The organism is Kaistella rhinocerotis (genome assembly GCF_030243905.1).
Classification (GTDB): Bacteria; Bacteroidota; Bacteroidia; order Flavobacteriales; family Weeksellaceae; genus Kaistella; species Kaistella rhinocerotis.
The window spans coordinates 1-230,686 of record NZ_JASSYY010000003.1 but is presented as its reverse complement, the minus strand read 5'-3'; the positions used below and the strand labels follow the sequence as shown (position 1 = coordinate 230,686).

At 43.2% G+C, this 230,686-nt stretch carries 206 protein-coding genes and 2 pseudogenes (1 of these 208 cut by a window edge); 148 read left to right on the top strand and 60 right to left on the bottom strand.

The window, feature by feature from the left end; translation table 11 throughout:
• The 6 genes in view from QEP06_RS10735 to QEP06_RS10710 are tightly spaced (at most 17 nt apart) and all read left to right on the top strand, a layout consistent with a single transcriptional unit that may run on beyond the window.
• Nucleotides 1-608, top strand: the 3' portion of a protein-coding gene (locus QEP06_RS10735; protein WP_285270251.1) for a sugar kinase. The gene continues 433 nt to the left of window position 1, outside the view; only the last 608 of its 1,041 coding nucleotides appear in the window; its start codon lies beyond the left edge, outside the window; the stop codon is at nucleotides 606-608.
• A 7-nt stretch (nucleotides 609-615) separates the two neighbouring features.
• The gene (locus QEP06_RS10730; protein ID WP_285270250.1) at nucleotides 616-1,065 is read left to right on the top strand and encodes a NanQ anomerase/TabA/YiaL family protein; all 450 of its coding nucleotides are present in this window, start codon (nucleotides 616-618) and stop codon (nucleotides 1,063-1,065) included.
• Between the two features lie 10 nt (nucleotides 1,066-1,075).
• A complete protein-coding gene (locus tag QEP06_RS10725; RefSeq protein WP_285270249.1) occupies nucleotides 1,076-1,741 on the top strand; it encodes a bifunctional 4-hydroxy-2-oxoglutarate aldolase/2-dehydro-3-deoxy-phosphogluconate aldolase in 666 nt (221 codons plus the stop codon).
• 17 nt (nucleotides 1,742-1,758) lie between these two features.
• Nucleotides 1,759-3,297 carry an MFS transporter gene (locus QEP06_RS10720; protein ID WP_285270248.1) on the top strand — a complete coding sequence of 513 codons (1,539 nt, stop codon included), beginning with the start codon at nucleotides 1,759-1,761 and terminating at the stop codon, nucleotides 3,295-3,297.
• Nucleotides 3,298-3,300: 3 nt separating this feature from the next.
• A complete protein-coding gene (locus QEP06_RS10715) occupies nucleotides 3,301-4,770 on the top strand; it encodes a tagaturonate reductase (protein WP_285270247.1) in 1,470 nt (489 codons plus the stop codon).
• A gap of 11 nt (nucleotides 4,771-4,781) precedes the next feature.
• Nucleotides 4,782-6,395 carry a UxaA family hydrolase gene (locus tag QEP06_RS10710; protein ID WP_285270246.1) on the top strand — a complete coding sequence of 538 codons (1,614 nt, stop codon included), beginning with the start codon at nucleotides 4,782-4,784 and terminating at the stop codon, nucleotides 6,393-6,395.
• A gap of 46 nt (nucleotides 6,396-6,441) precedes the next feature.
• On the opposite strand, the gene QEP06_RS10705 is transcribed toward QEP06_RS10710, so the two are convergent.
• Complete coding sequence (locus tag QEP06_RS10705) at nucleotides 6,442-7,464, bottom strand: LacI family DNA-binding transcriptional regulator (RefSeq protein WP_285270245.1); 1,023 nt, start codon at nucleotides 7,462-7,464, stop codon at nucleotides 6,442-6,444.
• Nucleotides 7,465-7,635: 171 nt separating this feature from the next.
• Between QEP06_RS10705 and QEP06_RS10700 the strand changes: the two genes are divergently transcribed.
• From QEP06_RS10700 to QEP06_RS10670, 7 genes are all read left to right on the top strand, one after another.
• Nucleotides 7,636-9,111 (top strand): glycoside hydrolase family 28 protein, encoded by a 1,476-nt coding sequence (locus tag QEP06_RS10700; protein ID WP_285270244.1) that lies wholly within the window; start codon nucleotides 7,636-7,638, stop codon nucleotides 9,109-9,111.
• 10 nt (nucleotides 9,112-9,121) lie between these two features.
• On the top strand, nucleotides 9,122-12,109 hold the full coding sequence (locus QEP06_RS10695) for a SusC/RagA family TonB-linked outer membrane protein (protein WP_285270243.1): 2,988 nt from the start codon (nucleotides 9,122-9,124) through the stop codon (nucleotides 12,107-12,109).
• A 36-nt stretch (nucleotides 12,110-12,145) separates the two neighbouring features.
• Entirely contained in the window at nucleotides 12,146-13,933 is a 1,788-nt protein-coding gene (locus QEP06_RS10690) for a RagB/SusD family nutrient uptake outer membrane protein (protein ID WP_285270242.1), read from the top strand.
• A 106-nt stretch (nucleotides 13,934-14,039) separates the two neighbouring features.
• On the top strand, nucleotides 14,040-17,258 hold the full coding sequence (locus QEP06_RS10685) for a pectinesterase family protein (RefSeq protein WP_285270241.1): 3,219 nt from the start codon (nucleotides 14,040-14,042) through the stop codon (nucleotides 17,256-17,258).
• Between the two features lie 68 nt (nucleotides 17,259-17,326).
• Nucleotides 17,327-18,661 carry a pectate lyase family protein gene (locus QEP06_RS10680; RefSeq protein WP_285270240.1) on the top strand — a complete coding sequence of 445 codons (1,335 nt, stop codon included), beginning with the start codon at nucleotides 17,327-17,329 and terminating at the stop codon, nucleotides 18,659-18,661.
• A 420-nt stretch (nucleotides 18,662-19,081) separates the two neighbouring features.
• Complete coding sequence (locus QEP06_RS10675) at nucleotides 19,082-19,897, top strand: T9SS type A sorting domain-containing protein (RefSeq protein ID WP_285270239.1); 816 nt, start codon at nucleotides 19,082-19,084, stop codon at nucleotides 19,895-19,897.
• A gap of 135 nt (nucleotides 19,898-20,032) precedes the next feature.
• The gene (locus QEP06_RS10670; RefSeq protein ID WP_285270238.1) at nucleotides 20,033-20,326 is read left to right on the top strand and encodes a hypothetical protein; all 294 of its coding nucleotides are present in this window, start codon (nucleotides 20,033-20,035) and stop codon (nucleotides 20,324-20,326) included.
• A gap of 23 nt (nucleotides 20,327-20,349) precedes the next feature.
• Here QEP06_RS10670 and QEP06_RS10665 read toward each other — a convergent pair whose 3' ends face one another.
• Nucleotides 20,350-22,842 (bottom strand): pectate lyase family protein, encoded by a 2,493-nt coding sequence (locus tag QEP06_RS10665; RefSeq protein WP_285270237.1) that lies wholly within the window; start codon nucleotides 22,840-22,842, stop codon nucleotides 20,350-20,352.
• Nucleotides 22,843-23,185: 343 nt separating this feature from the next.
• Between QEP06_RS10665 and QEP06_RS10660 the strand changes: the two genes are divergently transcribed.
• The 5 genes from QEP06_RS10660 to QEP06_RS10640 are packed head-to-tail and all read left to right on the top strand — an operon-like array spanning nucleotide 23,186 to nucleotide 28,971.
• Nucleotides 23,186-24,070, top strand: coding sequence for an alpha/beta hydrolase (locus QEP06_RS10660; RefSeq protein ID WP_285270236.1), 885 nt, complete (start codon nucleotides 23,186-23,188; stop codon nucleotides 24,068-24,070).
• Nucleotides 24,071-24,078: 8 nt separating this feature from the next.
• Nucleotides 24,079-25,053, top strand: coding sequence for a DUF4861 family protein (locus QEP06_RS10655; RefSeq protein ID WP_285270235.1), 975 nt, complete (start codon nucleotides 24,079-24,081; stop codon nucleotides 25,051-25,053).
• Nucleotides 25,054-25,057: 4 nt separating this feature from the next.
• Nucleotides 25,058-26,260, top strand: coding sequence for a glycoside hydrolase family 88/105 protein (locus QEP06_RS10650; protein ID WP_285270234.1), 1,203 nt, complete (start codon nucleotides 25,058-25,060; stop codon nucleotides 26,258-26,260).
• Nucleotides 26,261-26,264: 4 nt separating this feature from the next.
• On the top strand, nucleotides 26,265-28,232 hold the full coding sequence (gene pelA, locus QEP06_RS10645; RefSeq protein WP_285270233.1) for a pectate lyase: 1,968 nt from the start codon (nucleotides 26,265-26,267) through the stop codon (nucleotides 28,230-28,232).
• Complete coding sequence (locus QEP06_RS10640; protein ID WP_285270232.1) at nucleotides 28,219-28,971, top strand: rhamnogalacturonan acetylesterase; 753 nt, start codon at nucleotides 28,219-28,221, stop codon at nucleotides 28,969-28,971. Before pelA ends, QEP06_RS10640 begins: the two co-directional genes overlap by 14 nt.
• 9 nt (nucleotides 28,972-28,980) lie before the next feature.
• On the opposite strand, the gene QEP06_RS10635 is transcribed toward QEP06_RS10640, so the two are convergent.
• Nucleotides 28,981-31,131 carry an endonuclease MutS2 gene (locus tag QEP06_RS10635; protein WP_285270231.1) on the bottom strand — a complete coding sequence of 717 codons (2,151 nt, stop codon included), beginning with the start codon at nucleotides 31,129-31,131 and terminating at the stop codon, nucleotides 28,981-28,983.
• Nucleotides 31,132-31,339: 208 nt separating this feature from the next.
• On the opposite strand from QEP06_RS10635, the gene QEP06_RS10630 reads away from it, so the two are divergent.
• Nucleotides 31,340-31,981, top strand: coding sequence for a uracil-DNA glycosylase (locus QEP06_RS10630; protein WP_285270230.1), 642 nt, complete (start codon nucleotides 31,340-31,342; stop codon nucleotides 31,979-31,981).
• On the opposite strand, the gene QEP06_RS10625 is transcribed toward QEP06_RS10630, so the two are convergent.
• Both QEP06_RS10625 and QEP06_RS10620 read right to left on the bottom strand, forming a co-directional pair.
• Nucleotides 31,968-32,573, bottom strand: coding sequence for a hypothetical protein (locus QEP06_RS10625; RefSeq protein WP_285270229.1), 606 nt, complete (start codon nucleotides 32,571-32,573; stop codon nucleotides 31,968-31,970). The genes QEP06_RS10630 and QEP06_RS10625 overlap by 14 nt on opposite strands.
• 11 nt (nucleotides 32,574-32,584) lie before the next feature.
• Nucleotides 32,585-33,070: a DUF456 domain-containing protein gene (locus QEP06_RS10620; protein WP_285270228.1), complete on the bottom strand. Its 486-nt coding sequence runs from the start codon at nucleotides 33,068-33,070 to the stop codon at nucleotides 32,585-32,587.
• Between the two features lie 65 nt (nucleotides 33,071-33,135).
• On the opposite strand from QEP06_RS10620, the gene QEP06_RS10615 reads away from it, so the two are divergent.
• The 6 genes from QEP06_RS10615 (at nucleotide 33,136) to QEP06_RS10590 (ending at nucleotide 39,876) form a co-directional block, all read left to right on the top strand.
• Nucleotides 33,136-34,401 (top strand): mechanosensitive ion channel family protein, encoded by a 1,266-nt coding sequence (locus QEP06_RS10615; RefSeq protein ID WP_285270227.1) that lies wholly within the window; start codon nucleotides 33,136-33,138, stop codon nucleotides 34,399-34,401.
• A gap of 3 nt (nucleotides 34,402-34,404) precedes the next feature.
• Nucleotides 34,405-35,124, top strand: coding sequence for a pyridoxine 5'-phosphate synthase (locus QEP06_RS10610; RefSeq protein WP_285270226.1), 720 nt, complete (start codon nucleotides 34,405-34,407; stop codon nucleotides 35,122-35,124).
• Between the two features lie 36 nt (nucleotides 35,125-35,160).
• Nucleotides 35,161-35,946, top strand: coding sequence for an alpha/beta fold hydrolase (locus QEP06_RS10605; RefSeq protein WP_285270225.1), 786 nt, complete (start codon nucleotides 35,161-35,163; stop codon nucleotides 35,944-35,946).
• A gap of 35 nt (nucleotides 35,947-35,981) precedes the next feature.
• Nucleotides 35,982-36,986 (top strand): NAD-dependent epimerase/dehydratase family protein, encoded by a 1,005-nt coding sequence (locus QEP06_RS10600; protein ID WP_285270224.1) that lies wholly within the window; start codon nucleotides 35,982-35,984, stop codon nucleotides 36,984-36,986.
• A 9-nt stretch (nucleotides 36,987-36,995) separates the two neighbouring features.
• Complete coding sequence (locus QEP06_RS10595) at nucleotides 36,996-38,759, top strand: AMP-dependent synthetase/ligase (RefSeq protein WP_285270223.1); 1,764 nt, start codon at nucleotides 36,996-36,998, stop codon at nucleotides 38,757-38,759.
• A gap of 64 nt (nucleotides 38,760-38,823) precedes the next feature.
• On the top strand, nucleotides 38,824-39,876 hold the full coding sequence (locus tag QEP06_RS10590; RefSeq protein WP_285270222.1) for a diphosphomevalonate decarboxylase: 1,053 nt from the start codon (nucleotides 38,824-38,826) through the stop codon (nucleotides 39,874-39,876).
• 99 nt (nucleotides 39,877-39,975) lie between these two features.
• Here the strand turns inward: QEP06_RS10590 and QEP06_RS10585 are convergent, their stop codons facing one another.
• The 9 genes from QEP06_RS10585 to QEP06_RS10545 all read right to left on the bottom strand — a co-directional run bounded on the left by QEP06_RS10585 (nucleotide 39,976) and on the right by QEP06_RS10545 (nucleotide 48,231).
• Nucleotides 39,976-40,170 carry a hypothetical protein gene (locus QEP06_RS10585; protein ID WP_285270221.1) on the bottom strand — a complete coding sequence of 65 codons (195 nt, stop codon included), beginning with the start codon at nucleotides 40,168-40,170 and terminating at the stop codon, nucleotides 39,976-39,978.
• Nucleotides 40,171-40,180: 10 nt separating this feature from the next.
• Complete coding sequence (locus QEP06_RS10580) at nucleotides 40,181-40,777, bottom strand: MarC family protein (protein ID WP_251833901.1); 597 nt, start codon at nucleotides 40,775-40,777, stop codon at nucleotides 40,181-40,183.
• Between the two features lie 40 nt (nucleotides 40,778-40,817).
• Nucleotides 40,818-42,551 carry a BatD family protein gene (locus QEP06_RS10575; protein WP_285270220.1) on the bottom strand — a complete coding sequence of 578 codons (1,734 nt, stop codon included), beginning with the start codon at nucleotides 42,549-42,551 and terminating at the stop codon, nucleotides 40,818-40,820.
• Nucleotides 42,551-43,291 carry a tetratricopeptide repeat protein gene (locus QEP06_RS10570; RefSeq protein WP_285270219.1) on the bottom strand — a complete coding sequence of 247 codons (741 nt, stop codon included), beginning with the start codon at nucleotides 43,289-43,291 and terminating at the stop codon, nucleotides 42,551-42,553. Before QEP06_RS10570 ends, QEP06_RS10575 begins: the two co-directional genes overlap by 1 nt.
• A 90-nt stretch (nucleotides 43,292-43,381) precedes the next feature.
• On the bottom strand, nucleotides 43,382-44,389 hold the full coding sequence (locus QEP06_RS10565; protein WP_285270218.1) for a vWA domain-containing protein: 1,008 nt from the start codon (nucleotides 44,387-44,389) through the stop codon (nucleotides 43,382-43,384).
• Nucleotides 44,390-44,400: 11 nt separating this feature from the next.
• Nucleotides 44,401-45,405 carry a VWA domain-containing protein gene (locus QEP06_RS10560; protein ID WP_285270217.1) on the bottom strand — a complete coding sequence of 335 codons (1,005 nt, stop codon included), beginning with the start codon at nucleotides 45,403-45,405 and terminating at the stop codon, nucleotides 44,401-44,403.
• Entirely contained in the window at nucleotides 45,405-46,331 is a 927-nt protein-coding gene (locus QEP06_RS10555; RefSeq protein WP_285270216.1) for a hypothetical protein, read from the bottom strand. Before QEP06_RS10555 ends, QEP06_RS10560 begins: the two co-directional genes overlap by 1 nt.
• Nucleotides 46,328-47,191 (bottom strand): DUF58 domain-containing protein, encoded by an 864-nt coding sequence (locus tag QEP06_RS10550; protein WP_285270215.1) that lies wholly within the window; start codon nucleotides 47,189-47,191, stop codon nucleotides 46,328-46,330. The genes QEP06_RS10555 and QEP06_RS10550 overlap by 4 nt, the downstream gene beginning before the upstream one ends.
• A gap of 35 nt (nucleotides 47,192-47,226) precedes the next feature.
• Nucleotides 47,227-48,231 (bottom strand): AAA family ATPase, encoded by a 1,005-nt coding sequence (locus QEP06_RS10545; RefSeq protein ID WP_251833894.1) that lies wholly within the window; start codon nucleotides 48,229-48,231, stop codon nucleotides 47,227-47,229.
• A 236-nt stretch (nucleotides 48,232-48,467) separates the two neighbouring features.
• Here QEP06_RS10545 and QEP06_RS10540 point away from each other — a divergent pair, with 236 nt between their 5' ends.
• Genes QEP06_RS10540 through QEP06_RS10520 form a run of 5 tightly spaced genes read left to right on the top strand, consistent with a single transcriptional unit; the run spans nucleotide 48,468 to nucleotide 51,159 of the window.
• The gene (locus tag QEP06_RS10540) at nucleotides 48,468-48,938 is read left to right on the top strand and encodes a DinB family protein (protein ID WP_251833893.1); all 471 of its coding nucleotides are present in this window, start codon (nucleotides 48,468-48,470) and stop codon (nucleotides 48,936-48,938) included.
• A 38-nt stretch (nucleotides 48,939-48,976) separates the two neighbouring features.
• Nucleotides 48,977-49,777: a 23S rRNA (guanosine(2251)-2'-O)-methyltransferase RlmB gene (gene rlmB / locus QEP06_RS10535; protein WP_285270214.1), complete on the top strand. Its 801-nt coding sequence runs from the start codon at nucleotides 48,977-48,979 to the stop codon at nucleotides 49,775-49,777.
• Nucleotides 49,778-49,830: 53 nt separating this feature from the next.
• Nucleotides 49,831-50,280: a hypothetical protein gene (locus QEP06_RS10530; RefSeq protein WP_251833892.1), complete on the top strand. Its 450-nt coding sequence runs from the start codon at nucleotides 49,831-49,833 to the stop codon at nucleotides 50,278-50,280.
• A 19-nt stretch (nucleotides 50,281-50,299) separates the two neighbouring features.
• Nucleotides 50,300-50,809, top strand: a complete 510-nt coding sequence (locus QEP06_RS10525) for a nitroreductase family protein (protein WP_285270213.1) — start codon at nucleotides 50,300-50,302, stop codon at nucleotides 50,807-50,809.
• Nucleotides 50,810-50,865: 56 nt separating this feature from the next.
• A complete protein-coding gene (locus tag QEP06_RS10520; RefSeq protein WP_251833890.1) occupies nucleotides 50,866-51,159 on the top strand; it encodes a TM2 domain-containing protein in 294 nt (97 codons plus the stop codon).
• 37 nt (nucleotides 51,160-51,196) lie between these two features.
• Here the strand turns inward: QEP06_RS10520 and hemB are convergent, their stop codons facing one another.
• Nucleotides 51,197-52,192, bottom strand: coding sequence for a porphobilinogen synthase (hemB, locus tag QEP06_RS10515; RefSeq protein ID WP_285270212.1), 996 nt, complete (start codon nucleotides 52,190-52,192; stop codon nucleotides 51,197-51,199).
• Nucleotides 52,193-52,321: 129 nt separating this feature from the next.
• Between hemB and QEP06_RS10510 the strand changes: the two genes are divergently transcribed.
• From QEP06_RS10510 to rpoN, 15 genes and pseudogenes are all read left to right on the top strand, one after another.
• Nucleotides 52,322-52,678 (top strand): T9SS type A sorting domain-containing protein, encoded by a 357-nt coding sequence (locus tag QEP06_RS10510; RefSeq protein WP_251833888.1) that lies wholly within the window; start codon nucleotides 52,322-52,324, stop codon nucleotides 52,676-52,678.
• A 77-nt stretch (nucleotides 52,679-52,755) separates the two neighbouring features.
• Entirely contained in the window at nucleotides 52,756-54,018 is a 1,263-nt protein-coding gene (locus tag QEP06_RS10505) for an NAD(P)/FAD-dependent oxidoreductase (RefSeq protein ID WP_251833887.1), read from the top strand.
• Nucleotides 54,015-54,689: a tRNA (guanosine(37)-N1)-methyltransferase TrmD gene (trmD, locus tag QEP06_RS10500; RefSeq protein WP_285270211.1), complete on the top strand. Its 675-nt coding sequence runs from the start codon at nucleotides 54,015-54,017 to the stop codon at nucleotides 54,687-54,689. The genes QEP06_RS10505 and trmD overlap by 4 nt, the downstream gene beginning before the upstream one ends.
• 61 nt (nucleotides 54,690-54,750) lie before the next feature.
• Nucleotides 54,751-55,671, top strand: a complete 921-nt coding sequence (locus tag QEP06_RS10495) for an endonuclease/exonuclease/phosphatase family protein (protein ID WP_285270210.1) — start codon at nucleotides 54,751-54,753, stop codon at nucleotides 55,669-55,671.
• A 28-nt stretch (nucleotides 55,672-55,699) separates the two neighbouring features.
• Nucleotides 55,700-56,170, top strand: a complete 471-nt coding sequence (locus QEP06_RS10490) for an Lrp/AsnC ligand binding domain-containing protein (RefSeq protein WP_251833884.1) — start codon at nucleotides 55,700-55,702, stop codon at nucleotides 56,168-56,170.
• A 5-nt stretch (nucleotides 56,171-56,175) separates the two neighbouring features.
• Nucleotides 56,176-56,919 (top strand): deoxyribose-phosphate aldolase, encoded by a 744-nt coding sequence (gene deoC, locus QEP06_RS10485; protein WP_285270209.1) that lies wholly within the window; start codon nucleotides 56,176-56,178, stop codon nucleotides 56,917-56,919.
• An 81-nt stretch (nucleotides 56,920-57,000) separates the two neighbouring features.
• Nucleotides 57,001-57,864 carry a glycoside hydrolase family 25 protein gene (locus QEP06_RS10480; protein ID WP_285270208.1) on the top strand — a complete coding sequence of 288 codons (864 nt, stop codon included), beginning with the start codon at nucleotides 57,001-57,003 and terminating at the stop codon, nucleotides 57,862-57,864.
• 104 nt (nucleotides 57,865-57,968) lie between these two features.
• A complete protein-coding gene (locus QEP06_RS10475; RefSeq protein WP_285270207.1) occupies nucleotides 57,969-59,849 on the top strand; it encodes an ABC-F family ATP-binding cassette domain-containing protein in 1,881 nt (626 codons plus the stop codon).
• A gap of 36 nt (nucleotides 59,850-59,885) precedes the next feature.
• Complete coding sequence (locus QEP06_RS10470; RefSeq protein ID WP_285270206.1) at nucleotides 59,886-61,262, top strand: APC family permease; 1,377 nt, start codon at nucleotides 59,886-59,888, stop codon at nucleotides 61,260-61,262.
• Nucleotides 61,263-61,418: 156 nt separating this feature from the next.
• Entirely contained in the window at nucleotides 61,419-63,635 is a 2,217-nt protein-coding gene (locus tag QEP06_RS10465; protein WP_285270205.1) for a TonB-dependent siderophore receptor, read from the top strand.
• A gap of 94 nt (nucleotides 63,636-63,729) precedes the next feature.
• The gene (locus QEP06_RS10460) at nucleotides 63,730-64,257 is read left to right on the top strand and encodes a hypothetical protein (RefSeq protein WP_251833878.1); all 528 of its coding nucleotides are present in this window, start codon (nucleotides 63,730-63,732) and stop codon (nucleotides 64,255-64,257) included.
• 121 nt (nucleotides 64,258-64,378) lie between these two features.
• Nucleotides 64,379-64,939: pseudogene (locus QEP06_RS10455) on the top strand (30S ribosomal protein S16); the annotation flags it as partial.
• A gap of 291 nt (nucleotides 64,940-65,230) precedes the next feature.
• Nucleotides 65,231-65,773 (top strand): ribosome maturation factor RimM, encoded by a 543-nt coding sequence (gene rimM / locus QEP06_RS10450; RefSeq protein ID WP_285270204.1) that lies wholly within the window; start codon nucleotides 65,231-65,233, stop codon nucleotides 65,771-65,773.
• Nucleotides 65,774-66,021: 248 nt separating this feature from the next.
• Nucleotides 66,022-67,467, top strand: a complete 1,446-nt coding sequence (gene asnS / locus QEP06_RS10445; protein ID WP_285270203.1) for an asparagine--tRNA ligase — start codon at nucleotides 66,022-66,024, stop codon at nucleotides 67,465-67,467.
• A 94-nt stretch (nucleotides 67,468-67,561) separates the two neighbouring features.
• On the top strand, nucleotides 67,562-69,040 hold the full coding sequence (gene rpoN, locus QEP06_RS10440; RefSeq protein ID WP_251833874.1) for an RNA polymerase factor sigma-54: 1,479 nt from the start codon (nucleotides 67,562-67,564) through the stop codon (nucleotides 69,038-69,040).
• A 39-nt stretch (nucleotides 69,041-69,079) separates the two neighbouring features.
• On the opposite strand, the gene QEP06_RS10435 is transcribed toward rpoN, so the two are convergent.
• Nucleotides 69,080-69,754: a beta-carotene 15,15'-monooxygenase gene (locus QEP06_RS10435; protein ID WP_285270202.1), complete on the bottom strand. Its 675-nt coding sequence runs from the start codon at nucleotides 69,752-69,754 to the stop codon at nucleotides 69,080-69,082.
• A complete protein-coding gene (locus QEP06_RS10430) occupies nucleotides 69,747-70,241 on the bottom strand; it encodes an RNA polymerase sigma factor (RefSeq protein ID WP_285270201.1) in 495 nt (164 codons plus the stop codon). Before QEP06_RS10430 ends, QEP06_RS10435 begins: the two co-directional genes overlap by 8 nt.
• A gap of 161 nt (nucleotides 70,242-70,402) precedes the next feature.
• Here QEP06_RS10430 and lptB point away from each other — a divergent pair.
• The 5 genes and pseudogenes from lptB to QEP06_RS10405 form a co-directional block, all read left to right on the top strand.
• Nucleotides 70,403-71,128, top strand: a pseudogene (gene lptB, locus QEP06_RS10425) (LPS export ABC transporter ATP-binding protein); the annotation flags it as partial.
• Nucleotides 71,129-71,515: 387 nt separating this feature from the next.
• Nucleotides 71,516-73,324, top strand: coding sequence for an ABC transporter ATP-binding protein (locus tag QEP06_RS10420; protein WP_285270199.1), 1,809 nt, complete (start codon nucleotides 71,516-71,518; stop codon nucleotides 73,322-73,324).
• A gap of 11 nt (nucleotides 73,325-73,335) precedes the next feature.
• Nucleotides 73,336-73,926, top strand: a complete 591-nt coding sequence (locus tag QEP06_RS10415) for a hypothetical protein (RefSeq protein ID WP_285270198.1) — start codon at nucleotides 73,336-73,338, stop codon at nucleotides 73,924-73,926.
• Nucleotides 73,927-73,930: 4 nt separating this feature from the next.
• Nucleotides 73,931-74,581: an HD domain-containing protein gene (locus QEP06_RS10410; RefSeq protein WP_285270197.1), complete on the top strand. Its 651-nt coding sequence runs from the start codon at nucleotides 73,931-73,933 to the stop codon at nucleotides 74,579-74,581.
• A gap of 40 nt (nucleotides 74,582-74,621) precedes the next feature.
• On the top strand, nucleotides 74,622-75,227 hold the full coding sequence (locus QEP06_RS10405; RefSeq protein WP_285270196.1) for a hypothetical protein: 606 nt from the start codon (nucleotides 74,622-74,624) through the stop codon (nucleotides 75,225-75,227).
• Between the two features lie 15 nt (nucleotides 75,228-75,242).
• Here the strand turns inward: QEP06_RS10405 and QEP06_RS10400 are convergent, their stop codons facing one another.
• The 4 genes from QEP06_RS10400 to QEP06_RS10385 all read right to left on the bottom strand — a co-directional run bounded on the left by QEP06_RS10400 (nucleotide 75,243) and on the right by QEP06_RS10385 (nucleotide 80,049).
• Entirely contained in the window at nucleotides 75,243-76,439 is a 1,197-nt protein-coding gene (locus QEP06_RS10400) for an efflux RND transporter periplasmic adaptor subunit (RefSeq protein WP_285270195.1), read from the bottom strand.
• Between the two features lie 270 nt (nucleotides 76,440-76,709).
• A complete protein-coding gene (locus QEP06_RS10395; RefSeq protein ID WP_285270194.1) occupies nucleotides 76,710-77,987 on the bottom strand; it encodes an ABC transporter permease in 1,278 nt (425 codons plus the stop codon).
• Nucleotides 77,988-78,053: 66 nt separating this feature from the next.
• A complete protein-coding gene (locus QEP06_RS10390; protein WP_285270193.1) occupies nucleotides 78,054-79,283 on the bottom strand; it encodes an ABC transporter permease in 1,230 nt (409 codons plus the stop codon).
• A gap of 73 nt (nucleotides 79,284-79,356) precedes the next feature.
• On the bottom strand, nucleotides 79,357-80,049 hold the full coding sequence (locus QEP06_RS10385) for an ABC transporter ATP-binding protein (RefSeq protein WP_251833864.1): 693 nt from the start codon (nucleotides 80,047-80,049) through the stop codon (nucleotides 79,357-79,359).
• A gap of 417 nt (nucleotides 80,050-80,466) precedes the next feature.
• On the opposite strand from QEP06_RS10385, the gene QEP06_RS10380 reads away from it, so the two are divergent.
• From QEP06_RS10380 to QEP06_RS10325, 12 genes are all read left to right on the top strand, one after another.
• Entirely contained in the window at nucleotides 80,467-81,441 is a 975-nt protein-coding gene (locus QEP06_RS10380) for a ribonucleotide-diphosphate reductase subunit beta (RefSeq protein WP_285270192.1), read from the top strand.
• Between the two features lie 10 nt (nucleotides 81,442-81,451).
• Nucleotides 81,452-81,664, top strand: a complete 213-nt coding sequence (locus tag QEP06_RS10375; protein ID WP_285270191.1) for a hypothetical protein — start codon at nucleotides 81,452-81,454, stop codon at nucleotides 81,662-81,664.
• 256 nt (nucleotides 81,665-81,920) lie between these two features.
• The gene (locus QEP06_RS10370) at nucleotides 81,921-83,579 is read left to right on the top strand and encodes a ribonucleoside-diphosphate reductase subunit alpha (RefSeq protein WP_285270368.1); all 1,659 of its coding nucleotides are present in this window, start codon (nucleotides 81,921-81,923) and stop codon (nucleotides 83,577-83,579) included.
• A gap of 453 nt (nucleotides 83,580-84,032) precedes the next feature.
• Nucleotides 84,033-84,575, top strand: a complete 543-nt coding sequence (locus tag QEP06_RS10365) for a peptidoglycan-binding protein LysM (RefSeq protein WP_285270190.1) — start codon at nucleotides 84,033-84,035, stop codon at nucleotides 84,573-84,575.
• A gap of 183 nt (nucleotides 84,576-84,758) precedes the next feature.
• Nucleotides 84,759-85,307 (top strand): peptidoglycan-binding protein LysM, encoded by a 549-nt coding sequence (locus tag QEP06_RS10360; RefSeq protein WP_251833858.1) that lies wholly within the window; start codon nucleotides 84,759-84,761, stop codon nucleotides 85,305-85,307.
• A gap of 287 nt (nucleotides 85,308-85,594) precedes the next feature.
• On the top strand, nucleotides 85,595-86,395 hold the full coding sequence (locus QEP06_RS10355; protein ID WP_285270189.1) for an Fn3-like domain-containing protein: 801 nt from the start codon (nucleotides 85,595-85,597) through the stop codon (nucleotides 86,393-86,395).
• 8 nt (nucleotides 86,396-86,403) lie between these two features.
• On the top strand, nucleotides 86,404-89,205 hold the full coding sequence (locus QEP06_RS10350) for a hypothetical protein (protein ID WP_285270188.1): 2,802 nt from the start codon (nucleotides 86,404-86,406) through the stop codon (nucleotides 89,203-89,205).
• Nucleotides 89,206-89,224: 19 nt separating this feature from the next.
• Complete coding sequence (locus QEP06_RS10345) at nucleotides 89,225-90,646, top strand: hypothetical protein (protein WP_285270187.1); 1,422 nt, start codon at nucleotides 89,225-89,227, stop codon at nucleotides 90,644-90,646.
• 28 nt (nucleotides 90,647-90,674) lie between these two features.
• On the top strand, nucleotides 90,675-93,422 hold the full coding sequence (locus QEP06_RS10340) for a PAS domain-containing hybrid sensor histidine kinase/response regulator (protein ID WP_285270186.1): 2,748 nt from the start codon (nucleotides 90,675-90,677) through the stop codon (nucleotides 93,420-93,422).
• Between the two features lie 45 nt (nucleotides 93,423-93,467).
• On the top strand, nucleotides 93,468-94,199 hold the full coding sequence (locus QEP06_RS10335; protein WP_285270185.1) for a sensor histidine kinase: 732 nt from the start codon (nucleotides 93,468-93,470) through the stop codon (nucleotides 94,197-94,199).
• Entirely contained in the window at nucleotides 94,196-94,843 is a 648-nt protein-coding gene (locus QEP06_RS10330; protein ID WP_285270184.1) for a response regulator, read from the top strand. The genes QEP06_RS10335 and QEP06_RS10330 overlap by 4 nt, the downstream gene beginning before the upstream one ends.
• Before the next feature lie 178 nt (nucleotides 94,844-95,021).
• On the top strand, nucleotides 95,022-96,686 hold the full coding sequence (locus QEP06_RS10325) for a sensor histidine kinase (RefSeq protein WP_285270183.1): 1,665 nt from the start codon (nucleotides 95,022-95,024) through the stop codon (nucleotides 96,684-96,686).
• A 13-nt stretch (nucleotides 96,687-96,699) separates the two neighbouring features.
• Here the strand turns inward: QEP06_RS10325 and QEP06_RS10320 are convergent, their stop codons facing one another.
• Entirely contained in the window at nucleotides 96,700-96,996 is a 297-nt protein-coding gene (locus QEP06_RS10320) for a hypothetical protein (RefSeq protein WP_251833850.1), read from the bottom strand.
• A gap of 113 nt (nucleotides 96,997-97,109) precedes the next feature.
• On the opposite strand from QEP06_RS10320, the gene QEP06_RS10315 reads away from it, so the two are divergent.
• The 3 genes from QEP06_RS10315 to QEP06_RS10305 are packed head-to-tail and all read left to right on the top strand — an operon-like array spanning nucleotide 97,110 to nucleotide 99,452.
• Nucleotides 97,110-97,667: an RNA polymerase sigma factor gene (locus tag QEP06_RS10315; RefSeq protein ID WP_251833849.1), complete on the top strand. Its 558-nt coding sequence runs from the start codon at nucleotides 97,110-97,112 to the stop codon at nucleotides 97,665-97,667.
• A 47-nt stretch (nucleotides 97,668-97,714) separates the two neighbouring features.
• Complete coding sequence (gene lipA, locus QEP06_RS10310; RefSeq protein ID WP_285270182.1) at nucleotides 97,715-98,581, top strand: lipoyl synthase; 867 nt, start codon at nucleotides 97,715-97,717, stop codon at nucleotides 98,579-98,581.
• A 25-nt stretch (nucleotides 98,582-98,606) separates the two neighbouring features.
• Nucleotides 98,607-99,452, top strand: a complete 846-nt coding sequence (locus tag QEP06_RS10305) for a dienelactone hydrolase family protein (RefSeq protein ID WP_285270181.1) — start codon at nucleotides 98,607-98,609, stop codon at nucleotides 99,450-99,452.
• 59 nt (nucleotides 99,453-99,511) lie between these two features.
• On the opposite strand, the gene QEP06_RS10300 is transcribed toward QEP06_RS10305, so the two are convergent.
• Complete coding sequence (locus tag QEP06_RS10300) at nucleotides 99,512-100,021, bottom strand: pyridoxamine 5'-phosphate oxidase family protein (protein WP_285270180.1); 510 nt, start codon at nucleotides 100,019-100,021, stop codon at nucleotides 99,512-99,514.
• 23 nt (nucleotides 100,022-100,044) lie between these two features.
• Nucleotides 100,045-100,425 (bottom strand): SpoIIAA family protein, encoded by a 381-nt coding sequence (locus tag QEP06_RS10295; protein WP_285270179.1) that lies wholly within the window; start codon nucleotides 100,423-100,425, stop codon nucleotides 100,045-100,047.
• 321 nt (nucleotides 100,426-100,746) lie between these two features.
• Here QEP06_RS10295 and QEP06_RS10290 point away from each other — a divergent pair, with 321 nt between their 5' ends.
• The 10 genes from QEP06_RS10290 to QEP06_RS10245 all read left to right on the top strand — a co-directional run bounded on the left by QEP06_RS10290 (nucleotide 100,747) and on the right by QEP06_RS10245 (nucleotide 112,657).
• Complete coding sequence (locus QEP06_RS10290; protein ID WP_285270178.1) at nucleotides 100,747-101,778, top strand: ligase-associated DNA damage response exonuclease; 1,032 nt, start codon at nucleotides 100,747-100,749, stop codon at nucleotides 101,776-101,778.
• Between the two features lie 3 nt (nucleotides 101,779-101,781).
• Nucleotides 101,782-103,362 (top strand): ATP-dependent DNA ligase, encoded by a 1,581-nt coding sequence (locus QEP06_RS10285; RefSeq protein ID WP_285270177.1) that lies wholly within the window; start codon nucleotides 101,782-101,784, stop codon nucleotides 103,360-103,362.
• On the top strand, nucleotides 103,362-105,818 hold the full coding sequence (locus tag QEP06_RS10280) for a ligase-associated DNA damage response DEXH box helicase (protein WP_285270176.1): 2,457 nt from the start codon (nucleotides 103,362-103,364) through the stop codon (nucleotides 105,816-105,818). Before QEP06_RS10285 ends, QEP06_RS10280 begins: the two co-directional genes overlap by 1 nt.
• Before the next feature lie 22 nt (nucleotides 105,819-105,840).
• The gene (gene pdeM / locus QEP06_RS10275; protein ID WP_251833841.1) at nucleotides 105,841-106,482 is read left to right on the top strand and encodes a ligase-associated DNA damage response endonuclease PdeM; all 642 of its coding nucleotides are present in this window, start codon (nucleotides 105,841-105,843) and stop codon (nucleotides 106,480-106,482) included.
• Between the two features lie 16 nt (nucleotides 106,483-106,498).
• Nucleotides 106,499-107,041: a lipocalin family protein gene (locus tag QEP06_RS10270; RefSeq protein ID WP_251833840.1), complete on the top strand. Its 543-nt coding sequence runs from the start codon at nucleotides 106,499-106,501 to the stop codon at nucleotides 107,039-107,041.
• Nucleotides 107,042-107,146: 105 nt separating this feature from the next.
• Nucleotides 107,147-108,397: a CinA family nicotinamide mononucleotide deamidase-related protein gene (locus tag QEP06_RS10265; protein WP_285270175.1), complete on the top strand. Its 1,251-nt coding sequence runs from the start codon at nucleotides 107,147-107,149 to the stop codon at nucleotides 108,395-108,397.
• A 53-nt stretch (nucleotides 108,398-108,450) separates the two neighbouring features.
• On the top strand, nucleotides 108,451-109,113 hold the full coding sequence (locus QEP06_RS10260) for a head GIN domain-containing protein (protein WP_285270174.1): 663 nt from the start codon (nucleotides 108,451-108,453) through the stop codon (nucleotides 109,111-109,113).
• Nucleotides 109,114-109,163: 50 nt separating this feature from the next.
• On the top strand, nucleotides 109,164-109,862 hold the full coding sequence (locus tag QEP06_RS10255; RefSeq protein WP_285270173.1) for a phosphatase PAP2 family protein: 699 nt from the start codon (nucleotides 109,164-109,166) through the stop codon (nucleotides 109,860-109,862).
• A 131-nt stretch (nucleotides 109,863-109,993) separates the two neighbouring features.
• Entirely contained in the window at nucleotides 109,994-112,135 is a 2,142-nt protein-coding gene (locus QEP06_RS10250) for a S9 family peptidase (protein ID WP_285270172.1), read from the top strand.
• 66 nt (nucleotides 112,136-112,201) lie between these two features.
• On the top strand, nucleotides 112,202-112,657 hold the full coding sequence (locus QEP06_RS10245; RefSeq protein ID WP_285270171.1) for a DUF1801 domain-containing protein: 456 nt from the start codon (nucleotides 112,202-112,204) through the stop codon (nucleotides 112,655-112,657).
• Between the two features lie 4 nt (nucleotides 112,658-112,661).
• On the opposite strand, the gene QEP06_RS10240 is transcribed toward QEP06_RS10245, so the two are convergent.
• Nucleotides 112,662-113,210, bottom strand: a complete 549-nt coding sequence (locus QEP06_RS10240; RefSeq protein ID WP_285270170.1) for an L-threonylcarbamoyladenylate synthase — start codon at nucleotides 113,208-113,210, stop codon at nucleotides 112,662-112,664.
• 87 nt (nucleotides 113,211-113,297) lie between these two features.
• On the opposite strand from QEP06_RS10240, the gene QEP06_RS10235 reads away from it, so the two are divergent.
• The gene (locus tag QEP06_RS10235; RefSeq protein ID WP_285270169.1) at nucleotides 113,298-113,552 is read left to right on the top strand and encodes a VF530 family protein; all 255 of its coding nucleotides are present in this window, start codon (nucleotides 113,298-113,300) and stop codon (nucleotides 113,550-113,552) included.
• Here QEP06_RS10235 and QEP06_RS10230 read toward each other — a convergent pair.
• The 5 genes from QEP06_RS10230 to gldB form a co-directional block, all read right to left on the bottom strand.
• Complete coding sequence (locus tag QEP06_RS10230; RefSeq protein ID WP_285270168.1) at nucleotides 113,544-113,921, bottom strand: YchJ family protein; 378 nt, start codon at nucleotides 113,919-113,921, stop codon at nucleotides 113,544-113,546. The genes QEP06_RS10235 and QEP06_RS10230 overlap by 9 nt on opposite strands.
• On the bottom strand, nucleotides 113,918-114,430 hold the full coding sequence (locus QEP06_RS10225; RefSeq protein WP_251833831.1) for a DinB family protein: 513 nt from the start codon (nucleotides 114,428-114,430) through the stop codon (nucleotides 113,918-113,920). Before QEP06_RS10225 ends, QEP06_RS10230 begins: the two co-directional genes overlap by 4 nt.
• 50 nt (nucleotides 114,431-114,480) lie before the next feature.
• Complete coding sequence (locus QEP06_RS10220; protein WP_285270167.1) at nucleotides 114,481-115,623, bottom strand: cystathionine gamma-synthase; 1,143 nt, start codon at nucleotides 115,621-115,623, stop codon at nucleotides 114,481-114,483.
• Nucleotides 115,624-115,725: 102 nt separating this feature from the next.
• Nucleotides 115,726-116,052, bottom strand: a complete 327-nt coding sequence (gldC, locus tag QEP06_RS10215) for a gliding motility protein GldC (RefSeq protein WP_285270166.1) — start codon at nucleotides 116,050-116,052, stop codon at nucleotides 115,726-115,728.
• A 47-nt stretch (nucleotides 116,053-116,099) separates the two neighbouring features.
• Nucleotides 116,100-117,080: a gliding motility lipoprotein GldB gene (gldB, locus tag QEP06_RS10210; protein WP_285270165.1), complete on the bottom strand. Its 981-nt coding sequence runs from the start codon at nucleotides 117,078-117,080 to the stop codon at nucleotides 116,100-116,102.
• Between the two features lie 77 nt (nucleotides 117,081-117,157).
• On the opposite strand from gldB, the gene nadE reads away from it, so the two are divergent.
• From nadE to QEP06_RS10195, 3 genes are read left to right on the top strand one after another with little or no spacing between them, the layout of a single operon-like run.
• Entirely contained in the window at nucleotides 117,158-117,949 is a 792-nt protein-coding gene (nadE, locus tag QEP06_RS10205; protein ID WP_285270164.1) for an NAD(+) synthase, read from the top strand.
• Nucleotides 117,950-117,968: 19 nt separating this feature from the next.
• Nucleotides 117,969-118,523: a ribonuclease domain-containing protein gene (locus QEP06_RS10200; RefSeq protein ID WP_285270163.1), complete on the top strand. Its 555-nt coding sequence runs from the start codon at nucleotides 117,969-117,971 to the stop codon at nucleotides 118,521-118,523.
• A 15-nt stretch (nucleotides 118,524-118,538) separates the two neighbouring features.
• Nucleotides 118,539-118,826, top strand: coding sequence for a barstar family protein (locus tag QEP06_RS10195; protein ID WP_285270162.1), 288 nt, complete (start codon nucleotides 118,539-118,541; stop codon nucleotides 118,824-118,826).
• Between the two features lie 65 nt (nucleotides 118,827-118,891).
• On the opposite strand, the gene QEP06_RS10190 is transcribed toward QEP06_RS10195, so the two are convergent.
• Together QEP06_RS10190 and QEP06_RS10185 are read right to left on the bottom strand one after the other, a co-directional pair.
• Nucleotides 118,892-120,112 carry a hypothetical protein gene (locus QEP06_RS10190; RefSeq protein WP_285270161.1) on the bottom strand — a complete coding sequence of 407 codons (1,221 nt, stop codon included), beginning with the start codon at nucleotides 120,110-120,112 and terminating at the stop codon, nucleotides 118,892-118,894.
• Nucleotides 120,113-120,145: 33 nt separating this feature from the next.
• Nucleotides 120,146-122,752, bottom strand: a complete 2,607-nt coding sequence (locus QEP06_RS10185) for a TonB-dependent receptor plug domain-containing protein (protein WP_285270160.1) — start codon at nucleotides 122,750-122,752, stop codon at nucleotides 120,146-120,148.
• Between the two features lie 180 nt (nucleotides 122,753-122,932).
• On the opposite strand from QEP06_RS10185, the gene QEP06_RS10180 reads away from it, so the two are divergent.
• From QEP06_RS10180 to QEP06_RS10140, 9 genes are all read left to right on the top strand, one after another.
• Nucleotides 122,933-123,610: a response regulator transcription factor gene (locus QEP06_RS10180; protein WP_251833822.1), complete on the top strand. Its 678-nt coding sequence runs from the start codon at nucleotides 122,933-122,935 to the stop codon at nucleotides 123,608-123,610.
• 9 nt (nucleotides 123,611-123,619) lie between these two features.
• On the top strand, nucleotides 123,620-124,654 hold the full coding sequence (locus QEP06_RS10175; RefSeq protein WP_285270159.1) for a sensor histidine kinase: 1,035 nt from the start codon (nucleotides 123,620-123,622) through the stop codon (nucleotides 124,652-124,654).
• A 111-nt stretch (nucleotides 124,655-124,765) separates the two neighbouring features.
• Nucleotides 124,766-125,350 (top strand): plasmid pRiA4b ORF-3 family protein, encoded by a 585-nt coding sequence (locus QEP06_RS10170; RefSeq protein ID WP_251833820.1) that lies wholly within the window; start codon nucleotides 124,766-124,768, stop codon nucleotides 125,348-125,350.
• Between the two features lie 114 nt (nucleotides 125,351-125,464).
• Nucleotides 125,465-126,817, top strand: a complete 1,353-nt coding sequence (locus tag QEP06_RS10165) for an alpha-amylase family glycosyl hydrolase (RefSeq protein WP_285270158.1) — start codon at nucleotides 125,465-125,467, stop codon at nucleotides 126,815-126,817.
• A 6-nt stretch (nucleotides 126,818-126,823) separates the two neighbouring features.
• Nucleotides 126,824-127,264 (top strand): hypothetical protein, encoded by a 441-nt coding sequence (locus QEP06_RS10160; protein WP_285270157.1) that lies wholly within the window; start codon nucleotides 126,824-126,826, stop codon nucleotides 127,262-127,264.
• 36 nt (nucleotides 127,265-127,300) lie between these two features.
• Nucleotides 127,301-128,095, top strand: coding sequence for a thymidylate synthase (locus tag QEP06_RS10155; RefSeq protein WP_285270156.1), 795 nt, complete (start codon nucleotides 127,301-127,303; stop codon nucleotides 128,093-128,095).
• A gap of 39 nt (nucleotides 128,096-128,134) precedes the next feature.
• The gene (locus QEP06_RS10150; protein WP_285270155.1) at nucleotides 128,135-129,595 is read left to right on the top strand and encodes a fibronectin type III domain-containing protein; all 1,461 of its coding nucleotides are present in this window, start codon (nucleotides 128,135-128,137) and stop codon (nucleotides 129,593-129,595) included.
• A gap of 397 nt (nucleotides 129,596-129,992) precedes the next feature.
• Nucleotides 129,993-132,503 (top strand): M1 family metallopeptidase, encoded by a 2,511-nt coding sequence (locus QEP06_RS10145; RefSeq protein WP_285270154.1) that lies wholly within the window; start codon nucleotides 129,993-129,995, stop codon nucleotides 132,501-132,503.
• A 146-nt stretch (nucleotides 132,504-132,649) separates the two neighbouring features.
• Nucleotides 132,650-133,492, top strand: a complete 843-nt coding sequence (locus QEP06_RS10140) for an MBL fold metallo-hydrolase (protein WP_285270153.1) — start codon at nucleotides 132,650-132,652, stop codon at nucleotides 133,490-133,492.
• 197 nt (nucleotides 133,493-133,689) lie between these two features.
• On the opposite strand, the gene QEP06_RS10135 is transcribed toward QEP06_RS10140, so the two are convergent.
• Nucleotides 133,690-134,910, bottom strand: a complete 1,221-nt coding sequence (locus QEP06_RS10135; RefSeq protein WP_285270152.1) for a dicarboxylate/amino acid:cation symporter — start codon at nucleotides 134,908-134,910, stop codon at nucleotides 133,690-133,692.
• Nucleotides 134,911-135,001: 91 nt separating this feature from the next.
• Between QEP06_RS10135 and QEP06_RS10130 the strand changes: the two genes are divergently transcribed.
• Nucleotides 135,002-139,222, top strand: coding sequence for a T9SS type B sorting domain-containing protein (locus QEP06_RS10130; protein WP_285270151.1), 4,221 nt, complete (start codon nucleotides 135,002-135,004; stop codon nucleotides 139,220-139,222).
• Here the strand turns inward: QEP06_RS10130 and QEP06_RS10125 are convergent.
• Nucleotides 139,219-139,851, bottom strand: coding sequence for a hypothetical protein (locus tag QEP06_RS10125; protein ID WP_285270150.1), 633 nt, complete (start codon nucleotides 139,849-139,851; stop codon nucleotides 139,219-139,221). The two genes, QEP06_RS10130 and QEP06_RS10125, sit on opposite strands and share 4 nt — an antisense overlap.
• A gap of 1 nt (nucleotide 139,852) precedes the next feature.
• The gene (locus QEP06_RS10120; RefSeq protein WP_285270149.1) at nucleotides 139,853-141,886 is read right to left on the bottom strand and encodes a TonB-dependent receptor; all 2,034 of its coding nucleotides are present in this window, start codon (nucleotides 141,884-141,886) and stop codon (nucleotides 139,853-139,855) included.
• Nucleotides 141,887-141,993: 107 nt separating this feature from the next.
• Between QEP06_RS10120 and QEP06_RS10115 the strand changes: the two genes are divergently transcribed.
• The 10 genes from QEP06_RS10115 to QEP06_RS10070 all read left to right on the top strand — a co-directional run bounded on the left by QEP06_RS10115 (nucleotide 141,994) and on the right by QEP06_RS10070 (nucleotide 152,623).
• Nucleotides 141,994-142,902 (top strand): DnaJ C-terminal domain-containing protein, encoded by a 909-nt coding sequence (locus tag QEP06_RS10115; protein WP_251833809.1) that lies wholly within the window; start codon nucleotides 141,994-141,996, stop codon nucleotides 142,900-142,902.
• Nucleotides 142,899-143,174 (top strand): chaperone modulator CbpM, encoded by a 276-nt coding sequence (locus tag QEP06_RS10110; RefSeq protein ID WP_285270148.1) that lies wholly within the window; start codon nucleotides 142,899-142,901, stop codon nucleotides 143,172-143,174. The genes QEP06_RS10115 and QEP06_RS10110 overlap by 4 nt, the downstream gene beginning before the upstream one ends.
• A 135-nt stretch (nucleotides 143,175-143,309) precedes the next feature.
• Nucleotides 143,310-144,743, top strand: a complete 1,434-nt coding sequence (locus QEP06_RS10105) for a T9SS-dependent choice-of-anchor J family protein (RefSeq protein WP_251833807.1) — start codon at nucleotides 143,310-143,312, stop codon at nucleotides 144,741-144,743.
• A 214-nt stretch (nucleotides 144,744-144,957) separates the two neighbouring features.
• Nucleotides 144,958-147,315, top strand: a complete 2,358-nt coding sequence (locus QEP06_RS10100; RefSeq protein WP_285270147.1) for a GEVED domain-containing protein — start codon at nucleotides 144,958-144,960, stop codon at nucleotides 147,313-147,315.
• Between the two features lie 375 nt (nucleotides 147,316-147,690).
• Nucleotides 147,691-148,062: a PadR family transcriptional regulator gene (locus tag QEP06_RS10095; RefSeq protein WP_251833805.1), complete on the top strand. Its 372-nt coding sequence runs from the start codon at nucleotides 147,691-147,693 to the stop codon at nucleotides 148,060-148,062.
• 4 nt (nucleotides 148,063-148,066) lie between these two features.
• Entirely contained in the window at nucleotides 148,067-149,767 is a 1,701-nt protein-coding gene (locus tag QEP06_RS10090) for a PspC domain-containing protein (RefSeq protein WP_285270146.1), read from the top strand.
• Between the two features lie 322 nt (nucleotides 149,768-150,089).
• Nucleotides 150,090-150,656 carry a 1-acyl-sn-glycerol-3-phosphate acyltransferase gene (locus QEP06_RS10085; protein WP_285270145.1) on the top strand — a complete coding sequence of 189 codons (567 nt, stop codon included), beginning with the start codon at nucleotides 150,090-150,092 and terminating at the stop codon, nucleotides 150,654-150,656.
• Nucleotides 150,657-150,663: 7 nt separating this feature from the next.
• Complete coding sequence (locus QEP06_RS10080; RefSeq protein ID WP_285270144.1) at nucleotides 150,664-151,086, top strand: PaaI family thioesterase; 423 nt, start codon at nucleotides 150,664-150,666, stop codon at nucleotides 151,084-151,086.
• 11 nt (nucleotides 151,087-151,097) lie between these two features.
• Nucleotides 151,098-152,072, top strand: coding sequence for a chorismate-binding protein (locus QEP06_RS10075; RefSeq protein WP_285270143.1), 975 nt, complete (start codon nucleotides 151,098-151,100; stop codon nucleotides 152,070-152,072).
• Nucleotides 152,073-152,074: 2 nt separating this feature from the next.
• Nucleotides 152,075-152,623, top strand: coding sequence for a DUF1543 domain-containing protein (locus QEP06_RS10070; protein WP_285270142.1), 549 nt, complete (start codon nucleotides 152,075-152,077; stop codon nucleotides 152,621-152,623).
• Here QEP06_RS10070 and QEP06_RS10065 read toward each other — a convergent pair.
• Nucleotides 152,620-153,696, bottom strand: a complete 1,077-nt coding sequence (locus QEP06_RS10065; protein WP_285270141.1) for an endonuclease/exonuclease/phosphatase family protein — start codon at nucleotides 153,694-153,696, stop codon at nucleotides 152,620-152,622. The two genes, QEP06_RS10070 and QEP06_RS10065, sit on opposite strands and share 4 nt — an antisense overlap.
• Before the next feature lie 144 nt (nucleotides 153,697-153,840).
• Between QEP06_RS10065 and QEP06_RS10060 the strand changes: the two genes are divergently transcribed.
• The 3 genes from QEP06_RS10060 (at nucleotide 153,841) to hemN (ending at nucleotide 156,910) form a co-directional block, all read left to right on the top strand.
• Entirely contained in the window at nucleotides 153,841-154,947 is a 1,107-nt protein-coding gene (locus QEP06_RS10060; protein ID WP_285270140.1) for a 5-(carboxyamino)imidazole ribonucleotide synthase, read from the top strand.
• Between the two features lie 85 nt (nucleotides 154,948-155,032).
• Nucleotides 155,033-155,431 carry an OsmC family protein gene (locus tag QEP06_RS10055; protein WP_285270139.1) on the top strand — a complete coding sequence of 133 codons (399 nt, stop codon included), beginning with the start codon at nucleotides 155,033-155,035 and terminating at the stop codon, nucleotides 155,429-155,431.
• A gap of 96 nt (nucleotides 155,432-155,527) precedes the next feature.
• Entirely contained in the window at nucleotides 155,528-156,910 is a 1,383-nt protein-coding gene (hemN, locus tag QEP06_RS10050; RefSeq protein ID WP_285270138.1) for an oxygen-independent coproporphyrinogen III oxidase, read from the top strand.
• Between the two features lie 105 nt (nucleotides 156,911-157,015).
• Here hemN and QEP06_RS10045 read toward each other — a convergent pair whose 3' ends face one another.
• The gene (locus QEP06_RS10045; RefSeq protein WP_285270137.1) at nucleotides 157,016-158,371 is read right to left on the bottom strand and encodes a PQQ-dependent sugar dehydrogenase; all 1,356 of its coding nucleotides are present in this window, start codon (nucleotides 158,369-158,371) and stop codon (nucleotides 157,016-157,018) included.
• Nucleotides 158,372-158,584: 213 nt separating this feature from the next.
• On the opposite strand from QEP06_RS10045, the gene secD reads away from it, so the two are divergent.
• From secD to QEP06_RS10025, 4 genes are all read left to right on the top strand, one after another.
• Entirely contained in the window at nucleotides 158,585-161,497 is a 2,913-nt protein-coding gene (secD, locus tag QEP06_RS10040; protein WP_285270136.1) for a protein translocase subunit SecD, read from the top strand.
• A 92-nt stretch (nucleotides 161,498-161,589) separates the two neighbouring features.
• Nucleotides 161,590-162,813 carry a TCR/Tet family MFS transporter gene (locus QEP06_RS10035; protein ID WP_251833793.1) on the top strand — a complete coding sequence of 408 codons (1,224 nt, stop codon included), beginning with the start codon at nucleotides 161,590-161,592 and terminating at the stop codon, nucleotides 162,811-162,813.
• A 67-nt stretch (nucleotides 162,814-162,880) separates the two neighbouring features.
• Nucleotides 162,881-163,207, top strand: coding sequence for a Sec-independent protein translocase subunit TatA/TatB (locus tag QEP06_RS10030; protein WP_251833792.1), 327 nt, complete (start codon nucleotides 162,881-162,883; stop codon nucleotides 163,205-163,207).
• Nucleotide 163,208: 1 nt separating this feature from the next.
• Nucleotides 163,209-163,778: a phosphatase PAP2 family protein gene (locus tag QEP06_RS10025; protein WP_251833791.1), complete on the top strand. Its 570-nt coding sequence runs from the start codon at nucleotides 163,209-163,211 to the stop codon at nucleotides 163,776-163,778.
• 10 nt (nucleotides 163,779-163,788) lie between these two features.
• Here the strand turns inward: QEP06_RS10025 and QEP06_RS10020 are convergent, their stop codons facing one another.
• Nucleotides 163,789-166,611 carry a gluzincin family metallopeptidase gene (locus QEP06_RS10020; RefSeq protein ID WP_285270135.1) on the bottom strand — a complete coding sequence of 941 codons (2,823 nt, stop codon included), beginning with the start codon at nucleotides 166,609-166,611 and terminating at the stop codon, nucleotides 163,789-163,791.
• Between the two features lie 79 nt (nucleotides 166,612-166,690).
• Here QEP06_RS10020 and QEP06_RS10015 point away from each other — a divergent pair, with 79 nt between their 5' ends.
• Nucleotides 166,691-167,560, top strand: a complete 870-nt coding sequence (locus QEP06_RS10015; RefSeq protein WP_285270134.1) for a DUF4846 domain-containing protein — start codon at nucleotides 166,691-166,693, stop codon at nucleotides 167,558-167,560.
• Between the two features lie 53 nt (nucleotides 167,561-167,613).
• On the opposite strand, the gene QEP06_RS10010 is transcribed toward QEP06_RS10015, so the two are convergent.
• The 3 genes from QEP06_RS10010 to QEP06_RS10000 all read right to left on the bottom strand — a co-directional run bounded on the left by QEP06_RS10010 (nucleotide 167,614) and on the right by QEP06_RS10000 (nucleotide 169,578).
• The gene (locus QEP06_RS10010) at nucleotides 167,614-168,186 is read right to left on the bottom strand and encodes a YceI family protein (protein WP_285270133.1); all 573 of its coding nucleotides are present in this window, start codon (nucleotides 168,184-168,186) and stop codon (nucleotides 167,614-167,616) included.
• An 84-nt stretch (nucleotides 168,187-168,270) separates the two neighbouring features.
• Complete coding sequence (locus QEP06_RS10005) at nucleotides 168,271-168,792, bottom strand: GreA/GreB family elongation factor (RefSeq protein WP_285270132.1); 522 nt, start codon at nucleotides 168,790-168,792, stop codon at nucleotides 168,271-168,273.
• Between the two features lie 81 nt (nucleotides 168,793-168,873).
• Entirely contained in the window at nucleotides 168,874-169,578 is a 705-nt protein-coding gene (locus tag QEP06_RS10000) for a DsbA family oxidoreductase (protein WP_285270131.1), read from the bottom strand.
• 326 nt (nucleotides 169,579-169,904) lie between these two features.
• Between QEP06_RS10000 and uvrA the strand changes: the two genes are divergently transcribed.
• The 3 genes from uvrA (at nucleotide 169,905) to QEP06_RS11715 (ending at nucleotide 173,864) form a co-directional block, all read left to right on the top strand.
• Nucleotides 169,905-172,736 (top strand): excinuclease ABC subunit UvrA, encoded by a 2,832-nt coding sequence (gene uvrA, locus QEP06_RS09995; RefSeq protein ID WP_285270130.1) that lies wholly within the window; start codon nucleotides 169,905-169,907, stop codon nucleotides 172,734-172,736.
• Between the two features lie 70 nt (nucleotides 172,737-172,806).
• Nucleotides 172,807-173,301 carry a GNAT family N-acetyltransferase gene (locus tag QEP06_RS09990; protein WP_285270129.1) on the top strand — a complete coding sequence of 165 codons (495 nt, stop codon included), beginning with the start codon at nucleotides 172,807-172,809 and terminating at the stop codon, nucleotides 173,299-173,301.
• 77 nt (nucleotides 173,302-173,378) lie between these two features.
• Entirely contained in the window at nucleotides 173,379-173,864 is a 486-nt protein-coding gene (locus tag QEP06_RS11715) for a hypothetical protein (protein ID WP_285270128.1), read from the top strand.
• A 50-nt stretch (nucleotides 173,865-173,914) separates the two neighbouring features.
• On the opposite strand, the gene QEP06_RS09980 is transcribed toward QEP06_RS11715, so the two are convergent.
• From QEP06_RS09980 to QEP06_RS09970, 3 genes are read right to left on the bottom strand one after another with little or no spacing between them, the layout of a single operon-like run.
• Nucleotides 173,915-174,163 (bottom strand): DUF6952 family protein, encoded by a 249-nt coding sequence (locus QEP06_RS09980; protein ID WP_251833782.1) that lies wholly within the window; start codon nucleotides 174,161-174,163, stop codon nucleotides 173,915-173,917.
• Between the two features lies 1 nt (nucleotide 174,164).
• Nucleotides 174,165-174,473 (bottom strand): thioredoxin family protein, encoded by a 309-nt coding sequence (locus QEP06_RS09975; protein WP_251833781.1) that lies wholly within the window; start codon nucleotides 174,471-174,473, stop codon nucleotides 174,165-174,167.
• Nucleotides 174,474-174,525: 52 nt separating this feature from the next.
• Nucleotides 174,526-175,161 carry a peroxiredoxin gene (locus tag QEP06_RS09970; RefSeq protein WP_251833780.1) on the bottom strand — a complete coding sequence of 212 codons (636 nt, stop codon included), beginning with the start codon at nucleotides 175,159-175,161 and terminating at the stop codon, nucleotides 174,526-174,528.
• A gap of 148 nt (nucleotides 175,162-175,309) precedes the next feature.
• Here QEP06_RS09970 and QEP06_RS09965 point away from each other — a divergent pair, with 148 nt between their 5' ends.
• The 6 genes from QEP06_RS09965 to upp all read left to right on the top strand — a co-directional run bounded on the left by QEP06_RS09965 (nucleotide 175,310) and on the right by upp (nucleotide 180,641).
• Complete coding sequence (locus QEP06_RS09965; protein ID WP_285270127.1) at nucleotides 175,310-175,783, top strand: heme-binding domain-containing protein; 474 nt, start codon at nucleotides 175,310-175,312, stop codon at nucleotides 175,781-175,783.
• A gap of 8 nt (nucleotides 175,784-175,791) precedes the next feature.
• A complete protein-coding gene (locus QEP06_RS09960) occupies nucleotides 175,792-176,199 on the top strand; it encodes a thiol-disulfide oxidoreductase DCC family protein (RefSeq protein WP_285270126.1) in 408 nt (135 codons plus the stop codon).
• Nucleotides 176,200-176,310: 111 nt separating this feature from the next.
• Nucleotides 176,311-176,958, top strand: coding sequence for a DUF4290 domain-containing protein (locus QEP06_RS09955; RefSeq protein WP_285270125.1), 648 nt, complete (start codon nucleotides 176,311-176,313; stop codon nucleotides 176,956-176,958).
• Nucleotides 176,959-176,961: 3 nt separating this feature from the next.
• Nucleotides 176,962-178,269: a UDP-N-acetylglucosamine 1-carboxyvinyltransferase gene (murA, locus tag QEP06_RS09950; RefSeq protein ID WP_285270124.1), complete on the top strand. Its 1,308-nt coding sequence runs from the start codon at nucleotides 176,962-176,964 to the stop codon at nucleotides 178,267-178,269.
• Between the two features lie 326 nt (nucleotides 178,270-178,595).
• A complete protein-coding gene (gene der, locus QEP06_RS09945; RefSeq protein ID WP_251833775.1) occupies nucleotides 178,596-179,906 on the top strand; it encodes a ribosome biogenesis GTPase Der in 1,311 nt (436 codons plus the stop codon).
• An 84-nt stretch (nucleotides 179,907-179,990) separates the two neighbouring features.
• Entirely contained in the window at nucleotides 179,991-180,641 is a 651-nt protein-coding gene (upp, locus tag QEP06_RS09940; protein ID WP_251833774.1) for a uracil phosphoribosyltransferase, read from the top strand.
• 11 nt (nucleotides 180,642-180,652) lie between these two features.
• On the opposite strand, the gene QEP06_RS09935 is transcribed toward upp, so the two are convergent.
• Together QEP06_RS09935 and QEP06_RS09930 are read right to left on the bottom strand one after the other, a co-directional pair.
• Nucleotides 180,653-181,306: a ComF family protein gene (locus QEP06_RS09935; RefSeq protein ID WP_285270123.1), complete on the bottom strand. Its 654-nt coding sequence runs from the start codon at nucleotides 181,304-181,306 to the stop codon at nucleotides 180,653-180,655.
• 41 nt (nucleotides 181,307-181,347) lie between these two features.
• Nucleotides 181,348-182,814 carry a helix-turn-helix domain-containing protein gene (locus tag QEP06_RS09930; RefSeq protein WP_285270122.1) on the bottom strand — a complete coding sequence of 489 codons (1,467 nt, stop codon included), beginning with the start codon at nucleotides 182,812-182,814 and terminating at the stop codon, nucleotides 181,348-181,350.
• Nucleotides 182,815-182,991: 177 nt separating this feature from the next.
• On the opposite strand from QEP06_RS09930, the gene aceB reads away from it, so the two are divergent.
• From aceB to QEP06_RS09885, 9 genes are all read left to right on the top strand, one after another.
• Nucleotides 182,992-184,569, top strand: a complete 1,578-nt coding sequence (gene aceB / locus QEP06_RS09925) for a malate synthase A (RefSeq protein WP_285270121.1) — start codon at nucleotides 182,992-182,994, stop codon at nucleotides 184,567-184,569.
• A 32-nt stretch (nucleotides 184,570-184,601) separates the two neighbouring features.
• Entirely contained in the window at nucleotides 184,602-185,888 is a 1,287-nt protein-coding gene (gene aceA, locus QEP06_RS09920) for an isocitrate lyase (protein WP_425256198.1), read from the top strand.
• Nucleotides 185,889-186,017: 129 nt separating this feature from the next.
• Nucleotides 186,018-186,473: a 6-pyruvoyl trahydropterin synthase family protein gene (locus tag QEP06_RS09915; protein WP_285270120.1), complete on the top strand. Its 456-nt coding sequence runs from the start codon at nucleotides 186,018-186,020 to the stop codon at nucleotides 186,471-186,473.
• A gap of 12 nt (nucleotides 186,474-186,485) precedes the next feature.
• Nucleotides 186,486-187,307: a UDP-2,3-diacylglucosamine diphosphatase gene (locus tag QEP06_RS09910; RefSeq protein WP_285270119.1), complete on the top strand. Its 822-nt coding sequence runs from the start codon at nucleotides 186,486-186,488 to the stop codon at nucleotides 187,305-187,307.
• Nucleotides 187,304-187,468 (top strand): GxxExxY protein, encoded by a 165-nt coding sequence (locus tag QEP06_RS11675; RefSeq protein WP_341850014.1) that lies wholly within the window; start codon nucleotides 187,304-187,306, stop codon nucleotides 187,466-187,468. Before QEP06_RS09910 ends, QEP06_RS11675 begins: the two co-directional genes overlap by 4 nt.
• A 176-nt stretch (nucleotides 187,469-187,644) precedes the next feature.
• The gene (locus QEP06_RS09900; RefSeq protein ID WP_285270118.1) at nucleotides 187,645-188,664 is read left to right on the top strand and encodes a LuxE/PaaK family acyltransferase; all 1,020 of its coding nucleotides are present in this window, start codon (nucleotides 187,645-187,647) and stop codon (nucleotides 188,662-188,664) included.
• A 14-nt stretch (nucleotides 188,665-188,678) separates the two neighbouring features.
• Nucleotides 188,679-189,218 carry a hypothetical protein gene (locus QEP06_RS09895; protein WP_285270117.1) on the top strand — a complete coding sequence of 180 codons (540 nt, stop codon included), beginning with the start codon at nucleotides 188,679-188,681 and terminating at the stop codon, nucleotides 189,216-189,218.
• Between the two features lie 75 nt (nucleotides 189,219-189,293).
• The gene (locus QEP06_RS09890; protein ID WP_285270116.1) at nucleotides 189,294-190,013 is read left to right on the top strand and encodes a DUF4230 domain-containing protein; all 720 of its coding nucleotides are present in this window, start codon (nucleotides 189,294-189,296) and stop codon (nucleotides 190,011-190,013) included.
• Nucleotides 190,014-190,150: 137 nt separating this feature from the next.
• Nucleotides 190,151-193,024, top strand: a complete 2,874-nt coding sequence (locus QEP06_RS09885; protein WP_285270115.1) for an alpha-amylase family glycosyl hydrolase — start codon at nucleotides 190,151-190,153, stop codon at nucleotides 193,022-193,024.
• Between the two features lie 76 nt (nucleotides 193,025-193,100).
• Here the strand turns inward: QEP06_RS09885 and QEP06_RS09880 are convergent, their stop codons facing one another.
• The 3 genes from QEP06_RS09880 to pfkA form a co-directional block, all read right to left on the bottom strand.
• On the bottom strand, nucleotides 193,101-193,892 hold the full coding sequence (locus tag QEP06_RS09880) for a response regulator transcription factor (protein WP_285270114.1): 792 nt from the start codon (nucleotides 193,890-193,892) through the stop codon (nucleotides 193,101-193,103).
• A 195-nt stretch (nucleotides 193,893-194,087) separates the two neighbouring features.
• Complete coding sequence (gene gap, locus QEP06_RS09875; RefSeq protein ID WP_251833761.1) at nucleotides 194,088-195,092, bottom strand: type I glyceraldehyde-3-phosphate dehydrogenase; 1,005 nt, start codon at nucleotides 195,090-195,092, stop codon at nucleotides 194,088-194,090.
• Between the two features lie 42 nt (nucleotides 195,093-195,134).
• Complete coding sequence (gene pfkA / locus QEP06_RS09870; protein WP_285270113.1) at nucleotides 195,135-196,121, bottom strand: 6-phosphofructokinase; 987 nt, start codon at nucleotides 196,119-196,121, stop codon at nucleotides 195,135-195,137.
• A gap of 162 nt (nucleotides 196,122-196,283) precedes the next feature.
• Here pfkA and QEP06_RS09865 point away from each other — a divergent pair, with 162 nt between their 5' ends.
• From QEP06_RS09865 to QEP06_RS09850, 4 genes are all read left to right on the top strand, one after another.
• Nucleotides 196,284-196,613, top strand: a complete 330-nt coding sequence (locus tag QEP06_RS09865) for a hypothetical protein (protein ID WP_285270112.1) — start codon at nucleotides 196,284-196,286, stop codon at nucleotides 196,611-196,613.
• 86 nt (nucleotides 196,614-196,699) lie between these two features.
• The gene (locus tag QEP06_RS09860) at nucleotides 196,700-199,087 is read left to right on the top strand and encodes a TonB-dependent receptor (protein WP_285270111.1); all 2,388 of its coding nucleotides are present in this window, start codon (nucleotides 196,700-196,702) and stop codon (nucleotides 199,085-199,087) included.
• A 25-nt stretch (nucleotides 199,088-199,112) separates the two neighbouring features.
• A complete protein-coding gene (locus QEP06_RS09855) occupies nucleotides 199,113-199,667 on the top strand; it encodes a hypothetical protein (protein ID WP_285270110.1) in 555 nt (184 codons plus the stop codon).
• A gap of 128 nt (nucleotides 199,668-199,795) precedes the next feature.
• Complete coding sequence (locus tag QEP06_RS09850; protein WP_285270109.1) at nucleotides 199,796-201,130, top strand: trigger factor; 1,335 nt, start codon at nucleotides 199,796-199,798, stop codon at nucleotides 201,128-201,130.
• Nucleotides 201,131-201,202: 72 nt separating this feature from the next.
• Here the strand turns inward: QEP06_RS09850 and QEP06_RS09845 are convergent, their stop codons facing one another.
• Genes QEP06_RS09845 through QEP06_RS09835 form a run of 3 tightly spaced genes read right to left on the bottom strand, consistent with a single transcriptional unit; the run spans nucleotide 201,203 to nucleotide 203,376 of the window.
• Entirely contained in the window at nucleotides 201,203-201,847 is a 645-nt protein-coding gene (locus QEP06_RS09845) for an MgtC/SapB family protein (RefSeq protein WP_251833755.1), read from the bottom strand.
• 25 nt (nucleotides 201,848-201,872) lie between these two features.
• Nucleotides 201,873-202,460, bottom strand: a complete 588-nt coding sequence (locus tag QEP06_RS09840) for a DUF3109 family protein (protein ID WP_251833754.1) — start codon at nucleotides 202,458-202,460, stop codon at nucleotides 201,873-201,875.
• Nucleotide 202,461: 1 nt separating this feature from the next.
• Nucleotides 202,462-203,376, bottom strand: coding sequence for a DUF6427 family protein (locus QEP06_RS09835; protein ID WP_285270108.1), 915 nt, complete (start codon nucleotides 203,374-203,376; stop codon nucleotides 202,462-202,464).
• Between the two features lie 43 nt (nucleotides 203,377-203,419).
• Here QEP06_RS09835 and QEP06_RS09830 point away from each other — a divergent pair, with 43 nt between their 5' ends.
• On the top strand, nucleotides 203,420-203,650 hold the full coding sequence (locus QEP06_RS09830; RefSeq protein WP_251833752.1) for a DUF6341 family protein: 231 nt from the start codon (nucleotides 203,420-203,422) through the stop codon (nucleotides 203,648-203,650).
• A gap of 75 nt (nucleotides 203,651-203,725) precedes the next feature.
• Here the strand turns inward: QEP06_RS09830 and QEP06_RS09825 are convergent, their stop codons facing one another.
• The 4 genes from QEP06_RS09825 to QEP06_RS09810 are packed head-to-tail and all read right to left on the bottom strand — an operon-like array spanning nucleotide 203,726 to nucleotide 206,389.
• On the bottom strand, nucleotides 203,726-204,163 hold the full coding sequence (locus tag QEP06_RS09825) for a universal stress protein (RefSeq protein ID WP_285270107.1): 438 nt from the start codon (nucleotides 204,161-204,163) through the stop codon (nucleotides 203,726-203,728).
• A gap of 56 nt (nucleotides 204,164-204,219) precedes the next feature.
• Nucleotides 204,220-204,828: a fumarylacetoacetate hydrolase family protein gene (locus tag QEP06_RS09820; RefSeq protein WP_251833750.1), complete on the bottom strand. Its 609-nt coding sequence runs from the start codon at nucleotides 204,826-204,828 to the stop codon at nucleotides 204,220-204,222.
• A gap of 31 nt (nucleotides 204,829-204,859) precedes the next feature.
• Nucleotides 204,860-205,624, bottom strand: a complete 765-nt coding sequence (locus QEP06_RS09815) for a 3'-5' exonuclease (protein ID WP_285270106.1) — start codon at nucleotides 205,622-205,624, stop codon at nucleotides 204,860-204,862.
• 51 nt (nucleotides 205,625-205,675) lie between these two features.
• The gene (locus QEP06_RS09810; protein ID WP_285270105.1) at nucleotides 205,676-206,389 is read right to left on the bottom strand and encodes a CDP-alcohol phosphatidyltransferase family protein; all 714 of its coding nucleotides are present in this window, start codon (nucleotides 206,387-206,389) and stop codon (nucleotides 205,676-205,678) included.
• A 106-nt stretch (nucleotides 206,390-206,495) separates the two neighbouring features.
• Here QEP06_RS09810 and QEP06_RS09805 point away from each other — a divergent pair, with 106 nt between their 5' ends.
• From QEP06_RS09805 to QEP06_RS09780, 6 genes are all read left to right on the top strand, one after another.
• Nucleotides 206,496-208,418: an LTA synthase family protein gene (locus QEP06_RS09805; RefSeq protein WP_285270104.1), complete on the top strand. Its 1,923-nt coding sequence runs from the start codon at nucleotides 206,496-206,498 to the stop codon at nucleotides 208,416-208,418.
• A 116-nt stretch (nucleotides 208,419-208,534) separates the two neighbouring features.
• The gene (locus tag QEP06_RS09800; protein ID WP_285270103.1) at nucleotides 208,535-208,954 is read left to right on the top strand and encodes a DUF2147 domain-containing protein; all 420 of its coding nucleotides are present in this window, start codon (nucleotides 208,535-208,537) and stop codon (nucleotides 208,952-208,954) included.
• A gap of 114 nt (nucleotides 208,955-209,068) precedes the next feature.
• Entirely contained in the window at nucleotides 209,069-210,052 is a 984-nt protein-coding gene (locus QEP06_RS09795; protein ID WP_285270102.1) for a pyruvate dehydrogenase complex E1 component subunit beta, read from the top strand.
• A gap of 116 nt (nucleotides 210,053-210,168) precedes the next feature.
• Complete coding sequence (locus tag QEP06_RS09790; protein WP_285270101.1) at nucleotides 210,169-212,157, top strand: KUP/HAK/KT family potassium transporter; 1,989 nt, start codon at nucleotides 210,169-210,171, stop codon at nucleotides 212,155-212,157.
• 91 nt (nucleotides 212,158-212,248) lie between these two features.
• Nucleotides 212,249-212,725 carry a Fur family transcriptional regulator gene (locus QEP06_RS09785; RefSeq protein ID WP_251833743.1) on the top strand — a complete coding sequence of 159 codons (477 nt, stop codon included), beginning with the start codon at nucleotides 212,249-212,251 and terminating at the stop codon, nucleotides 212,723-212,725.
• Nucleotides 212,722-214,458, top strand: coding sequence for an OstA-like protein (locus QEP06_RS09780; RefSeq protein ID WP_285270100.1), 1,737 nt, complete (start codon nucleotides 212,722-212,724; stop codon nucleotides 214,456-214,458). The genes QEP06_RS09785 and QEP06_RS09780 overlap by 4 nt, the downstream gene beginning before the upstream one ends.
• Before the next feature lie 75 nt (nucleotides 214,459-214,533).
• Here QEP06_RS09780 and QEP06_RS09775 read toward each other — a convergent pair whose 3' ends face one another.
• Nucleotides 214,534-214,917, bottom strand: a complete 384-nt coding sequence (locus tag QEP06_RS09775) for an HU family DNA-binding protein (RefSeq protein ID WP_251833741.1) — start codon at nucleotides 214,915-214,917, stop codon at nucleotides 214,534-214,536.
• A 402-nt stretch (nucleotides 214,918-215,319) separates the two neighbouring features.
• Between QEP06_RS09775 and QEP06_RS09770 the strand changes: the two genes are divergently transcribed.
• The 3 genes from QEP06_RS09770 (at nucleotide 215,320) to QEP06_RS09760 (ending at nucleotide 217,996) form a co-directional block, all read left to right on the top strand.
• Nucleotides 215,320-216,501, top strand: a complete 1,182-nt coding sequence (locus QEP06_RS09770; protein WP_285270099.1) for an aspartate aminotransferase family protein — start codon at nucleotides 215,320-215,322, stop codon at nucleotides 216,499-216,501.
• Nucleotides 216,502-216,726: 225 nt separating this feature from the next.
• A complete protein-coding gene (locus tag QEP06_RS09765; RefSeq protein ID WP_251833739.1) occupies nucleotides 216,727-217,113 on the top strand; it encodes an START-like domain-containing protein in 387 nt (128 codons plus the stop codon).
• A 67-nt stretch (nucleotides 217,114-217,180) separates the two neighbouring features.
• Nucleotides 217,181-217,996: an aminotransferase class IV gene (locus tag QEP06_RS09760; RefSeq protein ID WP_285270098.1), complete on the top strand. Its 816-nt coding sequence runs from the start codon at nucleotides 217,181-217,183 to the stop codon at nucleotides 217,994-217,996.
• Here the strand turns inward: QEP06_RS09760 and QEP06_RS09755 are convergent.
• Nucleotides 217,993-218,541 carry a YqgE/AlgH family protein gene (locus QEP06_RS09755; protein WP_285270097.1) on the bottom strand — a complete coding sequence of 183 codons (549 nt, stop codon included), beginning with the start codon at nucleotides 218,539-218,541 and terminating at the stop codon, nucleotides 217,993-217,995. The two genes, QEP06_RS09760 and QEP06_RS09755, sit on opposite strands and share 4 nt — an antisense overlap.
• A gap of 61 nt (nucleotides 218,542-218,602) precedes the next feature.
• Between QEP06_RS09755 and pdxH the strand changes: the two genes are divergently transcribed.
• The gene (gene pdxH, locus QEP06_RS09750; protein WP_251833736.1) at nucleotides 218,603-219,247 is read left to right on the top strand and encodes a pyridoxamine 5'-phosphate oxidase; all 645 of its coding nucleotides are present in this window, start codon (nucleotides 218,603-218,605) and stop codon (nucleotides 219,245-219,247) included.
• Between the two features lie 59 nt (nucleotides 219,248-219,306).
• Here the strand turns inward: pdxH and QEP06_RS09745 are convergent, their stop codons facing one another.
• On the bottom strand, nucleotides 219,307-219,597 hold the full coding sequence (locus QEP06_RS09745; RefSeq protein ID WP_251833735.1) for an HU family DNA-binding protein: 291 nt from the start codon (nucleotides 219,595-219,597) through the stop codon (nucleotides 219,307-219,309).
• Nucleotides 219,598-219,923: 326 nt separating this feature from the next.
• Between QEP06_RS09745 and panD the strand changes: the two genes are divergently transcribed.
• The 3 genes from panD (at nucleotide 219,924) to QEP06_RS09730 (ending at nucleotide 222,602) form a co-directional block, all read left to right on the top strand.
• Nucleotides 219,924-220,274, top strand: a complete 351-nt coding sequence (panD, locus tag QEP06_RS09740; protein WP_251833734.1) for an aspartate 1-decarboxylase — start codon at nucleotides 219,924-219,926, stop codon at nucleotides 220,272-220,274.
• A 21-nt stretch (nucleotides 220,275-220,295) separates the two neighbouring features.
• A complete protein-coding gene (locus QEP06_RS09735; protein ID WP_285270096.1) occupies nucleotides 220,296-221,324 on the top strand; it encodes a lysylphosphatidylglycerol synthase transmembrane domain-containing protein in 1,029 nt (342 codons plus the stop codon).
• Between the two features lie 267 nt (nucleotides 221,325-221,591).
• Nucleotides 221,592-222,602, top strand: a complete 1,011-nt coding sequence (locus tag QEP06_RS09730; RefSeq protein ID WP_285270095.1) for a T9SS type A sorting domain-containing protein — start codon at nucleotides 221,592-221,594, stop codon at nucleotides 222,600-222,602.
• 59 nt (nucleotides 222,603-222,661) lie between these two features.
• Here QEP06_RS09730 and QEP06_RS09725 read toward each other — a convergent pair whose 3' ends face one another.
• The gene (locus tag QEP06_RS09725) at nucleotides 222,662-224,689 is read right to left on the bottom strand and encodes a M3 family metallopeptidase (protein WP_285270094.1); all 2,028 of its coding nucleotides are present in this window, start codon (nucleotides 224,687-224,689) and stop codon (nucleotides 222,662-222,664) included.
• Between the two features lie 134 nt (nucleotides 224,690-224,823).
• On the opposite strand from QEP06_RS09725, the gene QEP06_RS09720 reads away from it, so the two are divergent.
• From QEP06_RS09720 to QEP06_RS09700, 5 genes are all read left to right on the top strand, one after another.
• Complete coding sequence (locus tag QEP06_RS09720; RefSeq protein ID WP_285270093.1) at nucleotides 224,824-225,276, top strand: copper resistance protein CopD; 453 nt, start codon at nucleotides 224,824-224,826, stop codon at nucleotides 225,274-225,276.
• Nucleotides 225,277-225,398: 122 nt separating this feature from the next.
• The gene (locus tag QEP06_RS09715) at nucleotides 225,399-226,454 is read left to right on the top strand and encodes a DUF6263 family protein (RefSeq protein ID WP_285270092.1); all 1,056 of its coding nucleotides are present in this window, start codon (nucleotides 225,399-225,401) and stop codon (nucleotides 226,452-226,454) included.
• Nucleotides 226,455-226,494: 40 nt separating this feature from the next.
• Complete coding sequence (locus QEP06_RS09710) at nucleotides 226,495-226,710, top strand: hypothetical protein (protein WP_285270091.1); 216 nt, start codon at nucleotides 226,495-226,497, stop codon at nucleotides 226,708-226,710.
• Between the two features lie 53 nt (nucleotides 226,711-226,763).
• Nucleotides 226,764-229,319, top strand: coding sequence for a YfhO family protein (locus QEP06_RS09705; protein WP_285270090.1), 2,556 nt, complete (start codon nucleotides 226,764-226,766; stop codon nucleotides 229,317-229,319).
• A 39-nt stretch (nucleotides 229,320-229,358) separates the two neighbouring features.
• The gene (locus QEP06_RS09700; protein WP_285270089.1) at nucleotides 229,359-230,651 is read left to right on the top strand and encodes a glycosyltransferase family protein; all 1,293 of its coding nucleotides are present in this window, start codon (nucleotides 229,359-229,361) and stop codon (nucleotides 230,649-230,651) included.
• Nucleotides 230,652-230,686 lie beyond the last annotated feature (35 nt).

Here is a 230,686-nt window from a genome sequence, read left to right as displayed (position 1 = left end):
CAGATGTCTGCCTGGAAGCAGTGAAAACGGCCAGCAAAATGGGTATTACGATCTCAACAGACCTTAACTATAGAGCGAAACTTTGGAAATACGGCGGAGACAGAGAAGCGATTATGACTGAACTTACATCCTACTGCGATATCATTCTGGGAAATGAAGAAGATGCCGAAATGCATTTCGGTATCAAACCAGACGGACTTGCAGTGCAGACCCATGGCCACGACGTAAAAGCAGAATCTTTCCTGTCCGTTTGTCAGCAGATGATGGAAAAATTCCCGAGAGCTAAAAAAGTAATCACAACATTGCGAGGTTCAATCTCAGCTTCCCATAACACCTGGGCCGGTGTTCTGTACGATGGTAAAGAAATGCTGCAGACGCGTCAGTACCAAATCACCGATATCGTTGACCGTGTTGGTGGCGGAGATTCTTTCATGGGCGGATTGATCTACGGACTGCTTACGTACCCGAATGACGACCAGAACGCACTTGATTTTGCGGTTGCGGCTTCATGCCTGAAACACACCATCAAAGGTGATGCAAACCTGGTGACTGTAGACGAAGTGATGAAACTGATGGGCGGCGACGCTTCCGGACGTGTAGCAAGATAAATAAGCCATGATAATAGATTCACTGCACAACGCCGCAACATATCATGCGCTTCATCCTTTATTTTCAAAAGCTTTTCAGTTTTTGGAGGAAAATGATTTGATGAATTTGCCGGATGGCAGCATTCAGATTGAGGAAGGCTTAAAGGTAATTGTTAGCCAAAAAAATGGAAAAATCGCTGAGGAAAGCTTGAAAAAATTCGAATGTCACAATTCAAATATTGACATTCAGGTTTGTGTAAAGGGGACTGAAACAATCGGTTGGAAGCCGCGAGAAACCTGCAAAAACCCAAATGGAGAGTACGATTCCGTAAAGGATGTTCAGTTCTTCAGCGACCAGCCGGATATGTTTTTTAATCTGACAGACAGTCAGTTCGTAATTTTTTATCCCGGAGATGTTCATGCACCGATGATTGGAGAAGGAGAAATACGGAAACTGGTTTTTAAAGTAAAAATTTAACAAAATTCATATGAGCAATATTCAGAAAGTTTCAAACGCTATTGTAAATCAGGGGATTTTACCTCTGTATTTCAATGCGGATGAAACCATTACCATAGAAACGCTTCGCGCAATCTATCGCGCTGGAATTCGTGCAGTAGAATACACGAACCGCGGCGAAGCAGCTTTACAAAACTTCCGGAAAATGGTGGAAACGAGAAATTCGGAAATGGCAGATCTGCTATTGGGAATTGGTACGATCAAGAATCTTCAGCAGGCACAGGATTTTGTAGAAGCAGGCGCAGATTTCTTTATCAGCCCCGGATTTGTACCGGAAGTGGCGGATTTCCTTATTTCACAGGATAAATTTTACAGTCCGGGATGCATGACACCAACCGAGATAATCGCCGCTGAGAATGCGGGTGTGAAGTTTATTAAACTCTTTCCCGGAAATATGCTCGGCCCCGACTTCTTAAGCGGAATAAAAGATATTTTCCCGAACCTTCTCTTTATGCCAACCGGTGGGGTAGATACCACGCGCGAAAATATCGAAGGTTGGTTTAAAGCCGGCGTTTCTGCCGTGGGAATGGGCAGCAAACTCATCAGCAAAAAACTGATGGCGGATAAAAACTACGCCGACATGGAAGACGAAACCAGAAAAGTTTTGGAAATAGTCTCCGCTGTAAAAAATTCTTAAACGAAAACAACACACCTATGGCACAAAACACGGAAACTAAAGCAACAAATTTCAGATGGTCAATCTGTGTTTTGCTGTTTTTCGCTACCACGATTAATTATCTGGACCGGCAGGTCTTGTCCCTAACCTGGAAAGATTATCTGCAACCCGAGTTCCATTGGGATAATAACGATTACGGTAATATAACAGCTCTGTTTTCAATATTTTACGCTGGAAGTATGCTTTTTGCGGGTAAGTTCATTGACTTTATGGATACCAAAAAAGGTTTCCTTTGGGCGATTTTCATTTGGTCTATTGGTGCTGTGCTTCACGCTTTTTGCGGAATTGCGACGTCCGGACTTTTAACAGGCAGATGGTTTGTTACTTTTGCTGAAGCTAAAGAAGCAATATCAACAGTTAATAATGTATCGCTTGTAATTAGCACAAGTGTTACGCTCTTCATTTTTGCGAGATTGGTGCTCGCGATCGGTGAAGCCGGGAACTTTCCGGCAGCTATTAAAACAACTGCAGAATATTTCCCTAAAAAAGACCGAGCATTTGCAACCAGTATATTCAATGCAGGCGCTACCGTCGGAGCTTTGGCTGCGCCGGTGAGTATTCCGTTCATCGCGAAAGCATTGGGTTGGGAAATGGCATTCATCATTATCGGTGCATTAGGTTTTGTTTGGATGGGTTTCTGGATTTTTTACTATAAAAAGCCACACGTACACAAAAAAGTAAACGCTTCCGAACTTGCTTATATTCAGCAGGATAAAGATGAAGAGGCTGACAGTTTAAACCTTGAAGGCGGTGATAACGGTAAAAAGTTCACCCTTAAAGAATGTTTTAAATACCGCCAAACCTGGGCTTTTGCCTTCGGAAAATTCATGACAGACGGCGTTTGGTGGTTCTATCTTTTCTGGACACCAGCTTATCTGAGCTCCGTCTACGGAATGGACAGTACACAAAGTGCATTGCCATTGTTCGTGCTCTATGTCATCACACTGTTGGCAATTATCGGTGGATGGCTACCCAGATATTTTGTGGATAAACTCGGCTTAAATCCCTATGCCGGCAGAATGCGTGCGATGCTGATATTCGCGTTTTTCCCGCTTTTGGCTTTGCTTGCACAACCAGGTGGAAATTACAGTTACTGGATTCCTGTGATCATTATCGGTGTGGCGGGGGCGGCGCATCAGGCCTGGTCAGCGAATATTTTCTCCACCGTAGGTGACATGTTCCCGAAGAAAGCCATCGCAACTGTAACCGGAATTGGCGGAATGGCTGGTGGAATCGGCTCTTTCCTCATTAATAAAAGTTCGGGCGCGCTTTTCGATTTTTCACACAAAAATTGGACGACAATTGATGGCGTTCCGTTATTGGAAAAGTACCCCAAGTTCAACACCGAAAGAATTCCTGAAGATTTCGTCAATCAGCTAAAAACATCGGGCGCTATCGTTTCAGACGGCATCAACACCGGCTATATGATTATATTTTCGGTCTGTGCGGTGGCTTACCTTATCGCGTGGGGTGTAATGAAAGCGTTAGTGCCAACTTATAAAGTAATTAAAGATTAATAAATGACAACAGATATCAATACAAAACCACGCTTAAACCGGAAAGACAACGGATCCGGAGAAAAACTTCCGGTGAAGATTCTTCAGTTCGGCGAAGGTAACTTTCTCAGGGCTTTTGTAGATTATGCCTTTAAAACGCTGAATGATGAGGTGGGTTTCAACGCAGGTGTAGCCGTAGTTCAGCCGCTTCCCGGAGGCATGGTCGGGATGCTGAAAGAGCAGGACGGGATGTACACCGTCTTCCTGAACGGTATAAAAAATGGCAAGAATATTCAGGAAATTCACCTGATCGATAATATCGTGCAGTGCATCGATCCTTATAAAAACTTTAAGGAGTTGATGGATGTTGCGAAAGAAGACTCGCTGGAATTCATTATCTCCAACACTACCGAGGCCGGAATTGAGTATGTGGACAGCGATATTCTGTCTGACGAAAGTCCGAAATCTTTTCCCGCAAAGGTGGCAGCAGTACTTTATGAAAGATACAGGCATTTCAACGGTGACCGTTCTAAAGGTTTGACCATCATTCCGTGCGAACTGATCAACTATAATGCGGATACGCTGAAGACTGTTTTGTTGCAGCTTCATAAACTTTGGAAGCTTGAAGATGATTTTGCAGCGTGGATAGATGAGGCGTGCACTTTCCATAACACTTTGGTTGACAGAATAGTGCCTGGATATCCGACGGATAAAGAAGCAGAATTCCAGAATAAACTCGATTATCTCGACAGATTTATGGTTGCAGCTGAACCGTTTTTCCTTTGGGTGATTGAAGGTGATGAAAAATTAAAGCAAAAAATACCTTTCCACAAGACCAATCTCGATGTGAAGGTTATTGCTGATATGCAACCTTACCGCGACCGGAAAGTGCGTATTCTGAATGGGATTCATACCGCGATGGTGCCACTTTCACTGATGCACGGAAATGAAACTGTGGAGGAAACATTAACTGATTCTTTTACCGCGAAGTATGTTTCTGAAATTGCTTTCAACGAAATTCTGCCTACTTTGGATATGGATAAAGACGAACTGAAAAAGTTCACGGAAGAAGTTCTCGACCGTTTCCGCAATCCGTTTATCCGGCACCAGTTATCAGATATTGCCTTGAATTCTGTTTCGAAATTTAAGGTGCGCGTGTTGCCGACCATTATTGCATACGTTGAAAAGTATGGAAAGCTTCCGCTAAACCTAGTTTTCGGTTTTGCCTGCCTGATTCGCTTCTACAAAGGTGACTGGAACGGAAAAACCTTACCCGTGAATGATTCAGCGGACATCACGGAGGCTTTTAAAGCCGCCTGGATAAATTCTACGCTGGAAGGAACAGTTTCCGAAATACTTTCGAATACTGCTTTTTGGGATGAGAACTTAAATGAAATTTCCGGTCTTAGTGCAGCTATAGTACATGCATTAGAAATTATTGAGGAGCATGGAATTGAAAAGGGATACCAAAAATTCATCAGTCATTTTTCTTAAATTCTTAAATCATGGAAAATAAGCTCATAAAAGTAAATCCGGACGATAACGTGCTGGTTGCTTTAAGTGACATTTTCGCTGGGGAAACAGTAATGTTTAATAGTGTTGAGATTACTGCAAAAACCAATGTGAAGGCAAAGCATAAGATGGCTGAAACCGATTTTATGCCTGGGGACAGCATCATCATGTACGGTGTTTTAGTAGGAAAGGCTTTTTTGCCGATTCTGCGCGGCGAAGTGATCACCACTGAAAACGTAAAGCACCAAAGCGAGGAAGTGCATGGCAAAACCGGCACGCTTCCGTGGTCGCCACCAAATGTCGATCGCTGGAAAGACCGCACTTTCATGGGTTATCACCGCGCTGACGGACAGGTGGGAACCAAAAATGTCTGGTTGTTTTTTCCTCTTGTTTTCTGTGAAAACAAAAACATCGAAAAACTCAAAGAAATCTTTGAAAACGAATTGCTTCCAAAAAAGGAAGTATCGTATAAACTTTTCCTGCGTTCGCTGATCGAAGAGAAAAGCGTGGAAGAGGTAGCAGCGAAAGAGCCGGACCCTAATCTTCTCGATAATATTGACGTGAAATTCATTAATCATCAGGGTGGCTGCGGCGGCATCAGACAGGATTCTGAACTGTTGGCCAAACTGCTTGCTGGTTATGTGAACAATCCGAATGTGGCGGGCGCGACCGTCTTAAGTTTAGGCTGCCAGAATTTGCAGATTGATATTTTCAAGAACGCTTTGAAAGAAATGAGCCCGAACAGCCAGAAGGAAGTGCTGATCTATGAGCAGCAGCAGATCGGTACCACAGATAAAATGTTCCAGATGGTCATCAAAGATTCTTTTGAAGCCATCAAAAGAGCCAATAAAATTCCTCGTCAGCCTGCGCCGCTTTCCAAACTCAGTATCGGGCTTGAATGTGGCGGATCTGACGGCTTTTCCGGAATTTCTGCAAACCCGGCATTGGGCGTAGTTTCTGATATTTTTGCGGCACTTGGCGGAAAAACAATCCTCGCTGAGTTCCCGGAACTTTGCGGAGTAGAGCAGGAACTGATGAACAGATGTGTGGATTCCGAAAAGGCCGATAAATTTTTGGGTCTGATGAAAGCCTTTGAAAAGTCTGTGGTAGACGCAGGTTCCGGCTTTGATATGAATCCTTCTCCTGGTAACATCAAGGACGGATTGATTACTGATGCGATGAAGTCTGCAGGTGCAGCCAAAAAAGGTGGTACCGCGCCCATTGTGGATGTACTCGATTACGGAGAATATATTGCAAAGCCCGGACTTAACCTTCTGAACACGCCCGGTAACGATGCCGAATGTACGACAGGCCTTGTAGGCGCGGGCGCTACCGTGGTTTTATTCACTACCGGACTTGGAAATCCTATGGGTAACCCGATTGCACCTGTCGTGAAAATTGCCTCAAATACTGCAGTGGTTCAAAAAATGTCTGATATTATCGATATCAACGCCGGAACAGTAATTACCGGTGAAAAAACGATTCAGGAAGTGGGCGAGGAGATCGTTGAATATATCATCGATTTGGCCAGCGGCAATGTTGAAACTAAAGCAGATCAGCTTAAACAGGATGTCTTTATCCCGTGGAAACGCGGCGTTTCATTATAAATTCAGTTTTTCACAAAAAAAAGGATCGGTTATTTAACCGATCCTTTTAATTTTTACTTCGTGTTGATTTCCTTAGTATCAGTTTGGGTTCCAGTACCACTTTTTTCTGCACCTTGCCTTCGCTCTTGTTTTCATCTTCCTGCGAAAGATATACTTTAGCGGCACTTCTTCCCATTTCAATCGGGAACTGATCTACTGTGGAGATGGACAGTTCAAGAAAATCCGTAAAAGGCTCATTCGCAAATCCTATAACAGAAACTTCGTCCGGAACTTTAATATTACGTGCCTGAAGTTCCTGTATGGCGCCAAGCGCAACGAAATCACTGGCAGAAAATATGGCATCCGGCTTTTCATCTAGGTTGAAGAGGATTTCCACTGCCTTTTTTCCGTCTTCGATGCTACTGTTGGTACACAGGCAGTATTCTTTTCTGTAATCGATATTATAGTCTTTAAGTGCCTGCTGATAACCTCGGTGTCTTTCGCGGAAGATTTCAATCTCCAACGGACCGGAAGCAATATGCGCGATTCGTCGGCAACCCGTATCAATAAGGTGTTTTGTAGCCATGTAACCGCCTGCGAAATCGTCAATTGTCACGGAACTTACGTTATCCATCATCTTTTTACGGTCAAAGAAAATCAATGGAATATTTCCTTTCAGGATTTTCTCAAGGGCTGTTGTGTTTTTACTCGAAGATGAGATGAAAATAGCGTCCACATGGGAATCTATGAGCGTTTCAATATTTTTTGATTCCTGTTCTTCGTCGTTATGGCTTTGGCAGATGATAATATTATAGCCTTTTGCATTGAGCTCTTCCTCCAAACCTCTGATAACGGAGCCGAAAAAATTGGTGTTGATACGCGGTACGATAACGCCGATATAGTTGCTCTTTCCACTCTTCAGCGCCAGCGCCAGTTTGTTCTGCTTATAGTTCATGGAACTCGCCATACTGAGCACTTTTTCCCTTGTTTTTTCGCTGATGTTCGGATTTCCGTTCAACGCCCTTGATACCGTAGCTGCGGTGATATTGAGTTCTTTAGCGATGTCGTAAATCGTGACTTTGTTGTTCATTAGGTTTATGTTTAAGACCGTCTTTAAGCCAGTGCGGGATGCTGGGATCAACGAAATTATCTTGCGGATGCCGGTTGTGGAGACACGGGCAAATGTAGCTAAAAAATCATATTTTATTTGTAAATGTATTAATAATTTTATATATATTTGTAATCGATTGCATTAATTAATATGAACAAACGCTTCACCCATCTTACCACCAGCAGATTCGTACTTCCGGTTTACCTGATGTTCTTTTCCCTGCTGCTTTTCCTCTTTGCATGCGCGACGAAGAAGACTGACACCTCAGCAATTCCTCCAATGGAGAGTTTCCCGATGAAACGAATGCTTGAACTCGAAAAATCGATCATAGAACCTAAATTTAGGGATGCCAACTATAATATAATGACCTACGGAGCGGTGGCGGACGGAAAGACGATGGCTACCGAAAGCATCAGAAAAGCGATACTCGCTTGCTCCAAAGATGGTGGCGGTAAAGTAATTGTTCCGGCCGGTAAATTCCTGAGTGGTCCAATTCATCTTGAAAACAATGTAAATCTTCATATAATGGAGGGCGCGGAAATCCTGTTCAGTACAAATCCCGATGATTTTTATCCGTTGGTACACACATCATTTGAAGGTATGGAACTGATGAATTATTCGCCGCTTATTTATGCAAAAAACAAGAAAAACATCGCGGTTACAGGTAAAGGAACGCTGAACGGGCAAGCCAGCAACGATAACTGGTGGACCTGGAAAGGAAGTGCAGAATATGGTTTTAAACCCGGAATGCCAAGCCAGCTTGACCCAAACAATCTGCCGAAACTGATGGAAATGGCGGATACTAATGTTCCCGTCTCGCAAAGAACTTTCGGGAACGGCCGTTATCTTCGGCCTAATTTCATTGAGCCTTTTGAATGTGAGAATGTGCTGATCCAGGGAATCACGATCATCAACGCACCATTCTGGATCCTGCATCCTATCAAAAGCAAAAATATCATCGTTGATGGTGTTAATATCCGCAGTCACGGACCGAACAATGATGGCTGCGACCCTGAATATTCGCAAAATGTGCTAATTAAAAATTCGATTTTCAACACGGGTGACGACTGTATTGCAATCAAGGCCGGGCGTGACGAAGAGGGAAGACGGGTAGGCATCATGACCGAAAATGTAATCGTAAGAGACTGCAAAATGATCGACGGACACGGCGGTGTGGTCATCGGCAGCGAAATGTCAGCAGGTGTACGCAATGTATTCGTTTACAATAACCACATGGATTCACCCGAGCTCGACAGAGCGATCCGCCTTAAAACCAATAATGTGAGAGGCGGCGTGGTGGATGGCGTTTTCGTTAAAAACCTTACAGTCGGGCAGGTGAAAGAGGCGGTGTTGCACATCACCATGAATTATAAAGATTATAAAAACCGCACCGGAAACTATACGCCACAGATCAGAAACATTCTGCTTGAAGATGTAAAGGTGAAGAACGGTGGTAAGTACGCCATCTTCGCGGACGGTCTTGAAAATTCCAAAATTCAGAACATCACTTTTAAAAATGTGACGATTGATAAGGTAAAAGCCAACTTCAACGTAAAATCTGTAGAAAACCTGAAACTTATCAATACAAAAATAAACGGAGCTCAAACCGAATATACTCCGAACTAAAACTAACTATATGAAGAGAAATACATTAACCGTAAGCTGCATCGCAGCCGTGTTTTTTCTTGGAATCAGCGTGCAGGCGCAAAGCGTACAGGATACCGTTACCCGGGAGAAGAAGATCGATGAGGTAGTAATGATCGGATATGGTACCGTACGCAAAAGCGATCTTACAGGTGCGGTATCTACGGTAAGTGGAGATGCATTAAAGCAAATTCCTGTATCGAACGTCGCTGAGGCACTTACAGGCAAAATCGCAGGTGTGCAGATTACCACCACTGAAGGTTCGCCTGATGCAGAAATCAGTCTGAAAGTTCGGGGTGGTGGTTCTATCACGCAGGACAGCTCGCCTTTGATCATCGTTGATGGTTTTCCGGTAAGCGGAATGAGTGAGGTAACACCTTCTGATATAGAAACAATAACAGTCCTTAAAGATGCATCTTCAACCGCAATTTACGGTTCGCGTGGTGCGTACGGTGTCGTTTTAATTACGACTAAAGGTGCTAAAGGCGGTAAAGTGACCGGTACATTCAATTCGTTTACGGGCTATAAATGGATCGCGAAGAAAATAGATGTCTTAAAGCCTTACGACTATGCCAAATGGCAGTTCGAAAATGCGCTTCTTTTGAATGATGTTGCATCATACAACGAATTTTTCCTTCCTTTTAATCAGATCGATCAGTACAAATCTTATGAAGCTTTAGACTGGCAGGATCGAATTTACGGAAACATAGGCGTCGTTCACAGCAACGATTTTGGTGTACGTGGCGGAAATGATAAGACCAGCTTCAACATTAACCTTGCTAATTATAAGGACGACGGTATCATGCTCGGCTCGGGCTTTAACAGGGACAACGTGACCGTAAACTTAAAGAATAAACCAAGAAACAACGTTGATTTATCAGTTACGTTCAGATATTCAAATACCGATATACGGGGTGGCGGTGCCAATGAGCAGAAAGAGTTTTCAAATACTGACGCCAGGCTACGCCACAGTGTGGGATATTCGCCAATTGATATTCCGGCACTTACAACCGACGATACAGATGAAGCTGAAGCAGGCTACCTTGTAAATCCATACGTTGCTGTACGGGATAATGACCGCAGACAGAACAAAAAAAATTATACGGTACAGGGAGGTTTGGGCTGGACGATCATCAAAAATCTGAAATTCCAGTCGAATGTAGGTATGGAATTCTCGAGAAATAACGATTACCGCTATTACGGAAGATCTACATATTACGCAAGAAACAATGCGCCTGCGGATTTACAGGGACAACCGGGGATGACTTACACGAATATTGAACGTGAAAGTTTCAGGATTGCTAATACCCTTAATTATGATTTTAAAAATATTTTAAATGATAACCATTCTTTAAAACTCATGATTGGGCAGGAATACAATAATTTAAAATCAAACACTTTTTCCACAATCAATTTTGGGTTCCCAAAACTATTTTCTTTTGATGATACTATTAACTTGACCTCCGAAGCGGACTTCTTCAGCATAAATAATGTGTACGCGCCGGAAGACCGAATGCTTTCATTCTTCGGTAGGTTAAATTATGATCTACAGAACAAATATCTGCTTACTGCAACATTAAGAGCTGACGGCTCAAGCAAATTTTTGGGTGACAACATATGGGGATACTTTCCGTCTGTAGCTCTGGCCTGGAAGATCAATGAAGAAAATTTCCTTAATGATGTTTCCTGGATCAAATTACTGAAGCTGCGCGGCAGCTATGGCGAGGCCGGAAACAACGCCATCCCGACAGGCGTGAACGTTCAGAATTTTCTGTCATTTAACAATAACTGGATCAATGGTGTTTCGAGCTATTGGGCGGCAGACAAAATTCTCGCAAATCCGGATTTGAAATGGGAAACTACCATTTCGCAGAATATAGGCTTAGACTATGAGTTATTTAACGGTAGAATATCCGGTAATGTTGAGGTCTATAAAAATATTACCAAAGATCTTCTCATCCCGTTCCCCACGCCAGGCACCGGATATGATGCACAGTGGAGAAATATGGGTGAAACGCAAAATCAGGGTGTAGAAACTTCGTTAAATATTGATGCGATCAAAAAAGAAAATTATTCACTGAATCTTGGTTTTAATGTCTCATTCAATAAAAACAGAATCAATGCGCTTGGCAGCGGTATGGAGGAGTTGTTGCAGTCATCGAACTTCGCCTCGGCGGTAGGTTATGATTATCTGGTCAGAGTAGGTCTGCCTCTTGGTGCGATGTACGGATATCAAAACGATGGCAGATATGAAGTCTCAGATTTCGATTATGCCACCGGATCACCTGTACTGAAAACCGGTATTGCCAATGCATCTTCGATTGTGGGTGCCGTGAAACCTGGTGCTATGAAACTGAAGGATCTTAATGGTGACGGCATCGTGAACGCCGATGACCGCACAGTTATAGGAAATGCGGCACCTAAACATACCGGTGGATTTACCCTGAACGCGACTGCAAAGAATTTTGATTTCTCGGCAGGTTTCAACTGGAGTGTGGGCAACGACATTTACAACGCCAATAAAATTGAATTCACCACTACCACGGTATCATCGCCTGACGGACAGTTCCGCAACTTAAGCACAACAATGGCCGACGGTATCCGCTGGACTAATATGGACGCGGCAGGTAACCTTGTTACTGACCCGGATCAGCTGGCCGCTCTTAATGCAGGAACTACATTGTGGTCACCCTTCATGCCGAGATATGTGTTCAGCGACTGGGCGGTTGAAGACGGCTCCTTTCTGAGGCTGAATACGTTAACACTTGGATATTCACTGCCAGAAAGTCTTGTAAGAAGTATCAGGCTTACCAAGTTCAGAGTATACGCTTCCGCATATAACGTATTTGTAATCACGAATTATACAGGAATGGATCCTGAAGTTTCTACAAGAAGACAGACACCGATGACGCCGGGCGTTGACTATTCTGGCTTTCCGCGCAGCAGACAGGTTGTATTTGGTGCAAACGTCAGTTTTTAAATAAACACATATACATCATTCTATAAATTATAAAAAATGAAAATCTCAATAAAACTTTCGGTCTTGCTGATGTCGCTCGCAGTACTTTCCTGCAAGCAACTTGGCGATGATTTGCTTACTGTGGATTCGCCTTCAGCCTCCTCTGAAGCAGTGATATTCTCAAACCCTGACCTTGCTAAAGGCGCAGTAGACGGAATCAAGATACCTATGGCGGAGACCAACTCTTACAGAGGAAGATGGATCCCATTCTATGGTATGAATACAGATTCAGAATGGCTGAACTCATCAGAATCAACTTCTAATGACAATGCGGATCTGGTAGTTTACGATCCGAAACCCAACAACAGCCAAATGAACACGGCAAATAATGTTTGGGCACAGATTTACAACGGTATTGAAAGAGCCAATCTTTGTATCCGAGGTTTACGTACCTACGGAAATCCAACGCCGGGCTCTGAGCTTGGTTATCTTCTGGGTGAAGCACTTACCCTGAGAGCAGTTTATTATTCAGATCTTGTAAAAGGTTGGGGCGATGTTCCGGCCAGATTTGAACCGATCAACACTGAAACGGTGTACGTACCGAAATCGAGCAGGGATGTAATATACAAACAGATACTGGCAGATCTTGAAGAAGCGGAAACTTTAGTTCCATGGCCAAATGGTAATGCTGCAACATCCTCAGTAGAAAGAATTAACAAAGCTTTCGTAAAAGGCTTGAGAGCAAGGGTTGCGCTGGCTGCCTCAGGTTATTCTCAATATCCTGACGGTATCAGAAGAAGTAATGATCCTGAACTTGCACCGTCCAAGCTATATCCTCTTGCTCTGCAACTTTGCCGCGATGTCATCAACAGCGGTACAGCGCGTCTAGAAACATCATTTGAAGGTCTTTGGAGAAAATACAATCAGGAAGTTTTGGCTGCTGGCAACGAGTCACTGTGGGAAATACCTTTCGCACCCGGTCGAGGCCGCGTACTTTTCACTTTTGCGATCAATCATACCAATAACAACCAATACCAGCAGATGGGTAACAACAGAGGCGGACAGGGTGGCCCGTTGCCTAATGTTTTTTATGATTTCGACCAGGCTGATCAAAGACGAAATATCACCTGTATTCCTTACAAATGGGGATCTGCTGTTGCCGGTAAAGCAAAACAGGAATTGGGTGCCTTCAACAGATGGTATTTCGGTAAATACCGTTTCGAGTGGATGAACCGTATCGTAACTTCTACCAATGATGACGGCGTAAACAAAATCTACATGAGATACGCTGAAATTCTTCTGATGGCAGCCGAAACTGCAAATGAACTTGAAGGACCTGCGGCTGCGGCACCTTACCTGAAACAAATCAGAAACAGAGCATTCGCGGCTGCTGACAGACCAGAAAAAGTAGAAAATTACGTGAATGCACTTACTTCTAAAACTGCGATGTTTAACGCGATTGTAGAAGAACAGAAGTATGAATTCACCGGGGAGATGGAGCGTAAATTGGCCCTCATCAGATGGAATTTACTCGGAACGAAAATGGCAGATGCAAAAGAAAGAATGACCGAGCTTAAAAACCGCACCGGAAGATATGCCAACGTGCCTTCCACTCTGTATTACAAATATGCTGCTGATAATGAAACCTTAATTATTTATGGCCTGAACAGAGGCGAATTTGATAATCCTGGTGCCGGGTGGACTTCGGTAGACTGGACTTCACTTTCAGATTCTAAAATTGCCGCACTCTACAGAAACAATCCTGATACAAAACAGTTTTGGCCGATCTGGCAGGTGTTTTTAGATTCAAGTAACGGAACTTTATCAAATGACTATGGCTACTAGTACTTACATATAACTTTCCTTAAAAATTGCTGTTTAATCTTTTTCAAAAGGATTGAACAGCAATTTTTTTTTAACAGTACAAACCAATAACAAACATTATTAAGACATGAAAAAAAATTTCCTCTTAACTTATCTCTTCATTCCGGTGATGTCGCTTTTTGGGCAGCTTACCGATGTATGGGATTTTGGCGCGCAGCAGCTTGATCCTGCGCAGTTTAACAACAAACTCACTGTTTCAGTGATTAATTCCTGGTATATCCCCGCCATTACGCCGGGTTCTGTAAGCACATCCAATGTATTTCCTTCTACCTTCACGGCAGGAGAACTTTCCTGGACGGGCGGTAACAATGACAGACTGCGTACCATCAATCAGGCCTTGACGCGCTACGACGAAAATATAGCTTCCGTAACCGGCTACACAGGTAGGGTTTACTGCAACGCTATTCCTACGGTTACTGCAGGTCAGCCGAATGCAAGATATTTCCGTATGACACTTAATGCTGATGATGAGGTGAAAGTAATTTCCAGAGGTGATACCGCAGGAAATCTTACCTTCAGTTTTGCGGCTGACGCGGCTGTTCAGAATGATAAATTCCCGACTACAGCTACTTCAGGAGCTGTGACGGAAGCTACTTTCGTGGCTAAACAAACCGGGACATATTTCATTTATGACGCGCTAGCCAAAGGTAGTTTTTACCGTATTTACAGAAAGGCTGCGACCTACACAGCAGTTTCAGGGACCGTTGATGTGTCTCAGGCCTCAGGAATTCCGGCCGGATATTCACTTATTTTCACAAATGCTGCCGGTAAAACCTGGAGTGTGCCCGCAAATTCAAACAGCTATACGGTAAATCTACCGGTGGGATTTGATTATACCGTAAGTTTAGCTGATGCCAGCGGATTTATCGTAACCTCAGGTGAAAATTTCAGCACCGTTGGTGCTTCCAATACGTTGATACACAATATCACAGTTGCTTCCGTAAGTCTTTATACGGTGACTGGAAACATTACAGGACTTGATGGTGAGATTGCGAATTTATCACTGACGTTTACACCGGATCCTTTGAGTGAAAGCATCTATGTGCCCAACCCAGTGGTGAATACCGCTAATTCAACTTATTCCGTTCAGTTGGCTCCGAATATTCAATATACTATTTCAGCTGCTGGAGTAAATGATTTTGAAATCACGAATAATACTTTAACGATTACCGGAAACACAACGTATAACATCACTTTTGCGGCTAAGCCAAAACACGCAGTTAATTTAAATATGGCAGGTCTCGATGCAGCCCAGTTGGCGGCACTTAATGTAACATTTACAAACCTGAACGAGCCGGGATATGTTTACAGTTTTTCTGATCTGCAAAACATTTCTTTGCGAAACGGCATTTACAAAATTTCGGTCACCGGGCTCAATAACTATCCCGTAGAACTGGCACTTACATCCAATCTCACCGTAAACGGCACTGCTGCTTCTAAGACGCTTACATTTAAACCTGTCAATGTCTGGTCATTTGATGATCAGCAGATCAATACCAGCACCACAGCCTATTACAAAGGCATGCAGCTAAACGGCCAGGTTACAACAGTTCCTGCCTCAGGTCATCTCACGGCTAAACCGGGAGCAATCCTCGTAGTGCCCCTGAAACCCGGCGAAAAAGTGAAAGTTTCGTACTACTATACCGCGAATTTCACGGTAGAAGGTGGATCGACTTATTCCACAGCAACAAATTCGACTTCGATCACCGAGACTATGGAATACATTTACCAGGGATCTTCGGCCGGAAATGTTACCATTACAGTAGGAGGTGCCGCTGGCTCGACCTCGTATTTCACGGAGATCCGTACCACACCTAATGTACCTTACAGTGCGCAACTTACGGTAGGAGCGGGTAAACAGTACGCTTCAGTGAATGCGGCACTCGATGCGGTATCGAACATGACCAGAACTGAAGGTCAGCGCGTAACAATTATGATAGATCCGGGTAATTACGAAGAAATGCTTGTAATCAACCAACCGGAGGTTACTTTAAAGAATTCCGCCGCATCTCCGGGCACCGATATCTTCAACAAAGGAATTGACATTTCCCCGAACGCTGTCCGCATTACATCTTATTACGGTCACGGGTACAATTACTATTCGATGGGCAACAACCAGAAGTGGAATGAGGATGTTTTAAATGTAAATAAAGAAAACGGAGCCTATTCTTACACGAACGCTGGTTCAGGCACAACGAACGGATCGTACTGGAACGCTACTGTGGTTGTAAACGCAAAAGGTTTCGAAGCTGAAAATATTATCTTCGAGAACTCATTCAACCAATATATTTCAACCAAAGAAATGCAGGATGTAGTAGTTCCGTGGACTTCCGGAAGTCCCGGTGCGAGGCCAACAGACCTAAATAATACTTCAGTTCAAAACAAAACGCTTGTCGAGAGAGCTGCGGCACTGGCGATCACTGCAAGTGGCGACCGTACTTTCCTGAAAAATTGCCGGATCATTGGCCGTCAGGACACATTCTATGGTGCGCAGGGCGCACGCGTTGCTGTTTACAAAGGTGACGTGATGGGTGCTGTAGATTTCGTTTTCGGAGGGATGGCTGCCGTTTTTTATGAAACTAAGTTGGTAATGAACACCAGCGAGCAGAGCAGTGATCTTACGTACATCGTGGCACCTCAGCAAACCAGCGGCCGTGGATATTTAATGTATAAAACTACCGTTACTTCGGCTGAACCCAATACACAAACGGCCTCTGTTTACCGTTCAAAACCAGGTTATTTTGGCCGCCCATGGTCTGCAAATACCAGTGAAGCTGTTTTTTATAACACCACTATAGAAACGAGCGACTTCCCGGGATTTGCAGGGCAGTCTCTTGTGTTGCCGCTTGGATGGCAGAATTCTTTGGGTGGAACATCACCTGGAATGTACGAATATGGAACTGTGGAACTTTCGGGCGTAAACAATTCCGCAAACCGTGCCTCGTGGGCAACTATGCTTACTCAGCCGGTACTTACGGACGGTACCCCAATCGCGACACTGAACTTCACCAAGGGTAACGATGGCTGGGATCCGTTCAACGACATCACATTGTCAACAGGCGTAGTAAAAACAGATAACGGAACGGCGGTGTACGCGGTGAAGAATGAAGTTTTTGTAAAATCGGTAAAAGGTGAGACTGTACTGAAGGTTTATACGATGGGCGGAATGCTGTATAAAACATTCAGAACAAGTTCAGACACAAGTTTTACAATGCCGGCAGGTATCTGGCTGGTAACGCTTCAAAATCCGAACGGTATGAAAAGTGTTAAGATAATAACCCATTAATCATTAAATGAAGGTTTTCCACGGATAAATATTAAAATTTCCGTGGAAATTCTTCCTAAATAATTTATATGAAGAAAGTATTTTTTATTGCTGCATGTTTCTGCACACTGTGGTCTGCTCATGCGCAGGTCCCGTATCAGGCGGTGCCGGAAGGTTTCGGTGCAACAACAACGGGCGGTGGAAGCACCGCACCGGTAATTGTCTCCGATTTTGCCTCACTGCGTACAAATTTAACGGCGGCCGGACCGCGTGTTATCCTGGTTTCAGGAGTAATAAACATTCCTGCGAACCAACAGATCAGTGCGGTGATTTCGAACAAATCGCTGATCGGTTTACCGGGTGCGAAACTTGTAAATGAAAATCTGCCAGGTTCCGGTATCCTCAATTTAAGAAGTGGGTCCAATAATGTCATTATCCGAAACCTTATTTTTGTAGGTCCGGGAGCGTATGACAATAATGGGCAGGATAATCTCACCAATGCCGGAACCAATATATGGATTGATCATTGTGAATTTCAGGACGGACAGGACGGAAATCTGGATAATGTAGGACAAGCTGATAATGTCACCATTTCTTGGTCTAAATTTACTTATCTAAAAGCACCAATACTCGGCGGTTCTGGCGGCAGCGATGACCATAGGTTTTCGAACCTTGTCGGTTCAAATGCTTCCGACAGACCTACAGACGGGCGTTTCAGCATTACTTACCAAAGTAATTACTGGGCGGAGGGAACGCGCGAAAGGATGCCGCGTGCGCGCAATGCAGAACTGCATATCCTGAATTCCTACTACTACACCAGCGTTCCCGGCTCAGTGGCGATTGGCCTTGGCGGTGGCTCAAGCGGCTCTTCAGTTTACGTGGAAAATACGCATTTCGCGAGGGTTTCCAGCTATTTTAAAAATTACATTTCCACCGATGGGGGTTCTATCGCAATCAAATTTGCAAACAGTTTGACAGGTACTACGGCGATTCCAACCTCGATGGACATAGGTACAGTAAGCGCGCCTGCCTACTCATACTCAGTAATTCCGATGACCGATGTAGCTAAATATGTAGCCGATACCAGTTGCGGTGCCGGTGCGACGCTTCAGGTGAGTACGCAGGGCATCATCACGCCTTCGCCATGTTCTTTCATGGGAACAGCGAATGTGGCTGCGAAAACCGTAAAACTTTATCCCGTTCCGGTGAAGGATGTTTTACATATTGAGGTTCCCGGTTTAAAAAGCGGTGAATCCTCAATTGAGATTTATTCGGCGGACGGCCGTAAGGTATATTCCGCGCCGTCACCTTCTGTTTCGGCTAACCGGTTGACGGTAAATGTGGGGCATCTTGCGAAAGGATCCTACTTCGGAAGGCTGCAGCAGGGCGGCCAGACGTACCCGTTAAATTTTACGAAAAATTAAATCAATTTTAAATTAAATCAACAGCGTATCCAATAGCGGGTACGCTTTTTTTGTTTTTAAAGACAGCTATTAGATAAATTTACACTAATTGCAATCGATTATTTAATTAATATGACGAATTTCTATGTTTGCGAGGCTTTTTTTTTGGTAAAATACCACTGAATCTCCGGCATTTCGACATTATTACAGGTTCTGCATTTATTAATACAAGCGGAGGCACTATCTCCGTTATAGGCAAACTTTTGAAATTCCTTTGGAAACGGATATTTTTTAAGCTAAACCTATTCGTTTTATGTTGTTGCTCAAATAATTATATAAAATATTTCAGTAAATCAAGACGGTATTGAAATTGTTGTTATATTTGTGTAATCGATTGTATTAAATTAAAACAAACAAAACAACGCATTAAAATTTCGCATCATGAAAAAAAAATTACTAATTGCTTTCACGGCCGTTTTGGCAATGTTCTCAGCGAAAGCACAGACTACGACATGGGATTTCAGTAATGATTCGGCTAACTGGCCGCTAAACTCAGGAATCGGTACAAGTCCTATCGTTAAACAGGGATTGGGGATGTATCCGATCTCCACAAATTCCAATTTCGGCGCTGTTACCAATTCGTCGCAAGTGACGTTCTCTGACGGGTACGTAGCTACCGGAAACCGTCTTCAAACCAACGGTGGAGGTAGTGCTGCCGCCGGAACATATAAGCCGACACAACGCTACTTTTTTGTTCAGGTGAGCGGGGCTGCTACGGTAAAATTATGGTACAAGAGCGGAAGTGGCGGCGCGGTGCGTTCAGCTTTCGTAAGTGACGGTAATACTGTTCTTTATGGTTCCGCAGCTACAAGCCCATCGGCATCCCCGGCGGATACAGCGATTCTTACAGCAAACGTCCCTGCAGGTACTTTCTACATTTATACAGATGCAGCCATCAATTTCTATAAAATAGAGGTAACAGGAGCAACTGTAACGACGACTTTAAACTCTAACACGCTTTCAACGACGGGTAATGCCGCTGCAAAAGTATCAGCAAATGTATTTTCAGATCACGGAAATGTGTATGTTTCGAATGTTTCCGGTGATACTAAAGTAAACGTATATACCGCAAACGGACAGCTTGTAAAATCTTTAAACACTAAATCTGATGTAAATTTCGCTTTGCAAACAGGCGTTTACATGGTAAATTTACAAACAGACAAAGGCGTAAAATCACAGAAAGTTCTGGTAAAATAACATTCACTTTTTGACTTAACAAAGGCAGCATTTTTTTAATGTTGCTTTTTTTTTGCTTAAAACTATTTGAAATATCAACGGTTCTGACTGTAGTCAACATCCATTATACCGATAATTTCCTGTCCTGCAAAAATCATGATAGTAGTCATTTTCAGCAGTTTCTTTCCTGTAAACGCAAAACACACTTGCTACAATCTTTCCGGTCTACCGGAAAGTTCTATGAACGGGTGTAACAGCCTTACCGCTCTCCGGAAAACCCTTAGCACACGTGTAAGGACTTTTCCGGTAGTCCGGATAAACAAAAGCACGGGTACAGGAAGCTTTCCGGAATTGGAGCAGCGCCGCCGCAGTTTTCCTGAAATAAGTGGCATCAGGACGCAACACTTACTTATAAAACCAAAAAAACCTTCCCTAAAAGAGGAAGGCTAAAAAATAAATTAATCCTTAAAAACTTACTTTTTGATGATCTTTTTGGTTACAGTTCCGCTCTGTGTGGTAATCTTCACAATATACATTCCGGTACCCAATCCGCGTACATCGATCGATTTCACGTTTCCGTTTGCTGTTTTTACCAGACTTCCGGTTGTGCTGAAAATGCTTACGTTCCTCACGTTTTCATCTGTCCTGATAAACACGTTTTCGGTCACAGGATTTGGATATACCAGAAGTTGCGTATTCACGTCTATGCCCTCAGTACCCAGTACCACATCGTCGTAAACAGTCTTCATGTAATAGAGGTTCGTGGTGTCACCTTTAAGGATTTGGTTGGTGCCAGCCGGTACATTAAGAATCGTGATCACTCCGTTGGCGCCCGCAGGAACGGTATAATTGGTTCCGTTCAGTTTTATTTTGCCTGCGAAAGTAGGATCGAACACAAGGGTAAGTGTAGATTTCTTTGCTGCAGAGAAACTGATGGTTGTCGCGGTTTCAATCTTGAGTCGTTTCGTCAGCGTGTTGCCATCATACGTGTTTGATCCGTCCGTGGAATTCATGTTCCCGGAAATGGAATAGAATGAACTGACCTTACCGTCCGTTGTGAAATTATGGATGAACGTGCTTTCCGCGGAAGCTTCACCAAGCGTAACAATTCCTGTACCTGAGACCGGTGTTCCAGTACTTCCGGATGTAGTAACGGTGAAGGTTACGTCAGCTGTCGGAGTGCCGGTGACCGTTACGGTTTTTGCGGTAATGTTTTTAGCGTAAGTAAGGCCAGAAGCCGGTAAACCTTCCACTACAACGTCATTGGCTGTTCCACCCCACGTGTATACCATATTTTGGATTGGTGTTCCTGCAGGTACGGTCTGGTCGTTGTTTTCCGGTATAATCAATGTCTGGGAGCTTACTACAACCGGCGTTTCGCCCTGCACATAAACCAGGCTGCTGGTGTAGTTGTTCAGCATATCTCTGAGGCCGGTGTTCACATCGTAAGAAGTGTCGTCGGCGGGAGTAAATGTCCATTTCATATCGCCGCCATCCACTCTGCCGGCATGCAGCATTACCTTTGATTTGGCAGTTTCGGGGTCATCAATGATGAGATCTTTTATGTAATGTGCCGCATCGGTATCGAAGTTATTGTAAGCTGTACCACCTTTTTTAGCCTTAATAGATGCGCTCACCACTTCGCCTCTTGTTGCAGCAACATACGCATCGAACTCTACGGGATAATTCACCGCGTCGTAAGCCACAAATCGGTTTTGGCCGCTCATGCTGTTGTTAAAGGCTTTTATTACACCACCGTTTTCGCTCGAAAATGTACCGGGACCAGAAAATATGTCGGAACCCTGCATCGAAATCAACATCGGATACTTTGTATTTCTGAAAAAGTTCCCTTCAAGAAACAGTGAGGAGCCCATCGTAGCGCCTGCACCGTATTTCGAATTCCCGTCGAAATAGTTGTTGTAGACATGCGCCGAGTAATAGCGGACTCTGGGATGGCGAGAATCTGAATGGTCGTACCAGTTATGATGATAAGTTGCAAAAAGTCCGGCTGCCATGCCTTCGCTTAAGCCTAAAAGATTTGCTTTTCCGCTGTCCCAAAAATGGTTGTAAGATAAGGTTACGTAAGTAGATTTTTTCACGTCCATCGCTCCGTCTCCTTTGGCCTGGTCTGCGTCACCACCAGCTTTGCCATAGAAAAGGTCGTTGTTGTGAACCCAGATATGATCATTGCCCTGCTGCAAACCAATGTTATCGCCTTCAGATGCGTCAGTAAGCATGAAACCCAGATTTCTGACCTCCACATTAGAAGCGTTTTTAATTCTGAGTCCCCAGCCGTTCGCGTAGGCATCTTCACCCACACCTTCGAATGTGATCGAACTGGAGACAAGATTATTGTTTTCGATGACAATATCTCCACCGAGCAGGTAGCTCGGGTCAGTGATATTCCCGATGAGTCGTACCGCTAATGGCCGGTTGTCTTTTCCTTTTTTAAGGCCGTCGAGAATAGTTTGAAGGCCCACGCAAGGATTCGTAGTAGCACCCGTAACGTTGAGTGTTACTGTATTCTTGGTGTTTTGTGTGATATAGATAACGACCGCGTTATCTTTCAGAGTACCATCCATATTATAAGCTCCGGGCACTCTTCCTCCCTGGTGTGCAAAACCGTTTCGGTCGTGAGGCAGAACATCGATGGGACCGGAAACTGCAGGATCGCCTTCTGTGCCTGAAGTTACCGGTACAACCTTTACGGTATAAGTTCCCGCTGCAAGACCTAAAACATCTGCCCTGAAATACGTTCCGTAGCTTCTGATGAGTTGAGTATCAATCTTTTTGTCTGTAATTCCTGCACCCGAATAGTAGACATTATAGCTCTCGGCGCCCACTACGGGTTCCCATTTTACGTAGGCACTTTCCAGAGAGCCTTTTTGCTGGGTAATGTTGAAAGTCTGCGCATTCAGAAGTGTGATGCTAAACACCCAACTCAAAATAAATAAAAATTTGTTCATACTTCGATCAATTTGTTGAGATTTGTATTTTATGTAATGGATTACACAAAGTTATTTGAATTAATTACATACGCAACATTATTCTTCATATTTCGCTATCTTTTTTCGAAAGGTCCTGTTAACAATAGCTGAGGCTTATTCTTAGTATTGATTTCTTAAAAACAGATAGGTTTTTAAGAAAAATTTAATCCCTAATTTCATCAATATAGACGCATTGCGACTGCGTTAATCTGATAAATTATCATATATTTGTGTAATCGATTGCTTATTTTATTGGTGTGATTTCGAGTAAGAAATAAGCAGATATTTGCGGTTTATGAAGCGTTTTTGCATAACTTTTTTGATGATATATTTTTCTCTGGTTTGTGCGCAGTTGCCCAGAGACAGCACATTTACCAATTATTCCGAGCTTCAGAAAGTACGCAAGAAATACCCCGAAGCTCAGTTAACTGTGCCAGCTGTCAAATCTTCAGTTTCACTAGCCGAAAATGTCATATACACCAGTTTTCCCGGGCGCAAACTTCACCTTGATGCATACATTCATGAATCAATTGGTAAAAAACCGGCCGTGATCCTCATACATGGAGGCGGCTGGAAATCTGGAAATAAAGAAATGATGAAACCACTCGCAATGGCAGTTGCCAATAAGGGTTTCAACTGTTTTGCAGTGGAGTATCGCTTATCATCCGAAGCAAAATATCCGGCAGCAATTGATGATGTGCTAAATGCAATTCGTTTCCTGAAAGAGAATGCTGATAGATTTAATATCGATCCCAAAAAGATAGTGGTGTTAGGAACGTCTTCGGGTGGACAGATGGCGTCGTTAATCGGGACAAAATACGCTGGACAAATTGCAGCGGTCATTAATATTGATGGAATTCTGGCATTCAATCATCCCGATTCCGAAGAAGGCAGTGCCGCAGTAGCCTGGCTGGGCGGAACCTTGGCAGAAAAAGCTGAAATTTGGACAGAGGCTTCACCTTTAACTCATGGTAGTCAAAAATCTGCACCGACCCTGTTCATCGCCAGTCAGCACAAACGCTTTCAGGCTGGCAGGCAGGATTTGATAAAGATGCTCGATAAGTATTCAATATATTCACAGACGCAAATAATAGATAATTCACCGCATACTTTCTGGATGTTTGACCCATGGTTTGATCCAGTAGTCGGTTATATAACGCGTTTTCTTAATCAGCAATTTAATGCTCAAAAAATTCAGTCTAAATGAAAATTATTATGAAATTAGTACCGAAGATTTTCGCGGTTTCCACGCTGGCGCTTCTTGTAAACTGTACTACAACGGAGAACGCCGCTGCTGGACAGAGTGTAAAGACTTACGCTGAACTTTCAGTGAAGGAAGGCGGACAGTGGAACGGAAAGAAATACGAAGGCGGTACATTCAGGAATGTAAATGAACTTACGCTGCCCTCCACGCATACAGACCATTCTTACTACATCCGCTACGAAGGTCCGGGCTGGGAAAGCAATAAAGTGGGCTACAGGCTGTACCTTGACTGGCGAAACGCGATTGATATTTTTGGGAAACTGACCGAAGATAGGGTTCTGCAGGATGTGGGACAGGACGGTTTTGATTCTTATCACAACATGAGTGATTGGGGTGCGGATATCCTGAAAGTCGGCAAAGGACTTGGTATCGGTTCCATTGGACGGATTGTAAATAATGAATTGCTTCATTTCAACAAAGTTAAAAATACCTCGGCCCGGGTTCAAAATTCAACTTCCAACTCAAAAGTTTTTGTTGATTATAAGGGGTGGGAAACGAACGGTGAAACCACTGACCTAAGCTCAGAACTTACTATTTTCCCGAATCAGCGCTACACCAGGCACACTATTCAAAGCAGCGAGGCAATGACCGGCATTGTGACCGGCATTGTGAATCTTTATAAGCTCCCGGCCGTTAAAAAAACAAGCACGAACGGTAAATGGGGATATGTAGCGACATTCGGTAAGCAAACTTTGTTCAATGATAACCTTGGGATGGCTGTTTTCTACAGGACAGACGATGTAAATAAGGTTTTTGAGGGGGCGACAGATCATTTGGTTGAGTTTAAACCTACCACAAAGAAAATTACGTTCTACTTTCTCGGCGCTTGGGAAAAAGAGATTAACGGAATTAAGACTGAGGCAGATTTCATGAAATATTTGGATGAAAATCTGAATAAATTAAACCAAACCAACGAATTAAATTAAGCTGATGATTTCTAACAGAATAAAAATGCTCGCTGCAGCAATCTTCGGAACTCTTGTGCTCACAGGCTGCAAAACTGTTTCAACGGCGGGGATGGAGGTGCCGTCGGACAAAAAATGGTCGGAAAGGATGGCGCTGACATTAATGAAAAAGTATCCGGAAGCCTATATGCTCGACGATAAAACTGCACCGAAATGGGATTATGTACATGGCCTGGTGATGATTGGCTTTGAAGAACTTTACAGAAAAACCAACAATTCGGAATATGCGGATTACGTTAAAGGCTACGCTGATGCAACCATCGATGCTAACGGTAAGATCCCAAGCTACAAATTCGAGAACTACAATATCGACATGATAGTGGCCGGTCATCCTCTGTTCGATTTATACGACAAAACAAAGGACGAGCGGTATCTCACGGCCATGAAAACCCTGCGTTCGCAACTCGAAACACAGCCCAGGACTTCTGAAGGCGGTTTCTGGCACAAGAAAATTTACCCGAACCAAATGTGGCTGGACGGCCTTTTCATGGGCTCGCCCTACTATGCACGTTACAATACGAGATTCGAGAATGGCGACAAATTAAATGATGTTGCGCTTCAGTTCGAACTGGTTCAGAAAAATATGGTCGATCCCAAAACAGGTTTGCTATATCATGGATGGGACGAAAGCCGGGAAATGCCGTGGGCGGATAAAACCACCGGAAATTCACCAAACTTTTGGTCAAGGTCGCTTGGCTGGTACGCGATGGCTTTGGTAGATGTTCTCGATTATTTTCCGAAAGATCATCCAAAAAGACCACAGCTCATTTCTTATCTGAACAGGCTTGCCAAAGCGGTGACTAAGTATCAGGATGCGTCCGGACTGTGGTTTCAGGTGACCGATCAGGGGAACAGGGATGGCAATTACCTCGAAGCTTCCGGTTCGTCTATGTTTGCCTATGCTTTCGCGAAAGGTGCCAACAAAGGCTATCTATCCACTGAATACAATGCAGTGGCAAATAAAGCGTTCGATGGATTGGTCAAAAACCTCATCACTGTTTCACCCGAAGGTTATGTCACGCTTACACACGTGTGCGCGGTTGCCGGATTAGGCGGAAAACCTTACCGTGACGGTTCTTTTGAGTATTATGTAAATGAGAAAAAAAAGGATAACGACCCGAAAGGTACAGGCCCTTTTATTCTTGCGGCACTTCAGCTAAACAGATAATAAAATGAAAAGGCGGCTGGTATTTTTAGTTTTGCTTATTTGCAGCGTAAATATTTCGCTGGCCCAAACGCCTGAAAAGCAGTGGAGCAAAATCGCGTTTTCGAAAGATGAAGCTTTTTTGCGGTCAGCTGATGCCCTTAGGATTGCACAAAACATCCTGGTGTACCAAAAGAGCAATGGTGGCTGGGGAAAGAATATCGCCGTGCAAAATGTGCTTTCTGAAGCAGAAAAGAAAAGAATTACAGCGTCGAAAGATGAGCTGAAAGTCACTACAATTGATAATAATGCAACCGTTCAGGAACTTACGTTTCTGTCGAACGTATACCGTTTTCACAAAAAGCCGGAATTTCGTGAAGCATTTCTGCGCGGTATCGGGTTTTTGCTTGAAGCTCAATACGAAAACGGCGGCTGGCCACAGTTTTATCCCATTCAGAATAATTATAGTTCCCACATCACGTATAACGACGATGCGATGGCGCGCGTCCTTTTCCTGTTCAAAACTATATTAAATGAAGGTGAAAGATTTCCGGTCGCAATTCCGGCGGAAATTTTACGAAAAATCAAATTATCTTTTTGGAAAGGCATCGATGTCATTCTTAAAACCCAATACCGGCAAAACGGAAAGTTGACCGTTTGGGGCGCTCAGCACGACGAATATAACCTGCTTCCTACAAAAGCGCGCGCTTATGAGCTTCCGTCACTCAGCGGAAAAGAATCTGCCACACTTGTCTTGTTGCTGATGTCGCTCGATAAACCTTCAAAACAGGTAATATCCGCCGTGGAAAATGCGGTAGCATGGTTTGGACAAAACCAGCTTAAAGGATTTAAAGAAATAGAAGTTTCAAATGATAAGAAACTAGTCGCTGATCCTGCTGCGGCGCCAATGTGGGGCAGATTCTATACACTGGACACCAACGAGATATTTATGACCGGCCGCGATGGCGAGATGAAACATTCCTATGCAGAAATTGAAGCCGAACGCCGCAACGGATATGCGTGGTACACTAATGAACCCGCAAAAGTTTTAAAAAAATATGACACGTGGAAGAAAAAGTATGTTAAAATCATTCCGGACAAATGCCAATACACAATCTCTAAGGACGGTTTAGGTGATTTCGAAACTATTCAGGATGCAATCAATCATTTAAAATCTTTTCCCGATCAACAGATCACCCTATACGTAAAGAACGGAAAATATGAGGAAAAAGTCCGGATCCACCACTGGAACAGCAATATAAAGATCGTAGGTGAAGATCGCGACAAAACCATCGTTAGTTTTAATGATCATTTTACTCAAATAAACAAAGGCCGAAACAGTACGTTTTTCACGCCTACATTAAGCATTGAATCCAACGATATCATCCTTGAAAATCTTACAGTCGAGAATACAGCCGGAGAAGTAGGGCAGGCTGTGGCACTGAGTATTACCTCAAACCGGGTCGCGCTGGTCAACTGTAAACTGCTCGGCAACCAGGATACGCTTTATCTGGGCGGTGAAGGCAAAATCTACATCAAAGATTCATATATCGAAGGAACTACAGACTATATTTTCGGCGGCGCCACTGCCTATTTCGAAAACTGCACACTTCACAGTAAAAAAAATTCCTATATCGCCGCACCTTCTACACCACAAGGCAGTGCGTACGGATTCGTATTTCATAATTGCACGCTCACGGCCGCTGAGAATGTCACCAAAGTTTATCTCGGAAGACCATGGCGAACTTTTGCAAAAGCCGTATTTTTAAATAGTGAATTGACTGCTGCTGTCGCGCCCGAAGGTTGGCACAACTGGAACAGTGTGGCCGCGGAAGGGCATGCAGTGTTTTCGGAATACAGAAATTCAGGAGCCGGTTTCAAGCCTGTAGCGCGGGTGAATTGGTCGAAACAGCTTTCAAAAAGGCAGGCAGGAAATTACACCAAGCAGAAAGTTTTAAAAACAGAAATTAACAGTAACTGGTATGAAAATCTATAAATTATTACTGTTATCAGCCGTATTGTTGGTCGCGTGTAAAGCGAACATAGGGCGTGGGAAAGTGACCATTCATACAATCGGCGATTCTACGATGGCCAATAAACCCAATCCCGACAAAAACCCGGAAAGAGGCTGGGTGCAGGTTTTAGCACCATATTTTAATGAAAATGTGCAGATTAAAAACTATGCAGTAAACGGCCGCAGCACCAAAAGTTTTCGTGAGCGCGGACACTGGCAGCCGGTTCTGGATGCACTGCAGCCCGGAGATTATGTGTTCATCCAATTCGGGCATAATGATGGCAAAGACACCGATCCGGAACGCTATACCAATCCGCAGACTTCCTACCGCTACAACCTGATTCGGTATATCGAAGAAGCGCGGTCAAAAGGCGCAGTTCCAATTCTTTTCTCATCTATTGCGCGGAGGAAATTCAACAAAGAAGGCGTGCTGCTTGATGCTCATGGGAATTATACGCTGGTCGCGCGACTGGTCGCCTCCGAATTGAAAGTGCCGTTTTTTGATATGCAGTATCTCACAGAAAACCTGGAAATGTCTTACGGTGTGGAAGGATCTAAAAAACTCCATATGCATTTTGCGAAGGGTGAAAACGAATTTTTCCCGGATGGAATTGATGATAACACGCACCTTTCGGTTCTCGGTGCCAATGAAATTGCTAAAATATTCGTCTCTGAGCTGAAGCGCCAGAAACATCCGCTTCAAAAATATCTTAATGAGTAACTATTTACCTTAAATCCGCTCCAGCTCGTCCGCCGAAATCTGCGTCTTGAAAGTGCCGTAATTCACGGTGACTTTCTGGTTTTTCTCGATTTTTTCGATGGTTCCGACGCTCGTACTTCCGGCAATCCGCACTCGTTGCCCGATTTTCAGCCAAACCGCGCGCTCTTTCACCCGCTTGTCTTCGAGTTTTTCGTGGGTTTCGGCAATTTTTTCCTGTACGTTTTCCTTTTTCAGCTGCTGAGTGATTTTGCGTTTTACGATCTGCATTTTCTTGCTTTCGTCCTTGTCAGAACCTAACTTGCGGAATTTTTCCTGTTCCAGAATTTTCACAAAATCTTTCACCACATCCTTTCGCGATTTCCCTTTGACGTAAGCGTCGATAAATCCTTCGATCTTGCCGCCAAACTGCAGTTTGCGGTGTTCCTCTTCGTATAGTTTCTGGAAATTGAAGAGTTTCTGCTGCAGCTGTTCGTTCAGTTTTTCAAGGTTTTCCTTCTTGTTTTGAGTTGATTCTTTCTGTTCGGTAAGGTTGGATTTAAGTTTTTCAACTTCAAATTTTTCCTGCTGAAGCTTCACGATCGTCTTGTCCAAATTTACGATGTCGTGTTCCACCTTTTTCTTGGCGGAATTGATAATGAAATTCGGGATCTTATTTTTTTGAGCCACTTCAAAAGTGAAGGAACTTCCGGCTTGCCCCACTTCAAGTTTGTAGAGTGGTTCCAGCGTTCTTTCGTCGAATAACATCGCGGCGTTCTGAGCATTGGGGAGTTGTTCCACCACCAGTTTGATGTTGGTATAATGCGTGGTGATAATGGCGAAACTTTTCTTTTTGTAGAAATGTTCGAGGAAACTTTCAGCCAACGCGCCACCCAGTTCTGGGTCTGATCCCGTGCCGAATTCGTCGATGAGCAGAAGTGTGTTGTCATCAGCCTCGCGGATGATGTGTGACATCTTCTTGAGTCTCGATGAATACGTAGAAAGATGGTTTTCGATCGATTGATTGTCGCCGATGTCGGTCATGATACGGTCAAAGAAAAACATCTCGGATTTCGGATGAACCGGTACCAAAATCCCGCTCTGAATCATGAGTTGAAGCAATCCTGCCGTTTTTAAAGTAATTGACTTTCCGCCTGCATTCGGCCCCGAAATACACAGAATTCGGTTATGTTCGGTGAGCGTAAAGGTCTGCGGATAGATTTCTTTGTTTTCCGCGCGGTTTCGCAACAGCAGCAGCGGATGGTAGGCATTCACGTACCGCAGTGTTTTGTGATGGTTGATTTTTGGCAAAATGCCACCAATTTTTTGTGCAAATTTTGCTTTCGCGCGCGTAAGGTCGAGATCGAAGATATACGTTTGATAATCTGAGAGTTCAGGCTGAAATTCTGCGATTTCGGCAGTAAGTCTTCTCAGGATTTTGTCCACTTCCTTCTTTTCCTCTTCAAGGTTTTCGCGAAGTTTGAAATGATGCTTCACCACAGATTCCGGTTGGATATAGGTGATTGAGCCGGTTTTTGAAACGCCCAGAATTCGGCCTGGAACCCGTTTTTTGTATCCGGATTTTACGGCTAAAACGCGGATGTCCTCAATGATGCTTTCGCGGATGTCTTCAAGGAAATCGGTGGAAGAGAGCGCAGTCAGTGCTCTGTTAAAATTTTCCAGGATGGTTTTTCGCGCATGGGAGATTTCTGTGCGAAGTATCCTGAGTTCGGTTGACGCTTCGCTTTTTACCTCGCCAAAACGGTTGAAAACCGCATCGATCTTTACCACAATCTCTTTCCTGAAATCTAATTTTTTGACGTCATTGCTTAAGTTCAGGAACAATTCGCCGTAGGTGGGCAGAAATTTCTGGAGTTTACCGATCTGTTCTGTGAGGCTTTTAATCTTGATAAATGAAGCGTTATCGAGCCTGTAATTCTCGATTGCCATCACCTTAAGTTCTGCTTCTATATCTTCGTACTCGCTGAATGGAATCGCGTTATCGCTTTCAAAACTTGAGACAAATTCTGATACTTTATTTAAAGCAATTTCGGCCTCCACAAGTGAGATTGGCCGCAATTCCTCAATTTTCTGGGCAGTTTTGGGTGAGAAAGCGAACGGCGAGATTTCCGCCAGCAGCTCAGGAAACTCGAGTTCCTCTAATTGGTCTTTGGTTATATGCACAGTACAAATTTAATGAGATTTTTGCAGATGAGGTGATGTGGGTTGCTAGTCCGTAATTTAGTAAAGCCGAAGTTTTATTTCGTGGCTTTCGTTGAAAATTTTTGAACTTGCCTTTCGGAAGTAAGTTTTCAAACTATACCTTATTTTTGCAGTATTTAAAACCAGTTTCTGCTTTCAGCCGCAACCATTCAATTTAAATCTTTAAAAAATGACCTGGACAGAAATCCTCGCTCCAATAAAAAACAGTGCTTATTTCGAGAATCTGTGGCAAAACGTGAAAAGAGAATACTCAAATTCAAAATGTTTCCCTTCTAAAAATCAAATTTTCCGCGCGCTGGAACTCACGCCGTTTGAAGAGGTGAAAGTGGTAATCCTTGGTCAGGATCCTTATCATAATGATTTTCAGGCGAATGGCTTGTGTTTTTCGGTTTCTGAACAGGTTTCTGCGCCGCCATCACTTAAAAATATTTTTACCGAATTAAAAGACGATCTCGGAATCACGCGAACAAGAACCGAACTTGAAGATTGGGCAAAACAGGGCGTTCTGCTGCTCAACGCTACACTTACGGTAAAGGCGCACTCCCCGAATTCACATAAAGATTTAGGCTGGGAAATATTTACCAATCATATCATTAAAGAAATATCAGACCGCAAAGCGGACGTGGTTTTCGTTTTATGGGGCGCATTTGCCCAAAAAAAAGCCTCGCTGATTGACGAGGCTAAACATTTGGTGATAAAATCTGCGCATCCGTCGCCCTTTTCCGTTTATCGCGGATTTTATGGAAGCAGACCTTTCTCTAAGATCAATACGTATCTTGAATCCCGCGATAAGAAACCTATCGCGTGGTAGTGCGTTGGGTGGTCTGATCTCCACCGCTGCCTTTGGTTATTTTAAGTCCGATCTTGTATTTGCCCGCAAGATCCTTAAATCCTTTTGAAGCCGTGGTTTGTGGAGTTACACTGACCAGCGAAACTGTGTTTCCGTTGAAGTCCTGCGTTTTTGAATATCCTTTTTTAGCGTCACTCATCGTACTGATCTGCATAGTGACCGGCCTTGTGTAAAGACCCATCATTTCCACTTCTGCAACGGCGACGCCGGCCCAGATACAATTTACACCTTCAGGGCAGCGGCTGTCTTCCACCATCCGTTTGAAGGTTACATTCATCTCGTATTCTTTGATGAACCTTTTTTCGCCTTCGTTGAGGTAGATTACGCCGGTCATATCAGTTGCTGTTTCGGTTTGTTCTTTTCTAGAGATTTCCACCGCTTCATTATCCGGAGGAAGACCTACGGACATTTCGGGTTCCGTGCTTTTCTGCGGCGCAGGCTTTACAGCGGCGGCTGTTTCAGGCACTATTGCGCTTTCTTCCTGTGTCATTTTGTTCTGGCAGGCAGCAATCGTAAGAACGCTGATTCCTGTAATTAATAGTCTGTGGATCATAGCGGTAGGTTTTAAAGCATATCGAAGATCACTACCAAAAACATTGCCAATCCGACGATGAAGTTAAAACCTGTGCCGTATATAAAACCGATCAAGGCGCCTTTTGTAGAGTTCCAGGCTTTCTTTTTGTCCCTGGCGTCGTGCAAAAGTTCGCCGGCAAAAACACCGAGAAACATGCCGATCAGGAACCCGAATGGAATCGGGATGAAAAACATTCCGGCAAATGTACCGATTACCGATCCTATGCTACCCCACCGTGTTCCGCCATATTTCCGCGTTGTGCGTGCGGGTATCACATAGTTCAGAATTATTGACACCAGCGTAAGTGCCGAGAAAATCCAGACGTAAGCCATCGGCAAGGGTGCGTCTGTGCCGAATTTATAAATCAGCAAACCGCACAGACTCAGCAATAAACCGGGCAAAACCGGCAAGAAGGTTCCCAGCAAACCCAGCACGAGGAGTACGAGACTGGCGACATTAATCAGTGTATAATCCATGGTAAATTTTGTTAAAAGTAGGCATTAATCGTCTAAACACAAACAGATTGATTATTTTTGCTGTAATGAATGACGAACTGACAAATACTAGAAATTTTTTACAGGCGATAAGTGACGCTATTCATTTTTTTATCCAAGACAATGTTCCAAGTAATTGGGCGACACTGGTTCAGATTCTAGCTAAATTTGTTGTTTTTGCAGGGTTGATTTATTTAGTTGATTTGGTGGTTAAACTGATAATCAACAGTGTTTTTAAGTTGTTGTACGACAACGATAAACACCCGGTGATGAAATCTATTTATGTGGCGAAAATCACCAATTCTTTTGCACACATTATTGCAGTATTATTTGCCAGTTTCTCCGTTGATTCCTTTTTTTATGGCCGCCATCCGAAAAGTTTTATCTTTTTGGAAAGGATGATTGGTCTAGCCATTGTTTTCGTCGTTGCTGGAATGCTGTACCGCAGTTTAAGTGCATTCCGGAATTACTTTATCATCAAGCAAGATTTTTACAAGATCATAGCGCTTAATGCCGTGTCACAAACGGTAAAGATTTTCGGGATTTTTGTGTTTTCTGTGGTTGCGATATGTGTGATTTTCGGGATCAGCGGATCGGCTATTGTCGGGAGTTTAGGGGCAATCACGGCGGTTTTGGTATTGGTTTTCCGCGATACTATTCTGGGATTTGTGACCGGAATTCACGTCGCAACATCAAAGAACCTGAAAGTTGGCGACTGGATTGGTATTCCTAAATATAACATGGAAGGTAATATTTTGGATATCAACCTTTTAACAACAAAAATTCAGAATTTCGATAAAACGATCTCTACCATTCCAACTTATGATTTGCTGACGACCGAAATTAAGAACATCCAGGTGATGTCTGAAAGTAATACGCGCCGTATAAAGCGTTCGATTATTTTTAATATTAATTCCTTTAAGTTTATTGATGTTGAGGAACTCGAGAAATTATTAAAGATTAACCTGATCACAGATTATCTGCTCGAAAAAAAGGCTGAGATGACCGAAGCTCGCCAAAATATGCCGAACGCTGAACTGGTGATCAACGGCCGTCAGCTGACCAATATCGGTGTTTTCCGGGAGTATGTTTTTAACTATCTGAAAAACAGTCCGCATATCGATCAGTCGGGCACGCTGATGGTTCGTCAGCTCGAAAATACGCCGCATGGTATGCCGCTCGAGATTTACTGTTTTACGAACGATTCTACCTGGGTGACGTATGAAGGCATTCAGGCGGATATTTTCGATCACCTGTTGGTGGCTTCAAAAGAGTTTGATCTTGAAATCATTCAGATTGCCAAAATTTCTTAAAAAATGACAAAACTTAGTATAAATATCAATAAAATAGCCACAATACGCAATGCGCGCGGTGGCGAATTGCCTAGCGTTACCGAAGCTGCTGTGAAGCTGCAGGAGTTTGGCGCACAGGGAATTACAGTTCACCCACGTCCGGACGAACGCCATATCACGCGTAGGGATGTTTATGACCTAAAACCTTTGGTTCATACTGAATTTAATATCGAAGGAAATCCGCACCGTCCGTTCATTGATTTGGTTTTAGCAATAAAGCCGGAGCAGGTGACATTGGTCCCGGACGCAGAAGACGCAATCACTTCAAATGCAGGTTGGGACTGCCGTGTTCATAAAGGTTTTCTTCAAAATGTAATCGCCGAATTCAAGGCGGCGGGAATCCGTACTTCTATTTTTCTTGACCCCGATCCTGAAATGGTATCGCACGCAAAGGAGACAGGAGCTGACCGAATCGAACTTTATACCGAGGCGTATGCGAGAATGTATCCAAATGACCGGGAAGCCGCCATTTTACCGTATGCGGAAACTGCAGGCGAAGCTGCACGCCTAGGCCTCGGAGTGAATGCCGGACATGATCTTAGCCTTGAGAATTTAAAATATTTTGCGCAGAATATCCCAAACCTTCTGGAAGTTTCAATCGGTCACGCATTGATTTCAGAAGCGCTCTACATGGGACTGGAAAATACCGTTCAGGCCTATCTGAAGAGACTTGCCATTTGGTAAGGTATCTGGACGTCATTAAATAATTAAAACTAATGTATGCAAATTCTACATTCGAAAATCTACGGTGAAGATAAGGCCGGAATTCCGCTTTTGGTGTTTCACGGGTTGTTTGGAATGCTCGACAACTGGGGAAGTTTCGGAAAGGAAATGGGCGAGTATTTTCCGGTTCATCTGATCGATCTGAGAAACCACGGCAAGAGTTTTCATTCGGAAGAGATGACGCATGAATCTTTGAGTAATGACATTCTGCATTATATGGAATATCATAATTTCCAGAAAGTCAATTTATTAGGTCATTCCTTAGGTGGAAAGGCGGTGATGCAGTTCGCGATCAATTTTCCCGTGAAAGTAGCCAAACTCATCGTGGTAGACATTACGCCGAAAGCGTATCCACCGCATCATCAGGGTATAATCAAAGCGCTGCAAAGTGTAGATTTTAATAAAGTAGAATCCCGCAAAGATGTGGAAGAAGTTCTGCAACAGTATATACCGCAGAAATCGGTGATTCAGTTTTTGACGAAAAATCTTTACTGGACGGACGACAAAACGCTTAACTGGAGGTTTAACCTTAAAACATTGGCCGAAAAATACAGTGAATTTGTTTCAAATGCGATTAAATTCGGCGTGTTCGCCGGCGACACACTTTTCATCGCAGGAGCGGAGTCTAATTATATCCTGCCACAGGATGAGTTTCAGATCAAGCAGCAGTTTCCGCAAGCATCCATCGTAAAGATTGAAAATGCAGGGCATTGGGTACAGGCGGAAAATCCGAAAGACTTCGCCGAAGTGGTAAAGGACTTTATTTTTGACCAAAAAATTTAGCATTTGCCACCAATTTTAAAAACATACAGCTTAAAATGGTTTTAGTCACGGGTGCTACCGGAATTCTTGGCAGAGTAATCGTTCTGGAACTTTTCCGGCGCGGAAAAGCTGTACGTGCCGCAAAACGGACCACCAGCAACCTTCAGGAAGTGCGTGAATCGCTCCGTTTTTACACAGAAAACAGTGACGAAGTCTTCGCCAAAATAGAATGGGTCGACGTAGATTTCAATGATTTATTCGGCTTGGAGGAGGTTTTAGATGGAATTACTGAAGTGTATCACTGCGCTGCTACCGTAAGTTTTGATCCGAATCTTTCAAAACAAATGTTCAAAACGAATATTGACGGCACCAAAAATCTGTTGACAGCCTGTGAGAACTCATCCGTAAAAAAGTTCTGTTTCGTTAGTTCTGTTGCAGTACTCGACGGTGTGAATGAGCAGGGTGAAACCGACGAAACCTGCGATTATAATACGAAACTCGATCATTCCACTTATGCAGTTTCAAAGCACTTTTCCGAAATGGAAGTTTGGCGCGCCGAGGCCGAAGGTCTTTCAACTGTGATTGTAAATCCAGGAGTTATCATTGGTTCCGGAAATTGGGATTCAAGCAGTGGTTTACTGTTTAAAAATCTGCTGCGCGGCGTCACTTTTGCGGGCGGAGCCTCATACATCGATGTTCGGGACGTGGCTAAAATTTCGGTTGAACTGATGGAAAGGGAAATTTTCGGCGAAAGGTTCATCCTGGTGTCCGAAAACAGGCGTTTTCATGAAGTTGGAACCTACGTTCGGCGAAAGTTTGGAAAGGATGCTCCGAAAGTTATCCAACGTCCTTTGCTTAAAATAGTTCAGGTGTTTGCGATCCTTTTTGGCTGGCTTTTCCCGGCCTTGAGGATGGTAAATAAAGTGAGTATCGACACGGTGGACGGTTTATCCAATATTTCAAATAAGAAAATTCGGCAAACGCTTGGTTATGATTTTATTCCGGTGACCGAAAGCTTAGATTTTCATCTCGAAAATTATATATCAGACCTCAAAAAATAAACAGAATACATGAATTTTGCTTCATTTATAAATACAAATACAGAAAAGTTCCGCACCAGACCTGCCATTGGCTTTAAGAAAAAAGAGGAGTGGAAGGAACTCAACTGGCTGGACTTCCGCCGCGTGATCTTTAAGACAGCGAACGCACTGCGTACTGCCGGGATCGCAGAAAATGACAAAGTCGCGATCTATTCTGATAACTCTGCGGAATGGATAGTCTTTGATCTTGCTTTGATGTCACTCGGCGCTGTATCAGTACCGATTTATTCCACAAATAACGGTGAACAGGCTGAATATATTATTAAAGATTCCGAATCTAAAATGATCCTGGTAGGCAATCAGGAGCAATACGACGCCGCGTTTGAAATTTTACTTAAAGACAGCCCGCTGGAGCAGATTATAGTTGCCAAAAAATCTGTCTGGATTAAAAAAGACCGCAGCCACTATTTTCAGGATTTCATCAAAGATGGCGCTGAAAATATTGACATAACGGATAAAAATGATGATGATCTCGCCACGATTATCTACACATCCGGAACCACAGGCGTGCCGAAAGGCGTGATGCTGACGCACGGCAACTTCCACAATGCGATCAAGGCACATTTTGATTTTTTTAAATTTAAAAATTTCGAAAATGAAACGTCACTCGCTTTCCTGCCCTTGACGCATGTCTTCGAACGCAGCTGGACACTTTTATCGCTATACGGCGGCGCGAAGGTTTATTTCCTTGAAAATACAAAACTTATCGCCCATGCACTCACGGAAGTTCGGCCTACGATGATGTGTGCGGTACCGCGTTTCTACCAGAAAATTTACGCGGGTGTGAACGAGATGGTGCAAAACGGTTCATCTTCGAAGCGTAAAATCTTTAATTGGGCCATAAAGACCGGAACTGAAACCGCTGAGCGGAAACGACTCGGATACTCAATTCCTCTTTCATTAAAATTAAAGAATAAAGTAGCAGACGCGCTGGTTTTCAATAAGATCAAAAACAAAATGGGTGGTCGACTTTGGTTCATGCCTTGCGGTGGCGCATCAGTTTCACCGGAGGTGACGAGGTTCTTTGATGCAATCGGTGTGCATATGACGGTGGGTTACGGACTTACCGAAACTACCGCGACGCTTACAGCATTTCCTTTTGAGCACTACGAACATGGAAGTGCCGGAATTCCGCTTGGTGATACCCGGATTAAAATTGGCGAGAACGACGAGATTTTAGCAAAAGGAAGCGGTATAATGAAAGGCTACTACAATCTTCCGGACGAAACCGCAGCTGTTTTCACAGATGACGGTTGGTTCAGAACCGGTGATGCAGGAAAATTTGATGCCAATGGAAACCTCATCATCACAGACCGTATCAAGGATCTGATGAAAACCTCAAACGGCAAATATGTGACGCCACAACCCATTGAAAACCTGTTGTCTAACAGCAATTATATTTCTCAGGCAATGATTGTTGCGGAGGGAAAACCATTTGTTACAGCACTCATCATTCCGAATTTCGAAGCTTTAAAAGAGCAAATCGCACGGATGAATCTACCTTTCACTAGTTGGCCTGAACTGGTAAACTCCGAAAAGATCAAAGAATTCTACCGCGAGAAACTGGAGGAAATCCAGAAAGGACTCTCAGGATTTGAAAAGGTGAAAAAATTTGTCATCATGCCGGCCGAATTTGAGGTGAATTCAGGGGAAATCACACCGACGCTGAAAGTGAAACGCAATGTAGTGCTCCAAAAATATGAGCAACTGATTGACCGCATGTATGAGCATTAATTTTTTGTTTTTGAATTAAATTAAGCTGAAAATCAAACCCTATTAACGCCACCAAACATTAAAAATGACAGACTTTATCCCGAATAAAACATACAATCTACACAATGCGGTTTCCGTTCAAACCTGCCCGTCTAATATTGCACTGATAAAATATTGGGGAAAATTTGAAGGTCAGATTCCGGCCAACCCCAGTATCAGTTATACGCTCAACAACTGCCGTACGAATACCGAAATGGAATTTTTCGCTGATGAAAAATTTTCCGTACAAACATTTTTAGGAGGTAATGAAGAGCTGAAATTTGCCTCGAAGATTGAAAAATTCTTTCAGGCCATTGAAAAATATCTGCCCTGGATCTTAAGTGGAAAATACATCATCCGAACCGAAAATACCTTTCCACACAGCTCGGGCATTGCAAGTTCAGCCTCTGGTTTTGGCGCCATTGCAAAATGTCTGATGGATCTGGACGAAAAGTTCTCTGCTGCCGAAACACACGAATTCAGACTAAAAAAAGCCAGTTTTCTCGCCAGACTTGGCAGTGGCAGCGCGTGCAGAAGCCTTTATGACGGCCTTGTGGTTTGGGGGGAAACATCTGAAGTGGCGCAAAGTTCGGATTTGTTTGCTGTGCAGTATCCAGATGAGGATGTGCATTCGGTGTTCCGCAATTTCAATGACTGGGTTCTACTGATTCACGAAGGCGAGAAATCTGTGAGTTCCACGGTAGGCCACGGATTGATGAATACGAATCCTTATGCTGAAACGCGGTTTGCAGAGGCACATACTAACTTCAAAACATTAAAGACCATCCTAAAGGAAGGCGATCTGCACGGTTTCATTAAACTTGTGGAGCACGAAGCGCTGACGCTTCACGCAATGATGATGATGAGTGATCCGGCGTTTATCCTGATGAAAAACGGTACGCTAAACGTAATAAATGCCATCTGGAAATTCCGTGAAGAAACCGGTTTTCCGCTGTTTTTCACGCTGGACGCGGGTGCAAATGTTCACCTTCTCTTCCCGTCAAACGGTGCTGAAGAGGAAATCAAAACATTTATTTTACGTGAACTTTTGCCGCACACGCAGAATGGCGGCGTAGTAAAGGATGTGATGAATTTTTAAAATGTAAATTGACGCTGAATAAAAGCTAAATCGGACAGATTTAGCTTTTTTATTTTCCGAAAAACAGTTCCGCGAAATAATAAGTAAGACGAATAAGGCTTATTTTTTTGCAGCGAATTTGCTCATTGTGTGAAATACGAAAACACCGAGGATTCCGATGACAGCTGCCGCAAAAGAAAGGATGAATTTAGCGTTTTCCTCATGCCATAAACCAAGGTCCCAATCCATCGAATAGATATTGAACCCGATAAAAATTACGAACAGTGCGAGGAATATTTTATAGTAAAGATGCATTTCTGTGGTATTAAAAATTAACGTACATACTGAAGAGCTGCGCAAAATTCGCTGTGAAAAGTTTGATGGCGATGGCCAACAGCACGATTCCGAAGACTTTCTGCAAAACCTGAAGCGTACCTTCGCCAAGTTTTCTCTCGATCCAGTTTGCTGATTTCAGCACCAAATATACGAAAAGTGTATTGAGCACAATGCCGCAAATGATATTGATATCGTGAAATTCTGCGCGCAGCGAGAGGGTGGTGGTCAGCGTTCCGGCACCGGCGATCAGTGGAAATGCGATGGGTACGATGGAAGCAGACTTTGCTTCCTGGTTTTTGTGGATTTCGATACCTAAAATCATCTCGAGTGCGATAATGAAAATAACAATCGCACCTGCGATTGCAAATGAATTCACATCTACGCCAATAAACTTCAAAATTTTATTTCCGATAAACAGGAACGCGATCATCAGAAACATCGAGGCAAGTGCGGCCTTTTCTGATTCTATATGTCCAAACTTTTTCTTTAAACTGACAATAATCGGTACAGAGCCGACAATATCGATCACTGCAAAAAGAACCATCGTAGCGGTAAGCGTTTCTTTAAAGGAGAAAAATTCAAACATCTGGAATTATTAATTTCTCAAAAATATAAAAATATTTTGATTAGAATGCAATTTTTTGAAACAGCACAGCGATGTCTTCCCCAAGTTTAGTAAGACTTTCCTGCGTCTGCAGCGGCGAGTACTTTTCGATTTTTACTTTTTCCGAGATCAGGCGGTATTCCTCTGCAGCACTTTGTCCGAATTTCTCCGCCAGTATTTTTCGGAAATCGGTCTCATTTGCAGCATTAAATTTCTCTTTGATCTTCAAAACCATATCCTGATAGGTTTCAAAGAACTTTGCAGATTCATTATTTTTTGAGAGGAATTTTAAATATTCAATACCATCGGAAAAGTTGTATTGAAGGTTGCGTTTGATGATTTCTTCTGTTTCTGCAACAGTCATTATCGGTTTGTAGGCTTCCACTAACGCGGGTTTGCGCTGATTCCATTTCCGGCGGAACAGTAGGAAGAGCGATACAGCCGCAACCAGGATTCCAAGATTCAGAAATACAATTTTCCAGTCGATTTTTTTCGGATTTTTTACTTTAAGGTTTTGGGTCTGCAGCACTGGCGTGTTCACAGTTTCGAGAACGTTGTTTGTGTAATCATTCACCCGCTCAAGTGTACTTTTTGCGTCGAGCACTTGCTGATGCGTTTTCACGTCCAATGCAAGACTTTGCGGGCCAAGTTCAACATAGTTCTGGTCTTCAGGATTGAAATAGGAGAAATTCTCGAGCAGGACGTTAATAGGGCCGGGTTTTTTCGGAATGACTACATAATCTGCGGTTATTGTTCCAAAGAGTTTGTCCTCTTCGGCACGTGTATTTGATGTAATTGTAGGCTTATAAAAAACGTAATTCTCAGACGACAACAACTTCGGCATACGCACGGAACGTAGATTTCCGGCCCCGCTAAGTTTAACCGTCACATTTACGGGTTGATCTATTTCCGGAACTGTAGCCGGGTCGTTCTTCACAAGTGAAACTTCGAAATTTCCCACCGCATTCTTAAAATCTGCGGGCATCCCGGCGGGCAATTTCTTTACGTTCAGACGGACACTATTTGAAACAATTTTTTCTTTTGTGCTGCGTGCAATTGAAGCTGTAGCCGGAGTGATGTCTATGGATCCGCTTTCGGACGGAAATATCAGGAAGACGGCCAAAACCTGTGATGCGAGGCCCGAGCGTGTTTCTATTTCCGGTTTATTTAAACTCACTGGCTGGATTCGGACATTTTTCTGCTGCGGAAACTGTATGTTCCGTACTTTCCGGAAACTGCCATAATCACGGCTGTAGGCACGGAGAACAGCAACAGTCGGTTCATTTTTATACACAGAACGGTCGCGGATTTCCATATTGAGATATACGTTCTCATCAATTACAGGATCCGGGGCGGCAGCTATTTTTTCACTTTCGCGAACGGTCATTTCAAAGGGCTCCGTCTTGTAAATTTTGCCGTTTACCGTTACCAGAACTGAACCGATCTTTATCTTACCGGCCTGCTTCGGGCTCAACACAAACTGATAGACCATCTGGTTGATGATCTCACCTTTGCGCGCATCGAGTACCACGGTATTCTGCTCGGAAGCGGTACCGACAATATCAAATTTTGAAAGGTCAGGAAGGCGGAGCGGGGTTTCCTGCTGCATATTTTCGCCACTTATCTGCAGCATAATGCTAAGGTTAAACCGTTGGTTAACACGTGTTTCCTTCACTTCTGTAACCTCCAGTGTAACCTGTCCCCGAATGTGCAGGGCAGCTAGAAAAAATAGTATGAAGTAAAATTTTAATTTCATCACCAGTCCTTTTCGTTGCTTTGCGGCATCGAATAGGAGTTTTTGTTTAAGATCCGCTTGGCGGTTTCTCGTTCTTTGTTTTCTACGCGGTTAAATATTGAGTTTTCGAGGTCCTTTGGCATTTTGCCTGAGTTGTCGTTTTTATTTTGATTAGGATCATCTCCTTCACCTTCACCCTTATTTTTCTGCCCGCTTCCGTTTTGGTTCTGCGGAGTATTGCCAGGATTTTGTCCCTGATTTTGATCCTCGTTTTGATCATTTCCGCCACCACCGGATTTGTTTTTTTGGTCTTTTTGCTGCTGCTTCTCTTTTTCTTTCAGCATCGCAATCTCATAATTTTTGCGGATCGTTTCATTGTAAGGATCCTGTTTCAGCGCCTGTTTATAATAATCAGCCGCACTGCGGGAGTCGTTGCTCTGCATATGCGCATTACCCAAATTGTAAAGTGACGCCGCTTTGTCAGCCAGATTTGTGGCCAGCTCATTTGCTTTCACGTACTCAGCCTTCGCCTCTTCGTATTTTTTCTGTTTGTAAAGTGCATTGCCGAGATTGTAATGAGCCGTAAAATCTTTAGCATTATTTTTTATGGCACTCATGTACTTTCCCGATGCACCTTCGAAATTGCTCTTGTCGAACATTTTGTTGCCTTCATGAACCAATGTGTTATAGTTCTCCTGTGCAAACACAAAATTGCCCGCAAAAGCAGTGAAAATCAGCATGAAAAGGTACTTTGACATCATTGTTGCAAAATTATCCGTTTAATTGTTAATAGAATAATGTCTATCTGTTAAATTTGGGTTAAAAGCTTGCCCTTAAATGCGTAAAGTTTGTTAAATATTAAGATCCTGGCGCGGATTCAACAAATAAATTATCAAAAAGAAGAAGATTGATAAGCCGAGAAAATATTGATAATAGTGCACTGCATTCTGTGATTTGACCATCGTGCTGCCCGCCCCGCCGGTCTTAGCAAGTGCATCGCCGATCTGTACCACCGCACTTTCCATATTGTTTCCGTCAACATAGCTGCCACCGGTGTCCGACGCTAAATTGATAAGTGCGTTTGACTGTCTTTTTGAAATAACAGTCTGACCTGAAGGACCGCTTTTGTAACCCATCAACTGACCGAAAACATATTCCGGGATGGGTGCGCCTTCTTCAGTCCCAATGCCCACCGAAACAATGGTAATGCCTTCTTTCTTAGCGAGCCTGGCGGCTGGTTTATCATTGCCCTCGTTATCTTCGCCGTCACTCAGCAAAACCACTTTTCGCGATCCTTTAGCAATATTCTTAAATTTTATCGCCGCGGTCTGCATGGCCTTTAAGAAATCTGTTCCCTGAATTTTCACCACATTCGTATCAATTCCTCCTATGTAAGTTTCAGCGGCTGTGAAGTCGGTTGTCAGAGGCATTATGGATGCTGCCTCTCCGGCAAATACTACGATTCCCACCTTATCGTTGGTCATGCGCTGCATGGTATTCACGATGATATTCTTCGCCTGCGAAAGTCGGTTTTCCTCGACATCCTGGGCATTCATTGAATTTGAAACATCCAGCATGAAGATCACGTTGTTCATTTTCTGGTTGGTTTCCACTTCTTCTGAGCCGCCCAGCAAATCCACGATACTTAAGATAAGAAAAAGTGAAGCGAGCAGGTACAAAACGGGGAAAAAATTAGCAAAACCGCTGCGTTTACGGAAAAGTTCTTCCCGGAACCGGGTTTCTGCAAATATATTCTGGCGGTGCTGTTTCCACCTTTTAAAACGGAAAAAAACATACCCGAGCAGCGGCACCAGCAACAGCAAAAGTAAATACCAATAATTGCCAAGATATAAGTTCATATGCGTTTATTTTAATTTAAAAATTTAAACAAAACCCAACGCAGCAGTGCGTCCAACAGCAGTGTTGCCAGCGCGATCCACAAAAATAACCTGAAATATTCTTCATAATTATAAAGTTTCGCATTGAGCAACTCCGATTTTTCAAGCTGGTCTATTTCAGCATATATCTCAGAAAGTCTGTCATTTGATGTGGCGCGAAAGTATTTGCCGCCCGTGGTCTGTGCAATTTCCCGCAGTACGGGCTCATCAATCTTCACTTCGACCTCATTGAAGACCAAATCACCAAAAATATCGGTGTGTGTCGGCATCAGCGCGTATCCATTAGTACCAATCCCGATTGAATAGACCTTGATGTCATTGCTTTTGGCCAGCTGTGCTCCCACCTGTGCGGGCATCGCGTTTTCGATCGTATTCACACCGTCAGTCATCAAAATGATGATTTTCGATTTTGCTTTGCTGTGGCGAAGGTGTGTCGCCGCTACCGAAAGACCTTCACCGATCGCGGTTCCGGGCTGCAGCTCGAGCGGATTCAGGTTATCAAGTTCTTCCAACAGCACGGCGTGATCCGACGTGAGCGGAACTTTTGTAAAAGCTTCGCCGGAGTAAGTGACCAATCCGATCCGGTCAACCGGCCGGTTTTCAACGAATTTTTTCGCGATATTCTGTAATGCGGTAAGTCGGTCGGGTTCCAGATCGCGCGCCAGCATACTCAAAGAAACATCGATGGAAAGCATGATGTCTATACCTTTCGTGTCATCGGTATTTTCGGAAATAGTGAATGTGCGCGGCCGCGCCATCGCGATTATAAGTGCAGATAAAATGATGTATTTGGTGAATTTAAGCAAAGAGAGAATGAAGACGATTCCACGGTTTTCGGTCATGTTCTGCGTGGTGGGAAGTTTTATGCCTTCGATTTTCTTTGAACTGATATCACGCACCAGCAGAGGGATCAGCGCTACAAACAGCAGCAAAAACCACGGACTGAAAAATTCAAAATTGAGTAAATCCAACTTCATTACACGCCTGTTCTAAGTTGTTCAACTTCCAGATCTTTTGATGATCTTTTCACAAATCCGCGCATATCGCTGAAATCTTTTTGCATTGTATCCTGATCCGGAAAAGTTTTGGCAAATTTTACCAAATCTCCACGAAGAAATACTTCTTCTACTATTTTTTCATTTTCGGGCGAGATGGTGTTGTTCATTTTCATTACATCGATCAAATCGTCCGTCAGCAGCACATCTGCAGGGATTTTATACTGTTTTGTAATGAAGTTTCGGGTGATATCGATCAATTCCACATAAAACGAACGGTAATCGCCAGTTTCGATATATTTTTTCTTCTTCAGATTGTCCAGTTCACGCAGCGTCTGATTAGTCATCACCACCGGTGAATTTTTTCTTCGGCGCACATAGCGTACGATCATATAAATAATGAAGATTAGCGCAAGAACAATCAAAGCAGCCAGAATATACCATTTATAAAGTTCCCAATAATCCTGCGCACCCAGCTTCACTTCTTTGTTCTTCATGATGTCGCTGATCTGGTCACCTTTTTGCGCAGTATTGATGACTTCCACTTCATAAGGAACAGTGTGGTAAAGTCGGCCGCCGATGGTGAAATCGAGTGCTGGTATCGTAAATTTCCCCTCTTCAAACACCGCAAATTCAATCACTCTTTCATATAAATCGGCCTGTTTGGTGATGCTGTCTTTCACTTCTTCAAAATGAAAAGGTAGCAGTTCGTTTTTGGGCGCAGAAACGACGTCCTTGCCCTGAAGATCTGATACGGTAACCTGAAAAACGGCAACTTCACCCAATGCCAGCGTGCGTTTCTCAAGTTTGGAACCTAAAGTCTGACCAAAAACGGAAACGCCTGTGAGCAACGTAAAAATTAAATAAAAACCTTTCAAAATATTTTGATTAATGATAGAGCGGTTCATCGCTTCCGGAAATATTCGTACAAAAATTTGGTGTAGTCTTCACCCGTGTTGATGTTCATGAAGCCCGCGGAAGAATTTTCGAAATCTTCCTTTAATATTTTTAAATTCTGCTTTTGTTTCTCAGCAAATTCATAACGCCAACGTGCATTGGAAGTATTTGCCCAGATCTGCCGTCCGGTCTCCGCATCGCGGAAAAGTGCGTAGCCCACATCCGGGATGCCTGAATCCTTATCGTCCGCAATTCTCATCGCAAGCAGCTGATGTTTTCTTGCAGCAACGCGCAGAATCTTGGTGTCATACGGATCGTGAAAATCTGAAAACATAAAAACAAGTGACTTTTTTTTGAAAACACTCATCATATATTGCAATGAGCCGTTCACGTCGGTCGCCGCAGGTACATAATCGGCAGACAAAATATTACTGATGATCGCAAGGATGTGCTTGCGGCCTTTCTGCGGCGGAATTACCTTGTAGACCTTGTCTGCAAATAAAATGAGGCCCACTTTATCATTATTTCCTGCGGCAGAAAAGCCAACACTGGCGGCAATTTCAGCTACAAATTCACGTTTAAGCTGCGTGCGCGTGCCATAATCCATTGATGAAGAAATGTCCACGAGGAGCATCATCGTGAGTTCGCGTTCTTCCTCCATTACTTTTACGAATGGTTCACGAAAACGCGCAGTTTTGTTCCAGTCGATCCGGCGGATTTCGTCACCAAACTGGTAAGGGCGTACTTCGGAGAAGGTCATTCCCTGACCCTTAAAAGCACTGTGATATTGACCCATCAGCGTCGATTCAGACTTCTTTTTAGTCCGAATCTCGATTTGCTTTACCTTCCTGATGATATCTTTTATCTGCACGCCAAAGTTTTATTTAATGCCATTTTTAATACGTCTTATGGCGCCTGCACTTTGCCTAAAATCTGATTCACGATCTCATCTGCCGTTATTTCCTCCGCTTCCGCTTCAAAACTAAGTCCGATGCGGTGACGCAGCACGTCTTTGGCAATTTCTTTTACGTCTTCCGGCAGCACAAAAGCCCGGTTTCTGAGGAATGCAACTGCACGAGCTGCAATTGCTAAATTGATTGATGCACGAGGAGAAGCGCCAAAACTGATGTAATTTTTCAACTCGGATAAACCATATTTTTCAGGTGTCCGCGTTGCAAAAACCATATCCAGGATATATTTTTCAATCTTTTCATCCAGATATATCTGGTTGATCAAACTTTTGGCATCCACCACATTCTGCATGGAGATGACGGGTTTTATTTCCGGCTGATGGCTGGTGGCAACCATTTTCATGATTTTTCGCTCGTCTTCGAAATCCGGATAGCTGATTGTGCATTTCAGCATAAAACGGTCGCTTTGTGCTTCAGGTAAAAGGTATGTACCTTCCTGATCGATAGGGTTTTGCGTGGCGAGAACCAGGAAGGGTTTTGGCAGCGGCATTGTCTCATCACCAATCGTCACCTGTTTTTCCTGCATCGCTTCCAGCAGTGCCGACTGTACCTTTGAAGGTGCACGGTTGATCTCATCTGCCAGCACGAAATTGGCGAAAATCGGTCCGCGTTTTATCGTGAAATCGTTTTCTTTAATATTGTACATCATCGTACCCACTACGTCAGCCGGTAGAAGGTCAGGCGTAAACTGAATTCTGGAGAATTCACCCTGAACAGCATCGGCAAGCGTCTTGATCGCCAAGGTTTTTGCCAAGCCGGGCACACCTTCCAAAAGAACGTGTCCGTTGCCCAAAAGACCGATCAGCAAACGGTCTACCATATATTCCTGACCAATAATTGCTTTGTTGATTTCCTGCTTCAGCAGTGTGAAAAAATAGTTCTGTTCACGAACTTTTTCGGTAAGTTGTCTGATGTCTTCAGCCTGATGTTGTTCTGACATGTGTTTTGAATTAATAAACCGGTAAATTTCCAAATAAACGCGTCATCAGTCAACATAATTAGTGCCAAGATTAAGTTAAAGTTTGTTAACACATCGCCCGAGATCATTATAAATAACGCTAAAGTCACCAAAATTTATCGCAAGTAAAAAATTTATTTGAAAAAGCTGCCGCTGATTCCTCTCTTTTGTCATTCTCAGTTTATTACTCTAATTTTGAACGATCAAATACGTATCTAATGAATTATCATTTTCAGGCGCACCGGCAGGTTCGGAAAAATCTTTTGCAGATACTTGAAGAAACTTCACATAAAGATCTGATGCTGATACCCGATGGATTCAATAACAATATCTACTGGAATATCGCACATACCGTTGCAACGCAGCAGTTGCTCTGCTACTATCTGAGCGGAAACCCATTCCGGATTGATAAATATTGGATCGAAACTTACAAGAAAGGCACCCTTCCAAACTTAAATGTGGAACAGTCTGAGGTAGTGGATCTTGGATTTTTGCTTACGGAAACATCGAAGATTTTGATGAAGGATTATGATGACGATTTCTTTGCAGATTATACACCTTACACCACAAGTTTCGGGCTGGACCTTAAAAATATACAGGACGCGATCATTTTCAATAACATGCACGAATCTTTGCATTACGGGTATGCGATGGCACAGAAGCGCGCAATCCTGGGCGAGCAGTATTGATCTGTAACCGAATCATTTAACATTTAAATTAAAACAAATTGAACTACGAGAATAAAAATAACAACCCCGAATTTCAAAGACCTGAAGGCAGTAAAAAAGACGATTTCATATTTGGTCTGCGGCCTGTGATGGAAGCGATCGACGCGGGAAAAACCGTAGATAAAATCTTCCTTCAGAACGCGCTTCAGGGTGAAATCTACCAGGAACTTAAAAATCTGCTTTCCAAACACGGCATCCGCCCAAACTATGTTCCTGTAGAGAAACTTAACCGTTTCACACGCAAAAATCATCAGGGTGTGGTGGCGTTTATTTCTGATGTGCCTTTTGAAAAGATTGAAGATGTATTGCCGCGCCTTTTTGAGGAAGGAAAAACACCGTTCCTGCTTATTCTTGATCGCCTTACCGACGTGAGGAACTTTGGCGCCATCTGCCGAACAGCCGAATGCGTGGGTGTCCACGCCGTAATTTTGCCGGAAAAAGGAGCCGCACCAATCAATTCAGATGCGATAAAAACAAGTGCAGGCGCAATCTACAATCTGAAAATTTGTAAGGAAAAAAATCTTGCACATACAGTCGATTTCCTGCAACAGTCGGGTGTACAGGTTTTTTCAGCAACTGAGAAGGCAAACAAACTCATTTACGACGTGAATTTCACTGAGCCATGCGCGGTGGTGATGGGCAATGAGGAAACAGGTATTTCAAAGGAAGTTCTGCATCATTCTGATGAGAAAATCAAACTGCCGATTGAAGGTAAAACGCAGTCGCTGAACGTATCTGTGGCGTGCGGCGCTATTTTGTACGAAGCGGTGCGGCAAAAAATGACAGCGGTTTCGGGCTAGAAATTGGCATCTTTTTCTCTTTAAATTTTTAAATTAAATTAAAAAGAGCAGATATGCGCAAAAGCACAGCATTGAAAAGCGACATACGAAGCTACGTTCTGGAGGTGATCGCCGGCAAGATAAAGAAACTTGAAAATTTTCTGGAATTCACACAGGATGCAAGCCGCGATATAAAAAAGACACCCAAATACGATTCTATTCGCGAGGAGATACAGGAGGAGATTTACCAAATGCAAAGACAGCTTGGTTCACTGCACGACCTGAACCGCAATATGCTGAAAGTTCTGAATAAACCTACCGAAACCGTGCAACTGGGTTCGATGGTTTTCACGAACAAGGCAAGATTTTATATTTCGGTTTCACTTGGCGAATTTTTTTACGAAGGAGACCGTTTCTATGCAATTTCAGAGGAAAGCCCGATGGCAAAGATCATGTTTGGTAAAAGCGCGGGTGATTCTTTTGTGTTGAATAACATCAGCCAGACCATTGAGCACGTAATGTAAGGTCTTAAAAAATTATTAAATGGACAAAGCAACAGTTCTAAAAGATATCATAGAACAAAGGAAAAGTACTTTTCCTAGAGATTACACAGCGGAGGAAATCGATAATCAAATATTGCACGAAATCCTGAAATCTGCGGAATTCGCACCCAACCACAAAAGAACCAAGCCGTGGCGGTTTAAAGTTTTTAAAGGCGAAGAAAAGCGTGCTTTGGGTGAAAAGATGGCTGAAATCTATAAAGCAACCGTTGCTCCCCAAAGTTTTCTCGAAAAAAAATACGTCAGCATCACTGAAAAAGCCGCTAAAGCTGATGCAGTCATCAGTATTTCGGTTAATTTCAGCGGTCTGGTGCCGGAGTGGGAAGAGATTGCTGCCACTGCGATGGCTGTGCAGAACATGTACCTTACGGCATCAGTTCATGATGTAGGTTGTTATTGGAGTAGTCCGGGTCTCATTAATCATCTCGGTGAATTCCTGGGCCTTGACGAAAACCAAAAATGCTATGGACTTTTCTTCTTAGGTAAAATTTAATGATGTAACAGAATAAAAAAGTTTCCGACAGATTTTAGAACATTAAAAACAACTCAATGGAAACTTACGGCTATACAAATCCGGAACACGGGCACAATCCTCAACCAAACAATTATTACCGCTCAGAAAAGAAGTTGGCAGCGGGACTTCTCGGAATTTTGCTCGGTGCATTTGGTGCAAACAAATTTTTTCTTGGCTATACTACGGAAGGAATCATACAAATCGTGCTGAATATCGTAACATGTGGGCTCGCGACACTCATTCCTTTCATTGAAGGTATTGTGTACCTAACGATGACCGATGAACAGTTTGACCGCACCTATGTGCACAACAAAAAAGGATGGTTTTAAGACAAAGCAAAAAAAGGAATAAGTTGATTCCTTTTTTTTATTGATTATTGAGAAGCACGGCGGCTTCTTTTGCTGCATAAGTGAAGATCATATCAGCGCCGGCGCGTTTTATACACGTCAGACTCTCCAGGATCGCACGGTCATTGTCTAGCCAGCCGTTTTGTGCGGCTGCTTTCAGCATGGCATATTCGCCGCTTACATTATATACTGCAATCGGTAAATCAATCACTTCGCGAACTTTTGCCACGATATCAAGGTAAGGCATGCCGGGTTTGATCATAATGATGTCGGCACCTTCTGCTACGTCTTTGTACACTTCATCGAGCGCTTCACGGGAGTTGTGGAAGTCCATCTGATACGTTTTTTTGTCAGTTGGAATGTCCGCAAAATCTTTTGGTGCAGAATCCAGCGCACTGCGGAAGGGACCGTAGAACGAACTCGCATATTTTGCGGCGTAACTCAGGATTCCCACGTCAGTATGTCCGTTTTCTTCCAAACCTTCGCGCATCGCTGCTACGCGTCCGTCCATCATGTCGCTGGGAGCCAGAATGTCGGCGCCGGCGTCAGCCAAAGATATAGACATCGTTACTAGAGCGTCATTCGTCGCGTCATTGTCTACCTTTCCGTTGGTTATGATGCCGTCATGGCCATAAATCGAGTAAGGGTCCAGCGCCACATCAGGCATTACCACCATTTCCGGAACCGCGTCTTTTATTGCTTTAATGGTTCTTTGCATCAACCCATCAGGGTTCCAGGATTCAGTGCCTTTATTGTCTTTAAGGTTTTCCGGCACTTTCATGTACAGATTTACGGCTTTTATGCCCAATGAAAACAGTTCGCGGCATTCCTGAACAGTAAGGTCTATCGAGCGACGGAAAATTCCTGGCATCGACGCTATTGCTTCTTTGGTATTTTCGCCTTCCATCACGAAAACGGGCATCACGAGATCATTTGTGGTAAGTACCGTTTGCTGCACCAGCGCGCGTATGGACGCAGATGTGCGGAGTCTACGGTTTCGTGAATATAGGATCATTTTTCTTTTGGAATAGTATTTGAACTATGCGCTGCAAATTTAAAGATAGTTTTATAAAAAAACTATTGTGAGTAAATTCCAAATTCTTACATTTGTAAGGATATTCTCTTAAATATAAAGTTATATACGGTGAAAAAATTACTGTTTTCGATATTTTTAATCGGTTCGCTTACCGCTTTTTCGGGTCATGTTTCCGCGCAGTCGGCAGCCCGGGAGCCTTTGGCAGCATCACAAAAGTCTGATGACGGCTTGATGGTTGCCTACCCGAATCCGGCACGTGATTTCATAGTGGTGAAGTCTAAAGATCCTTTACTTAAAATAAAATCGGTTACGTTTTATTCCATTCTTGGAATGCAGGTTGCTGAATATGCTGTGAATATGAACTCCGGAGAGATCAGGCTCGATAGGTTAAAACCCGGAAAGTACCTGATGCGCTACATCATGAGCGACAATACGCAGAAGGTGACGCAAATAGTAAAACAATAATCTCCCTGAACTTTCAGGGATTTTTTTTGCATTCGCCACCGGAATATTAGCTGTACAAAAACTTTTAAATTTGTATTATGGAAAGCCGAGAAAAAATTGTGATCATCGGCGGCGGTTTCGCCGGCCTGCAACTCGCAAGAATGCTAAATAACAAAAACAAGAAGGTGATTGTAATCGATAAGGTGAATCACCACATGTTTCAGCCGCTGTTTTATCAGGTGGCCTGTGGGCGAATTGAGCCAAGCAACATATCCTTTCCTTTCAGAAAAATATTTCAGCGCTCGCGCAACATCCAATACAGGATGATGGAGGTAAACCAAATCTTACCTTCCCAAAACAAAATAGTTTCTCCGGATTGCGAGATTACCTATGATAAACTGATTCTGGCTACAGGCTGCAAGACCAATTTCTTCGGAAATGATAAGATGGAGACGTTAACATTTGGTATGAAGAATACGCAGGAAGCCATCGCCATACGAAATCACGTGCTGCTTACATTTGAAAAAATCATCATGCAGAAATCACGCACTGATGATGGCAACTGGAATATCGTGATCGTAGGCAGTGGACCTACAGGTGTGGAGCTGGCCGGCGCATTTGCCGAAATGAAGCGCGAGATCCTTCCACGCGACTATCCGCACATGAATTTCAGTAACCTGAATGTGATTCTTGTGAGTTCTACGCCCACCTCACTGAGCACGATGAGTGAAGAATCTCAGGTGATGAGTGAAAAATACCTTAAAGAACTGGGCGTAATCTTCATGAGCGAAGAGTTCGTGACTGACTATGATGGCGACAAAGTATATATGCAGAGCGGAAAGTCGATCCCATCCAATAATGTGATCTGGGCTGCTGGCGTAACGGGAAATATCATTGATGGGCTTGACCCTAAAACCGTGGTGCGAAACCGCTATAAAACCGACCGATACAACCGTGTATTAGGATACGATAATATATTTGCGATTGGTGATATCGCTTACATGGAAACGCCCAAATACCCGGCCGCACATCCTCAGGTAGCAAACGTGGCGATCAATCAGGGGAAAAATCTGGGCCGGAATCTGCTCAGGAAATCACAGAATCAGTGGGAAGAATTTGAATATACAGACCGCGGCAGCATGGCCACGATAGGAAAACACCGCGCGGTAGTGGATTTGCCGAATTTTAAATTCCAGGGCTTGCTGGCCTGGTATTTTTGGATGTTCCTGCATCTGATGCTCATCCTCTCCGTTCGGAATAAGGTCGCAATATTTTTCAACTGGATGTGGAGTTATTTTAACAAGGATTCGTCGCTGCGGCTTATCATCATCCCCAACAAAAAGAATGAAACTGAACAATGAGAATTGACATTATAAGCGTTTTACCGGAGCTCATGGAAAGTCCGTTTAAAACTTCGATCCTGAAACGGGCTGTTGATAAAGGATTGGTTGAAATCCACTTTCACAATCTCCGGAACTATGGATTGGGAAAATACCGCCAGATAGACGATGCGCCTTACGGTGGTTCAGCTGGCATGGTGATGATGATAGAACCGCTGGATAACTGCATCTCAGAACTAAAGTCTCAGCGCAATTATGATGAGGTGATCTACCTTACACCGGACGGGCAAACATTAAATCAAAAAATCGCAAACAAACTTTCTACATTGGAGAATCTGATCTTTCTGTGTGGTCATTACAAAGGGATTGACCAGCGTGTGCGTGATCTCCACATTACCAAAGAAATCTCGATTGGCGATTATGTCCTTACCGGTGGAGAACTGGCCGCCTGTGTGCTGGCCGATTCCGTGATCCGGCTTCTTCCTGGCGTGTTGAATGACGAGCAAAGCGCGCTGACAGACAGCTTTCAGGATGATTTGCTTTCACCGCCGGTATACACACGGCCTGCGAGCTACAAAGGTCTTGATGTGCCCGAAGTGCTGCTCAGTGGTAACTTCAGCAAAATAGAAGAATGGCTGCATGATGAGGCGATAAAAATCACCCGCGAACGTCGGCCTGATCTGCTGCAATAATCCACTCATAACCAATTATTATTCGTAATTTTACATTGCAAAAGTAAAGGTATGCACGTAGATGGAATATGACAGATCGAAGGAGATTTTCGCATTTTATAATGTCGAAAATTTATTGCTGCCGGACGCGCCTCCTGTTCACAGCGCGGACCCTACAATTTCAGGATTACGAAATTGGGACGACCGCAAATACCGCCAAAAACTTAATAAGATAGCTCACGTTGCTGAATTGATTTCGGCTTCCGAAGGTGTCTTGCCAATGTTGTTCGGAGTTGCGGAAATTCAGGGTGAGAAAGCACTTACTGATATTCTTGAATTGCCTTTTTTTAAAGCTTTCCGCGCTGTACACTTCCCTTCCGCAGATACACGTGGAATAGATGTGGCATTGCTTTACGATCCCGAAAAAGTAGAAATTCTGTCTTCCAAGACTATTCGGTTGACGGAAGAATCAGGGCAGGTCTTTGACACGCGGGATATCCTGCATGTGCGACTTGGGTTTTGTAACGAAATTTTTAACGCGTACGTCGTTCATTTTCCTTCGAGGAAGGATAAAGATGCAAATTTTGGTTTGCGCGAAAACCTTGTAAGACGTTTAGCCGCCGACATCGCACAATACAGCAATTCCGAAGCAGTAATTTTGATGGGTGATTTTAATTGCAATCCGGATGACAAAATGCTTCTTCCAATATTTGAAAACAATTCTGGAAAACAAATTTTCAACCCTTTTGCCGATCTGTATACAAACGGAATATACTCTACGTTTCACAATAAGAGCGGGCAAACGTTTGATCAAATCATGTTGTCTGAACACTTTGAGCAATCAGACTTTCCGCTTAAATTTACCGCCGCTAAAGTTTTCTCTCACGAGAAGTTGCGAAGCAGCAACCGGAAATTGGGTCAGCGGCCGGCAAGGACATATGCGGGAACACGATATCTGGGCGGCTACAGCGATCATTTTCCTGTAATAACGGTATTGAATTAAACTTAAAAAATATATAGAACACTACGATATGAAAAGTGCAATAAACTCGAGTTACCACTTAGACCCTGTGGATAAAGAAATTATTTATATGCTGATGGATAATGCCAAGACTTCTCTGGCCCACATCTCCAAAAATGTGGGGATCTCTACCACGGCCGTACATCAGCGCATCAAAAAACTCGAGCAGGCGGGCGTTATAGAAAACTCTATTTCATTCCTGAACCCTCGAAAAATAGGGTATAACGTGGTTTCATATATTGGTGTCTATCTTGAGCAGCCCAGCCATTATCATGATGCGGTGAAAGCATTGAAAGAAGTAAACGAAGTGGTAGAAGCGCATTATACGACGGGGAATTATACGATTTTTCTTAAAGTGCTGTGCCGTGATAATGATCATCTGATGCAAATTTTGAACAAGCTGCAGAAACTGAAAGGCGTTACAAGAACCGAAACCTTTATCTCCCTTGAACAAAGCATTAACAGACAACTGAAAGTATAAAAGCTATGAATATCACTGCATTTTTAGATTCTACATACCTGAAAACACCGTCTCAGGCGGGCATCAGCGAAGAAGCGACAAGACAGAAAGTTTACGGACTCACCGATGAAGCCATCCAAAACGGGTTTTATGAGGTGATGATCCGGCCCGATTTTGTAAAGGAGATTAAAGATTATCTCGTTTCTAAAGGTTCAGCCGTGAAAGTTGGAACTGTAATCGGTTTTCATGAGGGTACCGCAAGCACTGCGGAAAAACTGGCCGAAGCTCAAAAAGCCATCGCAGACGGTGCAGATGAACTCGATTTCGTAATCAACTACGAAGCCTACAAAGCCGGACAGAAAGACCTTGTGAAAAACGAATTTGTCTCAGGCACCAAACTTTCGGTTGACAACGGGAAAGTGGTAAAATGGATTATTGAAATTGCAGCGCTTACCGATGAACAGATTGTAGCGATCACAAAAGATATCCGCGAATGGGCGGAAGCAAATTTTGAGGAAAACCAACTTCCGGACATCTTTGTGAAATCATCTACAGGTTTTTATCTTACCGAAGACGGCAAGCCGAACGGTGCTACTTTTGAAGGGATTGAACTGATGATACAGAACGCCGGAAAACTTTCGGTTAAGGCTGCCGGTGGCGTAAAGTCGCCCGAAGATGCCCGAAAAATGATTTCGATGGGTGTGAAAAGAATCGGAACTTCTTCTGCGCTTTCATTGGTTTCTGACCAGGAAATTAAGGACGGATATTAATCAATTTAAATACATTAAATACAATCAGGAAATCGTGCGCCTTGCACGGTTTTTTGTTTTTATACGCTATTTTTGCAGGCCATGGCAAAGAAATCTTCAGCGCGAAAGACAAAAAGGAAAATTCATAAGAAACGAAAGCGCCACTGGCTTTTGCGGCGGGAGGTCATGCTTCTGATTTTGATAGCAGCACTGATCGGAACTGGTTTTTACCTTAAACAAACGCTCACCTTCTATTATGCGATGTATTTTAATAAATTCGAGCATAAGTCCCTGAGCAATACCGAAGCCGAAGAGCAGCGCATCAACAGAATCATTACCGGTTACAATGACAAGACTTTTGGCATTGATATGTCCCATTATCAGCGCAAAGAAGATATTGCCTGGGACAGTTTGAGTATCGCCAATCGCTCAATTCCTATAGAATTTGTAATCTTAAGAGCTACAATGGGCAACCGGAGTGCTGACAAACATTTCGAGGAGTTCTGGCAGCTCGCCAAAAAGCATGATCTGATCCGTGGTGCGTACCATTTTTACCGCGCAGATGAAGACCCGGTGCGTCAGGCCAACAATTTCCTTGAAAATGTGAAGCTTGAGGAAGGAGATTTGCCGCCGGTATTAGATATTGAAAAAATTCCGAGGCGAAAATCGAATGCAAAGCTCATCGAAGATCTGAAAATTTGGTGCCGGATTATCGAGGAAGCGTACGGCGTGAAACCCATCATTTATACCTATTACCATTATCACAAAGATTTCCTGCAGGGCGAATTTGATGATTATCCGCTCTGGCTCGCCAATTACAACGATGTGCCGCAGCCTACACCTACCGGTAATTGGGATATGTGGCAGTTTACGGAGAACGGAATCGTCTATGGAATCAACACAAAAGTAGACGTGAATGTGTACAACGGCAGTCTTTGGTCGCTCAAAAGGCTGACGATTGATTAGACCTTGAACGTATTCAATTCTTTGCTGAATTTCCCTTCTGGTGCATCCGCTTTAATTATAGTATTTTTGCAGTCTCAAATTTACGCTCAATCTAAACCTTCCAAATGAACTACGTTTCCGCTGAAAATCTCACTAAATCCTACGGTCTTAAAATATTGTTTAAAGACATCGCCTTTAATGTAAATGAAGGCGACAAAATTGCGATCGTAGCCAAAAACGGCAGTGGAAAATCTACCTTGCTCAAGATTTTGATGGGCAAAGAGATTGCAGATTCGGGCAATGTGGTGATCAATAAAGACATTCAGGTGGTGCTGTTCGATCAGGAAATTGAGTTCGATTCCGCACTTTCAGTGGAGGAGTTCATGATGACACTTGATTCGCCGCCTATCATGGCTGTAAAGAATTACCACCACGCGCTGCATACCGAAGATCCAGATGACATGGACAAAGCCCTGGCCGAGATGGAGATGCACAAAGCCTGGGATCTTGAAAATGAGATGAAGCAGATTCTTACGCAGCTAAAAATCACAGATTTGGAGGCGAAGATGGGAACGCTTTCAGGCGGACAGATAAAAAGGGTTGCACTGGCGAAACTTTTGACGGAAACCCGCGCGGAACACCGTCACATTCTTTTAATTATGGATGAACCCACAAACCACCTTGACGTGGAGATGGTGGAATGGCTTGAAAATTACCTTTCGAAAGCGAAAATCACACTTCTGCTTGTGACGCACGACCGTTATTTCCTTGATTCTGTGTGTGATATAATTTGGGAGATGGAAGATAACAATCTGTATGTGCACAACGGCAGTTACGCGACATACCTCGAAAACAAGATCATCCGCGAAGAAAATTTAAATTCGACAATCGATAAGGCACAAAATCTTTACCGCAAAGAACTGGAATGGATGCGTCGCCAGCCAAAAGCGCGTACCACCAAGTCGAAATCGCGTATCGGAGATTTCTATGAGACAGAAAAAGTAGCGAAACAAGACACCCGCAAGCAAAGTCTGGAACTGGATTTTGAGATGAAGCGTCTCGGAAAAAAAATCCTGGAACTTAAGCATATCGATAAAAGTTTTGGTTCAAAGGTTTTGCTTAAAGATTTCAGCTACCAGTTTCAGCGAGGCGAGAAAGTGGGCATCATCGGCCAGAACGGTACCGGAAAATCGACACTTTTAAATATCATCCAAGGGCTTGAACCCTACGATAATGGCGAAATAGAAACCGGAGAAACCATTAAATTCGGTTATTTCTCGCAGAAAGGCCTTACGTATAAAGAAGATGAGCGTGTGATTGATTTCATTAAAGAAATCGGTGAGAATTTCCCGCTCGCGAACGGACGCACAATTTCGGCGTCGCAGTTTTTGCGGTTGTTTTTATTTGATGACCAGACACAATATTCGCCGATTTCGAAACTTTCCGGTGGCGAAAAACGCCGTTTGCATCTGATGTACGTGCTGTATCAGAATCCGAATTTCCTCATTTTCGATGAACCGACAAACGACCTCGATCTTCCGACGCTCACAGTACTCGAGAATTTCCTGCTGCAGTTTCAGGGCTCGCTGATCATCGTATCGCACGACCGTTATTTTATGGACAGAATTGTGGATCACGTGCTGGCGTTTGAGGGTGAAGGAAAAGTTCGCGGTTTCGTAGGTAATTTCTCCGAATATCGCGAAGTACGGAGTCAGGAACTCAGCAAAAAAAGTCCGGCGGCAGAAGCTAAACCGAAAGTTGAGACACCAACGCCAAAAACGGAAGTCGAAAAACCACCGCAGCGGAAATTGAGTTTCAAAGAGCAGCGTGAACTTGAAATGATCGATAAGGAAATGCCAAACCTCGAAAAACTTCGGGCAGAAATCCTTGAAAAACTGAATAACGAAACCGATTACGACAAAATTTCCACGCTGTCTGCAGAACTTCAGAAGTTGGGAGACGAGCTTGAAAATCTCGAACTTCGCTGGCTTGAACTTCAGGAATAACGCATCGTTATATTCTTAAAATGTAATTCAAATTTAATGGAGAAAAACCAGCAGCTCGAGGCCAAATACGGCCTGTTCACCGCAATTTCGATGGTGATCGGCCAGGTCATTGGTTCAGGAATATTCTTTAAAGTTGACGATGTTTTGCTCGCTACACAGGGCAATGTCCTCGCGGGACTGTTAGGTTTTGTAATTGTCGGGATCAGCGTGGTTTTCGGTGCTATTTCGATGTCGAATTATGCCGAAGTGTTGCCGAAAGATGGTGGCGTGCTCAATTATGTAAATTTCCGCTTCGGTGAGACAGCGAGTTATTTCGTCGGCTGGATGTACATGAGTCTGTTCTATCCGTTGCTCACTGCGGTTCTCTTTACCGTTTCGGGCATCTATATTGCGCATTTCTGCGCTGAATTCATGAGTTTTTCGCCGGGAAATCTTCATTTTCTGCTGATTGGCTTAGTAAATGTTTTGATTTTTTTTGTCTTTAATATTTTCCGGCCCAGAAGCAGTGGGATTTTCCAGCAGTTCACAATGGTGCTGAAGATTCTTCCGCTTATTCTGATTGCTTCTATCGGTATTTTGAGTTTGATAAAGGGTGATGTGGAGGAAACCAATACTTTTGCATTTGCGGTGAAAAATATCAGCAATTCACCGTCATTTATCCTTTTAGTTGCAGCGAGCTTCGTTCCGATTTCGTTTGCGTTTGACGGGTGGTACATCGCGACACAGATTTCCGGTGAGATAAAAAATTCCCGAAAAAACCTACCGAAAGCTTTGATCATTGGGACAATTGCGGTGATGGTAATTTACGTTTCTTATTATTCGGGAATCGTTCTTCGGATGAGTGGTGACGAAATCATTGCTTTGAAAGACACCTATATCACGGAGTTTTCGCGCAAGGTTGCTTCAAACACAGGCGCGCTGGTGATGCAGCTTTTCATCATTATCTCTGTATTGGGCGCTGCAAACGGTCTTTTACTGGCAACCATCCGTGTGCCGTTTCAGTTTTCAAATTTGCCTAAAGCAAAGAAGTTTCTGAATATCGATGTTATCGATCCCAAGACGAAAATGCCCGTGAACAGTGCATTGCTGGGTCTTGCGATCATTATTATGTATATGCTCATCTATTTTGTGAGCAACACAGCGCCGGTATTCACAGAGAGAGGATTCGATATTTCAGCAATCCCGATTGTCTTCATATATATGGTAAACGGCGCGCTCTTCATCGGTCTTTTCCGTCTTTTCCGCAAAGATGTCTTTACCGGAAATAAAATTTTAAAAAAAATCATGGCGGTGACAGCCATATTTGGAATCGTAGTCGTGCTGCTTGGAACTGCCACGGCACCCAACGGAATCACGTATATGCTCATCAGTTTGGTCTTTTTAGTCTTCGGATTTTTGTTGAAAAAGTCCTAAACTGACATTTATCATATTTATAAATTACTTCATCATCAGCCCGTTAGCTTTCAAGAGGGAATTTTATTTAGAATTATTACAAATAAGTTTGGTCCAAAGGCTTTGCTTTTTTACATTTGCATCGTTATTTTAAATAATTCTAAATAAAAACTATTAATGAAAAAGCAGATTGTTGCCGTAGGATTACTTTTTATAAGCGTTTCGGCTACCGCGCAGATGAGTTTCAACCCAGAAAACGACACGTTGCGCGTACAGCAGATTGAAGATATCAACCTTCACAAAACCGGAAACCCGAATACTGCAAAAACGTTCACCACGAAATCTAATCTCACGGTGATGGAGAATCCGCAGCCTATCGCTATCGTGACGCACGAGATCATCGAGCAGCAGCAGGCAAAACAGTTGAGTGACGTCTTACAGAATGTGAATGGACTATATATCACATCATCCCGCGGAAATTCCCAGGACAGCTTTGGTGGACGTGGCTTCAATTTCGGAAACGACAATATTTTTAAGAATGGTTCGCGGGTAAACAGTGGTGTTTTTCCTGAAACTTCGGGTCTGGAGCGGGTAGAAGTGCTGAAGGGAGGCAACGCGATGCTTTATGGTAACGTGGCTGCAGGCGGCGTGGTGAATCTTGTAACCAAGAAACCCCGGTTTAATTTCGGTGGGAGCGCCGGTCTGAATGTCGGAAGCTGGAACACTTACAAGCCTACTGTTGATTTTTATGGACCGCTGAGCAAGAAAGTTGCATTTCGTGTGAACGGTACCTATGAAACCGCTGAAAGTTTCCGTGATGTGGTAGAATCTCAAAAATATTATTTCAATCCTTCTTTGCTTTTCAATATCGGTGAAAAATCTCAGTTAATCGTTGAGGCTGACTATCTTAGAAATGATTTCACGCCTGATTTCGGAATCGGTGCCATAGAGAACCGTGACAAATCTTATTCACTCAACACTTTTCTGCCACGTAACTCCTTTTTGGGAGCTGACTGGCAATATCAGAATACGCAGCAAGCCACGGCTGGAATCACATTTAATCATCAGTTCAATGATTTGTGGACACTTAATACCGTTGCTTCTTACCAAAATTACACGAAAGATTATTTCTCAACTGAAAGGGTTACCTGGACCTACGATAATGCTGACCGCCTGAAATGGAACCGTCCGGTGAACAAGACGTATAACGAGCAGAATTACACTTCTTTACAACTAAATTTAAATGGTGAATTCAACACCGGGAAATTAAATCACAAGATCCTCATCGGAACAGATGGTGATTATGGCACCGCGGATGCGTACGCTTTTGATCTGTCGCAAACAGTTTATGGAACGGGCGGCAACGCGACCAACGGTTTAGTATATCTTGACGACCCTTCTTCCTGGGCCAGCGGTGCAATGCCCACTTCAACCAAAAGAGACAGAACGCGGATCCCAACGCAGCGTTTTGGAATTTATGCACAGGATTTCATCAGTATTACCGAACAGTTCAAAGTATTGGCTGGCTTGAGATGGTCTTATATTGAAAATAAAGATACTGAGAAGAAGTCTTTCGCTTCCAACCAGACAGGACTGACCGCAGGAACTGTGGACAGGGCCTTTTCACCAAAAGCAGGTTTGGTGTATATGCCGAATGACAATCTTTCTGTTTTTGCCACGTATACCAATTCGTTTTCTGCAAATACCGGTCGCGATATCTACCAAAACTCACTCACACCTTCCATCATCGACCAGTTCGAGTTGGGTATGAAAAAGAATTTCTGGAACAATACGGTAGCTTTGAACCTTTCGCTTTACCAGATTGAAAACCGAAACTTTTACCAAATGGCGGAATTTAATGCTCAGGGTCAGGTTAATAACGATTCCACCATTAAAGAATTTGCCGGAAAGATGCGCAGCCGCGGTGTAGAACTCGATATTACCGGTAATCCCTTGCCAAACCTTTCGATAATTGCGGGTGCATCTTACAACCATTCAGTTTACCTTGATACGCCAGAGGATTTTGGTTATGTGGAAAATCAGCGACTTGTGCGAACGCCGGCTACTACTGCGAACGCATCTGTTTTTTACACATTTACCCAATATGTTGAAGGTTTGAGACTTGGTGCCAGCGTTTATTTTGTGGGTGACAGAATCGCGGGTTGGAATGATACCAAAGAAACCATCGATACGCGAAACGGCGTTTCAAGACTGTTGCCGATTGATGATTATGCCACTGTTGCATTGTCTGCAGGGTACGACTGGAAGAAATTTGGCGTGATGGCCAAAGTAGGAAACCTGTTCGACACGGTGAATTATAACTATCACGAAAACTATTCGGTGAACCCGATCACGCCGAGGAATTTTTATCTCACATTTACTTACAAGCTTTAAGAAAAAACAAATATCAAATTAAATTCAGCGATAAATAGTGGAAATTCAGGTTTCCACTTTTATCATTAAAAGTCAAATTAAACATTAAAAAACTATGGAATCTAAAAAGAAAAAACAGAATGTGAAGGCTACGATGCGCATCCTGCACCGTTATTTAGGCTATTTTACGGCCGGGATCATGGCGGTTTACGCGATCAGCGGTGTTTTACTCATTTACCGCGACACCAATTTCCTTAAAAAAGAGAACAAGTATGAAGTGGTTCTGAGACCAAGCCTTACCGAAAAGGAACTCGCAAAGGAAATCAAAATGCGAAACGTAGAATTCAAAGGCAGTGAAGGCGATCTAAGAAAATTTGAGCAGGGAACATACAACGTAAAGACCGGCGAGGCAAAATATTCTAAAATGCAACTTCCGTACGTGCTCGAAAAGTTCAATGAACTGCACAAATCCACCTCCAAACACCGCTATGCCTCACTCAATACGCTTTTCGGGCTGGTGCTGTTCTTTTTCGTGATTTCATCCTTTTGGATGTTTAATTTCAAATCAAAAGCGTTCCGCCGTGGGATGATCTATGCGGGCATCGGCTTTGTGCTGTCGCTCATCATGGTGTTCTTCCAGTAGGCTGCGGCTGTGTGATTCAGTTTAATTTAAATAGAAATCAGCGCTGCCGGTTCCGATAAATTAATTATCTTTGCACACTTAATAATAAAACAGGGACGAGTTCCCACAAAATCAAACATTTATGTCAGTAAAAATCAGATTACAAAGACACGGTAAAAAAGGAAAACCTTTTTTCCACATCGTAGTTGCAGATGCAAGAGCAAAAAGAGATGGTAAATTCATCGAGAAATTGGGTACTTACAACCCCGTTACAAACCCTGCAATCATCGAGCTGAACGTAGACTCAGCAGTAAAATGGCTTAACAACGGTGCGCAGCCTACCGATACTGCAAGAGCGATTCTTTCTTACAAAGGCGTACTTTACAAAAAACACCTTTTAGGTGGTGTTGCTAAAGGTGCATTTGACGAAGCTGAAGCAGAAAAGAGATTCAACACATGGTTGGAAGGCAAAGAGCAGCAGGTTCTTGGTAAAAAAGACGGTCTGAAGAAAGCAAAAGAAGATGCTAAGAAAGCAGCTTTTGAAGCTGAAGCTAAAGTAAACCAGGCAAGACTAGACGCAGCAGCGAAAATCGAAGCTGACGCTAAAGCTGAGGCTGATGCAAAATTAGCTGAAGAGAAAGCAGCAGCAGACGCTAAAGCAGCGGAAGAGGCAGCAGCTAACGCACCTGCAGAAGAAGCGGCTACAGAAGAGAAATCAGTAGTAGATACAGTTGCTGAAGCAGTTGGTAACGCAGCAGCTGCAGTAGAAGGAGTAGTAGACGCAGTGAAAGAAACAGTAGCAGATGTTACGGAAAAAATTGCTGACGCTGTAGCGCCTAAAACTGAAGGTGACGACGAAGCAAAAGCTTAGTAATTTCTTTCAAAATACATTCAGAGACGCCTTTTGCAGGCGTCTTTGTTATTTTAAAACCATTTATATTTGCAACTGCTGAGAGGTTTCTTACTCCTTCAGTTTTTTAGATTAAATAAGAATATGAAAAAAGAAGACTGCTATTTTTTAGGCAAAATCACCCGCCGACATGGCCTGCAGGGAAACGTCTTTCTGAAACTTGATACAGACCAGCCCGAAATGTACAACAAACTCGATTCGGTTTTCGTAGACATCAACGGCATGCTGGTGCCATTTTTCGTGGCAAAACAGTCTTGGGGAAAAGCCGATACGCTGATCATTTCGTTCAAGAATTCTACGGAGGCGCTTGTGGACCAGTCACTTGGTAAAGATGTCTATCTACCGCTTTCTACGCTGCCGAACCTTACCGGCAACAAGTTTTACTATCATGAGGTAATCGGTTATGAAATCCGGGAAGAAGACGGCAAAAGCTGCGGAACCATCGTATCGGTAAACGACCAGACCGCGCAGCATTATTTTATGCTCGATTTTGCGGGCAAACAGATCATCATCCCAATCATCAAAGACTGGATCCTGGAACTAAACCGTGAAGAAAAATTCCTGAAAATGGCTTTACCGGAAGGTTTGATGGATGTGTTCCTGGTGCCGTCAAAGAAAGACGAGTAGATTTTTCAGGGCGATTTTTCCGCCTTCCACTCCCGCTTTTTTGCTTCGCTGCGCTTCGCAAAAAGAGCTCCGTTCAAGTCGGATCGCGGGTTTGGGAAGCAAAAAAAAAACGGGTTGCCAATATTTCGGCACCCGCAAATTCTTCTTTCCTGCATCAAAAATTACGCCGCTTTTCAGTACATTTGTAGGAAACACCGGTGTTGTATTCAGTCGGCCGTTTCAGATAAAAACATTATTGATTTAAACTAATGAGAACCACGATCAACGAACTACTTACAGATTATAAAAAACTTTTACATCACGATATCACTGTGCACGGCTGGGTGCGCGCTTTCCGCAGCAACCGTTTCATCGCACTGAATGACGGCTCTACGATCAATAACCTTCAGGTTGTGGTAGATTTCGAGAAGTTTGATGAAAATATCATTAAGAATATCAGCACTGCCGCCTCGCTTAAAATTGTAGGTGAACTGATTGAAAGTCAGGGTGCGGGCCAAACGATTGAGATCATCGCGAAGAAAATCATCATCCTGGGCGATAATTTCACCGAAGAGCGTGATAAAACCATTCTTCAGCCCAAAAAACATTCGCTTGAGGTTTTGCGCGAGCAGGCGCATCTGCGGTTCCGAACCAATCTTTTCGGTTCAGTTTTCCGTGTAAGAAGCGCGGTAAGCTTTGCCATCCATCAGTTCTTCAACAAAAATCAGTTTTTCTATATGCACACGCCTGTGATCACGGGTGCAGATGCGGAAGGTGCGGGTGAAATGTTCAGTGTAACGAATTTTGACCTCGATCAAATTCCGAGGGATGAAAACAACGCGATCGATTATAGCCAGGATTTCTTCGGAAAAAAGACAAATCTCACCGTTTCGGGTCAGCTGAATGTGGAAACGGCGATGATGGGACTTGGCCGCGTGTACACTTTCGGACCGACTTTCCGTGCAGAGAACTCAAATACTACACGCCACCTCGCAGAATTTTGGATGGTGGAGCCGGAAGTGGCCTTCAACAACCTGGAAGACAACATCGATTTAGCCGAAGATTTCCTCAAATATGTCATTGGATATGTGCTTGAAAACTGCAAGGATGACCTCGATTTCCTCGATAAAAGATTCGCGGAAGAACAAAAGCAGAAACCCGAAAAAGACAGAGCTTCTGAAGGCCTGATCGAAAAATTGCAGAATGTCATCCAGAAAAGATTCAAGCGCGTTTCGTACACCGAGGCGATTGATATCTTAAAGAATTCAAAAGAAAACAAGAAGGGCAAATTCCAGTTTCCGATAGAAGAGTGGGGCGCAGACCTGCAGAGTGAGCATGAGCGTTACCTGGTTGAAAAACATTTTGAAAGCCCGGTGGTGCTCTTCGATTATCCGAAAGAGATCAAAGCATTCTATATGAAACTGAATGAGGATGGCAAAACCGTAGCAGCCATGGATGTGCTGTTCCCGGGAATTGGAGAGATAATCGGCGGTTCTCAGCGTGAGGAAAAATTGGCTGTACTTCAGGAGAAAATGAAAACCATGAATGTTGACGAACACGAGTTGTGGTGGTATCTGGATACAAGAAAATTCGGGTCGGTTCCGCACGCTGGCTTTGGGCTTGGGCTTGAAAGACTGGTGCTTTTCGTAACGGGAATGACCAATATCCGCGACGTGATACCGTTCCCGCGAACGCCGCACAACGCTGAATTCTAAAAAATTCAGTACTTTTAGCCATATTAAGTGAAATAAGAAAACAGCAATATTGCTATAAAAACGCACAAATCACATTAGTGAGACCAGATAAGGAATGTTAAAACAAAACTTACAAATGCGCCTCGGCCAGAAATTAGCGCCGCAGCAAATACAGCTCATGAAGCTTATCCAGCTACACACGCTCGAGTTCGAGGAAGAGCTGGAGCGCGAACTGGAAGAAAACCCGGCGCTGGAAAAAGTACAGGAAGATGCTTCGACAGAAGAATTCCCGTCCGCCGAAGAGACTTACGAAGAAGAAGGCACAGACAGCATCGATACAGATTTTGATGTGAATGATTATATTTTCGATGATGAACCTGCATACAAAACCGCATCGAGCAATTATTCTGCCGATGACGAGGAATTTGACAGCGGTTCTTTGCTCACCGAGGGACAGTCGCTTTACGATTATCTTTTAGAGCAGATAAGGCTCGCAAACATCGAGGGTGAAGACCTCAAAATCGCCGAATACATCATCGGAAACCTCGATAACGATGGGTATTTGCGTCGTGAAATCAAGCAGCTTGTTGACGATCTTGCATTCGCGCAGGGGATCTATACAACGCAGGAAAACGTAGTGGACGTTCTTGAAAATTACGTACAGAAACTTGATCCGCCCGGTGTTGGCGCCCGAAACCTACAAGAATGTCTGTTGCTTCAGATTGAGAAGAAGGTGAGCGCTGACAAAGCGGTAAGTTTAGCGGCAAGCATCCTTAAAAATCAATTTGATGCGCTTACGAACAAGCATTACAACAAGATCATCCAGAAATACGATATTGAAGAAGAGGACCTGAAAGATGCGCTGGAGGTGATTTCAAGACTTTCACCGCGTGTAGGTGGAAACTTTGATACACAAACCATCACGATCAACCAGGAAATCATCCCTGATTTTGTAATTCAAATTAAAGAAGGTAAAAACGGGCAGACGGACGTTATTCCGTTGCTGAACAGCAAAAACGCGCCTACCCTTCGTGTTTCGGACGAATACAAGGAGATCCTTACCACCTATTCGCACGATAAGAAATCGCCGGACCATAAGCAGGCTGCACTCTTTATCAAACAGAAACTGGATGCCGCAAAATGGTATATTGACGCTATTAATCAAAGACAGAACACACTGCTGCAAACCATTTCAGCGATTGTAAAACTGCAGAAAAACTACTTTATCACGGGTGATGAGAAATCATTGAAGCCAATGATTCTGAAAGATGTCGCAGATATCACCGGTTTTGATATTTCAACGATTTCACGTGTAGTGAAAAGTAAATATGCGGACACGCCGAACGGCATCGTTTATCTGAAAAGCCTTTTCTCGGATTCACTCATCAATGATGACGGTGAAGAAGTATCGACTAAAGAGATCAAAAATCATCTGCAGGAAGTCATCAGCAAAGAAAACAAGCGCAAGCCGCTTACCGATGACGCGCTCGTAGGTCTTTTGAAAGAAAAGGGTTACAATATCGCCCGCCGGACCATTGCGAAATACCGCGAACAGCTTAATATTCCGGTGGCAAGGCTTCGGAAAGAGTTATAAAGATTAAAATTAAAAAGGTCAGCAAGCGCTGACCTTTTTTTATAGTTCCTGGTTGTCGATTCTTTGAAGTTCAGTGAGATTTTTGCCGAGTCTTTTAAGTATAATACCGTACACAATTCGGTAATAAACCCAAATCAGCAACACGCTGATAAGCGTCATCACAACCAACCCCACTATAAAGCCGATTAAAGTTGGATGATTCAGGTGGATTGACTGTTGCGCCAGAGCAATGAAACTGAAAACCGTAAGTACTGCTGTGAAAGCCAACAGCAACAGAATGTTGATTAAAATGAACAGGTTCACAGTCTTTTTGAAACGGATGATCTGCAGGATCAACTTTTTCAGGTTAGACTCAACGTGGATCTTGCGGTAGTTCTGGTAAAAACGGATGACGAAAAATGCGGTGACCAGCAGGCTGATAATTTTCAGTACAAAATAGAGATGTGCGAAATCTGCCTGCAGTTTCAAGGTGTTGTGCACGCCCAGTTTTTCGAGCATCTTTATGAAAGATCCGGCATCATCGCTTGAAAATGTATAGTAAATATTAAGGCAAAGAATCACTAAAAATTCTGCGATACTTATCCAGAGGATGTATTTCACGTAGTTTCGCGAAGATTTGTTCAGCATCGCCTCTATTTCGGTGTTGCTGTATTTTGGCTCTACTTTATGCTCCTGCCAGGTTTTTTTTAAATTATCTAAATCAAATTCAGGCATGTTTTTCCATTAGTTGTTTCAGGGTTTTCTTCAGCCGGTTCATCTTCACACGCGCGTTCACTTCGGTAATACCCAAGTTTTCGGCGATATCGCGGTACGGCAAATCATCCAGATACATCATCACGATCGCCCTTTCCACCTGCGGCAGCATTTTCACCACTTTGTACAGAAGCGAAATCTGCAGTTGCTTTTCGTCATCATCTTCCAGATAGCTGCTGGCGTGAAAATCCATCAGTTCATCGGTCTGCGGCGATTTTGTCTTCTTGCGGAAAAGTGTGATTGCTGTATTCAGGGCCACGCGGTACATCCACGTCGAAATTTTAGATTGGCCTTTGAATGTGTCGTAAGAACGCCAGAGTTGTAACACGATTTCCTGAAAAAGGTCCTGCTCATCCTCCAGTGAGTTCGTGTACAGACGCGAAACTTTAATAATCAAACCCTGATTATCTTTGATGAGCTTCGCAAATTCCTTTTCCTTTACACTCAAAACGCCTAAAAATAATAGCAGCGAAGATAAGTTTTTTTAGGCTTGCTTTGTTAAATTTCTTCTAAATGGAGCCGTGCAGATTCCAATGAGGCCTGATGATTACTCTTCCCTTCATATCACTGCTTACGCGCGCTCGGCATGCTTTTTCTTATATTTGCCGTATGATTCTACGCGGAGAAAATTTAATAAAGGAATACGGACCGAAAAAAGTAGTGAAAGGCGTCTCAGTAGAGGTTTCGCAGGGCGAAATTGTCGGGCTGCTGGGGCCGAACGGTGCCGGGAAAACCACCAGTTTTTATATGATCGTCGGTTTGGTAAAACCTACATCCGGAAAGATTTTCCTTGATGATAAAGAGATTACCAACGATGCGATGTACCGCCGGGCCCAGAAAGGGATTGGCTATCTGGCGCAGGAAGCCTCGGTTTTCCGAAAATTATCTGTGGAAGACAATATCCTCGGCGTTCTGCAACTCACCAAACTTTCGAAGCGTGAACAGCAGATGAAGGTAGATGAACTGATTGAGGAATTTTCGCTTCAGCACGTGCGAAAAAACCGTGGGGACCTGCTTTCGGGCGGTGAAAGACGGCGGACGGAGATTGCGCGCTGTTTGGCGACCAACCCCAGTTTTATTCTTTTGGATGAACCATTTGCAGGGGTAGATCCAATCGCGGTAGAAGATATACAAAAGATTGTAAGAAGTCTTGTCGACAAAAATATCGGTATCCTGATTACGGATCATAACGTACAGCAAACCCTCGCAATCACGCATAAGACCTACATCATGTTCGAAGGCAGAATCCTTAAAGAAGGTTTGCCGCAGGATTTAGCCAATGATCCGATGGTCAGGGAAGCATATCTCGGTGAGAATTTTGTGTATCAGGATATTCTTAATAAACCTAAAAAGAAAACCTACGTCTATAATATTTGGGCCGGAAATTTTGATTCAAAAGCACAGTTACAGGATTTTGTTGAAGAAAATTTCGCCGGAATCGGTGACTTGAGACTGATGTACGGCTTCGAAGATGTAAGTTTTGCGTCCCTGTCTAACTCGGAAATCGAACATATCTTTAATCAGGTGGTTGACAAAAACGCCAATAACTCATTCGTTTTTCAGAAAAAACTCATTGGTGAAGCGCTGTCTAAAGAAGAGGCAGAATCTGCAGCAAAAAAATTAAGTACACCTGAACTGCACTATCTCACGAGTTTCCCGTTTGAGAACTGATGTATTTAAATAAAATCGCTCATCACCAACACGCTAAGCCAAAATTAGCCAATGCCGAAACCGTTTAACAGGACAATCAACCTTCTACAGATTTACAGGCAGCTCCGCCCGTTCATCAGGCCGTACCGCAAGATGATTATCGGCACGCTGCTCCTCACTTTTGTAGGTGCGTTGCTGGCGCAGGTAAATCCGCTTGTGCTGAAATATACGGTTGACGAAGTGACGCAGCTCACGCAGCTGCCACATCCGATGAGTGAAGGAATCCACGTGCTGGTTGTCATCTCCGCTGTACTTTTGGGCAAAGAACTGCTGAATATCTTTATACAGTTTGGGCAGAAATTCTATGGTGAAAAAATAAGAATAAGCACGAGTTCGGTCCTGGCTCAATCGGTGATTGACAAGATTTTGCTTTACCGTGTCTCTTATTTTAATGATGAAAACCACGAGTCTGGCAAGCTGCAGGTGCGCATAGACCGCGGAATAGAAAGTTTGACCAAGCTCGTCCAGAACTTCTTTATAGATATCCTGCCTTTGTTTTCAAATGCAGTCATTGCCTTGGTAATCATGTACATGCAAAATGTGTATGTTGGTCTGGTCTCTACCGTAGTTGTTCCCATTTACTTTTACGTGAGTGCGCTTCAGGCCAAAAAACTGGCCGGTGTACGCAGAACTTTGCGGAACCAACGTGAGCGCAAGACTTCAGGGTTGCTGAATCTGATCAACTCAATCATGGTGATTAAAAGTTTCGTGCGCGAAAGATTTGAAGGTGAAAAACAGTATGATCTGCAGATGAAACTGATGGACAGCCAACTCTTTACACGCCGGACAAACTTTATCTATGATGGCCTGAAGACTTTCATCGAACAGTTTGGTGTGGTACTGATCATTTTGCTTACCGTGTTTTTGGTACTCGACCAGCAGATGACCATTGGCGCGATTATGCTGCACATCCTGCTTTTCAACAATGTTTCCGCCCCGATACGTCAACTGCATCGAATTTATGACGATATGAACGATGCAATGATCTACGCTGAAGGTTTCTTTGACATCCTGGAAGCTGACGACCAGACGGAGCCAAACGGTACTTTTGAAGCCGTAGAGTTGCACGGAAAATTTGAACTGAAAAATGTAAACTTCACGTATCCCAACGGCATGGCCGCGCTGAAGGATGTCTCAATGCTCATCGAAAACGGCAAAACTACTGCACTCGTCGGACTTAGCGGTGCGGGTAAATCGACGGTCATCAATCTTCTGTGTAAATTTTATCTTCCTACCTCCGGCGAGATTTTGCTTGATGATACGCCGCTAAACGATTTTGAAAATGCCGCATTGCGTGATGACATCGGTTTAGTGTTGCAAAAAAACCATATTTTTCAGGGCAGTATAGAGGACAATATCCGTTACGGAAACATGGACGCCACCTTTGAAGAAATTGTTCAGGCGGCGAAAAAAGCTTATCTGCACGACCAGATTTTAGATCTTCCGGAGCAATACCGCCACGATGCGACCCAGCTTTCCGGTGGGCAACAGCAGAGAATCGCGATTGCGCGGCTGTTTCTGAAAGATCCACCAATCATATTTCTGGATGAACCTACAGCAAGCCTCGATGCGATTGCTACGGAACAGATCAAAAACTCGCTTGATGCGATAAAACAGGGCCGAACCGTTGTGATCATTTCGCATTCGCTGTCGCAAATTCTGGATGCAGACCGAATTTACGTGATGAAAAAAGGCGAAGTGGCGGAAAATGGCACTCATGACGAGCTGATGGCGATGAACGGCGTTTACCGCGAGATTTTTGATGCGTCCGCCCGCAGCCTTAACCTGGATAAACTTGTAAGTTCGTTCCGGGAAAATTAAAATATTTAAAAATGAAAAGTTTAGATACAATGAAAATAAACTGGATAGTAGGCCTGATGCTTTTTGGCGTCATCTCCTGCAACAAAATTGAGGAAACGGTCTCGCAAACCGTTACTACTGCGAAAGAAAAAGCGCAGCAGAAAACCAATGAACTCGTGCAGGAAACCATTTCGCAGCAAGTCGGGAAGATGGTGGGCGCAGAAAACATCGCTTTCACTGAAGTTTTTCCGAACAGTATGCTCACCCTTGAAAACGAAGTAGGTAAAAAACTGGCTTTCCCGAACGGAACACCTTTTTATTTATTTAAATATAAAACCCAAGACAAAGATTTACTGCTAAAAACGCTGGTAGAACAACCTACAATGGATGAATCACAATCGAAAACCGAATATGAGAAAGTGGACGGATCGGGAATCATCGAAAAGATCACATTTTTCGAAAAGTTTTTGCCCGCGAACAGCATTGACCTCAGTTTTATAAACGAAATCAAGACAGACCGCGGGATGCAGTATTATAAGATAAAGCGTTTCCCGAACGCCAGCACCGTGATTTACAGTCCGAAAACCAACCAGGTTTACCACTTTGTGGAAGTGAAAAAGTAGGTTTATGGCGCAGCAGCTTATCAGTAAGACATGTGATTTCGTAAAGCACAAACTGGATGGGGCAGAAGCGGGACATGATTGGTTTCATGTAGAGCGCGTCTGGAAAATTACAAAGATCATCGCACATCACGAGGTTTGCGACACTTTGGTGGTAGAGCTTTCAGCATTGCTGCACGATATCGCTGACCCAAAATTCCACGCGGGTGACGAAACATTGGCTTTAAAGATTTCATCTGAATTTTTGGAAAGAGAAGGTGTGGATCCGGATACAATTGAGAAGGTATTATTTATCATTAAAAATATTTCGTTCAAAAACAGGGGCGAACTCCCGGCCGATCTGCCGATCGAACTGAAAATAGTGCAGGACGCGGACCGTCTTGATGCGATAGGCGCCATAGGTATCGCGCGGACGTTTAATTTTGGAGGCTTTAAAAATAATTTAATGTATCATCCGGATATTCCTCCCAAACTGAATATTTCTAAGGACGAATACAAGAAAAATTCGGGCACCACGATCAATCATTTTTACGAAAAATTGCTTTTGCTGAAGGATTTGATGCATACTGCCAAAGCCAGGGAACTCGCCAGCGAGCGCCATGCTTTTATGGTAAGTTTCCTCCAGCAGTTTTACCGCGAATGGCGCGTCGACCAATAAGAATACACAAAAATTTAGATTTATAATTTAATTTTACAGGATGGTTTATCTCTTCCTTCTTTTATTTGTAATGCTTTCTGCGGCGCTGATGTCAACGGTTCTGAAGACCGGAAGGCTGAGATTTTGGGGGCGGATGTTCCGCCTTTTTGTGGTTTTATTTTCTGCGGGCGTTTTTGCTTACTATTTTATCAGCCGTAGTCTTCCGCATTTTCGTGAAGATGCGCTAACGGTGCAAATCATCAATAAATTACCTTTTCCGCTCGATTTTTATGTGGTGAGGGTAGACACAATTGATGGTTCCAAATCGTTTGAAACACTACATCCTGGCGACATCCGAAGTGAGTTTTACCGCATTGAGTATCTCGACATGAAGAATTCTGATGAATTTTGGGTGGCGGGATTTTTAGGTCCGAAGAATATGGTCTATTTCTCGCAGCATCCCATTCCAAATAAAAACGAAGACCAGATCGTGGAAATACAGAATTACACGAACGACAATCCTAGTCTCTCTGCAGCGGCAGCTAAATTGGTAGAGACGCTGAAATTTGAGAACATGAAAACCGCCATTTGGATTACGCTGGACCTGCTTCTGCTTTTCCTTAATTTTACACTTCTGGTACGAAGGTCAAAGAAAAATCCCGAATGAAATCGGGATTTTTTTTTATTTGTTTTTCTTTTCTTTCAGTGCTTCCTTGTCTTTGTCCGAAGGGTTCCAGACTTTCACTTCACTGTCTTTCGTAATGCCCGAAAGTATCTGAACATTGATACCATCACTTGCGCCCAGCTTCACTTTTACTTTTTTAAACTTGCCGTCCGGCTGTTTCACTTCTACAAACGGGCTGTCTTTGCCGCTCACTTTTTCGTACTGGATCAGTGATTCATCGAGCAGCAACGCATTCTTCTGTGAACTCAGGATGATTTCGCCGTTGGCCGAAAAACCTGCACGGATGTATTCGTTGGTTTTATTAAAAACATCACCTTCCACAGGGAATTTAATAGTTCCGTTCTCGTCTTTACCTTTTGGCGCGATCATAGTGACGCGGCCCGGGAAAGATTTATTCTGCAGTGCGCCGATCACCACGTTCATTTCCATGCCTTCTTTCAGTTTTCCGGCCTGCGCTTCATCTATTGTCCCCTGAAAGATCAATGAATTAAGATTAGCGATGGAGGCGATGGTGGTTCCGGCATTGAAAGAGTTGGCTTCAATCACCTGGCTCCCCACTTTAACCGGAACTTCAAGTACGGTACCGTTGGCTTTTGAGCGGATTTGGGTGGTGGCGAGGCCGGCCAATTCAGGTGTGGCGCCGGTACGGGCAATCTGAAGGCTTTTCTGTGCGGTCTGCAACTGTTGCTGCGCGTTTCTCAGTTGTTGTTGTGTGCTTACAAGTTGTTGCTGTGCCGTGATGTATTCCTGTTTTGAAATCACGCCCTGCGCATAAAGCTTCTGCTGCATCGCAAACTGCTGCTGCTGGTTATTTACCGTCATGCGGGCATTGCTTATCTGCAGATTGGCATTATTTATTTCCTGTTGTGCGGCATTTACGTTCTGCACACTTGGCACAATGCGCAAGGTAGCGATGAGTTGACCGGCGGTTACCTGATCCCCTTCGTCCACCAGAATCTTGTCGATGATGCCGGACATGTTTGGTTTGATCTCAATCTCTTCGCGTGGCACGATTTCGCCCGTGGCCATTACTTTATCATCCATATCGCGTACTTCCGGCTTCTTCGTAAGGAAAGTTTCGCTTTCCGCAGAATTTGATTTGACCAGATACCCAATTCCGGCAAACAGCGCTACCGCAAGCAGCAGACCTAAGAAGATGTAAATTCCTTTTTTTAAAGTGAATTTCTTTTTCATATCAATAGTTTATTTTTTTTAATATTTAAATATTGTTCAAGATGTTCAATAATAATATAATTGTTCAAATTGTTTAAAGGTTCAAATCGTTCAATTTGTTCAATTTGTTCAAATTGTTTAAGTGGTTCAATTTGTTCAAGATTTCTATTTTCCATCTTTATTTTAATGGTCACCCATAGAAACCTTAAATCAGTACCAACCATTAATCAAAAACTCAAATACTTCCAACTCATCCACTTTAGCACTCAAAAACTCTCCAACTCCCAAACTCTACTCAGACCTCAGCGCCTCAATCGGCCGAATCCGCACCGCCCGCTGCGCCGGAATCATTCCGATAATCAAACCGAGCAAAACCATCACCGACATTGCCGCGAAAACCTCACCGTAATTGACCGTTGGGTTATAGAATGGAAACGAATCCTGGTCTTTTGTGAAGAAACTCACGACCATCAGCAGCAAGATTCCGAATATGAATCCGAGCAATCCCGAGGATAGCGTAATCACTACGCTTTCCAGCAAAATCTGGTTCCGCACTTCTGCTGGCTTTGCGCCAAGTGCCCGGCGGATTCCGATTTCCTTCGTCCGTTCTTTTACGGTGATCAAAAGGATGTTTGAAATCGCGATGACACCCGCGAGAATCGTCAAAGTGCCCACGATTATCGTCAAAAGCTGCATTCCGGTCAAAAAACCGGTCAGTTTGCCAAATTCACGTCCCAGGTTGAAACTGCCGTACGCATTCGTGTCTTCCGGCGAAACTCTGTATTTTTCTTTTAAGACGTTCTTGGCACTTTCTTCCACTTTGGTCAAGTCAGCGTCAGGTTTACTTACCACTGCGAAAAAGCCGACTTTATCACCGTCGTTGTACATTTTGGTAAAAGTTGAAAGTGGGATAAACGCCGTTTTGTCATTATTCATTCCGCCGCCACCGCCGCTTTGTTTCACACGAAAGACGCCTATTACATTGAAGAAAATTCCTTTGATGTTAAATGATTTTCCGATTGGGTTTTCATTTTTCTTCGCATCGAAAAAGTTCTTGTAAATCTCTTCACCGATCACGGCAACATTTTTATTGGCCGAAACATCCGCATCGTTGATATACCGTCCGAAAATGAGTTTTTTCTCCGAGATTTTATTACCGATAGGGTAGTCGCCTGTCAGCGTGTAGGAAGCAGTCTTGCCGTTTCGAGACATCTGCTCTGGCGGAGAACCGAAATTTCCGCGGGCATTCTGGGGCGAGATATAATCGATTTCGGGAATTTTCTTTTCAAGTAAGTCAATATCAGAGAGATGCAGATCCGTTTTCCGTCCCTTCGGAAAACCTTCGTACGGGATGCTCGTATTCTGCGCCCACATAAAGATTGAATTCGTCGCAAAACCTGAAAAGAGCTTGTTGAAGCCGTTTTCCATGCCTTTCGCCGCGCCCAGCAAACTTACGAACAGGAACATGCCCCAGCCAACACCGATCATGGTGAGAAAAGTGCGGAGCTTGTTATTCCTCAAAGAATGGTAAATCTCCTGCCAGGTGTCTGCTTTAAAGATGATGTTCATTGGTTCTTAGATTTGCGGTAAATCAGTCCGTTTCTTTTTATCTGAATTTTTCTTTTTTAAATTCTTTTATTCTGCCCTTAATGCTTCGATTGGTTTGATCCTACTCGCACGGTAAGCCGGCACAAAGCCCGCAATCAAACCCGAAAGTACAAGCGAGACAAATGCGGCGAGTATCAGGCCCCAGCCCACATTCGGGTCTTTGATGAAATATTTCTCCAGACTGTCACCGACTAACATTAAGGTCAAAACGCCAAGGCCAACGCCGATCAGCCCTGAAACTACTGTAATAACCATACTTTCCTGCATGATGAGCCCGACTATGCTCTTTGGTTTTGCCCCGATGGCTTTCCGTACCCCAATTTCCTGCGTCCTTTCTTTCACGATGTAAACCATGATATTGCTGATCCCGATGATTCCGGCGAGCAAAGTTCCGAGGCCGATAAAACCAACAATCATCGTAATAACGAAGAGAAACATAAACGAATCTTTCAGGCCTTCCGCCCGGTTATTTACATACACCGCATTTTCATCGTCCGGCGACACATTTTTCTGGGCTTTAAGTTCTTTTTTGATCTGATCACCGTATTTAATGGCTTCTTCGGGCGTCAGATTTTCATTATAGGCGATAAAGACGGTGCTCACGGTGTCCGATCCTTTTTTCATCTGCTGAAGTGTGGTGATCGGGATGCTGATCATGCGCTCGTCCCAGTCGCCACCGTCATCCGAAAATACTCCGACCACCTTGAAAAAAGTACCGTTGATAATTAAATCTTTCCCGACAGGGTTGCCGTCTTTAATCAAATCCCTTTGCACCATACGGCCGATCACGGCTACATTTGCCTTTCGGTCTACATCGCCGGGTGAGATGGTTCGGCCATTTAGAATTTTGCGGTTTTCAATCTTTATTTCGTCTTCATTGGCACCGCTGATCTGGTAATTGCCACTTTCTTTGCCGTATTTCACCATTAGATTGGTGGAATATCTCGGCGTGGAAAACTGTACTTTTTCGGGATCCCAATCGATGATCGCGTCATAATCCTGATTGGTAAGTGTAACCTGACGGTCCGACTGTAGACCGTCATACGCGATCGTGGTTTTTCCGGTTGATATGCTGATTAGGTTCTGGGCATCACGCGTGAAACCTTCAGAAAAAGCATTCTGCAAGCCTTTACCAATTCCGAATAAAACGATGAAAATATATAGGCCAAGCGCTACGGTAAAGCCCGAAAGCACCGTCCGAAGGATGTTACTCCGGATCGAACTGAATATTTCCTGCCAGCGGTCTAGATCAAACATTTTCTATGGGGAACATTGGTTTAGCAGTCCGCAGACTTCTTACCGTTAATTATTATATTTAAAAATATCACTTTTAGGCCAAAACGCGCTGCACGATCATCTCGTCACTTTCTATGATACCGTCTTTCAGGATCACATTTCTTTTTGTCTGTGCGGCAACGTCAGGTTCATGCGTTACCACGATGATGGTTTTGCCTTCGCTGTTTATCTCCTGCAGAAGTTTCATGATGTCATAAGTGGTCTTAGAATCGAGCGCGCCGGTAGGTTCGTCTGCCAGGATTACTTTTGGGTTCGTGATCAGTGCGCGCGCAATCGCGACACGTTGCTTCTGTCCGCCCGAAAGTTCATTCGGCAGGTGTGTTGCCCATTCGGCAAGACCTACTTTCGCAAGATATTCCAGGGCGAGTTTGTTGCGCTCTTTCCGCGAAACGTTCTGATAATAGAGTGGTAGCGCCACATTTTCAAGGGCGGTCTTGTAGCCAATCAGATTAAAGGACTGAAAGATAAAACCGAGAAATCGACTGCGGTATTCAGCGGCTTTTATTTCGGAAAGGTCCTCGATCGGAATTCCGTCCAGTTCATAAGTTCCCGAATCTTTTTCATCCAGGATACCGATGATGTTCAGCAGCGTAGATTTTCCAGAGCCCGAACTACCCATGATGGAGACAAATTCACCTTCACCGATGGTCAGGTTGATGCCTTTCAGCACATGCAGTTTACTTTTGCCGGTATCGTATGATTTGTGTAAGTCCTTAATTAGTAACATTCAGCAGAAATCTTTCAAGATTGGTGTATTAAATTTTGTGTTTGTTACAATTTAGCTCAGTTTTATTGAATGGTTATTGAATTCGCGTAGTTGCGCATTACTCAGTGAGATTTCGCACGTCAGGACAGAATTTTTAAAGACTAAATGTAAATTTGAGTGCAGAAATTGTCTTTATAAAATTGCCGCTTTTCACGAACGCCGGAAACGCCGATGGCTAACGGATTCGCAGATTGTGGAAAACTTATATCGCTTACTGTCAATACATTAAATATTGCACCTTTTCTGCTGTGAACCAAATCTCTATTTTTGTGAACTGCCGGAAATGTGTATTTCATATCTGCTCACGTCCGGTCTCCATCACAACAAACCTTTTACTGCCTTTGGCAGCCTAATTTTGTAAAATATATCCGCTTTGCTATGGGAATTTTTGAAAAAAGAGTAAACTACAAACCATTCGAATATCCGGAGGTGCTGCAATTTGTAGAAGCCATCAATAAATCTTTTTGGGTTCATTCCGAGGTAGATTTTACCGCAGATGTGCAGGATTTTCAGTCGCAGCTGGAGCCTCACGAGAAAAATGCAGTGAAAAACGCTCTGCTGGCGATCGCGCAGATTGAAGTTTCGGTGAAAACGTTTTGGGGAAACCTTTACAACCATTTGCCGAAACCGGAACTCAACGGTTTGGGATCTACCTTTGCAGAGTGTGAGTTCCGCCATTCTGAAGCCTATTCGCGTTTGTTGGAAGTCTTGGGTTATAATGATGCGTTCAACCATGTAGTTGAAATTCCCGCGATCAAAAAAAGGATTGATTTCCTTTCAAATATCCTCAAACACGCCAATTCCACCACGCCGAAAGAATATGTTTCGTCGCTTTTGCTGTTCAGCATTTTGATTGAAAACGTGTCGCTTTTCTCGCAGTTTGCGATCATCCTTTCGTTTACGAGATTCAAAGGATACATGAAAAATGTGTCGAACATCATCGCCTGGACCTCCGTTGACGAGCAGATCCACGCCAATGCGGGCATTTACCTTATCAATAAAATCCGGGAGGAACAGCCGGAATTGCTCACCGATTCGGATATTGAAGATATTTACACACTTGTTGACCATTCAATTGAGCTCGAAGCTGAAATCCTTGACTGGATTTTCGAGATGGGGGAAATCGACAATGTGTCGAAAGAAAGCCTGCTGAACTTTATGAAATACCGTGTAGACGACAGTCTGAGGAAAATCGGCATGGATACGCGATACAATGTTTCGGCTGAAGATTACAAGCCGATGATTTGGTTTGAGGAAGAGGTTTTCGCCAATTCAATGGACGATTTCTTCGCGAAAAGACCTGTTGATTATACGAAACACGACAAGAGTATTACGGAGAACGATTTGTTTTAAAACAATTTTGATGAAAGAAATAATTGAGAAAATCGAAAAACAGGATGATTACTTTGAACATATCTATCAAAGTTTAGAGAACATCTATAGGGAAATGCCTTCAAAAATAGATGTTAATAAAGAAAATCTTGAGGAAGATATTAGCGATTTAAAAATTGAAGTAGAAAAAATTCATAAAAAATTAGATCAGCTGATTTACTTATTTGAAAATTCAAATTTATAGTAATAAAGAGTGTTTTCGCAGAAGTCGTGGGGCGCGAGCGAAGCGAGCGCCGAAAAGTACTTCTGTAAAACCTTCGGAAGAGAAAATGCCCGAACTTATAGCCCCGATCGCAGCGGCATCCTTTTGCGGAGCCCAGCGGAGCAAAAGATACAGCGGAGAGCGGGTACGCCTTTCGGAAGCAGCAAAAATATTGGCGCTCCTAAAAAAATAAAAATACAGCGCAAAATGCAACGGTGCATTCTGCCAAAAGCATAAAATAATGGAAGAAAACACAAACATCTGGTGGCTCAACGAGGAGTCTGAGCAAATGCTGAACCGCGGCTACCTGCTGAAAGGCGAAACCGTGAAAGGCGCCATAGAAAGGATTACCACCGCAGCAGCCAAAAGACTCTACAAGCCCGAGCTACAGCCCGCTTTCGAGGAAATGATCACCAAAGGCTGGATCAGTTTTTCATCGCCTGTGTGGGCCAATATGGGTACGCAGCGCGGTTTGCCGATCTCATGTTTCAACGTTCATGTTCCCGATAATATTGAAGGAATCACGCATAAACTGGGTGAAGTGATCATGCAGACCAAGATCGGTGGCGGAACTTCGGGCTATTTCGGCGAGCTGAGAAACCGCGGGACAGCCGTGACCGACAACGGAAAATCATCGGGCGCAGTTTCGTTTATGAAACTTTACGATACCGCGATGGACGTGGTGTCGCAGGGCGGTGTTCGCCGCGGAGCTTTCGCGGCGTATCTGGATATTGATCACGGCGATATTGAGGAATTTCTGTCAATAAAGGATATTGGAAGTCCGATCCAGAACCTGTTTACAGGTATCTGCGTGCCGGATTACTGGATGCAGGATATGATCGACGGTGATACCGACAAACGTAAAATCTGGGCCCGCGTGCTTGAAAGCCGCCAGCAAAAAGGTTTGCCGTACATTTTGTTCTCAGATAACGTGAACAGAAACAAGCCCCAGGTTTATAAAGATTTGGGCATGACGATCAACGCGAGTAACCTTTGCTCCGAGATAATGCTGCCTTCATCGGAAGAAGAATCTTTCATCTGCTGTCTGTCTTCAATGAACCTTGAACTGTACGACGAATGGAAAGATACCAACGCCGTGAAACTGGCAATTTACTTCCTTGACGCGGTACTTTCTGAATTTATCGAAAAAACGGAAGGAAACTACTATTTATCGGGAGCAAGAAACTTCGCGCTGCGTCACCGTGCGCTTGGTTTGGGAGTTTTAGGTTATCACTCTTACCTTCAGAAAAATATGATTCCGTTTGAAAGCTTCGAAGCTACGCAGTTTAATGCGCGCGCCTTCCGTCAGATCAAAGAACAGTCTTTAGCAGCGTCTCAAGAACTCGCAAATATTTATGGCGAACCGGAGTTGCTGAAAGGTTACGGAATGCGAAATACGACTACAATGGCGATTGCGCCTACAACTTCCAGTTCTGCGATTTTAGGTCAGACTTCGCCGGGAATCGAGCCGTTTGCTTCGAATTATTACAAAGCCGGTCTTGCAAAAGGAAACTTTATGCGCAAGAACAAATACCTCGCAAAACTTCTGCAGGAGAAAGGTATCGACAACGAAGAAACGTGGCGTACGATTATGCTTAATCACGGTTCTGTGCAGCATCTGGCAGAACTTACCGACGAAGAAAAAGCAGTTTTCAAAACCTTCAGAGAGATTTCACCAATGGAAATTATTTCTCAGGCCGCGCAGAGACAGCAGTATATCGATCAGGCACAGTCGCTGAATCTTCAGATTCCGTCTACAATGCCGGTGAAAGATGTGAATTACCTTTACATCGAAGCCTGGAAGAAAGGCGTGAAGACTTTATATTATCAAAGAAGTTCGTCCGTTTCAAAAGAAATGATGGTGAATTTTGTGACCTGTTCGAGTTGTGAAGCGTAGGTCATCACTTTTGATTATCTCAAATAAATTAAGCGTTGTCGGAATTTTCTGACAACGCTTTTTTCTGGCTATGCTTTAAGACTCTGTGTAAAAAAGAGCAGAAACCTTGCAGTCTCCGCTACGTAATTTTTGAGGAATAAAGTTTTATCATTTACAGAAATTCTGCTTCACTTTTAATTTTTTTTTAAATAAAGTAAAATGTAATCAAATAAAGTGGATTCTAATGGTTTTTCGCTAGTACGTATGAGGGATGATTTTTAAACAGAATATCGTGATTTCACTGTTCACTGGTACGGACCAGTTATTAATCAAGGGATTTATCACTTATGATTTCTAAAGATTAATTTAAACAAATGGTTGGTGATATCCAAAATAGTATTATTTTTGAGTTACAAGCTTCAAAATATTATTATATAAAAAAGAAAACGGCACAGCTTGCAAAAAAATCTGATTATGAATAGACAAACCATTATTGCTGCGCTGTTTCTAGGGACTTCCTTATTTGGAATCCATGATCTTCAGGCCCAAGGTTCTCAGCAGGCTACCACCGCTGTCAACATTGTTTTGGCGGACGTGCTGTCAATTGATCAGGGAAGTGCGGCTTCAGGCGGAGCGGTGGATTTTAGTTATTCGAATCCCGGTGATTACAGTTCTGCGAAAAATGTGACCGTTCCAAACAGTTTGGTAATCATTTCGTCGAAAAATTTCGACGTTAAAGTAAAATCCGACGGCGCTAATTTCGTCAGCGGCGCAAACCTTATTCCTGTAGATGTTTTAAAGATAGAAGCAGCGCCCAGCGGCAACCTTTCCGGAACGCTGAAGGAAGTTACGCTATCCGCCATCGATCAGGTTTTGGTAAGTAATGCTTCATTAGGATCAACGCAGTCTTTAAATATCAACTACTCAATCTCCGCAGAAAAAGCTTCACAGATACTATTGGGAAAACCCAAAGGTACATACATCCAGAAAGTAACTTATACCGCGACTGCATTATAGTATAACGCCGAAAAAAAATTAAACCCTCAGCACAGTGATGCTGAGGGTTTTTTTTTATTCAGCGGTCCGTGTAGTTTTTTTACTACATCAAGTTCCATTTTGCACTACAAGTAAGCTCTTGGGGCCGCTGTAAATTTGCAGTGTTAAAAGGAAACAAAATAAATAATACAAATAATAATCATTATGAAAAATTCACTGACAATCGCAGCATTAACTTTCGGAGCAATTGTACTAGGAACTTTTACAGCTCAGGCTCAGGAAAAAACCACAGCTACCACAACTGTTAACATTACGCTTAACGACGTAATCTCAATTGATGCAGGAAGTATTGCTGGTGGTGGAACAATCGGTTTCAACTATTCTTCTGCTGCAGATTACAATTCAACTAAGTCTGTAGCACAGCTCAGCGCGCTGAAAGTTACATCCACAAAAAACTTTAACGTAAAGGTAAAAGCCGGTGGTTTGAATTTTGCGAACGGGACGAATCTTATTCCTGTGAATGTACTTACGATCAAGGCTGCAGCAGATGCAGGAACTATGGGCGGTACAAAAAGCCCCGTTGTTTTATCTGCGGAAGATCAGAATTTAGTTACAAATGCTCCGCTTGGTAGCGCACTTACATTGAACCTTGATTATACAATTCCTGCAAGTGAATCATCTTCTTCAAAAATCCTTGGTAAACCAGCCGGAACTTATACTCAAACAGTAACATACACTGCTACTGCTCTTTAATAAAAACACATCTTAATATACCCAACCCTCAGCATCTGAAAATGTTGAGGGTTTTCTTTTAAACGGGACGTGTAGTTATTTTACTACAAAGACTTCGTTTTTGCACTACATAGAAGATGTAGCGACCGATGTAAATTTGTAGTGTTGAAAAAAGTCCGACAAAGCAGTAAAACAAATGGAGGCTAACTAGGAAACTTTTTTCAGGAGTTTTCTTCGTTTAAAAAGGTTCGCTAGTTTCGTTTTCTGTAGTTTCGGGATTCTTTTTAATATTTTTTTAAAATCACATTATGCGTAAGTTTTTTCACATTTTCATTTTTCTCGTCGTCACAGGATCATCCTCACTGCTGGCACAAAGTATTTCTATGTCGCCTACACGCTTGTTTTTCACAGGAAATCCGGGCGAGAAAGTAGCGCAGACTGTTACACTGCACAACAGTTCTGATAAAGATTATGTTTTTAATCTTAATTATAAAGACTGGGTAAGAGAAGTAGACGGGAACAAAGTTTATTCTGATGCCGGATCTTCTAAAATCTCAAACGCTGCGTGGCTTTCTACACTGGAAAATACGGTAACAGTTCCGGCCGAAAGCACAAAAGAGATTGTAGTTACAATGCAAATTCCGACTAACGCATCAAAATCGGACGTTACGAACAGCATGTTGTTTTTTACGCAACTTCCGCAGCAGGCAGATAAGGCAAACGTTCAGAACGGGATTGGTATCATTACTTTATTCGAGGTGGGTCTTCACGTTTTCTACACACCGCCGGGAAACAATGTGAAAAGTCTTGACATCACCAACATTGCCGAAGTTTCTAATCCTGGAGTACCAGAGCGAAAAGTGGCAATAAGCATCCATAATGACGGCAATACCATCAACGATGCTACCGTAGAATTCGAACTGACGAATACAGACAGCGGAAAAGAGATTAAGCTGCCGGCAGTTTCGGTTTCCATGCTTCCGCAGACCAATCAGGTCGTTCAGTTTACATTGCCTGAAAATATTTCAGGAAACTTCCTCGGCGTGGCTATCGTAAAAATGGCCGGCTCCAATGATTTGCGCGTAGGCGAAAAGAACTTTAAATTTTAATATTCAGTTTGGCAGCACAAAATAGCATATCGATATCCATCCTGCGAAGAACATTACTGCTTTTGGCAGTGGTTTTTCTGCAACTTTCGTTTTCCTATGCGCAGGAGAGCAAGGATATCGCGGTCTATTTTGAAAATGAAAGTGTTGCTGTAGAAAAAGGTTCAACTTTTACCAATTTTCTGGTAATTGAAAACAAAGGTTCTGCGGAGATTACCATTCAGAATATCACGCCTCAGGAGAAATATCCGGGGTTACTTTATTATTCTAAAGATGAATTTTCCCTGGGCGCAGGCGCATCCAAAAAAATTCCTGTAAAACTGATCGCTAATCTTGATTTCATGAAACTGAAATCTAACGAGATTAAATTTAATGTTTCTTACACCAGCTCACCTGCTTCAAAAACTGAAAGTGCGTCTTTTTTAGTCAAAAGGGAGGAAAACAATAACATCGCGATTTACACGGCGTCTTATGAGAACTTTATTAATCCTGCCGCGCCTGAATCTTCAATTGTCTTATGGGTAGAAAATCAAGGTTACAATAAAAAAACAGTAAAAATTGATCTGCAGTCGATTCCTGATGGTTTGGAAATGTTGCCCAGACAGCAAACCCTCACGCTGGCCGGTTTAGAAAAACAGTCCGTAGAGATCAGAATTCTCGTAAGAAAGCAGAATACGCTTTTCCCCGAATTTAATATAACCGCAAGTGCCACAGATGTATTCAATAATGAAATTGTGGGTAGCAACACGCTTCATCTGGTTATTTTATCGAACAACAGACAGGTTGCACGTGGCTATGAATCGACGACGGGAAGCAATTTTGCTGAACTTGCCTATAACGCAAACAGTTCTGGTTTTAATTTTGCGCAGCTGAGAGGAAACTCCACCTTTCGTGTAAACGAAAATTTAACATCACGCTTCAATCTCGGCGCAGATTATTATCTTGAAGACGGGCGCTACAACATTTATGATACCTGGCTTGAACTGGAAGGAAGAAATACAGCTTTGCGCCTTGGAAATATCAACAGCAGTGATTACGATTATCCGGTTTTCGGAAGAGGCGCGAAAGTTTCGAGACAGTTCGGCGAAAAAAATCAATTTGAAATTCTTGCGTTAGAAAATAATTTTAATCTTTTCGGTACTTATTTTCAGCAGGCTGAAGGTTCCAAACTTATCGGTGCAAAATATGGTTTTGGGAACGGTAAATCTTTCATCGGGAAAGTGTCTTATTTATATGATCACGATCCGCGTTTTAATGTAGACACTCAGGTTGCGAACGCGACATCCTCAATTATCATTAATGAGAAACACACCATAAGCGCAGAAGTTGGCTTTAGCCACGAAAAAGGCCTTGCAAATCTTGACGAAAATGCCGGTGTTTTACTTGCTGCAAATTACGATGGGAAAATCGGGAAATGGCATTTCCAGTCATTGAATTCATTTTCAACCAAAAGTTATGCGGGCATCAAACGTGGGTCTTTTTTTTCAAATCAAAGAATTGGTTATCAGTTTTCGGCAACGCAGCGGGCATTTATTCAGTATCAGAATTCAGAAGTGATTCCGGAATTCCTGAGTTTTCAGAATGCGCCTGCCGAAGCGGGTGCAGCGGATCTCCGTTACTATTTCAACAGTACAGAAGCATTGTCATCAGGTTATCAGTTTTCTGCGAATAAGTGGAATTTCTTTTTTGCACCAAAAGTTGAAAGACAGAAAACTGCAAATTTTTACAACTCGCAAGAGCTTTTTTCATACCGTTTTGAAACAAATATCGGTACAACATTGGGTGTGCACGGCTTAAACCTGATGGCTGAATATTCTTATTCAAAAGAAAATAATAAGGAAGAGTGGTTCAACAGTTTGAGGACTACCCTAAGTTACCGGTATAAATCTTTCTCGCTGAACGGCACAGCCCAATGGAATGCCAACAATGTTTTTGATCTGAATTCTTACTACGATGTTGACCGAAATTTTGCCAATTACAATCTTTTTGCTTCGTACAATTTCCAGACTCCCAACAACAGTCTTACGGGGTCATTATCGGCGGGAGCATCCTATTCTGAACTTTATAAAAACCTGAACAGCAATATATCCGGAAATATTGAGTATAAAATTTCACCATCCTGGTCTTCCACGGGTTATTTTAATATTTCAGGTTATAAAACTACTGCAGCATACGCTGACAGTAGCGGCTATTATCAATTCCGGGTGGGCATTAAAAAATATTTTGCAGCAGCTACCGCGCTTGGGAATCACAAAGTGAGCTTCCAGTTATTTGAAGACAAAAACTCAAACGGACAGCTTGAAACCGGCGAGAAAGTGCTTGCAAATGAAATCGTGAAACTTGACAGCTTCGTTGCGATGACCGACAAAAACGGGAAAGTCGTTTTCCAGAATGTACCCGAAGGCGTGTATACGCTGAAAGTGAGCGAAAGTGCTGGCGCGCGGCTGATGATGGATCCTGTAATTACCGTGAACAGCAATATCAACCGCAAAGTAGGAATGGTAAAAAACATCAGAGTGAGTGGAAAATTAATTGAAATCAAGCAGGCTTACGATGTTTTGGAAACAGATGTGACCGGTATCGTGGTGTACGCAAGAGGCGAAGACGGCAAAATTTATACTGCTGTTGTTAATCAGAATAATGAGTTTGAATTCTTCCTGAAAGACGGTAGATACACGATTTATATTGAAAACGACAAGTACAGCTACACACAGCCAGGCCAAACCGTTCAGGTAACGAAAGAGGGATATTCAGAAGTTTTAGTTTTTGAATATAAGAAGAAAAACACCACCATAAAGGTGAAAAAGTTTTAAATTTAGAAGTGTGAAAACGATGAGGCTTTTTTTATCAGGGATTTTTGCCGTTTGCGTAGGTTCAGTGACGGTGAAAGCGCAGGATGTATACCTGTCAATTCCTGAGGATAATATTTTTAACAGGTCTGAATTTACTTCATTGCCCACAACGGTAATGTACACCAACAGAACGAACTGGGATTATGCTTTTTTTGGATTAGGTCCCGTAAGTCCTACATTTACCTCCACGTCAGGTGCAAATTTTGTTCAGTTATCTTCCTCATTGACCTTACCCACTACTGTTCTTCTTTGGCAGCTGGAAAGTATGGGCGGGCAAATGCCATCTACCGGATATTTGGGTTATTTACCGGGGTTTCAGTCCTTTAGCACAGGGGCGGTAAGATGGTTTGAGCCGCCTTCATCGGTACTTGGCGGCGGATTTAACCGCGGAAATATTAATTTCACGTTCAAGATTCCTGCAGCTCAGTTTGCTGCGAACGCTTTTCAGGCGGGCAATTACTCCATGAATATCACTCAGAACTATGATTTTACGCCGCGTAATTTCAGAACTGTTTTAGTTGTACCGGCATCCGTCAGGTGGTTAACGACAACTCCTACAAAATATATTGAAATCTCCTCGCTGAATGACTACCGGATTACCGGCACGCGGGTTTTGGGTAATTTGGGTAATGCCGAAATCGGTCATACGGTTGATTTTAATGTATGGGCGAAAGCTGCAGCGAACCATATTCAGTTCATTTCCTCCAAAGGAACCCAGGGAACCAGAAATATAGCCAGCATTAAACTGGGCAGTAACGGATCGGCACTTACAACGAAAGCCTTATCGTCCACTTTTCAGAATTTTTCCGCTGCCAGTTTCGGTGTGATTCCGGGAAACAGAAACAGCTTCATGCCGGAACTTTATGTTTCTGCAGAAGATTTTAAAACTCAATTTTTTGAGGCCGGAACCTATACTTTTGAACTGAACCTTAGTGCCAGAAGTACAGATAATTCAATAAACAGCCTTCAAAATACGGCTGTGCAGTTGAAAGTGCTCCCGCGGTCGGAGATTACCATACCGAGTTCCGGACAGAATGTAAATTTCAACTTTAATACCGCTGCCCATTACGCCAATGGGCAGTCGCAGACGATTCAAAAACAAATCAAATTGTCCAACAATGAGAATTTCGAACTCTACGTAAAGTCAGACGAAAATTACTTTAAAAAAGGAGGCGTTCAGACCGCCATTAACTCCAATATTTTACAGATTGGGCTGGAGGGAAGTTCTGCAAACGTGCCCTTATCCAAAACCCCGCAAAAAATACTCACGAACGGAACCCCGGTATTGGACCGCGAACTCAATGTTAGATACACCATTCCACCCGCAGGTGCTCAAACTTTGGTCGGGAAGGAAAGCAGCACTTACTCTGTCAATGTCTACTACAGTTTTACAGCAATTTAAGTACACATCCTAACAATATCTTCTCCTTATGGACAACCTCAATAGCAAATTCGCACATCAAAACGCTACCGATAAATTACATACGTTGGAGAAAAAATATGCCGATGTTTTTGAGTTTTTGGTTTTCTCGGCCGCTAAAATGACCAACATGGAGCATTGCAGTTTGAGTATTACCGTGGAAGAGCGGGTTTATATTCTGGCTTCTACCGAGGCGTCTGTTACCAGAATTTATCCCGTCAATCCTCATTTTGAAATGAATGATGACGATTCTGTTTATCTTCCTGAACATGCGGATCTTAAATTCCGTAGAAGTTATCCCGTTTCGGGTCTTGATGGCAATATGACCGGACATCTGAATTTCTTTGCCAACCAGGTGCAAGACTTTGATGAGGAAGTTCAGCAGATTATTGAAAAGGTTGTGAGGCAGGCTTCAAAATGGTTTTTTTATAAAGAACAGGAACAGCGGCTCAACAGTTATGATGCACTTTTCGAAACCTCAAATGACTTACTAGGTGTTTTTTCGTTGGACGGAAAATTCGTAAAATTAAATCCTACCTTTTCGAAAATGCTTGGATGGAGCGACGATCAGTTTATGAGCAGAGTTTTTATCGAATTTGTTCATCCGGAAGACAGGCAAAGCACCACGCAGGCAATGGAAGTACTGGCACAGGGTAATTCTGTAGTCAATTTCACCAACAGATACATCATAAAATCCGGTGCGGTGAGATGGATAGAATGGACGTGTACTCCTGAACCGCAGTCCGGACTGGTGTACACCATCGGAAGGGACGTTACAGAATTTACCACCAAACAAAAATTACTCGAAAGAAATGAACAGAAATACCGTGATCCTTTTGAAAAAAACCAGGGAATAATCAGTATACATGATGACGAAGGATATATTCTGGATGTAAATGAAGCCGGTCTTAAGGCTTCCGGTTATGTTAAAGAAGAATTGAAGCACCTCAACCTTTACGATCTCGTCATTCCGGAAAAACATCAAAATGTAAAAGCGTACCTGGCACAGATCAAAACTTCGGGCCATGCCTCTGGTGAAATGACGGTACGCAAAAAAAACGGAGAAAAAGCGGTTTGGCACTTTATGAGTGCGATAGACGAAGATGTAGACGGTAAGGTACAGGTCATTGCCAATGCTGTGGATATCACCGAAAGAAAAAAAATGGAGGATGAAATTGTTGCTGCAAAAGAGTTAGCCGAAAAAGCCTATCAATTGAAATCTGAGTTTGTGGCCAACATGAGTCATGAGATCAGAACGCCTTTAAATGGAATTATCGGCTTTACAGAACTCCTTCTGGAAACCAAACTGGACGATACACAGAGGCAGTATCTCGACATTATCAACCAGTCCGGCGTGTCGTTGTACAGCATCATCAATGATATTTTGGATTTTTCAAAATTAGAAAAGCAAAAACTTAAGCTCAATCTCGATAAAGTAGAAATAGAAGAACTCGTTTCAGAAGCCTTCAATATTGTTGCCTACAGTAACACTAAAAAACGGCTCGAAATGCTCATCGATATTGACGAAAACATTCCGAGATATATCTGGACCGATGAAATGCGCCTAAAGCAGGTTTTCGTCAATCTTCTGAGCAATGCGCTAAAATTTACCGAGGAAGGTGAGATTGTATTATATGTGAAAGTACTGGCTGATTTAGCCGAAGGAAAAAAGAAATTCCGCTTCGGAGTGCGCGATACCGGTGTTGGAATAAACAAAGAAAAACAGGCGGTTATCTTCAGCGCCTTTTCACAGGAAGACGGCAGTATTACTAAAAAATATGGCGGAACGGGGCTTGGCCTCACGATTTCGAATCAGATCTTAGAACTTGCCGGCAGTGTTCTGCAGTTAGAAAGCGAGCAGGGGAAAGGCAGCGATTTTTTCTTTGATATTGAGTTCGATACCGTAGAAGAAGAGTATGACCTGAGCTTAACCGATATCAAGCGTGTGCTGATTGTAGACGATAATGATAATAACCGTAAAATCCTGAAGAGGATGCTCGAACGGAAGAATATCGAAGTAGTGGAATGCGACAGCGGCCTGAAAGCCTTGCTTTTAATTATGGATAAGTCCGAATTCGATGTGATTATTATGGATTATCACATGCCGGTTATGGATGGCATTGAAACCATCAGAAAAATAAAGGATATAACGCCTGACCCTTCCCATGTAGTGCCGTATATCGTGCTGTACAGTTCGTCTGACGACGGTAATCTGCAGGATGCATGTGACGAGCTGGAGATAGAAAACAGGCTTGTGAAGCCAATCCGGATGAAACAGATGTATCAGGTTCTGTCTACATTAAAGAATTCTGAAAAGAAAAAACCGGAGCAGATAAAAAATGTTGCCAGTGAAGTAAGCAGTAATGAATTAAAAATCCTGATCGCGGAAGATAATGCGATCAATCTTCTTCTGACCAAAACCTATTTAAGCGATATTCTGCCCCACGCTTTAATCATCGATGCAAAAGATGGAAATGAAGCGATTGAACAGTACCAGAAGGAAAGTCCGGATCTTATTCTGATGGATATCCAAATGCCAAACCTCAATGGAATTGAAGCCACTAAGAAAATAAGAACCATTGAAAAGGATATTGAGATCCCGATTATCGCGCTCACCGCAGGAAGTCTTCCGGGTGAAAAAGAAAAGTGCCTACAGGCCGGAATGTCAGATTTTCTCACCAAGCCATTACTAAAACAGACACTTTCGGACATGATCAGAAAATATTTTGGCAAAGAAATGGATAAAGGTAAATCATAATTATGCTTTAAATAACATTGAAGTATTTTTGTTTCCTACTTTGTTATGAATGACCTAAACGACCTGCAATCCAAGATCGAAAGCTTGCAAAACGAAATTGATTTTAAGAACGGACTGATCTCTATTCTGGCTCACGACTCCAAATCACTTTTTGGAAATTTTGTGTGGCTGATAGAAGCCGTCGAGCAAAAAACAATATCTGAACAGGATTTTTTCAGGCTGTTGCCCCAGGTGAAAAGCGATGCGCAGAAAAATCTGCAAACCGTGCAGGACAGTACCGCGTGGCTGAAAACGCAGTACGGCGATTACAAGATTAAACCTGAGAAAATCCCGGTGGTGGATCTTTTTCACGATCTGCAGGAAAAATACGTTGCGGATTTAAAACAAAAAAACCTTAACTTTTATTTTAAAGGTGATACCAAGGCTTTTGTTGAGACAGACCGGATACTGCTTCAGTATGTTCTCGACAAAATTGTTAACAACGCCGTGAAATACTCTTTGCCTGGCCAAGATATTTATTTACAGGAAGTTACAGAAGATCATCAGGTTGTAATTTCGGTAGTGGATTCCGGAACTGGCATGGACGAAAAGTTTTTATCGAACATCTACACGTATGAAAATCCGGTATTTCAGGGAACCGCCGGTGAAATAGGGGTAGGATTAAGTTTAAAAATCGTTAAAAATTTCATATCCTTGATGCAGGGAAGTATCAAAATCGTTTCATCTGAAAGTACAGGAACCAATGTTTCCCTTTTTTTACCTAAATTGAAAGAATGAAGGAGCTAAAAGCAAACGTTAGGATTATTGTTGCAGATGATCATGGTATTGTGCGTATGGGTCTTATTCAGACGGTTAAACGCCTGTTACCGGACGCCATCATTACTGAAGTAGAAGATTTTAAATATTTATACAAAGTAATCTCAAAAGAAGAACTGGATCTGGCTATTATGGACGTAAATATGCCTAATGGCACCGTTCAGGAAGCGATAGATTATATTAAAAACCGTCAGCCCAACCTTAAAATCCTCATTTTTTCTTCTCAGGACGAAGATCTGTACGCCATGCGTTACCTGAAAATGGGTGCCGGCGGTTACCTGAGCAAGCAAAGTTCTTCCAGCGTAATTGAAACTGCTCTTACATCCATGCTCACCACTGGCCGTTATGCCAGTGAAGCCGTGAAGGAAGCGATGTTTTTTGAATCTGTAAGTGGTACCAAAAAAACTTCCCCTGTTGAAGTACTCTCAGACCGCGAATTGCAGATTGCCAACAAATTGGCCGAAGGTCTTCCGCTAAAAGAGATTTCCAATCAGTTGAATCTCCATTCATCCACGATCAGCACGTACAAAAACCGACTGTTTGAGAAGCTTAAAATAAAGTCAATTCCTGAACTTGTTGAGATTCTCAGGCTGTATAAGCAATAAATATTCGTCGTTCTTACATAGAAATAACGTTCAAAAAATTTCCAGCCATTTCGGCTTGATTTATTTCTTAATATTTTATCCGAAGAATGATTAGTTTTGTTTAATGCGAAAATTCTTCATCTGCACGATCACATTGTTGCTCTGCCTCTCGGTTTCCGGACAGAGCAATTTTTCGCAATTGAAGAAAACCGTCGAAACTGAAGCGCTCTACGCAAATCACCGGGAAGCGTTGCGCCTGATAAATTCAAATCGCGCTAAACTTTCGATGGAGCAACAAACTGAGCTCGATGTCCTTAAACTGGAGTGTCTCAATGCTTTGGGTCTTCATGAGGAGTCATTTGCACTTTCACAAACCATCTTAGTCCGTCCCCGCCTAACACCGGAGCAGGAGGTACGTATCCGTATGCAGCGCGCGTTGGTTTACGAGACGGGCCTGAATCAACTCAACTGTCGCCGGGAACTTCAGGACGCTGAAGAAATCTTCCTAAAAAATTCTGACCTCAAAACTTCTTTTTTTACGTATTTTCTGATGAGGAAAAGTTCGTACTTCCGGACTTTTGGCGATGATAAACTTGCGCTTAAGCTCGATATGCAGGCCGAACAATATGCTGAAAGCGTGACCGACCGAAAAAACGGTGCGGCACTTAACATGTTCCTGGGTTTTGAAAACTACAGCGACCCCGATACAGCTTTGCCTTATTTCCTGAAGGCGGTGCGGCTTTACAAATCTTACCGTCATCACAACGGTGCGGCGAATATGTATAATAAGCTAAGCAATTTTTATCTGAAAAGCGGCGAGATTTCCACCGCAAAGCAATACAATGACTCCGCTGTTGCGCTAGGTTCTAAAGTGGAATCCTTTGATACCATGTCAGAAATATACCGTCTGAAAAGCCGCATAGAAGAGAAGCAGAAAAAGTACGGCGAATCGCTTCAAAGCTACAAGGTCGCTGCACTGTGGACAAATAGGGAAAACGAAGCGCAGCGCCTCACCAAGGTACAGGAACGCGACCTGATGTACCACTATGAAACCAATCAGTTGCGTGCGCAAAAGCTTACACTCAGCGTACGCAATACGAGAAAATGGAACAGCTTTCTGGTTGTAGGAACTTTACTGCTTCTTTTTTCGATGCTTATCCTGCTTTATTTCTTCAAGCTTGTCTCAAAAAGTAAGGAGCGCATCAGGATTCAGAATGAAAGTATTTCGGATAAAAATGCTGCTTTGGAAAAAAACGTACAGGAAAAGGAATTCCTGGTGCGGGAACTGAATCACCGCGTAAAAAATAATCTTTCGGTCATCCTGAGTTTAATAGGTTTTGAACGCGATGAATGCCAAAGCGAACAGTACAAACAAAAATTTGAACATCTTCACACGCGCGTAAAAACGATTTCACTCGCGCACCATCTGTTTTCCTATAATATCAATAACTTTGATAATTCAACCATTGAAATCCGCGAATATTCCGGCAAAATCATTGAGCCACACAAAGCGGGCTGCAACTTTCCGCTCATAGTAGAAACAGATATCGATCCGTTTAACCTTCCGGTAGATCAGGCACTTTCATATGGTCTGTTGCTCAACGAATTGCTTACCAACTCCCTGAAACACGCCGTTCCACCCGAAGATCAAATCCTTAAAATTTCGCTCCAGGTAAAGATTCGAAATGGAATAGCGGACGTGGAATATCAGGACAATGGCCGGATATTCGGCAAAAAAGCACCGAATAAATCTTTAGGCCGCTTAATTATAGATGCAATGGTAGAACAGCTCGGTGGCAAGTGTGAGCGCCGGCATTCGCTGTACCGCGTGCAATTCTCAGTTGACGGAAAACCCCTTGGTTAAGTATATCTGAAGTTTAGGCTAAGAATTCTATTTCCTTGTCCTGGAAGTTTCCTTTATCGACAATCTTATTGATGGTTTTAAGCATCTTCCTGCGCAGTTTCGCCAGCTGGCGGATGTTTTTGTCCTCGCTGTAATCGAAAATATTGTCTTCAAAGGAGAAAGTATCGCCTTTTTTGAATGAAATATTCTGTTCCTTCATTTCCTTGAGAAGCATCAGGTTCGTCATGCTTTCAAGCAGTACATATTCGGTGGAAGCCATTTCCTGTAAAGCTTTTAGTAACTGTTTCTTATATTTTTTCTTTGATTTCATCTTTCTTAAATTTAGCTACACAATTTACGGCTTTTTTAGGCATAAATGCAATTGTTTTGCGCTAAAGCGAGCCGGGGTTTATCCGCTTTAATTAATTGGTTAACTTTGTAAATATGAATGCCACAGACCTTTTGGCGCTGATTGCTCTTGCTAAAAATAAAAATCAGAAATCACAGACTCAGCTCATCAATCTTTTTTGGGTTGATGTTTTCAGTTTCGTGCTGAAAAAAGTGCAAGACGAAAATATTGCAGATGAAATCACGGTTTCGGTTTTTTCGAAAGTGCTGGCAAAACTGGATTTGTACGACCCGAATTTTCAGTTCAAAACCTGGATTCTTACCATCGCGCAAAATACCGTAATCGACTACTGGCGGAAGAAAAGCCGCGAAAACGAAGATACCACAGAGAATTTTGAAGGTTTCAGGAATCATTACGCGCGCTCACCGGAAGAACTTTTGATTTCCGAAGAAGACCAGCGCCAAATTCTTACCACCATTGAAAGTCTTGATACCAACTATCAGGAGATTATCAGACTTCGTTTTTTTGAGGAAAAAAGTATTAAAGAAATCGCAGACGAACTAAATTTAACCGTGGCAAACACGAAAGTACGGATCATGCGGGCCAAAAAAGTATTGGCCGAACTGCTGAAATCCAACGATTTTTCCGACTGATCTTTATACGCCGCAATTCCCTAAATTTGTCAATTATTTAAGATAAAATGAACGATAGCCCTACAAGCACCATAATACAAAAGCCAAAATGGATCCGTGTAAAACTTCCGACCGGAAAAAATTATCGTGAACTCCGCACTTTGGTGGATAAATACAAACTGAACACCATCTGCCAAAGCGGTAGTTGCCCAAATATGGGCGAATGCTGGGGTGAAGGCACAGCCACTTTCATGATTTTGGGAAATATCTGCACGCGAAGCTGCGGATTTTGCGGTGTGAAAACAGGTAAACCACTTGCGGTAAACTGGGATGAGCCTGAAAAAGTGGCGCGTTCCATTAAATTAATGAAAATCAAACATGCGGTTCTCACTTCCGTAGACCGTGATGATTTAAAGGACATGGGCTCTATCTTGTGGGCTGAAACGGTAAATGCAGTGCGAAGAATTTCGCCGGGAACCACGATGGAAACCTTGATCCCGGATTTTCAGGGTATCACCAAACACATCGACAGGCTTATCGAAGTAGCGCCTGAAGTCATTTCACATAACATGGAAACCGTGAAAAGGCTTACACGTGAAGTTCGGATTCAGGCTAAATATGAACGCAGCCTTGAGGTTTTACGCTACATGAAAGAAGCCGGGCAAAACCGCACGAAAACCGGGCTTATGCTTGGTTTGGGCGAGACCAAACCCGAAGTATTTCAGACAATAGAAGATATTCGCAATGCGAATGTAGATGTGATCACTATCGGGCAGTATCTGCAGCCAACGCAAAAGCATTTGGCCGTTCAGCGCTTTGTAGATCCGTCGGAATTCGAAGAGTACAGGCTATTCGCGCAGTCGCTCGGTTTCCGTCATGTTGAAAGCTCGCCATTGGTTCGAAGTTCTTATCATGCAGAAAAACACATTCATTAAAAATATTGAGTTTAAATACCGCCCGATGAAAAAATATCCAGTCGTATTAGCTTTCTCACTTTTTCTTACTGTGATTTCGTGCACAGGAAAAGACCAAAAGTCTTCAGACGCGCCAACCGAAAACGTAACTGCGGAAACTGCGGACGGAAAAATTAAAACTGAAGAAATTTCCTACGGGATAAATGGCGTAACTCATCGTTCGTACGCGGCGTACAATCCTGATTTGCAGGGTGAACTTCCTGTTGTCTTCGTGCTGCCGGAATGGTGGGGACTTACAGATTACGTGAAAGGCCGCGTGAGGCAGCTTGCGAAACTGGGCTATTATGCGGTCGCCGTAGATTATTACGGTGAAGGCAAAGTAGTGGAAACGCCGGAAGAAGCGCAGAAACTGTCTTCACATTTTTATAATATCCCTATCGATGCAAGGCGCATGTTCGATGCTGTAAAGAATAAAATCATCATCACGCCTAATGCGAATTACAATAAAATGGCAATTATCGGCTATTGCTTCGGCGGCTCACAGGCGCTGAATATGGCAAGGCTTTCAGGCGATTTCAAAGGAGTCGTAAGTTTTCACGGGAATCTGAAAACCGGAATCCGTGCTAAAAATAATAAAGCAAAATACCTTGTTCTGAACGGTGCTGCAGATAAGATGGTTTCTAAGGAAGAGATTGAAGCATTCAAAAAAGAAATGGACAGCGCTAAAATCAATTACAAATTTGTAGATTATCCAAACGCACTTCACGCCTTTACAAATCCGGACGCTACCGAAACGGGTAAAAAATTTAACCTGCCAATTGCATATGACAGGCAGGCTGACGAACAGTCTTTCAATGAGATGAAGAGCTTTTTAGCAGACGTATTCAAATAAACAAAATATCCGGCCATTTTACAGCCGGATATTTTTTTAAGCAGAGCTTTAATATGCGTTTATACGTTCAGTTTTCCTTCCACGCCATCGCTGTTATCTGTTGTGGTGCCTGAAACTGCGGCCGCCGCAAAACTGATCAGTGAAACCAGTTTTCCGGCTTTCGTGTCCCAATAGTAGGTGTCCTGAGGCGCGACACGGATGATAGAAACATTCGGATCTTCTTTGCCTTCCTCAAACCATGCGTTTGCAAGATTGCTCCATTTGTCTTCGATCGTGGCTTTGTCCTTATAGATAAAAGCCTGCCCGAAAACCGACAGATATTCAGAGTTGCTGTTGTTCATGAAAAGTAGCTGTACACGGTTGTCTTCAGCGATCTGGAAATTCTTGTTACTCGCGTCGCTGCTGATAAACCAAAGGTTACCGTCCATGTCAGTTTCCTGTAGACTCATAGGCCGCACCGTGATCGGAATTGAGGTGAGATCCGTGCAGAACATGCAGATCCGCGCTTTTTCAGAGAGTTCTTTAAGTTTTTTTAAGGCTTCCGTATTGTTTAGATTTTCTGTTGACATAATAGTATTTTTTAGAGAGAAGATTATTGATTATCCGTGTTTCCGCCAGCACACCAGGCGATGGCCTGTGACAGTTCATCTTTACTATATCCGCGGAATTCACCCGGAGCCACAGCGCTGAAACCGTCTGTAAATTTCTGCACGGCCGTTTTATCGGTCACTATCGCGGCGCGGTTCCATTTGCTCAGGTTTTTCAACCCCAGGAAAGCATCCTGCATCCATGCACCCACCGTGAATTTATCGAGGTCTGTATCCAATAAAAGAAGGTAATTCAGTTCATCAAAAGTGTTCACTTTAGCCTTCACATGTGGCATCACAACACTTTCAAAATCATCTTTCGTAATCTCACCCGAGGCACGGAAAGCCGCTACATTTTCGGGAACGTCAGGAATCAGTGTGATCATAATAATATTATTTTTGTTTGGTTTAGGAGCAACGGTTGATGTAACATTCCGGAGACTTTACCGGCTTTCCACTGTATCCCGCCGCGGCGGGGATGCCGTTTCAATCCGGGCTGAAACTTCTGTCGTTGCATTTACAATGTTGTTCTGACGGCAAACAAGAATTAAACCATCCATGGCTTTTTTTCAGAGTGGTAAGAAATTTTACAAAACTTTAAGATTTAGGATGATCGCTCTACATATTCAAATACTAACCGCCATCAACCAACCGTCAACCACCTTCATCGGCGTAATATTTGTTGATCCCTTCTAAACTTACCTCGTTTGAAACTCATCGAATTCACCAACAAAGGCATTTACTGCATTCCTGGAAAATTTTATCTGGATCCCTGGCGGCCGGTAGATTTGGCTGTTATCTCCCACGGACATGGTGATCATGCTAAATGGGGTATGAAAAAATACCTTTGCCATGATTTCACTAAACCCATTTTGCAACACCGCATTTCGCCGGATATAGAAGTTCAGTCTTTGCCTTACGGTGAACAGATTAGCATCAATGGTGTAAAACTCTCATTTCATCCGGCCGGGCATATCGTAGGTTCAGCACAAATAAGGTTAGAATACAAAGGTTATGTCAGCGTGTTTTCCGGAGATTATAAAGTGCAAGATGATGGCCTGTCAACGCCATTTGAAATCGTCCGCTGCAACGAATTTGTTACAGAAAGCACCTTCGGACTGCCCATTTACAACTGGCTGGAGCCGGAGCAATACGCGGAGCAAATGAAAAACTGGCACCTGATGAACAAAGAACAGGGCAAAACATCAGTTTTCATCGGCTATTCACTTGGTAAGGCACAGCGGATCATGAAAGCGGTGGAAGGGTGCGGTAAAATTTTTGTTCACAATTCCGTTGCAAAAATTAATGAAGCCATAGAATCCAGTGGTATCCAACTACCGGAATATGAACCGGTCTATTTTAATGAAGATTTAAAAAAAATAAACAACGAAATCGTGATCGTTCCGCCGGCACTCTTAGATTCAAATATGATCCGTAAAATCCCCAACCGCGCTACAGGTTTATGTTCCGGCTGGATGCAGGTTCGCGGTTCACGTCGCTGGCGCTCTGCCGATGCAGGCTTTGCAATTTCAGATCATGCAGACTGGACCGGACTTTTAGATACCGTAAAAGCTACAGGTGCTGAAAAGGTGCACGTTACGCACGGCCAAACTGCCGTTTTTTCTAAATATCTGAATGAATTGGGAATCGAAGCCTATGAAGTCAAAACACATTATGGTGATGAAGAGGAGGAAGAAAAAAATATGCTCGAAGCACCTAAAACTACCGAAGAAAGTTAAAGCATGAAACATTTCGCAGAACTTATTTCATCGCTTGAAAGTACCAATAAAACCAACGCAAAAGTGGATGCGATGGTACAATATCTGCGTACCGCGCCCGAAAATGACAAACTGTGGTTTCTCGCACTTTTCACCGGAAAAAGACCGAAACGTCCGGTGAATACTAATTTTCTGAGACAATGGGCACTCGAGATCATTCAGCTGCCAGAGTGGCTTTTTCTTGAAAGCTATTCGTCAGTAGGTGACCTCGGAGAAACGATTTCGCTGATCCTCCCGCCACCACAGAACAACATTGAAAAATCACTTTCTCAATGGATGAGCGAGCTAGCCGAACTCGGAACAAAATCTGAAGCTGAAAAGAAAGAATACGTAACCGAATCCTGGAACGGCCTCGATTATACAGAGAGATTTATATTTAATAAACTGATTGGTGGCAGTTTCCGCATCGGCGTTTCGAAAAAACTGCTGATCACAGCGCTTTCCAAATATTCTGAGATAGACTCCAGTCAACTGATGCACAGCATCATGGGCAAATGGGAAATAAGTGAAGCTAATTTTGAAGAATTGATTTCGGGTGTCAACATCAATCCGGATAATTCCAAACCTTATCCGTTTTGTCTTGCCTATCCGCTTGAAAAAGAAACGAATGAACTCGGTGCGCCTGCCGACTGGCAAGCCGAGTATAAATGGGACGGCATTCGTGGACAGCTGATCCACCGTAACGGGGAAGTTTTCATTTGGTCGCGCGGTGAAGAACTCGTGACACCGCAATTTCCGGAAATTGCTGCCGAACTCGAAAAAATGGTTGGAAATTTCGTGATCGACGGTGAAATTCTCGCTGTGGTGGATGGTACAGTTTTAAATTTTAATGAACTTCAGAAACGCCTGAACCGCAAAACCATCACCTCAAAAATGCTGCGCGAAATTCCCGTACAGGTATTTGCGTATGATATTCTGGAGTTAAATGACGAAGATCTGCGCGGCAAACCGCTTTCGCACCGGCGCAAAGTACTGGAAGAACTGATCGAAAAAAATTCACTTGAAAATATTTCCATCTCTGAAATCGTACAGTTCAAAGAATGGGATGAATTGATCGATGTCCGCGAAAACTCAAGATCAAACAACAGTGAAGGTCTTATGCTCAAACACCGCGATTCGCTTTATCATTCAGGTCGCAAGAAAGGCGATTGGTGGAAATGGAAAGTAGATCCGCTTACGATAGACGCGGTGCTTATTTATGCGCAGAAAGGTAGCGGACGCCGCAGTGGTTACTATACAGATTACACATTTGCAGTGAAAAATGAAGACCAACTCGTGACCGTAGCGAAAGCCTATTCCGGACTTACGGATAAGGAAATTATGGAAGTCAGCCGGTTTGTGACTAAAAACTCGCTGGAGAAATTCGGACCTGTTCGAACCGTTAAACCCGAGCTTGTATTTGAAATCGCATTTGAAGGAATTGGCTTGAGCAACCGACATAAAAGTGGCGTCGCCCTGCGTTTTCCACGAATCCTGCGTTGGCGCCGCGATAAAAAAGTAGAGGATATCGATGATATCGAAGAAGTGAAAAAACTGATAAGATAATGGCAAAGAAGTTCCAGGAGTCGGAAGGGTACGGCATTGTGCATCGCTGGCTCGGAGCAAAAGGTTTCGAGCCGTTTACTTTTCAGCGTGAGACGTGGGAGAAATTTGGCCGCGGTTACAGCGGAATGGTGGTTGCGCCGACGGGTTTTGGTAAGACGTATTCGGTTTTTCTTGCCGTCATTACCGATTTTTTAAACAATCCGGATCGCTATAATGGTACCTTACATCTCCTTTGGATCACGCCGCTGAGGGCGCTCGCAAAAGATATTGCCAAAGCCATGACCGAAGCGATCGATGAAATTGGTCTTGACTGGAAAGTTTCGGTCCGTAACGGTGATACACCACAGGCCGAACGCGCATCGCAGACTAAAAAAATGCCGGAGATCCTCATCATTACGCCGGAAAGTCTTCAGTTGCTGCTCGCGCAAAAAAACAACCAGCGTTTCTTTAAAAATCTAAAATGTGTCGCCATCGACGAATGGCATGAACTTATCGGTTCCAAAAGAGGTGTTCTGGTAGAATTAGCGCTTTCACAGATCCTGAGCTATCGGAAAACAGTTAAAATTTGGGGAATCACGGCAACTATTGGAAACCTCGATGAAGCGATGGATGTTCTGATTCCGTATGATCTTAAAAAAACCAAAGTCGTTGCGAAAGAAAACAAGAAAATAGACATCATCCCGATCTTTCCTGATGAGGTTGAAGTTCTGCCCTGGGCTGGCCACCTTGGTGCAAAACTGGTTGATAAAGTAGTTCCGGTCATCTTAAAAAGTCAGACCACGATACTTTTCACCAATACACGGAGCCAAGCGGAAATGTGGTATCAGCTTCTGCTTCGCGAATATCCGGACTTTGCCGGTCAAATCGCGATACATCACAGTTCCATTGACCGCGAACTTCGCATCTGGATTGAAGAAAACCTGAGTTCCGGCTATCTAAAAGCCGTCATTTCAACATCATCGCTTGATCTCGGTGTTGATTTCAAGCCGGTAGATACGGTCATTCAGGTAGGCTCGAGTAAAGGCGTCGCGCGCTTCCTGCAGCGCGCGGGTAGAAGCGGACATTCACCGTTTGAAACATCAAAAATATATTTTGTACCGACGCATTCACTAGAACTGATCGAGGTTTCAGCTTTAAAGGAAGCCTTAAAACAGAAAGTGATAGAACCGCGCACGCCGGTCGTGATGTCGTTTGATGTTCTTGTCCAGTTTCTTATGACGCTGGCAGTAGGTGACGGATTCGATGAAAAATCGCTGTACCCGCGGATAAAATCCACACATGCTTTTTCCGAAATCACAGACGCAGAATGGCAGAATCTTCTGCAGTTTATTACTGTCGGCGGCGGTGCGCTGAAAAATTATGAAGAGTATCACAAGGTCGTCATCGAAAATGGTTTGTATAAGGTCACGAGCCGTCGGATCGCGATGCTGCACCGCATGAACATAGGCGTCATCGTAAGCGATGCAATGCTGAAAGTGAAATTTTTAGGCGGCGGATACATCGGGATGATCGAAGAATACTTTATTACAAGACTCAAAAAAGAAGACCGCTTCATCCTTGCCGGCCGTGTGCTGGAGATCTCGCACATCAAAGAAATGACCGTTTTTGTCCGAAACTCAAAGGGAAAAGCGATGATCCCAAGTTATTTGGGTGGGCGCCTGCCATTGACTTCGCATCTGAGTCATTTTTTGAGGTTGAAACTTTCAGATTCACTTCAGGCAAAATCCTCAGAGAAAGAACTGAAGTTTCTGCATCCGCTTTTGGTGAGCCAGGAACGCAACTCGCATATCCCGAAAGATGATGAATTTTTGGTTGAAATGATTGAAACGCGTGACGGTCATCATTTGTTTATGTATCCGTTCGAGGGCAGATTAATTCACGAAGTAATGGCTGCGCTTATCGCTTTCCGGATTTCCAAAATAACGCCGATTTCATTTTCAATGGCAATGAACGATTATGGTTTCGAATTGCTAAGTTCCCAGGAAATCCCGATCGATGAAGAGGTTTTAAAGCAAATACTAAGTAAAGAAAATCTGATTCAGGATGTTTTGAGCAGCGTGAACGCAACAGAAATGGCGCGGCGTAAATTCCGCGATATCGCGGTGATATCCGGTATGGTGGTGCAAAATTATCCGGGTGTTCAGAAAAACAACAAAAGCCTGCAGGCAAGTTCTGGGCTTATTTTTAATGTTTTCGAAGACTACAATCCTGAAAACCTACTGTTCAAGCAGGCTTATGCCGAAGTTTTCAATCAGCAGATCGATGAGTTCCGGCTGATGAAGGCTTTCCAACGAATTGAAAAGTCCAAAATTATCCTCAAATTTGCAAACGCATTTACACCGCTCAGTTTCCCTATAAAAGTTGACAGCCTGCGGCAGAGTCTTACGAGTGAAGACCTGGATTCCCGCATCATGAGACTTCAAAAAGAAGCCATGAGAAAGATGATAGACAGCTAGCCGGCGAATTTGCATTTGTAACATGATTAAGAGTTTAGAAAAAAAAATAAAAGGTGAGACTTTGCTTTTCACCAACCGAAAAGCTGTTTTTTGGACGCGTGAAAAAACTTTGATAATCAGTGATTTGCATGTAGGTAAATCTGCGCATTTCCGTAAAAGTGGAATCGCGGTTTCATCCCAGATTCTGTACGATGACTTGAAAGTTTTAGAACAGTTAGTCCGTGAATTCAACGCAGCGCACATCCTGATCGTGGGTGATCTCTTCCACGCAGGCCACAACAGTGACCTTGATATTTTCTGTGAATGGCGCGAACGTTTTCCGGATCTCAAAATCACTTTGGTAAAAGGTAATCACGACCGAATTCAGAAAAAATTCTACGATGATCACTGCATTGATGTAGTAGAAAATTTACTTGAAATTTCACCGTTCACATTCGTGCACGAGCCGCAGTCGGCCGGCAGTTTTACGATTTCGGGGCACATTCATCCCGGCGTAGTCTTTCAGGGCCGCGCGCGGCAGGCGGTGAAGCTTCCGTGCTATGCGCTCTCTGACGAACAGCTCGTTTTGCCCGCCTTTAGCAAGTTTACCGGTCTTGATCTAAAGTCTTTGGATAAAGGTTTCAAGAAAATCGCGTTTTCAGAGGGCATCATATTTGATTATTAGGTGCAAAAATATTTTTATGAAACTATTAAAAAACGTTGTACTGCCCGTTTCAGCAGGAATTTTAGGATTGTTGATCTTTAATTCGTGCTCAGTTCGGATTCCTGAGGGAGCGACTGCCGTGAAAGATTTTGAGGCGGACAGATATCTTGGAAAATGGTACGAAATTGCCCGCATCGATTTTAAATTTGAGAAAAACCTGAACAACGTAACCGCCGAATATTCGAAAAAAGATAACGGCCATATCAAGGTTGATAACAAGGGGTTCGATTATGTAAAAAACAAATGGAAAGAGAGCATCGGCGAAGCCCGCTTTGTGGAGGATCCAAATACGGCGAGGCTGAAGGTTTCTTTTTTCAAACCTATCTGGTCCGGATACAATGTGATAGATCTCGATGAAAATTACAGATATGCGCTTGTTGCCGGCAGCAGCCTCGATAATTTGTGGATCCTGTCACGTGAAACTACAGTTCCCGAGGACATAAAACGGCGCTTCCTTAATACTGCAAAACGCGCCGGCTACGATACCGGAAGACTCATTTGGGTTGAACACAACAAATAGCAGAAAGCGGTCTTAGGCCGGTTTTGTTATTTCAAACACAGGAGATTTTGCGTGTCACTTTTCATTAGGCTTTAAAACATTACTTTTATAGTCTTAAAATTTTTAATGAAAGCAGTACTCATCACGATTGGCGACGAAATTCTGTCGGGGAATACCGTGGATACCAATTCCAACTTCATTGCGCAGCAGCTTAGAAACATTGGGATTCCTGTGCTTAAAATTCTTACAGTGGCAGATGAGGTACAGACAATCAAGAAATCTCTGGCTGAAGGTTTTGAAATTGCTGATCTGATCATCACCACCGGCGGTCTCGGACCAACAAAAGACGACAGAACCAAGAAAGCTTTCGCTGAATATTTTGGCGATGAACTTAAAACTGATGACGCGACATTTCTGCACCTTAAAAATCTGATGATCAAAAGAAAGCGCGAACATCTGCTGGAGATCAACAAAGATCAGGCGGTTGTGCTTTCGAAAGCGCATGTTTTCCAGAATGAAAACGGTACTGCGCCGTGCCAGATGATTCAGCAGAACGGAAAAACCGCGGTTTGTCTTCCGGGCGTTCCTTACGAAGTGAAACCGCTGGTTAAGGATAAAATTATTCCGTTTCTGCAGCAGAAGTATGCTTTAAGTCACATCATCGCGCGAATTATTTCTGTAGTCGATTTTCCTGAGAGCTTGCTCGCGCTTACCATCGAGCAGTGGGAATTGGACTTACCTCCAAATATTTCGCTGTCCTATCTTCCTGTCGGGAACCGCATTAAACTGCGTCTTACCGCGGTGGGCAGTGATGCGGGAGACCTAAAAATTCAGCTTGATAATGAAGTTGAAAAACTCAGGCCTTTAATCGGCGACAAAGTAATTGCGTGGGATGGAAATGACATTCAGGAAATTCTGAAAGAGCTTTTACTTAAAAATAAACTCACGCTTTCAGTGGCGGAAAGCTGCACCGGCGGCGAACTTGCGAGACTGATTACATCGGTTCCGGGCAGCTCGGGCTATTTTGAAGGCGGAGTCATTCCATACGATTACAGGCAGAAAATAGCACTTTTAGGTGTTTCAGAAGCTATAATCCGGGAAAAAACGGTGGTTTCAGCGGAGGTTGCGGAAGCGATGAGTTTAGGTTGCCGGCAACTTTTCAAAACAGATATTTCGCTTTCTACAACAGGTGTTGCGGGCCCTGCAACAGACGATTTCAACAATGAGATTGGAACCATTTTTTATTCGATACGTATCCATGATTCTGTTCAGACCAACCGCCTGTTTCTACCGCACATGGAAAGAAATGATTTTGCGGCGTTCGTTTCACAGCGCGTGCTGCAGGATCTGGTTTCGCTGCTTACAAAGACCTTATAATTTAAAATAAAACAATCCTGTAACCGTTTGACAGGAATAAAATTGATACAACAATGAAGAAAGTATTAGGAAGTTTGCTGTTGATAGCCGCACAATATGCATCGGCACAGACTGCCCGGAATGTCGGCGATTTTTCATCACTTAAGGTGTACGACAAAATTAAAGTAACACTCATCCAGTCTGATAACAGCAGGGTAGAGCTCGAAAATGATAATGCGGATGTGGAAACCGTGAACAAAAACGGTGAGCTTAAAATCCGGATGGCGCCGGCTAAAATCCTGCAGGGAAGCAATACCGTGGTAAAAGTTTATTACGAAAACCTGAACGATATTCAGGCCAGTCAGGGTTCTGCGGTTTCGGCTGAAAACGAGTTGCAGTCGCGAATGCTGACGCTTGTTGCCAACGAAGGTTCAATGATTGAGTTTCCGGTGAAGACATCTAAACTCAATATCAAAACCAATTCCGCGGGCGAAATTAAACTTACAGGCATAGCGGATAATCAGGATGTTGTAGTAAATTCAGGTGGTAAATATTTCGGTGAAACCGTAGAATCTGAGAACACAACCGTCACTGCAAATGCAGGAGGAATGGCCACCGTTACAGCCACCGGATCCGTTAATGCCACCACGCGCGCAGGCGGAATCATCGATATTCACGGCGATCCGGAAGACCGCAAAGTGAGGAATGTGATCGGCGGAAAGATCAGTTTCAAATAAACTTCGGGAACGAAAACGGTTCATATCGGGAAAACAGTTAACTTGGCAAGATGATCAGAAACTGGTTTTTCCTGTATTTTCTCTGCATTTGCCTCAGCGGTTTTGCGCAGCAAGCCGATTCTCTGGTTTTTTCTAATGAGCGTTTAAGTTTTAAACCCAAAAAAATCTATGTTCCGGGGGTTCTGATGACTGCCGGAATTTTATTTGATGCCGAACGTGGTAAAATTTCACCAAATGAAAACGACAAAGGCTCCGATCTTCTTGGGTTTGGAAATCATCTTGATGATTACGCCCAGTTCGCGCCCATGTTTGCGGTTTACGGTTTCGGACTTGCCGGCATGACGGCGAAAACCGACTGGCAGAACAGAACCGCAATTTTAATCAAAGGTCAGGCGCTGAACCTGGGGCTGGTTTACGTTTTAAAGAAAACTCTTAAAAAACCACGGCCAGACGGCACTGCCTATTCATTTCCGTCCGGTCACACTGCCAATGCCTTCGCGGGCGCGACGATGCTTTCGATTGAATATGGCGAAAACCACCGCTGGGTTCCGTATGTTTCGTACGGACTTGCAACAGGCGTCGGCGTGATGCGGATGGCCAATGACAAACACTATATTTCCGATGTACTTTTCGGTGCCGGGCTTGGAATTCTTTCGATGAAAGTTGCATACTGGACGCATAAGTACCAATGGAATACGACGCGGACTTCAGTGGATCCGTTTACGGATATCTATCAAATGCCAAACTAAACCAAACCGAGAACTTAAAGCTTAAGGCTGCATTAATGAGGGATTTAGAATGCATTTAGGGAATCATTGATTAACTTTTTCTTAACATTTGCCTTTATAATTCGTATTTTTAAGGCCTTAAATTATTTTTGATGAAATTCTCAAAACTACCTTTTTTAGTTCTTGGTTTAGGGAGCTTAGTATTTGCTCAAAACCAAAAATATACAATGGCCGAAGCGGTGAACGGTTTGCGCAGTAATCTCGCGATAAAATCGATTCCGCAATTTTCGTGGACGGCGGATGCGAAGGCGTACATCTACGGTACGCGCAATGGCTATCTGGTAACGGAAATGCAGGGGATGAAGCAGGACACGCTTGTTTCTCTGCATCAGATCAATAAGAATCTTGCCGCCGAACAGAGATTAAAAGCGTTGCCACCGGTAAAGTTTACCGACCGCTCAAAAGGATATTTCGTGCAGGATGGTAAGTACTACCGCATCACAAAATCGGGCAATGACTGGAAAACCACGGAGTGGACCAGTTTAAATGAAGGCGCTGCCAATGCAGAAATTTTAGCCGACAACAAATCGATTGTTTATACCGTAAAAAATAATCTTTACCTGAACAGAAACGGTAAAAACATCGCAATTACAACTGATGAAAACGAACATATTGTGAATGGCCAAGCCGTTCACCGCAGTGAGTTCGGGATCCGTGGCGGAATTTTTGCCGCTCCCGATGCCGCGAAGATCGCATTCTACAGAATGGATGAAACGATGGTTACAGATTATCCGGTAATCGACTGGTCTGTAACGCCCGCAAAGAACACCAACATCAAATATCCGATGGCCGGTGGTACTTCTCATCAGGTGACTTTGGGTGTTTATGATATAAATTCCCAGAAGACCACTTTCCTTAAAACTGAAGGTGACAAAGAACAGTATCTTACAGCCGTGACGTGGAGCCCCGATTCGAAATATATTTTCGTAGGTGTGCTGAACCGCGACCAGAATCATTTAAAAATGAATCAGTACGACGCAGTTACAGGTTCATTTATTAAAACTTTGTTCGAAGAACAATCTGACAAATATGTGGAGCCGCAGAATCCGCTTTTATTTTTCCCGAATTCGAATACTGATTTCATTTGGCAAAGCCAACGCACAGGTTACAACCATCTCTTCCACTACCATTTAGAAAAAGGTCTTGTAGCGCAGATTACCAAAGGTGATTGGCTTGTGACCGATGTTTTGGGCTTCAATGAAAAGAAAAAGGAAATTTTTTACACTTCCACACAGGAAAGTCCGCTCGAAAGACATCTGTATAAGATTAACTGGAACAGTTTCCGTACGCAGAAACTCACATCTGCACCCGGCATGCACACCGGAATTCTGAGCAAAGACGGTTCCCAGCTGTACGATATTTACAGCAATGCAACCACACCACGCAGTGTAAACCTTATCAACACGGCCAACGGACAGTCTAAAAACATTCTTACGTCAGAAAATCCTTTAAAGAACTACAACAGACCTGAGATTAAAAATGTAAACCTCAAAGCCGACGATGGAACTCCGCTTTACGGCAAGATTATCCTGCCAACGGATTTTGACGCTACGAGGAAATATCCTGTGATTGTGTATTTGTACAACGGTCCGCACCTGCAGTTGATCACCAACAGTTTTCCGGCGTCGGGCAACCTTTGGTACGAATACATGGCGCAGAACGGCTACATTGTTTTCACGATGGATGGCCGCGGATCTTCGAACCGTGGGATGAAGTTCGAGCAGGCGGTTTTCAGAAATATGGGTGAAACTGAGATGAATGACCAGCTGAAAGGTGTAGAATATCTTAAATCTTTACCTTACGCTGACACCGATAATATGGGCATTCATGGCTGGAGCTACGGAGGTTTTATGACGACCAGTTTCATGCTGAAACACCCCGAAGTTTTCAAAGCAGGCGTTGCAGGCGGCCCGGTGATCGATTGGAATATGTATGAAATAATGTACACAGAGCGATATATGGATTCACCTCAGAACAATCCGGAAGGCTACGCGAAAGCCAACCTTTTGGATAAAGTACAGAATCTGAAAGGCAAGCTTTTGATGATTCACGGTGCGCAGGATGATGTGGTTGTTTGGCAACATTCGGTGAAGTTTCTTAAAGCGGCCGTAGACCACGGTGTGCAGCTCGATTACTTTGTTTATCCGGGTCATGAGCACAATGTGATGGGCAAAGACCGCGTGCATCTTATGCAAAAGGTCACTGATTATTTTGACGCTCACCTCAAAAAATAGTCAACAGAAAATCCGGAAAAAGCTTCCGGATTTTTTATGTTTTGTACTTTTAATAAAAAATTAATCATGCAAAATACATCATCAGACATCGAAGAGTATCTTGTGAATGTTCCCGAAGAAAGGAAAGAAGCTTTCAAAAAGCTTATTGAGACCATTTCAGAAAATCTTCCTTCAGGATTTGAGCAGGGCATGAGTTCCGGGATGATCGCATGGCAGGTGCCTTTGGAGACGTATCCCGACGGTTATCACTGCACGCCGGGCTCGCCGCTGCCTTTTTTGAATTTGGCTTCACAAAAGAACTTCATAGCGCTCTACCACATGGGGATTTACGCTGATCCGGAGCTTCTGGATTGGTTTGTGAGCGAATTCCCAAAACATTCGAGCAGAAAACTCGATATGGGAAAATCATGCATCCGCTTTAAAAAAGTGGACGATATCCCGTATGAACTTATTGGCGAACTTGTGCAAAAAGTGTCGCCGCAACAGTGGATCTCGCTGTACGAGAAACTGTATAAAAAATAAAAAATTACTCTCTCAGCACTTTCACGCGGCCATCCATCCACATGCGGATGACGGATGAACCGGAATATTCTGAGATTTTGTCATGGTTTTCTTCGGCAATGGCATCTACCGAACTAAGGATTTCGCGCGAAATATCCGCGAACTTCATTGGCGACTTTTGCCCGCTGAGATTTGCTGAAGTGGATACCAACGGTTTATTCAGTTTCCCGATCAGTTTTTTCAGATAATCATCTTTAATCAATCGGATGCCGATGCTACCGTCTTCTGCCAACAGCTCCTGCGGCAAACCTTGCGGGTTGTCGTAAATGATTGTCACCGGTTTTTCGGAGAGATCCATAATTTCCCAGGCCATTTCGGGCACTTCCACCAAATCCTGCAGTCTTTTCACCGATTCCACTAAAATAATCATCGATTTTGAAGGCTCGCGTTTTTTGATTTCAAGTATTTTCTGAATGGCTTCCACGTTAGTCGCATCACAGCCAATTCCCCAAATAGTATCGGTTGGGTAAAGAATGGTGCCGCCGGATTTTAATGTATCGATGAGGTTTTGCATAATAGTATCGCTGCTTTTTGGCAAAATTAAAACAATTGTCCGAAGAGCGTTTTTATTGTTCTTAAAACTATTGGCTAAATTTACCAAATGGAAGAAAAATCGAAAGATCCCTTGCACGGAAAACGCCTTGACGCAATTTTGGAAGAGCTTCTGGAATATTACGGAGGCTTCGACAAGCTCGGTGAACAAATTAATATACGATGTTTCACCGATAATCCGAGCGTTAATTCGTCTTTAAAGTTTCTCCGAAAAACAGACTGGGCCAGAGCCAAGGTTGAAAGTCTTTATCTCTATGTGCTGCGCCAGAAAAAGAAAGCCCAGAGAAATGAGGATTCAGTCTAAAAATTTACCCGAAACATAATACCACCGCCCGCCGAGCTTTCGGAACAGGGAAAGTTCATGGTGAGATTGCGGTTGTCCGTCTTCGTCAGTATAAAAAGCTTGGAATTCCACCTGGTCTTCGCTGGGTTTCTGCACAATCTCCAGTTTTGTCCACGTGTTTATTTCGCCCCATTCCTGAAGATCATCGGTATTGTGGAATTTCCTTTTCTTGGGTAGCGTGGTTTCCATTAAATATTCACCATTCGGTACCGCAAACGCTGAAAACCGCGATCGCATCAGCGCTTCCGCGGTAGGCGCGTGTTTTTCACGGTTGTGATAAGGTTGGCAGCAGTTTAGATAAAGTTCGCCAGAGCAGCACGGACAGTTCATAGGTTTTCGAAATGTGGTAAATAACGTTCTTTCACCACGTTCATGTGATGGATGTTGTGCCCGACAATCAGTTTGCCTAAAGTTTCGACGGAAATTTCGTTGCCGTTTGCGATACCGGTTTGTGCGCGTTGTTCAGCATTCAGAAACTGAAAAAACAGCAGTGAAGATTTCCGTACAGCCATGTATTCTTCTGCGATGCTGGCAACAGGCCGTTCGGACAAATCATAGGTTTTGCCGTACGCTTCTTCATCCCAGCCGGGCAGAACGGTTTTATCTTGCCTGGAAAAACGCAAGGCGCGGTATGCGAAGATTTTTTCGGCATCGATGAGGTGTTGCAACACTTCTTTTAAAGTCCATTTTCCGGGTGCGTACGCGAAATTAGCCTGTTCGGGCATAAGCTGACTGAAAAAGAGATGCGTTTCCTCGCCGCTGTTCACCATTTCTTCAAGCCACTTTCCGGACGGAATGAGATTGAGGTAACGCTCAATATATTTTTGGAAATCTGTCATTGCAGAAAAGTTTAAAAAAGCGGACAAATTAATGTCCGCTTTTATTTTTTTTAATTTTTAAATGCTGCCTCAAGGTCAGCGATTAGGTCGTCTGCATCTTCGATTCCTACACTTAAACGCACCAAATCGTCGGTAATGCCAAGTTCTGCACGTTTGTCTTCGGGTATGGAAGCGTGCGTCATCAAAGTCGGGTGATTTGCGAGCGATTCTACGCCGCCCAAAGATTCCGCAAGAGTGAATACGCGCAGGTTTTCGAGAAATTTCACGGCATCTTCTTTCTTACCGGATTTGAATGTGAATGAAACCATTCCGCCAAATGCAGTCATCTGGCGTTTTGCCAGCTCGTGTTGCGGATGAGATTCCAGTCCGGGATAGATTACGCGTTCCACGCCAGGATGACTTTCAAGGTATCTAGCCACAGCCAACCCGTTTTCAGAGTGACGCTGAACTCTCAATGCAAGTGTTTTAATACCGCGCAGGACAAGATAGGAATCGTGCGGACCTAAAATTCCGCCGCTCGCAAACTGAATGAAATGGAGTTTTTCGCCCAGTTCTTCCGTGTTTGCAACCAAGGCTCCGGCAATGACGTCCGAATGTCCGCCGAGATATTTTGTCGCGGAATGCATCACGATATCTGCACCCAAATCGATAGGACGCTGCAGATAAGGTGTCGCAAAAGTATTATCCACCGCAACCAGAATATCTTTTCCTTTTACCAAATCCGTTACGGCCTTGATATCCACCAGTTTCATCAGCGGATTGGTCGGTGTTTCGATCCAGATCAGTTTTGTTTTATCACTGATCAGATCCGCAATATTGGAAGCATCATCAAAATTGACGAAGGTAAATTTAAGCTGATATTTTTCAAAAAGTCGCGTAAACATGCGGTAAGTTCCGCCGTACAGATCATCTACGGCAATCACTTCATCGCCGGGATTCAATAATTTAAGTACGCAGTCGATCGCGGCAAGTCCGGAACCGAATGCGAGACCGCGTGCACCGTTTTCGATACTTGCGAGACTGTCTTCCAGCGCCTGTCTGGTTGGGTTTGCTGCCCGTGAATATTCGTATCCTGAATGGACGCCCGGCGATTTTTGCGCAAATGTGGACGTTAAAAATACCGGAACATTCACAGATCCTGTCGCCGGTTCGTGGTGCTGGCCACCGTGTATTACTTTTGTGTTGAAATTCATGTTTTTATTGCTTTACGCTTTAAGTTTTAGGCGCTGTGCTGCCTTCACTTAAAAGTTAGATATAAAATAGCTTAATGCTTATCGCATACAGCTTATGGCTTTTTACATTTTTATCGCGGATTTCTGCGCAAATTCCTCGGCCATCTGCTCCATCCACGCGGCCACATCTTCTTCGCCCGTCGCGCGATGATAGGTGTTGCCTAAAGATACTAGGGTCTGGTGAAAGAACATTTTCATCTGATCTACGGGCATATCTTTCGTCCAAAGGTCAATTCGCAAAGCTTCCATTGCCTTGTCGTCCCAAACCGAAATCATCGTAGCTTTCGTTTCCTGTGAATCTATGCCGCCGTCCTGTGCGTTCCAAAGCATTCTCTCCGGGATATGGTTTTCATCGAGTTCTACATCGATTGTAATCTGTGTCTTTTTCATATTTTGTAATTGATACTTTTTAGGGAATATTTAAACATAGCTTTAGCTTAATTTTTTGGTTTGTAATTGCTTTCGTTAAAGATTGTCTGGCTATCCATTTCCAGGAAATCGGTGAGCTTGGTTTCGGGTTTCGCTTCGAAAAATTTCCGTGCGATCTGCCAACCTGTAAATATTCCGATTTGCGGTGAGGAATCATTATCCACTTCGGTGTAAAATTTCGAAAACGGACCAGGATTGATGAAGCGTTCCCGAAGGCGGGTATCATCACTAAAAACCAGGTTGTTCTCTACGAAATAATTCCAGACGTTGGCTTCGTTTGCGTCTGCCCATTCATATTGTTTCTGGTCATAGTTGATTTTCAGATAATCCGGGAAGCCGGGCAGAAACGCATCCTGCAGCGTCATGATCTTGCCGTGATAAATCAACTCATCTATAAATTTTTGATGATCAAAGCTTTCTTTCAGGAAAAAGCCCGCAAACACGCGCGATACTTTTGGGACAATGTTTTGGGGATTCATCGAAACCTGCCAATACTGCTCCAGGCCTTTATAATTTGGATTATTCAGGCCTAAAAACGCTGAGATATCAATGAAAAGCATATTTTCGGCATCGTGATAAAAAATGGGTTCCATTATTCCCTGAAAAGCCGATGAATAAAGGAAAACCTTTGGTTGTTTAAATTCCGGGAAATAATACTGGATGTGCGAAAACAGCGTCGTAAGTTCACCGTTCAGCTTTTGCGTGTCGATTTTGGCTGCTGCTTCTTTATAGATTGAAATCTCGGTTGTATCGAGTCTTCTTTTTCCAAAATCTTCATCGCTTACGGTGCCCTGAAACCACGGATATTTCTTTTGGAATTTAGCCAAAGGCACATTGGGATCATAGAATTCTGCTGACAAATCCTGAACTTCCACTTTCTGCGCCGGATTTTTAATCTCGATTTGCCAAAGGTTTTCCGGCTTATTGTCGCAGGAAACCGGAACGAGTGCAAAAGCGGAGACTAAAAGAAAATAATTAAAAAACTTCATTATTTTTACAGCGAATTAGTCGCAAAAATAGCGAAAATTTAAGCAATCGCAGCCTTTAACAAAACACCCAATACACAATGCAAACGCAAAAAATAACAGACAAAATAGTAAGCTGGCTGAAATCTTACGCAGAAAACGCCGGGGCCAAAGGCTACGTTATCGGTATCTCCGGAGGCGTAGATTCAGGTGTGGTTTCCACACTTTGTGCGATGACAGGCCTAAAACTGCTCGCAATAGAAATGCCGATAAGGCAGAAAGAAGACCAGATCAACCGTGCGCAGGAACACATCAGGTTCCTCGAAAGCAAATTCCCGAACGTACAGGGCATGACGGTAAACCTTAACGAACCTTTTGAAGCTTTGTACAGCACTTTCAAAGTGGATGAAGCGCATTTCCCCGACCAGAAACTGGCTTTTGCAAACACGCGTGCGCGCCTCAGAATGCTGACGCTGTATTATTATGGACAGATAAACGGCCTGCTTGTTTGCGGAACCGGAAACAAAGTAGAAGATTTCGGCATCGGATTTTATACCAAATATGGCGATGGCGGCGTGGATGTGTCCCCTATTGCCGATCTTTATAAAACTGAAGTTTACGAACTGGCGCGCTCCCTTGATTTGCCGGAATCCATTCAAAATGCCATTCCAACCGACGGTTTGTGGGATGCGGAAAGAACCGATGAACAGCAAATTGGCGCCACGTATCCGGAACTTGAAAAAATCCAGAAAGAGTGGGGAACTAAAACGGAAGCCGATTATTCCGGGCGTGATCTTGAGGTTTTCCGGATTTTTTCAAAGATGAACCGCGCGGCACAGCACAAGATTCAGCCTATTCCGGTGTTTGATATTCCTGAAGAGTGGAGGTCGTAATATTAAATCAAAACAATAAATGAAACATAGCATAAAACTGGTTCTGTTTTTCATCATTGGGATGCTGTCGGCGTTTCTGGTGATGTATCTCATCGATAATTATCTCATTGAGAAAAAGGAGAACACGGAGACGGTTTCCACAAACGGAAATTCTACCGGAAATAACAATGAGAAATTTTCCGAAACATTTAGCCCGGAAAAAAATAATTCTGAAAAATCATCCTCAAACTCTTCTGGCAACAACTCAGAAATTGACGAATTAACCGCCGAAAAACTCGTGGTTGACTTTGTTCAGACCCATAAAAAACTCCCGGAATATTACCTCACAAAAGGCGAGGCGCGCAACAAAGGTTGGGTGGCTTCAAAAGGTAATTTGTGCGATGTTTTGCCGGGCAGGGCGATTGGCGGAGATAAATTCAGCAACAGGGAAAAAACTTTGCCTACCGGCGCACAATATTTTGAGGCAGACGTGAATTATACATGTGGTCGCCGAAATGCAGACCGCATCGTTTTCACTGAGAATGGCGATGTGTGGCTGACTCACGATCATTACAAAACTTTCCAAAAGCAATAAGACTTTAAATAAACTATGAAAACCATTTACATCGACTTTACCGAAATCGGGGATTATGAAGATTTTTACACACAACTTAAACAAAAAGCCTCGCTGCCTGAATTTTTTGGTGATAATCTGGATGCGTTAAGTGATTACGTGAGTGGATTTGCGGAATTGCCGCTGCATATCGAGTTCGTAAATATGAGCGTTGACCAGCTTGAAACGTTCGAGGATTTGCTTTTGGCGCTTGAAGATGCAGAAGACGAAATCGAGGAATTTTCTTTTGCTTATTATCTGGAACAATACGAAGACGAAGAATAACTCTTTCTGTTTAAATTAAAAACCACCGCAGCGCGGTGGTTTCTGTTTGATATGAAGAATGAAAATTATTTAAGTTTTGCCAAAAGGTCAACGCCGTTAACCGTAGCCCAGTTTCCGGGTGTAAGCGTTACTTTTTTTACGCCGGCATCACTTGTGAAAGTTTTCGGCACGGCCGGGACGTAGCTGTAACCCCACATGTTCAGATTGCTTGAATTAAGATGGTTTACCGGCTGCACAATGATTTTACCTTTGTTCACCTGCTCAGCTTCGGTAGCAGCGTCCTGAATTAATACAGCGTACGCTTTTTTGCCGTCTGTATCGTGATAACCGTCAATATATACATCAGTAAAGATGCCGTTTCCGTGTTTCTTGAACTGGATTGCGGAAACTTCAATTGAACCTGCTGTTTCCGGCTTCGTGTTGGCTTCGCGGATCAACGTAATCCCGTTTATTTTCGGCGCTGTGTTGTCAGCGTTTCCTGATGCTTCGATTTCCATTCCGAAGTTTCCAATCGTCGTTTGGTAAGCGTACCAAGTGCTGTTGTTTTGTCCGCTCCATGCATCCTGCCAGTCGAAAGAATCGTCGTAGTTACCGTAAGACACGATGTTTTTAGCACTCACGGTTCCACCGAAAAATTCGAAACCATCATCAGTTCCCATATATGCCACAAGGTTTTCAAGCGTGGTTCCGGCACCGACGGAATAAAAAGTAAGCGAATTGGTCTCAGAAGTACCGTCACCGATTTTCTTTCCGCCATATTCAACCCTAACAAATTTTAAACTACCGGAATTATCATTTGGATTGTCGCCGCCATAGTATACATTGTTTCCGTCTTCAGAAAGTGCTTTTGCTGCGCCGTTTATCGCCTTGATAGGTGCGTTTCCGTAGATCGTCAAACCGCCCCAGTCACCTGATTTCTTATTGTCTGAAGTAAACACGATCGGTTCAGCCGCTGTTCCCTCCGCATAAATTTTTCCGCCTTGGAGCACCACAAGACTACTGCTCACGGAAGTTTTTGCGGTGAAAGTTGCACCTGGCTCGATGGTCAAAGTAATTCCTTCCGGCACTTTTACCACACCCTCCAACGTGTAATTTCCTTTCTTCACGGTAGTGTTCTGTTTTAAAGTCCCCGAAAGTGATCCCGTTCCGCTTAGAACTGCGCCGGTTGCGGGATTCTGTGTGGTTCCGCCGCCATTGATGTCCGCATCTTCGCGGATTTCGACTGTACAAGAAGTCACCGCTAAAACTGCGGCCAGCGCCCAAAGATTTAAGATGTGTTTTTTCATAATATTAAATTAGTTTGATGTTTAAGATTTGGCTTAGAATGTATATCCGGCCGAGAAGTTGAAAGTCGTACCGCGTCTGTAATCGGTATGTATGTTGGTTCTTACGTCCAGAGGAATGTACCCTTCTTCACCCTGTTCCAATTTGTATATACTGTTCAGGATGTTCTGAACGCCGAGTTTTATATTCCAGTTTTTAGTCAGTTGTGCGTTGTACACAAAATCGAGTTGATGGAAAGGTCTTTCATAAATGTGATCAAGGCCGGAGGTTCCTACCGTGAAGATTTTTGACCCGGAAACATTATATATCAAAGACATCGTGTGGGGTAAACTGTAGGCGTTTTTAAATTCATATTTTAAATCTGCATTGGCTGTCCACGGTGCGGCTCCCTGAAGTTGTCTGTCTTTTAGATTTCCGCTGAAGTTGGCTGGTTTTTCCTGTTCAAGTTCTTCGGCGCTGCGTTCAACCTTTGAATACATGAACGTCGCATTAGCACCAAGGCTCCAGTTTGACATCGATTCGAAAATTCTGGAAAGGTCTAAGATTCCTTCAAGTTCAGCTCCCGCCAGCACGGCCTTTTTAGCATTGAAGAATGTAATCGCCACACCATTTGAATTTCCGGAAGCGGTGTAACTTCTTTCAATTGCGTGATCGATTCTTTTAGCAAAAAGATTTACTGCGAAAAGCTCCTTGCTTGTTGGGAAGACCTCGTATTTAAGGTCAAGGTTGTAGTTTTCGCTGTTTTTCAGATTGATGTTACCGATGATGTTTTCGTTATCCGGATTGATGTACGTAATCGGCATGTACTCGATAAGAATTGGTCTTGTGATCGTCTTGCTTACCGCGAAACGGATGTTTGATTTCGGGTTTAAGGCCTTTTTCAAAGAGAATGAAGGCAGGATGAAATATTGGTTTCTCTCAAGATTATTGTATTCCTTATCGCTTTGTTCTTTGTAGCGGGTGATGTTCAAATTGTTTTCCACACGTCCGCCGACCAGGATATCCCAGGAATCATTAGGTTTGAAATTTAGGTTTACGTAACCAGCATTGATAAACTGGTACAGGTGCGAGCGATAATCATTCTCATTGGTTTCTTCTTTAAAGTGAAATGCGCCGCGCATGATATAATCGTTGTAAGTCTGCTGCGGATTGTCAATATCTACAACTACGGTTCTAAGCTGTACGTTGTCGATGTTCGAGGCGATGAATCGGTATGAATTGCTTCGTCTGTCAAAGAAACCGTTGTATCCAACTGCCACTTGCCACGGATAGCTTATTCTGTCACCCTTTTCCCCCAGTGAAACTGAGTACTCCGCGAAACCTGACAAATAATCTTTTCCGTTAACATCAAGATATTGGCGGATCAGGTTGTTTCCACCAAAAGTCATTTCCACCTGATTTGGAACGCCGGTTAAGAAACCTTCGGAAATTTTTCGGTCAGGCTGCTGGAAATTATTGCTTACCCAGCTACCACCGGCTTTGATCACGTGTCTGTCGCCGATTTTCTGACTTGCCAACAATTGTATATCAGCAAATTTTGAAAGGTCCATTTGATCAACCCGGAAAAAACGTCTGCCGGCATCCTGAACTTTTTGGTCTTTATAACCCACGAAATCCGATATCATATTGGTAGAATTCTGCAGGAAAATCGCATTTAAAGCGACATCCAGACCGCGGTCTTTATAGCCAAGTCCTAAAAGAGCTGATGATTCCAATTCGTAAGTGTATTCTTTTCGGTGAAGATCATTGTTCATCTTTCCTTCCGTCTGAAGGGAAATGAACTGGTTTTTATCACCTTCAAGCATTTCATATTTACTGCCCTGATTCAAGGAAAGCAAAAGCCCGAGTTTTCCTGAATCACTTATTTTGAAACTTTGCGCCGTCGTAAAGCCGATGCTTGTATTTGGAAGCGCTTTGATGTTATCTGCATTCCAGCCGTCTTTGAATGCATTTACAGATTCATTTTGGGTGAAATTATAATTCGTCGGCACGTAACCTTTAACCTGAGAAGGCAGCTGGCGGTCCTGTGAATTAAAACCAAAGTAACCTGCCGCGGTGTAAGCGTTAGGATTTACCTTAAAGTTTTTAAATGTCGTTTGTGTGTTATAGCCGAAGCCGAATTCAACTTTAGTGAAAGCTTTGTCCATCGTTAAAGTTTCGATATCGAAAGTTGCACCCGCGAAATCCGCGTAAAGGTTCGAATTGAAAGTTTTGTATATATTCAGTTTTCCTACAACGTCCGTCGGAAACTGCTTCAGCGCGATGATTTTCTGGAATGGGTTGTTTGATGGCGAAGCCAGTCCGTTAATCAACAATGTATTGTATCGCTCTTCCAGGCCTCTTACGAAAAGTCCGCGGCCTTCTACAGCGGTGATTCCGGTTACTTTTGTCAATCCCTGTGCCACGTTCGAAATTCCTTTTCTGGTGATTTCTGCAGCACTGATTGCCTGTTTCTGAATGATGGCTTTCTTCTGTTCACCCAGAATTGCCGTTTCCGTCTTTTTGTTTCCTGATGCCTGAATAACGACGCCTTCGATATTTTTCTCTTTTTGAACCGTATCGTTTTTTGCCTGTTGTGCGTAAACGAAAGTAAATGGTGTAGAAAGGAAAACAACTGCAATACTCAGTTTGCTGATCTTCATTTTTAATAATTTTATCACGGCAAAGGTCTGTCGTCTGGTGGCGAAACGCGTTGCGGTGATTTTAAATAACTTTTAAATATTTATTAAAAAAATCAGCGTCATATTAATTTATTGTGAAGATTTTTCTGGGCGTTTTATCGCCTCTAAAATTGACTAACTTTGAAAGGTTAAAGTCTTAAAATGAATCAGAAAAAAATACTGTTAATAGATGATGAGCAGGATATTCTCGAAATCCTGTCTTACAATCTCGAAAAAGCGGGATATGATGTTTACACAGCCCAAAACGGCAATGAAGGCATCGGAAAAGCCAAAGAAATCGTCCCCGATATGATCCTGCTTGATGTGATGATGCCTGAAAAAGACGGAATAGAAACCTGCCAGGATTTGCGGAGAATCCCTGAACTTCAGAAGACACTTATCGTATTTCTTTCCGCGCGAAGCGAGGAGTTTTCTCAGCTCGCAGGTTTTCAGGCTGGCGCTAATGATTACATTGTGAAAATCATTAAACCAAAAATTCTTATTTCAAAAGTAAATGCGCTGCTTGAACTTACCTCAAATGTGTATGAAGCCAAACAAACTGTGACCGCCGGCGATCTAAGCATCGATAAAGACAACTTCCGCGTCTCAAAGGCAGGGCAGCAGTTTCTTTTACCGAAGAAAGAGTTTGATCTGCTTTATCTTCTGGCCTCGAACACCAATAAAGTATTTAAACGTGAGGAAATCCTCGAAAAAGTGTGGGGAAATGATGTGATCGTGGGCGAACGCACCATCGACGTGCATATTCGCCGCCTGCGTGAGAAACTTGGCATTGGCACCATTCAGACGCTGAAAGGGATTGGCTATAAATTAGTGGTTTAAAAGTTTTTGATGAAGTTTCACAGACTTACGCTCCTTGCTTCGCTGTATCTTACGGTTGCCATGTCGCTGGTAGCCGTGCTTTTCGATTATTCTCACAGTACGGCGGTCCGCGATCTGCAGGGTTTCTATCTTGCTCTGGCGGCTTGTATTGTGGTTATTTTCGTGCTGAATTATGTGATCCTTGATTTTCTTTTCAATGTATACGGGAAGAAACAGATCCGCGAAATTTCGACAATTTTACCTGAAGATATCGTGCCGGAAAACGACAATCTGAACCTGCACGATTTGCAGCAGCGCTTTACCGAGCTCAGCCAAAAGAACGCGACCGAGATCGACACCATGAAGGAGATGGAAACTTACCGGAAAGAATATGTCGGCAATGTTTCCCATGAGCTGAAAACGCCGCTATTTTCCATTCAGGGATATGTGGAGACGCTGGTAGACGGTGGCGTAGAAAATCTGGCCATACGTGACAAATACCTCGAAAGAATACAGAAATCTGTGGAGCGTCTTCTGAACATCGTGCAGGATCTTGAAATGATCAATCAGTATGAATATGGGGAAATTTCGCTGCAGATTTCGCGGTTTGAAATCAACGGTCTTATAAAAGAGATCATCGATCTGCTCGACCTTGAAGCCGAGCGCAAAGATGCCCTGGTTCAGCTACAGACGTCAAATGCGCAAATCTTCGTAAATGCCGATAAACAAAAGATCTCCCAGGTTTTGATCAACCTTATTTCAAATGCAATTTATTACGCAAACCGTGACAAAGCGCAAATCATCATCAGCACGCACATCCTGAAGAATAAAGTGCTCGTAAAAGTGGAAGATAACGGTATGGGCATAAAACCCGAAGTCTTGCCGCGAATTTTCGAGCGTTTTTACCGCGTGGAAACCAGCCGTAACCGAAAGGAGGGCGGATCAGGTCTTGGATTGGCAATTGTGAAGCATATTCTGGAGGCGCACGGCGAGAATATTACCGTAGAAAGCGTCTTCCTCGAAGGAACGAAATTTGCCTTCTTTCTTGAACGCAGCGCACAGTAGCGGCGGAAAATTTAAGTAATTTTTTTTTAATAAAAGGTTGGGCAATTTTTTTTGACGGCACCCAATTGTTTTATATTTGCAACCTAACAATTACCCAAATTAAAAGCAAAAATGGTTTATAAAATCCGCATAATTTTAGACACCAAAGACGATATCTTCAGGGATATTGAAATCAAGGATAAACAAACACTCTGGAATTTACATCTCGGCATAAAAAGCGCTTTCACGCTGATGGGCGAAGACCTGTCGCTTTTTAATATTCTGGATGAGGAAGGCATGGTGATGAAGACCGTGCCGCTGGAGGATATGAGTGACGACGGTGACGGCGAGATCATGTCTGATGTGTATGTCAAGGAAGCGTTCGAAAAAGTAGGCGACAAAGTGCACTTCCAGTACGGTTTCATGGATCTGTGGGAGTTTTTCCTGGAACTGGTAGAAATCATCGATGAAAAGCCGGCTGTGAATTATCCTATTACCGTTTTCCGTTTCGGAAATATGCCACTGAAAGCACCAAGTAAATCGGGCGCGAAAAGATCTAAAAACTCGGCCATGCCTTTGATGGATGATGAGTTTGGAAGTTTCGAAGAGGAGTTCGCGGCTACAGGTTTTCCGGATGAGGATGATGACAGTTTCGATGACGACGAAGACGATTTCGATGATGATACATTCGATGATGATGATTCAGATGAGATCTAAAATACAGACCCCGATTTTTTCGGGGTTTTTTTATGCTGTGCCTCAATTTTAATAGCTTGCCGGCACAAATCATTAAGTTTAAAAATGATAAATTTGCCCAAAACCCTTTCAGTAATGAAAAAGATACTTTTCTCCATTTTCCTGGGTGCTGCCCTTATTTCCTGCTCTACACAAAAAACCTCCAACATGACAGACCATCCGAATGAATGGAAACATTCCACCAATATTTATGAAGTAAACGTGCGTCAGCACACAGAAGAAGGAACTTTCCGTGCTTTTGAGAAGGAACTTCCACGCCTGAAAGATATGGGAGTGAAGACGCTGTGGTTCATGCCGATTACGCCGATTGCCCAAAAAAACAAGAAAGGCCCGCTCGGCAGCCAGTACGCAGCGCAGGATTATACTTCGATAAATCCTGAATTCGGTACGATGGAAGATTTCAAGCATCTAGTGGATGAAGCGCACAAAATGGGTTTCAAGGTAATCATTGATTGGGTGGCGAACCACACCGGTTGGGATCACGTGTGGACCAAGACAAATCCTGATTTTTATCTAATAGATCCAAAGACGAATGATTTCCAGATCGCTTCCGGCATGGATGATATCATCGAGCTCGATTACAGCAACCCGAAAATGCGTGAAGCCATGATTGATGCGATGAAATTTTGGGTGCGCGAGACCAATATCGATGGTTTCCGATGCGACCTTGCAGCCTGGGTGGAAGTAGATTTCTGGCAGCAGGCGCGTCCTGAAGTGGAAAAAGTAAAACCGCTTTTCTGGTTAGGCGAATTTGATGAACTCGACAATCCTGATTACGGTAAAGTTTTCGACGCGAGCTATATTTGGAACTGGATGCATAAAACCAAAGATTTCAACGAGGGCAAAGCGACTTTCGATGACCTTAAAACATTGCTATCAAGATATACCGCCATCGGTGATTCATCGATGCGTGCCTGGTTTACCTCAAATCATGACGAAAATACCTGGAACGGAACTGAGTATGAGAAATATGGCGTTTTTGCTCAACCTTTAGCCGTGTTCTCAATCACCTGGAATGGTGTTCCGCTCATTTACAACGGCCAGGAACTGCCTTTAAAAACAAAACGTCTTGAGTTTTTCGAGAAAGACCCGATTCCCTGGAACGGGACTTATGAACTTCACGATTTTTATAAAACAATGTTGAATTTAAAGTCAGCAAATACCGCCCTGAGAGGTGGTGATCCTGGTGCGACAACTACGGTTTTGAAGACATCTGCAGACGATAAAGTGCTGGCTTACATAAGAAATAATGGAAATGATGAGGTTTTGGTGGTGCTGAATTTTTCGAAGGAAAATGTTCCGTTCACCATTGATGATTTAAATGTTTCCGGCGTCTTTAAAAACGTGTTCAGCGGTCCTGTGAAAGATTTTGCAAAAGACAAAAGCTTCTATTTACCGGTTGGCGGTTATGCTGTGATGCAAAAATAATGGCTGATGAACAAAGCCGAAATCTTAAAATCCGTTCACGATAAACTTTCAGAAAAGGCTGTTTATCTCGAAAAACTGATCGACGAGACCCGTGCCGCCAACAACGAAACCAAAAGTTCGATGGGCGACAAATACGAAACCTCGCGTGAAATGGTGCAGCAGGAAATCAACAACTTGCAGGTTCAGCTGAATGATGTTTTAAAACAACTAGAATCGCTGCGTACAATTTCAGATAAACCATCGCAGAAAGTTGAAAGAGGTGCGTTGATCCAGACATTAAAGGGATTTTTTTACATTTCGGTTTCGGCGGGTGAAATAGTGCTCGATGGTAAAAAGATTTTTATCATTTCGCCTGAAAGTCCGCTAGCACAGGCTATGAAAGGCTTAGCGCAGAATCAGAGTTTCGTACTGAACGGAAAGCAGAATCTTATCGAAAACATTTGGTAATTTAAAGGCCGGATTTAATTTTATTTAAATATATAAATGCAGAACTATCTAGATTTACTCCAACATATTCACGACAACGGAACTGATAAGACTGACCGGACAGGAACAGGCACGCGCAGCGTCTTCGGTTATCAGCTTCGTTATGATTTGGCTAAAGGTTTCCCGCTCGTGACGACTAAGAAAGTGCATTTGAAATCCATTATCTATGAATTGCTTTGGTTTTTGAAAGGAGACACCAATATCAAATATCTTACGGATAACGGCGTCTCGATCTGGAATGAGTGGGCGGATGAAAATGGTGATCTGGGGCCGGTTTATGGCGCGCAATGGAGAAGTTGGGCTGGCGCTGACGGTAAAATTGTGGATCAGATTTCTGAAGTCATTGACCAGATAAAAAAGAATCCAGATTCCCGCCGGCTGATTGTTTCTGCCTGGAACGTAGCCGAAATACCGAATATGGCGTTGGCGCCTTGCCACGCGCTTTTTCAGTTTTATGTAGCCGACGGTAAACTGTCGCTGCAGCTTTATCAGCGCAGTGCTGATGTTTTTCTGGGCGTTCCGTTCAACATTGCGAGTTATGCCTTACTGCTGATGATGGTGGCGCAGGTTTGCGATCTGGAAGTAGGTGAGTACATACACACTTTCGGTGACGTTCATATCTACAACAACCATTTTGAGCAGGTTCAAAAGCAACTTTCGCGCACGCCTAAACCTTTGCCTCAAATGAAAATCAATCCTGACGTCAAGGATATTTTCAGTTTTAATTTTGAAGATTTCACGCTCGAAAATTACGATCCTTATCCCGGAATTAAAGCTCCGGTTGCGATATAGGTTTTTGAAATAAATTATAATATTGTAAGTTTTATATGTATGAATAGAAAAATTTTATATTTAGTTATTGTTCTGATACATATTTCATGTTCACGTGAACATGAACTTATAGATGAGAAAAATAATAACAATAATCCTCCAGAAAGTTTTGCTGTAAAAGTTGATAGTATTACTTCTGAAAGTGCATATTTATCTTGGGTAAAAGCCAAAGATCCAGAAAATGATGATGTAAAATATGATGTTTCATTACAAGGAAAAACTTTGTTAGCGAATTCAGATCGCTTAGAATTAAAAATAAATAATCTTAATGAGTTAACCAATTATTCAGGAGAAGTAATTGCAAAAGATTTATCTGGAAACGGTACCAAAGTTAATTTTACATTTAATACATTGAAATTTTTTTTAAAATTTAACAAAGCATATTCTTTTCCACAAACCAATTATGGAGGAATGGCAAATCAAATTATTAAATTGCGAGATAATACGTACATAATTTTAGGACATACAAGATATCTTGGCATCTCAAAGAAATTATCAATTATTAAAGTTGATGGATTTGGAAATGAAATTTGGAATAAAATGCTTCCTGTAGATTATGAAGGTGATGTCGGAGGTCGTTCAATGAAAATGATACAATGCGCGAATAGTAATAATATTATTATAGGAGCCGGAGATAATGTTACGAAAATAGATTTTGACGGTAATTTGGTTTGGATCAAAAATATAAGTCAATATAATGTTAATTATGCAGGTGTTGCAGGAATTAGATCTTTAATTGAAGATGTAAATAATAATATTTATACTGTAGGAGATATTAAATCTTCAACTCCCCAAAAACTTTCTTCTGGCTATTTAACCAAATTATCCAGTGAAGGAAATGTCCTCTTCGAAAAACTTTTCGAAAATTCATTAATTACAGTATTTAATGACTTATTAATTGATGATGAAAAGCTTATTATTATTGGAACTAAAGAAATATCTGGTATTACTTGGGAGCAATATTTAGCAAATATGCCCTTGCAAGTGAAATTCAATATGGTTACAACAGATATTAATGGTAATATAATTGATGAGCGTAGTTTTAATGATTCTGGACGTGCCTTTGCTAGAGGTATTTTTAAGAAAAGTAGTGGTAATTATATATTTTACGGATATACATTAGGTATATCAGATATAACCAATATTTTCGAAATAAAACCTTCTGGAGACACAATTTGGCATAAAAAATCTGATTTTTATGGATCAGTAAATTCCGTAAAAGAAACGAAGGAAGGAAATTTAATTGTAGTCGGTACACAGTCGTTAAGTCAAGCTAGTAGACCGTTTCTTCATTTAGCGAATAATATGGGAAATACTATTTGGACTAAATATACTTATGGAGGAGCTTTTGGTCAAGATGTCTTACCGGATGATGATGGAGGTTATCGGATACTAGTTTCTTATGACCCAAGCTATAATCGCGCAAATTTATATAAAACAGATCCTACTGGAAACTACTGATTTTGAAGTTTACTTTTAGAAAATTATAGTCCCCAACCACAAACATAGCCACGGCTACGATTTAATAATAAAAAGTGGAGTAGAAAGCTTCACTTTTTTTATAACTTTTTCTAAAAATCAACTACCAATCATTCAATGAAATCATTAAAAATTAGCATTGAAGAAAATGCTGATTTTGCGAAAATGGCAGAACTTTAATTCAAATCAAAGGAATAAAATCGGTCGAAATTATCGATTACGCAAACTCAGAAAGCGACTTTAGAAAAGTCGTTACGAAAAGTAAAGAACAGCTTAAACAGGCGATTATGAATCGTTTGTGAATGATTTATTTAAAACTTTTGTCATTAAAAAAATCTAAATTTTATCGAAGCTTAATTAAATAATTACTTAAATAAATATGAAAAAACTAATTTTCTCCATTAGTTTACTTGGAATTCTGTTCTCAGGAAATGTTTTCGCGCAAACCGACACTTCCGGTAGAACAGCGATTTATCGACAAACCCACACCAAGTCTACAGAACTCAAACACACTAAACTCAAGGTAAACTTCGATTATCAGAAAGAGCAGATGAACGGCGAAGCCTGGCTCACCGCAAGTCCGCACTTTTACCCGTCAGATTCTTTGGTGCTCGATGCCAAAGCTATGCTGATCCACGAAGTGGCTTTAGATAAAAACGGATCGAAAACGCCATTACAATTTCAGTACAAAGATGATTTCCTGAAAATCAGTCTCGATAAAACCTATAGCCGAAATCAGGATTACACGGTTTACATTAAATATACCGCGCGTCCGAACGAGGTAAAAACCAAAGGCAGTGCCGCGATCACCGATGCTAAAGGGCTTTATTTTGTAAATGCCCAGGGTAAAGACGCCGATAAACCCACACAGATCTGGACGCAGGGTGAAACGGAAGCAAGTTCGGCCTGGTTCCCCACGATCGATAAACCCAACCAGAAAACCACGCAGGAAATCTACATGACGGTGCCTGATAAATACGTGACTTTATCGAACGGTTTGATGAAATCTTCGGTTAAAGAAGCCAACGGATTACGTACCGATCACTGGGTGATGGACAAAAAACATGCACCTTACCTTTTCTTCATGGGTGTGGGCGATTATGCGGTAGTTAAAGACAAATGGCGCAATATTCCGGTAGATTATTATGTAGAAAAAGAATATGAACCTTATGCAAAACAGATTTTCGGGAACACACCGGAAATGCTTGAATTCTTTTCAAAGAAACTGAACTACGATTATCCGTGGTCCAAATACGCGCAGATCACCGCAAGAGATTACGTTTCGGGCGCGATGGAAAACACGACAGCAGTTCTTCACCAGGAATCAGCGCAGCAGAAACCCGGCGATCTTATAGACGAAAACCGTTGGGAAGACGTGATTTCACATGAACTTTTTCACCACTGGTTTGGCGATTTGGTTACCACTGAAAGCTGGAGTAACCTTACGGTTAACGAATCTTTCGCCAATTATTCGGAATATCTTTGGAATGAGCACAAGTACGGAAAAGATTTCGCAGATTATACTTTAATGAAAGCGGCGGAAGGTTATTTCCGTGATCCGTCAAACGTTACCAAAGATTTGGTGCGTTTCAATTATCACAACAAAGAAGACATGTTCGATGGAGTTTCCTACAACAAAGGAGGTTCTATCCTGCACATGCTCCGAAATTATCTCGGCGACGATGCGTTCTGGGCGGGCATGAACGATTATCTTAAAACGAATGAATACGGAACGGGCGAGGCGCATCAGTTCAGGCTTTCGCTTGAGAAAGTTTCGGGCAAGGATTTAAACTGGTTTTTCAATCAGTGGTTTTTTGGCAGTGGCCATCCGAAAATTTCGTACACCACTACTTTTGAACCGGTAAAGAGGCTGGTGCAGATCACTGTGAATCAAACGCAGTTGGGTGGGAATTTTGAGTTTCCACTGGCACTGGATGTGTATGAAAACGGAAAACCGACGCGCAAAAACGTTTGGGTAAGTGCGAAAGACAAAAACGATTTTTATTTTGCGGTTTCAAAAAATCCGGATTTCATCAACATCAATGCAGACGGTGTTTTGCTGGCAGAAATTACAGAAAATAAAACTTCGGAGCAGTACTTCACGCAGTATTCTACATCCAAAGATTTCCTGAGCCGGTATAAAGCTGTAGAAAACGCCGGCGAAAATGTCGCTAAAAATGCTGCTTCTCTTAAAACACTCGTAGCTGCACTTAAAGATTCGAATTTCAGGATCCGCATGAAAGCGCTGAGTGGACTTGATTTGTCTAAAGCTGACCAGGCGAAAGCCGCGATTTCGGAAGTGGAGAAAATGGCCGCAAACGACCCGAAAACTTTGGTTCAGGCTGCGGCAATTTCAGCGCTTGCAAAGACCAAAGACAAAAAATATCTTCCGCTTTTCGAAAAAGGAATCAGCGCGTTGTCAAATTCGGTGAAAGCGAGTTCCCTGGCGGGAATTGCGGCCGCTGATCCGGCACGTGTAGCATCATTTGCCGATAAGATCGATCTTGAAGGTGCCAGCGATGATTTGGTTGCGGAGTTACTTCCAATCATCGTGAAAAACAAAATGCAGAAGCATATGCCGGCAATTGCCTCCACTGTGGCATTTTACCCGTTTCTGAAGTTCCAGAATCCGGAATTGGGGACTGTAGCTGAGGAAGGTTATAACTGGATCATGACTTCAGATAATCTGAAAGCGACGGAGAACATTACCAAAATCCTGACGCAGGTTAAAGGTCAGATTGGCGATAATCCGCAGGCTAAAATGATGATCGTGCAGATCCTTCGCGACGGTCTTGCAAAGAAGATGTCGGTTTTGAAAGCAAATCCGTCGAGTACTACAATCAATCAGCAGGTAGATGCCATTAACAAAGCAATTCAGGCTTACCAGTAATTTTAATTCAAATTAAATTCATTAAAGCTGTTCCTTTTATGGAGCAGCTTTTTTTTATCTGAATTTTAGTGAAATTTTAAGAATTTTCAGAACAGATATGAAATGTTACGGCATCGCTTTTGGTTCAAATGCTGAAAATCAGTACTATGGAACAGAGTAAAGACAACAAGATTATTCCAATGACTTCCGTTGACAGCGGGAAACTCCGCGAGGTAGCGCCCGATGTGGCTTATTACACCAACCAGATCGTCAATCTGGTGATGATTGGAAATCCCGGTGGCGACTGGGTTTTGGTAGATGCGGGCATGCCAAAATCAGGGAAAGAAATCGTTAAGGTTGCAGAATCGCGCTTCGGGGAGAACAATCCGCCAAAAGCAATCATCCTTACGCATGGACATTTCGATCATGTCGGCAGCATCGTGCATCTCGTAGAAGAATGGAATGTACCTGTTTACGCGCATCCGCTGGAATCTACATTTCTGACCGGAATGGAAAGTTACCCAGAGCCGGACACGTCCGTAGAAGGTGGTGTTCTCGCGAAGATCTCATCCGTGTATCCGAACGAACCGGTGAACATCAGTGAGGTTTTGCAGCAATTGTCGGATGATGGAACCGTACCCTTCTTTGATGATTGGAAGTGGATTCATATTCCGGGACATTCACCAGGCCAAATTGCGCTGTACCGCGAACGTGACGGGATTCTGATCTCAGCTGATGCCCTGATTACCGTTAAACAGGATTCATTGTATAAAGTATTAATTCAAAAAGAAGAAGTTTGCGGCCCGCCGGTATATTTGACCACGAACTGGAGCGAGGCAAAAGCATCGGTTGAAAAGTTGGCGGCACTAGATCCGCAGATTTTAGTGCCCGGCCATGGAACCGCGATGAGTGGAACTGAACTCAAAGCTGGCATTGATACTCTGCTTGCAGATTGGGACAATGTAGCAGTTCCCGATCACGGCCGCTGGGTCTGGACTAAGGATCTCTAAAGGTAAATATGCAAAAGTTGTTCACACGAACAGCTTTTCTTTTTTTAAGGTCTCCGGATTTGCCAGTTTAGCCGCGGCCATGTCTTTAGTAAACACCCGTACGTTTTTACCAAAATATATGGACGCTTTTGATATAACGTACAGATGTTTTCTATAACACCTACTTATCCCGCGGGAAACAATTATTTATAATTGTGCTATTCTTCGGGCACCACAAACTTCTCACCCGAAATACGCGTCACAAACATGGCTGCTACCGTATCTCCTGTAGAATTGAGAACTGTAGCCAACGGGTCAACCAGTGTCCCAAGAATCATCACCGCCGGAATTGCTTCTACCGGAAGATTGTAAACCGAAATCATCAGCATTTCGCCGATGTAGCCGCCGTTCGGAATACCACCCGCCACGATGCTCACAAAGACCGTGATGCCGAGGGCTAAAAGCAAATTGATCGGATCAAAAAAATCTTTACCTATTATTAAAAAAGCCACGTAGATCTTAATGATGGAAGACATTGAAGAGCCTTGCTTGTGAAGTGTACTGCCAATCGGGATCACAATGTTCGCAATTGCAGCCGGAACACCGATTTTCGCCGCTGCCTGCAGGTTCGCAGGCATAGTCGCGAAACTGCTGCACGTAGAGAGCGCCGTAAGTGTTGGGTAAATGTTGTTTCTCCAAAAAGATTTCACACCCGAATTTGATCGGGCAATCCAGGCATAAAGCGAGAAGAATACAACGAAATACACCGCGCCGGCAACATAGTAAAGTCCGAGCGGTTTTGCGTAAAACCCGAAAAGTTCGGGACCCATTGTGGCTACCTGGTATGCGAAGTAGGCTCCCAAACCTACTGGGGCGCCCTTCATCACCATAAGTAAAAGTTCTTTCATCACTTCAAATCCCGAGGCGAGGAAATTTTTAAACACAAGACCCGCCTCTCCGGCCTTTCTTACAGCTGTTCCTGTTAAGAATGCGAAAATAAGCAGGGCAAGCATGTTTTTTCTGGAAAAAAGTTCAGTAAATTCGCCTACAGTAAAGAAACTTACCAAACGGTCATTCCACGATGTTGAATTTCCGCTCTCGGGAATTTCGCCGCCGGTGCTTGGCAAAGCCTCGGTAGGGAAGAGGTAAACCGCGATGATGGTGAAGACTGCTGAAATAATGATGAACAGAAGGAAAGTCGCGATCATCGAAATAACGATCCGCCCAAATTTAGACTGCTGTTCAAGTGAAGCTATAGAATTGGCCACCGCGAAAAAGACGAGTGGCACTACACTTACAAACAGCAGATTGAGGAAGATATCGCCGAGTGGTTTAAGGTAAATAACCGCCTGCGGGGCGAAGATTCCGATGAGGCTTCCCACGAGAATTCCCGCTAAAAGAAGGAATATAGCGGAATAGTTATTGATGAGTTTTTTCATGAAAATTAAGTGTTAGGTATACAAATGTAATTTTTTACACCGAGACAGGGGGCTGTTGATCCGTTGAATATTACTAACTAAAATTAAGCTGATGAGAAAGATCTTATTCTTTTTTTCAGTACTTGTGTCTACTTTTTCCGGCATCTTATTTTCCCAAACCTGCACGCCATTCACGGCAACAGACACTCTGGGCAATGATGAGGTATTAATTGACTGCAGCTACCCGCTAAAAAATTCTCAGTGCCTTTCACTTCAGGCATCCGCGCCTTCAGTGCGCGAGGCCACATTGTATAAAGCTGAGGCAATCGCATACTCGCCATATATTCCTTTCAATGAAGGTACACCGCTTAATGCAAATTATGACGACCTGTATGCAGAAGTAATCGATATCCCCTTTCGGTTCTGTTTTTTTGGAAATAATTATAACAAACTTGTAATCGGGTCGAACGGCCTTGTAAGTTTTGATACCTCATTGCTCGGCAAACTCAGTTATCCAAATATCGAAAAGACCAATCCCGATCCCTTGTTACCTCATAACGCTATTTTTGGTGTGTTCCAGGATTTGGTTTTTTCTTCGGCAGATGATTCGGAAATTTATTATTCCGTAATTCAGAGTGGTGCGTGCAGAAAGTTGGTAATCAATTTTTACCGCGGGCGCGTGGTGGGCTGTCAGGAAAGATCCTCCACCCAAATTGTGTTGACGGAGTTTACGAATGAAATTGAAATATTCATTGAAAATAAAGAACTGCCTTGCCCGACAGCCCGTTTTTCGAACGCGCTTTTAGGAATAATAAACAGCAACGGCACCGTTGGGTATTCGCCCGCTGGCCGCAACACCGGTATTTGGTCAGCACTGGAAGAGGCCTGGCGCTTTTCTCCGGATGGAAACGTAATTACACCTGTCCTTTCATGGTTTAATGCGGCAGGTACCGCGCTTGGATCGGGCAGTAGCATTGATGTTTGTCCGTCACAGAACACTTCTTACACGGTGAAAGCTACCTATCAAATGTGTGGTTCTCCATTTGTGCTTACAGATTCCATTGACGTAAAATTTGCGCCAGATTTTCCGCTCGTGCGCAACTACACGAAAGTATTCTGCACTCCTCCAGGTGGCAGTGAATCGATTAACCTTGATGATTTCCAGCAGTTTCTCACGCCGCAGGATCCTGCGCTGTTTACTTTTACTTACCATAACACACTGGCGGACGCTAATGCCAATACGAACAGCGTATCCACATCAGTGAATGTCAATTCCGAACAGGTTATCTACGTGCGGGTACAAAACAAAGCGGATGCAAACTGCTACCGTGTTGCCATGTTGCGGTTTCAGTTTATCAACAGTGTGATACTTTCAAATACGGCTTCGATATGTGATACAAATAATGACGGTACTGAAGCGGCATATATTTTATCGGGATTAAATCCTCAGCTTTTTGCGCCGGAAATTTCGGGTTCAATTTCGTATTTCCTTTCACAGGCCGATGCGCAAAACAATACGAATGCGGTAACTTCGGCCACGCTGACAAACGGAACGCAGCTTTGGATCCGGTTGACTACAGCCCAATGTTCACAGGTAATCGGTCCGATTACAGTAAATTTCACACCCGGACCTGCAGTAAATTCGCCTTTAGACCTAAACCTTACTATTTGCGATGTTAATGATAATAACACCGAACCTTATGATTTTGCCGCGAATGTTTCATCCTTGGTTACGACCGCCACAGGCGTTATAATTTCCTATTACGAGACTTATCAGCAGGCTTATCAGGGAGTTGGCAGTCAGGTAACGACGGTGAAAGAAGGAGTATATTCTGTTTATGTGCGGGTGGAGGAACCTGGAGGCTGTTTTTCAGTTGCGGAAGTCCGGCTGAATGTTGATTTCAATGAGGTGGTAGCTACAAATGAAGTCGCTCAGCTGTGTTTCGATGGTTCTGAAGATGTCTCGGTGAATTTAGCAACTTTATCCAGTAGCATGCTGCAAAGTCCGCTCACTGGTGTTACCACAACTTTTCACGCCAATGCAGCTGACGCCGAAGAAGGCTTAGATCCCATTTCGCCTATGCAGGTGATTACCGATAATGGAAATTCGGTGACGGCTCGATATTTCGTGCGCTTTGAAGAATCGCCGGCATGTTACACAGTGCGCACAATCACGGTGGTATTGACGCATCCGGTGGCGGTAAAGAGTAATTTTACCGTCTGTGATTTTAATAATGATAATACAGAAACATTTAACCTGAACCAATATACAAGTCAAATTGCCGGTGCGCAGCCTGCCACGATACGGTATTTTGCTTCGGTGCAAGAGGCACAGGACAACTCGAACGCGCTTACAAGTTTTACGTTGACCGGCCCTACCCAGCTTTTTGTGCGGATCGAAGTTAACAGCTGTTCGGAAGTTTATCCAATCAATCTTCAGCTGGTTCCGACACCTTTGGTAACGCCGGAAATTGCGGTAAACCGAAAAAGCTACTGTGACAATAACAATGATGGTGGCGAGGCTTACGACCTTACGCAGCATCAGGCGCAACTTTACACAGGTGGGCCGGCGGTAGATTTCACTTATTATACCGGTTACAACAGTTCCAGTCAAAACTTCAGCGGCCTTATTCCGGATCCGAAAAGATTCGCGGCAGTAGGCGAGAACACAGTTTATGTGCGTGTGCGAAACACTTCCACCGGATGTTTTTCTGTGAGCTTGATCAAACTTAAGATCGATTTTGTAGCGGCGCCGCGAATTAAAGAAGCTACTCTCCGGATCTGTGATGAACAGTTTAATTTCAATGAAAGTTTTAATCTGAATTCGGCGCTTCCGCAAATGTATGATGCTGCTGAAAACGGTGTGCCGCTAAGTGGGATGACGGTTACATACTACCGCACTGCAGCCGACGCAAACGCCGGCATTCCGACTACCGCAATCAGTTCTGCTCAGGTTACAATGCAGTCACTAGTGACGGTTTACGCGCGTTTTGAATCGAAAACCAGTGGATGCTATTCGGTAAAACCGATTCATCTTCGCACTTATTTTCCGCCAAAAGCCATTAATTCTACAATCAATAACATTTGCGACAGTAATCTTGACGGATTCTATGAACTGAACTTACTGCAATACACTACTCAGGTAATTGACCTTAACGATCCTGACAATACTTTTACCTTCTACCGAACGCTACCCGATGCTCAAAATGGGGTGAATGCTATTGCTGATCCGGAAAATTTCAGAGTAAATCCTTTGCCTGCGCAAATATTTGTAAAAATTGCAAATATTCCGGGATGTGATGATATCTCCGCAATCAACCTAAATCCAGGTACAAAATTACCACTCATCAATTCCGGTCCATTTGCGCTGGCACAGTGCGATACACTGAATGACGGGCAGGAAACCATAGATCTCACTCAGTATCAGAATGAAATATATCCGGGTGCACAGTTCGAATATTATCCTTCCCTTGCCGATATGAACAATGCGGTAAACCAAATTGTGAACCCTCAAACCTTTAGCTTTAATAAAAACAGTCAAAACTCCGCGATTTATGTAAAGGTTTCATTTGCCGGGTTCTGTCCGGTGTATGCGGTGATCAATGTTAATCTGAAGAAAACGCCTCAGTTTACCTTGCCAACCTATTATTTCTGCCCGTATAATAATGATTCGGTGGACATCACACCAGATTTTACAGGTCAGGATATTGTTTCGTTTAGCTGGAAGGATTCTGTGGGAACCACCGTTTCTACAAGCAACCAGCTGCGCGGAGTGAATAAGACCGGGACCTATACCTTAGATGTGGTGGCTTCAAACGGATGTACATTCAGCACAAGTTTCGAAGTACGTCATTTTGAAGTTCCCGTGATCACACAACTCGTTGCAAACGGAAATAATTACACGGTAATTGCGACCGGCAGCAAAACGATTCTGTATTCCATTGATGGTATGAGCTGGCAAACGGGTAATATTTTCTATAATCTGCCTGTGGGACAGACCACTTTCTATGTGAAATTTTCGGGTGAAGAATGTATCGGTCTGCCTAAAAAAGGCGTGATTTTGAACATTCCAAACGCCTTCACACCGAATGAAGACGGCATTAACGATGTTTGGGAAGTTTCCGGTCTTGACGTTTTTGACGGAGCCAATTCCACCATACAGATTTTTGACCGACAGCAGGTGCTGGTTCATCAGGAAGAAGGCCCGGACAGACTTTCCTGGAATGGCCGCTGGATGGGAAGACCGGTTCCGACAGATACTTATTGGTACGTGCTGAGACTGCCGGACGGACGGATTTTCTACGGCTGGATTTTCCTTAAAAATAGAAATTAAACAGTCCACTGGTCGTTGACGATCGCGACCAGATAATATTTGTTTTCCACTTTTTCAAAAATAAGTCGCAGGGAATTCCAGTCCATGAAGGCATATTGCTCGCTTCCGGGAATGTAGTTTTCCGTAAAAACAGCTTGCGGATACACTTTGCTGATGTTGACGAGGGTATTTCCTCTGCCTTTTATCTCATTTTCAAAATATTGGCCGGCGCTGAAATCACGTTTATAGACCCATTCTGATAGATAATTCAGAAGTGACGTCTGATAAATGTCGCCGCTTCCATCCTTATGTCCCCACGTGAATTTAATCTGGCTATTGATATATTTCAAGAAATCTTCACGTGTAAAAACCTTATCTTCTTTTGGGTCAACATACGAGTACATTGAGAACCGCACACCTTTTTGCGGATGAATGAAATCTGCAAGTGCGCGGTAATTTTTTTGTTTTAATATTTGCAGTATTTCACGATTGATGTCTTTTAGATTTTGTGTTTGAACATCAGAATGTGGCGGTTTAGGGGAAATCGCAACCGCTGTATCCGTATTATTTTCGATCACTGTGGGTAGCTTTTCGTTTTTCGAGCAGCTTAAAATTGCCGCAGCCTGAACAAGAAGAATGATCTTTTTCATCTTATTTGATTTTAAAAGTAATGCCCAGCAGATAGTTGCGCGTTGCTGCCGGATTATAATATCTGTTGCCAAAAGCATTGATGTCATCACCCAAACTGTATAAGGAATTGTAGATGTTTTGCACGCGCGCAGAGACGTGTATATCAAATTTTTCTGCTGCAATGGGCATGCCCAATCCTATATTTCCAACAAGCGCGGCCTCTGAGAATACCGTATTGGCGTCATTGAGCGGCATCTTTGAAGTGTAAAAGTGTGTGATGTCTGCCTTAATGATTTTAAGGATATCAAAACTAACAATACCCTGTACCGACGTCCCAGGAACACCGGTGAGCTCGTTGCCCGAGTAATCTGTTTCGTTTTTCTCATAGTTTTTGAATTTAAAATCGAACAAATTACCAGAAAAATACAATTTCAAACCGTTTAAAACTGAGTTATTCAGATTTAATTTGCCGGTTTCTACGGTAAATTCGATACCTTTTTGTACGGTTTCGCCCGCATTCACGAAAAATTCCTGTGCCGATGCGTTCTCACGCCGCACGATTGCGTTTTTCAACCTGAAATCGAACACATTCAGCTCGGTATAAAGAAGTTTTCCCCACTGTTTACGTAATCCGACTTCCTTATTCCAACCGCTTTCTGCGAACAGGTCGGTATTAATTTGTTGTGCTGAAGAGCGTATTTCTTCCGTCGTCGGCGCCGAATTTCCTTTACTGAGTTTACCGCGAATGGAAAGTCCCGGCGAGATCGCATAGCTTACACCAAAATTTGGCAGCAGTTCGTTATTAAATTTTTTCACCCCGTTTTCAGCGCTTGGAAAGAGGCTTTCCCATTCATACTTCATCAAATTCAGGCTTAAAGATGCGTCAATAAACAGTTTTTGTTTGAATACAGCTTTTTGGCTTAAGAAAAAGAAGCCACTGCGCGTGAAAATATTGTCAAAGTTTTGAGGACCGGCAGGCTGTCCTGCATTATTATCGAAGTTCCTGATTACAGCTTGGCCGGTTGCGCCTTCAAAGCCAATCCGCGACTGCGAAAAAATATTTTCAAAGTTATTTTCGAAATTGAAATGCGTGCGCACGCCGGCGCCCACTTCAAAACGCTTTTCATAATTGGTGATAAACGGATTCCGGAAATCGGTATAGCTGCCGTGTACCGCGATGAAATGGCTTAATTTTTCGTCGAACTGCAGGACATTTGAAAGTCCTGCCATCACAGTTTTGTTGTAAATAGCGGCCTGCTGCTCTTTAGCACCTCCCACGGCCTGCGTTTTTGGTCGCGCCTGCCGCGGGTCTTGCATCATCTGATCAAAGGTGAGTCCGCCCGGTGTTTGATAGGCAAGATCGGAATATATCAGCATGCCTTTAACCTCGTTGTTTTCGGAGTAATTTCTGCCCGCATTAAGGAAGAAAAACTTTCGTTCGAGCGCCGACTGTTCACGGTATGAATCCGTCAATTGATAACTGCTGAATACGCGAATAAATGATTTTTCACCCCTGCCGGAATAATTGACTTTTCCTTTGAAATTATTAAAACTGCCAGCGCTGACGCCAAATTCTGCAATGGATGGCGAGGAAGTTTTCAGTAGTACGGTGCCACCCGTCGCGGAACCAAAATCCCCGCCTTCCGGACCTTTGTAAACCTCGATGCTCCGAAACAGTTCAGGATCGAGAAGATTTAGGTAACTGTTGCCCGATGCGTCTGAAAGCACGAAATCATCGAGATAAATTTTCACATTGCGGATGCCAAATGGCGAGCGCAGCGTACTGCCACGAACAGAAATGCGGTAGCTGCCGGGCGAGCGTTCTTCCATTTTTACGCCAGAGAGCAAATTTAGGGATTCTACTAACCGGTCCGGAGCGTTTTGGCGAAGAAGATGATTTGATGTAACCGCCACGGACTGTGTAGCTGTCATCAGGTTGGCCGGTTTTCGGTAACCATCTATTACAACTTCAGAGATCAGGCTTGTAGAATCAACTGTCTGTGCCGTAATGCAAAAGCCCAAAAACATTAAAAATGTGGAAAATTTTAATTTCATTAAGATAAATATACGGTAAATGCGCCCGATGTGTGCGGCAAAAATGAAGATTCAAATGGTATATTTTAATTGATAATTTTCTTAAATTTGAGTAAAAGGTTGCAATAATGGCATACATAGATTATTATAAGATTTTGGGAATCAGCAAAAACGCAACGACCGACGATGTGAAAAAAGCGTACCGGAAACTTGCGCGAAAATACCATCCTGATGTGAATCCTGGTGATAAGGAGGCAGAGAAAAAATTTAAAGAAATAAATGAGGCGAACGAGGTGCTGAGTAATGCCGAAAATCGTGAGAAGTACGACAAATATGGTGAAAACTGGAAGCATGGCGAAGAATTCGAAAAAGCGCGTCAGCAGCAGCGCCAACAAAGTTCCGCAGGCGGTTTTGGACAGTTCGGCGGCGCAGATTTTGGCGACGGAGATGATTTTTCAGACTTTTTCCAAAGTATGTTTGGCGGTGGCGGCAGTTTCCGGCAAAGAGGCAGCGCTTCAGGGAAATTCAAAGGGCAGGATGTAAACGCCGAACTTACATTAAGCCTCAAAGATGTTGCCGCTACACATCAGCAAACCTTCTCGATAAATGGCAAAAAAGTCCGCATTACCATTCCGGCAGGTATTGCAGACGGCCAGAAAATTAAACTCAGTGGACATGGGAATCCCGGGCACAATGGCGGACCTAATGGTGATTTGTACATCACTTTTAACATTGCTGAGGACAATAAGTTCAGACGTGACGGCAATAACCTGAGTGTTGATGTGGAAATTGACCTTTACACTGCGGTCTTGGGTGGTGAACTAAACATTGAGACGCTTTCAGGCCCGATAAAACTTAAAGTGGCGCCGGAAACCCAAAACGGTACGAAAGTGCGCCTCAGAAACAAAGGTTTGCCAGTCTATAAAAAGGAAAATGAATTTGGCGACCTATACGCAACGTATCGGGTACAAATACCCACAGGCCTAAGTGATAAAGAGAAGGAATTGTTTCAACAGCTTAAAAATCTTACAAAATGAGCAACAGGATATCCCGCGAGGAACTCGTGAAAATATACAAGATCGAAGTGAGTTTTTTTGATTCGCTACAAAACTCCGGACTGCTGAACACGGAAACCGAAGATGAGGTGACTTACCTGCTTTATGAAGAGTTGCCGGCTTTCGAAAAATATGCAACCTGGCACTATGATCTGGAAGTGAATATTCCGGGAATTGAAATCATCAGTCATCTGCTTGCAAAAATGGAGGCGCTGCGATCGGAAAATTTGAAATTAAGGCAAAATCTCAGATAGACCGCCAAAACACGCAGAAAATTCGTTAGGAAATTACTAAGATTTGTTTAAAATCGATAAATATTAATGAATAAATTTGACCTTATTAAAAATAAATGTTTAGTTTTGGCTACGTTTAACAATTTAGCTCTATTTATGAAAAAACTTTTATTATCGTGCTTTTTGGCACTTGGAATTGGTGCCAATGCTCAATTTTCAGAAAATTTTGATAGCGGAACCACTTTACCTGCAGGATGGTCTGTTATCAATGGAGGAGGACCTTCAACATTTATAATTACTGCAGGTGCGCCGGGCTCTGTGATTTCAGCGCCAAATGCTGCGCAAATCAACTATGATGATGTGGCACATGATGACTACCTTGTTACTCCGGCAATTACGGTTACTGCTGGTTTAAATGACAGGATTACCTACTTTGTGAAAAATCAGGATCCCGCGTATGTTGAGGAATATGATGTGAAAATTTCTACTACAACTGCTACAGCAGCTGCTTTTACCACAGTTATCAAGGCAAATGCACCCGCTCCAAGTACTTGGTCGCAGGTGATCTTAGATCTGACGCCGTATGTTGGACAGACAATTTATGTGGGCTTTCATGCAACTTCCGCGGACAAATTCAGATTGTTGTTTGACAATATCGTGAATGATACTGCGCCTAGTGTAGCTCCTGACTGCCCAACTCCGGCAACTCCGGCAAACAATACAGTAGATGTGGATGCCACTGATACAACGCTTACTTGGACAGCGCCTACCACCGGTGGACCTGTGTCTTACTATGAGTTGTACATGGATACAAATCCAAATCCTACTACGAAGATTGGTAATTATACAAACCCTACCGCTACATTCAGCACTGCAACAAGCAATCCTCTGCTATCAGGTACACAATATTACTGGAAAGTTGTTGCTGTAAACTCTGCAGGAAGTGCTGTAAACTGTAATACAGTATATACATTCACCACTAAAACCTTTGTTGCAACAGGTTGTACTACATCGCCGAACGGCCTTTACGGTACACTTACACCATCAAACTGCAACGGAACTACTTCTGTTACCAGAACTACGGCTTGGGCTGGTGAATATTCTGCAGTAAATGTTGTAAGCGGAAATACCTATAGATTCGAAGTTTTACTTAAACCAGGTTACTATATCACCATCGCGACCAATGCCACAACTCCTGTAGTATTGCAGCACGGTGTAGGACCGCTATTGTATAAAGCTACTTCAACGGGTACTGTTAGATTCTACGTTCATACCGATGCTACGTGTACAGGAGCTACAAACTCATCTACCTCGCACACGAGAAGTGTTACATGTCTGGGCGTATTGGCTGCGTCAGAAAACGTGAAAGCAGACCTTTCTGTATATCCAAACCCTTTCACTGATGTTCTTAATATTTCTGATGTGAAAAACGTGAAATCTGTTTCCGTAAGCGACGTTGCCGGAAGACAGGTAAAATCTATGAAAGCTGCAGCTCAAGTTGACCTTTCAGAACTTAAGGCAGGTTTGTATATCATTACGCTGAAAATGGAAGACGGTACATCTAAATCTTTCAAAGCCATTAAAAAGTAATATTAATATTATTCTTTAATAATAGAATCCGCTTCAGCAATGAGGCGGATTTTTTTATCTCTAATGGTTTTACAACAAAAGGAACATAATGGTAAAAGTGTTAATTGGGCACTTCGCAATGGTTTGTTTAAATGTTTATTTTTTCCAAAATATTTTTTGTATTTATCTGATAATAATTTATTAGTTTTGGTAAGATTAACTAAAATACTTTTTTATGAAAAAAATTCTACTCGGGTGCTTTCTTGCACTTGGAATTGGGACCAGCGCACAGTATTCGTACGTTGGTAACTTTGAAGATCCAGGGTACACCACTACAGTTTACAAGCAGTTCGGCGGCGGAACCCGTACCACAGCTGCGGCATGCAATGGTACCTATGGTGGACAGTTGGCAATAAGTGCCAGCGCTACACAGACGGGCTACATGGTAGACCTCAGCACGATTGGTCAAACAGGAAATGGCCAGAAGCTTGATGTTTCGGCAAACTACAAAAAAGCCGCAACTGTTGCGGGTAACATTAGTCTGGCGTATTTTACGCTGGATCCGGTAGCGAACACTTGGTCAATCAACACATTTGGTCCTACGGTTGCGCTTACGGCCACTGCAATCACAACATGTACAGCACTGACGGGCACTATTCCTGCAGGAGCAATACAGCCAGGCCAGACTTATGGCGTGGGTGTATGGTTTGTAAGAAGCGGAACTACTACAGGTAACATCTTTGTAGATGATATTACATTTACTCAGGAAGTGGTTTCAACGCCGCCTGCATGTACTACCATTACCTATCCTACAAGCGGATCTACCATTTCTGCAGGTACGGCCAAACTTACGTGGGATGCTGCACCAACAGCGGTTAACTACAAAGTACAAATTGGTACTACTCCAGGCGGTACAGACGTGTTTAATTCAACGGTTGCCGGAAATAGTCTTAATGTAACACTTCCGAAAAGCGCTACACTATATCTCAAAGTAACGCCAACCAACCTTGCGGGTGATGCAACGGGCTGTACAGAAATTAGTTTCACTACAAACAGCACCATAGGTTATTGCGGAGGTATCACGGCTTCGGCACTTGTATATCCGATTTCTTCGGTGACGCTGAATGGAGTGACAAATACCTCAGCTGCAACAACAGGTGCGCCGGTTTATGAAGATTTCACTGCTACGACAATGAATGTGATACAGGGATTAACTTATCAAATCAACGCTGTGGCGACAGGCGCAGGAACCAACAGGTTTGGAATGACAGTATTCATTGACTGGAACCAGGATGGTGATTTCAACGATGTCAGCGAAAGTTATTTTACCACTGCACCATTTTTAGGTAGTGCGGCAGCAACCAACAACCTTAGCGGAAACATCACCGTACCTGAAACTGCACTAAGTGGTACTACCAGAATGAGAATTAAGTACAACTTCAACAGTTCTACTACATCGATAATTTCCGCATTGAGCGACCCATGCGGTAATATGGGTAATGGTCAGGTTGAAGATTATACGATCAGTGTCACTGCACCTACGGCAGCACCTGGTTGTACATCGATCACCGTACCAATGGCCGGAGCTACAGATTTCCCACTCAACGGTACCATGACATGGGCTGCCGAACCATCTGCTGCCGGTTACAAAATCTATATCGGTACTACACCTGGTGGTTCAGACGTGGTGAACGGCGCTGTGGTAAACGGAACTTCTTACAAAGTAGCACTTACTGCAAACGTAACGTACTACGCTCGCGTAGTACCGTATAACTCAGTGGGAGACGCGGTAGGATGTACTGAAATTTCATTCACAACCACCGGTCCACTTTATTGCGGTCCGCTGACCTACTCAACCGTTGAACCAACTACACGTGTGGAGTTTGCAGGAATCCAGAATATAAATCAGCCAAGTGGGGTAGGCGCAACTCCGGCACATGAGTTCTTCCTCAATCAAACGGCTCAGGTTACAACGGGTAGCCCATATACCATCACGCTGGATGCTAATACAGACGGCACTACTTTCAGACATTTCTTTGCGGTATTCATTGACTGGAACCAGGATGGAGACTTTGATGACGCTGATGAGAAATTCTTCACCACACCGGAATCATTTATCTTCGTTTTAGGCTCCAACGGCTCAAGCGCAACACCAGCTGTAGGAACTATTAATGTACCTGCAACAGCAAAAGCAGGTGTTACAAGAATGAGAGTAAAATCAGCATTCTATGGTGCTACAGGTCCAAATACAGAACCGAACTTAAGTAACTTTGCCAATGCATGTGTTACTACAGGTTCTTCGTTCGGTCAGGTAGAAGATTATACAGTAAATGTTACACTTGCTACAGCAGGAACGTCAACTGTGGATAAAAACAAGTTGATGGTTTATCCTAATCCGTTCAAAGATGTTGTGAGAATCTCTGATATTTCTAATGTGAAATCCGTTTCAATCAGTGATTTGACTGGTAGATTGGTACGCACCGTGAAAGCTTCGTCAGAGATCAATCTTGGTGACCTTAATGCAGGTATGTACCTGATCATCCTTCACAAAAATGATGGCAGCACGCAAACTGTAAAAGCAATCAAGAAATAAGGATTAACCTTAGTAATTGGCCGGTCTGCAGCAATGCAGACCGGCTTTTTTTGGTTGAAATTTGACCATGATAACATTACGTAAATGATGTTAATGGTGTAAAAAGCCTATTCAAAAGGTTTGTGAACAATTAATTTGGCTTAAAGCAACTATTTAAACCAAATATTTTAAAATATTTTTTTAGCAGCCGAAGTGTCTTCACCAGGGCGCTTCAAATGATTTATGATAATATTTACTAAAATTTTTAAAAATAAAATTACTACTTTGTATTGCATAATACTAAATTAATTATATATCTTTGCATTGTAAGATTGAAAGTGTATTGTTCACTTTCAAATCTTCAGACTCAGATCACCAATTAAAATCTCAAATAATATGAACACAGAAAACACCAAAGCGCAGATGCGAAAAGGTATTCTGGAATTCTGCATTTTGAGTTTGATCGATCGGCGCGAGATGTATGTTTCAGACCTGATTGACGAACTGAAAAAAGGAAAACTGGATGTGGTGGAAGGCACCCTTTACCCACTGCTTACAAGATTGAAAAACGGAGAATTTCTCTCCTACCGCTGGGAAGAATCTACAGGCGGACCACCACGAAAGTACTATCAGATTACTGAAAAAGGAAAACTCTTCCTCGCAGAACTTTCGAACACCTGGGAGGAACTTACAGACTCCGTGAACCAAATTACTAAAGACATTAACCCTGCGAACGCTCCTCAAAATACGTTCGAACCAAATTCTTAAAACTATGAACAAGACACTCTCAATAGGACTTGCAGGTTTCTCTTTCACGATAGAGGAGCACGCATACATAAAACTCAGCGATTACCTCGCGGCCCTGCGCAGTTCGCTGGATGCCAATGAAGCTGATGAAGTGATGCACGACATCGAGATCAGAATGGTAGAAATCTTCAAAGACTCACTCGGGAAACGTGAAGTGATCAATGATTCTGATGTGGAGAAAGTGATTTCACAAATCGGTAAACCAGAATTGATCAACGAGCAGGAAGAAGCCTATTTTTCCGAAAAAGCCAGCCGCCAAGAGGAAAAAACCACCGCTTCTGCCGGAAATAAGCAACTCTTCCGCGATCCGGAAAAACAAAAGATTGCCGGTGTATGTGCAGGTTTGGCGCATTATGTAGGGATGGATGTAAGCGCGATGCGTGCCATCTGGCTTGGTATCGCCATCCTGGGTGTTTTCACCGCCGCAATTTCCACCTCACTTATCGTTTTGATTTATGTGATTCTTTGGATCGTATTGCCGCGGGCTGAAACCGCGACTGATTTTCTAAAGATGAAAGGTAAGCCGATGAATTTTGATAACCTTAAGAATGAATCAAACAAACTGGTACAGTTCGCTAATGAATCCAGCCAACGCGTGGGCGAGATCTATACAGAGAATAAACCTTACATCCGCACAGCGGGCAGCGGTATCTGGAATGTAATCCGGTATTTCTTAGGTGCAATTTTTGGCCTTATGGCACTTGGCTCCATTATCGGGACCTTCGCGATATTCGGGTTGTTCGGAGGTTCAGATTTCCCACCACTGCAGGAGTTTAATTTCCTCTTTGATGATGACGGGATGAGCACCGTGCTTTATGCGATGATGGTTATCGGTACACTGATTCCCGCGATACTTTTCAGCTTGATCTCCATCAAACTCATCTCGCCAAAAACGCAGCTTCGCAACGTAGGCTATGTAGTGGGCGCGCTTTTCCTGATCCTGTTGGCTTTCGGAACTTATTTCGGTGTGAACATGGCGAAAAAAGAGATGATCTACAAAGGACATAAGGAGGACGTAGAGAATGTAGCGATCAACACTGCCAGCGACAGCCTTTATCTTGATGTGAAGCAAATCACCATTCCGCAGAACTTCACTGCTTACGATGATGATATATTCTCGGACAAGAAAATGGTATATGAAGAAGACTATCCGTATGTTCAGGTAACCCGTAAAGCAGATGTGCAGGCACCTTACCTGATTATCAAAAAAGATGGGAAAGGCTACAACATCCCTGTTCAGCTTACGGCTCCGATTGAGATACAAAACAACAGGATATATTTGCCAAATTTTGTGAAATATCCGTATCAGGACCGCTTCCGCGACTATAATGTGACGTATGAGTTGGTAGTTCCAATGACGACACAAGTCTTCAAAGTAAAAGAAAATGCGCTGAACGTGGATGGCGACCTGAACGCAGATGGAATAGATGATGACGAGGATGATGACCGTAGTATTGTGATCAGCAACAACCAGATGAAGATCAATGGTTCTACGATACAGTACAACTCTGACGAGAAAGACAGTGTAATCATCAATGGTACGAAGATGCCAAAAGCGGCTGCAGACAAAATTATGGATTCTATGAAGACCAACCTGAAGAACCTGCAAAATGTGGACATTTCCATAAAAGACGGTAAAAAAGAAATCATCATTAAGACCAAATAATGAGAGTGGACAGGCCGGGGCGGTAACTTTTCATTAAAAAAATTTTTCGCCCTACGCTTGTTCCCTATTAAACTTTAATTAAAAATTAACATAGGAAATTGTGAATTTGTCCTTTATTTATTAATTTCGTAACGTTAATTTATCAATTCAGTTAACAAAAACTAAAAACAAAAGCCATGGTACAGTTCGTTTTTCAAATCGCTATTAAAATTGTTGATTTCGTCAGCAGTCTTTTTTAGAATTAATATTCAATATATTTGTAAAAGTGTAACCATATTTATGGTTATGCTTTTTTGTTTTAAAGGAACATCGAAAGAAAACTATGAAGAAACTTATCGGTAAGCTTATACTCAAATTGATCGGCTGGAAGATTGTGCTCGAAGGTGACGTGAAAAACCTCGAACGTTGCGTACTTGTGGTGGCGCCGCACACTTCAAACCAGGAATATCTGCTGGGAAACCTGGCGTATTGGGCATTAGATAAACCATTGAAAATAATCATTAAAGATCAGCACACCAAAGCGTGGTACGGCTCCGTAGTGAAGGCCCTGGGTGGCATCGGGATAGACCGTACTCAAAAAAATGACCTTGTAAAGTTCGTGGTAGAACAGTTTGAAAAGGAAAATTTCAGTCTTGTGATCACGCCCGAAGGTACTCGCAGCCGCGTAGCAAAGTGGCGCAAAGGTTTTTACCACATGGCAATCGCCGCAAAAGTCCCGATTGTGGTCGCCGCCGGAGATTTCCGCACAAAACAGATTCACCTCGGCTACGAAATTTCGGTGAAGGACCTTGAAACAAGAAGTTTTGAGAGCATCATGGACGAAATGGAGAATTATTATAAGAAGATCACGCCGAAATATCCGGAAAAGTGGAGCCCAAAAATTTACTAAAATAGATATGGAAGACAGCAAACGTTCTGAAATTCTTGCAAAACTCAACAGTTGGGGCGGCGAAAACCTGGCAAAAACCCTTGGGATTTTATTTACCGATGTTTCCGACGAAAGCCTTACTGCGACGATGCCGGTAGAACCGAAAGTTCATCAGCCATACGGCATTCTTCATGGGGGTGCAAGCTGTGTCCTGGCGGAAACGCTGGGCTCGTGTCTCTCCGTTTTGCATGTAGATATTGAAAAATATGCGCCTGTAGGCACCAATATCAATTCAAACCATCTTCGCAGCAAGAAAAACGGAATGGTAACCGGAACGGCCAGATTCATCCGCAAAGGCAACACCATGCACGTTTCGGAGATTGAAATCCGGGATGAAAAAGGCGAGCTCATCAATCATACCACGATGACTAACAACATCATACCGCGCTAAAAAAACGGGCTATGCTTTTTTTTAAATTACCTTTTGATGACCAAATCTTCACCTGCGACGGGTCTTCGGATGAGGTGGCAGTCTCATTCCATCCGTTCGCGGAAGGGAAAGAATTGATTTTCAACGGGAATATTAAAAAACTTTTAACGGCAGAATTTTTAAATTTAAATATAGATTTAAGTTCACTTTCAAAATTGCCGCTTCAAGCAGATGAGAATGAAGCAGAATACTGCGCGAAAATTTCGGAGGTTATCTCCTTTGTCCGCGAAAAAAAGCTGCCGAAACTCGTGATTTCGCGGCGGAAAACAGTTTCGTTCGTCAATCAAAAGATTAGCTTTCCTCAGACATTTCTGAACTTAGCCAAAACATACCCAAACGCGCTGGTTTATTTTTTCATTAAAGATGGCCAGGGCTGGATGGGAGCTTTTTCCGAAATTTTGGGAAGTTTTGACAAGAATTCGTCGGTTTTCAAAACAATGGCTTTGGCTGGCACGCTTCCGAAAGACGAAGAATGGTCTGCTAAAGAAATCGGTGAGCAGAAACCTGTTGCCGATTATATTTCCGGTATCTTAAAAAGATATTCAGAAAAGGCTAAAAAAAGCACAACTACAGATCATATTTCGGGCAATATCAAGCATTTGCGCACAGATTTCAGTTTGACGATTGATGCACACAATCTGGAAAATATTATTTCAGAACTTCATCCTACGCCGGCTGTGTGCGGTATCCCAAAAGAGGTGTGCATACCGGCGATCGAAGCATTTGAAGACCAGCCGCGAAACCTTTATGCAGGATATATCGAGCTGAATCTGCAAAATTCGGTGCAGTATTTTGTCAATCTGCGCTGTGCTGAGGTTTTCCGCGACGGCTTAATGGTCTATGTTGGCGGCGGGATTACCGCAGACAGTTCGCCGGAAAAAGAATGGCGCGAAACTGAACTGAAGTCGGAAGCGATAATAAAGAATTTACATTTCACTAAATATTAAAAATGAAGCTGTTTTATTTAAATCTGGGCGCAACGCCTGCCGGCCGAAACATCGAACAGCATGATGTCTTTTTCGGCATCGCGGAGTCACTGCGGGATTTGGTGCCACAGATTAAAGACTTTTGGCCCGAAGCCAATGGAGAAATCCATATAGACGCTTGGCAGCAGGTAAATGCCGTGGACGGTTTTACGGTGAATGTCGTTCCAAAAACGGAGATTTCACCAGAGCAGCATTTGTTTTTCCTTAATCTAGGCGGCTACAAACCGGGGCTTTTCGCGGAGCTGCACGAGCAGCACCTGATGGTCGGAACCTCCATGCCAGAAATAATAAAGCGCGTAAAACAGACAGAATTCTATAAAACGATGGGTTTCAAAAACGCCGAAAGCCATATCGATGATAAGTACGGCGTCGACATAGACGATATTTTCAGGGTGGAAGATATATTACCGGCGGAGATGAAGGAAAAATATTCGATCGTGCTTGAAGAAACAGACGCAACCCTGAGTGCAAATCCGATGAAAGTGGGTTATTTTAAGCTGAGTAAGCTTTAGGGAATGTCTTCGCGGTTATCGGAAACTTCCTTTTTACCTTCCTCAATCAGTTCTTCCACCTCAGCTTCTTCGCCTTTCTCCAGCGTTTTCACATCTTCGGCCTGGGCGGTATTGTGTTGATTCAAATAAAATTCGCAGAGAATCGGAAAATGATCCGAACCGATATCTTCTAGTGTCTCTAACTTTTCAATGTGAATCTCAGGGCTGTGAAATAGCAGGTCGAGCGGCACGCGGAAGAACCAGTATTTTGAGTGGAATGTTGCTAAAATCCCGCGTCCAACCCTCGCATCGAGCAGTTCACTGGTTTTTCGGAATAAAATAGACGTATCCGACCACGCCACTGTATTGAAATCCCCGATTACGAGTGTATTTTTATTCTTTTTCTTGATTCTTTTGGCCAGCGCCAGCAGGTCACCATCGCGTTCTTTTGAAGTGCGTTCTTCCGTGGGGCTCGGCGGCGGAGGATGAACGCCATACAGTACAAAATTTCCTTCGCGCGTTTTCAGGTGCACTTCTACACTCGGTACATCTTCCGCCACAAAAAAGTGAAACTGCGCTTTCTCGAACGGCATTTTCGAATACAGATGCATGCCGTAGGTATTTTCCAACGTCATCTTTTGGGTATGCGGATAATCGCTTTCGAAGATTTGATTGGCTTTTTCCCAGTCTGCATTGCTCTCCATGGTGATGAAAATATCCGGGCTGTACTTCCTGATTAGCTCATGAAACCTCGAAAATTCTTTATTAAACTGAAAAACATTAGAAGAAATCACGCGAATGATCTGCTCACTGCCTTTCCGTAACTGATCGCGGTCCTTTCTGTAAATAGTGGTGTATCGGATCAGTATGTAAAGATGATAGATAATGAGCGCGAGCTGTATTATATTGATCAGCCAAAACCAGCCGTCCTTCGGTAAAAAAACGATATTCAGGCCCAGAAAAAGTATCTGCAGGAATAATAGCTGAATCTTTATGAATTCGGCTACGCGAAAGATCCAGTGCTGGTTTTTCACGAACGGCAGCAAGCTAAGTACGATAAGAAAAACCGAAATTGAAAAGAGTGCGAAAGTCATAGTTTATTATTACAAAGAAACCAAAAAAAAATTCAGTTTGAAGAATTAAGTTAAATATTCATTTGATTTTTCGGAAGGCACCGGATTGCTTTTGTATTTTTGTTATGTTTTAAATTTCTTGAAGTAAAAAAATAATCATCCATAATGAAAATCGGAATACTTGGTGGAGGCCAGCTTGGCAGAATGCTCATACAGGAAGCACTGAAATATGATGATGAATGGTTTACTCTCGATCCGGCCCCGGACGCACCGTGTGCTAAGATTTCAGATCAAACCTTGGGCGATTTTGCGGATTATGACGCTGTGCTGAATTTTGGCCAAGACAAAGACGTGGTTTCTGTGGAAATTGAGCATGTAAACGTAGCTGCGCTTTATGAACTGCGGAATTCCGGCGTGAAAGTTATTCCTTCACCGGAAATCATTGAAACCATTCAGCAGAAGATTCTGCAGAAGCAGTTTTACCTTCAAAATGATATTCCAAGTCCTGACTTTCAGATTATTCAATCGAAATCCGAAGTTAATTTTCCGCTGCCTTTTGTACAGAAGGCAAACACCGGCGGTTACGACGGAAAAGGTGTGCAGGTGATAAAAACGGCTGCTGAACTTGAAAATCTTTGGGATGTTCCTTCGGTGCTTGAAACCCTGGTAGACATAGACAAAGAACTTTCAGTGATCATCGCAATCAATGAAAATGGTGATACGGCGCACTTTCCTGTGACTGAAATGGTGGCAGATACTCAGCTTAACCTCCTTGATTTTAATATCTGTCCGGCACAAATTAACAATTCAACACAAGAACAGGTCGAGGTGATTGTACAGAAATTCATCGATGCGGCGAAGTCATCGGGTTTGTTTGCCATCGAACTGTTTCTGGACAAAAACGGAAAAGTTTGGGTAAATGAAACCGCGCCGCGACTTCACAATTCCGGTCACCAAAGCCAGGAAGGGAACGCCAATTCACAGTTCGAACAGTTTTACCGTGTTTTGAAAAACCTTCCGCTCGCAAATACAGATTCCCGTGGTTTTTCAGGAATGCTCAATCTTGTCGGCGAAGCCGGTTACTCTGGAAAAGTGGTGTATGATGGCCTTGAAGAAGTACTCAAACTGCCGCAGACTTACGTTCACCTTTACGGCAAAACCGAAACAAAACCGGGACGTAAAATGGGTCACATCAATGTTTTGGCTGACTCACGCGAAGAATTATTAGAAAAACTTGCTCACGTGAAATCTTTGGTGCGCGTAATCAGCTGATTGTCTGTGTATAATGGAGTAAAATTTGTCCCGCTTTAAGTAAATTTGCGTCTATTCTTAGTATTTAAAATTAAATATAAAAACGATGAGAATTTCCGCACAGGTTTCAAGCTCATTCCGGAAAAACAATATTACACTCCGTACGGAAGATGATCAAAAAAGCTTGGTTATATCGCCAAAAGCCGATGGTTACGGACTGTCTGTGAATGGTGGTGAGTTGCTGTTTCTGGCGCTTGCTACCTGTTTCTGCAATGATCTGTACCGCGAGGCAAAACGCAGAAATTTGGAAATTTCAAATGTAGATGTGGAAGTTTTCGGAGATTTTGGTGCAGAAGGTGAGCCTGCCCAGAATATTTCGTACAAAGTTTCACTGGAAGCGCCTAATTTATCGCAGGAAGAAATAGCCTCCCTCATCAAAAAGGTGGATGAAGTGGCCGAAATTCACAAGACTTTGCGCAACGGAATCGAAATTAATTTGCGCTAAAATACAGTCCTTTAAGATTTTTCTTAATTGAAATCCGGGTTTCGTCTTTGATATTTGTCAGGCCGCGTACGTAAATAAATTCCGTATTTTTGCAGCATGAACAGATCGCTCATCGATAAATACAATATTCCCGGGCCGCGCTACACATCGTACCCTACAGTACCTTTTTGGGACGATGCCGCTTTTACCGTGGAGCAATGGCAACAGTCGGTAGTTACTTCATTTAATGAATCCAATGATGCCGAGGGAATTTCCATCTATATTCACCTTCCTTTTTGTGAACAGCTTTGCACGTTTTGTGCCTGCCATAAGCGGATTACGAAACAACATTCGGTAGAAACGCCTTATCTTAAAAGCGTGCTGAAAGAGTGGGACCTATATCTCGATTTACTTCAAAGCAACGCACTGAATCCGAATGTAAAGCCCAAGATTAAAGAGCTTCATTTGGGTGGTGGTACACCAACGTTTTTTTCGCCGCAAAATCTCCGCACACTGCTCGAAGGCATTTTTGCAAAGGCAGAAATCGCGGACGAACCGGAATTTTCATTCGAGGGCCATCCAAATAATACCACGCGCGAGCATCTTCAAACCCTGTATGACTTAGGGTTCCGCAGATGCAGTTTCGGTGTACAGGATTATGATCCTCAGGTGCAGAAAGCCATCAACCGGATACAGCCTTTTGAAAACGTAGAGAAGGTGACTAATTGGGCCCGCGAGATCGGTTACAAAGGTGTTTCACATGATCTTGTGTTTGGGCTTCCGTTCCATACGTGGGAAAAAATGGAATTTACAATCCGCAAAACCCTTGAGCTGATACCAGACAGGCTTGCCTTTTATTCTTACGCACACGTGCCGTGGATTAAAGGTGTTGGCCAGAGAGGTTTTGATGAAAATGACCTGCCAAGTGGTGAGGAAAAACGCAAACTGTATGAAAACGGGAAGCGTCTCCTCGAAGAACTCGGGTACATAGAAGTAGGGATGGACCACTTTGCACTTCCGCATGATGATCTTTATCAATCAATGATTTCAGGGGATATCCACAGAAACTTCATGGGCTATTCTTCAAGCAAAACGCAACTGATGATTGGTCTCGGTATGAGCGCGATCTCGGATTCGTGGTATGCATTCGGGCAAAATGAAAAAACCGTGGAAGGCTATCAGAAAATGGTGGAAGAAGGAAAAATTCCTGTTGTGAAAGGCCATATTTTGAACGCCGAAGACCTTAATATCCGTAAGCATATCCTTAATCTGATGTGCCGTCTTGAAACTTCCTGGGACTGGCAAACAAGTTTCCCGGAACTTCCGGAAGCGCTTGAGTCATTAAAGGAAATGGAACGCGACGGATTGGTAGAACTCACCGATAATTCAATTAAAATTACCGAAGCCGGCCGCGCATTCACGCGGAATGTCGCGATGACATTTGACCTAAGAATGATGCGGAACAAACCCGAAACACGAATTTTCTCGATGACAATTTAATTTCCAAGGATTTTTATTAAATATAAAAAGCATCAAAACTTTATCTAAACTGTTTTGATGCTTTTTTTATTTAAATATTTAAAACTGTAATTAAGCTCGATGGATTTATTTAATGATCAGTTTCTGCGTGTAAGCTTTTACGGAATTATATTTAATGGTTACGAAATAGATACCCGCACTTAATGCAGAGACATCTACACTGCCGTCCGGTTTGTTTTTGGTGTTTAAGACCAGTCGGCCTTCCGCATTCAGGATCTCTACTGAATAGTCATCCGAAGTTGGGCCCTGAACCAAAATTCGGTCTGATGCAGGGTTTGGTACAATCTTAAAACTGTTTTTATCATTAGCATCAGCCGCGAGCGTTGTGGTGCTCACTTTGTAAATGGTACCGTTGTTTATGGCTGCTACATACAGTTCTTTATTAAAATCTTCACCAAAAGTCGCAAAATTATTACCCGCAAACGCGGTGCTCCACGAGATAAAACCTTCCGGACTCATCACCCCGATCTGCCGTGAACAGTAATCTGCGAAAATATATTTGCCGAAGAGCGCCGGATAAAGACTTCCGCGATATACATAACCTCCCGTAATGGAGCACTTTCCACCCGCGTGATCATACACTGCAACAGGAAACGTCATGGTGGACACAGCCGCGCAGCCGGTTGTGTTGTATGCGGTATTGCCCTCGTAGCATCGCCATCCGTAGTTGATTCCCGCCTGTGTGATTGGCATTCGGTTGATCTCTTCGTAAACTCCCTGACCTACATCTGCCAACATTACATTGCCGGCCGTGAGATCAAATGAGAATTTCCAGGCATTGCGCATACCGTACGACCAAATTTCATCAGCACCATCTGTTCCTACGAATGGGTTTCCGGCCGGAATATTATAAGTTCCGGCCGAATTTACATCGATTCTCAGCATCTTGCCAAGCAATGAGTTCTTATTCTGAGCGTTGTTATTCGGGTCGCCGCCGCTGCCTCCGTCTCCGGTTGAGATCCAAAGATACCCGTCGGGTGCGAAATGCATGCTGCCTCCGTTGTGGTTGTCGAACGGTTTCGGGATGCTGAGCAGGATCTTCTCTGTAGAAGCATTAGCCACATCGGGATTCGAGCTTACCGTGTATCTTGCAACCGTGATATTTCCCGCTGTGTTATTATAAAAGACGTAGAAAAAACCATTGGTGGCATAATCAGGATGGAAGGCGAGACCCAGCAGACCGCGTTCGCCGCCAAAAAGTATTTTTGTACTGATATTCAGGAAGTTTGCCGAATTCACGCTTCCGTCCTGCCTCAAAATTTTGATGATTCCGTTTTGCTGTACTACGAACAGCCTGCTGTCTTTAGCGTTCACAATCTCAACGGGAGAAGTGAAGCCTGTGGCGAAACTCGTAAGCACCATATTTTGGGCTTGAAACAGGGGCGCACTCAGCATTGCGAGCGCAAAAAGTAGATTTTTCATAAGTGTGAGTGTTTTGGTATCGTGAAGTTACTTCATTTTCATAAATCGCTGATTTCTAATTATAAATATCTTAGTTCACTCTGCGATTATTGTATTCTCAATGATATTTTTATCCATCGTTACAGGCTTTAAAAAAAATTGTTAAAGATTCTTAATTCTACTGAAAATCATTATATTTGCCGACTATAATTTTAATGCTGTAAACTATTCACAATGCAAGGAAAAGGACTGATTACGCTGGTTGCGGTGATTCTGGGACTTATATGTCTTAATGAATTACTACCCACCTGGTATGCAAGTAAAATCGAAAAACAGGCCACCGAGCTTGCCGGGAACAATCCTGAAAAATATCAGAGAGAAATCGCCAGACTGTCAAAAGACACGCTGAACCTGGGTTTCACTGAGCTGTACTATTCGAAGTCCAAAGAGAAGGAAATGAAATTGGGTCTTGACCTTAAAGGCGGCATCAACGTTCTTCTTGAAATCAACCAACGTGACCTTGTAAACAACCTGACCAACTATTCTACCAATCCGGTTCTTATCGAAGCGCTGGACAGGACAGACCAGATGCAGAAGAACTCTACGAATACTTATATCAAAGATTTCTTCACTCAGTTTGACCTGGTAAATAAGGAGAAGAATGCAAACCTGAAACTTGCTGATCCTGAAATTTTCGGTAACACGAATCTTTCTGAGATCAAATTCAATACGCCGGATGACCAGGTAAAAAGAATTATAGAAAACAGGATCGAACTTTCAACGGGAACTGCGTATGAAGTGATCCGTACACGTATCGATAAGATGGGTGTTACGCAGCCAAATGTGCAGCGCGTACCAAGAACAGGACGTATCTCTGTGGAAATGCCGGGCGTAAAAGATATCGACCGTGTGAAGAAAATGCTTCAGACTTCCGCAAAACTTCAGTTCTGGGAAGTACAGCAAGTACAGGAAGTCCTGCCTTACTTTGAGCAGCTTAGCGCAGTAGTAGCGGCTAAAGGCGACTCATTAGGTGTGGCTAAAAATACCAATTTCACCAACCTTCTGCAGCTTAATACTTTAAAAAGCAACGGTGTAGCGAATGTAAAACTTTCGGATACTGCCGCAGTAAACAAGATTCTGAACAGCAAGATCGCGAAAGACCTAAGACCACAAAATATTAAATATACGCAGTTCATGTGGGGCTACAAGCCTGAAGTGAACGATGCGAATAACCTCGTGCTTTACGCAGTTCGCGGGAATATCAGCCAGAAAGCGCCGGTAGACGGTGCTGTAGAATCTGCGCGGATTAACTATGATGATCTTGGCAGAATCGTGGTAGACATGCAGATGGATTCCAAAGGTTCGAAAGACTGGAAAACGCTTACAGGTAAGAACATTAACAAACCGGTAGCTGTTACTTTAGATAATGTGGTGTATACCGCGCCAAATGTGGTAAACGAAATTCCGAACGGTAGAACGCAGATCTCAGGAAGTTTCTCTCAGGAGGAAGCACAGGATCTTGTAAATGTACTGGGTGCGGGTAAACTTCCGGCAGGTGCGAAGATCGTGCAGGCTGAAGTGGTAGGGCCGTCATTGGGTGCTGAATCTGTAGATGCGGGGATGTATTCATTCATTATCGCCTTTGTGATCATCATCCTTTATATGTTGTTCTATTACGGTGGAGCAGGGATTTACGCAATCATCGCGATTACATTCAACCTGTTCTATCTGATGGGAATCATGGATTCCGTAGATGCTACACTTACGCTTCCAGGTATTGCGGGTATCGTGCTTTCGATGGCGATGTCTATTGATGCGAACGTAATTGTATATGAAAGGACCAAAGAAGAATTATTTGCCGGAAAGAATATCCGTGAAGCATATAACGAAGGTTTCAACTTCTCACTTTCGGCGATTATTGATGGTAACATTACCTCATTACTTACAGCCGTAGTACTTTATATTTTCGGAACCGGGCCTATTCAGGGCTTCGCTGTAACATTGGGTATCGGTATTATCCTTTCGATGTTTACGTGTGTACTTCTTACCAGAGTTCTCATCTTCAGCCGACTAGAAAAAGGCAAAGGCCTGTCTGTTTGGACAAAACTAAGTAAGAACATCTTCAGAAATACATGGATTGATTTCATTGGAAAAAGAAAATATGCTTACATCATCTCCGGGATTATTACCCTTGTTTGTCTGATTTCTATTGCGACACAAGGCTTTAAATATGGTGTTGACTTCAAAGGTGGCCGCAGCTATGTGGTTCGTTTCGCCGATCCTGTTGTGGCTAATGAGGCCGCGAACAGCCTGGAAAAGCAGTTCATCAACAAGGAAGGACAGCAGAATGCGGTGGATGTGAAAACATTCGGAAGCAGCAACCAGCTGAAAATTACTACAGATTACCGTGTAGATGAAGAAAGCCTTGAAGCTGATCAGGACGTTGAAAGCAAACTATTCGCAGGTCTGAAGCCTTATCTTCCGGCTGATGCGCAATTAAGCAACTTTAAAGATTCCGGCGCCAATAATTATGGTGTGGTAAGTTCTGTGAAAGTAGGACCTACGGTTGCAGACGATATCAAATCCGGCGGTTTCATTGCGATGATCGTGGCACTTGCAGGTATCTTCCTTTATATCCTGATCCGTTTCAAAAGATGGCAGTTCTCTACAGGCGCTATTGCATCGCTTGTACATGACGCGATCGTGATTTTGGGTGTATATTCACTCCTTAAAAATGTGATGCCGTTCAATATGGAGATCAACCAGGATTTCATTGCGGCGATCCTTACCGTATTGGGTTATTCAATTAATGATACCGTAATCATCTTCGACCGTATCCGTGAGTATCTGAATGAGAAAAAATCCCTCACGCTTGAAGGTTTGTTCAATGATTCTATTTCCAGCACGCTGGGCCGAACATTTAACACCGCATTCATGACCTTCCTCGTGATTCTTGCGATCTTCATTTTCGGTGGTGAAAACCTTCGTGGCTTTATGTTCGCGTTACTTATTGGGGTTGGTTTCGGTACCTATTCTACATGGTTTATCGCGTCAGCGGTTTCTTATGACCTACTGAAGAAAAAGGGAGTAGAAGGCGCCAAAAAAAGCCTTGTCACAGAAAAACCTGAACCTACACCTGAGGTTTAGTATTTTTCTTAAATAACTAAAGTCCTTCGCAAGAAGGACTTTTTTTGATTTTAACTAAAAATTTCTCTACAAGAACTATCTTTGCACCTCTGATGAAGAAAAAGCAAAAATCTGCCGCGGTCGGCTTCATATTTATTACGCTGCTGATCGATATCACCGGCTGGGGCATCGTCATTCCGGTGGTACCCAAGCTTATACAGGAACTTATACATAATCCGGATCTCAGCGTAGCCTCGCAATATGGGGGCTGGTTGAGTTTTGCTTATGCCGGCATGCAGTTCATATTTGCGTCCGTTCTTGGCGGATTAAGCGACAGATACGGCCGAAGACCGATCATACTGTTCTCGCTGCTTGGCTTTTCGTTTAATTTTTTAATTCAGGCATTAGCACCTACCATTTTCTGGCTTTTTGTTGGTCGTATTTTCTCCGGGGTCACCGGAGCCAGTATCACCACGGCAAGTGCTTATATCGCTGATGTTTCCACGGATGAAGACCGCGCCAAAAATTTCGGAATGATCGGTGCCGCATTCGGTTTGGGGTTTATCATTGGGCCGGTAATCGGTGGAGTTTTAGGTCAATATGGTTCCAGAGTGCCCTTTTATGCTGCATCCATCTTATGTTTGGTCAACTTTCTCTATGGCTGGTTTGTGCTTCCGGAAAGTCTCGATAAAGAAAGCCGGCGACCTTTCAATTGGCGGCGCGCAAATCCTGTGGGTTCGCTTCTACAACTGCGGCGCTATCCGCAGATTCTGGGGCTTATCGCTGCACTGGTTTTCGTTTACATTGCGGGACATGCGGTACAGACCAACTGGACTTTTTACACCATGTATAAATTTAACTGGACGGAAACCCTCGTCGGGATTTCGCTTGGAGTGTCAGGTTTTATGGCAGCTTTGGTACAGGGTTATCTGATCCGTTTTATACAGCCAAAAATCGGGAATGAAAAAAGTATTTTCTATGGACTTACGCTGTATGCTTTAGGGATGATTCTCTTTGCATTTGCAAGTGAAAGCTGGATGATGTTTGCATTTCTGATTCCTTATGGACTTGGTGGAATCGCGGGTCCCGCGCTGCAATCAGTGATCTCAGCAGAAGTTCCGCGCAATGAGCAGGGCGAGCTTCAGGGTGCGCTCGCGAGTTTGGTAAGCCTTACGGCAATTGTGGGTCCGCCGCTGATGACCAATATTTTTTACTATTTCACGCATGATCAGGCGCCGTTCATATTTCCGGGTGCGCCCTTCTTTCTGGGATTTCTGTTGATGGCGGTGAGTGCTGTAATTGTATATTATGTCTTTAAAAATAAAAAGCGCGTTTAAACCATATTTAAATGTTAGTAAAGATGCTTGGAATGTCTGCTTTAAGAAACTTTTGTAATTTTACCGAATGGAATTGAGTATAGGCGAAATGCTTTTGATTGCGGTGGCCATTGTGGTGCTCTTCGGACCCGACAAATTACCGCAGATTGCGCGTGACCTTGGCCAGGGAGTTCGCAAGATGCGCGGCGCGATGGAGGATGTGAAAACCGAAATCTTAAAGGAAACAGATAATCCTGTTGCCGAAATAAAGCGCGAGATCGATAAGGTGAAACAAGCCGCCAAAGACTACAATCCAATGGCTGATATGGAGCGCGATGCCTACACGCAGGCTGCGCCGCCACCTCAGATAAAACCCGTTGACGACCCGGAGCACGAAGGTCCTGTAAGCCGATAATATGCAAGAGATTATTCAGCAAGACCGCGAGGTTTTCCTTTATCTAAACAATCTGGGAAGCAGTGTTTTCGATCAGTTCTGGATCATGGTTTCAGCTACCTGGATCTGGGTGCCGCTTTATGTGATTTTCCTGTATCTACTGTTCAAACGGTTCGGACTTCGGAACGTCTTATTTATCCTTGTTTTCATCGCGCTTGGCGTTACAGTGTCGGATCAGTTGGCCGGGATCTTTAAATCCGGTGTTGGAAGATTAAGACCATGTCATGACCCAACTTTAGATAATCTTGTGCGTGAAGTGAAATGTGGCGGGAAATTCGGCTTTTATTCAAGCCACGCCTCGAATACTTTTTTCATCGCAACGCTGATGAGTATGTTGCTCCGAAAGACCCACCGGTATTTGCCGCATCTGCTCTTTTTCTGGGCTGCAGTTGTTTCTTACAGCCGCATATACCTTGGCGTTCACTTCCCGCTGGACATACTGATGGGCGCGGCCATGGGCTTTCTGCTCGGCGGATTTTTTGCAACGCTCTGTTGGAAAGTGATCCGTGAACCTGAAGTTTCTGCCGAATAGCTTTAAAGTTTTAAAACCAACCCCTTCTGAAATAATCGGTGACTGCACCGAAATTCAGCACCAGCGTAAAGCGGATCCGCTGCGCATAATCTTTAAATGAAGGTTCGAATCCTAATGAACTTTGCATGGGAAAATAAACTTCCAGAAAGTCCGGAATTACCTTTACCTTGATGCCCGAATCCCAGATGAATTCAGGGGTTTGATGTTTGTTTTTGTAAACGCCTGCATCAGCATAGACATTGAACCACCGCCAGACATGTGTATCGACATTCACAGCGCCAATCCATTGGTTTGCGGTATTCCCCACATAAGATTTAAAACCGCCTTCGGCTAAGATATACTGCTGCGCCAGCACACCTGACGTGGCGCTTTGACCCAAAAGCCCGTAAGAAAAGGCATAATTCGAAACGCGTGAGATACCGTAATCAAATAGATTGTTTTTGGTTTTGTTGCTGAGGAAATAGCCGCCGAAGAAACGCAAGCTGATTTTTTGGTCATCAGCAAACTCGAATCGATACAGCGCTTCCGCAGAAATTTTCTGGAAATCTTCCATCCATTGCACATTTGCGCCAAGATACTTTTCATGGATCACGCGGCGGTCTGAATAGCCATAACCTACGTTCCAAAGATTATATTTTTCGTATTCATTGTTAGCCAGCATCATCGGATTCAGGTCTTTTTCGAAATAGTTATAGGAAAAACCAAGGCTTCGCCCAATGTCACTTCGCGGATTTTTAGAGAAATTAAAGCCTGCTTCCGCGGAAATCTTTCGGTAAGTCAAGTCATAATCATAGTGAAAATGCGAGGCTGAAAGGCCAAAAGTAAGTGACCGGTAAAAGCTCTCGGCCGGCTGAAAAGTATAGCTTACGCCGCCCGAACCGGTGAGTTTACCTGTTCCTGAACTGAAATACGGCGTCGCCGAATACCTGAATTTACGCTGAAAAAAGGAAGTGTTCTGAAAATTAAGCCCCGCCAGTACTTTATCATAAGCATTAAAAGTTACCCGCGGATTCAGGTAGATTTCATTGTATTCAGGATTCGGAATATCTTTAAAAAATTTGAATCTGATCTTTTTGGTATTGGCAAAAAACCCTTTTGTGTACCGATAATTGTCGCGGAAGTTCATCTCCGGGAAAATATAGTCACTGTTCAGAACGATCTTGCTCGCATCAGCCTGCGGAATGCGGTAGATATCAGTCTTTGTGAGATTGTCTGTATCAAACCAAAATGTTTCCACTGCATTGTCTTCGGTTACTGTTTCTATTTTAAAAGGTACCGGAAGCGTGGTGTTTTTCTTGATTTTTACCAAAAACTCGTCCTCCTTTTTAGAATACCTTTTCAGATTGAAATTCACGCGGTTTTTATGCTGCACGAACGGTTCCAGAAAATCGGCAGAGTAGGCCGAAGCGACTGATAACTTATCAAGAAAATCCTTTTTAAGTGGTCTTGAGTTGCGGTTTTCCGCAAAATAACTGCGCAGAAACTGGCTGAAATTTTCCTCACCCATTTTTTCAGCGATGAAGGCGAGCAGGCTGCCACTTTCAAAATGACTGATAGCCAATGCGTTGAAATTGCTCAATTCATTGAACGGAATGTCAATCGCCTGGTCCAGGTTCTGCGTCATCATATATTGGTACGCCAGCCCATACCGTTCGGAAAGTTTCAGCTTCGATGCATGGAAAATTTTAAGTGGTTTCAACCCGAAAATCTTTGCGTCCTCAGGTAAGTCGCCAAGCAGTTTCTTGTCTTGATAAAAACTGTCAATGTAGCGGATCTCCAGATACGTTTTCAGGCCGTTCACCATCCAGTGATCTTCATTTTTCTCGTAAACCGCCGACTGTTCCACCACTTTTTTGCTGATCGCACTAAAGTATTTCAGGTCGGTCTGTTCTTCGGGAGTAAAAAGGCGGAAATGAAATTTCCAGAACTTGATGTCATCAATACCGATAAAACCTTCATCGCGACGGAATTTATCGGAAATGAAAATCTTAGCCGGCAGAAATCCTGTTTTATTTTTAATGAATGCGAGCTGGCGCGGCAGCAAAATCTCCAGATTTGCTCTTTCCGCTCCGGTAAGCTGGTAACCGAAATCCACCAGGACAGTCTGGTTATCCACCGTGCTTTCAATGGAACTGAGACGGCTCGAACCGATGAAAAATTCCGGGTCTATATTCAGTTTGCCTTCAAAATGGTTAGGCTGTACTTCCGCCAGGTTGCTTTTTGAATAGTAAGTGGCGGGCAGATTAAGATTTACTGTCCAGTAGGTGCCGGGATTTTGGTTTTCGTCAATATCAAGATAAAATCGTTCGCTTTGCGCCTCACTTTCAAAACCATCGGGAACAATGAAAAAATATTTCAAAAGCATCTGCCCGTGCTCATCTATTCCGTATCCGGTAAACTTACTCAGTGGAAGACGCAGTTTGTAAATCAGTGAAATTTTGGTGCTTTTACCAGCTTCAAGTGGTTCTGGTAAAGGGATGTAAATGTTTTCATCCGCGCCATTGTATTGCAGCAAAGGGTTGTTACGTGTGGCGATCTGCAGTTCATATGTTCCGCCAAGCTCAGATTTTTCTGCGAAATGCAGGGTGGTCTTTCGGTCTTCAAGTTTGCGGTAAGCAAGTGGCGTACGGTCTTTTTTGTAGGCTGCAAGCCAGTTGAGCAGCTTGATTTTGCTTAATGGCGTGCCGGTTTTATTTGTAAAAACGATTTCCTGGTCCACGGTTAGCGTTCGGGTTTCGGGTTGTATCGTCGCTTTTATATATACACTGTCGCGCTGCGCCTGCAAGGCTGCAAAATTCGCGAACAACATGAATCCCCAGAGAAATCTTTTCATTTTTATTAAACCTATCAAATATAATGATGTTTTTTCGGAATTTGGTGCCTGCGTTCTTATATCAAAATATTAAGTACTTTTGAGCAAACTAAAGGCGTTGGCAAGGCTTCTACTTCTTTTTTTTCTGTCGGTTTTGGGTACCTGCAATACTTTTGGGCAGGTAGTGGAAACCACGGAAGCGATAATCAGCGATCCGAAAAAATCAAAAATAATCAGCCGCTTCACACCACCTAAAGGTTTTGCTTGGCTAAGGCCGCCAAAAGGAAGTTTCAGCGAATATCTCGTACATTTTCCGCTGCTCCCGCCGGGTTTCCCTATTCGCGATTATCGTGCCATTCCGGTTGAAAATCAGGATTTCCATATGGCAGTTTTGAAAATTGATGTCGGGGACAAAGACCTGCAGCAGTGCGCCGATGCGTGGATGCGTCTTTATGCCGAATATCTCTGGGTCAACAAACGCTTCGATGAGATTGGCTTTGAGTTTACGAGCGGGCAGTATTTCGCCTGGGAAGATTACAGTCGCGGCGTGCGCACACGCGAGCACCGCAAGCGGGTGACGTTTGTTGAAACGGGCCTTCACGATGATTCGTATTTTGCCTTCCGTCAATATTTAAATATAATTTTTCGCTACGCCGGCACCATTTCACTCGACAGGGAATCCCGCGAAGTCACCAGTAATGCCGACATCCAGCCCGGAGATTTCATCATTAAACCCGGCAGCCCGGGACATTCGGTGATCGTGGTGGGTGTTGCCGAAAATGTGCAGAAAAAAAGGCTGTACCTGCTGGCCGAAAGCTTCATGCCCGCGCAGGATGTGCATATCCTGAAAAATCCGGAGAATGCCGATATCTCACCGTGGTATGAGCTTGACGTTGCCGCGCACAAAACGGTCACTGCAAAGTATTCTTTCGAGCCCACTTCGATAAAGCGGTTTCACGCAATTCCATAAAAAAAGCGAAACGCAGTTTCCCGCATTTCGCTTTCATACAAAAACAATAATTCTTATTGTGCTGCCATCTCAAAATCGCCTTTTATTCTTACCAAGTCGCTGATCACTGCTTCCGGGAAGTTCGGGCCTACGTTGAAATCTGATCTTTTGATGGTTCCAAGAACCTGATATCCATGCGTAGTTTTCTTATTCTTTGCATTTACGTAAGATCCACGGTAGACAAGGTTAAGTGTCACCGGTTTTGTAACGCCATGCATTGTCAGGTTACCTTTCAGTGTGTAATAGTTATTTCTGGTTTTCTTTAATGATGTACTGGTGAACGTCATCGTTGGGAACTGTTCTGCATCGAAGAAATCTGCATTTTTAAGGTGTTTATCGCGCGCATCGATATGCGTGTTGATAGAGTTTACGTCTACTGTGAAATTTACTTGAGAATTCACGAAGTCTTTTTCGTCAGCATTGATCGTTAACGTTGATTTGTCAAAATTTCCCGTGATGTCGTTAATTCCTAAGTGGATTACAGAAAACTGGATTCGCGAGTGTGCCGGATCGCTTGTAAGTGTGATCTGAGCGAATGACAACGCAGAAAACAATACCGCTGCGAATAATGAGAATAATTTTTTCATAATAATTTTTACTTATTGAGGTTAATATTAATGCAAATTTACGCTTCTCCGAATGCCGCCGCATTGATCTACGTTAAATAATTATTATTTCTTCAAGTCATTTTGCAAATATTTGACAGACAGAATTTCGAAAACATTGGTTCTTTCCCCTAATTGCAGTTTCGCCTTGTCACCTACCTTCTTTTTGATCAATGTTTTGGCTAACGGCGTTGTAAAAGCCAGTTTGCCTTTACCGATATTCGCTTCATCTACGCCCACCAGCTGGAAAGTCTGCTTCAGGTCAGTTTCTACATTTTTGAATTGTACCGTAGCACCAAAGTGCACCTCGTCCTGAGGCAAGCGTGTAGAATCAACGATTTTCGCTGAAGCGATGCGCGCGTTGAGCAGTTGTAGTTTGGCATTTATATAGTTGAAGGCAATGCGGTACTCCCTTTCATGCGAAGAATCGAGCTGTTCCTGCTGCTGCAGCAATTCTTCACGTTCATCCTGCAGTGCCTGCATTCCGGCGGGAGTTACAAGATTTTCGGCACCGGCCGGCAGATCCGCTCGGGGCGGAACCAACGGAACCTCTTCCTGATCATCTTCTTTTACAAATCCACGACTCATTTTATCTTTGTTTTATTTAATTAGCGGCAGCAATTTCCAGTCCGAATAACCTGTCAGAAACTGCCGCGATCAATATTCACATTAGTTGCAGTTGCCATCTGCGTCGCAACTTTCGCCGGAACTGATGATCTGTAAGCCTTTGTCTCCCGCTGAAAATTCCTCGTAAGATTTTGTAAGAACCTCAAGGAAATGCTCGGGTTGCTGCGCGCCCGAAACGCCGTATTTGTCATTAAACACAAAAAATGGCACTGCATTGATGCCCAGTTGTCTTGCCATCAAACCATCCTGAGCCACAGCGTGAGAAAGTTCATCAGAATTGAATGCCTTTTTCGCATCTTCTTCGGTAATGCCCATTGACGTTGCGACTTTTAGCAGTGTAGATTCATCATCAATATTCTCGGCATCGATGAACTGCGCTTTGAAAAGTGCTTCTTCCATGGCATCAGCTACACCTTTTTGTTTGGCTAACTGAATGATTAAGTGTGCTTTATAAGAATTTGCAATCTTTGAATTATCAAAATTAAACTCGATTCCGGCTTCGCGGCCTGCGTTTTTGGCATGTTCATGCATGGCTTTTGCCTGTTCTGTGGAGATCCCTTTTATTTCCGAAAAGAATTCATACGGGTCCCGGTCTGGCTGCGTCTCCAGGTCGGGATCGAGCTGGAAACTGTGCCACACGACCTGAATATTCTCTGCCTGGGGAAATTTTTCAAGCGCTTTTTCGAATTTTTTCTTTCCGACGTAGCAAAACGGACAGCGAACGTCGCTCCAAATATTTACTTTCATAATTGTACTGTTGATATCATTCCAAAATTAATGTTTTAAAAATTTAAAAGCATTGACCTAAGTTAAGCATTACCCCATTCGGCTTCCCCTAAGTCGGGTTCGCAATAAAGATTTAAATATTTTTGGGTGTTTACGCACTTGTTTAGTATTTCAAAGTCACTTCCATCATGCTTAATTTAAATTTTTGAATTTCAATGATTTGCTTGACTTTAGCTTTATGCACATTTTTTAAGCTAAGACTTTATATATCTGGCCGGCAGAATAGAATGGCACAAAATTCCGTATTTTTGCAAACTCTTAAAATATAGATTTTAAGACACCAGAAAATGAAAGATTCAAAAGAATATATAGAAATTTATGGCGCGCGCGAGCACAACCTGAAAAACATTACGCTAAAGATTCCGCGCAATGAGCTGGTGGTGATCACCGGGCTTTCGGGCAGTGGAAAATCTTCGCTGGCCTTTGATACAATCTTCGCTGAAGGGCAGCGCCGCTATATCGAAACATTCTCCGCTTACGCGCGTCAGTTTCTGGGCGGACTTGAACGACCGGACGTCGATAAAATTGATGGACTTTCGCCCGTAATCGCGATCGAGCAGAAAACCACGAATAAAAATCCCCGCTCCACTGTGGGCACGGTAACTGAGTTGTATGATTACCTGCGTCTACTTTTTGCGCGGGTTTCAGATGCATATTCCCTAAACAGCGGAAAAAAACTTGTTAGTTATACCGAGGAGCAGATCCTTGAAACCATCCAGGAAAATTATGATGGCCAAAAGTTGCTGCTTCTGGCTCCTGTAGTCACCTCACGAAAAGGTCACTATCACGAACTCTTCGTGCAGATGGCCAAAAAAGGGTACAGCCAGGCCCGAATTGACGGTGAACTGCAGGATATAGAATACGACCTGAAACTCGACCGCTACAAAACACACGACATTGATATTGTGATTGACCGCTGGATCATTGGCGAAAGTGCGTCGGAAGCACGTATGGCAAAATCTTTGCGAACCGCGATGCAGATGGGCGAGGGTACCATAGGAATTCAGCTGCTTGGAAGTACAGACATTGAATATTTCTCCAAAAACCTGATGGACGCAGAGTCGGGTCACTCGCTTGCTTTGCCGGAACCCAACACGTTTTCATTCAACTCACCAAAAGGCAGTTGCCCACATTGCAAAGGCCTTGGTACGGTGCAAAAAGTGAACACCAAATATTTCGTTGAAAATCCTAAATTATCGGTTAATCAGGGCGCATTATTACCGTTGGAGGACATAAAATCTAACAAATGGGTGCTCGGACAAATCAGGAATATTCTAGAGATTTTCGGTTTGACGCTCGCAACACCATTTAAGGATATACCGGAAGAAGCCATCGACTATATTTACAATGGCTGCCACCGTGAATTCAACAAAGATTTGAAGTATGCCGGTATTACTAAAAAGATTAAAGTAAGTTTTGATGGTCTCGTGAGCATCATAAATGAACTCATCGAGGACAAAGAAAGTTATGATGCGGTTTTGCTTGAGCGGCATTTCACCACCGAAGAGATATGTTCCGAATGTAAGGGTGCGAGGCTGCAGCAATCCAGCTTAAGTTTTAAAATAGACGGTAGAAATATCGCTGAGGTCAGCTCGTTTTCGCTGCTGGACCTGATGGATTGGCTCAATGACATTGAAGGAAAATTCAGCGAAAAAAACCATGTGATTGCGCATGAAATTCTGAAAGAGATCAAAACACGTTTGCAGTTTTTGCTCGACGTGGGCCTCGATTATTTAAGTTTAAGCCGTAGTTCACGTACACTTTCCGGCGGCGAATCTCAGCGGATACGGCTCGCAACCCAAATTGGTTCCCAATTGGTGAATGTGCTTTACATTCTCGATGAACCTTCGATTGGTCTTCACCAGCGAGATAATGAAAGGCTTATCAATTCGCTTAAAAATCTGCGCGACATCGGTAACTCGGTGATTGTTGTGGAACATGATAAGGACATGATTTTGGAAGCAGATGAAGTGCTGGATATCGGTCCGCGCGCCGGCAAATTTGGTGGTGAAGTTCTGTGGCAGGGGAAGCCGGATGAATTGCTGAAAGCCGACACGCTTACCGCAGATTACATGACGGGCCGCCGAAACATTCCGGTGCCGGCAGAAAGACGGGCGGGTAACGGAAAATCTTTAGTTTTAAAAGGTGCGAGCGGAAATAATCTTAAGAATGTAAGTATTGAGATTCCACTCGGGAAATTGGTTGTGGTAACCGGAATTTCCGGCAGCGGTAAATCTTCGCTGATCAATGGTACGCTTTATCCGATTCTGAACCGGCATTTTTACCGTGCGGTGCAGGAGCCCTTGCCGTATAAAAAGTTTGAAGGAATCGAGAATATCGACAAAATTGTAGATGTTGATCAGGCCCCGATTGGGCGTACCCCGCGCTCAAATCCGGCAACATATACCGGCATGTTCACCGATATCCGAAATCTTTTTGCGGAACTTCCGGAATCTAAAATCCGCGGTTACAAAGCGGGACGTTTCAGTTTCAACGTAAAAGGCGGCCGTTGCGAGACTTGCCAGGGCGGTGGTCTGAAGGTGATTGAGATGAATTTCCTGCCAGACGTTTACGTTCATTGCGAAACCTGCCACGGCAAACGTTTCAACCGTGAAACACTGGAGGTTCGCTACAAAGGCAAATCGATTTCAGATGTGCTGGAAATGACGATTGATGAGGCTACTGAATTCTTTAAACCTTTGCCTAGGATATTCGCGAAAGTGAAAACCCTGCAGGATGTCGGCCTCGGATATATCACGCTCGGTCAGCAGTCTACCACGCTTTCGGGCGGTGAGGCGCAAAGAATCAAACTTGCGACCGAACTTTCGAAAAAACAGACGGGTAACACGCTCTATATTTTAGATGAGCCCACCACCGGCTTGCACTTTGAGGACGTGAAAGTACTGATGGAAGCCATCAACAAGCTGGTGGACCTGGGGAATTCTTTTGTAATAATAGAACATAACCTGGATGTCATCAAACTCGCAGACCACATTATCGATGTGGGTATGGAAGGCGGCAGCAAAGGCGGTGAAATAGTTGCCAAGGGCACGCCCGAAGAAGTAGCGCGGTCTAAGAAATCGCTCACTGCACGTTTTCTGAAAAAAGAACTCCAGTAAAATATTTAAAAATAAAACCGCGCGATTTGTGCGGTTTTTTTAAATTTAAAACTGAAAAAATTTAAACCAAATGACTTTCAAACTGCGCACGATGAGGGACCAGGATGGCCCGGAAGTACTGGCGATTTACGGCGAAGGAATTGCCGGCGGAAACGCAACATATGATAGAAACGTGCCGAGTTGGGAATCGTGGGATACTAAATTTCTTCAATGTTGCCGTCTCGTGGCTGAAGATGAAAATCAAAAAGTGTTGGGTTGGGCCGCCATACAGTCGGTTAGTAAGCGTGAGTGCTTCTCGGGCGTGGCGGAAGTGAGCATTTATTTAAGCTTCGCAGCCCACGGTTTCGGAATTGGCCGTGCGTTACTAAGTGAGCTGATTAAAGCAAGTGAAGAAAACGGCTACTGGACGCTTCAATCGGGTATTTTTCCCGAGAATGAGGCAAGTCTTGCGCTTCATTTCAAACTGGGATTCCGCGAAGTGGGCCGCCGCGAGAAATTCGGGCAGATGAACTGCGTTTGGCGGGATGTGCTTATTCTTGAAAGGCGAAGTACGATTGTCGGGTAAAAACCGTTCTGTAAGTAAGCTTTAAATTTTTTGGCATCATCATTGGAATAGGGTTGCTGAATATTAATTTTATACAAATGAAAAACTTACTTAAAATAGCAGCTGTGGCCGGACTGGCTTTCACGATGGCATCTTGCGGAACTGCGAACGATGCTTACGGCAATAACTACCCGAACCGTTATCCGGCAGGAAATGGCGGCGTTTTCCGTACGCCAGATGGAGGAACTTACAGAACCGGTGAAATTTACCGTGACCGAAACGGCAATGTGTACGAAAACGGTCGCGTGGTAAGAACGGGTGATGTTTACGGACGCCCGGGCATCCTGGGACGCGACAATACGGTTTATAATCCGAACAATAATGCGCGCAGACTCCCACCGGGACAGGCTAAAAAAATCTATGGCGGATCTGCCAAAGATTATGCACCGGGACAGCTAAAAAAACGTCAGGTGCAACGCGCGGAGGTATATTCAAACTATAAAAAGGGAAAACATGACCCCCGAAAAGCCGCTGGCAAATACAAACACAGCAAGAACGGCAAAGGTTATGGCAAGCATAAATAAAAAAAGAAGCGGGAAATTTTTCCCGCTTTTTTTTATTATTAATTGCTGTTTTATCTGTCAATTGAACCCAAAACTTTCTGGGCAAAACCGTTTAGCGCTTCACGTTCCGGAACACCGTTTTTCACATTTTGGTGCACCTCCAGCGCGCCACAGATGTTGGTGATTAGCTCGCCAGTAACATTCAACTCCTCCTCACTTACCCCACGCATTTCTGAAAAAGTTTCGAGCACTTCAAGTGTTTTCTCGAGGTTTTCAGCAGTTTGCGATTGGTAAAACTGTCTGATAATCGGTAATTTCATGTTACTTCAGTTCATTAAAAAGGTTAGTGAGATTCTCAGCCTGGTTGGTCTGAACCTGATTCAGCAATTCACCGTTTTTGAAGACCGCAAAAGTTGGCAGGTTGTCTACTTTGGCCAGTTTTCGGCTTTCTGGAAGTTTCTCAGCATCTACATAATAGAACGGAATATCATCGTTCTCGGCAGCTAATTTTTTAAATTTCGGCTTCATGATCCGGCAGTTACCGCACCAGGTAGCCCCATACTGTACCACAACTTTTTCATGGTCTGCAACGATCTGCTGCAATGTATCTTCTGCTAATTCTGTGTACATTTTTTCTTAATTTTAAAAATTAAACATTAAAGTCAAAAAACCCTGACTTTTCTTAGTTCTGAGACGCCAAATACTCAGCTGTAGATTTTCTGTCAGCTTTCATCGCTTCTTTGCCTTCTTCCCAGTTTGCCGGGCATACTTCACCGTTTTTCTGAACGTGAGTGTAAGCGTCGATCATTCTTAGGAATTCTTTCACGTTACGACCAAGTGGCATGTCGTTTACAGACTCGTGGAAGATTTTTCCGGTCTCATCGATTAGGTAAGTGGCGCGGTAAGTCACATTTGAACCTGTGAAAAACTCATTTCCTTCTTCATCAAACTCGAAATCCTGATCTACAATACCAAGTTGGTTAGCCAATTGACGGTGTGTGTCCGCAAGGATCGGATAAGTAATACCTTCGATTCCGCCGTTGTCTTTTGGTGTGTTCAGCCATGCGAAGTGTACTTCATTTGTATCGCAAGAAGCGCCGATTACCTTAGTGTTTCTTTTTTCAAACTCGCCCAAAGCATCCTGAAAAGCGTGAAGTTCCGTAGGGCAAACGAAAGTAAAGTCTTTCGGGTACCAGAACAAAAGCACTTTTTGTTGGTTTTCAGCTGCTTCCTGGAATACGTTGATCTTCAAATCATCACCCATTTCACTCATTGCATCGATCGCGATGTTTGGGAATTTCTTTCCTACTAATGACATATTATATTGTTTTAAATTTTCGTAGTGCAAAGATAACAAGTATTTGTCAATCGGAAAATAATTTTTGATTTATAAAATCTATTGAGGTGAATTTCGCGGTAGAGCATATTTATTATTAAATCCGTATTTTCACACAAAGTAAACCGCCATGAAAGTTCTTGTAGCCATTTTGTTTTTCGGCATGATTTTGATTCAGTTTTTCCCAATTAATAAAGAAAACCCGAAGCCCACGCCTGAGATGGATTTCCTGAATATTAAAAGCACGCCCTCCAAAACTGCAAATATCATTCGCGAAAGCTGCTACGACTGTCACAGTAATGAAACCAAATATCCATGGTACTCGAACGTGCAGCCTATCGGCTGGTTTTTAAAAGATCATATCGATGAGGGCAGAATGAAACTCAATTTCTCCACCTTCGCTACGTACGAGCTGAAACGTCAGGCACATAAGTTGGCTGAATCACGCGAAATGGTGGAAAAACGTGAGATGCCACTGAACTCCTTTGTTATAGGACATCCAGAGGCAGAGTTAACAGATGCGGAACGCGCTGAAATCATTAGATATTTCAAATTCGTTGAAGATGATACGAGGCTTCTGAATGATCTTCCGCCGGAAAAATAAAATTTTAAATGACAGACCCGAACAAATATTATCTATTTTATGACGGAGACTGCGGTTTCTGCAACCATTGGGTGCAATGGATCCTTGAAAATGACAAACAGGAGCGTTTTCTTTTCGCTGCCCTGCAATCAGATTTTGGGCAGCGTTTCCTGAATGAACGAAATTTACCAACTGCCGAACTTAGCACCGTTTATCTGTGGAAACCAGGTGGTTTTTATCTTACCAAATCGAAAGCTGCGTTTGCAATTGCTGGTCTGCTGGGCGGTAAATTTAAACTCTTAAGCTACCTGCGCTTTCTACCGTCTTTCATTACCGATTATTTTTACTCCATTGTTGCGAAGTACCGCCAGGAACTCGCTTCACAAAAATGCTTTCTGCCCAGCCCTGAAGAACGCAAACGGTTTGTAGATCAGTAATAGCGGCTTTTTATATTTAAATTTATGGAAGTCTGCATCACTTTGCTTACTAGCTAGTGAGCGGCACATCGCGCGCATTATTCTGCCAAACTAATTCTTATATTTGCAGCCATGGAATACAACACCTCCCGACCCCAACTTCACATGCCAGAATACGGCCGCATCATTCAGCAACTCGTCGAGCGCTGCAAAGAGCTTTCTACAAAGGAAGAGCGGAATGAGATGGCGGTGGCGATCGTGGATTTTATGGGACAGCGGAATCCGCAACTACGCGATGAAGAAAACTATAAACATAAGCTGTGGGATCACCTTTTCATTTTATCGAACTACGATCTGGATGTAGATCCGCCTTATCAGTTCCCAACAGTTGAGGAGATGCAGGTGAAGCCGAAACGTATGGAATATCCCAAACTGCAGGGGGATTTCAAGTTTTACGGTAAAAGTATACTGCAACTGATAGACAAAGCAATTGAACTTGAAGCCGGCGACGAGAAAGACGCGCTGATACAGGTGATCGCAAACAACATGAAGAAATCTTACAATGTTTACAATAAGGAACATGTACAGGATGAGGTCATCTTCAGGCATCTGAAAGACCTTTCGAATGACAGGCTTGATCTTACGTCACTTGATTCTCTCGAAAAAAACAAAATTTATTACGCAACCAACCGCAATAATAAATCAAACGGTAAGAACCAAAACCAGCAGCAAAACCACCAAAATAAAAAACGGAATTTTCAAAATAAAAACAGGAAGTAGGGTATGAGCGGAACATTCAAGATTAAGGGTGGGAAAAGATTACAGGGTGAGATAACGCCGCAGGGCGCGAAAAACGAGGCACTTCAGATATTGTGTGCGATTCTGCTCACAGATGAGGAGATACGGATTAAAAATATCCCGGATATACATGATGTAAACAGGTTAATCGAGATTCTTGGCGATTTTGGTGTGAAAATCACCAAAAACGGTCATGGAGATTATACTTTCCAGGCGGATGCCGTGAATTTCAGTTACGTAAAATCTGACGGTTTCCGCGAAGACGGCTCTAAACTCCGAGGATCCATCATGCTTTTGGGTCCTATGCTTGCCCGCTTTGGTGAAGCCTACATGCCAACACCCGGCGGCGATAAAATTGGTCGCAGACGTTTGGACACACATTTCCAGGGTTTTGTAGAGTTGGGTGCGGAATTCAATTATGACGATTCACTTTACTTATATTCTTTAAAAGCAAAAGAACTTCAGGGTAAATTTATCCTGCTCGAGGAAGCATCGGTTACCGGCACGGCAAATATTGTGATGGCTGCAGTTTTAGCAAAAGGACGCACCAGTATTTACAATGCCGCTTGCGAGCCGTATCTGCAACAGCTTTGCAAGATGCTGAACCGAATGGGCGCACAAATTTCGGGCATTGGCTCAAATCTGCTCATAATAGACGGAGTGGAAAAACTTGGCGGTACAGAGCATACGATGTTGCCGGATATGGTCGAAATCGGCTCTTGGATTGGCCTTGCAGCTATGACGAAATCGGAAATTACAATCAAAAACGTCAACTGGGATGAGCTTGGCGTTATACCGAACACATTCCGCAAGCTCGGCATCATGCTTGAACGCCGGGGCGATGACATCTACATTCCCGCGCAGGACAATTACAAAATACAGAAGTTCATTGACGGTTCTATCCTCACGGTGTCAGACGCGCCGTGGCCGGGTTTCACACCGGATTTGCTGTCGATCATCCTCGTGGTTGCAACGCAGGCGCAGGGCACCGTTTTGGTTCATCAGAAAATGTTCGAATCCAGATTGTTTTTCGTGGATAAACTTATCGATATGGGCGCACAGATAATACTTTGCGATCCGCACCGCGCCACAGTTGTCGGTCTCAATCATGAGTCGCCGCTGCGTGGAACCACGCTTGTGTCCCCGGATATCAGGGCCGGAAACGCTTTGTTGATCGCTGCACTTTCTGCGCAGGGCGATTCGTTGATTCACAATATCGAACAAATCGACCGTGGCTACGAAAATATCGATGGCAGGCTAAGGGCCATTGGAGCAGAAATCACGCGGGTCTAACTGTCAATAAATATTAAAAATAAAAGGCATTTCATTTCTGAGATGGCTTTTTTTATTTGTAGCAACAGTATTTTTGCAACTTCCGGAGACCCGTCCCGCTCTTCATTGCAATCCCGCCGCGGCGGGGATTTCCATTGCGATCGGGGCTAGAACCTCAGGCGATTTCCCTTCCGAAAAAGAGCCGATCTGTGATGCAATAGGATTATGGATTTCATAAAAAGAATAACATTTCGCTAACAAAATTGAAAACGCTACCTTTGCAAAAATTTTTGGGCTTCAATGGTTGGAGTAACCCATTAATAATTAAATTATTAAACAAAATTTGAATGAGCAATATTGTTGCAATCGTTGGGCGTCCCAACGTAGGAAAATCAACCCTTTTTAACCGGTTTCTGGAGCGGAGAGAAGCTATCGTAGATTCTACTTCAGGCGTTACGCGGGACCGTCATTACGGAAAATCTGACTGGAATGGTGTAGAATTCACGGTGATCGACACCGGAGGTTACGAAGTAAACACCGAAGATGTTTTCCAGGAAGAAATTTCAAAGCAGGTTCAGTTGGCTATCGATGAAGCCACTTCGATCATTTTCATGCTGAATGTGGAGGAAGGACTTACAGATACCGACCAGGAAATCTTTGAGATGCTCCGCAGATCAAACAAACCGGTTTATGTTACTGTAAACAAGGTAGATTCGGCCACAGAGGAGCTGGCTGCTACCGAATTTTACCAGCTTGGAATCGAAAAATACTATACTTTATCTTCTGCGACAGGTTCCGGAACAGGCGAGCTCCTCGATGATATCGTAAAAGAATTCCCAACTACAGATTACAAAGATCCTTTTGAAGGACTGCCTAAAATCACCATTGCAGGTCGTCCGAACGTGGGTAAATCTACCCTTACAAATGCGCTTCTCGATGTTGAAAGAAACATCGTCACCGATATCGCCGGAACAACGCGCGACTCGATTGAGACGCTGTATAATAAATTCGGGCACGAATTTGTGCTGGTAGATACCGCTGGTATGCGGCGGAAAGCCAAGGTGAAAGAAGACCTTGAATTTTATTCCGTGATGCGTTCTATCCGTTCAATTGAGTATTCAGACGTCGTAATCATCATGGTGGATGCTACTTTGGGATGGGAATCGCAGGATATGAATATTTTCGGCCTTGCGCAGAAAAACCGCAAAGGAATAGTGATCGTGGTGAACAAATGGGATCTTGTAGAAAACAAACATACCAACACGACGCGTGATTTTGAAAATCAGATCAAAGAAAAGATCGGTCAGTTTACCGATATTCCAATTCTGTTTGTGTCAGCACTATCTAAACAGAGAATCCTGAAAACGGTGGAAGTGGCAATGGAAGTGTATGAAAACCGTGCGAAAAAAATCAAGACTTCAAAACTTAACGAGGTGATGCTGCCGATTTTCGAGCAAACGCCACCGCCGGCACTGAAAGGAAAGTATGTGAAAATCAAATATTGTGTGCAGTTGCCAACGCCGAGTCCACAGTTTGTATTTTTCTGTAATCTGCCGCAATATGTGAAGGAACCGTACAAAAGATTCACCGAGAATCAGCTCCGGAAACAGTTTGGCTTTACCGGTGTGCCGATTGAAGTGTATTTCAGACAGAAATAATACGTATTTAAGCCTTTCAGATTGTATTTGAAGGGCTTTTTTGTCACCTATAATTTAACGAACTTTGCACCCTAACTACCGACTATGACTAATGTTTTATCAACGCAGTTCTCACTCGTGAATACCTGGATCAACGAACTTCGTAATACCGAAATCCAGAATGACCGCATGCGTTTCCGCAGGAATATGGAGCGCATTGGCGAAATTGCCGCCTTTGAGATCAGCAAAGGTCTAGAGCAGAAAAAAATTGAGATTACCACGCCTTTAGCCAAAATTGAATCCCGTGAAATTGCCGTACAGCCGGTGATCACTACTATTTTACGTGCGGGTGTTCCCTTGTTCCAGGGACTTTTGAACTATCTTGACAAAGCAGACTGTGGTTTCGTAGCCGCATACCGAAAACACGATGCAAACGACTATTTTTCGATAAAACAGGATTACCTTACGTGCCCAAATATTGATGGCCGACCATTGATCGTTGCGGATCCTATGCTTGCAACAGGCGCAAGTCTCATTGAAGCAATCAAAGATTTACTGAATCACGGGAAACCGTCGCAGTTGCATATTGTGGCCGCCATCGCTTCAAAACAGGGCGTTGAAACCATTCAAAAGGAATATCCGGAAGCTATGATTTGGGTGGGTGTAATTGATGATGAACTTACGTCTAAAGGTTACATAACTCCAGGTTTAGGCGATGCCGGAGATTTAAGTTACGGTGAAAAACTTCAGCGGTAGAACTTTCAATTCTAATAATCTTCAGCCATCACAAGTACAGAAATCCGGTTATTGCCCGATTTTAGTATTTCCCATGCCACGGAACTCATGGTATTTCCAGTAGTAAAAACGTCATCGACGAGCAAAATGTGCTTATCAGTCACCTCACGCGTGCAAGTGAACAGCGATTCGGTTTCAGCCCGGTGAATCCGGTCTTTTGTTGCCTGTGCACGTCTGTTGGCATTTCGCTTGAGCAGATTGTGGTCACACGGTATCCCATAATGTTTACTTAATGTGTCAGCGAAAAGATGCAGTTGATTATACCCGCGTTTTCGGAGTTTCTTTGCGTGCAGCGGAACCGTGACAAAGAAGTCGGGAGGGTCATTGCCGAAATCTACGCGCTCTGTGACCCACTCGGCCAGTGTCTTCCCGATCTTTTCGCGGCGGCCGTACTTCAGTTGGTGCACAATTTCCCGGCTCAGACTTTCTTCTTCAAACTGCATCAGCGCATAAGCGTTTTCTACCGGAAACAGAAGCCGACATTTTTCTTTAAGCAGGTTGTTTGCGTTAAACAGATAATGTGTGAAATGAATCTGGTCAAAACACAATTCGCAGACAATCTCTTTAGAAGTGATAATCCGGTTGCAGCGCAGGCAGCGGTTCGGGAAAAGTAAATTTAAAATCACATCCGTGTTTTGTCATTTTAAAGTTACAAATTATGCGCGTGTCACATCTCTTTTTTGATCATCTGAATGGCTTTCTTCATATTTTCATTCAAAAGTTCTTTTTCCAGACGCAGCGCTGGCGCCTGCCTCACTTCGCAGTTTGGGATACTGCAAAATTCGCAGGTTACGCCTACATTCACAGTTCTTATTTGGTCACTTTTAGCGAAATTTATTTTCTTTAAAGAGTTTGAATTCAGCAGGATGCCGAGGCAATAACTCCTGTTAGTTCCGTCTGAGAACGGATTTTTTTGCGAGGTAGATATCACAAGATAGGTTAGACCACTGTCTTTGTAATGAGAAATCTGGGCTGCGGTTAACGTTTCGTTTTCCTGCAGATTCATCAGGTTTTTCACGGCAATCCATCTTCTGCAATAATGTTCGTTGGTGGCGTTGGCGTGCGGTGCCTGTTGGCGGTTCAGATGAAGTTCCTTTAAAATCTCAAGGTTGTCTGAAAATTTCTTCTTCGTAAAACACAGATAAAAAAGGTCCTTGATGCCGAATTCCTGCGGCAAAATGTTGGTCAGGCGATAGTAAAACGTTTCCGGTGAATTGGTAAATTCTTCGATGAGATTCTCAAAATTCTGTGGCTCCCACTCATTTGAACTAAAAAACGCCGATATTTTTTCGGTCAAAATTCCCTTGTGAATCAGCAGGCAACCGGCGAAATAGGATGCGTAATAATTGCTGAGCAACTCCTCGAAACTGGTGAAATCAAGCCAGGAATACGTGTTCGGTCTGATGCGCAGATTCAGGACATTGAAACCTATTTCCTTTGCAAAAATGAAGGTTTTCTGGTCTTCATCGAGAAGTTCATTCAGTAGAAGCAGCTTCTTTTCCGGGATAAAAAGTGACCGAAGTTTTCCGGTGGCGCCATATTTTTCGAAATCCATAGTTCTGATCTCGTAATTAAATTCTTCACGCAGAATTTTCTCTAATGTAACAGAATTAGGTTTATGAGGAATCTGATTTTGAATGGAATAAGCGCTTGCCTTTTCCTCGATTTCCGGAAAAAAATTATCGTAGAGCTCCTGAAAACTCCTAAGCACGGCAAAGTAGAACCGTTCCTTACTCAGATTGTAATTTTTTGAAATTTCTATCAGCGTGGTGATGAATGCTGTCACTTTTTTTGGAGCGTCACTTATAAGGCTGATGAGGTTGTTTTTATTAATCCCAAAAAGATCCAGCGGAATTTCCTTAAAAAAATCCGACTGAATAATTTCAACAATCGGCGAGAGACTTTTGTCGAGTTTCGTGGATACTAAATCATTGTAAGTGCAGTGTAATGCTGTGGCGAGCTGACCGATTTTGTCGTGTTTCGGGTATTTTTTGCCGTTTTCAATCTCATTAAGATATGATTTTGACAATCCGGTTTGATTTGAAAGTTCCTGCAGCGAAATGTTTCTTTTCTGGCGGAACTGTTTCATTTTCAGTCCGAATACGGTTTTGATGAATTCGCCGTCGTGCGTCATAAGTCGGTTTTAAATTTTTAATACTTCCAGATAATCCCGGAAGTCCGATGGACACAAAGTTAAATTAAAAAGAACTGTTTTTCGCATAATTATTATTTTTAAAAGTTAGCGAACGTTCGCTGGAAGTGAAAATATTTTTATAGTTTTGATGTATCACAATCTCAAAAATTTAATGAAATGGAAACGGCGACGAAATTTAAGGTCTTGGCAACCAGACCTTACCACGAGATTTTCTCTGCAGATATGATTGATTTTCTGACCGAACTTCACGTACGGTTCAATGCTAAACGACTGGAACTGATTCAGACAAGAAAAGCGCAACAAAACGAGTTCGATAAGGGAAACCTGCCCATTTTCCTGCCTGAAACGAAAGAAATCAGGGAAAGCAATTGGGTTTGCGGTGTACTGCCTGAGGATTTGCTCGACAGAAGAGTGGAAATTACCGGTCCGGTGGCACGCAAAATGATTATTAATGCCCTTAATTCGGGCGCTTCCACCTTCATGGCAGATTTTGAGGACAGCAATTCGCCGACCTGGGAAAACTGCATGGAAGGACAAATCAATCTATCCGATGCTGTAAACCACACCATCAGTTTTAAAAATGAAAACGGGAAAACCTATCAACTCACTGACCAGACTGCAGTTCTGCTTATTCGTCCCAGAGGTCTCCATTTGGAAGAAAAAAATATCGAGATAGACGGAGAAAAAGCTTCGGGTTCTTTAATTGATTTTGGAATCTACTTTTTCAGAAATGCAAAAAAACTGATCCAAAATGGTAGCGGACCATATTTTTATCTTCCAAAACTCGAACATTACAAGGAAGCCCGCTGGTGGAATGACGTTTTTAAATTTTCTCAGGATTCTCTGCAAATTCCGCAGGGTACTATCAAAGCAACTGTTTTAATTGAAACCATTACGGCGGCCTTTCAGCTCGATGAGATTCTGTATGAATTGAAAGAGCACAGTTCCGGACTGAACTGCGGAAGATGGGATTATATTTTTTCCTATATCAAAAAGTTCAGGAACAGACCCGAATTTCTCGTGCCGGACAGAGACCAGGTGACCATGACTTCACCTTTTATGAGTGCCTATTCAAAACGCGTGATTCAGGTTTGCCACAAAAGAAATGTGCACGCGATGGGTGGAATGGCGGCGCAGATTCCTGTGAAAAATAACGAAGAGAAGAATGAAATAGCCTATGCAAAAGTGCGTGCAGATAAGGAACGAGAGGTAAAAAACGGACACGACGGAACTTGGGTTGCACATCCGGGATTGGTTCCTGTTGCGAAGAAAATCTTCGATGACCTGATGCCTGAAAAAAACCAGATTCACAAAAAATTCGAAGAATATCAGATTTCAGAAGGTGATTTACTCGAAATTCCAAAAGGGACAATCACTGAAAATGGCGTAAGAAAAAATATCAATGTCGGAATCCTGTACATCGAATCCTGGCTGATGGGTGTGGGTGCAGCGGCGCTTTACAATTTAATGGAAGATGCTGCTACCGCAGAAATTTCGCGCACGCAGGTTTGGCAATGGCTTAAAAACGGGGCCAAATTAGAAGACGGAAGAACCTTATTGCCTGCAATGGTTTTGGCCTGGCAGGAAGAAGAGCTTGAAAAAATCAAAAGCTATGTGAGTGACGAACGATTTAATAACGGAAAATTCGAGTTAGCGACAGAAATTTTTGATGATCTGGTACTTAACGACCACTTCGAAGAATTCCTGACGTTGAAAGCCTATCAATTCATTTAAATATTTCATTAAAAAACCAAATCCAAAATATTATGAAAAACCAGGAACAAATTCGCCAGCTTGAACAGGACTGGCTCGAAAACCCAAGATGGAAAGGTGTAGAAAGACCATATTCCGCAGAAGAAGTATTGAAACTGAGAGGTTCTTACCAACTCGATTACACCATTGCAAAATTGATGTCTGAAAAATTATGGGAAAAACTCAACACTCAGGATTTTGTGGCCGGATTGGGCGCACTTACAGGAAATCAGGCCGTACAGGAAGTGGATGCCGGTTTGGAAGCCATTTATCTTTCCGGTTGGCAGGTAGCCGCAGACGCGAACCTTTCCGGAGAAATGTATCCTGACCAGAGTCTTTATCCTGCGAATTCCGTCCCAAGTGTAGTGAAAAGAATTAATAATGCGTTGCTGAGAGCCGATCAGATTCAGTCTGTAAATGGTGTGGCAGAAGAGGACAGAAAGGAATATTTGGTACCGATTGTTGCCGATGCTGAAGCGGGTTTCGGCGGAAATCTAAATGCCTACGAACTGATGAAGCAGATGATTGAAGCCGGTGCAGCGGGCGTTCACTTTGAAGACCAACTTTCTTCAGCGAAAAAGTGCGGACATTTAGGCGGAAAAGTTCTTGTTCCGACCCAGGAAGCGATTAACAAGCTTATTGCAGCGCGCCTTGCGGCCGATGTTTGCGGAGTTCCAGCCGTTATTGTTGCCCGTACGGATGCTGATGCGGCCGATCTGCTGACTTCTGATATTGACGGGCGAGACCAGAAGTTCGTTACCGGAAACAGAACGACCGAAGGTTTTTTTGAAGTGAAAAACGGAGTAGAGCAGGGCATCGACAGAGGTCTTTCTTACGCGCCTTATGCCGATCTGATCTGGATGGAAACTTCAAATCCCGATTTGGAGTATGCAAGAAGATTTGCAGAAGGAATTCACGCGAAATTCCCCGGAAAAATGTTGGCTTACAACTGCTCACCGTCTTTCAATTGGGCTGCGAAACTTTCAGTTGCTGAAATGGAAACCTTCCGCGAGGAGCTTGCTAAAATGGGTTATAAATTCCAGTTCATTACGTTAGCCGGCTTCCATGCATTAAATACTTCGATGTTCGAACTCGCTTTGGCATACAAAAAACGTGGAATGGCCGGCTACAGCGAGCTTCAGGAAAGAGAATTTGCATTACAGAAAGAAGGTTTCCGTGCAGTAAAACACCAAAATTTTGTGGGAACTTCCTATTTTGATGCGCTGCAAACAGTGATTACAGCCGGAAATTCGTCCGTGGTGGCGATGAAAAATTCAACGGAAGCTGCGCAGTTCCATTAAAATGGGTTTTAGTTTGTAAATATCACGATGATCCTCTCAAATTTTTGGGAGGATTTTTTTAATATTTGCTTGGGCGGACAGCAAATCCGGGTTCATCACATTATCACCTCAAAATCTTATCTTTGCAAAATGATCAGAATCACGAAAATTTTTACTTTCGAAACCGCGCACGTACTTTATAATTACGATGGCAAGTGCAAAAATATGCACGGACATTCCTACAAACTTTTCGTAACGGTGAAGGGGACGCCAATCGATGATCTGGACCATCCAAAAAACGGTATGGTAGTAGATTTTGGCGATATCAAAAAGATTGTAAAATCTGAAATCATCGATGTCTGGGATCATGCGGTTTTGGTAAATGGAGCTTCGCCACATAAAGATTTAGGTTCAGATCTGGAAACGAAAGGCCATAAAGTGATTTTCTGTGATTATCAGCCGACATGCGAAAACATGCTTTATGATATCGCCGAAAAAATTAAAAAACGCCTTACGGGTGACGTGAGTTTGGCTTACTTAAAACTACACGAAACAGAAAACAGCTACGGTGAATGGTTTGCCGAAGATCAGGTAGGTTTCAGATAAGACAGCAGCCGCATGAAGATTGATTTACAGCCCGGAAAAAAAATCTATTTCGCTTCCGATCAGCACTTTGGCGCGCCCGATGCAAAGGCGAGCAAATTTCGCGAGGAGAAATTTATCCGCTGGCTCGACCAGATAAAAGACGATGCGCAAGTCCTTTTCCTAATGGGCGACCTTTTCGATTTCTGGCATGAATGGAACCATGTAATTCCCAAAGGTTACGTGCGTGTTTTAGGTAAACTTGCGGAGCTTAAAGATGCCGGAATCGAACTTTTTATGTTTGTTGGCAACCACGATCTGTGGATGAAAACCTATTTTGAAGACGAGATTGGCTGCAAAGTTTTTTTTGAAAAGCAATATTTCGAAATCAATGGCAGGAAGTTTCTTTTGGCGCACGGCGACGGTTTGGGACCCGGTGATAAAGGCTACAAAAGAATGAAGAAACTTTTCACGAATCCTTTGGCACAATGGGCTTTCCGCTGGTTGCATCCCGACATTGCGATGAAAGTCGCGATCTATTTCTCTACCAAAAACAAAATGATTTCGGGCGAGGAAGACAAAGAATTTTTGGGTGAAGACAAGGAATTTTTGATTATCTATTCAAAGGAGAAGTTGAGAAATGAAAACATTGACTACTTCGTGTACGGCCACCGGCATCTCCCTATGGTTTTGGACTTAAAAGTAAATGAAAACAATGCAAAATACATCAACTTAGGCGACTGGATTTCCTATTTTACTTTTGGGGTTTTTGATGGCATCGATTTTCTTTTGAATACTTTCGATAATAACCACCATGGTAAAAAGGATTTACACCAAGGCCACAATGATCGGTTATGAATGAAAATGAGATTTCGCGCGTAATATTTGATGCAGGTATAAAAGTACACAGGATTTTAGGTCCCGGACTCCTGGAATCAGCGTATGAAGAATGCCTCTATTTCGAGCTTCTTAAATCTGGACTTTTTATTGAAAATCAGAAACCAATGCCGCTCATTTAGGAGGAAGTAAAGTTGGATGTAGGATACAGAGTAGGCCTAATGCCATTGCAAAGTAGGTTTGCTAATTAATTTTAACACGTTGTTGTTTAAAAACGGAATAAAACGGGTGATCAACGGAAATATATAGTTCATTGTGTACTTAGTTAAAATCATTGTGAACTTAGTGGTAAAAAGAGATGCAAGATATTTTTAACATACAAACCGAATCAGACTTTCAGCAAAGTTGTCTCGAAACCTTTCGCTATCAAAACGAAAATGTGGAGGTTTACAGAAAGTTTGTAGCTTATCTGAACATTAATCCGGCGGAAATTAATGCGGTGGAAAAGATTCCGTTTCTGCCCATTGAGATGTTTAAGAATCACATGGTTTTAGACCAAAATAGCACTGCAGACCGCTATTTTCAGAGCTCCGGAACCACGCAAATGACGCGTTCGCGGCATTTTATCGCTGATTTTAAGCTTTACGAACAAAGTATTTACAAAAGTTTCGCGCAATTCATCGGGAAACCTGAAGACTATATTTTCCTGGGTCTTCTGCCGAATTATTCCGAAAATCCGCATTCTTCTTTAATTTACATGGTCAATTTTCTGATGAAGCAATCAGCTAAGCCTGAAAACGGTTATTTCCTGTATAATCACCGCGAACTTTTTAGCTTGCTACAAACTTTACGGGACAAAAAGGTGCTTCTTTTCGGAGTTTCGTTTGCACTGCTGGATTTTCTTGATTATTTAAACGAGAATCAGCTGCAACTAAACTCTTCATCAAATCTCACTGTGATAGAAACTGGCGGAATGAAAGGCCGCAAGGAAGAAATGACTAAGGATCAGTTGCTTAAAACTGTGCAGCAAGGCTTCGGAACAGAGCAGATTTATTCAGAATATTCGATGACCGAATTGCTTTCGCAGGCATATTCATTAGGCCAGAATATTTATGAATGTCCGCCCTGGATGCGCGTGCTGATCCGCAATACTGAAGATCCGTTTTCTTACATTGAAGCCGGGCGAACCGGCGCGGTGAATATTATCGATCTGGCCAATAAGCATTCGTGCAGTTTCATTGCGACGCAGGATTTGGGCAAAATCGTAAACGATTGTGAGATTGCTTCATCTGCTTCTGTTATTCGCAGTGACAAATTCCAGATCTTGGGCAGGATTGACCATTCCGATATCCGCGGCTGCAGTCTTTTGGTTTCTTAAAGTGTTTTATTTAAATGATTAAAGTAGAAGAACTTACCTATAATTTCATTTCCCGATTCTGCGATTTTGAGAAAGATCTGGTCCTCACCAATCATTTCCATTCAGACTGGGAAGCGGACATCCTTGTGGTGGATGCTGAAGGTTTCAGTCACGAGTTTGAGATAAAGCTTTCGCGTAGCGACTTCAAAAACGACTTTAAAAAGAAATATCAAAATGCAAAAACGGCCGAGAAATTCCTCAAACACGACAAAATTTCCTGCGGCGATTACATCTGCAACAAATTCAGTTTTTTACTGCCAATGGGTATGATAAAACCTGAGGAAATACCGCCACACTGCGGCATTGTAGAATTTGATCATAATCCTGACAACTGGCAAACGATTTTTCACGAGGTAAGAAAACCCGGGCTTGTGCATACTGAAAACTTTTGGAACCTGGTAGATAAAGATATGATGCTGAAAACCATGGCGCGCAATTTCTACTATAAAAAGCTCGAAGTGAAAGGTAAATTGGAGGAACTCATCCTTCCTCCGAAGTTTTCAGGCGGTAAATAGATCGCCTTGGCGGAATCTTTTGCACTTATTTTGCTTAGAAATCGGGTGCGGCAACTTGAGGCCAATCAATCAGCCATGAAAATCAACAAATTAAAGCTCACGATCATTTCTGTAACGGCGGTCTTATTCGTGTTTCTGGTATTTTTATTTTATCAGATGGCTCAAAGTTCATCCACCAGTTCGCTCACCACACTTTTGATGCTGATCATCGGCCTTGCGCTGGGCGGCGGCATTGCTTATTTGGCTACGAGAAATAGTGCTTCGGCCGCCGTGATAACTGAAAGTTCGCACACTATTGCTGAAAGCATGCGCAAAGTCTTCAAAATAGTTTCTGCAGAAGGACATTTCAATGAAATTTATAACTACGAGGAAACCACGAAACTGCTTAAATTTTTTCCGTCTAAAAAGAAAGCGCTGGTCATTGTTCAGGCAAAAGTTTTGGTTGGCTATGATTTCGATAAGCTGAAATGGGAGCTCGACGAAGAAAACCGTCGCGTCCGCCTGCTTGAATTTCCGGCTCCTGAAATACTTTCCACCGAGACTGATTACAAATATTATAACATCGAAGAACAATTCTTCAACCTTTTCAGTAAAGAAGACCTTGCGAAAATTCAGCAGAATGGTAAGAGACAGGTCATTGAAGCGGCCCAAAAGTCAAATCTCCCGAACATCGCCGCCGAACAGATGCGCACTTTGCTCACCGAACTTTTAGCCGGCCGCAACATCTCGCTCGAAAATCCGGTAAAGATCTCAGAGAGCAGAAAGCTGCTTAATGATTACTCCATAAAAAACTAAAATTTCTCCTCCTTTTCAGCTGGCTCTTTTTCTTTTTTAAAGATATTTCCCGGCACTGAATTATGCTTACAAAGTATTCAGACGCAGTGGCGAATCTATTTAAGATTTAGTATTTTTACTGCTTAAATAAATTTTATATGAAATATTTTTATACGCTGCTTTTAGCGCTGCTAGTGCCCTATTTTGCGATAGCGCAGCAGGTGGTTTCCTATTCGGTGAACCCGCCGACATTTAACGAAACAGAATCTGTTACGGTTACTTTTACTGTGAATGAGACAGCTTTTGGCGTTTTGTCTTCGCATGCACTTTACCTCTGGGCATGGTCTTATGATTCAGATAATGTTCAGGCTGACAGTCCTACAAACGGGACCTGGACGGCCTCAAACCCTGCAAATAAGCTAACGTATGTGTCAAGTTCCGGAAGCACCGGCACTTATACGTTTACGATGAACACCGTGAAATCCTTCTACGGAAACCGTCCGAAACCGCTTTCAAAAATTGGATTTCTGGTAAAAACAGTGAACGGCTCTGTGCAGTCGCAGGACATTGTGCTTAATGTAGGTAAGTTCCAGTTTAACCTTACCAATCCGCTGCCCGGAAGCACCAATGTGGTAAATATAGGTTCTGTGATCAACATTACCGGCACATCTTCACTTGCCGCGAATTACACTATTAAAGCCAATGGAACCACGGTTTACGCGAGTTCGAGCGCTTCTACAGCTTTAAATTATGCGTACACGGTGACGCAGGATGCCACGATAGAGGTTACTGCGACAAGTCCGGGAGATGGTTCCAGTGTCACGAAGTCTTTCACGGTTTCGCTTGCGTTACCTGTAGATTCGGCACCCATTCCGGCCTATATGAGACAGGGCATCAACTACGATCCGGCTGACGCTACCAAAGTTGGCCTCGCGCTGTATGCGCCCGGCAAAGCGTATGTTCACGTGATTGGCAGTTTCAATAACTGGACGGTAAGCGGAAATTATTTAATGAAGCGAGATACCACAAATTCTAATCTTTACTGGATTGAGATTACCGGCCTCACGCCACAGCAGATCTATACCTTCCAGTACAGAACGGCAGACGGAATAAAAGTTGCGGATCCTTATTCGCCCTTGGTTTTATCACCGTATGATGATCCTTATATCAACCAGAATGCAACGGTTTATCCTGATCTTCCGCAATATCCGGCAGGTCAGGATTTTGAAGTTTCGGTGATCCAAACTGCAAAACCTGCCTATCCGTGGACAGTAAACAACTTTGTTAAACCGGCGAAAGAAAATTTTATTGTTTATGAATTGCTCGTAAGAGATTTTACGCCTGAAAAAACCTGGCAGTCTCTTATTGACAAAATTTCATATTTAAAATCTTTGAAAATCAATGCGATTGAGTTGATGCCTGTGATGGAATTTGACGGAAATAATTCCTGGGGATACAACACCGCTTTCCATTATGCACTTGACAAAGCGTACGGAACGCCCGAGAAGTTCAAAGAATTCATAGACTTATGTCACCAAAACGGGATTGCGGTTATCCTGGATGTAGCTTTCAACCATGCTACCGGCCGAAATCCTCTTGAAAGAATGTGGATGGTCGATCCTGATGGTGACGGATTCGGAGATCCGGCGGCAGATAATCCTTATTTCAATCAGATTGCGAGACATTCTTACAGTGTCTTTAATGATTTCAATCACTCAAAACCGGAAACCAAATATTACGTACAGCGCGTTTTGGAACAGTGGATCAAAGAATACAAGATCGATGGTTTCCGTTGGGACCTTACCAAAGGATTTACACAAAACTGTACTGCCGGTGATGATGCCTGTACAAACCAATATCAGCAGGATCGTGTGAACATCCTTCGCGCGTATGCAGACAACCAATGGTCTTATGATCCTTCGTCATATATCATTTTCGAGCACCTTGGAACCGATTCTGAGGAAGCGCAGTGGGCCAACTACCGCGTGAGTGAAGGCAAAGGAATAATGATGTGGGACAAGCAGACCAATCCGTACAACCAAAACACGATGGGCTTTGCCGCCAACAGTAACTTCAGTCGGGTAGATTATGAGGCGCACGGTTTTGCAGAGCGCCGCGCAATGAGCTACGGAGAAAGTCATGATGAAGAAAGACTGATGTACAAAAACATCACTTTCGGTGCAACTAGTCCGGAATACAGCACGCGCACACTTGCTAACGCGCTGCAGCGTCAAAAGGCTTACGGAGCGGTATTTCTCACCGTTCCGGGACCTAAGATGATCTGGCAGTTTGCAGAACTTGGTTTTGATAAGAGTATCTACACGTGTGAAGACGGCGTGACTGTAAATACAGAAGGTGATGCGTTGCCGGGCGACTGTAAACTCAGTCCGAAACCTACTGCTTTTGGTCTTGGATACGACTCTGACGCGGCGAGAAAATCTGTGTATGATACGTGGGCTAAAATATTGGAACTGCGGTTGACAAATGCCGTTTTCAATACCAAAACTTTCAATGTAGAATCGGGCAATCTGATGCCGAGAATTTATATTTACGACAACAATTTGCCTTCGTCTTCACTGAAGAATGTGGTGATTCTTGCAAACTTTACACTCACTGCTCAAAATATTGTTCCGAACTTCCCATACGCGGGCAACTGGGTGAATCTGATGGATGAAACGTCTTTTGGTGTGACAGACACGGCCGCGCCAATCACCATAGAACCGGGCGGATTCAGGATTTTCGGGAACGCATCCGGCCTTGCTACAGATGAAAGTGCTTCAAACAAAAACACGGTTTCGCTGCGCCTTGCTCAAAACCCTGTGAGCAACGGAAATGCAGTATTGAACTATACAAATGCGAAAAACGGTGCGGTTTATATTTATGATCTCTCCGGATCACTTGTAAAGACCGCTAAGCTTAGCAAAACAAATGGCATTGAGAATATTTCGGTGTCCGGTCTGAAAACTGGTTTATATTTAATTCAATTAAAATCAGATCAGGGAACTGCGGTTGCCAAAATGATTGTGAAGTAGATTTCTTTAATTACTTAAAAAAACCGGTTTAGAATTTTCTAAGCCGGTTTTTTTTATTCGATATTTTAGATTTCAATTAAATGATTGCCAACTCAACCGCTTTGCGAATCAGATCACGCGAGTTGCGTACCTGCATCTTGTCAATGATGTTTTTGCGGTGACTTTTTACGGTATGCTCGGAAATATGAAGCTTTTTCGCGATTTCAACAGCCGAGTGCCCATGAGCGATATGAAGCAGAATCTCAGTTTCACGGGCCGTAAGTTTACAATAATCGGGCGCGGATTCATGTTGGATCGCTTTATACTGTAGCTGGTGAAAATCTGTGCGGCCGCCAACGCCGGTAATCAAGACTGTATACGGATTCTTACCGGTAATGTGCTGAATGTTTGTATGGATATTCACTGCCTGCAAAATGCTGCCGTCATCAGACTGCAAGGTGTGGATCGCCTGGTGGTGGAATAATTCATATGTATCTTTTCCTGTCCGCATTCGGAAACAATAGCTGGTCTTTAAATTCAGCACATGTGAAAGTCCGATTTCCCGCACTTTCTGGTACGACATCTTTTCTGCTTCCACCACAAACTGTAGATCATCGGGATGAATCAGGTCAATGATTTCTGAAAGCGTCTGCGGCAACTCATCTAATCCATGCATATCAAGAATGTTTTTATGATGGTAAGAGAGCGTACTGCCGGGCAGGCTTAGCACATAATAATAGTAAGGCCCGAGCGAGAAATAATTGGCAAAAACACTTTCCAGAGGAGGTTCAGTCTGGGCAACAGGCACATCCAGATCAAAAAGTTCGGGTTCACTTTTCCAGACTTTCGTAAGTACATGAACATCGGCACTTATGTTATTTTTAGCCATTCGATAACTATTTGGTTTAAAAGTAGGAATTTTAATGTTAAAAATACCACAAAAGGGGGATATGATTGCTAAGAATTTATTACCATCTTTGTCCAACTAATAACCATGGGAGCTTTATCCCATAAAACACACAATGATGAAAAAACCTTCCAGAATCCGGAAGGTTTTGTCATGTTTCAGCGAAAAATGTTTTTTTTAGAGACTGGCTGAGTGAACCAAAAGGTCAGCTAACTTGTTTGAGTAGCCCATTTCGTTATCATACCATGAAACGAGTTTCACGAAAGTTGGTGAAAGCATGATCCCTGCGTCTTTATCGAAAACTGAAGTTCTCTTCTCACCTACGAAGTCCTGAGATACCACTGCGTCTTCTGTATAGCCTAAGATTCCTTTCAGTTCGCCTTCAGAAGCTGCTTTCATTGCTGCGCAGATTTCTTCGTATGAAGTTGGTTTTTCAAGTCTTACTGTAAGGTCAACAACAGAAACATCTGCGGTAGGAACGCGGAAAGACATCCCTGTAAGTTTACCGTTAAGCGCAGGAATTACTTTCCCTACCGCTTTTGCTGCACCTGTAGAAGAAGGGATGATGTTGTTCAAAGCCGAACGTCCGCCTCTCCAGTCTTTCATTGATGGACCGTCAACAGTTTTCTGCGTTGCAGTAGTTGCATGAACAGTTGTCATAAGACCTTCTACAATCCCGAAATTATCGTGAACAACCTTTGCTAACGGTGCCAGACAGTTCGTGGTACAGGACGCGTTTGAGAAAATTTTGATATCGTCGGTCAAATCTTTGTGGTTAACACCCATTACGAACATCGGTGTATCATCCTTTGACGGAGCAGAAAGAATCACTTTTTTAGCACCTGCGTTGATGTGTGCCTGCGCAGCTTCTTTGCTGAGAAACAAACCGGTAGACTCTACGATGTATTCTGCGCCCACTTCGTTCCATTTCAGATTGTTCGGGTCTTTCTCAGCGGTTACGCGAATTTTCTTTCCGTTTACGATGAGGTCATTACCTTCTACGGAAACTTCGCCTGTAAACTGGCCGTGAACTGAATCATATTTCAGCATGTACGCCATATATTTAGCATCGATAAGGTCGTTGATTCCCACCACCTCGATGTTTTCTCTCTCGGTCATGGCTCTGAAAACCAAACGGCCAATTCTACCAAATCCGTTGATTCCTACTTTGATTGTTGACATATTATTTTATTTATTAATGATTAAAAAGAATTTGAAGAAAAATTAAATAGCAAGGATCTCTGAGATCTTCAGCAGTCCCGGGTCAATCTCGTTATGCTTTTTGATGGCTTCTTCAATTGGCGTATACACGATTTGATTAGATTTTAATCCGGCCATTACATTTGTCCGGCCTTCCATCAATCCAACCACAGCTGCATAACCCAGCTGACTTGCCAAGACTCTGTCCGCACAGCTTGGCGAACCACCGCGCTGGATGTGTCCAAGTACCGCCACGCGAATATCATAATCCGGGAAGCCGGCTTTTGTAGCTTTTGCCAAATCGTAAATGCTGCCCAGCTTTTCACCTTCTGCCACAACCACGATACTCGAAGCTTTTCCTGCCTTTTCTGCTCTTTCAAATGTTCTGAAAAGGTCTTCAATGCTGTCTTTTTGCTCTGGAATAAGGATGTCTATCGCACCTGTAGCCAGACCACTGTTCAGTGCGATAAATCCTGCATCACGGCCCATCACTTCCACAAAAAATACGCGGTTGTGTGAAGTGGCTGTATCCCGAATTTTATCGATGGCTTCCATGGCGGTGTTCAGTGCCGTATCGTACCCGATCGTATTGTCTGTGCCGAAAATGTCGTTGTCAATGGTGCCGGGAACGCCGATGACTTTAGTTCCGAACTCTTCATTAAAAATGTTGGCCCCGCGGAAAGTACCGTCACCACCGATGCATACTAGTGCATCGATACCGAGTTTCTTACAGTTTTCGTAAGCAGCCTGGCGGCCTTCCTTGGTTTTAAACTCTAGCGATCGCGCTGATTTTAAGATCGTACCGCCTTCGGTAATGATGTTTTTCACCGACCGCGGACCCATGCGGGTAAAATCGTTATTGATGAGACCATTGTAGCCTTCACGAACGCCGTAACATTCCAGATTATAATGGTTCGCCGTACGTACCACAGCACGCAGTGCAGCGTTCATTCCGGGTGCGTCACCTCCTGAGGTGAAAACGGCAATTTTCTTTACAGCACTTTCAATCATACAGAAAAATTTTCAGCACAAATTTACGAAATCTACTTCAGATTCCGAAGGTTTTGATCCGTTAAGATTGGTCTGTAAGCGCAGAGTCCTGCCGCCCCGCTCGCGGATTTTCTCCGAAAAAATTATTATCTTCGCGCTATGTTTAGGGCCAGGAAAATAAAGATGGGTTTGTCAACTCTGTTTTTAGGAGTTTACCTCTTCGTTGCCCTTGCTTCTCAAAGTTTTCATCACCACACAGATTCGTTTCCGCGCTATCAGGAAGGGGATTCAAGCGAAAAAAATATTTCGGGTCACATTTTTGCTTCTGAAAATTCCGGGTGTTTATCGTGTCACTTTTTGCACAGCGGACATACTTTTATTCCCGAAACTTTCTCTTTCGAACTTCAAAAATTTGAATTTAATCCAGCCCAAATTTTCAGGTATGATGATATTGAGGCTGATTTTAATCATATCTGCCGCTACCTGCGCGGACCGCCTACTGACATTGTTTAAAGCTTATTTAAATTAATGTCAAACCGCACGGAAATCATTCACTCTTTTGTCTAAAGGAGCGGTTTCTGTTTACAATTACTTTTTTAATGAAATTTATATTTAAAATGGTGTTTTTCCTCCTGGGAATTACATGCGTTGGCGCGCAGCAAAGCTTTTCGGTAACCGGGACGGTTCGCGATTTTCACGATAAAACGGTTCTAAAACAGGCTAAAATCCAGTTGGGAACACGCGCTTCAGTTTCAGATGCTAAAGGTAGATTTACTTTTAAAAATATACCGGCGGGTACGCATCTACTCACAGTTTCTCATCCGGAATGTGCTCCTTTTTCCCAGGTTTTGGATGTTACTAAAGATTTCGATCTGATAATTCATCTCGAACATCACACGGGTGACATCGAAGCTGTGACCTTACATGGAAATCATCGGAAGATGGGTTCGGTTGTGATCCAAACCCTTTCACAGCAAGATATTTCGAGGAATTCGACTGAAAATCTGGGGAATTTGCTTAGCAGTATTTCCGGTGTGACGGCGCTTAAAACCGGCAATAATATCTCGAAACCGGTCATTCACGGATTGTACGGAACCCGCGTTTCAATTATAAATAACGGTGTGAAGATGGCCGAGCAGGAATGGGGCGTGGAGCACGCCCCGAATGTGGATATCAATCAGTTTGAACATATTGATGTTGTAAAAGGTGTAGCAGCACTGAAATATGGCAACGAAAGTGTAGGTGGCGTAGTGGTCCTGGAACCGGCGGTTATCGCCCGCAAAGATACCGTGCAGGGAAGCGTGAAATTTTCGAGCATATCGAACGGTCGCGGTGGCGAAGTTGGGGCAGACGCTGCCAAAACCTGGGATAACCAGTGGTTTGTAAAAGCCGGTGGCGCGTATAAAAAGCTCGGTGACCAGTACGTTCCGGGGCACACTTTGCAGAATACTGGCGCGGAGGTGAGTTCATTTAATTTTTCAGCGGGTAGACAGGCTTTTGCGGAAGGTTTCAATGTGTCCTACAGCGGTATTCAGCAGAATTTCGGGATTTTTAGGGGTGCGCATTTGGGTGGTGCTGAAGATTATTATTTAGCCACAAATTTTGGGCAGCCTTTTTATCTGGATAATTTCAGTTACGATATCCTGAACCCGCGTCAGGATGTGCGTCATCATATTGCTAAGATTGCCGCGTACAAAAGGTTCTCGGAGATCGGCAAGCTGTCTTTTCAGTATAGTTTTCAGCTCAACGATCGGAAAGAATTTGACGTAAGGCGCGGCGAACTGAATGAACTTCCCTCGATGGATATGCGTCTTATTACACAAAGCGCAACTTTAAATCATCTACTGGAGCGTGCAAACTGGTCTTTGGAAAGTGGAGTTTCCGGTTCAATTCAGGATAATTTCCCGGATCCGGCTACGAAAGCGAGGCGCTTGATACCGGATTATTACCGTTATGACGCGGGTGTTTTTTCTGTCTTTAAATACAGATTGAACCCAAAACTCAGCACGGAAGCCGGCGCGCGTTACGATTTCAGCAGATTCGATTCCTATAAATATTATGACGGATCTGAATGGGATGAAAAGTATGCCGCGCTGTTTGCGAAGTTTTTTATAAGTGAGAATGACAGCCGCGTTCTGGCGAGACCCGTCCTTGATTATCACAATTTTTCTGCAAATCTTGGACTGAATTATAAGCCAGTAAACAATCTGGACATTAAATTTAATCTTTCCCGAACAGAGCGTGCCCCGAATGCGGCCGAACTTTTTGCCGATGGGCTTCACCATTCCGCAGCCATTATCGAAAAAGGGGATTTACGCATTAAAAATGAAGAAATCTACAGCCTTAATCTTTCGGCACTTTGGAAAGCTGATGTGCTGGGCGGCTTCACTTTGGAGGCAAATCCGTATCTGATGTACTCCGACTCGTTTATTAATCAGGTTCCGACGGGTTTTCAGGATTCCAACCGTGGTGGAGCGTTCAGCGTTTGGACTTTTCAGCAGGTGAAAGCAAGGATTTTTGGGATTGATGCAGACGCGCAGCTTTCTTTTTCAGATCAGTTAAAATTGATTTCTTCATTCAGCGCTCTGCGTGGCGAGAATCTTTCGACAAATGAGCCATTGATTTTGATGATGCCCGCAAACTGGCGAAATTCAATTGAGTATAATTTCAAAGGTAAATCCGGATTTTATCTAAGGCTTGAAAACGAAAGTGTTTTCCGGCAAAAACGATTCCCTGTGCGAAATATCAATGTGACATTCATCGAAAATGGAAATGTGGTGACGAAAGAAGTAGATTACAGCACGCCGCCACCTTCGTACACGGTTTTTAATGCGGCTCTGGGTGTTGATTTATTCAAAAACATCAATTTCAATTTCAGGATAAATAATATTTTCAATGCCGAGTACCGCGAGTACCTGAACCGCCTGCGGTTTTTTATGCCTGAGTCGGGCCGGAACTTTGTGGCTACAATCCAATTCAAATTTTAGACTTAAAACAACAAAATATTTAAAAATGAAAAATCCATTCAAAACCATATTCGCTTTAATCACCGTTCTTATGCTCTTTTCATGCCGGAATAATGAGATTCCGGAAGATATTCACGAGCACAATGAAATCGAAAAACTTACCGTGAAACTTATCAATAAAGAGAACCTGGCGGATGAACAGATAATCAGCTATATCAGCGGGAAAGCCGATAAAAATCTAAATCTTGAACTGGGAAAAACCTATCTCGTGGATCTTGATTTTGAGGTGAAACACGATGACCATTACCACAGCGTGAATGATGATATCATTGATGAAAAGGACGAACATTACATCACTTTTGCGTTTTCCGGTGCTGCCGTGAAAGTAAAAAGGTCAAATGATGATACGGTGAGAACCGACGGGAAAAAAGTTGGTCTAAAGACTGAATGGACAGTGACATCAGCCGGACACGGAACCGTGAACATCAAACTTATCCATCAGCCGGCGAGCATCGAGGAAAATTATCCCTCAGCAGACGATCAGCAGGGGAAAACCACCGGCGGCGAGGCGGACGTGAATGCGAGCATTGGTTTTAATTAGGTAAAACTTTGCAATACATTGCGGCAAAGCACCATTTGTTCGGTTCCATTGCTTTAATTTGTGGCTTTTAAACATTTTAATTTAATAAAAATTGCTATTTTTGCAAACTAAATTTTCAATACATAACAATGAACGTTACAGCGACCAATCATGATGAAGTAAGTGCGTTACTTACAGTTACTTTAGATAAATCAGATTACAAGGATAAGGTTGAAAAACAACTGATCAACTATGCTAAAAATGCACAGGTTCCAGGTTTCAGAAAAGGAAAAGTGCCGCTCAGCATGGTGCGCAAGCAGTATGAATCCGGAATTGCTTTTGAGGAAATCAACAAGCAGGTTTCTGAGGCGCTGAACAACTACATAAACGATAACAAACTGCGTCTTGTGGGCCAGCCGGTTCCACAGCCAGTAGAAGATCTGAACCTGAACGCAGAGCAACTTTCAGTAGCTTTCGAAGTAGGTTACGAACCTGAATTCTCAATCGATCTTTCTAAATATGAAGCGCCACACTTCCAGGTAGAGGCGTCGGAAAAAGAAATCGGGCAAAGCATCGAGAACATGCAGAAGCGTTTCGCAGAGCAGGTTCCACAGGAGGCAATTTCGGAAGATTCTCACGTCGCGCTTGAGATCAGCCAGGTTGTAGAAGAAGATGCAGAAGGAGCGCACAACCACCCGCCAAAAAGCACGGTGGTAAACGCGGAGAAAAAAGCAGCTTTCGAACTTGTGAAAGGTCTTAAAATGGATGAATCTGTAAAAGTTTCGAAAGAAGAACTTCAGAATAACGAAGATCTTGCTACAGAACTTGGATTCAGCAAAGAGGAAACTGCACATCTTCACCACGACCAAATCGAGGTGAAAGTGAAAGATTTCTACGGTCTGAATCTAGCAGAGCTTAACCAGGAACTTTTCGATAAAGTGTATGGTGAAGGAAACATCAAGACTGAAGAGGAGCTTAAGGAAAAAGTAAAGACCGAACTTGATGAGTACTTCCAGCAGAATGCTGATGTACACTTCGTAAACAAGGTTTTGGAACAGATCAATGAGAAAGAGGAAGTGAAGCTTCCGGAAACTTTCCTTATCAAATGGTTAATGTTCAGCAACGAAAATATCAAGGACGAAAACCAGGCGCGTGAAATCCTCGAAGCGGAAAGAAACCAGCTTAAATATCAGATCCTGGAAGGTAAACTGATGAACGACAACGAAATCAAGTTGGAGTACGCTGACGTATTGAGCCAGGCTGAGCAACTTGTCCGCAACCAGTTGGCTATCTACGGAATTCACCATTTGGGTGACGAAGAGATCCAGAAATACGCTGTTGAAATGCTTAAAGACCAGGAGCAGGTTCGCCAGATCTCTTCAGAAGTTGGAATGGCTAAACTGAAGGATGTAATCCTTGAAAAAGCTAAGAAAGTTTCTACAAAGATTTCGCACGACGAGTTTCTTGAAGAAATAAAGAAATAATCAATCACTTCTGTAAAATAAAAAAATCTGCTTCGGATCCGGAGCAGATTTTTTTTGTCTTAATGTTTAGCTTTAAAGACTAAAATAGGTGATATCTTCATTTGAAAGGAGGAATGTCTCCAGTGCGTCAATCTGTTTTTCGGTGATGCGAAGCTCCATGGTAAGAAGCATTCTGTGTTGACTGTTTTCAAGTGAAACTTCTGAAACACGGTTTACGGTTTTCTTTATTTCTTCAATGATGACAGCTTTTTTTTGAGCATTTCCGTTGGCTATTTCCAGTTTCAGAATTTTGCTGAGGTGCAGTGGCATCAGGTATTTCATGATGAAAGTGGAAGAATTGATGACTACCAGCGATGCGATGAGAAAAACGAAAGCCATATTCACTTCGCCAAAGCCAATTGCCATTCCCACGGCGGCCGCAATCCAAATCACACCGGCTGTGGTAAGTCCGTACACGCTGAAGCCTTCTTTGAAGATTACACCGGCGCCCAGAAACCCGATACCGCTCACAATATAAGACGCAATCCGTGTTGGGTCGCCTTCGCCCGCAAGTTTGTACGAAATGATTGAAAATAGGGTGGAACCGAGGCAAATGATCGTAATTGTCTTCAAGCCTGCGGATTTGTCTTTCATTTCACGTTCAAAACCGAGTATAAGACCCGCAATCATGGAGATTACGGCTTTATAAACATCAAGAAGTTCAAAATGGTCCGACATCTTTTTTTATTTAAAGATAGTTTATTTAGAGCGAATTGAACTCGCGGTTCCATTCCAGCGCGGCATCGCTCAGCGTTTCATAGAATTCTTCGCCATATTTTCGGATCAGCGGTGTTTTCAGGAATTTATAAACCGGCACCTGAAGTTCTTTGCCAAGCGTACAGGCGGGCGCGCAGATTTCCCATTCATGATAATTGAGCGCGGTAAACGTGGAATATTCGGTGACGCGGATAGGGTAGAGATGGCAGGAAATCGGTTTTTGCCAGTCTACGGCGCCATCTTCATAGGCTTTTTCTATTCCGCATTTTGTGATGCCTTTTTCGTCAAAAATTACATAGGCGCACTCCTCGTCGTTTACAAGCGGTGTCACGTAATCGCCGTCCAGCGGGTCAATTGTCCATTTTCCCTGAGCTTCGAGCGCTAATGCACCTTCAGGACGCAGATAGGGTTTCACTTTGTCGAAAATTTTGTCGAGAATTTCCGTTTCGTATTTTTCTAGCGGAGCGCCCACGTCACCGGCGACACAACAAGCGCCTTTGCATTTGGTGAGGTTGCACACGAATTCCTCAGAAAATATCTCTTCGGAAATTAATTTATCTTCAATCTGAATCATATTATAATTTAATATTTAAAGGAATAAAATCGCCAATTTTAAATATAACCAGCGAGAGAATGATCAGCCAAAAGGTAGCTTCCTGCAGCCACGGCTTGCGCAGAAAACGCATAAGCCGGCTTAAGATGATTGACGCGGGTAATATCAGAAGAAGCAGATATTCAAAATTTGCACCCATATACAGCCATATGGTGATGACTTGTGCGGCTGAAAATACGAGTACAAAAGTGTATTTAAATTTACTCACCGGACTCTTTCTGTTAAAATTCCGGAAGTGATCCCAAACTGCGACGATGAGAAGCAGCGCGACCGGAATAAGAAAAATCAAATCCTTTAGATATACCGACTGCGAAAATTTGCCAAAAGGGAAATAAGCCGGATCCCAGGCGTTCATTCCAAGGAAAAAAGCAAGCCCAAAGTAGGAGAGGGCTACAAGCAGCATCCCGAAGAACAGGCGGAAAAAGTGAAGCCCGATCCTGTCTGAGGTGCCGATGATATGAAAGATTACAAAAAGCGACATCGGCCATGTGGTGGGCAGAAAGATGAAATTCAAAGCTAAAATAGCGCCTACCAAGACGTAGGAATTCTTCCGTATGATCATATCCACATTCGTCAAAACCAACAGTATAATCGAATTCGTGAAAAGTGCGATTGCGATACCGATATCCAGATCACCCGGATACAAAGCGAAAACAAATGCAGTGTACAGAAAAAGCGGCAAATGCGTGTCGTACGTCAGGCCAAGTGCATTAAAACAAAAATATCCGAGTGCAATACCCGCAAAGGTAATAGCGGCCGAAACCAGGTTGAGATGCGTAAAATCAAGGATGTTGAAGGAGATCACTATTACGAGGAGAACGCCGATGTAAACTGGTACCGAAAAAATATTGCTTTCCTTTGAAAGTAATCGGAACATTTTTATTAATTTTGTACAAAGTTAATTTAAAAAAGGAAAAAAAATGACGTCTTTCTTTCTGTTCCTAAGTGATGTTTTCAAATGGTCTTTCGGCCTGTTTACCTTTGCGGGGAATGTGGTGAACTGGATTCTCTTCATCGTTGCCAGTGCACTGTTTACCTATTGGTGCTGGGTGCTTGTGAGCAAGCTGGGGAACAACAAAGACAAAGAATATTTTTCTCCTACTGCGGGTAAACGCATGTATTATGATCCACAAATCCATAAGAAAGACTAAATAATTGAGTTAGTACATTCTGAAAATCCCGGAAATCTTCTGATCTCCGGGATTTTTATTTTCTTAATTAAATATTTATTGGTGAATCGGAATTACAAGCACCGGAATTTGGCTTCGGCGCGTAAGCTCTTTTGTGAGACTGCCCACGAAAACATCGTAGATTCCGCTTCTGCCGTGCGAACCCATCACGATGTAGCCCGCATTTTTTTCACGCGCATATTCCAGGATGATATCGCCGGCCACGCCCTGTTTCAACAGATGTTCGCAATCTATGTTTTCCGCCAGAATGCGTTGCTGGAGTCTGTTCAGTTGCAGAAGTTCTTCTTTTATTTCATTCTGTTCCACCTCCGGGAAATACTGGAAGCCCATGTCGCCAATCGCGAAGCCGATATCAGCCGGCGCTACATGGATCAGACAGATTTTACCATTGGTTTCTTTTGCGAATTTTACAGCGCCGTCGATCAGCCGATCGGTAGATTCTCCGAAGTCTACAGGTAATACAATATTAATCATAGCGTAGTTTTTCTCCCTTAAAGTTACATAAAAAACGCTGAATCAGCAATATTTTGCTACTGTATCCTTACGTGAAGCACTTTTTTATCTTCCAGAAAACCTTCCAGAATATCATTTTCCACCACTTTCCCTACGCCCGCCGGAGTGCCGGTGAAAATCAGGTCGCCGGCCTTCAGTGTAAAATACTGCGATACAAACGCAATAATCTTTTCCGCTGAAAATATCATCAGTGAGGTGTCGCCATCCTGCACTTTCGCGCTGTTTTTATTTAATGAAAATTGAAGTTTGCTTAGATCGTAATTTTCTTTGCTGAAAAATTCTGACAGGACTGCGGAACCGTCAAAACCTTTGGCAAGCTCCCATGGTAAACCTTTTGCTTTCAGGCTGCTCTGCAGGTCGCGCGCGGTGAAATCGATGCCTAAACCTATTTCGTTGAAATAACCCGCTGCATTTTCTTCCTGAATGTATTTTCCGCCTTTTGACATTTTCAAAACCACTTCAAGTTCGTAATGAACGTCATCAGAAAATTCGGGAATATAAAAATCGGTGCCTTTTTTCAAGATGGCAGTGTCAGGCTTCATGAAGATGACCGGGTTTTCCGGCACTTCATTGCCGAGTTCTTTGGCGTGTTCAGCGTAGTTTCGGCCAATGCAGATGATTTTCATTTAATATTTTTTAAATTTTTATTTAAATGTTTTAAAACCGTGATTTAAGCTGAATCGCAGTCAAAACTTTCTTTGTGTACAGCGGAAAATCTGCATTCTGGATCCATCCATAATAGCCTAAATCCTTCTGAAAGACATCTTTCACGCGCTGGCCTTTATATTTTCCGAATGCGAAAACCTCTTTTTCATCATCATCAAAACGAATCATTCCGGCCAGATCTGCAAACTTATGATATGTTGAAAACTCGCTAAGCGCGGCAACCTCGTTCGGCAGTTCATCATAATGGGCAATCTGCGCATCCAATACCTCAAAAGTTGCCAATACATCAGCTTCCGCCGAATGCGCATCTGTAAGTGTCTTCTTGCAGTAAAAATTGTACGCTGCTGTCAGGTTTCGCGGTTCCATTTTGTGGTAAATCGTCTGAACATCGACAAGCTTGAATTTATTTAGGTCAAAATCAATTCCCGCACGCAGCATTTCTTCAGCCAAAAGCGGCACGTCAAAACGGTTCGAATTGAAGCCCGCAAGGTCTGTTCCGGTAATCATTTCCATTACTTTCGGCGCGATTTCTCTGAATGTTGGCGCGTTTTTCACGTCGTCATCTGAAATGCCGTGAATTTCTGTAGATTCCCGCGGGATGTACATTTCGGGGTTCACGAGCCAGGTTTTGCTTTCGCGCGAACCGTCCGGGTTTACTTTCAGGATGCTGATTTCCACGATGCGGTCTTTCGCGACGTTAGTGCCGGTGGTTTCCAGATCGAATGTACAAAGTGGTTTATAGAGTTTAAGGTTCATATTTAATTGTAAGAAATGGTCAGTCGCCGAATGAAGTTTTAAAGTATTTAATTATACTAACTGCTTCCTGAAAAGGACCGAAATGATGATGTAATAAATGATCACGAGCGGAATCCCGACGGTTTTAAATATAATTAAAATTAAAATCGCTCCGATTGCGAGCGCGATTTTGGGGTAATTATCTTTGATTTGTTTTGACTTAAATTTCATCGCGATCATACGTATCGGTGCGATTAAAATCCACGAGGAGATTGCGGTGAGGATCAGCAGCAGCAAATGGTTTTCAAATAAAAAACTGAAAGATTCTGTTTCAAGGAATGCATAATAAAGTCCGAAAATAAGGATGGTGTTTGAGGGTGTGTTGAGGCCCTTGAAATAGTAGGTTTGCTCTTCATCCAGATTAAAGATGGCCAACCTCAGGCATGAAAACAGCGTGATGAAAAGTCCGAGATATTTAAGTTCAAATGGAAGTTCTGCACCCAAAAACTGCGCGCTGAAAGGATCAAGTGCTTTGTACATTGTAATTCCGGGCAGAACGCCGAAGCTCACCATGTCAGCCAGCGAGTCTAGCTGCGCACCGAGATTTGAGTTCGATTTCATCGCGCGTGCTATAAAACCATCGAAAAAATCGAGAATCAGCGAAATGATGATGCAAAGTGCCGTTATCTGATAATTTCCTGTAATTAAATTGATTACGCCGATGGTTCCCGACAGCAAATTGGCCAGCGTAAAAGCATTTGCCAGATTGTTTTTGATGAAATTCATACCCAAAATCCCTAAATAGTTAGCTACGCAAAAATAGCGTTTAAATACGAAGTCGCGGTCTCTAAAGCGAATTTAATGTAAATTTGGAGCCCAATATTTAAGCTAAATGAAGGAAATCAGACTGCGCGAAATCGGCGTTTTATTTTACAGAATATTTCTGGCATTTGTGTTCTATCAGTTTGCGCGCCTGCTTTTCTGGTTTTTCAATAAAGATCTGATTAAAATCGATTCCATTTCAGAATATCTGCGCCTTGCATACCACGGAACTGCCTTTGATACTACCGCTATTCTTTACGTAAATGCGCTTTTCATTCTCGCCAGTTTGCTTCCGTTGATGATCAACACGTCAAAAGGTTACCAGAAATTTTTGCTTTGGCTCTATTTTATCACCAACGGGATTGCATATTCACTCAATTTTGGCGATTTTATCTATTACAAATTCTCTCAGGCACGGCTGACGATGGCCGCAGTGTCCGTTGCGCAGAACGAAAGCAATCTCGTGAAGGTTTTTCTAATCTCCGTTTTGGAACATCCGTTTGTGATCATTTGGTTTGTGGCGCTGATGGCGCTTTGGATTTTTCTTTATCAAAGAATTAAAATTTTACCGCGCAAACCACAGGTCAAATGGATATATTTTTTGTCAACAATCATTACATTAAGCCTGGTCGCAACACTGGTTGTGGGTGGAATACGCGGCGATTTCAAACATTCTACGCGTCCGATCAATCTTGTGGATGCAAACAGACACGTTAAAAATCCGCTGCAGGCTAACGTGGTACTTAATAGTGTTTTTTCGTTTTTCAGAACTTTGACGACCAATAATTTTAAGGAAGTTCATTTTGTGGATGACGCATTTATTGAAAAACATATCAGGCCCTACAAATTCTACCCACGTGAAGCTCCCGCTGAGAAGCCGAATGTGGTGATTTTCATCCTTGAAAGTTTCTCGAAAGAATATTCCGGCGCGTTCAATAAGAATAATAAGATTGAAAATTTCGTCTCGTACACGCCATTTTTAGACAGTCTCGCGCAGCACAGCCTTATAGCCACAAATGCTTACGCGAACGGCCGGCAGTCGATTCACGGTATGAGTTCTGTGCTTGCGGGCATCCCTGCGCTGAAAGATGCTTTCACAGGTTCTCCGTACGCCAATCAGAAAATCCAGTCGATTGTCTCGGTGAGTAACGAAATGGGTTACGACACTTCCTTTTTTCACGGCGCGCCAAACGGTTCGATGGGCTTTTTAGGATTCGGGAATATTTTAGGTTTTAAGAATTATTACGGAAAGAACGAATATAATAATGACGCAGATTTCGATGGGATTTGGGGTATTTGGGATGAGCCGTTCTTTCAGTATTTCGCAAATACCATTTCTGCGAAGAAATCACCGTTTATGGCCACGATGTTTTCGGTTTCTTCACATCATCCGTTCAAAGTTCCGGCGAAATATGAAAGTGAATTTCCGAAAGGAACGCTGGAAATTCATGCGCCGATTGGTTACACCGATTATGCTTTAAAACGTTTTTTCGAAACTGCGAAAACAAAACCGTGGTTCAAGAATACCATTTTCGTGGTGGTTGCAGATCATACCAATCAGGTTGCCTATCCCGAGTATGAAAAAGCGATGAACCGGGCAGCTGTTCCCATCTTGTTCTATTCGCCAAATCCAGAGTACAACCTTCACGGTGAAATAGCCGAACCCGCGCAGCAAATGGATATATATCCTACATTGGCTGATCTGATGGGTTACAATAAAAAAATCCGCAGTTGGGGACGAAGTCTCGTTTCAGCTCAGAAGGAAGAGTACTTTATAGTAACATCAACGGGAATTGAGCAGTTCATTATCGGGAATTATATCTATCTGTTTAATGGCCAAGACGTCACCGGGATCTATGCAAAAGAAGATCTAGCACTCGAAAAAAATCTGCTTGGAAAGATTAATTCTACCGAGACCAAACTCGGAACTCTGAAAGCCCGCGCGTGGTGCCAGGATTATATGGACCGTGTCATCAACCGCAAACTTCATTAGCACCGGATTTCATATTCGGAACGTGTTTTAAAATATCCTTGCGGATTGATTAATTATTTGGTGTTTAACTTTTTTTAATTACATTTATCAAAATAAAAATTTAACAAACTTTTAAAATGAAAAAAATAATTTTCGCTTTCGTTGCCTTGTTTTTCGCCACCTTCTCTTATGCCCAGATCGAAGGGAAATGGAAAACCATTGATGATGCCACAGGACAGCCTAAATCTATCGTGGAAATCTTTAAAAAATCTGACGGAAAGTATTACGGCAAAGTTGTACAGTTGCTCATCAAACCTGCAAATGCAAACTGTGTAGACTGTAAAGACGACCGCAAGAACAAGCCAATTCTAGGTATGGAAGTAGTCCGGGGAATGGAAAAAGACGGAGCTACATTTACCGGTGGAACAATCACCGATCCGAAAACAGGTAAAACTTACAAGTGTAACATAGAGCGTGAAGGTGATAAACTGAATGTACGTGGATACGTTGGTTTCTCGCTTATCGGCCGCAGCCAGACCTGGCATAAAGTGAAATAACTGAAATCTCAATTACGATATACAAGCAACCCACAGGGTTGCTTTTTCTGTTGCCGCCGGCCTCAGGTTTGGGAAAAAATCTTTACTTTTGTACATTAATTTTTTTAAAGAATCATGAAGGAATATACTTTTCGGGAGGTTATTGCACAGGCAATGAGCGAGGAAATGCGCAAAGACCAATCCATCTATCTGATGGGTGAGGAAGTAGCGGAATATAATGGGGCCTATAAAGCTTCGAAAGGCATGCTGGATGAGTTTGGGCCGAAGCGTATCATAGACACACCGATTGCTGAGCTTGGCTTCACCGGGATCGCAGTAGGCTCCGCAATGAACGGAAACCGACCGATCGTAGAATACATGACCTTCAATTTTGCCCTTGTAGGTATTGACCAAATTATAAATAACGCTGCCAAGATCCGCCAAATGAGCGGTGGACAGTGGAACTGTCCGATTGTTTTCCGTGGTCCGACGGCTTCTGCAGGACAGCTGGGTGCGACGCACTCTCAGGCTTTTGAAAATTGGTTCGCTAACACGCCGGGCCTTAAAGTTGTGGTTCCTTCAAACCCTTACGACGCGAAAGGTTTGCTGAAAAGCGCCATCCAGGATAATGATCCGGTTATATTCATGGAATCTGAGCAGATGTATGGCGACAAGATGGAAATTCCGGACGAAGAATATTACATCCCAATTGGTAAAGCTGATATCAAGAAAGAAGGTAAAGATGTAACGCTGGTTTCTTTTGGAAAGATCATGAAGCTTGCGATGCAAGCGGCGGAAGATTTGGCTAAGGAAGGGATCTCGGTAGAGGTGATCGATCTTAGAACAGTACGTCCGCTTGACTATGATACAATCATTGAATCTGTAAAGAAAACAAACCGTTTGGTAGTTCTGGAAGAAGCCTGGCCAATGGCTTCGCTCTCATCAGAAATTGCGTATATGGTTCAGCAGAAAGCATTTGATTATCTGGATGCACCAATCAAGAGAATCACGACACCAGATGCGCCTGCACCGTATTCAGCGGCGTTGTTTGCTGAATGGTTCCCGAAACTTGAAAAAGTAAAAGAGGAAATTAAGAAAGCGATGTATATCAAAGCTTAATAATGAATGAAACTCCCGCCAGGGAGTTTTTTTGTGCCCACCAAACATAACAAAACTATTCGCATTTGCGAAAACGTTTTTTATTCTACATTTGCGCATTAAAATCTTGTTGAGAAATGTCCAAAGGAGTTGATGGCAATCATTTTGACACGAAGAAGCTTACGGCGCTTGGCGTTTTAGTTTCCCTCGGAATTGTTTTTGGAGACATCGGTACTTCGCCACTTTATGTGATGAAAGCAATCGTGAATGCACGTGACGTGGGAGCCACTCTGCCATTCGATGAATATATCGAAGGTGCACTTTCCTGTATAATCTGGACATTAACACTTCAGACGACATTCAAATATGTTATTATCGCCCTGCGTGCCGACAACAAGGGTGAGGGTGGTATTCTTTCGTTGTATTCCCTGGTTAAGCGGCTTAAAAAGAAATGGCTCTATGTCGTAGCAATTATCGGGGCCGCTACGCTCGTGGCAGATAGTGTCATAACGCCATCACTTACGGTAATGTCCGCGGTAGAAGGACTTAAGATTTATAGTCCGCACACGCCTGTCGTGGGTATTACGATTATTATTTTAGCAATTGTTTTCATTGTGCAACAGTTCGGTACTGCATCGATCGGCAAGTTTTTCGGGCCGGTGATGGTCTTATGGTTCCTTGTGCTGGGCATTTCGGGATCAGTGCATATTTTTGATCATGTTGAGATATTAAAATCATTCAATCCTTATTACGCTTACAACCTGATCACTCATTCGCCAAGTGCGATCGTCATTATGGGTGCGGTTTTTCTTTGTACGACCGGCGCGGAAGCGCTTTATTCTGATTTGGGACATTGTGGCAAGCAAAACATTCGGGTAAGTTGGATTTTTGTTAAACTGATGCTGATTCTCAATTATTTAGGTCAAGGTGCATGGCTTCTTGATAATTACGGGCAGGTTGCAGAAGGAATCAACCCTATTTTCGGCATCATGCCCGCGTGGGCTATTTTGCCCGGAGTAATCTTAGCAACTGCGGCAGCGATTATTGCGAGCCAGTCCGTGATCACAGGATCATTTACCATGTTTTCTGAAGCCATGTCTATTTCGTTCTGGCCAAATCAGCAGATTGATTATCCTTCGGGCGTTAAAGGTCAGATGTATATTCCGAAGATCAACTGGGGCTTGATGGTGCTGTGTTTCATCGTCGTGATTTATTTTAAAGAATCTGAAGCGATGGAGGCGGCGTATGGACTCACCATTACGATCACCATGCTGATGACAACCACGCTGCTTTTCTTCTGGTTGCGCCGAACGCAGGTGGTGAAAGTTTTTGCATTAGGTTTTCTCGCCGTATATCTCTGCATAGAACTCGGTTTCTTTTACGCGAATGTTATCAAGTTTTTCGATGGCGGCTGGCTGACGATGGTACTTGGCGGTTTCATCGCGGTTTGTATGTACGCATGGTACAACGGAAGGCTGATCAAAGCTAAATTCATCAAATTTGTCAAACTCGATAAATATGTTTCTGTCATTAAAGATTTAAAACTCGACGAAACCATCCCGAAATATTCTACAAATCTCGCTTTCCTCAGCCGTGCAAAGAAAGAGGACGAGATCGAAGCCAAGATCATTTATTCTATTTTACGAAAACAGCCGAAGCGCGCCGACCATTATTTCATCCTGAACATCGTGAACCAGGAGGATCCGTTTACTTTTAAATATACGGTGGATGAGATCATGCCGGGCACCATTTACAAGATCAATTTTCTCCTGGGTTTCAAGGTTGACCGCCGGATAAATGATTATTTCGACCAGGTTCTTGCCGATATGATGGCGGAAGGAAGCATTCCATCGCGAAGCAGTCATCCATCGCTGCGCGCGCACAATATACCGCCCGATCTGCGGTATGTAATCATTGACAATACTTACATCAATGATACTTTGCTGACGGTGAAAGAAAAAATCACGCTGAACATCTACAATTTTGTGAAATACATCGGAAGTGATGATTTCAAAGCCTGGGGAGTTTCGCCTCACAACGTAGTGGTAGAGTCAACGCCGCTGCTTGATCAGCAGGTAGTAACCGACAGGATTCAGCAGGTTGCCTTCAAACATTATAACTCTTAAGCGTTCTGACGTTTGTTTTAATCGTTTCAGTCTATCGCAAGGGCGAACCCATTAATAATAAAATCGATAAATTTGTACTTTAATTTATTTGATGGAAGCGACACAGAAAGAACTGAATTTAGTCACGATAAAAGAGGTTCTGAGACAATATTTACTACAGAAAGGATTCCGCAATACGCCGGAACGCTATACGATACTCGAGGAAATTTACATGATGGACCACCATTTCAATGTAGATGACCTTTACCTTTTGATGATGCAGAAGAAGTATCACGTATCCAAAGCCACTATTTACAACACCATTGAGATCTTTCTCGATGCCGGACTCATCCGCAAGCACCAATTTGGCGAGAAGACCCTCACATCTTCATCGTATGAGAAATCTTATTTCGATAAGCAGCATGATCATCTTGTGATTTACAAGGAAGGTTCAGACAAGGAGATTGAGGAAATCATTGAGTTTTGCGACCCGCGCATCCAGGGCATCAAAGAATCCATTGAAAAGGCTTTCGGGGTAAATATAGACTCTCATTCACTATACTTTTACGGCACCAAGAACAACGGATGAGCAGACTTCTTGTTTTATTTCTCTTCGTTTCCGCCAATTTTTTTGGGCAGATTACGATGCGTCCTGCAGATCCTTTGGTTAAAGATCCCTTTTTCAATTCGAATAAGCAATCGCCACAGGGCGAAAAAGTACGTCTCATCCACTCAGATTTCTTCCAGAAAACACCGGACAGATACAATGGAAATCCCTTTTTCAAGGGCAATGTTCAGTTCGAGCAGCAGGGTTCCGTGCTGTTTGCAGATGAAGTGATATTCTACGAGAAAGAAAACTTCGTGAAGGCCATTGGCAGTGTCAAATTGCAGAATGCAGACGGATCGGTGATTACGGCTGGCGAAATGGAGTACGACGGTAATACCCAAAAAGGCATCGCTAAGAAAAATGTAGTGTTAACAGACCCACGCCAGACCATCAAGACCGAAACATTGTATTACGACCGTCTCGCGAATGTCGCCTATTTCAATACCGGCGGCACCATCTCCGATGCCACAAACGTGATGTACACGCGTTCCGCAACCTACGATTTGGCCACGCGAATGATCGATTTTACCGGAAACGTGAAGATCAACAACCCTGATTATACCGTAGAAGGCAGCAACATCAAGCAAAACCAGAACACGAATACCGCAGATTTCTTCGGTCCAACCACCATTACAAACAAGAAGAACCCGTCGAACCTTATCTACACCGAGCGCGGTTCGTACAATATGAATTCCAAGGAAGTCTATTTAAAGAAGAATTCACGTATTAACTATAACGGAAAGATCCTCACAGGAGACGACATGTACTTCAACCAGATTACCGGTTTTGGTACGGCTAAAGGCAACGTCACACTCCGCGATCCGGCCGAAAACCGCTACATGAAAGGCGGCTACGGCGAGATTTATGAGAAGAAAGACTCCGCGATGATGACCGAAAGACCTTATGCGGTGAAAATTCTCGAGAAGGATTCCATGTATTTCTCCGCGCAACGGCTTTTGGCTTATCAGAAGGTTGATGACAAAGATCCTTTGAAAAAGAAAAGTTTCCTCCGCGCGTTTCGCAAGGCGCGCATGTATAAATCTAACATACAGGTTCGTGCAGATTCTTTAAGTTTCAATGAAACCGATGGCATCATGCATCTTTTCGGTGCGCCAATAGCCTGGAGTGGCGAGAAGCAGGTGACCGGAGATAAGATAGAAGCCTACTTTGATACTGAGAATGAATTTATAGATTCGCTGAAAGTTGTCGGCAACGCTTTCGCCATCAGCAAGGCAGATTCGCTTAATTTAAAAGACGAGTTCAATCAGGTAAAAGGCAAGCTGATGACGGTTTATTATAAGGATAACAAGGTAAATCTTGCTAAAGTAATCGGTAACGCACAGGCGATCACTTACGCAGATGATCAGAATGAGAAGACCAAAGAGGTAGAAAGAATCGGTGTTGCCCTGTCGACCTGCGGAACCATCGAGGCAGAATTCGAAGATAATACGGTGCAGATCATCAGCTGCAACGTAGGTGCGAACAGCGACATCTATCCCATGAGCAAAATCTCGCGGGAGAAGCGTTTTTTCCCGGACTTTAACTGGAACACGAAAGACCGCCTGAAACGCTGGGAAGACATCTTCCTCGATTCGCCGGGCTACGAGGAAACCGTATATGAATCCGCGGACACACTGTACAATGAAGCACAGAAAGCCATCGACGAGGCCAAGGCTAAGGAAGAAGCCAAGAAGCCGAAACGGGTAAGGAAGTAAGCGCATCCTGCCATTTATACAGCAAAGAAGCACCGCGTGCCGGTGCTTTATAATGAAATTCTACGGCAGAACGGGCTAGCCTTTCTTGTGAAATTCAGCCACTTTCAGGGCGTCTCTTATCATTTTTCCCGGGCGGAAGATGGTGCGCACACTTCTGATCGAAGCAGCTGTCACTTCCTGAGGGGAGTCTGCGGGCGCACTGGAGCCACCAGCCTGCAGGGTGAAATATTCACCTACATATACTATTTTGCCATCCGCTACGTCTTCAGCGATCTGGGTGAACGTGCTTTCCAGCACAGCCAGTATGTCTGCTTTAGACACCGTGGACGTTGCTGCGGCATGCTTTGCCAGGTCAGCCAATGTAGTTTTGCCTTCTCCCACAATGTTAGCGTAGTACTTGGGGGCGGCGGTTGGCTTCTGCGGATTCTTTCTTTGTACTACTGTAAATGTAATAGCCATCGTTTGTGTTTTTTATGATTAATAAGCGTAAAGTTAACATCAAAGTATCAATAGGAAAAGGTGGTTTCACCCTATTTTGCTGGGTGTCAATAGCTTAGCATGCGGTGCCATTGGGTTTTGTGAGGAAGGTCCGTATGTTCTGTTGAGAACGTCCGTATGTTTTAATGAAAACGTCCGTATGTTTTATTAGAAACGTCCGTATGTTTTGTACAAGACGGCCTGGTCTTTTGATACAGACGTACAGGTCTTTTCAGACATACTTCAATTGTTTGTAAAGGATCTTCTTTGTACTTTATAAACAGGGAACTAGAGCAGTGTCCGAAAGGAAACAATATAATATGATCGGGCATCAAAATTTTTCCGTGGCAAGACTATCTTCTTTACATTTGCACAAAAAATACAATGCAGCAGGACTTCTTTAAATACCAAGCCCAAACCACCCAGTTCGCCGCCGGCTTTGAGGTTGAAAAAGCTGAAGGCAGCTATATCTACGGCAAAGACGGCCGCAAATACCTTGATTTTGTAGCCGGCGTCTCTGCAAACACTTTAGGGCATTCACATCCCAAAATTGTGGAAGCCATAAAAACACAGGCCGAAAAATACCTCCACGTGATGGTGTACGGCGAGTATGCGCAGGAAATGCCCGTGAAACTTTGCAGGCTGCTGGCGGAAGCAACACCCGAGCCTTTGGAAGTAACTTACCTTGTAAATTCTGGCGCAGAAGCCATTGACGGCAGTTTGAAACTTGCAAAAAGGTACACGGGAAGAGAAGAAATTGTGTCCTTTAAGAACGCCTATCACGGCAATACGCATGGTGCGCTTTCGGTTTCCGGTAATGAATATCACAAACGTGAGTTCAGGCCCTTGCTGCCAATGGTAAGTTTTATTGAGTTTAATTCCGTCCCGGATCTTGAAAAGATTACGGATAAGACGGCGGGCGTCATCCTCGAAACCATTCAGGGTGCGGCGGGATTTTTATTGCCCGAAGCAGATTATCTTAAAAAACTGAAAGCGCGTTGCGAAGAAGTGGGCGCACTGTTGATTCTGGATGAAATTCAGCCCGGCTTCGGACGTACCGGAAAACTTTTCGCTTTTGAGCATTATGGCATCGTGCCGGATATACTGGTGATGGGCAAAGGCATGGGCGGTGGCGTGCCGGTGGGCGCTTTTATGAGTTCGGGTGCGGTAATGGAGTCGCTTTCTCATTCGCCTAAATTGGGTCATATCACTACGTTTGGCGGAAATCCTTTGATAGCGGCTTCAAGCTATGCGACTTTGAAGGAAGTTCTCGAGAGCGGTCTTATGAACGAAGTGGATGAAAAGGAAAAGCTTTTCCGTGAATTACTCGTTCACCCGAAAATAAAAAATATAAACGGACGAGGCATGATGTTGGCCGTGAATCTCGGCTCACCCGAATTTACACTCAAGGTTGCCGCGCGCTGCATGGAGCTGGGACTTGTAGTTTTCTGGCAGCTCTATCGCAACGAATACCTGCGCATTTCCCCACCTTTGACCTTATCTTTAAATGAAATCCGCGAGGGTTGTGCGATAATTCTGCAGGCGCTTGATGAAACCTCAGAATGACCTTTCGAAAGGGAAAATGCCTGAGTTTATAGCCTCGATCGAAGCATTTGTCTGAGCTCTCCCGTTGCCTGAAAGGGCAATGGGAAGCGAGTGCGGAGAGCGGGTACAAATGCTGTGAAATATCATGCTTTTCGTGCTCCTCAATATGGCGTTTTTTACCCTGTTTTGTTGCTTGTAATCAAGAATAAATTTATATATTGCGCCACAATAAAAACAGGCAGCGATATGGCGAAAACTAAGGTGCAATATGAATTTCCAATGCACTGTCAGTCGGAGATTTTATATGAGTATATGGCAAGTGCAGAGGGACTTTCTGAGTGGTTTGCCGATGAGGTGCTGGAAAAAGGTGACGATTTTTACTTCAGCTGGAACGGTGGTCCTGCCGAAAAAGCTACGCTGATTCGCTATAAACCCGAGAGTTTCGTTCGTTTCCGTTGGGAAGAAGACGAGGGAACCAAGAATTTCTTCGAAATGACAATCATGATCGATGATATTACTGAAGATCTTTCACTGAACGTAACCGATTTCTGCGATCCGGGTGATGAAGACGAAAACCAGCTCTACTGGGAGAACCTTATTGAGAATCTGAAAATAAAGCTCGGCGCATCTTAAAGATTTTAACGATAACAAATATGATGAACGGAATTTTCGTTCATTATTTTTTTAATACCACCTACCGATGGATTTTGCTTTTTATTCCGGCACACCGGCGATTGCTAACCGCGCTTTTCTGTACGGTGATGCCGTGAAAGTCTCCTTTTACGTGCGCAACTCAGAAGTTGTCATGGCAGAAGAATGCTATTTTTATCTGATGGCCAGCATGCGCAAAATGCGGATGCGCATACCGCTGGAGTATACGCTTGATTATTTCCAAAGTCTACTGGCTGAAAATGTGCTTGCAAAAGGTATTTCAGACGCTGTAGTGACGCTGATGATGTATCGAAATGAGGACGGTGAAGCACTTGAGAAAGCTACTGTGTCTTATTATGGAACCGTAACCGAAGCGCAGGACGTCACCGCTGTGCGCGGCTCACTGGAACTGGATGTGATAAGGGAAATTCATGTGAACACACATCTTCTAAACAACATTCGCGTGCATTGCCCGGAAAACATTTATGCTGAGATTTATGCCAAAGAAAACGGACTTGATGATCTCATTCTACTCAATCCATCGAAACGCATTGCACGCAGTATCTATGGAAATCTACTGTTTCTGGAAGGAAACGAAATTAAGATTCCGAAACACAGTGAAGGCGCGTATATCTCGCCATTGCTCGAGAATTTTGTTACTTTTCTGCATAAGCAGAATCTTGCTGTGATACGTGAAGTGGAAATGGCGGCATTCGAATCTCAAAAAGCAGAGGAAGTGCTGATGATCTCCGATGAAAAGGGAATCTTTGCCGTTGAAAAAATCCGGAACAAGACTTTTGCAAAAGATAGGTTCGCCGGATTTGTTTCTCTGTGGCAAGCGGGTTTAAATTCTTTGTCTAATTAATTCATTGATACATCTTCAGGCGCGTTTGCCCAAAGAAGATATTCGCCGCCAAGGTTCTGCATGATTTTTTTCCAGAGGCTGTGGTCGTTGGCCAGTGTATAATCCAAGTTAAATACATCTACGACCGTCCAAGATTTTCGCTGAATTTCAGCCTCGAGCTGGCCGCCAGCCCAACCGGAATAGCCGGAAAACACTTTGATGTCAGATACGGAAAGGCGCTGTTCTATGATTGCAGAAACCACACTCTCAATATCTTCTGTGAGATAGAAACCATCATTGATTACGGTGAAATCTGGCGAAACTTCCTGACCTTTGGTGATGAAGAATATCTTGTCATTTTCCACCGGTCCGCCCTCATACACATCTACATTAAAACCGAATATCTTGAGCAGCCGGGCGCTCATGCCGTGGTTTTTTTTATTTAGGATCAGGCCAAATGCGCCTTCTTCATTATGATCAATTATCAGCACTACTGACCTTGAAAAGATGTCGCCGGCAATATCGGGAGTGGAAATTAATATTTTACCTTTGTAAGAGTAGTTCATAGCGTGGTTCGCTTTAGTTGAAAAAAAGAGTGAACTGCTTTTCAAAAGTAAAAAAAAACCAATGGAAAATCTTCATGATAAAAGAAAAGTTTACGAAAAAGCTGAGTTGCTGGAACGCCAGATAAAAGAAAATCCTATGGAGCAGTTCCGGAGCTGGTACCTGGAAGCGCAGGAAAATCCTTTTATCAATGAAGCCAACGCTATGGCAGTATCTACCGTGGAAGATGATGGTTGTCCGCGCACGAGGATGGTTTTGCTCAAATCTTACACCTGGGAAGGATTTATATTTTATACCAATTACAACAGCCGGAAGGGTAGAGCGCTACAGCGTTCGCCAAAAGCCTGCCTGCATTTTTTCTGGCCCAATCTTGAGCGCCAAATCATCATCAAAGCTGAAATTGAAAAGATTGCGCCCAACCTGAGCGACGGCTATTTTGAGTCGCGGCCGCGCGGCAGCCAGCTTGGGGCGCTGGTTTCGCCACAGAGCGAAGTAATCCCGAACCGTGCATATCTTGAGGAAAAACTGAAGGAACTTGAAAGTGAATTCGAGGGAAAAAACGTTCCGCGTCCGGAATTTTGGGGCGGATTTATCGCAAAACCCTACGAGATCGAGTTCTGGCAAGGACGCCCAAACCGTCTGCACGACAGGATTTTGTATTCGCTGCAGGACAATTTCGAATGGAAGATCAGCAGACTCGCACCATGAAATAACCAATAAAAAAGCCTCATCCGCAGATGAGGCTTGATTTTTTTATCCGGAGCAGATTATTTTTTCTTACCACCCATCACTGAGTTAGATAATTCAGCACCTGCTTTGAACTTAGCAACAGTTTTAGCAGCAATCTTGATTGGTTTTTTAGTCGCCGGGTTGATGCCCTGTCTAGCAGCTCTTTCAGCTACAGAAAAAGTCCCAAAACCTACTAGAGAAACCTTACCGTCTTTTTTAGACAAAGTTTCAGTTACGTTTGAGATGAATGATTCCAGTGCCGCTTTAGCAGCAACTTTAGTAATGCCGGCATCGTTTGCCATAGCGTCGATAAGTTCAGACTTGTTCATAATAATTATTGTTAAGTTAAATTTGTATTAAGGCAAATATAAAACAATTTTAAAATTGCGCAAATTTTTTAATCATATTTAAAAAAGACTTGATATAAATCACCGTTTTGCCACAAACTTACTAAAATGATATTTTTCGGTTCATCGTGGTTCGCGTGAACTGCTTTTCCGTTTAATCCTTTTGTCATCGCAATTTAGATAATTTTTTAATACCAAAAACTATTTTGCGAATAATTTAAATTTAGCCTGCCGGAAAGTATGGATTCCAAATGCCGAAAATGCACTTTTTTAAAGTTAGGTTTGATTTAAATCTTTAAATTTGCGCCATGTTAATTGAAGTTTTTAAGTCCAAAATTCACCGCGTGCGCGTCACTGAGTCTGACCTGAATTATATAGGCAGTATCACCATCGACGAAGATTTGCTTGAGGCTTCAGGTATCATCGTTGGCGAACGGGTTTTCATTGTAAATGTGAACAACGGCCAACGCTTTGATACCTACGCGATCAAAGGCAAGAGAAAATCTGGCGAAATCTGTCTGAACGGCCCTGCAGCGCGTCTTGTACAAAAAGGAGACATCATCATCATCATGTCTTACGCACAGATGACGCCGGAAGAAGCACAGCATTTCCAGCCTAAGATCATCTTCCCGGATGAAGTGACCAACCTGCTCAACTAATATCTGCAAAAAACCCTTGTTTTGAGCGAACCGAAAAGCCCTAATCCTTTAAAAACCTTTCTTACGATCGCAATTTCAATTGTTGTGGCAGCCGTTTTCATGTGGTTTGCACTGCGTGGGATGGAGTTCGAAAAAATTGCGGGCTATTTTGCTGAAGCCGACTATTTTTGGGTTTTAGTTGCCTCTGTATTTGGAATTCTGGCCTATTGGTTCAGGGCCGTACGTTGGAATTTACTTTTAGAGCCGCTCGGGTATTCTATAAGCAACTCCAATTCTTTCTGGACGATTTCATTCGGCTATCTGATGAATCTCACAATTCCGCGAAGCGGCGAAGTTGCGCGTTCCACAGCGCTCTACAGTGTTGAGAAAGTGCCGGTGAACAAGTCTTTCGGGACCATTATCCTCGAGCGTGTGGTAGACCTGATGTGCATGGGTGTATTTCTGCTCTTTACACTTATATTTAAATATGATGCGATCTTAGCCTTTTACCGCTATGTCACGCAGCAGAAAGGAAAAAGTGAATCCGACGGTTTACTTTATTACTTTTTAGCGGCCGCGCTCTTGTTTGCTGTCTTCACTTATTTATTCCGAAAGAGGCTCACACAAATTGTGTTGTTTCAGAAAGTTTTAGACTTCGGCAAAGGGATTTTTCACGGCTTGATGTCTATTTTCAAACTTAAAAAGAAGTTTACCTTCATTATTTACTCGCTGGCGATCTGGATCTGCTATTACCTTGCGGCTTATCTGGTCTGTTTTGCGTTGCCCGAAACGTCCGCTTTCACACCCGCTGACGGCTTTTTCATTATTGTAGTGGGTACGTTGGGTATGATGATTCCGGCTTCTGGAGGGATCGGAGCCTTTCATCTTGCGTTGAAGTTTGGCATCATGGCGCTGTATCTTTCGTTAGGTAAAAACCCGGAAGAGGGTGGTGAAGTAGGTCTTTCGTACGCTTTCATTTCTCATACCATGCAATTGGCCATTATGCTTGTGATGGGACTTATTTCGGTGCCAGTTCTTGCAAAAGCCCGAAGTGCTGCAGCTTTAAAGTAGCTAAGGTTAATATATCTGCACCTGCGCGATTAATATACTATCATCTTCAGTTTTGAAAATGATTTTTTTTGAATATAGATTATATTCAATCATTTGAAAATTTTAAATATTTAAAATTTTAGAAAAAAAGAAGCTCAAAATACTGCCGAAATCGCAAAGCTTACAGTAAATATTCCGCTAAGTGGATCTTTGTTAAGAAATATTTCAATTAAGCGTTGCTGTATTCGTAAATATTTTAACTTTACAATACAAATAAAACATTTTATCATGAAAACAAAATTACTTTCTTTGGTGGCCCTGGTGCCACTTTTTGCGTTCTCCCAATACAATAACGGAGGATTGAGTACCGGTCCAACTGCCAAAAACGGAACTGCATCACCCGCGGGTTACACTTGGTCTGAGGTGCAGAACAACACCGGAAACACGACAGAATCCAATACCACGGCAGGTTACACAGCAGCACTCTTCGGTACTGCAAATTTCTTCCTCGCTGATGATTTCATTATTCCTGCCGGACAGTCGTGGCAGATCTCAACTATAGAGGTGTTTGCATATCAGACGGGATTTACTGGCAGCACATCACCATTTAACGTTTTAAGGCTGAGTATTCTGAACGGGAATCCTTCCGTGTCAGGTAGTTCCGTCGTCTTTGGTGATGATACCACAAACCGAATGAGCGGATCAGCGGACGGGTTGATGTACCGTATTTTCAATACGATGGTTCCAACCCCAGCTGCAACTACCACTACACGAAAAATCTGGAAACTTACCGCAAACGCGCCGGTTACCCTGACTGCCGGTACATATTGGATGAAATACCAGATCCAAAGCGCGGTGACAACAAACGGAGGTTTTACGCCGCCGGTTACAATCGTGGGTTCACGTGGTCTGTCAACTTTCAATGCAATGCAGTATGACGGCACAAATGCAGTCTGGAATGCACTTGTAGATGATGGCAACCCGACAACCGCACCCGATTATACGATGGATTTGCCGTTCATTGTGAATTATACTGTTTTAGGAACCAATGAAAACGTGCAGTTTGACAACAGAGTAGTGGTTTATCCAAATCCTGTAAAAGATGTTTTCAAGCTTAATCTGCCGCCTGAAAGTCAACGCGTGGGAACTACGGTTTCTGTCTATGACATGTCCGGAAAACTTGTAAAAACAATGCCTTATGATGAATCTTACAATGTTGCTGAACTGGCCAAAGGCAACTACATGCTGAAAGTGAACGACGGTTCGAACAAGAAAGTCGTGAAGATGATTAAGCAGTAAAATATTTAGTACAAATTCAAAAACAATCAGATGGGACGTTTATCTCATCTGATTTTTTTTTAAATCTGTTGGTCACCAAAGGCGCGTTTGAGCAAACTTTCAATTTTTGGCTCGCTGCCGCGGAAAGACTTATACAATTCCATCGGATCAACCGTGCCGCCGGACGACAACAGTTTCTTAAATTTTTGCGCGATATCCGGATTGAAGATTCCGTTTTCCTTGAAATATTGAAACGCGTCCGCATCCAATACTTCCGCCCATTTGTACGAATAATAACCTGCAGAATAGCCGCCCTGGAAAATGTGTGAGAAACTCGGGCTCAAAGCTGTTTCCGGATTGGCAGGATAGAGATTTGTGGCTTCGGTTTCCTGGGTTTCAAATGTTTTGATATCATCTACATTGGCCGCTTTTGTGTGATACGCCAAATCGAGCAAACCAAAACCAAGCTGGCGCATGGTCTGGTAGCCTTCCATAAAGTTTTTGGAACTGGAAATCTTTTCAATTTTTTCATCGGATAAAACTTCACCTGTCTGATAATGTACCGCGAAAGATTTCAAAAAATCAGGTTCGTAGCAATAATTTTCCATAAACTGGGAAGGCAATTCGACAAAATCCCATTTCACAGACGTTCCCGACAGGTTTGGGTAGGTGGTATCTGCCAGAATTCCGTGGAGTGCGTGCCCGAATTCATGGAAAAGTGTGGTGACTTCCTGAAAGGTGAGCAGACTTGGCATATCGCCCATTGGTTTAGAAAAATTGCAAACCACCGAAATGTGTGGGCGGTGATCAGCTCCGTGTTTCTTAAACTGGCTTCTGTAGCTCGTCATCCAGGCGCCTGCGCGTTTTCCGGCACGCGGGAAATAGTCGGTGTAGAGTAAGGCCTTGAACGCATCATCCTCGAAAATCTCGTACGTTTTCACCTCCGGATGATACTTTTGAATGTCCGTTGTTTCCACAAATTTTAGCCCGAAAAGCCGCTTGGCCAAACCAAAAACTGCGTCCTGCACTTTATCAAGCTGGAAGTAAGGCTTCAGTTCCTCATCATCAATATCGAATTTCTGTTTGCGGAGTTTTTCTGCGTAAAAAGCATGGTCGTAGCTCTGCAATTCGTCAATTCCGTCTTTTGTTGCAAGTTCTTTAAGTGTTTCAATTTCTTTTTCAGCGTATGGCTGCGCTTTAGCCAAAAGTTCCTGCAGGAATGTTTCCACTTTTTCCGGCGCTTTAGCCATCCTTTCTTCCAACACAAACTGTGCATAATTCGTATAGCCTAAGATCTTTGCCTTTTCATCTTTCAGCTGCACGATTTCACGGATGAGTTTCTGATTATCGAACTCGTTGTTTTTAAATGATTTCTGGCCGTTTGCAATCGAAATTTCACGGCGAAGTTCACGGTTTTCGGCATATTTCATCAGCGGCACAAAACTCGGAAACTGCAGTGTAACGACATATCCATCAAGGTTCCGCTCTTTGGCTTCAGCCTCATATTGGGCAAGAATAGCCTCTGGCACGCCGGCCAATTCTTCGCGGTTTGTGATATGACGGAAATAGGCGTTGGTTTCCGCCAGGACATTTTGACCGAACTGAAGTGATTTTTTAGACAACTCGATGTTGATGTCTTTAAGCGTGTTTTTTTCGTCCTCGCCAAGCAATGCTCCGCTTCGCACGAATCCTTTGTACGTTTCATTTAGCAACATTTGTTGTTCACCGTTTAGATTTTCGCTCGGAGTATTGTCGTATACCGCCTTTACTTTGCGAAAGAGTTCTTCATTCTGTGAAATTTTTGAAGAGAATTCGGTCAGTAGAGGCGATACTTCCTGCGCTATCTTTTGAATCTCATCATTGGTTTCCGCTGAATTTAAATTGAAGAATATGCCGGAAACAATGTCGAGTTGAGAACCTGAATAGGCCAACGCTTCGATCACGTTTTCAAAAGTCGGTGCCTCCGGATTTTCAACTATCGCGTCAATTTCAGCTTCTGCCTGCCGGACCAGTTCTTCAAACGCAGGCTGAAAGTGCTCTTCTTTAATAAAATCAAACGGAGCCGAATTATATTTGGTCTGAAATGTTTCTAACAGTGGATTTTTCATCTTCTTTACTATTTTTAAAGGGGTTTCCTATACTTTTTCGAAAGGTGCAAATTTACTTATTTAAGTTTTATATTTGTTTTACTGATCTGTTGAAGAACTATTCTTACGAAGATCAGGAACTCAAAATACCTGCTATGTCCCATCATCTTTTACTGATACTTCATCTGTTAGGCTCAGCCATCTGGGTCGGTGGCCATTTGATATTATCATTCATCATCCTGCCGGAAGTTCTACGCAAAAAAGATCCTGAAATTCTTTTAAAATTTGAGAAGAAATACGAGCGAATCGGGCTTCCCGCGCTGCTCGTGATGGTCATCACAGGAATCTGGATGGCTTATCAACTTGGCGTGAATGCCGGCCGATGGTTTCATTTCGCTGATCCGGTTGAAACGGTGGTGTCACTGAAACTTTCATTACTTTTCATCACCGTGTTGTTCGCGCTGAGCGCCAATATTTTCGTTTTGCCCAAACTTCGCCCGCAGAGCCTTTCGGTAATGGCATTTCATATCTGGTCTGTCACACTGCTCGGTGCTGCGATGATGGTCGTCGGCAGCTTCGTTCGTTTTGGTGGGATAAACCTTCAATGACAAAGCCGTTAAAAACTTATAATATTTAAAAAGGTCACAAATAAAAACTTAAATTTGCGCCTCATGGCCAGATTCAGCCAATCTGGGGTCCATTTTATTTAATTTTTTCGAAAACCAATTTAATGAAAAACCTTACAGCAATCGCCCTGATTGCGTTCACGTTATCTTCCTGTTCAAAAGAAACCAAAACAGTTACCAAAGTTGACCCCGAAACGGGTGAAACTATCACGGTGGAAGTTCCTGCAGAAGATTCTGCACAAACGGCCGCAAATGCAGTGGCAGATCCAGCCATAAAAGAAATAGACGGCGTGTATACGCAGCGTTTTAAGTTAGAAGTTGGCAAATCTTATCCGCTCACTACTTACCAGAAAGACCAGCAGACCATGACGGCGCCGGACGGGAAAACCCAGAGCGGAACCAGCGAAAGCCGCGATGAGATGTCCTTTAAGGTAAATAAGTTCGAGAACGGTGTTTACGACATCACGATAGACCTTTTAGCGAAAAAAAATACGCAGGCCGCGAACGGAAAAAGCATTTCGGTAGACACGCGCCAGGCCGAACCTAAAGATGAGCAGCTGAAAATGATGTACAAAGTGAACAAGGCGCTCGTTGGTAATAAACTCAATCTGAAAATGAAGGAAAACGGGGAGGTGGTTTCAATTACCGGCTTTGACCCAATTTATACAAAGGTTACAGCTGCCGTGGGTACTTTACTTAAAGATGCCAAACAAAAAACAGCATTCACGCAAGGTTTCAAAGAGTCATTCAATGAAAAAATCCTAAAAGACCAGTTCACTAAAAACTTGCTTTTATTGCCGGCAAAAGGTGCTAAAATAGGTGACAAATGGTCGGTGAGCGAAAATGCAACGCCCGATGGAAAGATAAAACTCAATACTACATATACCTTACAGAAAGTGGGTGACGGAGTTGCTGAGATTTCGGTTGTGGGTGGAATTCCGAAAAAAAGCGACAAGAAAACGCAGGAAGGAATCACGCGCAGCATGAGTTCAGAACTTTCCCAGAACGGTAAGATTATCCTGGACCAAAATTCAGGTTGGATCAAAAACCAGTCGATTACGGTAAAGACTTCGCAAAGCGAGACGCTTTCAGACGGGAAGCAATCTCAGACGATGAAAAGTACATCCAATTCACTTGTACAGGTGAATCCGGCCAGATAACACTGTTTTCTCACAAAACCTTCTAAATAACCGATTGAAAATGAAGTATTTATTAGAAATAATTCTCACGGTAATTATAATTTTTTTCCTGTGGAATATTTTGAAAAGGCTTTTCTTTGCCTCGTTTTATAAATTCCCAGCGTCACCGGGAAATAAAAATCAGACGACATCAAAATCTAAGAAAAAACTGGATTCAAAACTCAACTGGGACGCAGAGACCGTGGAGTACGAAGAAATAAACGATAAGAACAAATAATAGCTTAACCCTTTTTAATTATTTAATTTTAAAGGGTTTTTATTAATTAAAACATGGCAAAGAATAAGAAATTAGTGGTCATTCTCGTGAGTATTGTCGCGTTCGCAGTGCTTGCTTTGCTTTATGCAAATCCTGTCTTGCTCGGCAAACAACTTTACCAGCATGATATTGTGCAGTATAAAGGTGGCGCGAAAGAACTTTTAGATTACCGCGCCCAAAATGGTTCTGAAACCTACTGGAGCGACTCTATGTTTGGCGGGATGCCGACTTACCAGATGGGCGCGCAGTTTCGCGGTGACGTCATTAAAAAAATTGACGATGCGTTAAATTTTCTGCCAAAACCTGCTAATTATATCTTTCTGCTGTTTGCGGGATTTTTCCTTTTAGGTTTGGTTGCGGTAAGAAACTGGAAATACGCTGCACTTGGTGCCACGTTTTTTGGGCTTTCCACGTACTTTTATATCGCGCTGGCGGCGGGTCACAATGGAAAGATACACACTGTTGCCTATTTCGCGCCGCTGCTGGCGGGCATCCTGCTAGTTTACATCCGGAGAAAGTATATTCTTGGTTTCATCGTGACTGCGCTGTTCATGGGACTTCAAATTGCTGCGAATCACCCGCAGATGACGTACTATCTCTTCATTGCGCTCGCATTTTTGTTTATCAGTGAACTGGTTCGGTCCTTTCAGCATAAAACTACGTGGCGGCATTTCGGGATTTCGTCCGGAGTCTTAGCGCTTGCTTTTGTGTTCGGTGTGGCGATGAATGCTCAGCGACTTTTGGCCAATTCAGAATATGTTACAGAAACCGTTCGGGGCAAGCAGATTTTAGATAATGAAACGCATACTTCCGGAAAATCCGGTATGGATAAGGAGAGTATGCTGATGTGGAGTTATGGAAAGCTTGAAACATTAAATCTTTTCATTCCACGTTTGATGGGCGGTGCCAGCGACGAAGACGGTGCTGATGAGATGATGGCGCAAGTTCAGGCGATGGTGCAGCAGAATGTTTCGTCGCAGGAGGAAATGGACCAGATTTCGAAGGGCTTCAACTCACTAACTTACTGGGGCGAGCAGCCCGGCACTTCCGGGCCGGCTTACCAGGGAGCGGTGGTGGTATTTTTGGCCATCCTCGGATTCTTTTTTGCCTGGAAAAAATACAGATACTGGATTTTAGGTGCTTCGATCCTTACCATTTTCCTGGCTTGGGGAAGTAATTTTATAATTGTTTCGGATTTATTTATTGATTTCGTGCCGCTTTATAATAAGTTCCGCGCGCCGAGCTCGATATTGGTCGTGGTGGAACTGCTTTTCCCGTTTATCGCGATCCTTGGGCTTTACCGTTTCTTCAATTCGAATGAAAGTACTGAAATCAATCCTGAAAATATACTGACAGACGAATACAAAAAGAAAATTCTGCTGTATGTGAGTGGCGGGGTCTTAGGTTTTATTTTATTATTAATTGTTTTCGGAAAGTCGGTCCTCGGGTTTCATACCGCCACCGAAAAAACATATCTTCCTCCATATCTGCTCGATTATCTTATCGATGAGCGGTATAAAATGTTCCGGATTGATGCCGTTAAAGCCATTCTTTATGTCGCAATCACCGCAGGCGCACTTTATTTGGGTCTAAAGAAAACGCTGACGCAGAATGTGGTGCTGATCATCATCGGCGCGGTAAGTCTTTTCGATCTTTGGAGTGTGAACAAACGTTACCTGAACAACGAAAACTTCATTGACAGTACGTTCACCGAAAATCCATTCCAGACCGAAAGTTCTGACCTGCTGATCCAAAAGGTTGGTGAAAACCAAAATCTACAGGGACTTTTGGCTAATGCTACGATCAACAAAACCCTCGAAACGATCGCGGAGAAAGACAAAACGCACTACCGCATTTTCAATCAGGTTTTGGGGCCGTTCAGCGAGACCAATACCTCTTATTTTAAACCGTCGGTGGGCGGTTACCACGCGGTGAAACTTCGTCGCTATGACGATCTCATCAACGAATATTTTGGTAAAATGGATACCGCTAAGGTGCCGCGCATCCTGAATATGCTCAACGCCAAGTACATGGTTTTCGGCTCGAAAGAGGAGCCGCAAGTAGTGCCAAACCCGATGGCGAACGGCAATGCATGGTTTGTTTCCGAGGTTCAGTTTGTGGATTCGCCTAATGACGAACTTGCGCAGATCGGTATTTTGGATACCAAAAGGGTTGCTGTAGTCGCAGCTTCCGACAAAAAATATTTCGACGGCAAAAAGTTAGCACCGGATGATGCGGCATCGTTGCAGTTAACTTCATATCAGCCTAATGAACTTGAATTCAAAACCAGTTCAGCAACGCCTCAGCTCGCTATAATTTCGGAGATTTATTATCCTAAAGGTTGGAAAATGTTCCTTGACGGAACAGAAGTTCCGTACATAAAAGCCAATTATCTGCTGCGCGCAGTACATGTACCGGCCGGAAAACACGTATTAAGGATGGTCTTTGAACCTGAAGTAATCCAAACCGGAAAAGTGATATCACTCAGCGCATTCATACTTTTTGTTTTGCTCAGCGCGGGTGGTATTTGGTACCTGTTCCGTTTGCGCAAAAGCGATGTTGTGGCGTAAACTTTTGTATTTAAAATAAAGTTCTTTCGGATTAAATAAATGTCAGCGAAGAAAATTTTAATTATCACCTACTACTGGCCGCCTGCAGGTGGACCGGGCGTGCAGCGCTGGTTAAAATTTGTGAAATATCTGCCCGATTTTGGCTGGAAGCCTGCTGTTTTCATTCCGGAAAATCCAAGCTATCCGATTGTTGATGAAACGCTGAAAAAAGATGTGGCTGAAGACCTCGAAATCATCAAAAACAGGATTTGGGAACCTTATCAGATTGCGGAATTTTTCGGGAAGGAAAACAAAAAATTCAAAGCCGGACAGTTTGATGTCGGCGCGAACCAAAGCTGGAAATCCAAACTTTCGGTTTGGGTGCGCGGCAACTTTTTCATTCCGGATGCGCGCGTTTTTTGGGTCAGGCCTTCGGTTAAAATTTTAAAAAAATATCTGGCGGAAAATCATTTTGATGCCGTGGTGACAACGGGTCCGCCACACTCTGTGCATCTCATTGGGCTGAAACTCAAAAGAGAATTTCCGGATCTAAAATGGATTGCAGATTTTCGGGATCCATGGACGGAAATTTCGTACTACAAACATTTAAAACTCACAAAAGCTGCTGATTCAAAGCACCGAAATCTCGAACAGCAGGTTTTCCAGCATGCCGACATTACGCTAGCCACAAGCTACGCCGACGCTGAAAATTTCCGCAAAAAGGGCGCGAATGCCTTTTGCATAACAAATGGTTTTGACCACTTTGAAACTGCTGAAAAAGTAAAAAGCAATAAGTTTACATTAAGTTATGTAGGCGTTCTCGAACAACTTAGGAATCCGGAAGTTCTTTGGAAGGTTTTGAATGATATTTTATTGGAAAACAGCGACTTCCGAAGTGATTTTGAACTGAAATCCGTCGGCAGAATCGATGATAAGATCCTTGAAAAGATCACGGACTCGCCGCTTGGAAATTCGCTGCGCAATCTGGGCTATCTTTCGCATTCGGAGGCCAACCGTGAGATGCAGAATTCGGAATTGCTGCTGATTACTAATTTTCCCGATGAAAGCTCAAAAGGCATCATTCCGGGAAAGATATTCGAATACCTTGCGAGCGGAAACCAAATCCTGTCATTCGGACCGAAAGACAGCGATGTGAAAAAAATCCTGGATGAAACCGGTGCCGGCCGCCATTTTATTTACGACGACATTGATGGGTTGAAAACATTCATTCTTCAGCAATATCACTTATGGAAATCGGCGGATGCGCAACCCGAAACACAGAATATCGAATGCTTCTCACGCAGAAACCTCACCAAAAGACTGGCTGAAATTCTGGACGCTGACACTGCGTGAGGGCGCAGGCGGAAATCCTTTTACCGGTCGCGGCG

Coding starts and splice junctions, on each gene's coding strand:
- QEP06_RS09790 (WP_285270101.1), top strand. CDS start 210,169: ATGTCCAAAGGAGTTGATGGCAATCATTTTGACACGAAGAAGCTTACG.
- QEP06_RS10675 (WP_285270239.1), top strand. CDS start 19,082: ATGAAAAAAAAATTACTAATTGCTTTCACGGCCGTTTTGGCAATGTTC.
- QEP06_RS10245 (WP_285270171.1), top strand. CDS start 112,202: ATGCAAAATACATCATCAGACATCGAAGAGTATCTTGTGAATGTTCCC.
- QEP06_RS10615 (WP_285270227.1), top strand. CDS start 33,136: ATGAATGACGAACTGACAAATACTAGAAATTTTTTACAGGCGATAAGT.
- QEP06_RS09860 (WP_285270111.1), top strand. CDS start 196,700: ATGAAATTTATATTTAAAATGGTGTTTTTCCTCCTGGGAATTACATGC.
- QEP06_RS09975 (WP_251833781.1), bottom strand. CDS start 174,473: ATGTACACAGAATTAGCAGAAGATACATTGCAGCAGATCGTTGCAGAC.
- deoC (WP_285270209.1), top strand. CDS start 56,176: ATGAATATCACTGCATTTTTAGATTCTACATACCTGAAAACACCGTCT.
- QEP06_RS10220 (WP_285270167.1), bottom strand. CDS start 115,623: ATGAATTTCAACACAAAAGTAATACACGGTGGCCAGCACCACGAACCG.
- QEP06_RS09820 (WP_251833750.1), bottom strand. CDS start 204,828: ATGAAAATCATCTGCATTGGCCGAAACTACGCTGAACACGCCAAAGAA.
- QEP06_RS10300 (WP_285270180.1), bottom strand. CDS start 100,021: ATGTCAACAGAAAATCTAAACAATACGGAAGCCTTAAAAAAACTTAAA.
- QEP06_RS10235 (WP_285270169.1), top strand. CDS start 113,298: ATGGAAGAAAAATCGAAAGATCCCTTGCACGGAAAACGCCTTGACGCA.
- QEP06_RS10375 (WP_285270191.1), top strand. CDS start 81,452: ATGAAAGAAATAATTGAGAAAATCGAAAAACAGGATGATTACTTTGAA.
- nadE (WP_285270164.1), top strand. CDS start 117,158: ATGCAAACGCAAAAAATAACAGACAAAATAGTAAGCTGGCTGAAATCT.
- QEP06_RS10095 (WP_251833805.1), top strand. CDS start 147,691: ATGAACACAGAAAACACCAAAGCGCAGATGCGAAAAGGTATTCTGGAA.
- pdeM (WP_251833841.1), top strand. CDS start 105,841: ATGATTAAGAGTTTAGAAAAAAAAATAAAAGGTGAGACTTTGCTTTTC.
- QEP06_RS10200 (WP_285270163.1), top strand. CDS start 117,969: ATGAAACATAGCATAAAACTGGTTCTGTTTTTCATCATTGGGATGCTG.
- QEP06_RS10385 (WP_251833864.1), bottom strand. CDS start 80,049: ATGTTACTAATTAAGGACTTACACAAATCATACGATACCGGCAAAAGT.
- QEP06_RS10730 (WP_285270250.1), top strand. CDS start 616: ATGATAATAGATTCACTGCACAACGCCGCAACATATCATGCGCTTCAT.
- QEP06_RS09910 (WP_285270119.1), top strand. CDS start 186,486: ATGAAGATTGATTTACAGCCCGGAAAAAAAATCTATTTCGCTTCCGAT.
- QEP06_RS10610 (WP_285270226.1), top strand. CDS start 34,405: ATGACAAAACTTAGTATAAATATCAATAAAATAGCCACAATACGCAAT.
- QEP06_RS09815 (WP_285270106.1), bottom strand. CDS start 205,624: ATGAACCTTAAACTCTATAAACCACTTTGTACATTCGATCTGGAAACC.
- QEP06_RS10605 (WP_285270225.1), top strand. CDS start 35,161: ATGCAAATTCTACATTCGAAAATCTACGGTGAAGATAAGGCCGGAATT.
- QEP06_RS10570 (WP_285270219.1), bottom strand. CDS start 43,291: ATGATGTCAAAGTACCTTTTCATGCTGATTTTCACTGCTTTTGCGGGC.
- QEP06_RS10710 (WP_285270246.1), top strand. CDS start 4,782: ATGGAAAATAAGCTCATAAAAGTAAATCCGGACGATAACGTGCTGGTT.
- QEP06_RS10480 (WP_285270208.1), top strand. CDS start 57,001: ATGGCAAAGAAATCTTCAGCGCGAAAGACAAAAAGGAAAATTCATAAG.
- QEP06_RS09970 (WP_251833780.1), bottom strand. CDS start 175,161: ATGTCATTAGTAGGAAAGAAATTCCCAAACATCGCGATCGATGCAATG.
- QEP06_RS10705 (WP_285270245.1), bottom strand. CDS start 7,464: ATGAACAACAAAGTCACGATTTACGACATCGCTAAAGAACTCAATATC.
- QEP06_RS10265 (WP_285270175.1), top strand. CDS start 107,147: ATGAAAGCAGTACTCATCACGATTGGCGACGAAATTCTGTCGGGGAAT.
- secD (WP_285270136.1), top strand. CDS start 158,585: ATGCAAGGAAAAGGACTGATTACGCTGGTTGCGGTGATTCTGGGACTT.
- QEP06_RS10140 (WP_285270153.1), top strand. CDS start 132,650: ATGGAACAGAGTAAAGACAACAAGATTATTCCAATGACTTCCGTTGAC.
- QEP06_RS09830 (WP_251833752.1), top strand. CDS start 203,420: ATGACGTCTTTCTTTCTGTTCCTAAGTGATGTTTTCAAATGGTCTTTC.
- QEP06_RS09915 (WP_285270120.1), top strand. CDS start 186,018: ATGATCAGAATCACGAAAATTTTTACTTTCGAAACCGCGCACGTACTT.
- QEP06_RS10165 (WP_285270158.1), top strand. CDS start 125,465: ATGAAAAAGATACTTTTCTCCATTTTCCTGGGTGCTGCCCTTATTTCC.
- QEP06_RS09855 (WP_285270110.1), top strand. CDS start 199,113: ATGAAAAATCCATTCAAAACCATATTCGCTTTAATCACCGTTCTTATG.
- asnS (WP_285270203.1), top strand. CDS start 66,022: ATGAGAACCACGATCAACGAACTACTTACAGATTATAAAAAACTTTTA.
- QEP06_RS09955 (WP_285270125.1), top strand. CDS start 176,311: ATGGAATACAACACCTCCCGACCCCAACTTCACATGCCAGAATACGGC.
- QEP06_RS10465 (WP_285270205.1), top strand. CDS start 61,419: ATGAAAAAGCAGATTGTTGCCGTAGGATTACTTTTTATAAGCGTTTCG.
- QEP06_RS10330 (WP_285270184.1), top strand. CDS start 94,196: ATGAAGGAGCTAAAAGCAAACGTTAGGATTATTGTTGCAGATGATCAT.
- QEP06_RS10595 (WP_285270223.1), top strand. CDS start 36,996: ATGAATTTTGCTTCATTTATAAATACAAATACAGAAAAGTTCCGCACC.
- QEP06_RS10060 (WP_285270140.1), top strand. CDS start 153,841: ATGAAAATCGGAATACTTGGTGGAGGCCAGCTTGGCAGAATGCTCATA.
- QEP06_RS10415 (WP_285270198.1), top strand. CDS start 73,336: ATGAAAAGTTTAGATACAATGAAAATAAACTGGATAGTAGGCCTGATG.
- murA (WP_285270124.1), top strand. CDS start 176,962: ATGAGCGGAACATTCAAGATTAAGGGTGGGAAAAGATTACAGGGTGAG.
- QEP06_RS10145 (WP_285270154.1), top strand. CDS start 129,993: ATGAAAAAACTAATTTTCTCCATTAGTTTACTTGGAATTCTGTTCTCA.
- QEP06_RS10055 (WP_285270139.1), top strand. CDS start 155,033: ATGAGAATTTCCGCACAGGTTTCAAGCTCATTCCGGAAAAACAATATT.
- QEP06_RS09840 (WP_251833754.1), bottom strand. CDS start 202,460: ATGATTCAGATTGAAGATAAATTAATTTCCGAAGAGATATTTTCTGAG.
- QEP06_RS09765 (WP_251833739.1), top strand. CDS start 216,727: ATGGCGAAAACTAAGGTGCAATATGAATTTCCAATGCACTGTCAGTCG.
- QEP06_RS09900 (WP_285270118.1), top strand. CDS start 187,645: ATGCAAGATATTTTTAACATACAAACCGAATCAGACTTTCAGCAAAGT.
- QEP06_RS10495 (WP_285270210.1), top strand. CDS start 54,751: ATGGAATATGACAGATCGAAGGAGATTTTCGCATTTTATAATGTCGAA.
- QEP06_RS10000 (WP_285270131.1), bottom strand. CDS start 169,578: ATGAAAGTAAATATTTGGAGCGACGTTCGCTGTCCGTTTTGCTACGTC.
- QEP06_RS09775 (WP_251833741.1), bottom strand. CDS start 214,917: ATGGCTATTACATTTACAGTAGTACAAAGAAAGAATCCGCAGAAGCCA.
- QEP06_RS09805 (WP_285270104.1), top strand. CDS start 206,496: ATGAAGGAAATCAGACTGCGCGAAATCGGCGTTTTATTTTACAGAATA.
- pelA (WP_285270233.1), top strand. CDS start 26,265: ATGAAAAGGCGGCTGGTATTTTTAGTTTTGCTTATTTGCAGCGTAAAT.
- QEP06_RS09730 (WP_285270095.1), top strand. CDS start 221,592: ATGAAAACAAAATTACTTTCTTTGGTGGCCCTGGTGCCACTTTTTGCG.
- QEP06_RS10320 (WP_251833850.1), bottom strand. CDS start 96,996: ATGAAATCAAAGAAAAAATATAAGAAACAGTTACTAAAAGCTTTACAG.
- QEP06_RS10670 (WP_285270238.1), top strand. CDS start 20,033: ATGATAGTAGTCATTTTCAGCAGTTTCTTTCCTGTAAACGCAAAACAC.
- QEP06_RS10020 (WP_285270135.1), bottom strand. CDS start 166,611: ATGAAAAGATTTCTCTGGGGATTCATGTTGTTCGCGAATTTTGCAGCC.
- QEP06_RS10625 (WP_285270229.1), bottom strand. CDS start 32,573: ATGATCCACAGACTATTAATTACAGGAATCAGCGTTCTTACGATTGCT.
- QEP06_RS10335 (WP_285270185.1), top strand. CDS start 93,468: ATGAATGACCTAAACGACCTGCAATCCAAGATCGAAAGCTTGCAAAAC.
- QEP06_RS09800 (WP_285270103.1), top strand. CDS start 208,535: ATGAAAAAAATAATTTTCGCTTTCGTTGCCTTGTTTTTCGCCACCTTC.
- QEP06_RS10505 (WP_251833887.1), top strand. CDS start 52,756: ATGGAAAGCCGAGAAAAAATTGTGATCATCGGCGGCGGTTTCGCCGGC.
- QEP06_RS09710 (WP_285270091.1), top strand. CDS start 226,495: ATGAAGTATTTATTAGAAATAATTCTCACGGTAATTATAATTTTTTTC.
- QEP06_RS10090 (WP_285270146.1), top strand. CDS start 148,067: ATGAACAAGACACTCTCAATAGGACTTGCAGGTTTCTCTTTCACGATA.
- QEP06_RS10315 (WP_251833849.1), top strand. CDS start 97,110: ATGAATGCCACAGACCTTTTGGCGCTGATTGCTCTTGCTAAAAATAAA.
- QEP06_RS10530 (WP_251833892.1), top strand. CDS start 49,831: ATGCGCAAAAGCACAGCATTGAAAAGCGACATACGAAGCTACGTTCTG.
- QEP06_RS10005 (WP_285270132.1), bottom strand. CDS start 168,792: ATGAGTCGTGGATTTGTAAAAGAAGATGATCAGGAAGAGGTTCCGTTG.
- QEP06_RS10250 (WP_285270172.1), top strand. CDS start 109,994: ATGAAATTCTCAAAACTACCTTTTTTAGTTCTTGGTTTAGGGAGCTTA.
- QEP06_RS10620 (WP_285270228.1), bottom strand. CDS start 33,070: ATGGATTATACACTGATTAATGTCGCCAGTCTCGTACTCCTCGTGCTG.
- QEP06_RS10100 (WP_285270147.1), top strand. CDS start 144,958: ATGAAAAAAATTCTACTCGGGTGCTTTCTTGCACTTGGAATTGGGACC.
- QEP06_RS09880 (WP_285270114.1), bottom strand. CDS start 193,892: ATGGCTAAAAATAACATAAGTGCCGATGTTCATGTACTTACGAAAGTC.
- QEP06_RS10580 (WP_251833901.1), bottom strand. CDS start 40,777: ATGTTTGAATTTTTCTCCTTTAAAGAAACGCTTACCGCTACGATGGTT.
- QEP06_RS11715 (WP_285270128.1), top strand. CDS start 173,379: ATGAAAAACTTACTTAAAATAGCAGCTGTGGCCGGACTGGCTTTCACG.
- QEP06_RS10725 (WP_285270249.1), top strand. CDS start 1,076: ATGAGCAATATTCAGAAAGTTTCAAACGCTATTGTAAATCAGGGGATT.
- QEP06_RS10240 (WP_285270170.1), bottom strand. CDS start 113,210: ATGCAAAACCTCATCGATACATTAAAATCCGGCGGCACCATTCTTTAC.
- QEP06_RS09960 (WP_285270126.1), top strand. CDS start 175,792: ATGACAGACCCGAACAAATATTATCTATTTTATGACGGAGACTGCGGT.
- QEP06_RS10555 (WP_285270216.1), bottom strand. CDS start 46,331: ATGAACCGCTCTATCATTAATCAAAATATTTTGAAAGGTTTTTATTTA.
- rpoN (WP_251833874.1), top strand. CDS start 67,562: ATGTTAAAACAAAACTTACAAATGCGCCTCGGCCAGAAATTAGCGCCG.
- QEP06_RS09850 (WP_285270109.1), top strand. CDS start 199,796: ATGAACGTTACAGCGACCAATCATGATGAAGTAAGTGCGTTACTTACA.
- QEP06_RS10435 (WP_285270202.1), bottom strand. CDS start 69,754: ATGCCTGAATTTGATTTAGATAATTTAAAAAAAACCTGGCAGGAGCAT.
- QEP06_RS09770 (WP_285270099.1), top strand. CDS start 215,320: ATGCAGCAGGACTTCTTTAAATACCAAGCCCAAACCACCCAGTTCGCC.
- QEP06_RS09700 (WP_285270089.1), top strand. CDS start 229,359: ATGTCAGCGAAGAAAATTTTAATTATCACCTACTACTGGCCGCCTGCA.
- aceA (WP_425256198.1), top strand. CDS start 184,602: ATGAAAAACCAGGAACAAATTCGCCAGCTTGAACAGGACTGGCTCGAA.
- panD (WP_251833734.1), top strand. CDS start 219,924: ATGTTAATTGAAGTTTTTAAGTCCAAAATTCACCGCGTGCGCGTCACT.
- QEP06_RS10135 (WP_285270152.1), bottom strand. CDS start 134,910: ATGAAAAAACTCATCAATAACTATTCCGCTATATTCCTTCTTTTAGCG.
- QEP06_RS10715 (WP_285270247.1), top strand. CDS start 3,301: ATGACAACAGATATCAATACAAAACCACGCTTAAACCGGAAAGACAAC.
- gldB (WP_285270165.1), bottom strand. CDS start 117,080: ATGAAGTTTTTTAATTATTTTCTTTTAGTCTCCGCTTTTGCACTCGTT.
- gldC (WP_285270166.1), bottom strand. CDS start 116,052: ATGAAAAAGACACAGATTACAATCGATGTAGAACTCGATGAAAACCAT.
- QEP06_RS10270 (WP_251833840.1), top strand. CDS start 106,499: ATGAAACTATTAAAAAACGTTGTACTGCCCGTTTCAGCAGGAATTTTA.
- QEP06_RS09825 (WP_285270107.1), bottom strand. CDS start 204,163: ATGATTAATATTGTATTACCTGTAGACTTCGGAGAATCTACCGATCGG.
- QEP06_RS09890 (WP_285270116.1), top strand. CDS start 189,294: ATGAAAATCAACAAATTAAAGCTCACGATCATTTCTGTAACGGCGGTC.
- QEP06_RS09930 (WP_285270122.1), bottom strand. CDS start 182,814: ATGACGCACGACGGCGAATTCATCAAAACCGTATTCGGACTGAAAATG.
- QEP06_RS10695 (WP_285270243.1), top strand. CDS start 9,122: ATGAAGAGAAATACATTAACCGTAAGCTGCATCGCAGCCGTGTTTTTT.
- QEP06_RS09810 (WP_285270105.1), bottom strand. CDS start 206,389: ATGAATTTCATCAAAAACAATCTGGCAAATGCTTTTACGCTGGCCAAT.
- QEP06_RS10230 (WP_285270168.1), bottom strand. CDS start 113,921: ATGAACTGTCCGTGCTGCTCTGGCGAACTTTATCTAAACTGCTGCCAA.
- QEP06_RS10720 (WP_285270248.1), top strand. CDS start 1,759: ATGGCACAAAACACGGAAACTAAAGCAACAAATTTCAGATGGTCAATC.
- QEP06_RS10365 (WP_285270190.1), top strand. CDS start 84,033: ATGAATAGACAAACCATTATTGCTGCGCTGTTTCTAGGGACTTCCTTA.
- QEP06_RS09705 (WP_285270090.1), top strand. CDS start 226,764: ATGGCAAAGAATAAGAAATTAGTGGTCATTCTCGTGAGTATTGTCGCG.
- QEP06_RS09720 (WP_285270093.1), top strand. CDS start 224,824: ATGTCCCATCATCTTTTACTGATACTTCATCTGTTAGGCTCAGCCATC.
- QEP06_RS10655 (WP_285270235.1), top strand. CDS start 24,079: ATGAAATTAGTACCGAAGATTTTCGCGGTTTCCACGCTGGCGCTTCTT.
- hemB (WP_285270212.1), bottom strand. CDS start 52,192: ATGATCCTATATTCACGAAACCGTAGACTCCGCACATCTGCGTCCATA.
- QEP06_RS10175 (WP_285270159.1), top strand. CDS start 123,620: ATGAAGTTTCACAGACTTACGCTCCTTGCTTCGCTGTATCTTACGGTT.
- upp (WP_251833774.1), top strand. CDS start 179,991: ATGACTAATGTTTTATCAACGCAGTTCTCACTCGTGAATACCTGGATC.
- QEP06_RS10345 (WP_285270187.1), top strand. CDS start 89,225: ATGAGGCTTTTTTTATCAGGGATTTTTGCCGTTTGCGTAGGTTCAGTG.
- QEP06_RS10305 (WP_285270181.1), top strand. CDS start 98,607: ATGAAAAAATATCCAGTCGTATTAGCTTTCTCACTTTTTCTTACTGTG.
- hemN (WP_285270138.1), top strand. CDS start 155,528: ATGAACAGATCGCTCATCGATAAATACAATATTCCCGGGCCGCGCTAC.
- pdxH (WP_251833736.1), top strand. CDS start 218,603: ATGGAAAATCTTCATGATAAAAGAAAAGTTTACGAAAAAGCTGAGTTG.
- pfkA (WP_285270113.1), bottom strand. CDS start 196,121: ATGATTGAAAGTGCTGTAAAGAAAATTGCCGTTTTCACCTCAGGAGGT.
- QEP06_RS10360 (WP_251833858.1), top strand. CDS start 84,759: ATGAAAAATTCACTGACAATCGCAGCATTAACTTTCGGAGCAATTGTA.
- QEP06_RS10075 (WP_285270143.1), top strand. CDS start 151,098: ATGCTTTTTTTTAAATTACCTTTTGATGACCAAATCTTCACCTGCGAC.
- QEP06_RS10030 (WP_251833792.1), top strand. CDS start 162,881: ATGGAATTGAGTATAGGCGAAATGCTTTTGATTGCGGTGGCCATTGTG.
- uvrA (WP_285270130.1), top strand. CDS start 169,905: ATGAAAGATTCAAAAGAATATATAGAAATTTATGGCGCGCGCGAGCAC.
- QEP06_RS10680 (WP_285270240.1), top strand. CDS start 17,327: ATGAAGAAAGTATTTTTTATTGCTGCATGTTTCTGCACACTGTGGTCT.
- QEP06_RS10390 (WP_285270193.1), bottom strand. CDS start 79,283: ATGTTTGATCTAGACCGCTGGCAGGAAATATTCAGTTCGATCCGGAGT.
- QEP06_RS09990 (WP_285270129.1), top strand. CDS start 172,807: ATGACTTTCAAACTGCGCACGATGAGGGACCAGGATGGCCCGGAAGTA.
- QEP06_RS10160 (WP_285270157.1), top strand. CDS start 126,824: ATGAACAAAGCCGAAATCTTAAAATCCGTTCACGATAAACTTTCAGAA.
- QEP06_RS10545 (WP_251833894.1), bottom strand. CDS start 48,231: ATGTCAGAACAACATCAGGCTGAAGACATCAGACAACTTACCGAAAAA.
- QEP06_RS10035 (WP_251833793.1), top strand. CDS start 161,590: ATGAAGAAAAAGCAAAAATCTGCCGCGGTCGGCTTCATATTTATTACG.
- QEP06_RS10180 (WP_251833822.1), top strand. CDS start 122,933: ATGAATCAGAAAAAAATACTGTTAATAGATGATGAGCAGGATATTCTC.
- QEP06_RS11675 (WP_341850014.1), top strand. CDS start 187,304: ATGAATGAAAATGAGATTTCGCGCGTAATATTTGATGCAGGTATAAAA.
- QEP06_RS10490 (WP_251833884.1), top strand. CDS start 55,700: ATGAAAAGTGCAATAAACTCGAGTTACCACTTAGACCCTGTGGATAAA.
- QEP06_RS10660 (WP_285270236.1), top strand. CDS start 23,186: ATGATATATTTTTCTCTGGTTTGTGCGCAGTTGCCCAGAGACAGCACA.
- QEP06_RS10475 (WP_285270207.1), top strand. CDS start 57,969: ATGAACTACGTTTCCGCTGAAAATCTCACTAAATCCTACGGTCTTAAA.
- QEP06_RS09895 (WP_285270117.1), top strand. CDS start 188,679: ATGATTAAAGTAGAAGAACTTACCTATAATTTCATTTCCCGATTCTGC.
- QEP06_RS10420 (WP_285270199.1), top strand. CDS start 71,516: ATGCCGAAACCGTTTAACAGGACAATCAACCTTCTACAGATTTACAGG.
- trmD (WP_285270211.1), top strand. CDS start 54,015: ATGAGAATTGACATTATAAGCGTTTTACCGGAGCTCATGGAAAGTCCG.
- gap (WP_251833761.1), bottom strand. CDS start 195,092: ATGTCAACAATCAAAGTAGGAATCAACGGATTTGGTAGAATTGGCCGT.
- QEP06_RS09795 (WP_285270102.1), top strand. CDS start 209,069: ATGAAGGAATATACTTTTCGGGAGGTTATTGCACAGGCAATGAGCGAG.
- QEP06_RS10560 (WP_285270217.1), bottom strand. CDS start 45,405: ATGAAGTTGGATTTACTCAATTTTGAATTTTTCAGTCCGTGGTTTTTG.
- QEP06_RS10045 (WP_285270137.1), bottom strand. CDS start 158,371: ATGAAAAATCTACTTTTTGCGCTCGCAATGCTGAGTGCGCCCCTGTTT.
- QEP06_RS10630 (WP_285270230.1), top strand. CDS start 31,340: ATGACCTGGACAGAAATCCTCGCTCCAATAAAAAACAGTGCTTATTTC.
- QEP06_RS10065 (WP_285270141.1), bottom strand. CDS start 153,696: ATGACTTTCGCACTCTTTTCAATTTCGGTTTTTCTTATCGTACTTAGC.
- QEP06_RS10520 (WP_251833890.1), top strand. CDS start 50,866: ATGGAAACTTACGGCTATACAAATCCGGAACACGGGCACAATCCTCAA.
- QEP06_RS10280 (WP_285270176.1), top strand. CDS start 103,362: ATGGCAAAGAAGTTCCAGGAGTCGGAAGGGTACGGCATTGTGCATCGC.
- QEP06_RS10600 (WP_285270224.1), top strand. CDS start 35,982: ATGGTTTTAGTCACGGGTGCTACCGGAATTCTTGGCAGAGTAATCGTT.
- QEP06_RS10195 (WP_285270162.1), top strand. CDS start 118,539: ATGAAAACCATTTACATCGACTTTACCGAAATCGGGGATTATGAAGAT.
- QEP06_RS10665 (WP_285270237.1), bottom strand. CDS start 22,842: ATGAACAAATTTTTATTTATTTTGAGTTGGGTGTTTAGCATCACACTT.
- QEP06_RS10410 (WP_285270197.1), top strand. CDS start 73,931: ATGGCGCAGCAGCTTATCAGTAAGACATGTGATTTCGTAAAGCACAAA.
- QEP06_RS10685 (WP_285270241.1), top strand. CDS start 14,040: ATGAAAAAAAATTTCCTCTTAACTTATCTCTTCATTCCGGTGATGTCG.
- QEP06_RS10170 (WP_251833820.1), top strand. CDS start 124,766: ATGGTTTATAAAATCCGCATAATTTTAGACACCAAAGACGATATCTTC.
- QEP06_RS10155 (WP_285270156.1), top strand. CDS start 127,301: ATGCAGAACTATCTAGATTTACTCCAACATATTCACGACAACGGAACT.
- QEP06_RS10340 (WP_285270186.1), top strand. CDS start 90,675: ATGGACAACCTCAATAGCAAATTCGCACATCAAAACGCTACCGATAAA.
- QEP06_RS10085 (WP_285270145.1), top strand. CDS start 150,090: ATGAAGAAACTTATCGGTAAGCTTATACTCAAATTGATCGGCTGGAAG.
- QEP06_RS10690 (WP_285270242.1), top strand. CDS start 12,146: ATGAAAATCTCAATAAAACTTTCGGTCTTGCTGATGTCGCTCGCAGTA.
- QEP06_RS10295 (WP_285270179.1), bottom strand. CDS start 100,425: ATGATCACACTGATTCCTGACGTTCCCGAAAATGTAGCGGCTTTCCGT.
- QEP06_RS09745 (WP_251833735.1), bottom strand. CDS start 219,597: ATGAACAAGTCTGAACTTATCGACGCTATGGCAAACGATGCCGGCATT.
- QEP06_RS09780 (WP_285270100.1), top strand. CDS start 212,722: ATGAGCAGACTTCTTGTTTTATTTCTCTTCGTTTCCGCCAATTTTTTT.
- lipA (WP_285270182.1), top strand. CDS start 97,715: ATGAACGATAGCCCTACAAGCACCATAATACAAAAGCCAAAATGGATC.
- QEP06_RS10255 (WP_285270173.1), top strand. CDS start 109,164: ATGATCAGAAACTGGTTTTTCCTGTATTTTCTCTGCATTTGCCTCAGC.
- QEP06_RS10460 (WP_251833878.1), top strand. CDS start 63,730: ATGGAATCTAAAAAGAAAAAACAGAATGTGAAGGCTACGATGCGCATC.
- QEP06_RS10080 (WP_285270144.1), top strand. CDS start 150,664: ATGGAAGACAGCAAACGTTCTGAAATTCTTGCAAAACTCAACAGTTGG.
- QEP06_RS10380 (WP_285270192.1), top strand. CDS start 80,467: ATGGGAATTTTTGAAAAAAGAGTAAACTACAAACCATTCGAATATCCG.
- QEP06_RS09965 (WP_285270127.1), top strand. CDS start 175,310: ATGAAAGTTCTTGTAGCCATTTTGTTTTTCGGCATGATTTTGATTCAG.
- QEP06_RS10540 (WP_251833893.1), top strand. CDS start 48,468: ATGAATTATCATTTTCAGGCGCACCGGCAGGTTCGGAAAAATCTTTTG.
- QEP06_RS10185 (WP_285270160.1), bottom strand. CDS start 122,752: ATGAAGATCAGCAAACTGAGTATTGCAGTTGTTTTCCTTTCTACACCA.
- QEP06_RS10110 (WP_285270148.1), top strand. CDS start 142,899: ATGAGCAACAGGATATCCCGCGAGGAACTCGTGAAAATATACAAGATC.
- QEP06_RS09885 (WP_285270115.1), top strand. CDS start 190,151: ATGAAATATTTTTATACGCTGCTTTTAGCGCTGCTAGTGCCCTATTTT.
- QEP06_RS10525 (WP_285270213.1), top strand. CDS start 50,300: ATGGACAAAGCAACAGTTCTAAAAGATATCATAGAACAAAGGAAAAGT.
- rimM (WP_285270204.1), top strand. CDS start 65,231: ATGAAAAAAGAAGACTGCTATTTTTTAGGCAAAATCACCCGCCGACAT.
- QEP06_RS10150 (WP_285270155.1), top strand. CDS start 128,135: ATGAATAGAAAAATTTTATATTTAGTTATTGTTCTGATACATATTTCA.
- QEP06_RS10575 (WP_285270220.1), bottom strand. CDS start 42,551: ATGAAATTAAAATTTTACTTCATACTATTTTTTCTAGCTGCCCTGCAC.
- aceB (WP_285270121.1), top strand. CDS start 182,992: ATGGAAACGGCGACGAAATTTAAGGTCTTGGCAACCAGACCTTACCAC.
- QEP06_RS10025 (WP_251833791.1), top strand. CDS start 163,209: ATGCAAGAGATTATTCAGCAAGACCGCGAGGTTTTCCTTTATCTAAAC.
- QEP06_RS09760 (WP_285270098.1), top strand. CDS start 217,181: ATGGATTTTGCTTTTTATTCCGGCACACCGGCGATTGCTAACCGCGCT.
- der (WP_251833775.1), top strand. CDS start 178,596: ATGAGCAATATTGTTGCAATCGTTGGGCGTCCCAACGTAGGAAAATCA.
- QEP06_RS10650 (WP_285270234.1), top strand. CDS start 25,058: ATGATTTCTAACAGAATAAAAATGCTCGCTGCAGCAATCTTCGGAACT.
- QEP06_RS10640 (WP_285270232.1), top strand. CDS start 28,219: ATGAAAATCTATAAATTATTACTGTTATCAGCCGTATTGTTGGTCGCG.
- QEP06_RS10590 (WP_285270222.1), top strand. CDS start 38,824: ATGACAGACTTTATCCCGAATAAAACATACAATCTACACAATGCGGTT.
- QEP06_RS10125 (WP_285270150.1), bottom strand. CDS start 139,851: ATGAAAAAGATCATTCTTCTTGTTCAGGCTGCGGCAATTTTAAGCTGC.
- QEP06_RS10400 (WP_285270195.1), bottom strand. CDS start 76,439: ATGAAAAAGAAATTCACTTTAAAAAAAGGAATTTACATCTTCTTAGGT.
- QEP06_RS09785 (WP_251833743.1), top strand. CDS start 212,249: ATGGAAGCGACACAGAAAGAACTGAATTTAGTCACGATAAAAGAGGTT.
- QEP06_RS10565 (WP_285270218.1), bottom strand. CDS start 44,389: ATGAACTTATATCTTGGCAATTATTGGTATTTACTTTTGCTGTTGCTG.
- QEP06_RS10010 (WP_285270133.1), bottom strand. CDS start 168,186: ATGAAAAAATTATTCTCATTATTCGCAGCGGTATTGTTTTCTGCGTTG.
- QEP06_RS10130 (WP_285270151.1), top strand. CDS start 135,002: ATGAGAAAGATCTTATTCTTTTTTTCAGTACTTGTGTCTACTTTTTCC.
- QEP06_RS10105 (WP_251833807.1), top strand. CDS start 143,310: ATGAAAAAACTTTTATTATCGTGCTTTTTGGCACTTGGAATTGGTGCC.
- QEP06_RS10225 (WP_251833831.1), bottom strand. CDS start 114,430: ATGACAGATTTCCAAAAATATATTGAGCGTTACCTCAATCTCATTCCG.
- QEP06_RS10120 (WP_285270149.1), bottom strand. CDS start 141,886: ATGAAATTAAAATTTTCCACATTTTTAATGTTTTTGGGCTTTTGCATT.
- QEP06_RS10190 (WP_285270161.1), bottom strand. CDS start 120,112: ATGAAAAAACACATCTTAAATCTTTGGGCGCTGGCCGCAGTTTTAGCG.
- QEP06_RS09835 (WP_285270108.1), bottom strand. CDS start 203,376: ATGTTCCGATTACTTTCAAAGGAAAGCAATATTTTTTCGGTACCAGTT.
- QEP06_RS09980 (WP_251833782.1), bottom strand. CDS start 174,163: ATGAAATTACCGATTATCAGACAGTTTTACCAATCGCAAACTGCTGAA.
- QEP06_RS09865 (WP_285270112.1), top strand. CDS start 196,284: ATGGGTTTGTCAACTCTGTTTTTAGGAGTTTACCTCTTCGTTGCCCTT.
- QEP06_RS09755 (WP_285270097.1), bottom strand. CDS start 218,541: ATGAACTACTCTTACAAAGGTAAAATATTAATTTCCACTCCCGATATT.
- QEP06_RS10395 (WP_285270194.1), bottom strand. CDS start 77,987: ATGAACATCATCTTTAAAGCAGACACCTGGCAGGAGATTTACCATTCT.
- QEP06_RS10115 (WP_251833809.1), top strand. CDS start 141,994: ATGGCATACATAGATTATTATAAGATTTTGGGAATCAGCAAAAACGCA.
- QEP06_RS10355 (WP_285270189.1), top strand. CDS start 85,595: ATGCGTAAGTTTTTTCACATTTTCATTTTTCTCGTCGTCACAGGATCA.
- QEP06_RS10470 (WP_285270206.1), top strand. CDS start 59,886: ATGGAGAAAAACCAGCAGCTCGAGGCCAAATACGGCCTGTTCACCGCA.
- QEP06_RS10260 (WP_285270174.1), top strand. CDS start 108,451: ATGAAGAAAGTATTAGGAAGTTTGCTGTTGATAGCCGCACAATATGCA.
- QEP06_RS10585 (WP_285270221.1), bottom strand. CDS start 40,170: ATGCATCTTTACTATAAAATATTCCTCGCACTGTTCGTAATTTTTATC.
- QEP06_RS10405 (WP_285270196.1), top strand. CDS start 74,622: ATGGTTTATCTCTTCCTTCTTTTATTTGTAATGCTTTCTGCGGCGCTG.
- QEP06_RS09715 (WP_285270092.1), top strand. CDS start 225,399: ATGAAAAACCTTACAGCAATCGCCCTGATTGCGTTCACGTTATCTTCC.
- QEP06_RS10700 (WP_285270244.1), top strand. CDS start 7,636: ATGAACAAACGCTTCACCCATCTTACCACCAGCAGATTCGTACTTCCG.
- QEP06_RS10070 (WP_285270142.1), top strand. CDS start 152,075: ATGAAGCTGTTTTATTTAAATCTGGGCGCAACGCCTGCCGGCCGAAAC.
- QEP06_RS10285 (WP_285270177.1), top strand. CDS start 101,782: ATGAAACATTTCGCAGAACTTATTTCATCGCTTGAAAGTACCAATAAA.
- QEP06_RS09845 (WP_251833755.1), bottom strand. CDS start 201,847: ATGTCGGACCATTTTGAACTTCTTGATGTTTATAAAGCCGTAATCTCC.
- QEP06_RS09725 (WP_285270094.1), bottom strand. CDS start 224,689: ATGAAAAATCCACTGTTAGAAACATTTCAGACCAAATATAATTCGGCT.